Origin of the sequence: Eubacterium sp. AF36-5BH (genome assembly GCF_003460505.1) — a bacterium.
Lineage (GTDB): Bacteria > Bacillota > Clostridia > Lachnospirales > Lachnospiraceae > Eubacterium_G.
Map to the genome: position 1 here is coordinate 115343 of NZ_QTVG01000004.1, position 189658 is coordinate 305000.

Annotated in this window: 149 protein-coding genes, 5 tRNA genes and 2 pseudogenes (2 of these 156 cut by a window edge); 139 read left to right on the forward strand and 17 right to left on the reverse strand. The window is 33.8% G+C overall.

Annotation, left to right across the window (positions count from 1 at the left end; translation table 11 throughout):
* The 10 genes from DW006_RS04970 to DW006_RS05015 form a co-directional block, all read left to right on the forward strand.
* Positions 1 to 635, forward strand: the end of a protein-coding gene (locus tag DW006_RS04970; RefSeq protein WP_117999312.1) for a glucose-1-phosphate adenylyltransferase. 640 nt of this gene lie to the left of the window's left edge; 635 of the gene's 1275 nt are visible here — the last part of the coding sequence; its start codon lies beyond the left edge, outside the window; it ends in the stop codon at positions 633 to 635.
* Positions 632 to 1750, forward strand: coding sequence for a glucose-1-phosphate adenylyltransferase subunit GlgD (gene glgD, locus DW006_RS04975; RefSeq protein ID WP_117999313.1), 1119 nt, complete (start codon positions 632 to 634; stop codon positions 1748 to 1750). The genes DW006_RS04970 and glgD overlap by 4 nt, the downstream gene beginning before the upstream one ends.
* Before the next feature lie 25 nt (positions 1751 to 1775).
* A complete protein-coding gene (gene spoVG / locus DW006_RS04980) occupies positions 1776 to 2054 on the forward strand; it encodes a septation regulator SpoVG (RefSeq protein WP_022164900.1) in 279 nt (92 codons plus the stop codon).
* Positions 2055 to 2602: 548 nt separating this feature from the next.
* On the forward strand, positions 2603 to 6778 hold the full coding sequence (locus tag DW006_RS04985; protein WP_117999314.1) for a leucine-rich repeat protein: 4176 nt from the start codon (positions 2603 to 2605) through the stop codon (positions 6776 to 6778).
* Between the two features lie 159 nt (positions 6779 to 6937).
* A complete protein-coding gene (locus DW006_RS04990) occupies positions 6938 to 9490 on the forward strand; it encodes an Ig-like domain-containing protein (protein ID WP_117999315.1) in 2553 nt (850 codons plus the stop codon).
* Positions 9491 to 9565: 75 nt separating this feature from the next.
* Positions 9566 to 10753: a hypothetical protein gene (locus tag DW006_RS04995; RefSeq protein WP_117999316.1), complete on the forward strand. Its 1188-nt coding sequence runs from the start codon at positions 9566 to 9568 to the stop codon at positions 10751 to 10753.
* 391 nt (positions 10754 to 11144) lie between these two features.
* The gene (pth, locus tag DW006_RS05000; RefSeq protein WP_117999317.1) at positions 11145 to 11699 is read left to right on the forward strand and encodes an aminoacyl-tRNA hydrolase; all 555 of its coding nucleotides are present in this window, start codon (positions 11145 to 11147) and stop codon (positions 11697 to 11699) included.
* Positions 11700 to 11838: 139 nt separating this feature from the next.
* Positions 11839 to 15336: a transcription-repair coupling factor gene (mfd, locus tag DW006_RS05005; RefSeq protein WP_117999318.1), complete on the forward strand. Its 3498-nt coding sequence runs from the start codon at positions 11839 to 11841 to the stop codon at positions 15334 to 15336.
* Positions 15337 to 15584: 248 nt separating this feature from the next.
* Positions 15585 to 16238, forward strand: coding sequence for a hypothetical protein (locus DW006_RS05010; RefSeq protein ID WP_117999319.1), 654 nt, complete (start codon positions 15585 to 15587; stop codon positions 16236 to 16238).
* 302 nt (positions 16239 to 16540) lie between these two features.
* On the forward strand, positions 16541 to 17578 hold the full coding sequence (locus DW006_RS05015; protein ID WP_117999320.1) for a D-alanyl-D-alanine carboxypeptidase: 1038 nt from the start codon (positions 16541 to 16543) through the stop codon (positions 17576 to 17578).
* A 332-nt stretch (positions 17579 to 17910) separates the two neighbouring features.
* Here the strand turns inward: DW006_RS05015 and DW006_RS05020 are convergent, their stop codons facing one another.
* Positions 17911 to 18948, reverse strand: a complete 1038-nt coding sequence (locus DW006_RS05020) for a hypothetical protein (RefSeq protein WP_117999321.1) — start codon at positions 18946 to 18948, stop codon at positions 17911 to 17913.
* A gap of 400 nt (positions 18949 to 19348) precedes the next feature.
* On the opposite strand from DW006_RS05020, the gene DW006_RS05025 reads away from it, so the two are divergent.
* Positions 19349 to 20842: a fibronectin type III domain-containing protein gene (locus tag DW006_RS05025; protein WP_158561074.1), complete on the forward strand. Its 1494-nt coding sequence runs from the start codon at positions 19349 to 19351 to the stop codon at positions 20840 to 20842.
* A 92-nt stretch (positions 20843 to 20934) separates the two neighbouring features.
* On the opposite strand, the gene DW006_RS05030 is transcribed toward DW006_RS05025, so the two are convergent.
* The 3 genes from DW006_RS05030 to DW006_RS05040 all read right to left on the reverse strand — a co-directional run bounded on the left by DW006_RS05030 (position 20935) and on the right by DW006_RS05040 (position 23035).
* Complete coding sequence (locus DW006_RS05030; protein ID WP_117999323.1) at positions 20935 to 21693, reverse strand: DnaJ domain-containing protein; 759 nt, start codon at positions 21691 to 21693, stop codon at positions 20935 to 20937.
* A complete protein-coding gene (locus tag DW006_RS05035) occupies positions 21686 to 22621 on the reverse strand; it encodes a DUF5685 family protein (protein WP_117999324.1) in 936 nt (311 codons plus the stop codon). The genes DW006_RS05030 and DW006_RS05035 overlap by 8 nt, the downstream gene beginning before the upstream one ends.
* Positions 22622 to 22693: 72 nt before the next feature.
* Complete coding sequence (locus tag DW006_RS05040) at positions 22694 to 23035, reverse strand: hypothetical protein (protein ID WP_243002583.1); 342 nt, start codon at positions 23033 to 23035, stop codon at positions 22694 to 22696.
* A 625-nt stretch (positions 23036 to 23660) separates the two neighbouring features.
* On the opposite strand from DW006_RS05040, the gene DW006_RS05045 reads away from it, so the two are divergent.
* From DW006_RS05045 to DW006_RS05175, 26 genes and pseudogenes are all read left to right on the forward strand, one after another.
* Positions 23661 to 25112, forward strand: coding sequence for a sugar transferase (locus tag DW006_RS05045; RefSeq protein WP_117999326.1), 1452 nt, complete (start codon positions 23661 to 23663; stop codon positions 25110 to 25112).
* A gap of 64 nt (positions 25113 to 25176) precedes the next feature.
* Positions 25177 to 25323: pseudogene (locus tag DW006_RS12260) on the forward strand (dTDP-glucose 4,6-dehydratase); the annotation flags it as partial.
* Between the two features lie 212 nt (positions 25324 to 25535).
* Entirely contained in the window at positions 25536 to 26792 is a 1257-nt protein-coding gene (locus DW006_RS05055) for a nucleotide sugar dehydrogenase (RefSeq protein ID WP_117999327.1), read from the forward strand.
* Positions 26793 to 27027: 235 nt separating this feature from the next.
* On the forward strand, positions 27028 to 31812 hold the full coding sequence (locus DW006_RS05060) for a glycosyl hydrolase (protein WP_117999328.1): 4785 nt from the start codon (positions 27028 to 27030) through the stop codon (positions 31810 to 31812).
* Between the two features lie 475 nt (positions 31813 to 32287).
* Positions 32288 to 33289 (forward strand): hypothetical protein, encoded by a 1002-nt coding sequence (locus DW006_RS05065; RefSeq protein WP_117999329.1) that lies wholly within the window; start codon positions 32288 to 32290, stop codon positions 33287 to 33289.
* Between the two features lie 172 nt (positions 33290 to 33461).
* Positions 33462 to 34589 (forward strand): UDP-galactopyranose mutase, encoded by a 1128-nt coding sequence (glf, locus tag DW006_RS05070; protein WP_117999330.1) that lies wholly within the window; start codon positions 33462 to 33464, stop codon positions 34587 to 34589.
* A gap of 67 nt (positions 34590 to 34656) precedes the next feature.
* Positions 34657 to 35739 (forward strand): glycosyltransferase, encoded by a 1083-nt coding sequence (locus DW006_RS05075; protein WP_117999331.1) that lies wholly within the window; start codon positions 34657 to 34659, stop codon positions 35737 to 35739.
* Between the two features lies 1 nt (position 35740).
* On the forward strand, positions 35741 to 36874 hold the full coding sequence (locus DW006_RS05080; RefSeq protein ID WP_158561075.1) for a glycosyltransferase: 1134 nt from the start codon (positions 35741 to 35743) through the stop codon (positions 36872 to 36874).
* 100 nt (positions 36875 to 36974) lie between these two features.
* A complete protein-coding gene (locus tag DW006_RS05085) occupies positions 36975 to 37427 on the forward strand; it encodes an acyltransferase (protein ID WP_199521884.1) in 453 nt (150 codons plus the stop codon).
* Between the two features lie 21 nt (positions 37428 to 37448).
* Positions 37449 to 38945 carry a hypothetical protein gene (locus tag DW006_RS05090; protein ID WP_117999333.1) on the forward strand — a complete coding sequence of 499 codons (1497 nt, stop codon included), beginning with the start codon at positions 37449 to 37451 and terminating at the stop codon, positions 38943 to 38945.
* 1 nt (position 38946) lies between these two features.
* Positions 38947 to 40092, forward strand: a complete 1146-nt coding sequence (locus tag DW006_RS05095) for a glycosyltransferase family 1 protein (RefSeq protein WP_117999334.1) — start codon at positions 38947 to 38949, stop codon at positions 40090 to 40092.
* Positions 40067 to 41215 carry a hypothetical protein gene (locus tag DW006_RS05100; protein ID WP_117999335.1) on the forward strand — a complete coding sequence of 383 codons (1149 nt, stop codon included), beginning with the start codon at positions 40067 to 40069 and terminating at the stop codon, positions 41213 to 41215. Before DW006_RS05095 ends, DW006_RS05100 begins: the two co-directional genes overlap by 26 nt.
* The gene (locus DW006_RS05105) at positions 41196 to 42368 is read left to right on the forward strand and encodes a glycosyltransferase family 2 protein (protein ID WP_117999336.1); all 1173 of its coding nucleotides are present in this window, start codon (positions 41196 to 41198) and stop codon (positions 42366 to 42368) included. Before DW006_RS05100 ends, DW006_RS05105 begins: the two co-directional genes overlap by 20 nt.
* Positions 42369 to 42394: 26 nt before the next feature.
* On the forward strand, positions 42395 to 43486 hold the full coding sequence (locus DW006_RS05110; protein ID WP_117999337.1) for a glycosyltransferase family 4 protein: 1092 nt from the start codon (positions 42395 to 42397) through the stop codon (positions 43484 to 43486).
* 15 nt (positions 43487 to 43501) lie between these two features.
* Complete coding sequence (locus DW006_RS05115) at positions 43502 to 44512, forward strand: glycosyltransferase family 2 protein (RefSeq protein ID WP_117999338.1); 1011 nt, start codon at positions 43502 to 43504, stop codon at positions 44510 to 44512.
* A gap of 43 nt (positions 44513 to 44555) precedes the next feature.
* Positions 44556 to 45524, forward strand: a pseudogene (locus tag DW006_RS05120) (acyltransferase family protein); the annotation flags it as partial.
* 67 nt (positions 45525 to 45591) lie between these two features.
* Complete coding sequence (locus DW006_RS05125; RefSeq protein WP_117999340.1) at positions 45592 to 46656, forward strand: acyltransferase; 1065 nt, start codon at positions 45592 to 45594, stop codon at positions 46654 to 46656.
* A gap of 5 nt (positions 46657 to 46661) precedes the next feature.
* Positions 46662 to 47870, forward strand: a complete 1209-nt coding sequence (locus tag DW006_RS05130) for a glycosyltransferase family 4 protein (RefSeq protein ID WP_117999341.1) — start codon at positions 46662 to 46664, stop codon at positions 47868 to 47870.
* On the forward strand, positions 47864 to 49009 hold the full coding sequence (locus DW006_RS05135; RefSeq protein WP_117999342.1) for a glycosyltransferase: 1146 nt from the start codon (positions 47864 to 47866) through the stop codon (positions 49007 to 49009). Before DW006_RS05130 ends, DW006_RS05135 begins: the two co-directional genes overlap by 7 nt.
* Entirely contained in the window at positions 49002 to 50042 is a 1041-nt protein-coding gene (locus tag DW006_RS05140; RefSeq protein WP_158561076.1) for a glycosyltransferase family 2 protein, read from the forward strand. The genes DW006_RS05135 and DW006_RS05140 overlap by 8 nt, the downstream gene beginning before the upstream one ends.
* Before the next feature lie 148 nt (positions 50043 to 50190).
* Entirely contained in the window at positions 50191 to 51318 is a 1128-nt protein-coding gene (locus DW006_RS05150; RefSeq protein ID WP_117999345.1) for a polysaccharide pyruvyl transferase family protein, read from the forward strand.
* 21 nt (positions 51319 to 51339) lie between these two features.
* Positions 51340 to 52866 carry a polysaccharide biosynthesis protein gene (locus tag DW006_RS05155; RefSeq protein ID WP_117999346.1) on the forward strand — a complete coding sequence of 509 codons (1527 nt, stop codon included), beginning with the start codon at positions 51340 to 51342 and terminating at the stop codon, positions 52864 to 52866.
* A 52-nt stretch (positions 52867 to 52918) separates the two neighbouring features.
* Entirely contained in the window at positions 52919 to 53893 is a 975-nt protein-coding gene (locus tag DW006_RS05160; RefSeq protein ID WP_117999347.1) for a Coenzyme F420 hydrogenase/dehydrogenase, beta subunit C-terminal domain, read from the forward strand.
* A 22-nt stretch (positions 53894 to 53915) separates the two neighbouring features.
* Positions 53916 to 54749, forward strand: coding sequence for an immunoglobulin-like domain-containing protein (locus tag DW006_RS05165; protein WP_117999348.1), 834 nt, complete (start codon positions 53916 to 53918; stop codon positions 54747 to 54749).
* A 12-nt stretch (positions 54750 to 54761) separates the two neighbouring features.
* Positions 54762 to 56168, forward strand: a complete 1407-nt coding sequence (locus tag DW006_RS05170) for a polysaccharide biosynthesis tyrosine autokinase (protein ID WP_117999349.1) — start codon at positions 54762 to 54764, stop codon at positions 56166 to 56168.
* Complete coding sequence (locus tag DW006_RS05175) at positions 56161 to 57840, forward strand: polysaccharide biosynthesis tyrosine autokinase (RefSeq protein ID WP_158561077.1); 1680 nt, start codon at positions 56161 to 56163, stop codon at positions 57838 to 57840. The genes DW006_RS05170 and DW006_RS05175 overlap by 8 nt, the downstream gene beginning before the upstream one ends.
* A gap of 193 nt (positions 57841 to 58033) precedes the next feature.
* Here DW006_RS05175 and DW006_RS05180 read toward each other — a convergent pair whose 3' ends face one another.
* Positions 58034 to 59206 (reverse strand): nucleotidyltransferase family protein, encoded by a 1173-nt coding sequence (locus DW006_RS05180; RefSeq protein WP_117999351.1) that lies wholly within the window; start codon positions 59204 to 59206, stop codon positions 58034 to 58036.
* Positions 59207 to 59416: 210 nt separating this feature from the next.
* On the reverse strand, positions 59417 to 59869 hold the full coding sequence (locus DW006_RS05185; RefSeq protein ID WP_022166176.1) for an Lrp/AsnC family transcriptional regulator: 453 nt from the start codon (positions 59867 to 59869) through the stop codon (positions 59417 to 59419).
* A gap of 161 nt (positions 59870 to 60030) precedes the next feature.
* Between DW006_RS05185 and DW006_RS12140 the strand changes: the two genes are divergently transcribed.
* The 24 genes from DW006_RS12140 to DW006_RS05305 all read left to right on the forward strand — a co-directional run bounded on the left by DW006_RS12140 (position 60031) and on the right by DW006_RS05305 (position 93317).
* On the forward strand, positions 60031 to 60207 hold the full coding sequence (locus tag DW006_RS12140; RefSeq protein ID WP_199521885.1) for a hypothetical protein: 177 nt from the start codon (positions 60031 to 60033) through the stop codon (positions 60205 to 60207).
* Between the two features lie 312 nt (positions 60208 to 60519).
* Complete coding sequence (locus DW006_RS05195) at positions 60520 to 62565, forward strand: sodium-translocating pyrophosphatase (protein ID WP_117999352.1); 2046 nt, start codon at positions 60520 to 60522, stop codon at positions 62563 to 62565.
* A 213-nt stretch (positions 62566 to 62778) separates the two neighbouring features.
* Positions 62779 to 63693, forward strand: coding sequence for a hypothetical protein (locus DW006_RS05200; RefSeq protein WP_117999353.1), 915 nt, complete (start codon positions 62779 to 62781; stop codon positions 63691 to 63693).
* 21 nt (positions 63694 to 63714) lie between these two features.
* Positions 63715 to 64710: an ornithine carbamoyltransferase gene (argF, locus tag DW006_RS05205; protein ID WP_022166181.1), complete on the forward strand. Its 996-nt coding sequence runs from the start codon at positions 63715 to 63717 to the stop codon at positions 64708 to 64710.
* Positions 64711 to 65027: 317 nt separating this feature from the next.
* Positions 65028 to 65801, forward strand: coding sequence for a basic amino acid ABC transporter substrate-binding protein (locus DW006_RS05210; RefSeq protein WP_117999354.1), 774 nt, complete (start codon positions 65028 to 65030; stop codon positions 65799 to 65801).
* Between the two features lie 114 nt (positions 65802 to 65915).
* Positions 65916 to 66680 carry an amino acid ABC transporter permease gene (locus DW006_RS05215; protein WP_022166183.1) on the forward strand — a complete coding sequence of 255 codons (765 nt, stop codon included), beginning with the start codon at positions 65916 to 65918 and terminating at the stop codon, positions 66678 to 66680.
* Positions 66667 to 67416 (forward strand): amino acid ABC transporter ATP-binding protein, encoded by a 750-nt coding sequence (locus tag DW006_RS05220; RefSeq protein ID WP_022166184.1) that lies wholly within the window; start codon positions 66667 to 66669, stop codon positions 67414 to 67416. The genes DW006_RS05215 and DW006_RS05220 overlap by 14 nt, the downstream gene beginning before the upstream one ends.
* A gap of 56 nt (positions 67417 to 67472) precedes the next feature.
* Positions 67473 to 67727: a hypothetical protein gene (locus DW006_RS05225; protein ID WP_022166185.1), complete on the forward strand. Its 255-nt coding sequence runs from the start codon at positions 67473 to 67475 to the stop codon at positions 67725 to 67727.
* Between the two features lie 431 nt (positions 67728 to 68158).
* Positions 68159 to 68707 carry a stage V sporulation protein T gene (gene spoVT, locus DW006_RS05230; protein ID WP_022166186.1) on the forward strand — a complete coding sequence of 183 codons (549 nt, stop codon included), beginning with the start codon at positions 68159 to 68161 and terminating at the stop codon, positions 68705 to 68707.
* Between the two features lie 181 nt (positions 68708 to 68888).
* Complete coding sequence (locus DW006_RS05235; RefSeq protein ID WP_022166187.1) at positions 68889 to 69161, forward strand: HU family DNA-binding protein; 273 nt, start codon at positions 68889 to 68891, stop codon at positions 69159 to 69161.
* Positions 69162 to 69475: 314 nt separating this feature from the next.
* Positions 69476 to 72886: a cellulase family glycosylhydrolase gene (locus DW006_RS05240; RefSeq protein WP_117999355.1), complete on the forward strand. Its 3411-nt coding sequence runs from the start codon at positions 69476 to 69478 to the stop codon at positions 72884 to 72886.
* Between the two features lie 141 nt (positions 72887 to 73027).
* Complete coding sequence (locus DW006_RS05245) at positions 73028 to 80389, forward strand: discoidin domain-containing protein (RefSeq protein WP_117999356.1); 7362 nt, start codon at positions 73028 to 73030, stop codon at positions 80387 to 80389.
* A 20-nt stretch (positions 80390 to 80409) separates the two neighbouring features.
* Positions 80410 to 80598, forward strand: coding sequence for a hypothetical protein (locus tag DW006_RS05250; protein WP_117999357.1), 189 nt, complete (start codon positions 80410 to 80412; stop codon positions 80596 to 80598).
* 30 nt (positions 80599 to 80628) lie between these two features.
* Positions 80629 to 83397, forward strand: a complete 2769-nt coding sequence (locus tag DW006_RS05255; protein ID WP_117999358.1) for a cellulase family glycosylhydrolase — start codon at positions 80629 to 80631, stop codon at positions 83395 to 83397.
* Positions 83398 to 83610: 213 nt separating this feature from the next.
* Positions 83611 to 83853 carry an RNA-binding S4 domain-containing protein gene (locus tag DW006_RS05260; protein ID WP_117999359.1) on the forward strand — a complete coding sequence of 81 codons (243 nt, stop codon included), beginning with the start codon at positions 83611 to 83613 and terminating at the stop codon, positions 83851 to 83853.
* A gap of 70 nt (positions 83854 to 83923) precedes the next feature.
* Complete coding sequence (gene yabP, locus DW006_RS05265; protein ID WP_022166194.1) at positions 83924 to 84208, forward strand: sporulation protein YabP; 285 nt, start codon at positions 83924 to 83926, stop codon at positions 84206 to 84208.
* Positions 84208 to 84708, forward strand: coding sequence for a spore cortex biosynthesis protein YabQ (gene yabQ / locus DW006_RS05270; RefSeq protein ID WP_117999360.1), 501 nt, complete (start codon positions 84208 to 84210; stop codon positions 84706 to 84708). Before yabP ends, yabQ begins: the two co-directional genes overlap by 1 nt.
* Positions 84669 to 85001 (forward strand): septum formation initiator family protein, encoded by a 333-nt coding sequence (locus tag DW006_RS05275; RefSeq protein ID WP_022166196.1) that lies wholly within the window; start codon positions 84669 to 84671, stop codon positions 84999 to 85001. Before yabQ ends, DW006_RS05275 begins: the two co-directional genes overlap by 40 nt.
* A 96-nt stretch (positions 85002 to 85097) precedes the next feature.
* Positions 85098 to 85427, forward strand: a complete 330-nt coding sequence (locus DW006_RS05280) for a DUF2007 domain-containing protein (protein ID WP_117999361.1) — start codon at positions 85098 to 85100, stop codon at positions 85425 to 85427.
* A 303-nt stretch (positions 85428 to 85730) separates the two neighbouring features.
* Complete coding sequence (locus DW006_RS05285; protein WP_117999362.1) at positions 85731 to 87434, forward strand: SpoIIE family protein phosphatase; 1704 nt, start codon at positions 85731 to 85733, stop codon at positions 87432 to 87434.
* Positions 87435 to 87507: 73 nt separating this feature from the next.
* The gene (gene tilS / locus DW006_RS05290; protein ID WP_117999363.1) at positions 87508 to 88875 is read left to right on the forward strand and encodes a tRNA lysidine(34) synthetase TilS; all 1368 of its coding nucleotides are present in this window, start codon (positions 87508 to 87510) and stop codon (positions 88873 to 88875) included.
* Positions 88876 to 88880: 5 nt separating this feature from the next.
* Positions 88881 to 89402 (forward strand): hypoxanthine phosphoribosyltransferase, encoded by a 522-nt coding sequence (gene hpt / locus DW006_RS05295; RefSeq protein WP_022166200.1) that lies wholly within the window; start codon positions 88881 to 88883, stop codon positions 89400 to 89402.
* Positions 89403 to 89450: 48 nt separating this feature from the next.
* Positions 89451 to 91271 carry an ATP-dependent zinc metalloprotease FtsH gene (ftsH, locus tag DW006_RS05300; protein WP_347475071.1) on the forward strand — a complete coding sequence of 607 codons (1821 nt, stop codon included), beginning with the start codon at positions 89451 to 89453 and terminating at the stop codon, positions 91269 to 91271.
* A 21-nt stretch (positions 91272 to 91292) separates the two neighbouring features.
* Positions 91293 to 93317: a glycoside hydrolase family 13 protein gene (locus tag DW006_RS05305; RefSeq protein ID WP_117999365.1), complete on the forward strand. Its 2025-nt coding sequence runs from the start codon at positions 91293 to 91295 to the stop codon at positions 93315 to 93317.
* Between the two features lie 155 nt (positions 93318 to 93472).
* On the opposite strand, the gene DW006_RS05310 is transcribed toward DW006_RS05305, so the two are convergent.
* From DW006_RS05310 to srtB, 3 genes are all read right to left on the reverse strand, one after another.
* Positions 93473 to 93847: an NPXTG-anchored protein gene (locus tag DW006_RS05310; protein WP_117999366.1), complete on the reverse strand. Its 375-nt coding sequence runs from the start codon at positions 93845 to 93847 to the stop codon at positions 93473 to 93475.
* Between the two features lie 92 nt (positions 93848 to 93939).
* Positions 93940 to 95292, reverse strand: coding sequence for an LCP family protein (locus DW006_RS05315; RefSeq protein ID WP_117999367.1), 1353 nt, complete (start codon positions 95290 to 95292; stop codon positions 93940 to 93942).
* A complete protein-coding gene (gene srtB, locus DW006_RS05320) occupies positions 95276 to 96034 on the reverse strand; it encodes a class B sortase (RefSeq protein ID WP_117999368.1) in 759 nt (252 codons plus the stop codon). The genes DW006_RS05315 and srtB overlap by 17 nt, the downstream gene beginning before the upstream one ends.
* 450 nt (positions 96035 to 96484) lie before the next feature.
* Here srtB and DW006_RS05325 point away from each other — a divergent pair.
* From DW006_RS05325 to DW006_RS05420, 20 genes are all read left to right on the forward strand, one after another.
* A tRNA-Tyr gene (locus DW006_RS05325) sits at positions 96485 to 96566 on the forward strand.
* Between the two features lie 31 nt (positions 96567 to 96597).
* A tRNA-Leu gene (locus DW006_RS05330) sits at positions 96598 to 96681 on the forward strand.
* A gap of 234 nt (positions 96682 to 96915) precedes the next feature.
* Positions 96916 to 97371 (forward strand): ribose 5-phosphate isomerase B, encoded by a 456-nt coding sequence (gene rpiB, locus DW006_RS05335; protein ID WP_117999369.1) that lies wholly within the window; start codon positions 96916 to 96918, stop codon positions 97369 to 97371.
* Positions 97372 to 97483: 112 nt separating this feature from the next.
* Positions 97484 to 98605 carry an N-acetyltransferase gene (locus tag DW006_RS05340; protein ID WP_117999370.1) on the forward strand — a complete coding sequence of 374 codons (1122 nt, stop codon included), beginning with the start codon at positions 97484 to 97486 and terminating at the stop codon, positions 98603 to 98605.
* 198 nt (positions 98606 to 98803) lie between these two features.
* Positions 98804 to 100384 carry a sodium:solute symporter gene (locus tag DW006_RS05345; protein ID WP_199521886.1) on the forward strand — a complete coding sequence of 527 codons (1581 nt, stop codon included), beginning with the start codon at positions 98804 to 98806 and terminating at the stop codon, positions 100382 to 100384.
* A gap of 380 nt (positions 100385 to 100764) precedes the next feature.
* Positions 100765 to 101817 carry a beta-ketoacyl-ACP synthase III gene (locus tag DW006_RS05350; protein WP_117999372.1) on the forward strand — a complete coding sequence of 351 codons (1053 nt, stop codon included), beginning with the start codon at positions 100765 to 100767 and terminating at the stop codon, positions 101815 to 101817.
* Positions 101818 to 101997: 180 nt separating this feature from the next.
* On the forward strand, positions 101998 to 102222 hold the full coding sequence (locus DW006_RS05355) for an acyl carrier protein (RefSeq protein ID WP_022165175.1): 225 nt from the start codon (positions 101998 to 102000) through the stop codon (positions 102220 to 102222).
* A 24-nt stretch (positions 102223 to 102246) separates the two neighbouring features.
* Positions 102247 to 103185 carry an enoyl-[acyl-carrier-protein] reductase FabK gene (gene fabK / locus DW006_RS05360; RefSeq protein ID WP_117999373.1) on the forward strand — a complete coding sequence of 313 codons (939 nt, stop codon included), beginning with the start codon at positions 102247 to 102249 and terminating at the stop codon, positions 103183 to 103185.
* 103 nt (positions 103186 to 103288) lie between these two features.
* Positions 103289 to 104203, forward strand: a complete 915-nt coding sequence (gene fabD, locus DW006_RS05365; RefSeq protein WP_117999374.1) for an ACP S-malonyltransferase — start codon at positions 103289 to 103291, stop codon at positions 104201 to 104203.
* Between the two features lie 348 nt (positions 104204 to 104551).
* Entirely contained in the window at positions 104552 to 105289 is a 738-nt protein-coding gene (fabG, locus tag DW006_RS05370; RefSeq protein ID WP_117999433.1) for a 3-oxoacyl-[acyl-carrier-protein] reductase, read from the forward strand.
* An 11-nt stretch (positions 105290 to 105300) separates the two neighbouring features.
* Positions 105301 to 106536 carry a beta-ketoacyl-ACP synthase II gene (fabF, locus tag DW006_RS05375; protein ID WP_117999375.1) on the forward strand — a complete coding sequence of 412 codons (1236 nt, stop codon included), beginning with the start codon at positions 105301 to 105303 and terminating at the stop codon, positions 106534 to 106536.
* A gap of 10 nt (positions 106537 to 106546) precedes the next feature.
* A complete protein-coding gene (gene accB / locus DW006_RS05380) occupies positions 106547 to 107038 on the forward strand; it encodes an acetyl-CoA carboxylase biotin carboxyl carrier protein (RefSeq protein WP_117999376.1) in 492 nt (163 codons plus the stop codon).
* Between the two features lie 36 nt (positions 107039 to 107074).
* Positions 107075 to 107497, forward strand: a complete 423-nt coding sequence (fabZ, locus tag DW006_RS05385; protein ID WP_022165168.1) for a 3-hydroxyacyl-ACP dehydratase FabZ — start codon at positions 107075 to 107077, stop codon at positions 107495 to 107497.
* A 159-nt stretch (positions 107498 to 107656) separates the two neighbouring features.
* A complete protein-coding gene (locus DW006_RS05390) occupies positions 107657 to 109015 on the forward strand; it encodes an acetyl-CoA carboxylase biotin carboxylase subunit (RefSeq protein WP_117999377.1) in 1359 nt (452 codons plus the stop codon).
* Between the two features lie 38 nt (positions 109016 to 109053).
* Positions 109054 to 110817, forward strand: coding sequence for an acetyl-CoA carboxylase carboxyltransferase subunit alpha (locus DW006_RS05395; protein WP_347475072.1), 1764 nt, complete (start codon positions 109054 to 109056; stop codon positions 110815 to 110817).
* Positions 110817 to 111956 (forward strand): nitronate monooxygenase family protein, encoded by a 1140-nt coding sequence (locus DW006_RS05400; protein ID WP_117999379.1) that lies wholly within the window; start codon positions 110817 to 110819, stop codon positions 111954 to 111956. The genes DW006_RS05395 and DW006_RS05400 overlap by 1 nt, the downstream gene beginning before the upstream one ends.
* Positions 111957 to 112279: 323 nt before the next feature.
* Positions 112280 to 116962, forward strand: a complete 4683-nt coding sequence (locus DW006_RS05405) for an RHS repeat-associated core domain-containing protein (RefSeq protein ID WP_158561078.1) — start codon at positions 112280 to 112282, stop codon at positions 116960 to 116962.
* 92 nt (positions 116963 to 117054) lie between these two features.
* Entirely contained in the window at positions 117055 to 117630 is a 576-nt protein-coding gene (locus tag DW006_RS05410; RefSeq protein WP_022164565.1) for a hypothetical protein, read from the forward strand.
* Positions 117631 to 117652: 22 nt separating this feature from the next.
* Entirely contained in the window at positions 117653 to 117982 is a 330-nt protein-coding gene (locus DW006_RS05415) for a hypothetical protein (protein WP_022164566.1), read from the forward strand.
* Positions 117983 to 118066: 84 nt separating this feature from the next.
* Positions 118067 to 118633: a TetR/AcrR family transcriptional regulator gene (locus DW006_RS05420; RefSeq protein WP_022164567.1), complete on the forward strand. Its 567-nt coding sequence runs from the start codon at positions 118067 to 118069 to the stop codon at positions 118631 to 118633.
* Positions 118634 to 118730: 97 nt separating this feature from the next.
* Here the strand turns inward: DW006_RS05420 and DW006_RS05425 are convergent, their stop codons facing one another.
* Positions 118731 to 119375, reverse strand: a complete 645-nt coding sequence (locus DW006_RS05425) for a sce7726 family protein (protein ID WP_117999381.1) — start codon at positions 119373 to 119375, stop codon at positions 118731 to 118733.
* 187 nt (positions 119376 to 119562) lie between these two features.
* Positions 119563 to 121146, reverse strand: coding sequence for an Ig-like domain-containing protein (locus DW006_RS05430; RefSeq protein WP_117999382.1), 1584 nt, complete (start codon positions 121144 to 121146; stop codon positions 119563 to 119565).
* A 215-nt stretch (positions 121147 to 121361) separates the two neighbouring features.
* On the opposite strand from DW006_RS05430, the gene DW006_RS05435 reads away from it, so the two are divergent.
* The 15 genes from DW006_RS05435 (at position 121362) to DW006_RS05505 (ending at position 141028) form a co-directional block, all read left to right on the forward strand.
* Entirely contained in the window at positions 121362 to 122351 is a 990-nt protein-coding gene (locus tag DW006_RS05435) for an ABC transporter substrate-binding protein (protein WP_022166315.1), read from the forward strand.
* Between the two features lie 21 nt (positions 122352 to 122372).
* Positions 122373 to 123158, forward strand: a complete 786-nt coding sequence (locus tag DW006_RS05440) for an ABC transporter permease subunit (protein WP_022166314.1) — start codon at positions 122373 to 122375, stop codon at positions 123156 to 123158.
* Complete coding sequence (locus DW006_RS05445) at positions 123155 to 123919, forward strand: ABC transporter ATP-binding protein (RefSeq protein WP_022166313.1); 765 nt, start codon at positions 123155 to 123157, stop codon at positions 123917 to 123919. The genes DW006_RS05440 and DW006_RS05445 overlap by 4 nt, the downstream gene beginning before the upstream one ends.
* Before the next feature lie 14 nt (positions 123920 to 123933).
* On the forward strand, positions 123934 to 125514 hold the full coding sequence (locus tag DW006_RS05450; protein ID WP_117999383.1) for a hypothetical protein: 1581 nt from the start codon (positions 123934 to 123936) through the stop codon (positions 125512 to 125514).
* Positions 125511 to 127121: an MBOAT family O-acyltransferase gene (locus tag DW006_RS05455; protein ID WP_117999384.1), complete on the forward strand. Its 1611-nt coding sequence runs from the start codon at positions 125511 to 125513 to the stop codon at positions 127119 to 127121. Before DW006_RS05450 ends, DW006_RS05455 begins: the two co-directional genes overlap by 4 nt.
* A gap of 29 nt (positions 127122 to 127150) precedes the next feature.
* Positions 127151 to 128683, forward strand: a complete 1533-nt coding sequence (locus DW006_RS05460; protein ID WP_117999385.1) for a class I adenylate-forming enzyme family protein — start codon at positions 127151 to 127153, stop codon at positions 128681 to 128683.
* Between the two features lie 20 nt (positions 128684 to 128703).
* Positions 128704 to 128925 (forward strand): acyl carrier protein, encoded by a 222-nt coding sequence (locus DW006_RS05465; RefSeq protein WP_022166309.1) that lies wholly within the window; start codon positions 128704 to 128706, stop codon positions 128923 to 128925.
* A 176-nt stretch (positions 128926 to 129101) separates the two neighbouring features.
* Positions 129102 to 130829 carry an indolepyruvate ferredoxin oxidoreductase subunit alpha gene (gene iorA, locus DW006_RS05470; RefSeq protein WP_347475073.1) on the forward strand — a complete coding sequence of 576 codons (1728 nt, stop codon included), beginning with the start codon at positions 129102 to 129104 and terminating at the stop codon, positions 130827 to 130829.
* Positions 130830 to 130831: 2 nt separating this feature from the next.
* Entirely contained in the window at positions 130832 to 131407 is a 576-nt protein-coding gene (locus DW006_RS05475; RefSeq protein ID WP_117999387.1) for an indolepyruvate oxidoreductase subunit beta, read from the forward strand.
* Positions 131407 to 132243, forward strand: a complete 837-nt coding sequence (locus DW006_RS05480) for an amidohydrolase family protein (protein ID WP_117999388.1) — start codon at positions 131407 to 131409, stop codon at positions 132241 to 132243. Before DW006_RS05475 ends, DW006_RS05480 begins: the two co-directional genes overlap by 1 nt.
* Positions 132244 to 132444: 201 nt before the next feature.
* Positions 132445 to 134079 (forward strand): class I adenylate-forming enzyme family protein, encoded by a 1635-nt coding sequence (locus DW006_RS05485; protein WP_022166304.1) that lies wholly within the window; start codon positions 132445 to 132447, stop codon positions 134077 to 134079.
* A gap of 354 nt (positions 134080 to 134433) precedes the next feature.
* Positions 134434 to 137124 carry a YfhO family protein gene (locus DW006_RS05490; RefSeq protein WP_158561079.1) on the forward strand — a complete coding sequence of 897 codons (2691 nt, stop codon included), beginning with the start codon at positions 134434 to 134436 and terminating at the stop codon, positions 137122 to 137124.
* 145 nt (positions 137125 to 137269) lie between these two features.
* Positions 137270 to 138313: a spermidine/putrescine ABC transporter ATP-binding protein gene (gene potA, locus DW006_RS05495; RefSeq protein ID WP_022166302.1), complete on the forward strand. Its 1044-nt coding sequence runs from the start codon at positions 137270 to 137272 to the stop codon at positions 138311 to 138313.
* A 10-nt stretch (positions 138314 to 138323) separates the two neighbouring features.
* Positions 138324 to 139151, forward strand: coding sequence for an ABC transporter permease (locus DW006_RS05500; protein WP_117999390.1), 828 nt, complete (start codon positions 138324 to 138326; stop codon positions 139149 to 139151).
* Entirely contained in the window at positions 139151 to 141028 is a 1878-nt protein-coding gene (locus tag DW006_RS05505; RefSeq protein WP_117999391.1) for an extracellular solute-binding protein, read from the forward strand. The genes DW006_RS05500 and DW006_RS05505 overlap by 1 nt, the downstream gene beginning before the upstream one ends.
* 129 nt (positions 141029 to 141157) lie before the next feature.
* Here the strand turns inward: DW006_RS05505 and DW006_RS05510 are convergent, their stop codons facing one another.
* Positions 141158 to 141577 carry an XRE family transcriptional regulator gene (locus DW006_RS05510; protein ID WP_117999392.1) on the reverse strand — a complete coding sequence of 140 codons (420 nt, stop codon included), beginning with the start codon at positions 141575 to 141577 and terminating at the stop codon, positions 141158 to 141160.
* 410 nt (positions 141578 to 141987) lie between these two features.
* Here DW006_RS05510 and DW006_RS05515 point away from each other — a divergent pair, with 410 nt between their 5' ends.
* The 16 genes from DW006_RS05515 (at position 141988) to DW006_RS05595 (ending at position 158315) form a co-directional block, all read left to right on the forward strand.
* Complete coding sequence (locus DW006_RS05515) at positions 141988 to 143295, forward strand: serine/threonine-protein kinase (RefSeq protein WP_117999393.1); 1308 nt, start codon at positions 141988 to 141990, stop codon at positions 143293 to 143295.
* 112 nt (positions 143296 to 143407) lie between these two features.
* Positions 143408 to 144007 (forward strand): hypothetical protein, encoded by a 600-nt coding sequence (locus tag DW006_RS05520; RefSeq protein ID WP_117999394.1) that lies wholly within the window; start codon positions 143408 to 143410, stop codon positions 144005 to 144007.
* Positions 144008 to 144258: 251 nt separating this feature from the next.
* Positions 144259 to 145248: a hypothetical protein gene (locus DW006_RS05525; RefSeq protein ID WP_117999395.1), complete on the forward strand. Its 990-nt coding sequence runs from the start codon at positions 144259 to 144261 to the stop codon at positions 145246 to 145248.
* Between the two features lie 29 nt (positions 145249 to 145277).
* Positions 145278 to 147332 (forward strand): leucine-rich repeat domain-containing protein, encoded by a 2055-nt coding sequence (locus DW006_RS05530; RefSeq protein ID WP_117999396.1) that lies wholly within the window; start codon positions 145278 to 145280, stop codon positions 147330 to 147332.
* A gap of 205 nt (positions 147333 to 147537) precedes the next feature.
* Positions 147538 to 148098: a CDP-alcohol phosphatidyltransferase family protein gene (locus DW006_RS05535; RefSeq protein ID WP_117999397.1), complete on the forward strand. Its 561-nt coding sequence runs from the start codon at positions 147538 to 147540 to the stop codon at positions 148096 to 148098.
* Between the two features lie 159 nt (positions 148099 to 148257).
* On the forward strand, positions 148258 to 148584 hold the full coding sequence (locus DW006_RS05540; protein WP_117999398.1) for a DUF6054 family protein: 327 nt from the start codon (positions 148258 to 148260) through the stop codon (positions 148582 to 148584).
* Positions 148585 to 148803: 219 nt separating this feature from the next.
* A tRNA-Phe gene (locus tag DW006_RS05550) sits at positions 148804 to 148876 on the forward strand.
* Between the two features lie 6 nt (positions 148877 to 148882).
* Positions 148883 to 148953: transfer RNA gene (locus DW006_RS05555), tRNA-Gly, on the forward strand.
* 168 nt (positions 148954 to 149121) lie between these two features.
* The gene (locus DW006_RS05560) at positions 149122 to 150843 is read left to right on the forward strand and encodes a B12-binding domain-containing radical SAM protein (protein WP_117999399.1); all 1722 of its coding nucleotides are present in this window, start codon (positions 149122 to 149124) and stop codon (positions 150841 to 150843) included.
* 15 nt (positions 150844 to 150858) lie between these two features.
* Positions 150859 to 151578 carry a 3'-5' exonuclease gene (locus tag DW006_RS05565; protein WP_243002584.1) on the forward strand — a complete coding sequence of 240 codons (720 nt, stop codon included), beginning with the start codon at positions 150859 to 150861 and terminating at the stop codon, positions 151576 to 151578.
* Between the two features lie 308 nt (positions 151579 to 151886).
* Positions 151887 to 153290 (forward strand): VanW family protein, encoded by a 1404-nt coding sequence (locus tag DW006_RS05570; RefSeq protein WP_117999400.1) that lies wholly within the window; start codon positions 151887 to 151889, stop codon positions 153288 to 153290.
* 12 nt (positions 153291 to 153302) lie between these two features.
* Complete coding sequence (locus DW006_RS05575) at positions 153303 to 154364, forward strand: AIR synthase-related protein (RefSeq protein WP_117999401.1); 1062 nt, start codon at positions 153303 to 153305, stop codon at positions 154362 to 154364.
* A gap of 132 nt (positions 154365 to 154496) precedes the next feature.
* Complete coding sequence (locus DW006_RS05580) at positions 154497 to 154988, forward strand: Lrp/AsnC family transcriptional regulator (RefSeq protein WP_022166288.1); 492 nt, start codon at positions 154497 to 154499, stop codon at positions 154986 to 154988.
* The gene (locus DW006_RS05585; protein ID WP_022166287.1) at positions 154988 to 156166 is read left to right on the forward strand and encodes an aminotransferase class I/II-fold pyridoxal phosphate-dependent enzyme; all 1179 of its coding nucleotides are present in this window, start codon (positions 154988 to 154990) and stop codon (positions 156164 to 156166) included. Before DW006_RS05580 ends, DW006_RS05585 begins: the two co-directional genes overlap by 1 nt.
* Before the next feature lie 85 nt (positions 156167 to 156251).
* Positions 156252 to 156743: a tRNA (cytidine(34)-2'-O)-methyltransferase gene (locus tag DW006_RS05590; protein WP_117999402.1), complete on the forward strand. Its 492-nt coding sequence runs from the start codon at positions 156252 to 156254 to the stop codon at positions 156741 to 156743.
* Between the two features lie 213 nt (positions 156744 to 156956).
* Positions 156957 to 158315, forward strand: coding sequence for a uracil-xanthine permease family protein (locus tag DW006_RS05595; RefSeq protein ID WP_117999403.1), 1359 nt, complete (start codon positions 156957 to 156959; stop codon positions 158313 to 158315).
* A 326-nt stretch (positions 158316 to 158641) separates the two neighbouring features.
* Here the strand turns inward: DW006_RS05595 and DW006_RS05600 are convergent, their stop codons facing one another.
* On the reverse strand, positions 158642 to 159277 hold the full coding sequence (locus tag DW006_RS05600) for a Crp/Fnr family transcriptional regulator (protein WP_117999404.1): 636 nt from the start codon (positions 159275 to 159277) through the stop codon (positions 158642 to 158644).
* Positions 159278 to 159670: 393 nt separating this feature from the next.
* On the opposite strand from DW006_RS05600, the gene DW006_RS05605 reads away from it, so the two are divergent.
* From DW006_RS05605 to DW006_RS05630, 6 genes are all read left to right on the forward strand, one after another.
* On the forward strand, positions 159671 to 160213 hold the full coding sequence (locus DW006_RS05605; RefSeq protein WP_117999405.1) for a nitroreductase family protein: 543 nt from the start codon (positions 159671 to 159673) through the stop codon (positions 160211 to 160213).
* A 56-nt stretch (positions 160214 to 160269) separates the two neighbouring features.
* The gene (gene pflB / locus DW006_RS05610; RefSeq protein WP_117999406.1) at positions 160270 to 162342 is read left to right on the forward strand and encodes a formate C-acetyltransferase; all 2073 of its coding nucleotides are present in this window, start codon (positions 160270 to 160272) and stop codon (positions 162340 to 162342) included.
* Between the two features lie 25 nt (positions 162343 to 162367).
* Positions 162368 to 163135, forward strand: coding sequence for a pyruvate formate-lyase-activating protein (pflA, locus tag DW006_RS05615; protein WP_117999407.1), 768 nt, complete (start codon positions 162368 to 162370; stop codon positions 163133 to 163135).
* A 12-nt stretch (positions 163136 to 163147) separates the two neighbouring features.
* Entirely contained in the window at positions 163148 to 163390 is a 243-nt protein-coding gene (grcA3, locus tag DW006_RS05620; protein WP_117999408.1) for an autonomous glycyl radical cofactor GrcA3, read from the forward strand.
* Positions 163391 to 163588: 198 nt separating this feature from the next.
* Positions 163589 to 164893, forward strand: a complete 1305-nt coding sequence (locus DW006_RS05625; RefSeq protein ID WP_117999409.1) for an ATP-binding protein — start codon at positions 163589 to 163591, stop codon at positions 164891 to 164893.
* A gap of 57 nt (positions 164894 to 164950) precedes the next feature.
* Positions 164951 to 165023 (forward strand) — tRNA-Gln (locus DW006_RS05630).
* A gap of 211 nt (positions 165024 to 165234) precedes the next feature.
* Here DW006_RS05630 and DW006_RS05635 read toward each other — a convergent pair.
* The 3 genes from DW006_RS05635 to DW006_RS12270 are packed head-to-tail and all read right to left on the reverse strand — an operon-like array spanning position 165235 to position 166606.
* A complete protein-coding gene (locus DW006_RS05635; protein WP_117999410.1) occupies positions 165235 to 165837 on the reverse strand; it encodes a manganese catalase family protein in 603 nt (200 codons plus the stop codon).
* Positions 165837 to 166094: a spore coat protein CotJB gene (locus DW006_RS05640; protein WP_022166277.1), complete on the reverse strand. Its 258-nt coding sequence runs from the start codon at positions 166092 to 166094 to the stop codon at positions 165837 to 165839. Before DW006_RS05640 ends, DW006_RS05635 begins: the two co-directional genes overlap by 1 nt.
* On the reverse strand, positions 166094 to 166606 hold the full coding sequence (locus tag DW006_RS12270) for a spore coat associated protein CotJA (protein ID WP_243002585.1): 513 nt from the start codon (positions 166604 to 166606) through the stop codon (positions 166094 to 166096). The genes DW006_RS05640 and DW006_RS12270 overlap by 1 nt, the downstream gene beginning before the upstream one ends.
* 131 nt (positions 166607 to 166737) lie before the next feature.
* Between DW006_RS12270 and DW006_RS05650 the strand changes: the two genes are divergently transcribed.
* From DW006_RS05650 to DW006_RS05680, 7 genes are all read left to right on the forward strand, one after another.
* On the forward strand, positions 166738 to 167982 hold the full coding sequence (locus DW006_RS05650; RefSeq protein ID WP_117999411.1) for a 6-phosphofructokinase: 1245 nt from the start codon (positions 166738 to 166740) through the stop codon (positions 167980 to 167982).
* A gap of 112 nt (positions 167983 to 168094) precedes the next feature.
* Complete coding sequence (gene fba / locus DW006_RS05655; RefSeq protein WP_022166274.1) at positions 168095 to 168961, forward strand: class II fructose-1,6-bisphosphate aldolase; 867 nt, start codon at positions 168095 to 168097, stop codon at positions 168959 to 168961.
* A 186-nt stretch (positions 168962 to 169147) separates the two neighbouring features.
* Complete coding sequence (locus DW006_RS05660; protein WP_022166273.1) at positions 169148 to 170092, forward strand: class B sortase; 945 nt, start codon at positions 169148 to 169150, stop codon at positions 170090 to 170092.
* A gap of 264 nt (positions 170093 to 170356) precedes the next feature.
* A complete protein-coding gene (locus DW006_RS05665) occupies positions 170357 to 172450 on the forward strand; it encodes a glutamine synthetase III (RefSeq protein ID WP_117999412.1) in 2094 nt (697 codons plus the stop codon).
* A gap of 330 nt (positions 172451 to 172780) precedes the next feature.
* Positions 172781 to 173794, forward strand: coding sequence for a calcium/sodium antiporter (locus DW006_RS05670; RefSeq protein ID WP_022166271.1), 1014 nt, complete (start codon positions 172781 to 172783; stop codon positions 173792 to 173794).
* A 703-nt stretch (positions 173795 to 174497) separates the two neighbouring features.
* The gene (locus DW006_RS05675) at positions 174498 to 175019 is read left to right on the forward strand and encodes a peptidylprolyl isomerase (protein ID WP_022166270.1); all 522 of its coding nucleotides are present in this window, start codon (positions 174498 to 174500) and stop codon (positions 175017 to 175019) included.
* Between the two features lie 12 nt (positions 175020 to 175031).
* Complete coding sequence (locus tag DW006_RS05680; protein ID WP_022166269.1) at positions 175032 to 175241, forward strand: DUF1858 domain-containing protein; 210 nt, start codon at positions 175032 to 175034, stop codon at positions 175239 to 175241.
* A 139-nt stretch (positions 175242 to 175380) separates the two neighbouring features.
* On the opposite strand, the gene DW006_RS05685 is transcribed toward DW006_RS05680, so the two are convergent.
* Positions 175381 to 175920: a DUF6465 family protein gene (locus tag DW006_RS05685; protein ID WP_117999413.1), complete on the reverse strand. Its 540-nt coding sequence runs from the start codon at positions 175918 to 175920 to the stop codon at positions 175381 to 175383.
* A 459-nt stretch (positions 175921 to 176379) separates the two neighbouring features.
* Between DW006_RS05685 and DW006_RS05690 the strand changes: the two genes are divergently transcribed.
* The 14 genes from DW006_RS05690 to DW006_RS05755 form a co-directional block, all read left to right on the forward strand.
* Positions 176380 to 176841, forward strand: a complete 462-nt coding sequence (locus DW006_RS05690; protein WP_117999414.1) for an SH3 domain-containing protein — start codon at positions 176380 to 176382, stop codon at positions 176839 to 176841.
* Positions 176842 to 177033: 192 nt separating this feature from the next.
* Positions 177034 to 177462: an NfeD family protein gene (locus tag DW006_RS05695; protein WP_117999415.1), complete on the forward strand. Its 429-nt coding sequence runs from the start codon at positions 177034 to 177036 to the stop codon at positions 177460 to 177462.
* Between the two features lie 21 nt (positions 177463 to 177483).
* Positions 177484 to 178398 carry an SPFH domain-containing protein gene (locus DW006_RS05700; RefSeq protein WP_022166265.1) on the forward strand — a complete coding sequence of 305 codons (915 nt, stop codon included), beginning with the start codon at positions 177484 to 177486 and terminating at the stop codon, positions 178396 to 178398.
* A 182-nt stretch (positions 178399 to 178580) separates the two neighbouring features.
* Entirely contained in the window at positions 178581 to 178910 is a 330-nt protein-coding gene (locus DW006_RS05705; protein ID WP_117999416.1) for a DUF6145 family protein, read from the forward strand.
* Entirely contained in the window at positions 178910 to 179680 is a 771-nt protein-coding gene (locus DW006_RS05710; protein ID WP_117999417.1) for a type III pantothenate kinase, read from the forward strand. Before DW006_RS05705 ends, DW006_RS05710 begins: the two co-directional genes overlap by 1 nt.
* Positions 179681 to 179699: 19 nt before the next feature.
* Positions 179700 to 180653: a tRNA dihydrouridine synthase DusB gene (gene dusB / locus DW006_RS05715; protein WP_117999418.1), complete on the forward strand. Its 954-nt coding sequence runs from the start codon at positions 179700 to 179702 to the stop codon at positions 180651 to 180653.
* 89 nt (positions 180654 to 180742) lie between these two features.
* Positions 180743 to 181231 (forward strand): transcription elongation factor GreA, encoded by a 489-nt coding sequence (gene greA, locus DW006_RS05720; RefSeq protein WP_022166261.1) that lies wholly within the window; start codon positions 180743 to 180745, stop codon positions 181229 to 181231.
* A 66-nt stretch (positions 181232 to 181297) separates the two neighbouring features.
* Positions 181298 to 182842 carry a lysine--tRNA ligase gene (gene lysS, locus DW006_RS05725; RefSeq protein WP_117999419.1) on the forward strand — a complete coding sequence of 515 codons (1545 nt, stop codon included), beginning with the start codon at positions 181298 to 181300 and terminating at the stop codon, positions 182840 to 182842.
* A gap of 200 nt (positions 182843 to 183042) precedes the next feature.
* A complete protein-coding gene (locus DW006_RS05730) occupies positions 183043 to 183276 on the forward strand; it encodes a hypothetical protein (protein ID WP_117999420.1) in 234 nt (77 codons plus the stop codon).
* Between the two features lie 113 nt (positions 183277 to 183389).
* Positions 183390 to 185153, forward strand: coding sequence for a histidine kinase (locus DW006_RS05735; RefSeq protein WP_117999421.1), 1764 nt, complete (start codon positions 183390 to 183392; stop codon positions 185151 to 185153).
* On the forward strand, positions 185147 to 186700 hold the full coding sequence (locus tag DW006_RS05740) for a response regulator (protein WP_117999422.1): 1554 nt from the start codon (positions 185147 to 185149) through the stop codon (positions 186698 to 186700). Before DW006_RS05735 ends, DW006_RS05740 begins: the two co-directional genes overlap by 7 nt.
* Before the next feature lie 116 nt (positions 186701 to 186816).
* On the forward strand, positions 186817 to 188133 hold the full coding sequence (locus DW006_RS05745; protein ID WP_243002586.1) for an extracellular solute-binding protein: 1317 nt from the start codon (positions 186817 to 186819) through the stop codon (positions 188131 to 188133).
* Between the two features lie 20 nt (positions 188134 to 188153).
* Complete coding sequence (locus DW006_RS05750; protein ID WP_117999423.1) at positions 188154 to 189038, forward strand: sugar ABC transporter permease; 885 nt, start codon at positions 188154 to 188156, stop codon at positions 189036 to 189038.
* A gap of 9 nt (positions 189039 to 189047) precedes the next feature.
* Positions 189048 to 189658 carry the 5' portion of a carbohydrate ABC transporter permease gene (locus DW006_RS05755; protein WP_117999424.1) on the forward strand. 220 nt of this gene lie beyond the right edge of the window, so 611 of the gene's 831 nt are visible here — the first part of the coding sequence; it begins with the start codon at positions 189048 to 189050; its stop codon lies off the right edge, out of view.

The window sequence follows — 189658 nt, forward strand, 5'->3', positions numbered from 1 at the left end:
ATTGTGATTTTGGTATGCACATTATTCCATACATTCATGGAAGCGGAAGACCAATTTACGCTTATGAATATAATGGATACTGGAAGGACGTAGGAACATTGAAATCATATTGGGAAGCTAATATGGAATTAATCGATATCGTTCCTGAGTTTAATTTATATGAGGAATTTTGGAAGATTTACACAAAGAATGATGCACTTCCGCCACAATATATTTCAGCAGATGCAGAGATTGAGAAAAGTATTGTAGGTGAAGGTTGCGACATTAGAGGTAATGTACAGAATTCAGTAATAAGTGCTAATGTTGAGGTTGGCGAAAACGCAGAAATTCACGATTCAATTATTATGCAGGGAAGCGTAATAAAGCCGGGAACTAAGATTTATGGCAGTATTATAGCTGAAAATGTTGAAGTTGGAGAGAATTGTACAATTGGTGTTGGCGAATATGCTGACAGTAAATTAAGTCAGAAGATATACAATTGTGATTTGACAGTAATAGGCGAAGGCTCAGTTATTCCTGACGGTGTAACAATTGGTAAGAATGTTGCAATTTCAGGAAAAACAGAACCATCAGATTATCCTGACGGAAAGCTCCCATCAGGTGACTATATAGTTAAGGCAGGTGAGAATAAATGAGAGCAGTTGGAATAATTTTAGCAGGAGGTAGTAATACCAAATTAAAGGAACTTTCAAGAAAGCGAGCTATTGGCGCCATGCCTATAGCAGGAAGTTATAGAGCAATTGATTTTGCATTAAGTAATATGACAAATTCCCACATTCAGAAGGTAGCTGTTTTAACACAGTACAATGCCTGGTCGTTAAATGAACATTTAAGTTCATCAAAATGGTGGGACTTTGGTAGAAAACAGGGTGGTTTATATGTATTTACACCATCAATTACATCAGACAATGGTTTTTGGTATAGAGGAACAGCCGATGCAATCGCACAAAACATTGGCTTTCTTAAGAAAAGCCATGAACCATATGTAATTGTGGCATCAGCAGATGGCATTTACAAATTAGATTACAATGATGTTTTAAAGAGACATATTGAAACAGGTGCAGACATTACAATAGTTTGCAAAGATATGGGTAGTAACGCAGATGTTTCATCATATGGTGTGGTTACTACATATAATAATGGAAGAATTATCGATTTTGTTGAGAAACCGCTTAATAGCACAAGTACATTGGTATCAACAGGAATTTATGTAATCAGAAGAAGATTGCTTATTCAGATGTTAGAAGAGTGTGTTGCAGAAGACAGATATGATATTGTTAATGACATTATTATAAGAAATAAGGAATCTAAAAAGATTTATGCATATCAGTTAGATTCTTACTGGAATAATTTATCTAGCATAGAGAAATTCTACAATGTAAATATGGATTTCTTAAAACCGGAAGTTAGGGATTTCTTCTTTAAACAATATCCGGATGTTTATTCAAAAGTTGAGGACATGCCACCGGCAAAATACAATTCGGGCTCAAACGTTAAGAATAGTTTGATATCCAGCGGATGTATTGTTAATGGTACTGTAGAGAATTCAGTAGTGTTTAAACAGGCATACATAGGAAATAATTGCACAATAAAAAATTCAGTTATTCTAAATGATGTATATATTGGAGACAATGCTGTGATAGAAAATTGTATTGTGGAAAGTCACAGTACAATTAATCCAGGAGATCATCTTGGAGAAGAAAATGAAATTAAAATTATAAACGAACGTAATTTTAGATATAGTTTGTAGGTTACAAGGAAAGGAAGACAAGCATATGAACATAACAGACGTTAGAGTAAGAAAGATGACTAAAGAAGGAAAAATGAAAGCTGTAGTGTCTATAACTATCGATGATGAATTTGTAGTACATGATATTAAAGTAGTAGAAGGTGAAAAAGGATTATTTATTGCAATGCCTTCACGTAAAGCAGCAGATGGAGAGTATAGAGATATTGCTCATCCAATTAACTCGGCTACCCGCAATTCAATCCAGAGTATCGTTTTAGAAGCTTACGAAAAAGCTTTACTTGAGCCGGATGAGCCAAGAGAATAATTAGGTTTACTTTAGAATTGCATCAGAGTAAGATGTGTGTTCCTTTAAAGTAATATATTACACAATGAGACGGAGGACTGTCGTTTTCACGATTTAGAATCGTGAGGCGGCAGTTCTTTGTTTCTATAATAAGAAAATCCTTTAGAATTTCTTATTATAGAAATAACATTACACTATGGATAAACACTCGCACGAAAGAAAAAATATTGCTGGCTAAAAAGTTAGTAATATTTATTAAATTAAGGCACAAATAAGAACAAGTAGGAAAGAATAATAAAAAAACAAATAAAAACATTTTTGTCAAATTTTGAAAGAATGTGAAAGAATATGAAAAGCGCATAAAATATTAATATAAATTTAGGAAAAGTAAATAAAAAAAAAATAAAATGTTGTAAAAAATGCTAAAAAGCATTTTCATAAAAGCTGAGAATTGAATGAAAAATAATTAATGCTAAAATATAGTATATAAAATAAAAACGTTTTAAGACCAACCTTACAAATTAAAGTGTTTTATTAATTTTTTTGAGTTTAATTGAGGAGGAAAGAAAATGAAGATGAAAAAGATGTACAAATCTTTACTATCAATGCTTTTGGCTTTAACAATGCTTTTTTCATCACAGGCATTTAGCGAGTCAGTTCTTGCAGCATCAGCAGCAACAAGTACAGACGCAATTGATGGTGCAGATGAAGCAACAACACATGCAGAAGTTTTCTTTGTCAACAAGGCAAATGGAAATCTTATTACTGTAAGTGGAAAAGAGAATGATCCAATATTAGTGGAAAAGAAATTTACAACAACAAGCAGTGTGGATGACAGTGCTAAATTCTCTGCATACTATGGAACATACAAAAACTACGGAATTGATGACAAAGAACATGATGTATTTAATTTCGCAACAAAGTCAAGAAATACTGTATGGAGAGCTACAGATGACGAAATCATTTACCAGTACAAAATGGATGTAAAAGATGATTACGCACCAACAGGTTGGGAATCTGTAGAAATTCAGCATAACGAAGATGGAACTATTTCATTTGCAAGTAGTGCTGATGAAAAAATCATTACAGTTGAAACATATACTGACAAATATGATAACAACAAAGAACATACAAAACTTGGTGTTAGCTCAAAATACCATTTAGGCGACAAGGTTGGTGACGCAGAAAAGTTTTATATGTACACAGCAACTTCACCTAAGAAGGCTAGAAAAGTAACATTATCTAATGTAGCAGGTGACAGCGTTCAGGTTTCATGGACAACACCTAAGGAACATATGTATTCATGTTTCGAAGTTTTCTATGCTACATCAGAAAATGGAAATTATAAATCAGCAGGTTTAACAACAGACAGCAAGATGACTGTTAATAATTTGACAGCACAAAAACAATATTTCTTTAAGGTTAGAACATTAACTAACACAAAAGATGCCGGAAGCTATAGTACTTATGCTGACAGTGAAGTAGCTTATACTACTACATTATCAATGTCAAAACCTGCTAAGACAGATATTACAGATATTAAGAGAGATGACAAGACAGGCGCTCAGACAATTACTTGGAAAGTAGCAACAAATGCAGCTTCTTACAATATTTACAGAGCAGAGGGTCGTTATGCTGAGTATAAGTTAATTGATACTGTAAAGGCTGATCAGACAAGCTACACAGATACAAAGCCAAATACAAGTTCTAAGTACAAAAACTACTACAAGGTAGAATCAGTAAACGGAAATGTAAATGGTGAAATGTCAGAACCTTATTCGTTAGAAATTGCTCAGTTCGGTGACAATATGTATGTATTCAATGATGCTGATGATAAAGATGCAATTTCAGACAAGGTAAATGAGATATTTGGTTACCAGCATTATGATCAGTTCGGTCAGAATCGTTATGCATTCGCATTTAAACCTGGTGATTATACAGATACAAGTGCAGATGCTTATAATGTAGGATATTATACACAGATTCTTGGTTTAGGTAAGACACCATATGATGTAAGAATTAAGAACGTTAAAACACCGGCAGCTTTAGCTAATGGTAACGTAACATGTAACTTCTGGGTTGATGTTGAAAACTTTACAATCGCTCAGACATCAGATGGTTCAGATTACTGGAATGATTCATTTAAGTGGGCAGTATCACAGGCAGCTCCGGCCAGAAGACTTAATGTAGAAAGACAGACATTACTTCAGTGGACATGGGGTGATAAAGCTTGGGCCAGCGGTGGTTACATATCAGATACAAAATTCCACGATGCAGTTGGTTCATGGTGTCAGCAGCAGTATTACTACAGAAACTGCGAATTCACAACAAAGCAGGCTGATAATGGTGCAGTATATGGTATTAACTGGAATCAGGTTATTCAGGGATGCGAAAACGTTGACGGAACAACTTTAAAAGATAACAGTAGTAATTACTTTAACACAGGTGGTAACTTATTACAGAACAATGGTTTCTCAAACTGGAAAACAAACGGCTGTACAACAGTATTAGATAAGACAGATGCAACAAGAGAAAAACCTTTCTTATATTTTGATGAATCATCAGATAGCTACAAGGTATTTGTACCATCAGTAAGAAAAGATACAAAGGGTGTTTCTTGGTCAGAAAACAATATGGGACCTGGTGTTTCATTAGGCTTAGACAGCTTCTATATTGCAAACCCTGACAAGGATACTTCAACAACAATTAATGATGCATTAGCAAAAGGTTATAACTTACTTCTTCAGCCTGGTATTTACAAATTAGATAAGGCTCTTGAAGTAACACATGAAAATACAATCGTACTTGGTTTAGGTATGGCAACATTTACTTCAACAGATAAGAACACGGATACATTTATCAGAGTTGCTGGTAAGAAGTGGAGCAGTGATTACAAATCATATACAAAGTATGATATTGGTGGTGTTGAAATTGCAGGTGTAATTTTAGATGCCGGAAAGAAAACAGATACACTTTTAGAACTTGGTTATGAAGGTGCAAATGTAGATCATTCAAATAACCCTTGTGTATTACAGGATGTTATTTGTAGAGTTGGTGGTACAGGAGCTCTTGGAACAACAGGAGATTGTATCGTAATTAACAGTAACAATACAATTATTGATGAAACATGGATTTGGAGAGCTGACCATGGTGATAACACTGGTTGGTATGAGAATACAGCCAATAGTGCTTTAGTTGTAAATGGTGATTATGTAACAGGTTATGGATTATTTATTGAGCATTTCCAGAAGCATGATGTACTTTGGAGAGGTGAATATGGTAAGACATACTTCCTACAGAACGAAAAATGTTATGATCCACAGAAACAGGAGGAGTGGATGTCACATAACAACACTGTTAAGGGTTATGCAGCATACAAAGTTTCAAATAATGTAAAACATCATTATGCAGTAGGTCTTGGCGTATACGATGTATTTATTTACACTAATGGAGCATCAATCTTCTTAGATAATGCTATCGAAGTACCAAATGCGGACGATGTATTAATAGAAAATGCATGTATCGTAGAAATTGCAAACGGTGAAGGACCAAATGTAGGTATTAACAATATTATTAATGGTACATGTCCTGGTATTACAACAGGTGCTGATTCAGTAACTGTATCAGGTAAGAGCGGTGGATATGCTGTCCAGAGATTATTATATTATCGTAACAAGACATCTGTTTCATTACCAGACAGTTATGATTACTCAAAAGATGGCGGAAACGGAATGGAAAAATATCCATTAGATGATAATGGTTTAATTATTCCAAATACAGAAGATAATGTTAAACAGCCGGATATGGATACAGATGGTGCTGATAAGACTATCGTTAAGGAACCAGCAACAAAGGATACTTCAAGCGCATTAGGTACAGACAAGACAGGCGATAATTATTATGAAGATAAGATTAAAGACTGTACAGATGAATGGAAAAAGGTTGAAGAAGCTAACAGATATGTAACTCCTGGTAAGGTCGACAAGCCTAAAAATGATAAATCGGTAGCTAATCAGGTTCGTACAAAATACGGAGTATACGTAGGAAAAGTATTTACAGCAGGAAATTACATTTATCAGGTAACTTCAGTTGATACACTTAAACAGGGTAAGGCAAAACTTATTGGTGTTGTTGCTTCTAAGAAGAACACATTAACAACAGTAGCTGTACCTGATAAGACAAGCTATAAGGGATATGGTTTATCTGTATCAGAAGTTGGTGCTAAGGCATTCATGTCAATGAAGAAGCTTAAGAAAGTTTCATTTGCAGCAGGAATCAAGACAATTGGTGCATCAGCATTTAGCAAGTGTACTAAGTTAAACAAGATTAGCTTTAAGAACGTAACAACAATTGGTGGCAAGGCATTTGCAGGATGTAAGGGACTTAAGAAAGTTACAATTGGTAGCAAGGTAACTAAGATTAACAGTAATACATTCTCAGGATGTAAGAAACTTAGCAAGGTGACAATCGGTAAGAAAGTTAAGTCAATTGGAAAGAACGCATTCAAGAAGTGTTCAAAACTTAAGACTGTTGTAATTGGAAAGGCGGTTAAGACAATTAGTGCTAAGGCTTTTGCAAGCGATAACAAGATTAAGACTATTACTTTCAAGGGTAAGAAACTTAAGAAAGTTAAGAAGAATTCTTTCAGTAAGAAAGTTGTAAAGAATATTAAGTCTAAGAAGACAAAACTTAAAGGTAATAAAAAAGCCGTTAAGGCATTTAAGAAAAAGCTTAAGATAAAATAATTGATTTATAAAATTAAGCATTAAATAATTTAGAACATTAATAATTTAATGGATTTAAATAGTAATTGAACGAGGCTGTCTTTTAGAGGTTGGCATAGGTAGTAAAGTCTTATGTTCTGCCCTAAAGGACAGCCTTTAGTAAATTGAAGGGAGGAAAAAATGAGAAAGTTTATTGCTTATTTATTAAGCATAGCTACAATGGTTGCAACATTACAAACTTATGTACCCGCTTATGAAGGTCAGCCACTTGGAAAAAATGTAGCTTTTCATAGAAATGTTGAGGTATCAAAAGAATCAGCAAAAAATGATTATAATAAGTTAGATTTTTTAACAGATGGAAATCTTGAAACAAAATATCAGTCACCACTTGTAAAAAATAATCCGGATAATGCATATGAAGATTATCAGGCATGGAGCATGGATTTAGGAAGAGAGTACGAGATTGATAAGGTAGTATTGTATTGGGAAGTAGCAGCGGCAAAGGAATATGATATCTATGTTTCAGACGACAAAAAAGACTGGACAATGGTTGCAACAGAAAAAGCAGGGGAAAAAGGAAGATTTAAATATGATTTTACTCCTGTTGATGCAAGATACGTAAAAATTGAATTAAAAGAAAGAGCCAGCGAAGGTTATGGCTATTGTATGTATGAATGGCAGGTGTTTACTGTTGGTAGTGCGGAAGAAAAGGCTATGCCAAATCTAGCCTTAGACGCCACAGCAACTGCTTCAAGTGAAAATGGTGATAATGTAGCCGCAAGAGCTATTGATGGCGATGAAACAACTATGTGGAGAAGTACACCATTATTTGAAGATTCATCAGTAACTGATGAAGTAAAAGCAGATGAGAACATAACACTTAGTTGGAATTCACCACAAACATTTGACACAGTAAAAGTTGTTTGGAATGGTGGATACATGAAGGGATATAAACTTCAAAAGTCTGATAATGGAGAAGACTGGACAGATATTGCAGAAGTAAAAGATGGCAAATCTGCTGAAACAAGAACAATTAGGTTAACTGAAGCGGTAACAACACCTTATTTAAGATTACAGGGTGTTACATATGGAGCATATTGTTTTGAAATAAAGGAAATTCAGGTTTACAATCAGACAAACATACCTGCAGAATATATTAATTTAAACTATTCAAATGTTAAACTTAACTTAGACGATGAATCTGAAAAGCAAATTAAACTTGAATATATTTTAGGACCATCTAATACAAGCCAGAAGGATGTTGTGTGGACTTCATCTAATGAGGCTGTTGCAGAAGTAAAAGATGGCGTTGTAACAGGAAAGTCAGTTGGAACAGCAAATATTACTATTGCTTCAAAGGATAATCCTAATGTGAAGAATACGTGTGTTGTAAAAGTATCAAGTGAGTTAGGTAAGTCTAAGGTCACAGCTGTTAGAAATGGCAAAGATATTAGGGTAAATTGGAGCAAGGTTAACCACGCAGAGTCATACGTTGTTACAAGATACAATAAGCTTACAGCAAATGATGAAGTAATATATGAGGGAACAGCAACTGCATGTGAAGATAAGGATTTGCCTTCAGGAAAATATGTTTATATTGTAAAGGCAATTGTAGATAAAAATGACGCTAGTGCAGATTTATACAGTGATTCGGAAAGTGAAGAATCTGAACCTGTTATAATTCCTGAACCTGTAACAGGTGTAGAAATAATCAACGATTACAAGAACGTTAGTATGTTTGTTGGAGGAAGCCAACAGATTAAGTATGGTATTTTACCGGCAAATGCTACAAATACTAATGTTACATTCAAAAGTTTAGATGAAAAAGTAGCCACAGTTGATAAAGACGGTGTTGTAACAGGCGTTTCAAAAGGAAACACAAAAGTTATAGTAACAACTGAAGAAGGCGGTTTTACTGCAGAATGTACAGTAAACGTTGATGGTATTGAGATTAAGGGCTTTGAAAGAGTTGGCGGCAGAGACATAACAATTGGAGAGAATCAGACTCGTCAGTTACAGGTTAGTATTACACCTGAAAATGCAACTGATAAGAAGATTCAATGGACAAGCACTAATGAAGCTGTTGCAGCAGTAGATGAGAATGGTCTTGTAACTTCAAAGAGTGCCGGCACAGCAATCATTACAGCAAAAACAAACAATGGTTTACAGACTGAATTTTTTATAACTGTAGATTCACCAGTTAAAAGTATTTCACTAAATTATAAAAATGCTACTCTTAACCCTGGTAAAACTTTGAAATTAATAGCAACAATCAGCCCAAGTAATGCAAGTAACAAGAAAATTACATGGATTTCAGCCAATGATACAATCGCCACAGTAAGTAATGGAGTTGTGACAGCTAAAAAGATAGGTGTTACGTATATTTCAGCAATTTCTGCAGATGGTAAAGTGATTACAACATGTACAGTTACAGTTACAAAGCCTATAGTAACAAAACCTGCTAAGGTAAACCTAAAATCAGCCAAGAAAAAAGGTACTAAGGTTACACTTAAGTGGAAGAAAGCTACTGACGCAGTGGGTTATGTAGTTTACATGAAAACAAATTCAGGTAAATATAAACTTGTTAAAACTATCAAGAAAGCAAAAACAGTTAAATGTGTATTAAAACTAAAAAAAGGAAAGAAGTACAGCTTTAAGGTTCGTGCATACAAGCTTGATGAGGGAAACAAAGTTTATGGAACTTATTCTAAAATAAAGAAAGTAAAGATGTAGAAATCCATAGTGAATTATTGTGGTAATATAAGAAGTGCATAATAAAATTTTAAACAAAATGATTAGGAGACAGAAATGAGAAAAGCATTATCAATTATTTTAAGTGTAGCGCTTATGGCAACATCAATTGTAGCTATTCCAAATAAAGTTAGCGCAGCAGCAGGTAAAGTTACACTTACTATAGAAAAATTATCAATAGGTCAGGGCTTATACGCAGGTCCTACACAGGTTACAATTAATAACGGTGATACAGTAAAAACAGTTATTGACCGTTACATGAATGATCATTCATTAAATTATGATTATACAACATCAAGTGGTTGGTACTTAACATCAATTCTTGGTGCAGACAGTACAAGAGTTGCACATATTCCAAATGAAATTGCAAACATAGCTGAACCATATGAATTTACAGATATGGATGATTATGGTTTGACACATTCTGGAACACCAATTTATGCACCTAACACTAATCAGAATCTTGGCAACAAAGACAAGAATCTTGGTGAAGGTGATTATGGCGTTATGTCAGGTTGGGTTTTCACAGTTAATAACAACGCAACTTACAGTGGAAAAACATTTAACAGAGAAGACGGTTTAACAAGCACAGATCCAACTGTAAGAAATGTTTATCAGTCTGGCGACAAAGTTAAAGTAAAAAACGGTGATGTTGTAAGAGTGATGTTCTCAGTATTTGGATATGGTGCTGATGTAGGTATTGATACAAAGAAGGCAACAGACATTAATAAAGTAAAATTAGCAAACAAAACAGAATTGTTAAGAGCTGTAGGTGATGTTAATAGTGCAAAATCTTACTGGACAGTTTACCCAAATGTTAATACAGCATACAATAACGCAGTGAAATTAACAAAGGTTTACAATCCTTCACAGGCATCAATTAACAGTGCAACAACAGCATTAAAAAATGCAGTTAAATATCCAAAGAATCCTGTAGTTGGTGCAGTTAAAATTAAGTCAGCAAAGAATGCAAAAGGCAAGAAGATTAAAGTAACATCAACAAAGATTTCAGGAATTACAGGTTTCCAGATTAAATACGGAAACAACAAGAAATTAAAAAACAAGAAAAAGAAAAAATGGAAAGCAACAACGGTTAAAACAACCAAAACAACTTACACAACAAAAAAGATTGTCAACATTAAGAAGAAAAAAGCATATATCAAAATTAGAGCTTACAGAAATGTAAACGGAAAGTATGTATACGGAAAGTGGACAGCAGTGAAGACAGTAAAGGTTAAGAAATAACATAATAGAATTAAAATCATTTGAAATAATAATATAGAAACAGCTTATGATAGACTTAAAGGACAGGTTTAGAGTTAAACTTGAAGTTTGAGTATGTCATGGGCTGTTTTTTAGTTGTAGATGTATAAGAATAGAAAAAAATCATCCATCTATATCAAGTAGAAACAAGGAAAGGGCATCCCATTACAAGCCTAGAAAGCGAAAAGTGATGCCCCAAGGGGGAAATATGAGAGAAGACAGATAGAAGTCGTAAGATACGAATAAGGCAAGAACATAAAAAATATAGAGTCATAATATCTATAATATACACATCATTAAATCTCTTAAATTGAATTTAGGCCTTTATAATGGTATAATTGTAATTTAGACAACGAAAAGGAATGGAATTAATATGTATGCAATTATAGGTCTGGGAAACCCGGAAAAGAAATATGACAAAACAAGACACAATATTGGTTTTGACGTAATAGATGAACTTGCCAGCCAAATGGGAGTGCAGGTTAATACAAAAAGACATAAGGCATTATGTGGTATTGGACAAATTGGAAGCGAAAAGGTTATACTTGTGAAACCTCAAACATATATGAATTTAAGTGGGGAGTCTGTTAGGGCTGTAATGGATTTCTACAAGTTAGATCCAACAAAAGACATAATAGTAATCGCAGATGATATTAGTTTACCAACAGGCAAGATTCGTATTCGTGCCAAAGGAAGCGCTGGCGGTCATAATGGTTTGAAGAGCATAATTGCTCATGCAGGCACAGATCAGTTCACAAGAATCAAAGTTGGAGTTGGGGCTAATCAAGGTGACCTTGTAAAACATGTTTTAGGAAAATTTTCAAAGGGTGAAAGAAAAATAGTTGACGATGCTGTAAGAAATGCTGCATCAGCTTCAGAAGTTATTGTTATGTATGATGTACAAACAGCCATGAACAAATTTAATTAGAATATTTTTGATGAAATACGTGCAGAAAATATATTGGTTAAATAGTAGTGGAGAAGATACATTAAAATATGCAACGCAAGAAGTGTGGCACAATAAATAGGCAATGTAGAAAGCAAGTTAATGAGGCTCGGTATATAGTATGAATTATTTTGATTATTCACTAGAAAAATTAAATGAATATGAGCAGGTCAGGGACTGCTTATCCAGGAAGAAATCCTGTCAGGTGACAGGGTGTGGAGATTCCCAGCTGGCTCATTTTATTAACGGATTAAGCAATGGCTACAAGCAGAAAGTCATTGTTACTTTTAGTACCATAAAAGCTAAAGAACTGTACGATGATATGAAAGGTTTTACAGATGATGTTGTAATGTATCCGGCAAAGGATTTGATTTTCTTTAGCGCGGATGTTCATGGAAGCTATATACTCCAGCAGAGATTAGAGTTTATCCAGAAGGTTGTGGAGAACAAGCCTTTTACGGTGATAGTTACGGTAGATGCTTTTCTTGATAAAATACAACCATTGGAAAAGATAAAGGATAATTATATTGAAATTGGCGAGGGTAGCATTGTGGAAATGGATGCCCTGAAAACAAAACTTGCCGTGATGGGCTATCAGGCAGTAACACAAATCGACAGCCCGGGACAGTTCGCAATTCGTGGTAGTATTTTGGATATTTACACTTTAACAGACGAGACACCTTACAGAATTGACTTTTGGGATGACGAAGTTGACATTATCAAAAGCTTTGACGTGGAAAGTCAGCGCTCAATTGAAAATATAGAAAGTGTGAAAATTTATCCGGCAAGCGAATATTTCCTTGATAAAAAAACAATTGAGGATGGCATTGCCAAAATTAAAAAAGAATTAGAGAAATCTGAAAAGAAATTTAGAGAAGAATTTAACACAGAGGAAGCTAATAATTTAAAAAATACAGTTGGTGAGTTTTTGACAAATATGGATATTAATCCATATAGCGTGGCAATTGATAGTTATGTAAACTATTTTTGTGAGAATTTAGTGAGCCTTATGGATTACTTCGATGAGCCTATATTTTTTATAGATGAACCGGCAAGGGTGGAAGAACAGTTAAGAGTTGTGGAAACTGAATTTAAGGAAAGCATGAGCCACAGACTGCTTAAAGGGTATGTGCTTTCAGGTCAGACAGACATTTTGTGGGACAAAAATTATATTTTAAATAGAATAAATGACCAACAAAAAGTCCTTTTTACAACTATAGCTCAAAAAGTAAAAGGCTTTAATGTGGAAGAGTTTGTTGATGTGGATGCGCGAAACATCAGCCCATATAACAGCCAGTTTGAAATGCTTGTGGAGGACTTGAAAAAATACAAGAAACAGAAATATTCTGTGTTACTTGTCACATCATCAGCTACAAGAGGGAAAAGACTTGCCCAGGATTTAAGGGATTTTCAGATTAGTGCTTTCTTTGAAAGTGATAGCGAAAGAGAAGTCCAGCCGGGCCAGGTGATGATTGTAAAAGGCTCCCTTCGAAAAGGTTTTACCTACCCAATGATAAAATTTGTGGCAATTTCTGACACAGATATTTTTGGGGAAAAGAAGAAACGTAAAAGAAAAAAACACGGCTATTCAGGAACAACTATTTCAAGTTTTGCGGACCTGAATATTGGAGATTACGTTGTACACGAAAATCACGGTTTGGGAATTTATAAGGGAATTGAAAAAGTAGAAGTTGACCATGTGGTAAAGGACTATATTAAAATAGAATATGCAGGAGGCAGCAATCTTTATGTTTTGGCAACTCAGCTTGATATGATTCAAAAGTACGCTGATAGTGAAGCTAAACCACCAAAGTTAAACAAGCTTGGTGGACAGGAGTGGCGTAAAACAAAAGGCAAGGTTAAACGTGCCGTTGCAGATATTGCAAAGGAACTGGTACAGCTTTACGCAATCAGACAGAACGGAACAGGCTATCAGTTTTCTCCTGATACAGAATGGCAGAAGGAATTTGAGGAAATGTTCCCATTTGAGGAAACTGACGACCAGCTAACTGCAATTAACGATGTAAAAAAAGACATGGAAAGCAACAAGATTATGGACCGACTGATTTGCGGAGACGTAGGTTTTGGGAAAACAGAAGTTGCAATACGTGCGGCTTTTAAGGCGGTTCAGGACAACAAACAGGTTGCTTATCTTGTGCCAACAACAGTTCTTGCGCAGCAGCATTACAAGACTTTTAAACAGAGATTCAAGGATTTTCCTGTGAGAGTTGAGATGCTTTCCAGATTTAGAACAAAATCAAATATAGATAACACAATTAAGGATTTAAAAAAAGGATATGTGGACATAGTAATTGGTACACATCGACTTTTATCAAAAGATGTAAAATTCAAAGACTTGGGACTTTTAATTATTGATGAGGAACAACGATTTGGAGTAAAACATAAAGAAAAGATTAAAGAATTAAAAAATAATGTAGACGTAATGACTTTAACGGCAACGCCAATTCCAAGAACTCTTCATATGAGCTTAATTGGAATTCGAGATATGTGCGTTATGGAAGAGCCACCTCAGGAGAGAATGCCGATTCAGACTTTTGTTATGGAATATAATGACGAAATCGTGAGGGATGCCATTAACAGGGAGCTTGCAAGAGGCGGTCAGGTGTATTTTGTTTACAACAGAGTGCAGGACATTGCAGACATGGCAGGTAGAGTGCAGAGTCTGGTGCCTGATGCAAACGTGGCTTTTGCTCATGGACAAATGGGCGAGAGACAGCTTGAAGAAATCATGTATGATTTTGTAAATGGTGACATTGATGTGCTTGTAAGTACAACGATTATTGAAACGGGACTTGATATTCCAAATGCCAACACAATGATTATTCATGGGGCAGAGCGTATGGGTCTGTCACAGCTTTATCAGCTTAGAGGGCGTGTTGGAAGATCTAACCGTATGGCTTACGCATTTTTAATGTATAATAGAAACAAGATGCTTACAGAAGTGGCTGAAAAACGTTTGGGAGCCATAAGGGATTTTACAGAGTTAGGTTCCGGTGTGAAAATTGCTATGAGAGATTTGGAAATTCGTGGTACAGGCAACTTGCTTGGGGCAAAACAAAGTGGTCACATGGAAGCTGTAGGATATGACCTTTATTGCAAAATGCTGAATCAGGCAATTGAAACTTTAAAGGGCAACGAAGTAAATGATGACTTTGAAACAAAAGTTGATTTGGTTTGCGACGCATACGTGCCGGCATCATACATTAAGAATGAATCAATAAAAATGGACGTTTACAAACGTATTGCCGGTATTGAAACTTTGGAAGAATACGAAGATATGCAGGATGAATTAATTGACAGATTTGGCGACATACCAAATCAGGTTGAGAATCTTTTACAGATTGTACTCTTAAAGGCAGCAGCCCACAAAGCTTTTGTGACTGAAATTTCAGGCAACAAAAAATTAATAAAATTAACAATGTGGAATCATGCAAAAATCGACTCAACAAGAATTCCACTTTTGGTGAGAGAATACAAGGGCAGACTAAAATTTGTTCCTGAAAAATTAACTTTTGAGTACGCACCAAAGTCAAACGACAACAGCACAGTAATTGAAAGCGCAAAGAAATTAGTGGAGGCACTTTCCACGTTGAGATAAAATAAAAAAGAAAAACGCAGGGAGGAAAGTGGGAACACTTTGGCGTTTGGGTAAGATAAAAAAGAAAAACGCAGATAGGAAAGTGGGAACACTTTTGGCGTTTGGGTAAGATAAAAAAGAAAAACGCAGATAGGAAAGAGGGAACATTTTTGCGTTCGGGTAAGACAAAAAAGAAAAACGCAGGGAGAGTAGAGAACACACTTTCTGTGCTACAATAAGATAGGAAACGAAAGTACAAGGAGATTAAATTGAGAGTTTTAGGTAAAATAAAGAAAATATGTTTAGTTTTCATGGTGGCAGCCATGGTTCTAACACTTTTCGGGTGTGGAAGTTCAAGTAGCAAAAGTGAGCAGGAGTCATCTACAAAAACAGATGATAAAACAGTTGCCATACACGCAGGGAAAATCAAGGTATATTTAGATGAAGCCAAATACTACGCGTATACAGCCCAGGGAACTTACGAAACATACTACTTAACAAAGGGTAAAGATTTAAATTGGAACAAGAAGACAAGCAAAGGCGTTTCAATGGAAAATCTTGTAAAAAGCACAGTTCTTGATGATATTTGTAGGCGGGAATGTATGTATGCATTAAGGGATGAGTATGCAGTTACATTGTCTCAGGAAGAAAGCGACCAGATTGACATAAAACTTTCAAATTACTACACGGAGACAAATGGTGAGTTACTTTCAAAAATCGGAATTAGCAAAAGCAGACTAAAGAAGGTTTTCGAGAAAAAAGAAATTGCCGACAAGGTTGAAAACCTTATGTCTTTTAATGACAAAAAATTACCAGACGAAATGTATAAAAAGTGGAAAAGTGACAATACTGTTACGGCAGAAGTGCAGTGGGAAAATATTTCATTTAAACACCATATTTTTACGTCAGATGATTTATATTAGAAGTGAAAGTAATGCATGGGGAATTTCTACTATTGTAGATACTTTAGGGGTCATTAATGCCCCCCCCAGTTGAATAACCTTTAAGAATTTCTACTATTGTAGATAAAATCGGAACTAGGTTCCATCTTTCGGGTTGAATAGCCTTTAAGAAATTTTGTTATTAATTCTACCATTATAGATGAGTAGGCAAGGAGCATCCCTAAATTGCATTAAATTTTTTAGTAATTTAATTAAATAATTGATATTATATAGTTAATGTAAACAAGTAATTATACTGAAAGGAAAAACGAAGGAGTGATTTAATGAAAGCTCAAATAAGATGTTTGCTCAGTGCAATTCTTGTAGTGCTTTTAAGCATTGGAATTGTATTTTTGGGAGTAAACAGCGAAGAAAAAACAAAAACAATAGGTCCGGCCAAAACTGCGGTGCAAAGTGAAGCAGTTGTTAGGGATTTTATTCACGATAATTATGTGATTAGCGAAAAAAATCCATGGACAGATTACAGCCTGAAACCAATAGAGTATAAAGAAAGCAACCAGGAAATAAATAAGACAGTGGGTGCTAAGTCGGCAATATTGGTTGATGTGAAAAGTAAAGATATTTTGTATCAAAAGAATGCAGATGAGAGAAGAGCACCTGCTAGTACAACTAAATTAATGACGGCACTTACAGTGCTTCAGACTTTGAATTTAAATGATGTTGTAACGATTGGTGACGAAGTATATATGATTGCAGCAGATTCAAGTAAAGCAGGTTTTGCAAAAGGGCAGGTAGTTACAGTAGAGGAACTTCTTAACGGAATGCTACTTGCGTCAGGAAATGATGCTGCGTATATTTTGGCAAACGCCACGGGAAAAGCAATTTTTGAAGACAACATTGCAAACGAAGGTAAAACTTTTACACCTTCTCAATGTGTGGAGCGTTTTGTTCTTGAAATGAATAAAAATGTGCGTGATATGAATCTTGAAAATACACATTTTGCAACACCTGACGGATATGACGCAGAAGGTCAGTATACGTCAGCAAGTGATTTGTCGAAGATTGCAATGGAAGCATACAGTAACGAAACAATTGCCAGTATATGTGAGAAGTCAAGCTTCACATCAGAAACTTTAGGCAAAACATGGACAAGTACAAACCAACTGCTTCTAAAAAGCGGAAATTATTATTATGAATATTGCCAGGGAATGAAAACAGGAACCACTGACAGTGCAGGAAAGTGTCTTGTGTCTGTTGCAAAGAAAGGTGACAATCAGTGCCTTAGCGTGGTACTTGGAGAAAGCACAGACGAAGGACGATTTGGCGACAGCAAAGGCTTGCTGGAAGCCGGCGTACAGTAGAGACTTGTTAGGATGTTACGCAATAAAGACTTGTTGGAAAATTGCGTGAGTGAGACTTGTTAGGATGTTGCACAATAAAGACTTGTTGGAAACTTGCGTGAGTGAGACTTGTTAGGATGTTGCGCAATAAAGAATTGTTGGAAACTTGCGTGAGTGAGACCTTTCAGGATGTTGGCACGAAGTAGAGAATTGTAGGAAGTAGTGGGCAGTTATATGTAATACTTAGAAAGTATGTAGTTATATGTACTATCAAGCTATATGGAAAATGTAGGTGAAATAGATTGTATAAAGTGTAATTCACTAACATTTTCACTCATGTTAAAGAAGAAATATTAAAAGGGGTGGAAAACCCGGCAGGTTGCGAAGAAGCAAGAAAAGAAAAAGCCGGTAAACCCACCCCTTTGTTGTAGAAAACATCGAAAGGGGTGGAAAACCCGGCAGGTTGCGAAGAAGCAAGAAAAGCAAAAGCCGATAAACCCACCCCCTTTGTTGTAGAAAACATCGAAAGGGGTGGAAAACCCGGCAGGTTGCGAAGAGGCAAGAAAAGCAAAAGCCGGTAAACCCACCCCTTTGTTGTAGAAAACATCGAAAGGGGTGGAAAACCCGGCAGGTTGCGAAGAAGCAAGAAAAGCAAAAGCCGGTAAACCCACCCCTTTGTTGTAGAAAACATCGAAAGGGGTGGAAAACCCGGCAGGTTGCGAAGAAGCAAGAAAAGCAAAAGCCGGTAAACCCACCCCTTTGTTGTAGAAAACATCGAAAGGGGTGGAAAACCCGGCAGGTTGCGAAGAAGCAAGAAAAGCAAAAGCCGGTAAACCCACCCCTTTGTTGTAGAAAACATCGAAAGGGGTGGAAAACCCGGCAGGTTGCGAAGAAGCAAGAAAAGCAAAAGCCGGTAAACCCACCCCTTTGTTGTAGAAAACATCGAAAGGGGTGGAAAACCCGGCAGGTTGCGAAGAAGCAAGAAAAGCAAAAGCCGGTAAACCCACCCCTTTGTTGTAGAAAACATCGAAAGGGGTGGAAAACCCGGCAGGTTGCGAAGAAGCAAGAAAAGCAAAAGCCGGTAAACCCACCCCTTTGTTGTAGAAAACATCGAAAGGGGTGGAAAACCCGGCAGGTTGCGAAGAAGCAAGAAAAGCAAAAGCCGGTAAACCCACCCCTTTGTTGTAGAAAACATCGAAAGGGGTGGAAAACCCGGCAGGTTGCGAAGAAGTAAGAAAAGCAAAAGCCGGTAAACCCACCCCTTTGTTGTAGAAAACATCGAAAGGGGTGTAAAAACCGGAAAGCTCTCCTAAAACAAAAAGCAGTGAATAGACAATGGAAAACAGTACATAAAAATTAGGAATTAAAGCATGAAAAATAGAAAAAAACATACAGAATAACAAAATAACATAGAAAAACTACAGAAAAACAAAAAACATTCAAAAGAACTAAAAGTGTTTTTAACAGAAAAACGTTCCGCTAGGGATGAACCTTGGTGAGATAAGAAAGTAGTTGTATGGCAACACCTGATTGGTGAGTAGAATGTCGTAAGCGACATCGTTGTTCTTAAGCAAAAATAAAAGAATGAGACAAATGTAAACTAAAAAAGTTGGAAAAAATAATATAGCATATACATAAAATACAACAATGGTTTTTAGAAATTTATTGTAAGACAAAATCATGTTGTAGGCACAATCTAATTGCAAGCTAGGACTTTATCATAAGGCAGGATTTTCATAAGGCAGGATTTTGTCTGAAGTAAGATTTGTGTGAGCAGAAAGGAGAATGTATATGAAAAGTAAAATTTTAAGTTTTTTTATGACAGTAGCATTAATTATTACGATAATGCCACAAATGGTTTTGGGAGCAAATGGGCCATGCAGTGAAGAATATCCACCGGCGTATGTTGGACTATTTTCAGAAAGTACTTCAAAATATATTTTTTCAAATTTTTCACAGGATAAAGTAGAAAAAGTAAACGGAGTAACTTATGATAAAAAAACAAATACTTTAACATTAAACAACGTTAAAATGCAGGCATATAATCTTGTTACAAACGTTATGGGCGATGATTTTAAAGTTGTGGTTAAAGGTGAAAATCAGTTAAGAGCCATTTTAATTTGGGGTGATGGATATGGTGGAAATTTAACAGTTTCAGGAAATGGCAAATTAATCATAAACAAAAACAAAAAGCAGAAGTCAGCTATTTCTATGTATGCTGAGGGTACAAAAGGTTTACTTACAATTGAAAAGAGCGTAAATCTTGAAGCGTATTCGCAAAAAGGAGCTCCGGTAATTGAAACCGTATCAGCTTCAAATGGTGAACCTGCAAAAGCCATAGCCATAAAGGGAAAAACATCTGCCAAGGTTAATGTTAAACAGGTAAAAGAAAAGTACCAGATTCCTGTATCAGTTAAAGCCTATAGAACAGAAGACAGATATCAACTTGCTAAATTTGAAAAAGATGACAGGTACTATGGTGGAAATGCCAAGTATGACAACATGGGCGAAGAAACAGGCGAATATCAAATGTATGAAATGCTTCAAGATGAAAGCATAGAAGAGGGAAATATTGTATGGGTTGCAAAACCTATAGAAACACAAAGTAGCATAAAACCTGAAAATAATGGATATACAAGAGTGGTTGAAAACGGTCAGGATGCAAAATTTAATGAGGTCATAATAATGGATACATTTAGAGAAACTTATTTGTCAATGTATCATAGCACAGCTGACGGAAAGGATTATGGGGTATACACAGTAACATATATTAATGATGAGAATCCCGCCGGAATCCAAAAATATACTATTTATACAGTGAAAGATGACAGTATATTAGGCAAGGTTGCAACTCCGGTGGAGGGTAAGGTACAATTGTTGAAACTTCCAGACGATTTTGAACAAAAAATAGAAGGGGAATATTATTCATATAATTATAGTGTAGGTTTGGAAAAACTCGCTATTACAGGAGATACTCAAACAGCACCTACAGTAAAGAAAATTGGAACAGCTAAAATCAAAAAAGCAAAAAACAATAAAAAGAAAGCTGTAAGTGTTACTTGGGGCAAGGTAAATAATGCCAAGAAATATCAGTTACAGTATTCTTTAAACAAAAAATTTGCAAACAATAAAAAGTACAAAACGAAAACAATTACCACTGCAAAGACTAAAGCTAACATACGCAAGCTAAAAAAGAAAAAGACTTATTATTTTAGAGTAAGAGGTGTTAATGGAAAAAATGTTGGTAAATGGTCAGCAGTTAAAAGGGTAAAAGTGAATAAGTAGAAGAGATAAGGGATAAAATTAACAGATAATAAAAACCTCAAATATAAAGTGTAAAAACTTATATTTGAGGTTTATTAATTCTCTCTATATAATTAACATCTGCAACAAAGACTCATAATGCAAAGTGTTGTACATGGGTCGCTACAAATTGTAGCACCTGTTCCACCGAATTCCTGTTGTCTGCCTGCGTACCAGTCGCCACCACTTTCAAGAGCTTGTACAAGGCGCTGATATGTACTGTTTCCCGGTTCCATCTGAAGTGCAGTTTTTGCAAAATCAAGGGCAAGGACATTATTTCCAACACCGTTGTTTGCAACAGCACTTAGGAAGTACCAGTATGCTGAACGGTCTTCAATTGAACCAAGTACATTGAGCGCTTCCTGAAAATGACCAGTGTTAATGTAGTTTGATGCGGCAGTGTAATGTGGGTCCTGATTAGACGCATTAGCACCTCCGTAGCCATTGCCACCATTTGAACTGTAGCCACCAAAGAAACTTCCGAAAGGTCCAAAACCACCAAAAGGATCGTCATAGGCACCACCCTGCCCATAACTTCCATAGCCACTTGAACCGCCCTGACCGTAACTTCCGTAACCGCCAGAACCGTAACCCTGACCATAGCCACCGGCACTTTGTCCGTAACCACTGCCGGAAGAACCGTACTTACGCTCGTTCATAATCTGGTCGTATGCCTGCTGAACTAACTTAAACATCTCTTCCGCCTTATCCTTATTAGGATTATTAATATTAGCATCAGGATGATATTTTCTACTTTTTTCTCTATATGCTTTTTTTACTTCATCGTCTGTGGCACTTCTGTCAATGCCAAGAACCTTATATGGATCACTCATAATACTTTGTCCAAACTCCCGCGTATAATATATTTCTTAAAATATTAGCATTATCTAATATTGGTAAAAATTCAAATTCTTTCGAACAAGCTGCCATCATCATGGTCAGCATCTGCTTTATTCTATCATCAAAATCCTCATCCTTGCAAATATTTTTAAAAGGATTGTAACTGCCTTTTTTCAAATCTTTTTCCAAATCCTTGTAAGCATCCAGTATGTAAATAAACTTTCCAAGGAAAAATCCCATTCGGCTAAGAATAGGAGCCCATTGGTCATCTTTCGGCGTAAACAAAACGCTCATGATTTTCCCGAAAGAACCTGCAACTAAGTCAATATTAGTTTCCCCAGTTTCCTCATACTGCTGAAGCTCATCTAAATACCAGGAAATCAACTCAACTTTTTCCTTATATAGAATTGATTTGGATTTATCACAAAAATTAGATTCAATCTGGGTATCAAATTCAGTCCCGGAAACACTCTCGCTACCGAAATTTGACGCAGTGCTAGAAACACTTACGATTCTTGAGTCAGCCCTTGAATTTTTCTTGGAAAATGATTTGCATTTTCTCTTTAGAATAGAAGAAAAAGCTAACTTAATAATATTTTTGTCATCATGCCAATCATCTCTTGCTTTAAAATAAGCAAGAACCACATTCATATCTGCTACATAGTCAGTGTAAGAACTGCTAAGCATCAGGTGTTTTCCCTGTGGATGAGAAATACAACGATGGTGTTCTTCTGTAACAGGGGCTTCGTACAGGCTGGTAAGAAGTAACGACAGAAATGTCATGTCATAAGTTAAAGTCACCTGACCTGTAATGCCGTAACGCTCCTTTAAACAATGACAAAGACCACAATAGTAGCCTTTGTAAACATCGAACTCTTTAAATTTCAATTCAGGTTTGTTAATAACAACGTATCCAAACATAAAACTCCTTTGGAAAACTTCCCAATAAGCAAATGTAAAACTCTGCCGATTGGCGTGCAAAAGGAAAGCTCCCTAGCTTCTTCTAATAAATTTAGTGCTGCACTTTGGACAGCGAATTTCAATTTTGCCATGTCCTCTTGGTATTCTGATTTTCTGAGAACAAGTAGGACATTTAAAATATTTGTAGTTTTTTCTATCCTGTGTGTTAGCACGACTTCCAGTGTAGCCTCCGCCATAATTGTTTTGATAATTACCGTAGTTGTTTTGATATCCACCATTGTAACCATTGCCGTTACGCTTAAATTTGCCAATGAACTTTAAATACTTCTCGTTTTCTGCCGCTCTCTTGTAAATGTTTTTGGAAAACATTCTATAGTAAGTAAGAATAATTAAAAGCAAAATAAGAAAGCTCATAAAACTGCCTCTTACAAAAAGTGACAATACGCATAAAATAAAAATAACTACTAACATAAATCTAGAAAGTTGATCAACTCCATATCTCCCATACATAAAATTTGTGAATTTGTCTCGCCAATTCATACTAAAATCTCCAATCTAAATTTAAATTATTAAATTGTAAAAATAAAAAATAAATTCCGTAGGTCCTAATTAAAAGTGCAAAACCTATAATTAAAAACACAAACTGAATTTAATATTCTATAAACTAATATTAATATTATCCCCCTTTTTTCATAAAGGCAAGGTGAGAGCGGGACATTTAACATTTAAGTCACAAAAGTTTACAAATAGGTAAAAAATAAGAATTTTACAAAAGAAAATAAACAGGGATTACAAAAAAACTCAATAAAAAAAAATAAATATAAAAAGCAATATAATATTATCTCATTTACACAATATTTGTATTAGTGTAAAATAAAGGAGAATAGATGAAACGGAATATAATGATAATTAATAGAAAATCATAATGTAATGAAAACATACAAATTGTGAATTAAGATTTTCGGGGGAACTAAATCAAATTATAAAAGAAAAACAGACAGATAAAATTTGTAAGTGCAGGAATACATAGGAGAATAAAATGTACAGAAAATACAGACAAGGTTGGATGAAGCACTTGGATTTTATGATAATAGATATGTTATGTTTGCAAATTGCATTTATTTTGTCATATGTAATAAGACATGGTTTACAAAATCCATATTTAGATATGGACTATCGCAATTTGGCAATATTTATTGAAGTGGCAGATATAGCTATTATATATATTTTTGAGACTTTTCAAGACGTTCTAAAACGTGGCTATTATCAGGAATTTGCAGTAACACTAAAACATTCAATATTAATAATGCTAGTTGCAGTGTTGTTTATTTTTAGCTTGAAAGAAAGCACACAGTTTTCACGAATAGTTATTTTTATGACAACGCCGTTGTACGCATTTATTTCATATGTGCAAAGAATTATATGGAAACAGATATTAAAAAAATACAGTTTGGATATAAATAACAGAACACTTTTAATTATAACTAATAATGGTATTGCAGAAGATGTTGTGACTAAAATGAAGAAGAATAATTATGCAGGTTATAACATTAACGGTGTGGCAATAATTGATGAAAAAAGAGAGGGCGATGTAATTTCAGGAATCCCGGTTGTGGCAGATTATGATGATGTACTAAAGTACGTTTGCAGAGAGTGGGTAGATGAGGTTTTTGTAAAAATAGATATACCTGAAATACAAGCTCATGATTTTTTGGAAAAGTTAGTAGAAACAGGTGTTGTGGTACACTTAGGGATAGCACAGGAATTCGAAACCATTGGAAGTAAGCAAATTTTTGAACGAATGGGCGACTATGCTGTTATGACAACTACTATAAATTATATAACAGCAAAACAAGCATTTCTTAAGAGAATGTTGGATATAGTTGGTGGGTTAGTCGGAACTTTTTTTACGGGAGTATTATTTGTTTTTATAGCTCCGGCTATTTTTATCAGTTCACCAGGCCCGATATTTTTCAAGCAGGAAAGAATCGGAAAAAATGGAAAAAGATTTAAGATGTACAAATTTAGAAGTATGTACAGAGATGCGGAAGAACGAAAGAAAGAACTTATGGAAAAGAACCGTATAAAAGACGGTATGATGTTTAAATTAGATTTTGATGAGAGAATCATTGGCAATAAAATAATGCCTAATGGTGAGCAAAAAACAGGAATTGGAGATTTTATAAGAAGAACAAGTTTAGATGAATTTCCACAGTTTATTAATGTTTTAAAAGGTGACATGTCATTGGTTGGGACAAGACCGCCGACTGTTGATGAGTGGGAAAAATATGAACTTCATCATAGGGCCAGATTGTCAATAAAACCGGGTATTACCGGTATGTGGCAGACAAGCGGTAGAAGTAATATTACGGATTTTGAGGAAGTCGTAAGATTGGATACGGAATACATAAAAAACTGGACACCTGGTTTAGACATAAGAATATTGTTGAAAACTGTTGTTTCTATTGTTAGCAGAAAAGGTTCTATGTAAGTTTTAGACAGAAGAGAATGAAAGGAAGAAAATTAGGAAGATAGACAATGAACATTATTGTGACTGGTTACCTGAAACAAAATTTGCCGACGGAATCAAGAAAACAATTCAGTGGTATCTTGATAACAAAGAATGGTGGAAAACAATTATTTCAGGAGAATACAGGGAGTATTATAGGAAAATGTACGACAATAGGTGTACATGTCATTAAATAATTTCTCTTTATATGATTATGTATTTGTGTTATATTAAGAAGGTTAAAGGGTCTATGCATTTAACTTTGTTAAATTTAAAATATCAAAACGAATTTATAATTTGATTGCAGTGTCAGGAAGTCTGATTACACATAATGAATAATTGGTGTGATTAGGATTTAGTTGTTTGACACCAAAATCATAAGTTAAAAACAAGTGAGGTAGAACAATGAGAGAATTTAAGGATTTGAAGATTGCGGTAGCAGGAACAGGTTATGTTGGATTATCAATTGCTACTTTATTATCACAGCATCATCAGGTAACTGCTGTTGATATTATTCCTGAAAAGGTTGAACTTATTAATAATAAGAAGTCACCTATACAGGATGATTATATTGAAAAATATTTGGCTGAAAAGGATTTAAACCTTACAGCAACATTAGACGCAAAGGCAGCTTACGAAGATGCAGATTTTGTTGTTATTGCAGCACCAACTAACTATGACAGCAAGACACAGCATTTTGATACATCAGCAGTTGAAGCGGTAATTGATTTAGTAATGGAATATAATCCTGAAGCAATCATGATTATTAAATCAACAATTCCTGTAGGATATACAAAGAGTATCAGAGAAAAAACAGGTAGCGAAAATATTATTTTCAGCCCTGAATTTTTAAGAGAAAGCAAGGCTTTGTATGACAATCTATATCCTAGCAGAATTATTGTAGGAACAGATTTTAACAATGATAAGTTAGTAGAAGCTGCTCATACTTTTGCAAAGTTATTACAGGAAGGTGCAATCAAGGAAGATATTGATACATTATTTATGGGATTCACAGAAGCGGAAGCTGTAAAACTTTTTGCAAACACATATTTAGCATTACGTGTTGCTTATTTTAATGAATTAGACACATATGCAGAGTCAAAGGGCTTAAACACACAGGAAATTATTGATGGTGTATGTTTAGATCCAAGAATTGGAACACATTATAATAACCCAAGTTTCGGATATGGCGGTTATTGTTTGCCAAAGGATACAAAGCAGTTATTAGCAAACTATGCTGACGTACCTGAAAACTTAATCGAAGCCATAGTAGAAAGCAACAGAACAAGAAAGAGCTACATTGCAGACAGAGTTCTTCAGATGGCAGGCTACTATGATTACAGCAGTGATTATGATTACGATGATTCAAAAGAAAAGAATGTTGTAATTGGTGTTTATCGTTTAACAATGAAGAGTAATAGTGACAACTTTAGACAGAGCTCAATTCAGGGTGTTATGAAGAGAGTTAAGGCTAAGGGCGCTAAGGTTGTTATTTACGAGCCAACTTTAGAAGATGGTGATACATTCTTTGGAAGCGAAGTTGTAAATGACTTAGATAAGTTCAAGGAAATGAGTCAGGCAATTATTGCAAACAGATACGATAGTTGTTTAGATGATGTTAAGGAAAAAGTTTATACAAGAGATATTTTCCAGAGAGACTAGAATATTTAGTGAGTTGATTTGGAAGATAAGAATTCAAATATTAATTACAATAAACATAGAAAAGCACAAGGTCAAAAGATTTTGTGCTTTTTTCGCTAAAATAAACACTGAAAATAAAATAATTGCACTAACAAATTGTAAAAAAGAGATTTAATATATATATACAGTTAAAGCCATTAGAGTGTAAAATAGAAATAATAGGCACATTAAAATATTAAACAAAAAAGGAGACAAAATGAAGAAAGGACTTTTAAAAAAATCATTGGCGCTATGTTGTTCTATTACAATGTTGGCAACTAGTGTACCAATAACAAACGTATCAGCAGCAGATTTTACAGATGATTCTGTTAATGTGATGGTTGATAAGGGCGGATACAAAACAGAGGTTTTTGGGGTAAGGACAGAAGATTGGGGACAAACTTGGACTGATAGAAAAGATTCGCTTCCACCATCAAAGGTTTATTTAACCGACAATTATAAAGAAACAGTTGGAACAGTGCCAACAAACGATTGGGCAAGCTCAGTTGTTTTTGATCAATATTCTGAGTCGCTTTATGCACATCCACTTGCTTACAGAGCAGCAAGTAACGGAATGCAGATGGCATCACCGGCAGTAGTTGATAGCACTTCCTATGTTGACGGAGAGCCAACAGTAGAAAGCTTGTTAGAAGATGACACAGTGGAACTTGTAGTAGGTGGAGACAGCTTTAGTGCAAAAGATGCAAGCGTTGATAAAACTACAGACTGGAGTTACGAGATTGTAATGGCAAACAATGCAGGCAGCAGTTCCATGAGAGCAATTATTGCTAAGGGAACTCCTTATGCATACTATACTTTTGATAATATGTCACCAACAATTTCACTTGGTGCAGGCGCAACAGATTTAGCTATAGTAAAGAACACAACAGCTTCAAATATTATTGGTGTAAGTCTTAAGAACAAAAAAGACGGTAAGACACATTACTATATGTTAAGCGCACCTTCAGGAACTACATGGACTAATGCAGGTGGAAAACTTACAGCAAAGTTACCAGCAGGCAAAAACTATATGTCTGTGGCAATTCTACCGGATGGAAGCAACGAGGCTTTTTCATTATATGAAAAGTATGCTTTTAATTTTATTACGGATACAAAGGTACAGTGGGAATATCTTAATAATTCAGCCAAGGTTGTAACAAAATATAACGTAACAACTAAGAATATGGAAACAGGAGCTGTAGGTGGAGACACAATTATGGCACTTTATCCACACCAGTGGCGTTATACTGAAGCTGACTTTACAAAATACACTTACAACACAATTCGTGGAACAATGAAAACTGTTGTAGGTTCAAGTTATGTAACTCAGATGCAGTACAACGGGATTTTGTCAACACTTCCAACAACAACTGATGAGGAAACAGTTGGCAAAATCAAGGAACAGCTTGGTTATTTATACGACTATAGAAAGAAAAAAGATGATCCAAAGTGGATTTGCTATTTAGAAGGTCAGTATGGTGGCTATGATACATATTGGGTTGGAAAGAATCTTAACACTATGGCAGATGCAATATGGCTTTCAGGTCAGCTTGATAACGATGATACTGACATGAAGACTATTACAGATGAAATGGTTGATGGAGTAAAAGATTACCTTGAATTTTGGTTTGATCCATATCAGGGATATATTAGCGGAAATTATAAAGACGATTATTTTTACTATGACAAGAATTACGGTACTTTAATTGGGTATCCTTCATCTTATGATTCTGACAAACAGGTAAATGACCACCATTTCCATTACGGATATTGGATTAAAGCAGCTGCAGCAGTTGCCATGGAAAAGCCTGAATGGGCAAAAGAATGGGGTGGCATGGTTTACGAGATGATTGGTGATATTGCCAATGTTCATCGTGATGGTAAGGGCTACAACGAAAACAGTTCTACAAGATATCCATTCCTTAGAAACTTTGACATTTACGAAGGTCATTCATGGGCATCAGGCGTTGCCAATTATGAATATGATGAAAATGGTGAATTAGTAGACAAGAAGGGTGGACTGGCAGGTGGAAACAATCAGGAGTCTTCGTCTGAATCTATTAATGCCTGGGCATCATTAATTCTTTGGGGCGAGGCTGTTGGCGATAAAGAAGTTCGAGATGCAGGTATTTATATGTATACAACAGAAGTGGCAGCAATTGAGGACTACTACTATGATGTACATGATGAAATTTTTACAGACAAATATGAAGACAAAGATAATTACAATATTCAGACAGTTACAAGATTGTTTGGCGGTCGTTATGATCACACAGCTTGGTGGACAGAAAATTCCATTGAAGTAACAACAATTACCATGCTTCCTATTTCAGGGGCAACTCTTTATATGGGAAAATACAAGGATAAAGTAAAAAATGTTGTGGACAGCATAGATGAGAACAGTAAGCAGTGGCAGCATTTTGTGGCAAATAAAAACCAGATTTGTACAAATTACGGAAAAAAAGACATGCTTATAGATCCTAAAACAAATCAGGATGTAATTGCAGAATATTATGCCTATTATGATCCGGATGGTGCGTTGGCACGTTGGGATCAAAGTGATACTGGAAAGGTTGAAAACGGTGAGTCAAGGGCTCATACATTGTCATATATAACATCACTTCAGAAATATGGAAATCAGGATTTTTCTATTACAGGTAGCGATCCTCTTTCATTGGTTTTAAGCAAGGACGGTAAGAAAACTTACGTTGCAGAGAATCACACAGATCAGGTGAAGAGAGTTTATTTTACAGATGATACATATGTAGATGTTCCAGCTAACTCAAGTTATGTAGGCAAGAAGACAGGTGATGGAGCTAATCCAAATATTGATGATAGTGAGTTACTTGGAAACACAACAAAAGTAACAGTAGAAAATTATTTAGAAAATTATGCAGGTAATGGCTACGACATGACTTCAAGTCAGGTTAGTGTAAAAGAAGGAGAAACAAGCTATACATATCAGCCACAGAATATTACAGGTTTTAATTTTGACAGTAGTAACAAAGGTAATGTTCTTACTACAGCTGTAAAGGAAGATAATTCATCAGTGGTGAAAGCTTACTATGAGCGTAACAACTACACTATAAGTTATGTTCTAAACGGTGGTGTATTTACAAATGCACAGCCAGGGGCTGCTGGACAGAATGCATACGGTGGTAATCCAACTAACTACCGATATGGTAGTAGCATTAAGTTAGTAAATCCTACAAAAGCAGGTTATAAATTCGAAGGTTGGTTTGCTGATTCTAATTATGAGAATGAAATTACGGAAATCACACCAACAACCGCAGGCGATTTGACGTTATATGCCAAGTTTGTTGATGAGTCCATAATTACAAATTTTACAGTTGAATACTATAAACAGAGTGAAGACCGAAGTGAGTATAATCTTGTGGAAGAAGATACTGTTAAAGTGACAAGTATTGTTGGTAAGGAAGTATCTGCAGTTGAGAAAACATATGACGGATACAAACTTAATGAAAATTCAATTACAACAGGTGTTGTTTTACCTAACGGAAAATTGATTCTGCGATTATATTATGACATTGACCAGAAAACTTCTACAAATACAGACAGAGGAGCATACATAGGAAGTGATGGTAAACTTAATTTTGTTGTAAAAGACAATGCAGGTAGAGTGTTACTTTACTATAAGGTTGTTAGTAAACAGGCAGAGGCAGAGGCGTTTTACAACGAAGCTGTCGCAAGTAATGGCGGCAATTGCCCGGGATATTTTATGGAAAAATCAGGCGATGGGTTTAAGAAAGTTGCTAATGAAACTGTAAGTGGAAGCGATTATGTTATCTATAGATTTAATATTGATGACAAAGAATTTACCGATTGGAATTTGGCACAAATATCAGATTTGGGAAATGCCGGAACAAATAATAAAAAAGCAAATTACAGCGTGAAGTATTTTGTTCAGGATAAAGACCAAAATGAATATACTGAAAATAAAAACATGGCAGTAACTGTTGAAGGCACTGTGGGAGAAGCTGTTGTTGCTACAAAGAAAAATGTTGTAGAAAATAATAACGTTCAGGAAAACAACGGACAGGGCTTTACAGTAAATGTTAAAAAGAGTAGCCTTTTCGGTGTGGTAAAAGAAGATGGCAGCTTAGAATTAAAGGTGTATTATGATAGAAACACTTATGCTATTGACTATAATGGTTTAGGTAATGCTACACATAGCAACCCATCAACATATGTTTATGGAAATGCAGTTAAACTTACAAACCCGGTAGGCGGTGAAAAATTCCAGGGCTGGTATTTAGATGATAGTTACACACAACAAATTTCAGAAATAGCCGAGGGTACTTTGGAAAATATTGTACTTTATGCAAAGTTTAAAAATTCACAGCCGGCGACAACAAAACCGGCAGAAACACCAAAGCCAACAACAAAGCCTGGTGAGACAACAGATAAGCCGGGTGAAGTTACAACAAAGCCTGGTGAGACAACAAATAAGTCAGATGATGTTACAACAAAACCAAGTGGAACAACAGAAATTCCGGCAACAAGTAACCCTGCTACAACAGGAAATGGTGAAACAACAAAGCCAAGTACTACAACAGGAACAGGTGAAGTAACAACAGCTCCAGGTAAAACAACAGGAGCGGGCGAAGTAACAACAGCTCCAGGAAAAACAACAAAACCTGGTACATCTGTTACAACAAAAATAAAACGACCTGCCAAGGTTAAGAAGATTAAACTAAAGAAGAAAATCTCTAAAAAGAGCAATGGCAAATTCAAGAGAAAAATTAGCATTAAGTGGAAAAAACTAAAAGGCGTAACAGGTTATCAAATTGCAATTAGAATTGGCAAGAAAGGCAAATTCAAAGTTGTAAAGAAAATCAAGAAAAACAAACGCAAATACATAAAGTCAAAGGTTAAACTGGGAAAGACTTATTATGTAAAAGTAAGAGCTTATAGGAAAGTTGGCAAGAAAGTAGTTTATGGAAAATACTCGAAGGCTAAAAAATGTAAGTTTAAGAAATAGTTTGAATAATGGAAGACAATTGTTATTTATTAGCACACACTGTGCCACCTGACAAATTAACGAAAGCACGCTCCCGCTGCCAAATGCTTGTAGCGGTTCTATAAAGCCGACTACGCTGCCTTTATGAACCGACGGCGTTAGAGCACTTTCTTTTAACTTTGTCAGTTGTCACAGTGAAGAACTTGGTTTGCATAACATAGCAATTGTATTCATTCTTTTACTTTACAAGAAAAATTATTTAAAATAAATGTTTATAGAAATTTTGTAGGAAACTGCACTTTCTCCATAGGGAGATTGTGCAGTTTCCTTATGTAATAGTTTTAAAGTTTATGGAAAACTAGAAAAATACTTATTTTGAATTATAAAATAGAAAACAAACAACAAATACTTGACTATATATCACAAAAAGAATATAATAAAATTCAAACAAAAAGAGATATAATTAAAACTATACCAAACTATGAGGAGGGAATACATGAGTAGTGTAAACAGAGAGTACAAAGACAGAATATTTTGCATGATTTTTGGATATGAGAAGTACAAGAAGAATTTATTGGATTTGTTTAACGCATTAAACGGAACGAATTACACACGAGAGGAAGACTTGGAAATTAATACCCTTGATAATGCCATATACATGAGCATGAGAAATGACGTGTCATGCATAATTGACAGCAACATGGCACTGTTTGAACAGCAAAGCACATGGAATCCCAACATGCCACTTAGAGGGTTTTTATATTGTGGCAGTTTATACAACAAGTATATAAAACAGCATAAATTAGATATTTATAACAGAAAACTAATAAAGTTGCCAACACCACAATACTATGTTTTATACAATGGAACAGAAAAAAAGGATGAGGTAATAGAACTAAAACTGTCAGATGCATTTGCTCATACTGTGGATAAGGGAGAGTTTGAGTGGACAGCAAAAGTAATAAATATAAATACAGGAAATAATAATAGTTTAATTTCAAAGTGTAAAGTGCTGAAAGGATATGTTATACTAACAACTAGGATGAGAGAGTATATCAGTAAATATTCCAGTAAGGATTTCAGTGAAGAGGAAGCAGTGAAAATGGCTGTGGACGAATGCATAAATGAAGATGTGTTGCGAGAATTTCTGCTGGAAAATAAGGCGGAGGTGGTAAAAATGTTCTTGACAGAGTATAACGAAAAGCAGACATTGGAAAACATGTATAATGATGGTGTTGAAGTTGGTAAAGAAAAGGGCATAGAAATTGGCAAAGCTCAAGGCATAGAGATGGGCAAAGTGCAGGGGATTGAATTCGGAGAACGCAAAAAACTTGTTGAAATGGTATATAAGAAAATAAAAAAAGGAAAAACTGTAGAAGAAATAGCAGATGATTTGGAAGAAAATATAGAAGTTGTCAAGCAGATTTGTGGTAATATTAATGCCGTTGGCATAAACAAGAACTTGGAAGTAATCATAGAACAATTAACAATGAAATAGAGAATAGAAAAAAGTCCTGTAAGTGTTTTGAAAAAATGGAACACTTGCAGGTTTTTTCTTTCCTACAAAAGACCTTTTAATGTTCCTATATACGTGTTAATATTATAATAATATGGGCTGTTATTCCATATAAGAAATAATAATTTAAAAATTAGAAAAGTGAGATTAAAATATGTACGATTTTTTAGTAGTAGGTGCAGGACTTTTTGGAAGTATTTTTGCACATGAAGCAAGCAAAGCAGGAAAGAAAGTTTTAGTTATTGACAAAAGACCTAACATAGCAGGTAATATATACACAGAAAACATTGATGGAATTAATGTTCATAAATATGGAGCACATATTTTTCATACTAATAACAAAGAAGTATGGGATTACATACAGCAGTTTGCTGAATTTAACAGATATACCAACTCGCCTGTGGCAAGATACAAGGACGAATTATATAACTTGCCATTTAATATGAATACATTTAATAAAATGTGGGGAGTTTTTACACCGGATGAAGCGAGAAAGAAGATTAAAGAGCAGGTAGAAGAAGCAGGAATTACTGAACCAAAGAATTTGGAAGAACAGGCAATTTCAATGGTAGGAAAAGATATTTATGAGAAGCTTATTAAGGGATATACAGGTAAGCAGTGGGGAAGACCATGCGATCAGTTACCAAGTTTCATTATTAAGCGTTTGCCTGTCAGATTTACATATGATAACAATTATTTTAATGACAAATATCAGGGAATCCCGGTGGGTGGCTACACGCAGATTATCGAGAAAATGTTGGCTGGCATTGAAGTGAGACTTAACGAGGATTTCTTTGACAAAAAAGAAGAGTACAAAAACATTGCAAATAAGATTGTGTTTACGGGAATGATTGATGAGTATTTTGATTACTGCTACGGAGAATTAGAGTACCGTTCATTAAGATTTGAAACAGAGGAACTTGAACAGGAAAATTATCAGGGCAACGCAGTAGTGAATTACACAGAGTACGAAATTCCATATACAAGAATTATCGAACACAAACATTTCGAATTTGCATGTCAGGGTGGAAACGAAGGCAGCATACCTAAGACAATCATTACAAAAGAATATCCTGCAACTTGGAAGAAAGGCGACGAACCTTACTATCCAATGAATGACGAGAAAAATAACAAGTTATATGCACAGTACAAAGAGTTAGCTGAAAAAGAATCAAATGTAATTTTTGGCGGTAGACTTGGAATGTACAAGTATTTTGATATGCACAATGTAGTGGAAGAAGCACTTAATTGTGTTAAAGAAAATATGTGTGCGAAAAACTGAGTCCAGAATATTAAGTATTCATAAGGGAAATTGAAAGGAAAATCTAGTACAGCATACGGAGAAAATTATGGCAAAAGAAAAAAAGAAAGTGCTGCATATGGTAGAAGCAATGGGAGGCGGAGTCTTTACATTTATAGTAGAACTTGCAAACGGGTTGTGTAACGATTTTGATATTACCATTGCTTTTGGAATGCGTGAAGAAACACCAAAGAATTATGCAGATTTTTTTGACAATAGAATACAGCTTGTGGAAGTAAAGAATTTTACAAGAAGTCTTAATCCAATGAAAGATTTGAAGGCGTATCTTGAATTAAGAAAAATCGTAAAAGATGTTCAACCGGATATAATTCATACTCATTCTTCAAAAGCTGGAGCTATAGGTAGATTTATGTTCCCAGGAAAATGCGAAAAAGTTTTATATACACCTCATGGATATAGCTTTTTAATGGAAGGCGTCTCAAAAAATAAAAGAAATTTATACAAGTTAATAGAAAAAATATGTGGTGCAAAGTCAAATTGCATTACCATTGCCTGCGGTGAAAGTGAATGGAAGCAGGGACTTACAGTTTGTAAAGAATCAACATACATTAGTAATGGCATCAATATGTCGAAAATGGACAGAATACTTGAAACTTTACCATTAGTAGGAAAAAATCATCCATACACAGTTTATACCTTGGGAAGAGTTACATACCAAAAAAATCCGGAAATGTTTAATGAAATTGCTAAAAGGCTTCCGGATATTAGATTCGTGTGGATTGGTGCAGGTGAATTAGAAGATAAACTGACGGCACCTAACATTTTTGTTACAGGCTGGGCAGATGGCGACTGTAGATATGATGTGGCAAATGCCGGAGATGTTTTTCTGCTACCGTCAAGATGGGAAGGCTTGCCAATAGCTTTGCTGGAGGCAATGTACATGGAGAAACCATGTGTGGTTTCAAACGTTATAGGTAACTGCGATGTGATAAAAAACAAGGTAAACGGTTATATGTGTAATACGGTGGATGAGTTTGTGAACGCTATTGAAGCGTGTAGGAATTATGCTCAGGACAATATTATAAAAGAAGCCAAAGAAAATATAAAAGAGAGTTTTAACACAGATATTTTGTGCAAAAAATATAAACAGGTTTATAATGGGGGATATTAAAATGAGGAAAGTAAAAGTATTGGTTCTGATTACAGCCATGGACAGAGGCGGCGCAGAAACAATGGTAATGAATTATTTGCGAAATATAGATAGAGAAAAAGTTCAAATGGACTTTTTAGTGATTAGAAAATATAAGTCAGATTATGAGGACGAGATTAAACAAATGGGAAGCAATGTATACCATTTAAATCCAATTCTTCTAAAGAATATAGGCAGATTCAAAAGAGAATTCAGAAAATTTCTGACGGAACATAGGGAGTATACGATTATACATTCACATTTAGAAGAGAGAAGCTATTTCCCAATGAAAATAGCAAAAAAAATGGGTGTTCCAGTGAGAATCGTTCACGCTCATTCAATACCAAATGACAAGGGACCAAAGCAGTGGGCGAGACTCTATATGAGAAATAGATTGAAGGGGCTGTACACTCATGGCTTTGCCTGTTCAGAAAAAACTGCTAAGTGGCTATTTGGCAACAATATGAAAAATATAACTATTATGAACAATGCAATTGATACTGAAAAGTTCAAGGCAAATGAGAAGACAGGTAAGAAGTTGAGACAGCAGCTAAAAATAGATGAAAAAACACTGGTAGTTGGTCACATAGGCAGATTTGTTAAACAAAAGAATCAACAATTTTTAATAGATATATTCAAAAATGTTAATAACCAAAGATCAAACAGCAAACTTTTGTTAATAGGTGGCGGAAAACCAAAAGCGGAGCAAAAGTATAAAAGCGAAGTAATGAAAAAAATCAAGGAACAGGGCTTGGAAAATAAGGTTAAGTTTCTTGGAGTTAGAGATAACATAGAAGAACTTTTGCAGGTGATGGATGTTTTAGTAATGCCGTCAACAAGCGAAGGCTTTCCGGTGACTTTGGTGGAAGCACAGGCAGCGGGAGTAAGATGTATTGCCTCAGACAGAATAGACTACAAGGTAAACATTACCGATGAAATTCAGTATGAAGCTTTAGAAAGTGATGTTGTAGACTGGGCTAATCGAATAATTTCATTTACAAATACTGAACTTGATGCTGAGGAAATGAACAGAAAAGTAAAGATAGCCGGGTTTGATATAAAAGAAAAGGCGAAAGATTTAGAAGAGTTCTATATTGGTGTTTCGAAAAGTATTTAAAAACTATTTATCAATAGCAAGAAAATATTTAAGCTAAACCTGTGAAAATAAAAGTTATAGATAGGACACAGAATTTATAATGCATGAAGATGGAGGAACCATGAAGTTTATAAAAATGTGGTGCCATTTTAAGGCGAAGATAAAGAAGATAACATACAAATTAATATATGGCAAAAAACTAAAAATCGGAAAAGGAACTACATGGCGCAATGAGTTTCACGTAGCAATCGAGAATGGTGGCACTGTGGAAATAGGAGAAAACTGCTTTTTTAACAATGGTTGCTCATTAAATGCATTAGAGTTCATAAAAATAGGGGATGGAACCATCTTTGGTTCAAACAGTCACGTGTATGACCACAATCATGTGGTGAAAGACGTGGGACAGTCCATAAAAAGTCAGGGTTATACCTGTAAAGAGACTGTTATCGGAAAGCATTGCTGGATTGGAACTAACGTGGTGATAACTAAAGGCGTACATATTGGCGACAACTGCACAATAGGCGCAGGAGTTGTGGTGAGAGAAGATGTTGAGAGCGGAAGTGTAGTGAAGTAGTTGCATAAGAGGAGAAACATAGTGAATAGATATATCGCAAAAGAAAAACAAGGGGCTTGGCTAATAATAAAGATTCTTATAGCAACATCAGTGTTTTTATTAATATGCTCTCGTGCATCTTCCATGATATTGAAAACTTATGGGGATGATTCGGATATTTTTGTTATGTTAGGTAAACTTACAAAAGATGGAATGGTTCCATATAAGGAGTTCTTTGATCATAAAGGTCCGTTTATTATATTAGTGGAATATTTGGCATTTTTGTTACCCAATTATAAAGTGGGATTATTTGTTATAGAATTATTATTTATTGCAGCAACATTAATGGCGGAATATAACATTTTTAAATTATATTTTAATGAGAACAAGTCTTGTATTTTTACAATTGTAAGCTTATTTGTATTAAATATATATTATCAGGGAGGAAATTTTACTGAAGAATATTGTCTTCCATTTTTGATGTGGAGTACATTCTTTTTTGTAAAATATTCGAATAGAAAAAATAAGAAAAATGTGGAGCACAATTTAGGGTATGCCTTTTTTTATGGTATTACATTTACTGTATGTGCTTTAACTAGAATTACAAATGCTTTGCCGTTATGTGCGATAATACTGGTATTATTTGTATATGTATTATTTGAAAAAAGGTATGATATTATTTTAAAAAATATTCTTTGGTTTGCGTTAGGAATACTGGTTAGCCTTACACCATTTGTTATATATTTTATTGCAAAAGGTGCTCTGAAGGATGCAATCTATGCAACATTTATATTTAATTTTAGATATGCAAAAGCAAGCACAAATGAAAAATATCTGTTAAAGGAACAAATTAAGACAATAGTTTATTTAATCCCAATTTTTACAGTATTTTTAGTAAGCTGTTTCAAAAAGAATAAGTTGAAGACAAAAAATATATTATCTATATGTATGGTTGTTATGAGTGTATTTGCGATAGCATTACAAATAAGTGGGCAACCATATCGACACTATCTTATAATATGGTTACCATTATTATGTATTGGTGTATGTATAGTTGACTTGAAATCGATAAAATATAGAACGTATAGATATGTTTTAATGCTTTTCCTTATTATAAGCTCGTGCATAGTGATAGGAAAAAATGTGAGTGTTTTAGCTGATAGTTGTAATCTTGTCACAAAAAATGAAGAACAAGATTATGCAAAATATGTTAATGATTTAAAGGAAAAAATTCCAGGTGATAAGTTAGACAGAGTTATTGCATATAATGTTTTAGCTAAGTTCTACATTATATCGGATATAAAGCCATGTTATAAATATTGTATATTACAAGATTGGCAGTGTAGTCATGATAGTGAAATGACATTAGAGTTTGAGAAAATGATTAAGTCGTTAAAGGCTCAGTACATTGTCATTACCAGGGATAGTATAAATGCTTATGACGGATATATTAATCAACATTATCATCAGAAATATGAAAATAAGTATTTTGAACTGTTAGAAATTAACTATAATACAAATTACGTTAAAGGAAGATAATATGAAAGCAATTCATGTTCTTGTTTTGGATACGGTAATGGATCGTGGTGGTGCAGAAGCCATGATTATGAATTATATGAGAAATATAAATAGAGACGTAGTGAAGTTTGATTTCCTTACAAACAGGGATTATCGGGCTGCTTACGAAGATGAAATTGAAAGCCTTGGTGGCAGGGTATACCATATGTGTCCAATGTATCCCGGCAAATTTCATCAGTATAAAAAAGAAGTTAAGGAGTTTTTACAAGAACATCCTGAATACAAAATTATACATAGTAATTTAGAAGAGAGAAGTTACCTACCACTTAAAGTGGCGAAGAAAATGGGTGTGCCTGTTAGAATATCCCATTCTCACAACAGACCGCTGGGAATTAATCTGAAACTTCTTGTAAGATATTATTTTAGATTCATGCTGAAATACTACAATACGCACATGTTTGCCTGCGGAGAGGAAGCAGGGGACTGGCTTTATGGCAAAAAGAACCGGGATAAAGTTATCATTATGAAAAATGCCATAGATGCTAATGCATATAGATACAATGAAGCTGTTCAGGATGATATGAGAAAACAGCTTGGACTTACAAATAAGAAAGTAATTGGTCACGTGGGAAGATTTTTCCCACAGAAGAATCATGAATTTTTAATAGATATATTTGACGCCATTCACAAAAAAGAACCAGACACAGCGCTGGTACTAGTAGGTGGTGGCGAGACAGATGACGTTCTAAAAAATCACATTAAGGAAAAGGTAGCCAAACTGGGGCTGACAGATTCAGTGAAATTCCTTGGTGTAAGGGACGACGTGGAAAAAGTAGTGCAGACATTTGATGTATTCCTTTTGCCATCGTTGTTTGAAGGCTTGCCGGTAACAATGGTGGAAGCACAGGCAGCAGGTTTGCCTTGCGTAATATCAGACAGGGTGCCGGTGGAATGTGACATTACAGGTAATGTGACAGTGGTAACCTTAGACGAAACACCTGAAAAGTGGGCAGATGTTGTGATAAACCAAATGAATAATTTTGAGAAAAAAGATACTTACAGCCAAATTGTAGAAGCCGGGTTTGACATTAAGGCACAGGCAGTATGGTTGGAAGAGTTTTATAGGAAAGCGTTGGAGGAGAATGGATTTAAGTTATCAGAGAATTAGACAAAAGAATAGAGATACAACATTGTTATTAATACCTTTGGTAGCAATACTTGCAAAATTTATTCACTTATATATGCTTCCGGATAAATATTACTTTGATAGTTGGAGACTACTTACTATGCTTACAGGTGGTAAAGGAATGACCAATTGGGGAGGATATCAAAGCACAGTAGATTTTTATAAGGCAATAAATTTCTTTAATTGGACAACGTTAACACAATGGAGCATAGGACTTGGAATAATTCTCACACCAATAGCCATGATTATAATTTCCAGAACAAAAGAAATGGAAATGAGAGAATGTTTTTTTTCGTTGATGATTGTAGGACTATTAAATATATATGTGTTCAGTATTACTAAAGAGACAATTCAGATTTGCTTTTTCTTTTTGTTGTATTTGATTATTCAGTTGCCTCTAAAAAACACATTGCTTAAGGTGATAGGTTGTGTGTTAGTGTTCTATTGGGAGAGTACATTCTATAGGTCTTATTACATAATTATGGCGGCAATGACAATATTTATGTATCTGATTTTTGTATGGCTTAAACAGAGAGAAAAAATCAGACGAAAACATATAGTGATTATAGTTGTTATGTGTTTTGTGGCTGTGTTTACGTTCTTCTATGCAAGTCAGTTTGTAGCACATAAGGACTATGTAAACGCATTAAACGCACGAGATGGCACAACGGAAACGAATGAAGGCGCAAGTACAAGTATTGAGAATCCAATAAAAGTTAATGGTAACTTAGGAATCTTTATGTATGATTATGTAATTAATGCAGTGCGTATGATGGTGCCAATAGAATTGGCGTTTAAGGGAATATTTTACTTGCCCTTTGTAGTTTTTCAGTTTTTTATATTGTATTACTACTTTAAGGCGATTAAGAATATTAAAAGTTTGGATGACAACATGATTGTTGTTGTGGCGTGTTATAGTGCCTACTTCTTTGGCTCAGTAGTTTTTGAACCGGACTTCGGTTCGTGGGTAAGACATGAGGCTGCAACATTCCCAATATTACAGCTTTTGGCATACAAGAGTAATTCGTACAAAAATTTGGAAGAAAATTTAGAAGAAAAACCAAAGAAAAAAAGGGTGGTTATTTATGAAACAGAGGATGTATAACACTTTCTCAAGGATATTTAAAAATCATGTAATTGCAAAGGTGCTGTCGGAAGTGGGATATGCATTACTGATGGCTTATTATATGGTGGCAAGGAATTTTGTAAAGAGCAGAAAAAAGAAAATCTATGATGCTTTAAAAGTAAGGGAAGAATTACTTAGAGAGTATCCTATTGAAAATATGGAATCGGAAATAATTAATCTTCCAACAAATGAACATGTAGATTTGTCGATTATTATGCCGGCATATAATGTAGAAAAGTATATAAAGGAAGCAATAGATTCTGTTTTGAATCAAAAGACAAAATACAATTATGAGTTAATAATTGTTAATGATGGAGCAACAGATAATACAAAGAAAATAATTCAGAGCATAGAATCTGACAAAATAAAATATATAGAGCAAAAGAATCAAGGGTTGTCAGGCGCAAGAAATACAGGAATTAACAATGCTGTTGGAAAATACATAACATTTATGGATTCAGATGACTTGTTAGAAGATGGTTCCATTGAAATCATGATGGATGCATTAATTAATAACAAGGCAGATGTTGTTGTGGGAAGTTATGGAATGTTTATGGATATTAATCACAAACAAAAATGTTTAAATGAACCTAAAATAATAGAAAATAATCCGGGACAGGCAGTGTGCAATCATGGGTATGCCTGGGGGAAAATCTTCAAACGGGAAATGTTCAATAATATTAGATTCCCTATGGGCAAATGGTATGAGGACACAATAATTTGTAATGTGTTATTTAGAATGCCGTGTAAAATGGTGGTTTTGTCAGATATAGTATATGACTATAGAATTAATTACAGTGGTATAATTAGAAATGCACGCAATTCAATTAAGACTTTAGATCACTATTGGGTAATGGAAGATGCAATTAAACAGGCTGAAAATAATAACATAAAAAATGATAAGGTTTTGTACAATTTAGCTTTTGGACATTTATCATCATTACTGTACAGAAGAGTATCAAACCTTGACGACAAAGTAATAGAGGATGTTTTTGTTTTGGCATGTGAATTAATTAATAACATTAAACCAAGTGAATATGAAGTAAAAGGAAGAATTATTAACAAAGATATTCAAGATGCCTTTGAAACATATAATTATAAATTATGGAAATTAGCTAGTTTTATAGTATAGAAGCAGATATAAAAAACGGAGATAAAATGAAAAAGATTTGTTTTTTTTCAGGAGACATTACAAGAAGTGGTGGAACTGAAAGAGTTGGAACAGTTATAGCAAATGAATTACATAAAAGAGGTCAGTTTGAAATAAGTATTGTTAGCTTATGGGAAGATAAGAAGAAAACATTCTTTCATTTAGAACAGGGCATAAAAAGAGATACATTGTTCTCAGAACATGTTAGTGGAAAGAAAATATTAACTTATGTGAAGGCTGTTAAAAAATATGTAGAGAACAACAAAATAGATGTGTTGGTAGATATAGATGGAATACTTGATTTGTATTCAATACCAGCATTAAAGAAAAACAAGTGTAAGTTAGTGTCATGGGAGCAGTTTAACTACTATGTTAATCCTTATGTGAACTACAGAAAACTAACAAGAAAAATGGCAGCGAAAAAAGCAGATGCCATTGTAGTTCTTACAGATGAAGATAAACATTTTTATGAAAAAGAGACTGAAGTGAAAACGAAATTAGTGAGAATTCATAATCCGATGCCAAGCAATGTTAACACTACAAGTTACAATATGGACAGCAAAACAATAATTAGTGTTGGCAGATATACAGAACAAAAAGGGTTTGACATTCTAATAGATGTTGCAAATCAAGTGTTCAGTAAACATTCTGATTGGAAATGGATTGTTATTGGTGATGGCGAAGATAAATATGATTTGCAACAGAAAATAGAAAAATATAAATTGCAAAAAAATATCATTTTGAAAGAACACGTAGATGACATAAATGAATACTATAGGAAAGCTGCAATGTATGTTCTAACATCACGCTATGAAGGTTTTGGACTTGTTCTTACTGAAGCTAAGACGCAGGGATTACCATGTATTAGTTTTAATTGTCCTGCAGGTCCAAAGGAGATAATTGCAGATGGAATCAATGGTTATCTGGTAGATTGTTTTGATATAGAACAAATGGCAGGAAAGATTAATGAACTTATAGAAAATGAAAGCAAGAGAAAATTATTTTCTGAAAATGCGTTGGTTGGAACAGAGAAGTTCAATATAGAAGAAATTGTTGAACAGTGGAGTGAACTGTTTACACAATTGTTGACAAATGATTAGATTAGTGGAGAAAAAATGGAAAAGGTTTCGGTTATATTACCTATATACAATGTTGAAAAATATTTGAAAAATTGCATAGAGTCAGTCAGAAATCAAACTTATGAAAATCTTGAAATCATATTAGTTGATGATGGTTCAACAGATAATAGTGGAAAAATATGCGACGAAATCGCAAAGTCAGATGAAAGAGTTATGGTTATTCATAAGCAAAATGGAGGACTTGCAGCAGCACGCAACACAGGATATCTGGAAGCAACAGGAACATATCTTATGTATATAGATAGCGACGATATTGTGAAGAAAGATGTTGTAAAGAACTGTGTTGAAGCAATTGGAAAAGAGAACTCAGACGTTGTGATTTTTGGATACGAAAAAGTAGACGAAACAGGAAATATTATCGAAACGTGCAAATGGAAAAAGGCAACGTACACTAATGAGCAAATGCTTGGAAAACTATATGATTCGATTCGAGAAATGTCTTTTGGTTATGCATGGAATAAACTTTATCGTAAATCAGTAATAGATGAGTCAAAGATTCTTGGAGACGCAAAAGTAATTGATAGAGAAGATTTAATTTATAACTTGGAACTTCTTAATTATTGGAAAAAAATTACTTACATAGATTACGTTGGATATGAATATTTGCAACGAAGTACAAGCTTACTTCATAATTCTAATCTGGCAAGATTAAATGGAATTGAATATTTCGTAGAAAAAATATTTGATACAGAAATAAAAAATAATGAAGTAAAAAAGAAAGTTTTTAATATGGTTGTACTTCATTATATGGCGGATGCGATTACAAAAAATATTATTTGGAATGATGATTTGTCAGGAAGAGAAAAGAAAAAACTGGTTAAGAAAATAATGGAAAGATGCAGTCATCAGGAAGAATTATATTTAGATAAAGATAATCCAAGATATTTGCAGCAGATGTATAAAAGTATTAAGAGTGGAAGAAGCGGATACTTTTATTGGTATGTGAAGTTGGGAGATTGGAAGAGAAAGGGAACAGATGGAAAATAAATATAAGTTTACAAAAGAACATACATAGGTTGCAAAAGGTGTAGCAATATTGTTGATGTTATATGATCATTTATATTGGATGGATTATGGAAAATATACTGCATTTATAAAATTACCAAATGTAAATGATATTCCTTGGTTAATTGGCTCAGTAGGAAAAATATGTGTAGCAATGTTTTTATTTTTGTCCGGTTATGGAATGTTTTTTTCTCAACAAGGGAGAAGTTATTCAATAAAGGATTCATTAAAAAGAATATATAATATATGGATTCAATATGCTTTTATAACAATTATAATTATTGCACTTGACTTAACTTTGGGCAAAATACAGTTAGATATTAGAAAAGTAATATTAAATATTTTTGCATTAGATTATTCATATAATAAATTTGCGTGGTTTATGATTACATATATTGTAATTATTTTTGTATTTCCTTTAATAAACAAAATATATAGCAAGACAAACTGGATTGTGCAAATAGGAATATTAGTAGGAATCAAAGGTGGAATAACTGTTATAAATACAGTGTTACAAAGTAAATGGGTAGTTCCGGAAATTATATATAAGACGTTTATTGAACCATTTATGTTTTTGCCTGTATTTTTAATTGGCTATGTATGTGCTGAATACAAGGGGTTTGAAAGAATATTAATTTTTATTCAGGATAAGATTACTAAAAAATACAAACTAGGATTAGGAATAATATTAATTGGAATATGCATATTTATGCTAAAAATTCAAGCTACAATATTTGATAATATAACAGCACCAATATTGTGCTTTACAATACCATACATATTGATAAATGGAAAGGTAGCAAAGATTTTTCAATATATAGGAAAGATGTCAACTAATATGTGGTTAATACATTATCCAATTATGGTGACATTGCTAAATGCGTTAGTGTATGCACCTAGATACTGGTTATTGATATTGATGTGGTTGATAATAATTATGATTCCGATTTGTTACTTGATAGATTGGAGTTGTAAGTATGTAAAAATAAATTGAAAAATTATAGTAGCTAAAATATGTATATTATAATTTATAGTTAAACACATAAAAAAGAGAGAAAATAATGCGTATTATAAAGGATATTTTAAATCAACAGATAGTACCAATGGCAATTATATGCATAGTATTAGGAATATGTATATTACCATTAAGAAAAAATGACAAATTTAGTAAGCAAGGTCTTGAAATTGAGAATATGACCATAATAAAAAGCTTGGCATGTATTATGGTTATTGTTTCGCATTTGTGTGCACAAATGGAGGGAATAGGAATACTGGCATTACCTGCTAATGTTGGATTTTTAGCAGTAGGAATGTTTTTTTTCTGTTCGGGATATGGGTTGACATATTCTTATATTAATAAAGAAAATTATATCCAACATTTTTTGAAAAGAAGGTTGCTCTGTATATTAATTCCGTTTTGGAGTGCAAATATAATCTATATTGTGTTAGAACAAAAAAAATTAGTAGGAAGTAATTTAATAAAGAGCATATTAGGAATAGACTTGGTATGCGGGCATTTTTGGTACATACAATGTATTATTGTGTTATACATATTGTTTTATATATGTGCAAGAATTATCAAAAATAAAAAGGTAATGGCTTTTGGCTTAATTTTGTTGTCAATTGCATATGATGTTTGGTGGCAAATTGAAAATGCAGTTATAGGACAATCTTTACCATTTGTACTAGGAATTGTTTTTGCTTTTAGTGATTTGAAGTGGGTAAAAGAAAAGTTAAATGATTTTAAAAAATATATCCTGATAATTATTAGTTTTACGATAGTGTTTTTTGTAACATTTTTTATTTGGAGCATTTTAAGATGGCATGTAAAATTCCCAGAATATTTTATTTCAATAATAGGAATAGTTTGTCAAAATATATTTGTATTACTTATTGTATTATGCGCAATGGGATTTATTAGTAAGAGTATTATAGGAAAATATATTGGTAAGGCATCATATGAAATATTTTTGTTACACCAAATTTCTATAGATATTTTCCAAAATCTTTTTGGAGATGCAAATTTAAGTGTAGTGATAATAGGTTCGATAGTATCATCAATTGCAATGGGAAGTATTTTTCATTGGATTATGAAAAAAGTTATTGAAAGGTTAAAGAGGTATTAGTACAAATGAAACGTATGGCAGTAATTTCAGCAGGATTTGTTCCGGTTCCGGCAGTTGATGGTGGGGCAGGAGAGGAATTAACAACAGAAATAATAAAAGGAAATGAGAAAAAAGGTGATTATTTTATGGATATATATACAATAGAATCACCTAAATTATGTAATATTAAATATAAGAATGCTGAAGTAATACAACTACATATAAGTAAATTAAATTGGTTTTTTTGCAAAGCAAGAAATGCTTTCTTGAAATTGTTCAATAGACGATATAGATTTATTCCGTATAACAGAGTTTTATTAAAAAAGTTTAGAGATAATTATGATTTGATTTTGATAGAAAATAATATGCAGGTGTATGAGGACATATATAAGCATATGAAAAGAAGTAAAAATAATATGATATATCATATGCATAATGATATAGATGGAACAACAAAGCCGGAATATTTATGTAGATATATTACTGATACTGCAAAAGTTATTTTACCTGTAAGTAAATATATAAAGAATAGAGTTGAAAACTGTTCGCCTAATAATATTACAGAAGTATTTTATAATTGTATTGACACAAGGAAATTTAACAGAAATAAAGAATTCGATTGTAATAAAATTAAAGAAAAGTATGACATAGAAGCGAATGATTTTGTGTATATGTATGCGGGAAGCGTTTATAAGGGAAAAGGTGTTTTAGAATTAGTCAAAGCATTTAAAAAAGTAAGTAAAGAATGCAATAATGTTAAGTTACTAATTGTGGGAAGCACGTGGTACAATTTGATTGATAAAGATGAGTATTATGTCAGATTAATTAAAGAAATTGAAGATATAAAAGATAATGTGATATTTACAGGATATGTTTATCCGAATGATATGCCAGAGTTTTACTCTATTGCAGATGTTATGGTTATCTCTTCCATTTGCGAAGAGGCTTTTCCGTTAGTTGCACTTGAATCAATGGCAATGGGAAAGGCAATCGTTTCAACAAATTCAGGAGGGATTGTTGAGTCGTTAATTTCTGGAACGGCAATTATGGTAGATAAAAGTAGAGATGTTATAGAAGGATTATATTGTGGAATGAAAGAACTTTATGACAATGACGAATTAAGAAAGCAAATAGCTGAAAATGCCTATAATGAATTTATTAACAATAAAAACTATAATGTAGATTTATACTATGATACATTTAAAGAAAAGATAGGAAAATATATAGAATGTTAAAAAAGAAGAAAATATTATTTTATATAGATACTTTAGCACAGGGAGGACTAGATAAAGTAGTTACGGAAATTTTAAATAATTTAAATTTCGACAAATACGAAGTTACTTTGATAAGGAGGTTCCCAGGTGGATATTATACGAATTTTTTGGATAGTCATATAATAACAAAGTCTAACATGCCATTTAAGGAAGAAAGTTCAGAAATATATAACCATTTAGTAAGAGTGCTGTGTGATAAAATTCCAAGAAAAATATTATATAAATTATTTATTAGAGGAAAATATGATGTAGAAGTTGCATGTGATGATGCAATCGCAGCAAGGGTTATAGGAGGTTCTACAAACAAGAAATCGTTAAAAATTTTATGGGAGCATATGGATGCCATGGTGAATGTATCATCAGCAACAGATTACAGTGAAAAAAAAGCAAAATGGTTTTTTGATCCGTTTAATAAAATAATTGGAGTCTCAAATTATTGTGCAAAAAGATTTGTACAAAAGTACGGATTTAATCAAAAAGTATCATATATATATAATCCAGTAGATGTGGAAAATATAAAAAAAAGAAGTAATGATTTTGTGCCAACAGAATTAAAAAAAGAAATTTTTAATATAGTAATGCTTGGAGCGTTAGTTGAACCTAAAGGATATTTGAGAATAATTAATGTAGCAAAAAAAATAAAAAAAGCAGGTTATGGATTTCAAATTTTTATAATAGGTGAAGGAAATATGAGAGAAGAAATTGAAGAAAAAATAGAAAAATGTGGATTGAAAAACGAGATTGTTTTACTTGGCTTTAAAGAAAATCCATATCCATATATAAAATTATGTGATTTGTTTGTATGTGGTTCTTACCATGAATCATACTGTTTAGCAGTTGCTGAAAGTATGGTTTTAAACAAAGCTATATTAAGCACAAAATGTGCTGGACCTATAGAATTATTGGACAATGGTAAGTACGGGAAAATTGTTGAAAATACAGAAGATGCAATCTTTGATGGGATAATTAATATGATAAAATATCCGGAAGAAAGAAAAGAATATGAAAAATTACTTAATGATATGAATGAAATATTTAGTGTTGATGAAAGCGTTAAGAAATGGGAAAAGATATTTGATGGAGAGAACAAACGTGGATAATATTGAACAGGATTTAATAAGCGTGATTATTCCAGCATATAATTGCGAAAAATATATTGATAATTGTATAAAAAGTGTAATTAATCAAACATATAATAAATTGCAGATTATTATTGTCGATGATGGCTCAACAGATGGAACGGCAAATAAGCTAGTGGAATATGCTTGTATCGACAAAAGAATTGAGATTATTACACAAAACAACATGGGAGTTTCTGAAGCACGAAATAACGGAATAAAGAGCGCTAACGGAAAGTATATATGTTTCGTAGATAGCGACGACTACATAGATGAAAAAATGATAGAAAAGTTACATGCAGCTATAGGGGAAAATAACTGTTGTGTGTGTGGGTTATGCTGTAGGTTGGTGTATAGTAGTGTAGTTATTTCGCCATTTAAGACCAAAGAAATAGTTTCCAAAAAAGATTTTTTAAAAGAGATGGCAAAAAGTGGCTTTAACATATATTTTGGAGCTGTATGGAATAAAATGTATGAAACGAAGATATTAAAGAGGTACAATATTGTTTTTAATAGAAACATAGAATACGCGGAAGATGTGTTGTTTAATTTAGAATATATACAATATATAAGTAATGTTGCTGTTATTAGTGAATGGCTATACAACTATAGCGATATAAGTGGTTCATTGACTAAAACAGAAAATCAAAAAGTAAAATTTTACAGTGCAAAAATTAGATACTCATATGCTATACAGGTGTTTAATGAGGCCAACATTCTTAATGTTTGTATGAAAAATATATGTACAGCGATGGCATTAGAGCTTATTGGTCCAACCTATGATATTTGTAAAGAAAATTATAAAGGGATTGCGATTGCTAAAAAGGAGCTAGGTGAAATTTATAATGAAAAAATAGTTAGGTTAGCATTAAAGCATAATAAAAATTCGACTATGGTTCACAAGATTGCAAAAATTGCAATAAACTTGAAAAGCTATACAGTTTTTATTGTGCTGATGAGAATGTGGATACCAATACAGAAAATATTTAAGATAGTAGACAGAAGGAGTAATTAAGAGAATTGGACACAATAAGTATTATAATACCAGTATATAATTGTGAAAAGTATATTGATAGATGTCTGTCAAGTATTGAAGGACAATCTTATAAAGAATTAGCAGGTTACAAGATAGAACATAAAAAATTATAAATGTAAGGAAAAACATGAAAAAGATAGGAATTATTACAATAACAAACGGAAGAAATTATGGTAATAAACTTCAAAATTATGCTTTATTAAAAAGTTTAGAAAAATTAGGTTTCGAAGTTGAAACCATTAATAAAATATTCAAAAAAGAAAATAAACTAAATTTATTTTTTTATAGAATCAAAACATGTATTAGAAATGTTTTGCATATAAACGAAAGAATTGGAATTTGCAAAAGAGAAAGGAAGTTCTCACAGTTTGACAAAAGATATTTAAAAATAAGCAAATATTGGACTTATAAAAATGAATATCGAAAAGGAATTGCAGATAAGTTTGACTACTTTGTTTGTGGGAGTGACCAGATATGGAATCCAAAATTTATAGAGTGTTTGGAAGATATAGAAAGTTCAACTGCATATTTTGCACAGACTGAAAAAAGAATTGCGTATGCAGCAAGTTTTGGAATTAGCACCCTTCCAGATGAGTATGTAGAGTTGTTTAAGAAATTGTTGAGAGATATGAAATCAATATCTGTTAGGGAGGAATCGGGTGCAACAATAATCAAAAATATTTTAAATAAAAATGTGCCTGTTACCTTAGATCCAACATTGCTTTTAAATCAGGAGGAATGGAAAGAGTTTCAAAACAAACCTAAAATAGTGCTTCCGCAAAAATATATAGCTACATATTTTTTAGGAAATAAAAGTAAGGAAGTTGAAGAATACATAAAAGAATTATCAAAGAAGTATAATTATCCTATTGTTGAATTATACTGTGAGTGGTTATGGGATAAGGATATTTCCAATTTGGATTATTTCTCCTTAGATCCGACAGAGTTTGTATATGTAATTTCACATAGTGAAATGCTGTTTACAGATTCATTTCATGGAAGTGTATTTTCTGCAATTTTTGATAAGCCGTTCAGAGTTTTCAAGAGAAATGATAACTTTTCACCGGATATGTGGTCGAGAATGGAGACACTAATTAATTTAATTGATGATTATAGTGTCATAGGCGATACTGATGAGTCATTAGAAAATATAGTAGGAAAAAGCGCTATATACAACAAACAAAAGATAGAATTTAAGAGAAAAGAATCACTGGAATATCTAAAAAATGCATTAAATATAAATAGTAATTCTTAAGCTATAGCAAGGATATTATAAATGAAAATCGAAAGAACAAAGAACGCAACAAGAAACATAATATACGGAGTGCTCCTAAAAATTTATCAATTATTAGGACCGTTCATTCTAAGAACTATATTTATATACACATTAGGCATGGAGTATTTAGGTTTGAACAGCTTGTTTACTTCCATTTTAAGTGTGCTTAATCTAGCAGAATTAGGAGTTGGTTCAGCTCTTGTGTTTAGCATGTACAAGCCAATTGCTGAAGATGACACAGAGAAAATTTGTGCATTAATGAATCTGTACAAGTTATATTATCGAATTATAGGTGCAGTAATCTTAATAACAGGACTTATATTAGTACCGTTCATTCCTAAATTAATTTCGGGAAGCGCACCGGAAGATATAAATATTTATGTTTTATATTTAATGAATTTAGGAGCAACAGTTTTAACTTACTGGTTGTTTGCATATAAAACATGTTTATTTGGTGCACATCAGAGAAACGATGTAACCGCCAAAGTAACTATGATTTCATCTACTTTGCAGTATATTATACAGGCAGTGTTATTAATAATTGTGGCTAACTACTATTTGTATCTGACAATTATAATTGCTACACAAATTTTCAATAATTTGTATGGAGCTTGGAAGTGTAACAAAATGTTCCCTGATTACAATGCAAGAGGACATTTGGATAAGTCAGAAGTGAAAGTAATTAATGGAAAAGTTAGAGATTTGTTTACTGCTAAGGTTGGTGGAGTTGTAGTTGATTCAGCGGATACAATAGTTATCTCAACCTTTTTAGGATTAACAACTCTCGCAATATATAATAATTATTTTTATATAATGTCATCCATATATGGATTTATAATGATTATTTTCAATGCCTGTATGGCGGGTGTAGGAAATAGTCTTATAGTTGAAAGTGAAGATAAGAACTACAATGATTTAAAGAAATTTTTATACATAGTTTGTTGGATAGCATCAGTTTGCACATGTTGCCTGCTTGGATTGTATCAACCATTTATGAAAATGTGGGTGGGCGAGAAGTCTATGTTAAGTTTTAATTTGGTTATTTGCATTTGCATTTATTTCTTTGTTCGAAATATAAATACACTTATTAATATGTACAAGGATGCAGCAGGAATGTGGCATGAGGATAAGTGGCGACCACTGGTAGTTTCTTTGGCTAACCTTGGCTTAAACCTAATATTAGTTCATTATATAGGCTTGTTTGGAATTTTGCTTTCCACAATTTTAACAATGGCATTTATTGGTATGCCTTGGTTAATATATAACCTGTTTACTGTTATTTTTAAAAGAAATGCAATTGAATTTATTTTTAAGATGATTTTCTACACAGGGCTGGTGTGCATTATGTGCGTAATTACTTACGCTGTTTGCGTACATATATCATTGTCAGGTGTAGTAGGATTTGTAGTTAAAGGAATAGTTATATTTGGCATTGCAAATGTAATATTCTTAGGAGCAACCTTCTTGATGCCTGAGTTTGGTCAAACAAAGGAATTAATTTTGAAAATTATAAAGAGAAATTTCTAGAGTTAAAAATCATCACTCAATGCGAAAGAAGTAATAGATGTAAGGAAAAAACATGATTAACAAAAGTACAATTAAAGCCTATGCCTGTATTAATAAAAACACATCAATAAGACAGAAGAGTTCCTCCGGTGGATGTTATTTCGCTCTTGCAAAAGATTTTATTGAACAAGGTGGAATAGTGTACAGTGCAAGGTTCAATGATGGGTTTAGCGTGGAGCATGCAAAATGCTCCAGTGTAAATGAGCTTGCACAGTTTATGGGAAGTAAATATGCACCAAGCAGATTAGGAAATACTTTTAAAGAGATTAAGGAAGTTCTTGAAAAAGGAAAAAGGGTAATGTTTGTTGGCACTCCCTGCCAAAATGCAGGCTTAAGTTCCTTCTTAAAGAAGGATTATCCAACCCTTTTAAAGGTTGATTTTATATGTCATGGAATGCCTGATGAAAAAGTGTGGGACAGGTATTCGGATTACTTAAAAGAAAAAGGTGAAATAAAAAATATTTATTTTAGAAATAAAGATAAAGGTTGGTATGATTATAATTTTAAGGTAGAATATGTAGATGGAACCGTCTTTGAGGAAAATCATAGCGACAATATTTACATGCGTGGCTTTTTAGCAGATTTGTTTTTGAAAAAAGCCTGCTATGAATGTAAGAATCGTGGCTTTAATAGAGTAAGCGATATTACCTTAGCTGATTATTGGGGAATAGATGATGCCATACCTGAAATGTTTGATAACCAGGGAACTTCAGCAGTTTTTGTGAATACCTTAAAAGGCGAGAAAATATTTAATAAAATTAGTGAACAGTTTAGTATTAGACAGGTTAATCTAGAAGAAATAACAAAATATAATCCTTCATATTTTTATAATGCTAACATGCATAGAAAATATAATCAATTTATGGAAAAGTTGGATAATTGTAAGGATGTAATAAAGCTAATTGAAAACTGTTTAAAAGATAAATTTATTGTAAGGGCATTAAGAAAAGTTAAGAGAACAATCAAAAATCTCTTCCATATTTCATAGCCCCCCACCCAAAGGAGAAATCATGAAGTACATTAAATATATAATAATTGTTATTTTTTTAGCAGCAACAATTACATATGTAATCAACTGGGCGTATACCAAATCTCACACCAATGAGAGCGCACCGGTTATATCTGTAGATAATGCAGGTCAGGTTAAAAAAGTATCGGTCAAGGACAAGGATGCTTTATTAAAAGGTGTTGTTGCAAAGGATAGCAAAGATGGTGATATTACATCAAGACTTGTTGTGGAGTCGATATCCAAATTTGTGGATAAGAAAAATCATATTTGTAATATTACATATGCAGTTGCCAATTCAAGAGGTGCAGTAACCAAGGCAACGAGAAAAATTCAGTTTACAGATTATAAGAAACCAAGATTCGTTTTGTCGCAGTCCTTGTGCTTTGACACAGGTACAGATGTTGATGTTAAGTCGGTTATTGGAGCAACTGATGTGTTCGACGGTGACATTAGCAGAAAAGTAAAGATTTTGTCAAAGGATATTTCGACAAATATTTCAGGTGATAATACTATCACGGCTCAGGTAACTAACAGTTTGGGCGATACAGTGAAATTAAAAGCGGTTGTAGTTATTAAGCAGGATAATAATTTAAGCCCTGTAATTAAGTTGTCGCAAAACATTGTTTACACAAAGGTTGGAGAGTCTTTTAATCCAAAGAAATATATTCAAAGCGTAGAGGATAATAGAGGAAAAGCGATTTCCAAAAACAATGTGCGTGTAACAAGTTCGTCTGTAAAAACAAAAAAAGCAGGTTGCTATTTAGTTGAGTATTCTGTAAAAGATTTAAGTGGAAATGAAGGAACAGCCTATTTGACAGTTATGGTTGAAGAGTAGCGAGGTTTACCAATGAAGAATAAAATTATTAATTTACGAAATATAGATTTGTTTAGCTTAGCCAAAGATGTTATTAGCAGTTGGTGGATAATCGTTATGGTGGCAGCAGCAGGAGTCATGTTTACCCATGCTTATATTAGCACTACTTATGTTCCTGAATATACAAGTACAGGTATTTATGTAGTTACACCAAAGCAAAGCACAGGCTATGTTTATACAAATAAAATTTTTGCACAAAATGTTGTGGAAATTTTTCAGAATTTAATGAATTCTGATATTATGAATAATAAAATCAAAGAGGACTTGCATGTATCATCTTTAGATGCAACTATGAATGTTTCCCTAATTGAAGAAACTAATTTAATGAAAATTTCAGTTACATCAAAAGATCCTATTTTGTCATTTAAGACAGTAGGAGCAATTATGGATAATTATGCAGATCTGTCAGGGTATTTAACATCTGATGCAGTATTTGATCCTCTTGAGGCACCTATTGTGCCTACTTTTGCAGACAATTCACTTATGCCTAGAAAGAAATCTCTTCAGGTAGGTGGCATATGTGGGGTAATTACGCTTTTTGGATTATGTTTGGTTAGTATTTTAAGAAGGACAATTAAGACCGAGGCAGCAGTTGAAGAACAGTTAGACACAGACTTGTTTGGTACAATTTACCATGAAAATAAAAACAGAACTGTGAAATCAAAAATTGTTCAAAGTGTAAAAGCTCTGCTTATTACAAGTCCCATTATTACAACTAAGTTTATAGAATCTTTTAATAACATAAGAATAAAACTTGAATACGAACACGACCGCAAGCCATCTAAGAATGTTTATTTGGTCTCAAGTGTTTGTGAAAACGAAGGAAAATCTACGGTAGCACTGAATATTGCTTTATCTCTTGTAAAGGAAGGCAAGAAAGTTATTGTTATTGATGCAGATATGCGTAAGCCTGCCATTTGCAAGATGCTTGATATTCCAAAAGAGCAGGTAACTGATATGGTAAGACTTTTACAGGGGGAATGTGGTTTAGATCAAACCATGTATCGTGATAGGCAGGGGCTTAATCTTGTTATGTCCACAAAGGGCCATAGTAGCACTTATGAATTTGTAAAATCAGGTGCCATGAAGGACTTAATTAAAAAGTGTAGAAAGTTTGCTGATTTTGTAATTATAGATACACCTCCAATGTCCATGCTTTCAGATACGGAAGCGTTACTTGATGACGTTGATTTTTCACTGCTTGTAATCAGACAGGACTTTTCCTATGAAAAAGATATTGAAAACTGCATTAATATTATGAATGATGCGGATAGTCAGTTCTTAGGCTGTATTTTAAATGATTATAAGAAGTTAAAAATAAGAGAAACCGCAAGTGTATTTAAGAATTTTGAAGATGGGGAGGAGGTTGCTCATGAATAGTTATAATACTAGGAAAGCTGTTGATAAGGAACCTATGGACCTGTCTCAGATTATTTCCAATTTTTTTAAGGCATTAAAAAAACTCTGGATAATAATGGTAGTTGCCATTGTAGTTTGTGGATTTATTGGTCATCATAATTATTCGTCGGGCTATTCACCTAATTATGAGACAAAGGCAACTTTCTCAATTACAGCAGCACAGTATGATGGTCGAGAGGACCGTTCATACACCAACAATACCCAGTTGGCATCTATTTTAAGTGTAAGTTTTAATTACTTAATTAACAACGAAGTTTTTTATGAGGTAATTAAAAAAGACCTGAACATTGACTATATGCCATCAACTATTACAATTTCGGCTGTACCTGATACAAATATTTTAAGTATAGTTACAGCAGGTCCTAATCCACAAATGAATTATAAGGTGGCACAGTCTGTAATGAAAAATTATGGCAGTGTGGCAGAATTTGTAATTGGTGACACAAAGCTTGATGTGTTAGAAGAACCGGTTGTTGCTGAAGTACCAACGAATCCATATTCACCATGGAAGCAGACTATTATATATGCTTTCATTGGTTTATTAATTGGAATTGTACCAAGTATTATTTACGGATTTTTCGTTAGAACTATTAGAAACAGGGAAGATGTTGAGAAATATCTGAATGTAAATTTTCTCGGCATTTTGCCGGGAGTTTCTCTTAATCAGAGAAAAAATAAATTGAAGAACTGCTCTATTTTAAATAAAGCTGTTGGTTTTAGATATTTAGAGGCTATGCGTTCTGTGAACTCAAGGTGCGAGAGAGAATTTGCAAAACATAATGCGAAAGTTATATTGGTTACAAGTACAGTAAAGGGCGAGGGGAAAAGTACAGTGGCTCTCAATCTTGCGTACTCATTGTCAAAAAGCCAACATACAGTAATGTTAATTGATGGAAATCTCCGTTCACCATCATTACACAAAATGGTTGAACAGGATACATACGATTTCAAAATGGATGATTTCCTTGCAGGTAAGTTAAAAAGCAGTGGGGCAATTGTCAACTTAGAGGGTACAAGAGTGCTTATGATTGCACCAACAATTCCATCAAAGGATCCCATTAAACAGTTGAATTCTGAAGCCATGGGGAATTTCATTAACAACGCAAAAGCAAAAGTTGACTATGTAATCATAGATGCACCGCCATGTAGTGAATTGTCTGATGCGGCAGTTCTTGCAAAACACAGTGATGGTGTAATTTATGTGGTAAAAGAAGACTGCGCAAAAGTAAATAAAATCATTGACACAATTCAGGAATTTTCATATACGAGAATACCGATTTTAGGTTGTATTTTAAACGGCTCTGCAGGAAAACTTAATATTACATACGGCTATAACTATGGAAAACATTATGGTTATGGCTATCGAAAAGGATATGGCAGCAAGTATTACGGAAAGTATGGCTATAATTATTATAGTGGTTATGGCACATACGGTGATTACGATGATGAAGAAAATCCTGTTCCTGGAGGTTACGGAAAAGTTTCAGAAAAAGAATTCGGAGCCAAAGAGCAAAGTGTTTCAAATAAAATTTATGTAAGAACCACCGACCGCCAAAAAGAGAAAATGGCAAAAAAAGAAGGCGAGAAATTTGAAAAGTATGCCGAGAAAATGAATGATAAAGACAAAGCATAAACGTGGACGATATTGGGAAATACAAATGTAGGTCTGTATTTTAGATAGATTACATTAGTGATATCGATTGTGTTATCTGTTTTCTTGGAAAAAATAAAACAGGGAATACATTTTCCAATTTTACAAATTTTAAATTAAATATTAAATAATAAAAAGGCTCCTTAGGATAAAACCTATCATAAGGGGCCTTGAATTATATCAGTCCGCAGATTGTAAAAACTTCTTTTGTATTTTTGATGTCCTCATCACTTAAGGATTTGATTATTTTTAGTTTGGCTTTGCTTTTTTTATCAAAACGAAGCAATCGCTCTATATTAAGTCTTAACCAATACAGTGGCAGAAGCCATTTATGATTTTTCAGGAATGAACCGTAAAAATTAATCATTGTATCCATTGAAGGAAAGAGTTTGGCTGCTAAAGAGGTCTTCTTCTTTCCACTTTTGGCTAATGAACCGGCTTCCTGATTCTGTGAATTACCAAATGCTCCACCAAGGAAAATATATTTGGTTAAAAGTTGAACATCTTTATGGTTATCAAAATTATTCACACCATCAAACCAGTATAGGCAAAGGTTTTCTATTGTATTTTTGAACTGTAGAACACCTAAAACTTCAAGACAGGAATCCACCTTAGCACTTTCAATATATTTATTTTTATTCATAATATATAAATCCAGAAAATGCTTAATTCCGATGCCACCATTTAGAAAATGTTTTGCCATATGTATAACATGATAAATGTAAAAATCTTCTTTAGTCATTAAATATTGATTTGGTTTGTCAGGCAATGAACTGCAATGTCCCCAGATTTTTTCGAGATAGTTGTACCAAAGAGTGTAGCCTTCATCAATCAAGTGAGTTTGCATTTCAACTAGCAGGTGGTTACTTTTATTTATGCAACAAATATCTTTGGCACTACTGTGGGCAATGCCGTAACCCATAGCTTCAAATAATTTTGTGACTTCTTTTAAATCTGCCCCCCTAAAAAGTATATCAATGTCGTTCATTGGTCGCATTGAAGAATCAATGTAAAACTTTTTTGAAACACTTCCCTTTAAAAATATATAATCAATATTATTTTCGGCTAAAGTTTTTTCGATTCTCTTTAATTCGTAAGCTCTGTTGACATCTAAAACAATATTCTTTTTATAATCAAGAGAATATTCTTCAAGGTGAGTAATTGAACTCTTATAATCGTCAGGTAGTTTTGAAATACTAAAGTATAACGTTGAAGTCACCTTATGAAGTTTGGCGAATTTGTAAACAACTTCCCAATTAATTTCTTTTTCGGCAGGTTTCGGAACTATGTCCGCAACTGCACATTTTAACAAATATAAAAAATAGTTTATTTCTAATTGATATTTCATAATTATAATCCGTTTCTTAATAATAGTTGTAAATGATAATTTTTATCATAAAACATGGTTCAAATTTATTAGACTAAAAGTATAACCATGGTTCCACAATATAAAAACATAGAATTTTGTTCTAAAATTATTAATGTAATTATATGGTACCATTTTAAAGGCAAAAAAAAAAGGATGAGAACAAGTCTCATCCTAAAAAAGTTTCATTTCCTAATCATCTGACATTGGAATTCCACGATGTTCAACAGAAGTTGAGAAAACTATCTGAGTCTTAGTACTTCCAAAAGTTTGTAATTCGCCGATGAAATGGTCTAATTCCTCTGTACTCTTGAACATTACTTCAACAAGCATTGCATAATCTCCTGTAACACAGTTACATTCAACAACGTTGTTGCAACTCTTAATATAAGGATAGAAATCTTTCTTCTGATCCGGATTAACCTCCAAATTAATAAAAGCCTTAATGTGGTATCCAAGCTCTGCCGGATTAACCTTTGCAGTGTAGCCTGTAATAATTCCTGCATGTTCTAGTCGCTCAATTCTTGCTGAAACAGCAGGAGAAGATAAAAAAACCTGGCTCGCAATAGTTTTAAGGGGGGTGCGGGCGTTTTCGTGAAGAAGTTTAATTATCTGTTCGTCGATGTGATCTAATTCATGTCTCATATGCGTACTCCTTTCATATTTTTCAGTTATATTTAATTTTGTAAAGTAAAAACTTAACAAACCAACTAAAGTATAACATAAAAGTTAAGAAAAATAAAATACCAAATTGAAAAACAGAATATCTCAAGAAAGAAAATAATATATTGAAAGGAGCAGGGATTATGAGTAAGGCAAAAATAAATCCAAGAGGTTCATCTTGGGATGAATTGGAAAAACAATTATTTACGCCAGAGGAAATTGCCGAAAGTAAAGTACGTGTTGACATTAAAAATATGTTTTTGCAGAAGATACATTATCACGAAGAGAAAATAATGACGGAAACAATATTCTTTGCCTAAACTTAATAAATTGTAGAAAAAGCATATTAAAACTTAATAAAATTAACTTTTATTAGTTGAAACATTACATAATTAATTACGACTAAAAACCTTTATAGACAAAAGGTACAAAATATTTTCACTTTATATGGTGAAAAATCGGAAATTTGAAATAAAAAAAATTATTGAAATAATCAACCTTTGATGATAAAGTATTGATATATCTCGAAAGTTTGTTATAATTTTAACAATACCGTGTTCAAAAAAAGATAGAGTGAGCATGGAAAAAGACAATGGAGAAAAATCACTTCATTAATATTGAAAGGAGAAAACATGGAGAATTTAATTTATTTAGCTCCAATCGCTGGTATCATAGCTGTTATTTTTGCAGGAATTAAGGCAGCAATGATTAACAAAAGCGATGCAGGAAATGAAAAGATGAAAGAAATTTCCAGCGCTATTGCAGAAGGTGCAAAGGCATTCTTATTCTCAGAATACAAGATTTTAATTGTATTCGTTGCCGTACTTTTCGTAGTGTTAGGATTTGGTATTGATTGGCTTACAGCAGTTTGCTTTATTGTAGGTGCTGTACTTTCAACATTAGCAGGATACGTTGGAATGAACGTTGCTACAAAGGCAAATGTTCGTACAGCAAATGCTGCAAAGGAAAGTGGTATGAACAAGGCACTTTCAATTGCATTCTCAGGTGGTGCAGTAATGGGACTTTGCGTTGTAGGTTTTGGTATTTTAGGACTTAGCGTAATTCTTATTATAATTATGAACACAACAGGATTTACAGAAGAAGCAGTTAGCGTTCTTACAGGATTCAGCTTAGGTGCTTCATCAATCGCTCTTTTCGCAAGAGTTGGTGGTGGTATTTACACAAAGGCTGCTGACGTAGGAGCTGACCTTGTAGGTAAGGTTGAAGCAGGAATCCCAGAAGATGATCCTCGTAACCCAGCCGTTATCGCTGATAACGTAGGCGACAACGTAGGTGACGTTGCAGGTATGGGAGCTGACCTTTTTGAAAGTTATGTTGGTGCTTTAGTATCAGTTGTAACTTTAGCAGTTGCTTCATTAGTAGCAGGTGGAGATGATTTCGGAATGGAAAAAATCATGTTCCCAATCGCAATGGCAGCAATCGGTGTGTTAGCATCAGTTATTGCTACATTCTTTGTTAGAGGAAAAGAAGGTTCTGATCCTCAGAAGGCTCTTAACTTAGGAGAGTACACAGCTACAGCAATTCAGATTATTGCTACAGCTATTCTAAGTTATACATTATTTGGTGAATTCAAGGCATTCTTTGCAGTACTTGCAGGTTTAGTTGTTGGTACAGCAATTGGTAAGATTACAGAAATGTACACATCAGAAAAATATAAGAGTGTTAAGGAAATCGCTGAAAGCTCAGAAACAGGAGCAGCAACAAATATTATTAGTGGTTTATCAGTTGGTATGAAGTCAACAGCTATTCCAATTTTATTTATCGTACTTGGTGTACTTGTTTCATTTGAATTACTTGGTATGTATGGCATCGCACTTGCAGCTGTAGGTATGTTATCAACAACAGGTATGACAATCGCAGTTGATGCTTATGGTCCAATCGCTGACAATGCCGGTGGTATTGCAGAAATGTCAGGACTTGACAGCAGTGTAAGAGATATTACAGATAAGCTTGATGCAGTTGGTAACACAACAGCAGCTATTGGTAAGGGATTCGCTATTGGTTCAGCAGCTCTTACAGCTTTATCATTATTCGTATCATACGCAGAAGTTGCAAAAATTAAGAACATTAACATTTTAGATTCAACAGTAGTTATCGGTCTTTTAATTGGTGGTATGCTTCCATTTATTTTCTCAGCTCTTACAATGAGTTCAGTTGGTAAAGCTGCTAACAAGATGATCGAAGAAGTTCGTCGTCAGTTTAGAGAAGATGACGGTATTTTAAAGGGAACATCAAAGCCTGATTACAAGTCATGTGTAGGTATTTCAACACAGGCTGCTCTCCATGAAATGATTATTCCTGGAGTTTTAGCAGTAGTTACACCTCTTGTTGTAGGATATTTACTTGGTGCAGCAGCACTTGGTGGTATGCTTGCAGGAGCATTAGTTTGTGGTGTTATGATGGCTATCTTCATGTCAAATGCTGGTGGTGCCTGGGATAACGCTAAGAAGTACATCGAAGGTGGTTTCGGTGGCGGAAAAGGTAGCGAAGCTCATAAGGCAGCAGTTGTTGGTGATACAGTAGGTGATCCATTCAAGGATACATCAGGACCATCAATTAACATCTTAATCAAGTTAATGACAATCGTTTCACTTGTATTTGCTATGACTTTCCCAGCACAGGGTTACTTATATCAGTTACTTGACAAGTTATTCTAGTTGGAAATTAATTTGATAATTAAATAGTTTGTTTGCCATGTGGAATTACCACATGATATATACAAGGCGCGGAGTACTCTGCGCCTTGTTTTTGGATTAATTGGATTTAATACAGCACCTTTTTATATATATTTGTGGGTTGTGTCAGTTTTGTTTTTTTCATATAATAATGGGAAACGTTGTTAACAATAATTTGTTTTACCTGGAGGGGTTATGATTTTCTCAGTTTATGAAATAATGCTTTTGTTTTTTATATACAGTTTTCTAGGCTGGTGTGTGGAGGTTGCCTTTGTGGCAGTTACCACCGGGAAAGTAGTCGACAGAGGTTTTTTAAATGGACCGGTGTGTCCTATATATGGTTGTGGAATGGTGGGTGTTCTAATAATATTACTGCCTGTAAAAAATAATGTATGGTTATTGTTTTTAGGAGGAATGATTATATGTTCAACTGTTGAATTATTTGGTGGTTGGATTCTTGACAAAATATTCCACATGAGATGGTGGGATTATTCGGAGAAACCATTTAACATAGGCGGCTACATTTGTCTTCCTTTTAGTATTATGTGGGGATTTGCTGTTGTATTTGCGGTGAAATTCGTACACACACCAATTATGTTTTTAGTAAAAAAAGTGCCAGACATGGGCAAACTTGTTTTAATTATTTTCTTCGTGATTATTTTTACAGTGGATATGATTGTTACATTGAAAAATCTTATTGGAATCAAGAAGAGTCTTGGACAGCTCGATTTAATTGCAGAGGAGTTAAACAACATTGGAAATCAGATAAAAGATGTTGTGGGAAATTCAGCAATTGATATGGCTGACAAAGCAGAGCAGGCAAAAGATGAGTTAGGCAAGAGTAGCAACGAGTACATAGAAAAACTGAAAGAGAAGAAAGACGAGTTAGGCAAGAGTGGCAGCGAGTACATTGAGAAACTGAAGGCAAGAAAAGCTGAACTTGAAAAGAGCAGTTCAGGTTACATCAATAATATTAATAAATATAGGAAACATATATTTAATACTCTTCCAACATTGAATAAATCAGGAAAGAGTATTAAAATACTAGAGTACATTAAAGATATTATAGAATCAAGGGAAGATAAAAAGGAAGATAAATCTGATTCTTAAAATAATACAATGGAGGTCATTATGAATTTTACAGGAAGACATTTTTTAAAGTTACTTGATTTTACACCAGAGGAAATTGGAGCATTAATTGATTTAGCAGCGGATTTGAAGGCAAAGAAGAAGGCTGGAAAATTAGTTGATGTTTTAAGAGGAAAGAACATAGCAGTAATTTTTGAAAAAACAAGTACACGTACAAGATGCTCATTTGAAGTGGCAGCTCATGATTTGGGAATGGGTGTTACATACTTAGATCCAACAGGTTCACAGATTGGCAAGAAGGAAAGTATTGCCGATACAGCCAGAGTTTTAGGTAGAATGTTTGACGGTATCGAATATAGAGGTTTTGGACAGGATTTAGTAGAAGAGTTAGCACAGTACGCAGGAGTTCCTGTATGGAATGGTCTTACAAATGAATTTCACCCAACACAGATTCTAGCAGATTTTCTTACATTAAAAGAAAAATTCGGCAAGTTAGAAGGCTTGAAATTTGTATACATGGGTGATGCAAGATACAATATGGGTAATTCACTTATGGTTGGATGTGCAAAAATGGGTATGCACTTCGTAGGTTGTGCACCAAAGAAATACCAACCAAACCCTGAATTAGTAGCTGAGTGTCAGAAGATTGCAAAAGAAACAGGTGCAATTATTGAATTTGAAGAAGACCCAATGGTTGCCACAAAAGATGCTGATGCTATTTACACTGATGTTTGGGTTTCAATGGGTGAGCCTGATGAAGTATGGGAAGAAAGAATTAACGACTTGCTTCCATATAGAGTAACAATGGATTTGATTAACAATGCAAAGGGCAGCGTGGTATTTATGCATTGTTTACCAGCATTCCATGACTTAAAGACAAAGATTGGAAAACAGATTAACGAGAAATTCGGTCTTACAGAGATGGAAGTTACAGACGAAGTATTTGAGTCAGAACATTCAGTTGTATTTGATGAAGCAGAAAACAGAATGCATACAATTAAAGCTGTAATGGCAGCAACTTTAGGAGCTGACCTATAATCGATGAATATAAAGTACAGTCTGTGCTTATGGCGAGTGATGTTTATGACAAAGGGGCGCCATTAGCAGAGGCTGTTTTTTACTTAATAAGAAATTCTTTCAGAATTTATTATTAAGTAAAAAATGTTCCACTAGGGATGCACACTCGCGCGAAAGGAAAAATGTTGCTAAAGCAACACGCGCTCGGTGCGTAGAATGTCGCAAGGGACATTCTTTTTATTAGTTAAAAATCTTTATTGTTGCAAATATATGCATTTTTAAGTATAATTGTGTATAGTTTTGTAATAAAATCAATATACTTAGGAGGATAAAAAATAATGAAAAAATTACTAGCATTATTAATGACAGTAGTTCTTGCTACAACAATGTTTACAGCTTGCGGAAGTAGTAAGAGTGGAGATGATGGAGATAAGACATTAATTATGGGAACTAACGCAGAATTTCCACCATATGAGTATCGTGAAAACAATGAAGTAATCGGCATTGATGCCGAGATTGGTAAAGCTATTGCAGACAAATTAGGAATGAACTTCAAGATTGAAGATATGGCTTTTGATTCAATTATTCCTGCTGTTCAGTCAGGAAAAGTTAGCATGGGTCTTGCAGGTATGACAGTTAGCGATGAAAGAAAGGAAAGTGTAGACTTTACAGATTCATATGCAACAGGTGTACAGGCAATTATAGTAAAAGAAGGCTCAAAGATAAAGACTAACAAAGATTTATTAAAAAAGGGTGCCAATGTTAAGGTTGGTGTTCAGCTTGGTACAACAGGTGATATCTATTGTACAGATGATTTAAAGGAAGCAGGCTCAGGAACAGTTGAAGAATATAACAAGGGAGCTGATGCAGTTCAGGCACTTGTAACAGGAAAGATTGACTGTGTTGTAATCGACAATGAACCGGCTAAGGCTTTTGTTAAGGCTAACAAAGGACTTAAATTACTTAAAACAGCATACGCAGAAGAAGATTATGCTATCGCTGTTTCAAAGGATAAACCTGAATTAAGAAAGAAAATTAACAAAGCATTAAAAGAATTAATTGATGATGGTTCAGTTCAGAAGATTATTAACAAGTATATTAAGGCAGAATAATTAAAGAACAAAAAATACAAATTAGGAGGTGCTGCAATATAAAGTTAAGATATTACATTGTGAATATCCGATTTATATTGAACACCTCTTAATTTTTAGGAAAAAGAGGTAAAAATGGAGAGTTTATTAAACGTTTTAACAACAAAAGTTAATATAATTTCCGCAATATCTTTAAAACGTCAATTTGAAATAAGTTTTATAGATAAAGACAGATGGCAATTATATTTAGAGGGTCTGGGAAATACATTAATTGTAACTTTCTTTGCTTTAATTTTAGGTATTGTAATAGGTGCTGTTGTGGCTATAGTAAGAGCATCTTATGACAAGAATTATAGCGAAATGAAAGGTGGACTTGGAAAAATCCTTCTAGCTATTTTTAATATAATATCAAAAATTTATCTTACAGTTGTAAGAGGAACACCTGTAGTAATTCAGATTATGATTATGTATTACATTATATTTGCTACATCAAACAATAAGATTTTTGTGGCAATTCTTTCATTTGGTATTAACTCAGGTGCTTACGTTGCAGAAATCTTTCGTGGTGGAATTATGTCAATTGACGAGGGACAGTTTGAAGCAGGAAGAAGTCTTGGATTTAACTATGTTCAAACAATGGTTTATGTAATTATTCCACAGGCGTTTAAGACTGTACTTCCAACGCTTGGAAACGAATTTATTGTTTTATTAAAGGAAACAGCAGTTTCAGGTTACGTTGCATTAATTGATTTAACAAGAGCAGGAGATATTGTAAGAGGAGCTACGTATCAGGCATTTATGCCATTGTTTGGTGTAGCAGCAGTTTATTTGATTATGGTAATGTTTTTCTCTTGGTTACTTGGTAAATTAGAAAGGAGACTACGAAATGATGAACGATAATAGCTCTCTTATAGTTGTAGATGATGTGAAAAAATATTATAACGATGGGGAAATTAAAGCATTAGACGGTGTTTCCACAGATATTAGAAAAGGTGAAGTTGTGGTTATTATTGGACCATCAGGAAGTGGTAAGTCAACTCTTCTTAGAACTTTAAACCTTTTAGAACATCCTACAGATGGAAAAATTATTTTTGACGGTGTAAACCTAATGGACAAAAATGTAAATATTAACTTACACAGACAGAAAATGGGGATGGTTTTCCAGCATTTTAATTTATTCCCACACATGACAGTTTTAAAGAATATGACAATAGCGCCAATGAAGTTATTAAAGAAGTCAAAAGAAGAAGCTGAGAAGAAGGCTATGGAACTTCTTAATGTAGTCAATCTGGCTGACAGAGCAGAGGCATATCCTGCACAGCTTTCAGGTGGACAGAAGCAGAGAGTTGCCATTGCACGTTCACTTTGCATGGATCCTGAAGTTATGCTTTTTGATGAGCCTACATCTGCCCTTGATCCGGAAATGGTAGGCGAAGTTCTAGCAGTAATGAAGGATCTGGCAAATCAGGGCATGACAATGGCTGTTGTGACACATGAAATGGCATTTGCAAGAGAAGTTGCCTCAAGAGTAATTTTTATGGCAGACGGAAAGATTGTTGAAGAAGGAACACCAAGTGAAATTTTTGATAATCCAAAAAATGAACGTTTAAAACAGTTCCTTTCAAAAGTAATCTAAGAAGTGGCTAAAACTAATCAGGTTTAAAAACTTAATTAGAAGAAAGAGGTCGTAGCATGAAATTAAATGAAAAATCTAAACAGATTATATTTGAAATTGTGCCTATAATATTATTTGCGTTAGCATTAGTAATACGCTTTGCTGTTGATATTGAAAGACTACAGTGGGGCTTGATGGAAGTGGCAGCAATTCTATGGCTTGTAGATAATTTAGAAAAATACAAAAAAGAACATACAAAATTAAACTTACTGGATGTAATTGCATGTATTCTGCTAGTGATTGCTGGAATGATTTTGTTTATTGTAGGTTAGAGTAAAAAAAGATATCGGTTGTGAGACCGATATCTTTTTTGTATTATGGGAACAGATAAGTTTTTAGAAAAGACGTTACGGCAAAATGTTTTAATGAAAGAAATTAAATACTTAAATGATAAGCTACCGTTAGTTATTCAAGGAAGATATACATTTTCAAAAATTAAAACAAATCTTTGTTATCAGCTATTTTGCTAAATGATGATTACTATAAAATTTTATTGGAGGGCAAGACTGTTGCAAAGGGGCTTTCTGTTCTACGACCAGAGTATTTGATTAAATATATAAAAAAATTATCCATACATAATCTATGAAATGCACATAAAGAAAAGAATAATTTTCTGTGTCTTCCACATACTAACTCCAAAACTAATATATAGCAAAAGAGTGAAAATCGCTTTTGCTTGAATATGAAATTGGAGGAAGTAATAATGAAAGCAACAGGTATTGTTCGTAGAATTGATGATTTAGGGCGTGTAGTAGTGCCAAAAGAAATTAGACGGACACTTCGAATTAGAGAAGGTGATCCAATGGAAATTTTTACTAACAGGGATGGAGAAGTAATCTTAAAAAAATATTCGCCAATCGGAGAAATAGATGCTTTTGCAAAACAGTATGCGGAGAGCCTGGCAGCAGTATCCGGTTGTTATGTTGTTATTAGCGACAGAGATCAGGTTATTGCAGTATCAGGCGGTGTGAAAAAAGAATATATTGGCAGAAGAATAAGCCATGAATTAGAGGAAATTATGGAACAAAGAAGAACTGTTAATACAGACACTGATAATGTAAAAACAATAACAATAATTGATGGACAGGATGTTTCTGATATGGGACAAATAATTTTTCCAATAATATGTGAAGGTGATGTTATTGGGAGCGTGGTTTTGATGTCAAAAACAGAAAAACAGCAGGTTAGTGACACGGAAAAAAAGCTTGTATCGGTGGCTGCAGATTTTCTTGGAAGACAAATGGAATCTTAATTTGACTTAAAGTGAAAATGAAAACTCTCATAATTCGTCAAAAAGCCCTTGAATAAAGGGGGCAAGACCATAAAAAACGGGTTTTATCTTGACAAAAACTGTATAATGGAGTATATAACTTATAGATACGCGCGTATGTGTCGCGTAGATGTATCGCAGAATTTATCAAGGAGGAAATACGATGAACAAGACAGAATTCGTAGAAGCTATTGCAAACGAAGCTGGATTATCAAAGACAGATGCAGCTAAGGCAGTTAAGGCTTTCACAGATGTTGTAGTTAAAGCTATGAAAGAAGGAGATAAAGTACAGTTAGTTGGATTTGGAACTTTTGAAGTAACAAAGAGACCTGAACGTCAGGGAATCAATCCTGCAACAAAGGAAAAAATCACAATTGCAGCAGCTAACGTTCCTAAGTTCAAAGCTGGAGCAGCTTTAAAGAAAGAACTTAACTAATCGATAAATATTATTAAGTAATATAGAAAAGATCACTACATAGGTAGTGGTCTTTTTGTGGTTCTTTGTCAAGTATGGGGGTAACCCAAGTTTATAATGTTCTTTGTCAGGTATGGGGCTATTCTTTATTTATACATTTTTAGAAAATGTATAAATAACATACTATTATCAGAAAAAAGGTATTTTTTTTTTGAAAAATTTAAAAAAAACAATTTTTCTAAAATTTAAAGACTTGATACCGATAACATTACGACATAGAATATTAATAACGTAATAGGCGGAGATTTTTTGATAGAATTAATAAGGAGGTACTTATGAAAATAGTTAGAAAATTGGTTAGTATGTTATTGGTATTTGCAATGACATTTAGCATGGCTATTTCAGGAAAAATTACAGGCATTACTCAGGTTAGTGCCAGAGAGGCTCTTGGGAGCAATGACTTTTTGAAGGTTAACGGAACACAGATAAGAAAACAAAAAGGAACAGGAGATGTTGTCTATTTAAGAGGAACCAATGCAGGAGGATGGCTTGTTCAGGAAAACTGGATGAATCCAACCAATGCGTCTGACCAGAAGACGATGATGACAACATTGGCAAATAGATTTGGAACATCAAAGAGAGATGAGTTGGTCTCAACATACGAAAATAATTATTGGACAACACAGGATTTTGATAATTGTGCAGAAATGGGAATGAGCGTTATAAGATTACCATTTACATACATGAATCTTTGTGATGACAATGGAAATCTTAAATCTAATGCTTTTGACAGATTAGACTGGTTTGTACAAAATTGTAGCCAGAGAGGTATGTATGTTATTTTAGATATGCACGGAGCATTTGGTTCTCAAAATGGTATGGATCATTCAGGAGAGATTAATGATGGAAAACAGCTATATTACAATCAGAGCAATAAAGATAAAACTTTAAATTTATGGAAAAAGATTGCAGAACATTTCAAAGGCAATCCGGCAGTTGCAGCTTATGATATCTTAAATGAACCGGGAATTAAGGCAGCTGCAACATATAGTTTACATTGGGATTTTTATAATGAAATTTACAATACAATCCGTTCAAAGGATAGCAATCATATTATTATAATGGAATCATGTTGGGATGCAGACAATTTGCCAAGACCTTCACAGTATGGCTGGACAAATGTAGCATATGAATACCATTACTATCCATGGAGTGCACAAAATAGCAGTGATGCACAGAAGTCATACTTTTCAAGTAAGGTTTCAGACATTGCAAATCACAATTATGGAGTGCCAACATTTGTAGGCGAGTTTACATGCTTCGAACAGGCAGAAGGCTGGAAGGCAGCAATGTCAACTTTCAACAGTCAGGGATGGCATTGGACAACATGGTCATACAAAGTTACAGGAAACAGCTCATGGGGTATTTATAATCATAACCCTGAAAAAGTTGATATTTATAACGACTCAGCAGACACAATTAAAAATAAATGGTCAGCTGTAGGTACAGCAAACGGATGGAAAAATGACAAGATTTATAATTTGGTAAAGCCATATCTTTCGGGAACAGTAACATCTACAGGTGGAAGCACAACAGATGATAGTGATAACAACAGCACATCAGGTGTGGCAACATTATATGAACATTCAAATTATGGTGGAAGGGCAGTTTCATTGGAAGAAGGTTCATATGACTACAAAGATATTTTAGCAAAAGGAATTGCTAATGATCAGATTTCATCACTTAGAGTAAGTGACGGATACAAAGTTACAATATATGATGACGAAGGATTTAAAGGAACATCAAAAGAATTTACCAGTGATGCGTCATATGTTGGAAATGAAATGAATGACAAAACTTCGTCAATTAAAATCGAAAAGATTAACAATCAGACATCAACTACAACATCATATAACACAGTTAAATTGCCAAATGGAAAATACAGCATAAAATCTGTTGCAAATGAAAAATATGTTGCAGCAGAAAATGGTGGGAGTAATCCAATAGTAGCAAACAGAGACAACTATAGCGGTTCATGGGAGACATTCTATATTGTTAATAATGATGATGGAACAGTAAGTATAAAAGCAGATGCAAATAACAAATATGTGTGTGCAGTTTTAGATGAAGAAAATCAACTGACACCTAGAAGCGACAGCATTAGTACATGGGAAAAATTTAAGATTTACAAAATAAATGACAGTGAATACGGCATTAGAAGTGCGGAAAATAGAAAATATGTAAAGGCAGACTTGGATAAAGGAGGCAAATTAATAGCCGGAAGTGATTCTATAGCAGGAGCCTGGGAAGCATTTCACATTGAAAAAGTCGGTGATACAACAAATGATAATGTAGCAACATTCTATGAAAATTCAAACTATGGTGGATGGTCAGTTTCATTACCGGAAGGTACATATAATTATAGAGATATCATTGCAAAAGGTATTAAAAATGACGCTATATCATCATTGAAAGTAAATTCAGGTTACAAAGTTACATTATATAATGATGCAGGATTTAATGGAACGTCAAAGGCATTTACAGGTGATGCATCATATGTTGGTGATGAAATGAATGACAAAACTTCATCAATTAAAATTGAAAAGTGGAATGGCTCATCAAGTGTTACATATAATACTGTTAAGTTATCAAATGGAAAATACAGTATCAAATCTGTTGCAAATGGAAAATATGTTGCAGCAGAAAATGGTGGAAGTGAAACAATAGTAGCAAACAGAGACAGTTACGGCGGTTCATGGGAAACATTTTATCTGATAAATAATGATGACGGAACAGTAAGCATAAAAGCAGATGCAAATAACAAATATGTATGTGCAGTATTAGATGAAGAAAATCAACTTGTTCCAAGAAGTGATAATGTTGGTACATGGGAGAAATTCCAAATTTATAAAATAAGTGATACAGAATATGGTCTTAGAAGTGCAGAAAACGGAAAATATGTAAAGGCGGACTTGGATAACGGAGGCAAGTTAATAGCCGGAAGTGATTCCATAGCAGGAGCATGGGAAGCATTTAATATTGAAAAATTGGGAGATGAGACATCTTCTGCAAAAGCAACATTTTATGAAAATTCAAATTACAGTGGTTGGTCTGTAGCATTAAGTGAAGGAAGATATGATTATGGCACAATGATTTCTAAGGGAATTAAAAATGATCAGATTTCTTCAATTAAGGTAGCAGATGGCTACAAAGTTACATTGTATAATGATGAAGGATTTGCAGGAAGTAAAAAAACATTATTAACAGATGCATCAGGTCTTGGAGATTTTAATGATAAAACTTCAGCGATCGTAATTGAAAAAGTAGAAAAGGCAGATTTTAATAATTCAAATACATATATTAGATCCATAGCAAACGGACAGGTAGTTTGTGCAGAAAATGGTGGAAGTGAAACAATAGTGGCAAACCGTTCATCATGTGGAGGTGCATGGGAAACATTCCAGATTGTAAATAACAATGATGGAACAGTATCCCTGAGATCCGTATCCAATGGAAAATATGTATGTGCTGTAATTGATGAAAACAATCAGTTATTGCCAAGAAGTGAAAGGGTAGGTACATGGGAGAAATTCATTATTGAAAAGATTTCAAATGGAGAGTATGCACTTTACTCATTGGCAAATGGAAAATATGTTCAGGCAAACTTAAATGACGGTGGTAAACTTTTTGCTACAAGTGAAACTGTTGCCGGAGCATGGGAAGTATTTGACATTAACAGAAATTAAAGTTAAAATTCATAATAATTAAACAATTCACAGGCTGTTTGCGTAGACTATATATGCAAACAGCCTGATTTTGGTATATATGTTAGTAAAAAAATAAAAATAAAAAATAAACAGAGGAAAAAACTTTGGGAGGAGAGAAAATTGAAAGGGTTGAAAGGTTTATTTTGGAAAAAAGGTGTAGCCGTGATTTTGTCGGTTGCCATGGTTTTAACAGGAGTGACTATTACGCCACAAAATGTTAAGGCAGATGCGGCCATTACGGCAACCAATGATGTAACAGCAGTTATTACTGATGACTCTAAAACAGGGTATAGCTCTGAAAAAGATGGAGATTTGTATAACTATGTAAGATATGGTGCATCAGCAGTGGCAGATGATAAAACAGGTGACCACGTGGCAAATAATGCAATTGATGGCAATGCTGATACAAGATGGGCAAATGAAGCTAAAACAAAAGGCCATTACATTACAATTGATTTAAAACAGTCATATGAAATTTCAAAAATAAATATAAGCTGGGAAGTTGCAAGCTCAATTGACTATAAAATTGAGGTATCTAACGATGGAGTTTTATTTAAGTCTGTTACAGCAGTAAGCTTAAATAATTATACTACAGCAAAAAACAGAATAGATACATTATCACTGAAAAATACCGTTATTGGGAGATATGTAAGAATTACAGATGTAGGAGAAAAATACATAACAGATTCTTCAAACAACAGACAATATGGAATATCCATTTGGGATGTGGGCATTTTTGGAAAAGATGTAAAAGCAACTAGAGAATCAGCGGTGGAAGCCACAAATTCTTTCAAAAAAACAACTGAAGGTGAAACTTTTCAGGATATTATAGATAGCAAATATTACAACTACACACGTTATAATGGTGTGTCAGCAACTGCAAGTGGTCAGGAAACAAATGACCGTACACCAAAAGCAGCAATTGACAATGATAAAAGTACAAGATGGTCTGCAACAAATGGTGATTCCACATATTACGTTGTTGATTTAGGAGAGACCTATAATGCTGAAAAATTATATTTAAGCTGGGAATCTGCAAATGCAACAGTTTATAACATATATAAATCGGTTAACGGCACAGATTATAGTTTGGTTACAACTGTAAATGCCATAGGAATATATGAAAACACTGCAACCAATGGAAATAGAGTAGACAATATAGAATTTGGAAGTGTAAGTGCCAGATACATTAAGGTACAAGCAGTACAGCGTTGCTATAAAGGGGCAAATTATGGTGGCGGACAATATAATGGAATGTCTTTATATGAAGTAGGTGTGTACGGCAAAGACATGGAAAAATCATACGAAAAAAAGGCATTTAACCAGTTTAAGGTAGGAAATAAAGAAACTATTGGAAATGTAATAGAAGCAGAAAATACTGATGAAATAGACAGCAAAATAAAAAAAGAGAATGGTGAAAATGCCAGTGGACAGAATTTAGGTGGCATTACAAACAACACATGGGCAGAATACAATATTAATTTTGACAGAAAAACTTCAAGAATTTATTTAAGATACAGTGTAAAAGAAGGAAATGGTGGAACAGTAAAAGTATACGTTGATGACAGTACAATGTCTACAACTCCTGTAGCATCAATTGACGTAAATTCAACAGGTGGATGGTCCAACTATACTGATATTTCACAGGAAGTAGTTGTGCCATCAGGTAATCATAAAATATATTTAAAATTTGTAACTGATAAAGGATGTGTGTGCAATTTGGATTATTTTAAATTTGAATTCGCACCTGAAAGTATAAGCAACACAGCTGATTTACACCAGGCAGAGAATGCACATGCCTTTGTAAGAGGTTCAGCAGCACAGAGTAGCACTGTGCAAAGTTCTGATAAGTATTCAGGTGGAAAGGCTGTGGGCAGCATGAACACTTGGATTGAACGTGACCGTTCTTATCTGACTACATATGTTAAAGCAGAAAATGCAGGATACTATCAGTTTGAAGTTCAGTATGCCGGAACAATGACTACACTGCTTCAGTACAGAATCAACAGCAGTGATAACGACAAATGGAAATCAAAAACTATCAGCAGTGTGGATTCTAACTGGGAAAATACCAACAGGGCAACTATGCAGATAGAATTACGAAAAGGATTAAACAAGATTGATATATCAGGTGCTGTTTGGAAATGGGCAGCTGGTACTGAAACAGGTAGAACAGATGGCAAAAACGTAAATGCTGAATGGTTAAATATAGATAGTTTTTCATTAACATATAAGGGTGAAAATAAAAAAGCATTTAACAGTGTTTTAAATACAGATTTAAAAGGAAATAAAATTCAGGCTGAAGATTTTAATGAAAGTTCAGGGGATATAAAAGTTGAAGGAGAAAGCGACAGCTTTGTAGACGGAAAAAATCTTGGTGGTCTTACAAATGGAAAATGGGCAGAATACAATATTAACTTTGACAGAAAAGTTTCAAAAATTTATTTGAGAAATAGTGTAAGAGATGGAAATGGTGGAAAAGTAGAAGTATATGTTGATGACAGTACTATGTCCGGGACTCCGGCTGCCACAGTTACTACATCTTCAACAGGCAGTGACTGGAGTAACTATGTTGACACAGCAACGGCAATCAGCATACCATCAGGTAATCACGAAATTTATTTGAAATTTGTGGCAGATGGCTCAAAAGCAGTGTGTAATCTTGACTGGTTCCAGTTTGAATATGAACCTGAAACAGTAAAAGATTCAGGAGACATACACGAGGCAGAAAATGCACATGGATTTGTTCAGGGGGATGCAGAAACAGAACACACTCTTCAGGCAGATGGAAAGTTCTCAAACAATCTGGCTGTAGGTGGAATGAATGCATGGCCTGACAATGGAAGAGCATATCTTACATCTTATGTGCATGTGAAACATCCCGGTACGTATAAGCTGACAGTGGCATATGCATCAGGAAGCAATAAGGATACAAATATAGATTGTAGAGTAAATAGTGTAAACGACGGTGACTGGAAAAGTATATCAGCACCTACAACCGGCGGATGGACTACAGTAAAGAAAATAACTACCGAAGTGACGCTGAACAGAGGTGTAAATGTAATAGACATAACTGGGGCTGCAAATATTCCTTATGCAGAAAGTGATGCATGGCAACAGGTAAATGTGGATTACTTTACATTGGAAAGAGTGCCTGAAGATGGTGATTTAGCATATGGAAAAAAAGTTGATGTATCAGGTTCTCAGAGTGGTTTTGATGGTTCCAATGCAGTGGATGAAGATGAGGATACAAGATGGGCAAGTGAAAAAGAAGGTGACCAGGCTTATCTGATTGTAGACTTGGAAAAATTGTATGAAATTGAAAAAGTAAATATTATGTTTGAAAAGGCATATCCAAATGATTTCCAGATTCTTGTATCAAAGGATAAAACCAATTGGACTGTTGCAAGAACAGTAAGAGGCTTTAAAACAACTGAGGTTGATAAAAAGGTATATGAATCAGATGGAGTTTGTCTTGGAAAAGCAAGATATGTAAAAGTACGATGTCTTAACATGGCATATAACAAAGCAATGTCCATAAGAGATATAAGGATATATGGAACAAAAATAAAAGGACAATTGTCTGATCTTGCTCTAAATGCAGAAGTAAAGGTAAGCAGTTCGGATAGTAGTGCTGAAACTTCAAATCCTGCTAATGCAGTAGATGGATTGGATAATACAAGATGGGGAGCACCTAAGACAGATAGCAATCCATGGTATGAAATTAATTTAGGACAACAATGCAGAATAGATTCTGTTGATTTAAAATTTGAAAGGGCATATCCCAAGAGTTTTAGGATACAGATTTCTGATGATGGAAAAACATGGAAAGATTATAAAACCATAAAGGATTGGACTGAACCGGGAAATTCAACAGAAATTGAGAAATCGGAGTATTATGCCAATCTGGAATTTGGAAACAGTATCCATATGGGTGATGTAAAGACACAGTATATAAGATTGTATGCTGATGCAAAAATCAGAGACAACAACTGGGGAGTTTCAATTTATGAATTTGAAGTATGGGGAACTGAAGTGGCAAAGAAAGATTATTGGAGCAATCAGGCAAAGAAAACGTATGGAATTTATCTTGTTTCAAAATTGCAAAATACAGAAAATAACGGATTGATTGACAGTAGCCTTGTACAGGGTGATGTGATTGGAAATGGAGATATATATGATGTAGTTTATGAAGAAGGAAAGGACATATATTTTTATGTAAATCCAAGAGAACTATATTATAAACAAGCAGACCATCAGATTTGCTGGTCATCATCTGATTCCGGAAAGAATTTATGGGGGGCTACAAGTCATAATGAAAATATTTTGAAGTATGGAACCCAACAGGAAGCAACAGTTAAGTATACAATTCCGGCGGGTATTGATTTTGGAAACAGCGATTATGTAGAAACAGAAGTAGGCTGCCAGATTTATAATAAATCGGATCTGGAAAAGGAAAATGCCAGTCCGAAGTTTGAGTTGGTATTTAAGGTAAGGATCTGGAAATCCACCATAGTAATTCAGGATAAATTAAGCGAGAATGGAGAATTATGTGTAAAGAATCCTGAAAATGGGGCTACATATCAGTGGCAAAAGAGTGTCGATGGAAATACATGGAGTGATGTTTATGAAAAGAGATATGATTTGCAAATTCTTAGTGGAAGTGGAAATGATGTGGTAAATGTTGCTCATGACTTAGGCGGTGGACAGTATTATCGTGTGCGAAAAGTAGGAACAACCCAGTGGTCACATCCATATAAGGTTCAATATTACAACGACATTCAAAATGGTGATTTTGAATATCCGGCAATGTTTTCAACAGATGAAGATGATAAGGCATTTCCTTTTGAACCAAATGGAGATGAACAGCAGTATCCTAACGGATATGAAGGACTTGTGTGGAAGACAACTGCTCCGGGCTGGATGAGCAGACAAAAAAATAAAATAGGACATGATATTGAAATTGTAAATGGAAGAAAGTTAAAAACCTCAGGAGAAGAAGAACAGGTAGGCCAGTTCTCCGTAACACAGGATGAAATGTACAAAAACAATGAGCATGGTGATCAGTTTGCAGAATTAAACTGTGAAAATGTTGGAGCTTTATATCAGGATATTTTAACAACTCCTAATTCCCAGTGTTATTGGGACTTAGATTATGCAGGACGTTGGTGCCAGAATAGTATGTATGTTGTTGCAATGTCATCTAAAGATGCACAAAATTATACAACAACTGAACAGATTGAGGCATTAATAAGAAGAGATGATGTAAAGGCTATTACAACTAATCAGGAAGGCACAAAAGGTACAACAATTACATTGTCTGATGGAGTTACTGCTACGTTGTGGAAAGTTACAAGTAAGAAAACAGCAGGGCAGTGGAATGATCATAACGGTATATATAATGTTCCTTCCGGAAAAAAGAATTATCTTACAAGATTCTTCTTTGTGTCAGCAGAAGGAGCAAAAAGAAACGATGGTGATACACCGGATAAGACTGTGGGAAGTTTACTTGATAATGTAAAATTCCAGCAGAAAAAGGATTATGTTATAGAGTATTATGTAAATGGAGTAAAAAATGATGGTTTGACTGTTAAAGGCACAGTAAACCCTTATGACAGAGTAAGCATACCGGTACCGAAGGCAGTAAGCAATTATACTTTATACGATGCAAAAATCAGTGGAGAAAATGATACTGAAAGTAAGGCATTTTATGTGGATGATAAAGACAGAAACATGACTGTAGCTTATAACCATAATGTATTAAAACTCTACTATAAGAGTGGTATAGTTGTTGCCAATGTAAAAATACAGGGACTTGAAGAATTACCTGAAGGTTATAGCGTAGTTGTAAATCTGAAAAACACTTCAGGAACGGTTTTACAGACACATACCATGAGTCAAAATGAGTTTACTAAAATTGAAAAACCAGGTGGTGGAGGAGTTGAAGGATATTTTGATACAGTGACTTTTGATGGCACAAATTTAACAGTCGGAGATACATATACTGTTGAAGAAATTATCGTAAAAAATAACTATTTACCATACTATTTGGAAACAGTTGATAAAAATGGAACAAAGGAAGATGTTGGAATAGATAAAATAAACACTGATAAACTGTCATATACAGCAACGTTTACGTATTCAGTGGGAACAGACAATTCGGTTAATTTTATTAATATTTATAACCCTATTCGAAAAATTACCATTAGCAAAAATGTTTCCGGAAATATGGTAGATGAAAACGAGAAAAATAAGTCATTCAACTTTAGTATTGAGATAAAAAAAGACGGAAAGGCCATAGATGCAGCTAAAATAATAGATAATAAGCTTAAAAATACAGCAACAGGACAGTATACATTTGCTCTTAAACATTCAGAAAAGGTAGAACTCTATGTATACAACAATTGTAAGGTAACTGTTACAGAAGACGATTACAGTAAGAAACCAAATGTGAATACAACGATTTTCAGCGATGATTATTATGTAACATCATGGGAGAAAGACTCTAAGGTTACAGATGGAAGAATCATAAGCATTGACAGTGTTAATTCAGATCAGGAACTTGTTTGCAACAATGTTTACAATGATTTAGGAGATGTTGAAGTACAGGGCTTCCAGATGAATGGTAATAAGGATTCAGGTGGTGTATCAGAGTTTAGTCCATCATTCAGAGTAGTATGTCGTGTAAGTAGAAATACAATTAAAACAAAAAAAGTCAGCAAGTTTGGTGTGATTTATGCAATGCCAAAAGCTACTGATGGAAAAACAAGAGCTGAACTTGAAGAAATGATGAAAATAGATAAGGCTGATAATAAGACAATAAAGGTACATGAGGAAACAAAAGACGGAATATATCCTAACTGGACTACAAAGAGTGATTCACAGTATTCCACAAAGTATTGGCAGTATTATGCCCTTACATTTAAGTGTCTTGATTATATGTTCTACACATTACAGGAAAATATTACTGTAAGGGCTTATGCTAAAATGGCAGATGGTACCTATGAATATGGGAATAATATTTATACTGTAAATATGTATGAAATAGCTGATTATCTGTATAAAAATCAGAAAATGAGTACATTGAAGGGACATAATTTCTTATACAATAATGTGTTAAATCTTGTGACAATTAACAACAACAAACTTGATATATTAAAATCAATGATGAAGGCCTTAGATGTAACAAGTACATCAAATCAATACTATAATATATTAAATAAATTGTACAAGGACATGAACAATTATGTATATTGTCAGCAGGAGTACAAAGGAAAATATCAGGAAAGGGAAGAATTTGTTCCGAAAACACTTACAAGTGAGGAGCAGAAAAAATTGTTAAGTGCCTTAAATGGCAAAACAGGAACTTCTTATTCAGATATAAATGATTGGATATACAATCAGACAGAAAAACAGGGGAAATATAAGGGCTATTATAAAAAAGTTCAATATGCATGGGACAATGGAATTTATGTTAAGTAGTACAGAATGAGGTGAAGGAAATGAAAAAAACAAAAGTTTATGAGACACCGGAATTGATAGTGACAAAGTTTGAGGTGTCTGAAAAAATTATGGACTCTGGATCATTTTTTGAAACTACCAATCCAAACGAAAAACCGGGGGATATAGTTACAAGAGCATGGGAATCCACTCCTGATGTTACAGTTGAGAGCCTTCCAGTTGGATTTTAAGAAAATTTGTTTAGAAATTAGGAGAAATTTATGAAAAGATTAAAGAAAATAATTGGAATAATACTTGCCGTCTCTTTTGTAATAACAGGAATACCACAGCTGGGTAGTGTAGGAGTAAAAGCAGTTTCTACCACAAAGGAAATCTATCCTGGATTTATAAAAGCAGATGGTACGAATTTAAAAAATGAAAAGGGTGATACCGTGTATTTGCGTGGAGTAAATGCAGGTGGTTATATGTTACAGGAAATCTGGCTGTGTGCAACATATGGTGGAAATATCAGATGCCAGAAAAACATTCTGGATACTTTAAATTCCAGATTTGGCAGTGAAAAGGCAAAAAATCTTATTAGTGCATATGAAGACAATTATTGGACAACCGGTGATTTCGAAAATTGTGCAAAACTTGGCATTAATTGTATCAGACTTCCAATTTGGTACAGAAATCTTGTTGATGAAAATGGCAACTGGTATGACAATGCCTTTGATAAAATTGACTGGTTTGTGGAAACAGCAGGTCGATATGGCATATATGTAATTATTGATATGCATGGTGCATATGGTTCACAAAATGGCAGTCACAACTCAGGTATTTACGGTGGAAGCACAAATCAGCAAAAAAAGGACAATTCAAAATTGTTCTTTGGAACAGACGCAAGTACAAATCAGGCAAAATATTTGGATATGTGGTTAAAAATTGCACAGCATTACAAAGATAATCCTGTTGTTGCAGGTTATGATTTGCTTAATGAACCAATGGCAGATTATATGAATGCGACAGATGTAAACGTATCAAAGGAGGAAAGACTTAGTACATTGTGGAATGTATATGATAAGGCTTACAAAAAGATAAGAACAGTTGACAGAAATCACGTTATTATTATGGAAGCCGTGTGGGATGCAGACACTCTTCCCAAGCCTTCTGATAAACAGTGGACAAACGTAATGTACGAATATCATCAGTATTTGTACAGTGATTACAGTGACAAAGACAAACAGGTTGCTGCAATGCAGAGCAAAATAAACAATATAAAAGGTGCAGGTTATAATGTGCCAAGTTATATTGGAGAATTTAATATGATGTCAAACAGTGATTCATGGAGTGCAGGTGTTAAATTATTAAATAACAATAATTTAAGTTGGACAGTTTGGAACTACAAATGTACAAAACAATATGGAAACTGGGGATTATTTAATACTCCGGGAAACGGCGACGGCAACGATGCTGATACTAAAAAGTATTGGGCAGATGTAGAAACTGATTCTTATGAAGATATATTATCAAAATGGTCAAATCAGGGAAGCGTTGAAAGAAATACAAATGTAACGGACAAAATAAAAAGTTATTTTCCGGGTACAGTGGACAATCTTGCAGAGTCTAAAATTAAAAGTGTAAGCCTTGTGAATGCTGATGGAATGTTAAACCAAATAGATGTAAACTGGTATCCAAAGGCAGATATGGCTAAAGATACAAAGTACAACATTTATATTGATGACAGTACAACCAGTGTGGCAACTATATCCCAGTCTGATATAAAATCAGAGAGTAAAGTTATAAAGGCAACAGATTATACAAATCAAAGTGGTGTAGTAAAAGATTCGGACAGTAGCGGAAAACCGGTAAATATAGGTGGAACCCATAATGGTGACTGGGTAGAATACAAAGACATTTCAGTATCAAAGCCTATAACCTCTGTCACTTTTAACTATTCATGTGATAAAAATGCAAACGGTACAATTTATGTATATGATAAAAGTATGGATAGTGTTCCTATTGGATCTATTAAAATTACACCACCAACTGCAAATGCAGGATGGGGAGACTATGTTACAAAAACAATTGACTTGTACGAGCCTTTAAAAGAGGGGAAACATACTATTTACTTAAAATTTGTAAATGATATTTCAGGTAATGTTGTGAATTTAAAAGATTTTACATTAATAAGTTCATATGGAAATGTGAAGCTTGAAAATGTGGCTGCAGGAAAGCATAAAGTTACTGTACAGGCAACTTTAAATGAACAGGTATCAAAAGGAACAACATCACATGAAGTTGAAGTTGTGTCAGAAAATACAATGTTAAAGTCTGACAGGATTACAGTTGAGGGATTTCAGATTAAAACAAATGGAAATAGGTATTACAACACAAAGGGCGAAGTTTTATTTGATGAAGAAGGAAGTGAGAAAAAAGTAGCCTTTAGAACAGTTTGTAAAGCACCTGATATTGGACAGACTATTACAGTTTCAGGAAAGAATTACACCGTAAAAAATACAGGGGTAATATACACAATCGACCCTAACAGTTCAGGAAAATCGGCTGATGATGTATTGGATAACACATATTCAATACTAAATACTCAGGCTATTAGTGGTAATGAATATACCTATAGAGGAGCAAGGCAATACAACAACATGGATTATACATTTGGCTATGTGACAACAGACAATGGAATATTAAGCAAAGAAGATGGCACAATGAAGTATGTCAGAACAATGAGTAACAACTCATATTATGGTAGCGATGGCACACTAAATGTTATGACAAATTCATTCCATATAAGAGGTTTTGTTGTGGCAGAAGATGGTACTTTGATTTACGGCACGGATACAGTAACAATGTCCATACCTGAAGTTGCAAATTACCTTTACAAAAATGTGTTGTCATCAAACTACAATGGTCACGCATATCTTTATGATACAATTTTACACAGAATAAGTTCTGAAAATCCTTACTATTGTGATGAGAATCATAAAGTGGATTACGGTTGGAATGACAACCTATATAATCCTGGCAAAAAATAAATATAGTCTTTATAGAAAATCAAACATATATTATAATAATGCCGGAGAGAAAAAATCTCCGGTATTATTTTTATACGTAAATAGGAAATTATTTTTTAAAATGTAAATTTAATAATATGGAAAATTATATTATAAAAATTAACCTAATAGTAGAAAAATATATATTCTAAGCACATAAATTTAAAAATATTAATTAGAACAAAAGGAGATATCATGAGAATAGATAAATTTTTAAAGGTTTCAAGAATAATAAAAAGAAGAACAGTGGCAAATGAGGCATGTGATGCAGGAAGAGTTTTGGTAAACGGACAGCCGGCTAAGGCTTCAAGAGATGTAAAAGAGGGAGACAAAATAGAAATTCAGTTTGGTCAAAGAACTGTAAAGGTGGAAGTTTTAAGCACAAAAGAAATAGTTAAAAAAGAAGAAGCAGTAGACATGTACAAAGAGATTGATTAAAATGCAACTGCAAGACATATTTCTCACATAACCTAATATATTATTATATAGAAAACTTTTCGAGGTTAATATGGAAGCAGGCAGTACACCAAGAACCCACAAACTTTCAATGGACAATAGAAAGCAGATGAATTTGACAGGGATTAAAGACGTAGTGGCTTTCGACTTGAATCAGGTTTTACTTGAATCAAATTTAGGTATGGTACATATAAAGGGTAGCGACCTAAAGGTAACTAAGCTTACAATTGAAAAAGGCGAGGTAAATATTTCAGGAAAAATTGACAGTATTGTTTATTCAGACGTAAAGGATTATGGAGAAAAAAGTAAGTCTATTTTGAAGAGGATGTTTGAATAATGAGTCCGCAGATTTCTCAGGAAGCATTGCTTATTGTAATGAGCCTGTATGGTGGACTTGTTTTAGCTGTCTGCTATGATATGGTTCGGGTTTGCAGAAGAATTTTCAAAGTGGGAATTGTTTCCATGATTATTCAGGATGTTATTTATTGGACGATTTCTGCAATATTTATGTTTAATATATACTTGAAATATAATTACGGCAGACCTAGATTCTTTTCAATAATCTTTACATTAGGCATAATGGCTTTGTATGAATGGTTAGTTGGAAGAAAAATTGTTGACAGGGTTGCAAAGTTTCTGTGCAAAGTAAAAACAAAACTTTCTAAAATGTTAAAAAAATTAAACACTTGCGTGTTTGGTAAAGTAAAGAAAATTGTGACAAAAATGTTAAAACCATTGCAAAAGTTATACAAATTAGATAAACTAAAAAGAGTTAAAAAAGAAAAAAGGAAGAGAAAATGGCAACAGAAAACAGAAAAGTATCAACAAGAAGATTAAGCAACGCAAGAAGAAAGCGTATTCAAAATAGAAGAATGATGATAGCTATATCAGCAGTAGTTGTGGCATTTTGTATTGTCATTGGTGGACAGATGATAAGCAAATACAGCACATTGGCTGATTTAAGAGAGCAGGAAAGAAAATTAAAGAATCAATATAAGAAAGAACTACAGTTATCTGAAGAATTAAAGGATCAGGAAGAATATGTTAAAACAGATGATTATGTAGAACAGATGGCTAGAAATTTAGGTTTATTATATCCTAACGAAGTAATTTTCAAGCCGGAAGATTAATAAATCAGTAGAATGAAGAATCAATATTAGCGAATAAGATATGAATTTAATAATTTAAACAATAGGATAGTTAAATTTTATTACGAGGTTAAAGAGATGAAACAGGTGTATGAAACAAACGATGAAGTAGAACTACAAATGCTTATAGGGCTTTTAGAAAGCAACGGTATATATACACAAATATACACAGACGGGGCTGGAGATTATCTTAGAATAAAAGGTTCTGATTTTATGATACCTAAAGGCGTGCTTGTAAAAGACAAAGACTGGAAAGAAGCATTAGAGATAATCAATGCAAATGGCTTTGGAAAAAAGAAAAAAGTAAAAAGAGTCAGAACGCAAATTTGGGCAGCAAGAATAGCTTTAGTATTATTTTTAGCTGCTATATTAGGAAACATAATTTATAGTTTAATTGAAAACCTATAGCAATATTGAAATTGAATAGAAATTAACAATATAAGTGAAGATTAAATGATTATATTAAAGAATTAAATAACGATTAATTATAAATGCCATATTAAAACCCAGTGGAATGCCAAAAGTTTTGATATGGTTTTTTTAATAAGAAATTTTTTTTCAGAATATTCTGTTAAAAAAATACGTTCCACTAGGGATGTATTTTAACAATCTAATGTCGAAATATCTAACGATTATCATACCTTGCTTTGACAAAAAAACATAAACAGAGCTTGTATACTATTTCTTGTGAAAAAAACAAGGAGGGATGGTATGCAAAAAATATTAAAACCAATATTGATAATAGCCATGAGTGTATTAACCTGTTTAATGCCAATGCTTGGTTACTATACAATAGGAGAAAGCTGGTATGGGGCATTGTGTCAAATGAAAGGCGTGCCTTTAGTTACATTGCCACTTATGATGTACACAATATTTATAAACGGTGGTTTTATGGTTGCAGTGAAATACGGCACGATTATGGCAACCACCGGTATATGCATAACCCAGTATAAAAAAATCAGCAATCAGTATAACCCATACGTAGTGGCGGTAATTGCCACAGTTATTACTGTGCTGGTGGAGGCGGTTGACTGGTCAATAGACGGAATGATGAAAATTGACTTATACGGTTTAGTACCAATTGTAATGCTTACCTGGTCAATGACAGTAATTTTTACATACTTTATAAAATATGTAAGTGATTATGTTCCAAACCATAAGTCGTTGCAGGAGGCAATAAGCAAACAGGAAGATATAAGAAACGAAAGTATTTTACGGACCTCAAAGGCATTTAAAAATCTTGCATCAGAGCTTAAAAGAATGAGTGGTATTGACAGGGATTACGACGTATCCATGGAAGGTTGTGTGGAACAGGAGATTGCAAACAGTGCCTGTAGAGGTTGTGCCAACGGTCAGATTCAATATCTGGAGCGGGCAAAAATAAATTACTTATGGTACAACAAACTTCTGGAAACAAGAGAAGCAATGGCTGTGCAGTTTAATGAAATGGCAAAAGTAATGGAAAATTACACTAAACCAATTTACAGCGAAAAGAAAACAACTCTAGGAATGGACGATTATATAAAACATAAGTTACGGGAAAACAAAGTTATAGCAAGAAGAATTTATATAAATGAAAATAGTAAAGGCATGTTAGAGGTGAGACTTTTTGCCAAAAAAAAGAAAAAAACTGATGTTAAATCAGATGTAATTAAAAAGGTAGTAAGTCAGGCTTTAGGCAAAAAGGTACGCCTTTCCATAGACAGCATTGTTAATATTACGGAAGATTACAATGAGTATGTTTTATTAGAAGAAGTAAATTTTATGACAATAAGTGGAACTGCCAGACAGACAAAAAATAACGAGAACGTTTCAGGAGACAATTTCGCTGTCATGAATTTAAACAGTGGGCAGACTTTTATGAGTATATGTGACGGTATGGGTTCTGGAAAAAGAGCAGGGGGCTATAGTGAACTTATAATTGATTTGCTGGAAAAAATGATAGACAGTGGCTTTGAAGAGGGAACAACTTTGAAACTTGCCAACTCGATAATGCTAACAGGAAATCAGTGGCAGGAGCCGGCAGCAGTGGACATGGCTTTAATTGACCAATACTCAGGAACGTGTCAGTTTTTAAAATTAGGTGCAGCCTGTACTTATATTAAACGTGGAAACTGGGTAGAATGTATTAAGTCCACATCCCTTCCAATGGGAGTATTCCAGGAAGTGGATATGGAAACTATAACGAAAAAACTGTACGATGGCGATTTTGTAATCATGGTTTCAGATGGAATTGTAGATGCCCTTGATGAGCCTGACAAGGAGGAGGCTATGGGTAGAATTATCATGGACATTAAAACATCCAATTCAAAACAAATGGCAATGGAGATTTTAACCAGAGCATTAGCCAGGTCAAAGGGGGTGCCGGAAGATGACATGACAGTTATTTGTACGGGAATCTGGGAGAAAATCTAATAAATTAGTCATAAAAATAGTTTTACTTCTTTGAAAGTTTGACATCGAAACACCCATAAAGTATCATAGAATTATGTTGAAAAAAGTGATAAGTTACATTGAAAAAAATAAAATATTACAAGATGGAGACAGCGTCTTACTTGGAGTTTCCGGGGGCGCTGATTCTGTCTGTATGCTACATGTGTTGTACAGTTTAAGAGAAAAGTATCACTTGAAGCTATACGTTGTTCACGTAAATCACGGAATCAGAGGTAGCGAGGCAAAACGCGATGCAGATTTCGTAGAACAAATGGCTGAAAATTTGCAAATACCTTTTAGAGTTGTGACGGCAAATATACCTGAAATGGCAAAAGAACAGAAATTATCAGAGGAGGAAGCCGGAAGAATATTCAGATATAACACTTTTGAACAGGTGGCAAATGAAGTTGGAGCAAACAAAATAGCAGTGGCTCACAACTTAAATGATAACAGCGAGACGGTTCTTTTTAATTTGTTTAGAGGTAGCAGACTGAAAGGTTTAACGGGAATTTCTCCAATGAGAGGGCAGATTATCAGACCGCTACTTTGCTGTAGCAGAAATGAAATAGAGCAGTATCTACAGGAAAACAATTTGAGTTACTGTACTGACAGCACCAATAAAGAGACAGATTACAGCAGAAACAGGATTCGCCTTAAGCTAATGCCCTATATAAAAGAAAATATTAATCAAAAAGCGGAATATAATATAGTAAATGCGGCTGAAAATTTATCTCAGGTGTATGAATATATTTACGGTGAGGCACAGAAGGCATATAAGATTCATGTGAAAGATAATGTTTTACTTAATTCGGCAGAAGATCTTAATGTTGTAATTTTACAGGAGGTCGTCAGAATGTGGATTTTGGAAAACACCGGTAAACTAAAAGACATAAAGGCTAATCACGTTAATATTGTAATTGGGTTATTGTCAAATCAGGTCTCAAAGAAATCGGAACTACCATACGGCTTAAAGTTAATTAAAACATACGAAGGTGTGAAAGTTTTACCTGAAAATAACGAAGGAAAAGATAGCAACAGGCAGACGATTATTGAAGGCGGTAAGATTTTTAACACAGAAAAGATTACAGTTACAGTGGAAAATGAAAGTTTTGACAAATCAAATATCCCTGATTTGTTATATACTAAATGGCTTGATTATGATAAAATAAAGGGATTGACACTGAGAAAAAGACTTCCGGGAGATTATATTGAAATTAGCGGAAGTGAATCGGGAAGAAGTGTAAAAAAGAAACTGAAAAAATATTTTATAGACAATAAAATTCCACAGGAAGAAAGAAACAATATATGGTTGCTGGCAGACGGGAATCATGTTGTGTGGATTGTTGGATATAGAATAAGTGAGATGTGCAAGGTAACAGATAGTACAAAAAGAATTATTAAAATCACATACAATAAGGAGTAAGGATTATGATACACAAGATTTCAGAGTACATTAGTGAAGAAAAATTAGATAAGAGAATTAGAGAGATTGCAGCAGAAATCAGCAAAGACTATGCAAAGAAAGAAATCAGACTTGTTTGTATTTTAAAAGGAAGTATTTTCTATACATGTGAGTTGGCAAAAAGATTAACTGTTCCTGTTACACTTGATTTTATGAGTGTTTCAAGCTATGGCTCAGGAACAGAAAGCTCAGGCGATATCAAAATCAAAAAAGATTTAGATGAAAGCATTGAAGGCTTAGATGTTATTGTAGTAGAGGATATCATTGACTCAGGCAATACATTAAGCAAATTAATTCCAATGCTAAAGGATAGAAATCCTGCAAGCATTAAGGTAACAACATTACTTGATAAGCCTGACAGAAGAGAAGTTGACATGAATGTTGACTATGTAGGTTTTGAAATTGAAGACAAGTTCGTAGTAGGTTATGGTTTAGATTATGACCAGAGCTACAGAGATTTACCATATATTGGTATCGTAGAACTTTAATATAAATTGACACAAATTATGAAATGCGAGGAGGAAGATTTGAACAGTATAGGCAGAAATAGATTTTCTAAGTTTTATTTTTTAGGGATTGTAGTTTTGGTTTGCTTAATCATCTACAGTTTTAGCCAGAGCTTTGTAAACAATGATTATGCTTACAGTGATTTCTTAACAGACTTAAAGGCTAACAACATTAAGCAGTTGACAATTAAGCAAAACAAGGAAGTTCCTACAGGTAAGCTGGTAATTAAGTTAAGCAATTCAAATGAATCAAAGATTGTTTATGTAACAGATGTTAATAAAGTTATTAGCGATATTGACAAAGCAAAAGCAGACAACAATAAGATTAAATTAAAACCATATATACCTGATGTAAGTAGAGACAGCGTATTCTTAACAAGCGTTGTACCTATGATTTTGTTAGGTATTGTTGTGGTTGTTGTACTTATTATGATGAATGCCAATGCCGGAGGTGGCGGTGGCAAGATGGCAAACTTTGGAAAGAGCAGAGCCAAGATGGTTGTTGAAATTAAAAACATGGATTTCACAAAGGTTGCCGGACTAGAAGAAGAAAAAGAAGAGTTAGAAGAAATAGTTGATTTCTTAAAAGATCCTAAGAAATATATTAGCTTGGGAGCACGTATTCCAAAAGGCGTTTTATTAGAAGGTCCTCCGGGAACAGGTAAAACATTACTTGCAAAGGCTACAGCAGGAGAAGCCGGCGTACCTTTCTTTACAATTTCAGGTTCTGATTTTGTGGAAATGTTTGTTGGTGTAGGTGCTTCAAGAGTTAGAGATTTATTTGAACAGGCTAAGAAAAATGCACCATGTATAGTTTTCATTGACGAAATTGATGCAGTGGCAAGAAGAAGAGGAACAGGTATGGGTGGTGGCCACGATGAACGTGAACAGACACTTAACCAGATGCTTGTTGAAATGGATGGTTTCGGAGTAAATGAAGGCATCATAGTAATGGCAGCTACAAACCGAGTTGATATTCTTGATCCGGCTATTTTAAGACCGGGACGATTTGACAGAAAGGTTTTAGTTGGTAGACCTGATGTTAGAGGCAGAGAGCAGATATTGGAAGTTCATGCTAAGAACAAGCCAATTGGTGACGATGTTAATTTAGAAAATATAGCTAGAATTACTGCAGGATTTACAGGTGCAGATCTTGAGAATCTTTTAAATGAAGCAGCAATTTTGGCAGCAAAGGGTGACAAACCATATATTACACAGGCGAATATTGACCAGGCAATGATTAAAGTTGGAATTGGAAAAGAAAAGAAGAGCAAGATTATTTCTGAAAAAGAAAAGAAGATTACAGCTTATCATGAATCAGGTCATGCAATTTTATTCCATGTTTTACCTGATGTAGGACCTGTACACACAGTTTCAATTATTCCTACAGGCGCAGGTGCAGCAGGATACACAATGCCACTTCCTGAAAAAGACGAAATGTTCCTTACAAAGGGCAAGATGTTACAGGAAATTATGGTAAGCCTTGGTGGTCGTATTGCTGAAGAACTGATTTTAGATGACATAACAACAGGGGCATCGCAGGATATAAAACAGGCAACAGCAGCAGCAAAGGCTATGGTTACAAAGTATGGATTTTCAGACAAACTAGGTTTAATAAACTATGATGACGATTCCAATGATGTGTTTATTGGAAGAGACTTGGCACACTCTAAAGGCTATGGAGAAGCAACTGCTTCAGCAATTGATCAGGAAGTTAGAGATATTGTTGAGAGTTGTTATGTACAGGCGAAAGCCATTATTGAAGAACACATGGAACAGCTTCATGCTTCAGCTAAATTATTGTTAGAAAAAGAAAAGATTAATCAGGAAGAATTTGAAGCGTTGTTCTAATAAGGAATAGAAGGTAAAAATATGTTTGTTAATCAAGATATATTATTTCATGACGGAACAAAGCAGTTCTGTAAATATAATGAACAGCAAAAAACATATAGCATCATTCTTAGAGCAAATAAAGGCACTGTTAGTAGTGTCTTTGTGTGCGTTAATGGAAATGAATTGCAGATGACAAAAATAAAAACTACAGAGGACTTTGAATATTTCGAAGCTCTGCTGGATGCCGGTGAAAAGATGTATCAGTATTATTTTAAATGCGATACAAATGAAGACTGCATTTTTTATAATATGTTTGGAATAATGAAACAGGCTGTAAATGATGGTTATTTCGAATTGACACCTGGTTTTGAAACTCCCGATTGGGCAAAGGGAGCGGTTATGTACCAGATAATGGTTGATCGTTTTAACAATGGGGACAAAACAAACGACGTAGTTGACAATGAATATGTTTATATTGGAAAAGCAGTTACAGCAGTGAAGGATTGGAACGAAAATCCTGCAGTTGATGGAACAAGACAGTTCTACGGTGGAGATTTGCAGGGGGTCATTGACAAGCTGGACTATTTAGAAAAATTAGGTATTGATGTAATTTATTTTAATCCTATTTTTGTTTCACCATCAAACCATAAGTATGACACACAGGATTATGACCATGTTGATCCACATTTAGGAAAAATTGTTGTGGATGGTGGAGAAACTGTATCAGATTACGCAACTGATAATAAAAACGCAAGCAAGTACAAAACAAGAACTACTAACTTGGAAAACCTTGAGGCAAGTAATCAGTTATTTATAGAATTAGTTGAAAAAGCTCATGAGCATGGAATTAAAATAATTATCGATGGAGTTCTTAATCATTGTGGTTCTTTTAACAAGTGGTTAGACAGAGAGGAACTTTATAAAGGAAACAGTGATTATGAAACAGGGGCATATCAGTCAAAGGAAAGCCCATATAATTCTTATTTTAAATTTAGCACAGATAGCTGGCCTGATAATTACAGTTATGAAGGTTGGTGGGGATTTGATACTCTTCCAAAATTAAACTATGAGGGTAGTGAAAAGTTGTGTAATTACATTTTGCATATAGCTGAAAAATGGGTGTCACCTCCATTTAATGTTGATGGTTGGAGACTTGATGTGGCAGCTGACTTAGGACACAGCCCAGAATTTAACCATAAATTCTGGAAGCGTTTTAGAGACAGAGTTAAACAGGCCAATCCTAATGCAATTATTTTGGCAGAGAACTATGGTGATGCACACTCATGGCTTATGGGTGACCAGTGGGATACGGTAATGAACTATGACGCATTTATGGACCCTGTTACATGGTTTTTAACAGGCGTTGATAAACATTCTGACAATGCAAACCCATACATGAGAGGTAACGGAGAAGTGTTCCATAACACAATGCAGTATCAGCTTTCACGTATGCAGAACCAGTCAATTCTTGTGGCAATGAATGAATTATCAAATCATGATCATTCAAGATTTATGACGAGAACAAATAAGATGGTTGGTCGAATCGGTACAGTAGGAGCTGCAGCAGCAGCAGAAAATATAGATAAAGCAATATTTAAACAGGGCGTTATTATGCAGATGACATTGCCTGGTGCACCTACTTTATACTACGGTGATGAAGCAGGTGTATGTGGTTGGACAGATCCGGATAACAGAAGAACTTATCCTTGGGGTAAGGAAGATTTAGAATTGCTTGAATTCTATAGAGAGGCAATATGTGTTCACAAACAGAATCAGCCATTAAAAGACGGGTCTTACATGTTGCTAATTGCTGACACCGATTTGGTGTGTTATGGTCGCTTTAATGAAAACGATTCAGTATTAACAGTAATCAACACATCTGACATAGACAAAGAGATTTCCGTTCCCGTTTGGAAGTTGGGACGAAGTGTTTCACAGTGGGAAAGATTGTTGGAATCAAGTAGAGAATTCTATAACTGTGGAAGAATAATCTATGAAGTAGAAAATGGCAGTTTGAACTTAACAGTCAAAGGAAATAGCGGTTCAATCTACCGCAACAAATAAATAACAATTCACAATCTGGTGAAAAAGCAGATAAATAAAAAGGAATTCAGACAAGTTATATTTCTATTGTCTGAATTCCTTTTTATTTTCTCGCTTTTTCTATTGATTTATGAATTGCCTTCATTTGCCACTAATGGCTATCTGTTATTTATTATTTAATTCTTATCTGTTAATTCTTTTCTGGAAACTACAATTGCACCTACGGCTACTAACAAGCCGGCAATTGGGATTATAATGTTTGAGCCTGTTTTTGGAGAAATGCCTGAAGAATTTCTCTTTCCTGTTTTACCTGAGCCGGTTGTTGTTTCGTCTTTCTTAGTAGTTTTTTGCTTTTTTTGTTTTTTCTTAGTTGTTTCGTTGTTCTTAGTAGGCTTTACTGTTGTTGGTGCTTTAGTAGTTGGGTTAACTGTAGTAGTTGGAATAACTGTAGCAGTAGGACTACTTTTGGCAAAACATGTTGTAGCAAAAGCCAATGTAAATATTAAAGTCGCTAGAAGAACTAAAATATTTTTTTTTGCGGGTTTATTCATAGTTTTTACCTCCGTAATTACACATTATACAAAATGTGAAGCTTTTCTTATTCTATTATACATATATACGCTTAAAAATCAAAGTTATACTTTTAATCAATCTGTTTATAGTAAAAATCCAAAACAGTTTCAAAAAGTTTTTTCTTGGAAATTTTATATTCTGCAGAACTGTCTTTTGGGGAGTCCACATATTTCCCAGATGTACTTTGTATATTTAACCCGGTATAGTTTGTAGCCAGTGACCAACCTAAATATGTAAGTATCGGTGCAGAAATATTTGTAACTGTATTTGTTGTTGTATCTTTGTATAAATCCAAAGACACGTGGAAATCTTTTCTTATTGCAGGCACAATGGAACCGGCAAAAGCTGTAAGATATTGTTTCTGGCAATCCATTCTTCTAAGGTTGTCATCTAATAAGCTGGTGTCTCTATGACGAACAAATGCCTCTGCCATATCGCCTTTTAAGGTAACAGTCTGCCCCTTTGTGAAACTTTCAAATGTATAGCCAGGTGTAACAGTAACCCCACCAACATCATCATTTAAAATTTTTATGGCATCCAAATCAATTGCATAGTAAGCGTTGATTGGAATGTTGTATAAAAGACGTTCCGTAGCAGTTACCTGATTTTCAGCGCTTGTTTGTTTGCCGTCGCCATAGGCATATGCCAAACAAAGCTGGGCAGTTGCAGTGTCCACGTAGTTACCGCCCTCATCATATCGGCTAATGTCAGTCATGATATCACGATTAAGGCTGAGCACTTTTATATGACCGCTCTTTGTATCGTAAGTAAAAAGATACAAAGCATCAGCTTGACCGCCTGTTCCAGAGACTGCATTATCTTTTAGTTTGCGATTATCAATACCCATAAAAAGTATGCTTGCAATATTGTCATTAAATTCATAAGTATGTCCATTGTAGTATACAATTCGCCCGTCATCTTCATATTGTATTCCTGATGGAACATTAACATGGAGATTTCTGTAATTAAGTAACTTCTTCCTGCCAATATAATTTAAAACTCCGAAAACAATTGCAATAATTATAAGTAGTGAAAGTAAAATAATCAAAAAAATCTTTAGCTTTTTATGTTTCTTTTTAAGATTTTGATCATCATCTTTTACATTATTATGTTTGTGTGTATTAGTTTGAACATCTTTTTTTAACTTATTATGTTTTTGCTTGTTAGTTGAAGCATTGGCGTCAAAATTCTCAGACTTATCTACGTTAGTAGAGCTATTATTGTTAAAGTCTGTAGGCTTATCTAAGTTAGACGAACTGTGATGTCTATGGTGTCTGTGCTGATGAGAGTCGTATTTATAATTTTTCTCAACAGTTTCCCAGTCAACATCAAATTCCAGATTATTCCTAGTGTCCTTAATGACGTTAGGATTAGCAATGTTTGAATTGTCGCTTATATTATTATCATTAGTTTGTTTGCTCACGTTTAATTAAAACCCCCTGTACTAGATATCTTGTGTTTTCGGCACCGTTTGTGCAGGTACTTAAAGTTAAAATTTTACTGCCCTTATTTAATGTAACTTTTCTTGTATTTTTATTCATTGAGTCAGGATTAAGAGTGTATTTCTGATATTTTTCCAAAACACTTTTGTTACTAAAATCAAATGAATTTAAAATATGTCTGTTGTCATATACATACGCAGCATAGATTTTAAATGTCAATTTTTGACTTGGCATGTAAATATAAATGTATTTATTTTTCTTAAAAAAATCAGGTTTCTCAAAATTATGCAAAGTCTTAAACATTGAACCGTTGTTCATATTGTGCCCGTATAAAACTGTTACAGGATCAGAGTAATCGGTTGCATTTTGCATTTCGCTGTAAATTGCACCGGCAAATTCTGATTCCTTCTGTATATTGTGATTTAGGTAAAAGTCATCATTATCTGTTGTTGGCTGAACAACAGGATAATCAACCTTGGTATTTGGAATATAAATCCAACTATATATGTCAGAGTTATCTTTTTTTAATTTTTTCCAGTTAATGTTGTGGCTGTCAGCATATTCTTTTGAATTCTTGACACGCCTAGAGGTAGTTTCGGTCAAATATTTTTTTGTATTTCCACCGTCGCTGCTTCCCTGTGAAAGTAGCAGGTAGCAACAAAAAATAAAAATAGCAGTAGCTATAACCAAAACAGTTCCCCATATAATTTTCTTACTCTTCATATAAATTTTAGAATCCCTTTCAATAACGATTGTTTGTAACTATAAGTATAGTGGTTGGAAGAATGTATGTCAAAGAGAGATATTGCCGAAAAAAAAGAGATACATTCTGAAAGGCAAAGTAATTGTTAGGTAGGTAGTGACTATAATTTGGTTGAATATACGGATACTTATATGAATCCAATGTATGCACAGTTTAGAGTAGATACTGATGTAACAGAAGATTTGGACTAAAATATGGTAGAAATTTCGAGAAAATTTCTATTATATAAAAAAATAATTGCACTTTTATAGTATTTATGGTATAAATGTATATTGTTGAGGAAAGCAGTTCGCGAACGTTGTTTGCTCACTGTCATTTACTTCGTAAATGACTTTTTCTTTTTCAATAAACTTATACATGCGAGCATGTAAAGTTCATTAAAAAAAGAAAAGCGCTTTCTAAGTTATTATGGGCAGATTCCCGAGTGGCCAAAGGGGGCAGACTGTAAATCTGTTGGCACCGCCTTCGAAGGTTCGAATCCTTCTCTGCCCAGTCTATAATTAGCTTTTAGCTGGTTATGAATGCCGGTGTGGCGGAACTGGCAGACGCGCAGGACTTAAAATCCTGTTGTGGCAACACAGTACCGGTTCGATTCCGGTCACCGGCATGTTTAAGTTTTTCAAAGCTTTGGGCGTACCTGATTTTTTTGGGTATGTCTTTTTTTATGTAATAAGAAAATTCTCCATAATTTCATATTACATAAAAAGTTCAGTTAGGGATGTGGTAGAAATACCTTGTTTATTATACAAATGTAAAAGTTTGACATGAACTTTTATATTAGGTAGAATAAAAAAGTTAGGGATAACAGATTGTTAATAATAAGAAATGTGAGGAATTTACAATGAAAATAGGTTTTGGTTGTGATCATGCAGCAATTGATTTAAAAAATGAATTAGTTGAATATATGAAAGAAAAAGGATATGAATGTGTAGATTATGGAACAGGTTATGATGAAAACGGTGAAATAATCAAATGTGATTATCCTGCAAAGGGTGAAGAAGTAGGTCGTGCAGTAGTAAACGGAGATGTTGATTATGGTGTACTTATGTGCGGAACAGGAATTGGTATTTCTATAGCAGCTAATAAGGTTCCTGGTGTTATTGCGGCAGTTTGCAGCGAACCATATTCTGCAAAGCTTACAAAACAGCATAACAACGCCAACATCATTGCATTTGGTGCAAGAGTTGTAGGTGTTGAACTTGCAAAGATGATTCTTGATGAATTCTTTGGAGCTGAATTTGAAGGTGGAAGACATCAGAGAAGAGTCGATATGATTAGAGAAATCGAAAAAAGATAACAAGTTTAGGTGAAAGAATATAATTTTCTAATTATAAAAGGAAAGCTAAAATAGTTTGATGGCAGACTATTGGTTAGTAGAATGATATAAATGAAAAAACATAGGATAAATAATGATAACAATAAAGGAAGTTAAAACCAGAAAAGATTTAAGAACTTTTGCTGGTTTCAATGAAAAAATGTATAGAGATGTGCCACAGGCAATGCCTGATTTGCTTTCAGACGAAATGGCGAATTTTAATCCTAAGAAAAATCCGGCATTTGAGTATGCTGAATCAAGACAGTGGTTGGCATATAAAGATGGAGAGTGTGTAGGAAGAATCGGTGCCATAATCAGTCATAAGGCAAATGCAAAATGGGATAGAAAAAGAATAAGATTTACAAGAGTGGATTTTATTGACGACTACGAAGTTTCAGAAGCTTTATTTAAGACTGTTGAAAATTGGGGCAGGGAAAAGGGACTTAAAGCAGCTCATGGACCAATGGGATTTTGCGATTTGGACCAGGAAGGAATGCTTATTGAAGGCTTTGAATATGATGGTATATTCATAACGATTAATAATGCACCTTATTATAAGGAACATATGGAACGCCTTGGGTATGTAAAATCTGTGGATTGGATTGAAAACAGAATAGATATACCGGATGAAATACCACCTATTTTTGACAAAATGTGTGAGAGAGTTTTAAAAGACAATAAACTCAAAATTGTAAAAGTTAAGAACAGATTGCAGCTAAGAAAATACATAAAATATATATTTGATGTTGTAAATGATACTGCAAAGATACTATATGGTGAAGTGGATTTATCTGAGGCACAGATTAAAAAGTATGTTCATCAGTTCATATTAGTGGTTAATGTTAGATTTATTTCATTACTTGTAAATGAAAAAGATGAGATGGTTGCTATTGGAGTAACTGTTCCTTCAATGGGCAAGGCTTCAAAAAAATCTCATGGAAGATTGTTCCCTTTTGGATGGGCAAGACTGCTTTATGCACCATATTCTAAACCTGACACATTGGAACTTTATTTAGTTGGTGTAAGAGATCAGTATAAGAAGAAAGGCTTACCGTTAGTTTTAATTACGGAAATTCTAAAAGCAGCCATTGAAGATGGAATGAAATATGCTGAGACAGGACCAATGCTTGAAGATAATATTAAGGTTCAGTCTATGTGGAAAAGATTTAATAAGATTCAGCATAGAAGACGTAGATGCTGGATAAAAGAAATATAAAAAAGTGGGCTGTGGATGTGCTCTGACATGAAGATAGGAGTACGAAAAGGAAACAGTTGATAGCTAACAGGTGCTTTGTTATTTACAAAGCATCTTATTTTTTATATAATCACTTTAGTAATTTAAAGCGTAACGGTTTAAAGTTTAACGCTTTAAAGACTAGGGATATATTTTAATAATTTTAATGGAGGGAACATTATGACAGTAGTATTATGTTCAATTATGCTAGTTGTATTTTTTGCTGTAATGATCTTTGTAGGTTTTTACACCAGAAAACATGCAACAGACGTTACAGGATTTGTTCTGGGAGGCCGTTCAGTAGGCCCTTGGCTTACTGCCTTTGCTTTTGGAACATCTTATTTTTCTGCAGTTATCTTCGTAGGATATGCAGGACAGTTTGGATGGAATTTCGGACTTGCATCAACTTGGGCAGGTTTAGGAAATGCATTCATTGGTTCTTTACTTGCATGGAATGTGTTAGGTAGAAGAACAAGGGTTATGACACAGCACGTTGATGCAAAGACTATGCCGGACTTTTTTGGAAAAAGATTTAATTCAACACCTTTAAAAGTTGCTGCATCAGTTATTGTATTTATTTTCTTAATTCCGTACACAGCATCACTTTACAATGGACTTTCAAGTTTATTTGGTTTAGTGTTTGACATTCCATATTGGGTAGTTATTGCGGTAATGGCAGTGCTTACAGGATTCTATGTAATTTTTGGTGGTTACATGGCAACAGCTATTAATGATTTTATTCAGGGAATCATTATGTTATTTGGAATTTGTGCTATTATTGGTGCGGTTTTAATGGACAACGGTGGTCTTTTACAGGCAACAAAGAGCCTTGCAAAAGTTACAGGAGATGCAGGTTGGGAAGGCGCTTACACAGCATTTTTAGGACCTGATCCTTTAGCATTATTATTTGTGGTTATTTTAACATCACTTGGTACTTGGGGACTTCCACAGATGGTTGGAAAATTCTATGCTATTAAAAGTGAAAAAGACATACATAAGGGAACAGTTATTTCAACAGTATTTGCAATTATTGTAGCAGGAGGCTGTTATTTCTTAGGTGGATTCGGCAGATTATATAGCGATAAAATTGCAATTAATGAGGCAACAGGTAAGCCTTTATTTGACACAATAATTCCAACAATGTTATCAACACTTCCTGCAATAGTGGTTGCAGTAGTAATTGTTTTGGTTTTATCAGCTTCAATGTCAACACTTTCATCATTAGTTTTAACTTCAAGTTCAACATTTACATTAGATGTAATTAAGCCGGCATCAAAGAAGGAAATGTCAGATAAGAAACAGGTAACAATAATGCGTTTATTTATTGTTTTCTTTATACTTGTTTCAGCAATAATTGCCATTTTCAAGGATGCACATCCTGAAGTAACATTTATAGCACAGATGATGGGTGTTTCATGGGGAGCTTTAGCGGGAGCATTCCTTGCACCATTTTTATATGGACTATACTGGAAGGGCGTTACAAAAGCAGCGACAATTGTATGTTTCATCTGGGGTTGCGGAATTGCTGTTGTACAGCTTGTAATTACACTTGCGGGAATTGATACAACAGGTTGGGGAACAGTTCTTTCATACTTATTTAAGTCTTCAATCAACTCAGGTGTAGTTGCCATGGTTGGTGGCTTGATTATTGTACCGATTATTAGTTTATTTACAAAGAAACAGGACCAGAAAGAGTTAGACGATTTATTTGAATGTTATGAAGAAAAAACAGAAGCAGTAGCAAAGGAACATTTAAAATAAAGGCTTCTGGAGTGTAAAATGTAGAACACTCTAAGGGCAAATAAAATTGCTACTCAAATATAAAATTTAATAGACAAATCAGAAAATAGATGTCCGATAATGAACAAAAACAAGAGGAAATGTTCATTACAGGACATCTTTTTTTCATGTTGTTTAGCTTTGCCAAATTCTATTGACCACTAATTTTTAGGTGGCTATACTGTAGGCGTTCTAAGACAAAAGAAAATATTTGTCGTAAAAATAAAATGTTGGAGTATAGAAAAGACAAATAGTTTATTAAAAAAAGAATGAGTAAAAATGAGTAAAGTAGAGAAAGCTTAAATAAATCGTAACAGGGAAGGAGTACAAAAAATGTTAATAACATTTTCTGTAAGGATAATATGTTTGGAAAAATAATTGGAACAGGTTCATATATTCCTGAAAATATAGTTACAAACAATGATTTAACAAAAATTGTTGAAACAAGTGACAGTTGGATTGAGGAAAGAACCGGCGTTAAGCAAAGACACCTTATGAAAAATGAAACTACTGCTACTATGGCAACTGAGGCAGCAAAAAGAGCAGTGGAAAATGCAGGAATTAAGCCAGAAGAAATTGATGTTATTGTGGTTTCTACAGTATCTTCCAATTTGATTCTTCCAAATACAGCCTGCTTTGTTCAGGAACAAATTGGAGCCATAAATGCTTTTTGTTTTGACATTAACACAGCCTGTACCGGTTTTATGATGGCATACAATACTGTCCAAAGTTATATTAATTCAGGTTTAGTGAAGACAGCGTTAATTATTGGAGCAGAGGGCTTGTCAAGAATTGTTGATTGGAGTGACAGAGGAACCTGTATTCTTTTTGGAGACGGGGCAGGAGCTGCAATTGTTAAGGCAAGCGAGGCTGCAGTTTTTGAAACTGTTATGAAATCTGATGGTAGAAAAGGTTCAGCACTTACATGTTATAACGGGTTTGCAGCAAGACCAAGAAAAATTTTTACAGAAGAAAAACAGGAAATTTCAGATATATATGAAAAAATGAATGGTCAGGAAAATTCAGATACATATAAAAAAATAGATGGTCAGGAAAGCTTAGACACTTTTGTAAAGATGGATGGTCAGGAAATTTTTAGATTTGCCGTAAAAGAAGTTCCAAAATGTATTAATGAATTAATGGAAAAAATGAATATAACAAGTGACGATGTGGATATGTTTGTTTTGCATCAGGCAAATTTAAGAATTTGTCAGGGGATTGCCAAGCGTTTGAAAATCAGTATGGATAAGGTGCCAACAAATGTTTCAGAATATGGCAATACATCATCTGCCTGCATACCAATATTGCTGGATGAGTTGTTTAAGGCAGGCAAACTGAAAAAAGGCGACAGAATTATAATGTCAGGTTTTGGTGCAGGAGTAACCCTTGCTGCAACATATTTGGAAATTTGTTAATGGCAGTTGTAACTAAAACCGTAAAATATTTTTTATTAGTTATTAACCGGTACAGCCGGATTATATAAAATTGCTTTTGAAAATAAAAAATTATATGGAACTTAAAATAGTAGTTTTTTATAAACAGGTTTTCAATAAGCAAAAAAAAAGCCAATTATAAAAGAATAAGGAGATTAAAAAATGTTTGAAGAAATTAAGGAAATTATTGTTGAAGAATTAGGAGTAGATGAAGACAAGGTTGTGGAAACAGCAACATTTAATGAAGATTTAGGAGCTGACTCATTAGATTTATTTGAACTTGTAATGGCATTTGAAGATAAGTTTGACGTAAAGATTCCTGAAGAAGATTTAGAAAAAATCAAGACAGTTGGAGATGTTGTGAAATATATTCAGGACAATAAATAATAGAAAAGCGTAGGAAATTTCGTTATGAAAACAGAGATAACAGAATTACTAAATATTGAATATCCCATAATTCAGGGTGGTATGGCATGGGTGGCTGACTATCATTTAGCAGCTGCCGTTTCCAATGCCGGCGGACTTGGGCTGATTGGTTCAGGTGGAGCACCTGCATCCTGGGTAAAAGACCAAATTAGGGAAGTAAAAAAATTAACTGATAAACCTTTTGGGGTAAACATTATGTTAATGAACCCGGAGGCAGATGAAATCGCAAAAGTAATTGTAGAAGAAAAAGTACCTGTTGTTACTACAGGAGCAGGAAATCCAGCAAAGTACATTAAAGAATGGAAAGAAGCTGGAGTGAAAGTAATTCCTGTAGTTGCAAGTTGTGCCTTGGCAAAAATGATGGAACGCTGTGGAGCCGATGCAGTAGTTGCAGAGGGAACAGAGGCAGGAGGACATATTGGGGAGATTACAACAATGTCTTTGGTGCCACAGGTTGTTGATGCAGTGAATATACCTGTCATTGCAGCAGGCGGGATCGCTGATGGAAGAGGTTTTGCTGCGGCACTGATGTTGGGAGCTAAGGCAGTTCAAATGGGAACTCATTTTGTTGCCACAAAAGAATGTAACGTTCACGAAAATTATAAGGAAAAAATAATAAAGGCAAAAGACATTGACTCAAAGGTAACAGGTCGCTCAACAGGACATCCTGTACGTGTACTTAGAAATCAAATGAGCAATGAGTACATAAAAAAAGAGCAGGAAGGTGCCACATTGGAAGAGTTAGAACTTTTAACTTTAGGTGGTTTAAGAAAAGCTGTTGTTGAGGGCAACGTAAAAGAAGGAAGTCTAATGGCGGGGCAAATTGCCGGTTTGGTAAAAAAACAATATACCTGCAAGGAACTTATCGAAAAAGTTGTAACCGAAGGACAACAGGTAATAGAAAATAGATTGGCAGAGTTTTAAAGCTGGAATTTTGACGTGAGATTTTAAAAGTAAAATTTAGTATTCATATCTAAAAATCAGTGGAGAAAAATTAGAGTTGTATTTAAAATTTTTGGAGGAGCATATGAGTAAAATCGCATTTGTATATCCGGGACAGGGTGTGCAGACAGTAGGCATGGCACAGGACTTTTATGAAAACAGTGTTTTGTCAAAAGAAGTATTTGACAAGGCAGATCAGGTACTTGATTTTGATATAAAGAAAATCTGTTTTCAGGAAAATCAGGAAATAAATGATACAGAGTACACACAGGCGGCTTTGGTTACTACATATCTTGCAATAACAAAAGAAGTAGAAAGCAGGGGAATTAAACCTGACGTTGCAGCAGGGCTAAGCCTTGGAGAATATGCGGCAATTGCAGTAAGCGGTGGCTTTTCTTACGAAGATGCCATAAAAACGGTAAGACAACGAGGAATTCTTATGAACAGGGCTGTGCCAAAAGGTGAAGGTACAATGGCAGCAATTCTTGGAATGACAGCTGAGCAAATAGATAACATTGTAAACAAGATGGAAAACGTGTCAGTGGCAAATTACAACTGCCCGGGACAAATTGTAATAACCGGAAAAAAAGATGCCGTTGAAAAAGCAATGGAATCATTGAAAGAAGCCGGAGCCAGAAGAACAGTAGAATTAAACGTAAGTGGGCCTTTCCACTCACAATTCCTAAAAGAAGCCGGAAAAAAACTAGGAGAGCAACTTGAAAAAGTACAATTCACACCATTAACAATACCATACGTTACAAACGTAACAGCACAATATGTGGAAGATGTTAATGAAACAAAAGAATTGTTAATAAAACAGGTCTACTCACCGGTTCGATGGGAAGAAAGTGTAAGAAACATGATAGAAAAAGGCGTAGACACATTTATTGAAATAGGTCCCGGAAAAACAATCGCAGGCTTCTTACGCAAAATAGACAGAAATGTAAAATGTATAAACATAAGTCAATATGAAGACTTAAAAAAACTAAATCAAAATTAGAAATTAATAAGATAATTTAACTCTTTTTTAGAAAAGTAAAAAATATTAAAGAATAAAATCAAGATAATCAAAAATATAGCTTTTCTTCTTTCTGCTTTGCAGATATACATTCACGAAAGCACGTTACACTTAGGATACTGCACGTACAAGCCTTCCCAGTACGTTGCACATAGGTAATAAACATTCTAAGAAAGTGCTCTGAAGCCGTGGGTTCACAAAGGCAGCGAAGTCGGCTTTGTAGAACCGCTACGAGCTGAAGGCAGCGGGAGCGTGCTTTCGTGAATGCATATTGCCTATGTGCATGGGAAAGAGAGTGTAGATTTTGATTATCTGGAACAGAGGTTTTATATGGAAAATAAAGTAGCAATTGTAACAGGAGCTTCAAGAGGCATAGGAGCTGCCATTGCAAAAAAACTAGCTTCACTTGGTGCCACAGTAATTGTAAACTACGCAGGCTCCAGAGAAAAAGCAGAAACAGTAGTAAAAGAAATTGAAAATGCAGGTGGCAAGGCAACAGCCATGCAGTGCGACATTTCAGATTTTAATAAATGCAGTGAATTTACTAATGAAATAAAAGACAGATTTGGTTCCATTGATATTTTAGTAAACAATGCAGGTATTACAAGAGATGGTTTGTGTATGGCGATGAAAGAAGAAGACTTCGACGCTGTAATTAATACTAATTTAAAAGGAACATTTAACTGCATTAAATTTGCTTCAAGAATAATGATGAAACAAAGACATGGAAAAATCATTAACATGACTTCAGTTTCAGGAGTTGCAGGTAATGCCGGGCAGGTTAATTATTCAGCGGCGAAAGCAGGAGTAATTGGAATTACAAAATCAATGGCAAGAGAATTGTCATCAAGAAATATTAATGTAAATGCAATTGCACCGGGATTTATTGAAACAGACATGACTGCAAAATTATCTGACAAGGTAAAAGAGCAGGCAGTTTCACAAATTCCCCTTAACAGATTTGGAAGGCCTGAGGAAGTTGCCGAGTTGGTGGCATTTTTAGCAGGTGAAAAAAGTAATTATATAACAGGACAGGTATTTCACATTGATGGTGGAATGGTAATGTAGCGAGGTGTCATATGAGAAGAGTTGTAGTAACAGGTATGGGTGCAATAACACCAATTGGAAATAGTGTAGATGAATTTTGGCAGGGAATTAAAGCAGGAAAAGTTGGAATTGACGAAATTACCAAATTCGACACAACAGATTATTCTGTAAAATTAGCAGCAGAAGTTAAAGACTTTGTGGCAAAAGAAAGAATGGAATTTAAGGCGGCAAAGAGAATGTCACCATTTTCACAGTATGCTGTGTGTGCAGCAAAGGAGGCACTTGAACAGTCAGGGCTTGATTTGGCAAAAGAAGACCCTTACAAAGTGGGAGTAAGTGTTGGCTCAGGTGTTGGTGGCATGAAGGATATGGAAGAAGAAAACAAAAAGCTTCTGGAAAAAGGACCTGGCAGAGTTAAACCATTACTTGTGCCAATGATGATTACAAACATGGCAGCAGGTAACGTGGCAATCGCCTTTGGAGCAAAAGGAAAATGTATTAATGTGGTAACTGCCTGTGCAACAGGAACACATTCAATTGGCGAGGCGTACAGATCAATTCAGTGTGGCGAAGCCGACGTAATGATAGCAGGGGGAACAGAAAGTTCAATTACACCTTTAGGGGTTGCAGGTTTTACAAGTCTTACAGCATTAACAAAAACAACTGACAAAACACAGGCATCAATTCCATTTGATAAGAAACGTAGTGGTTTTGTAATGGGAGAAGGTGCAGGAATAGTTGTTCTTGAAGAACTGGAACATGCCTTAGACAGAGGTGCAAATATTTTGGCGGAAGTGGTAGGTTACGGAGCAACCTGTGATGCTTACCATATTACATCACCTGCTGAAGATGGAAGTGGAGCAGCAAAAGCAATGGAACTTGCCATAAAAGAAGCAGGGGCAAAGCCGGAAGACGTTGATTACATTAACGCTCATGGAACAAGTACACATCACAATGATTTATTTGAAACAAGAGCCATTAAACTTGCACTTAAAGAGGCAGCAAAGAATGTAAAAGTAAATTCAACTAAATCAATGATTGGACATTTGCTAGGTGCCGCAGGTGGTGTTGAATTTATTACATGTGTAAAGAGTATTAACGAAGGTTATATACATGAGACAGTTGGTTTAACAGAGCCGGATGAGGAGTTAGACCTTGATTATGTAATGGGACAGGGCGTTGAAACAAATGTTGATTTTGCACTTAGTAACTCATTAGGTTTTGGTGGACATAACGCAACTTTAGCTGTAAGAAAATATAGCAAGTAAAGGGGAAAAAATGGACATTAAGGATATTAAAATTTTAATAAATGAAGTATCAAATTCTAATTTATACGAATTTAGATATGAAGAAAATGGAGTAAAATTACAACTTTCAAAAGGCACAATTTATGACGAAAAGAAAACGGTTGCCATAACAGATGCAAAAACTACAGCTACTATTTCTCAGGAAAATGTTAATCCTGCTAACAATCGGGAAAATTTGGGAAGCAGTGAGAATAGCGGTAAGCAGTCTGAAATTGAAAAAGAAATAAAAGGAAACATTGTTACATCTCCGTTAGTTGGAACAGTTTATCTGGCACCGGCAGAAGATGAGCCACCTTTTGTTTCAGTGGGTGACAAAGTAAAAAAAGGACAAACACTGGCAATTGTTGAAGCTATGAAACTAATGAATGAAATTGAGTCAAAGTTCGATGGGGTGGTTAAAGAAGTGTTAGTTGACAATGAATCACCTGTGGAATTTGGTCAGGAAATGTTCGTTATAGAATAGAAGAAAAGTTGTAAAAAATTAGAAAGTAGGAAATAAATGTTAAACATAAAACAAATACAGGAAATTATACCTCACAGACATCCTTTTTTATTGATTGATTATATTGAAGATTATGAGCCTGGAGTTTATGCTGTTGGCTACAAATGCGTAACTTACAGGGAAGATTTTTTTAAGGGACATTTTCCGGGGATGCCTGTAATGCCTGGAGTTTTAACAGTAGAGGCATTGGCACAGGTTGGAGCAGTTGCAATTTTAAGTCAGGAAGAAAACAAAGGAAAAACAGCATTCTTTGGTGGAATTAACAAATGTCGCTTTAAAGGAAAAATAGTTCCCGGTGACAAGATTAAGCTTGAAACAAAAATAATCAGACAAAAAGGACCTATGGGAATTGGAGAGGCAAAAGCCTCCGTTAATGGAAAAGTGGTAGTGACAGCAGAACTTACATTTATGGTTGGTTAAAAATTAATAAAAAGACCTATTGCAGTTGAAAAACAGTGACAGGATTTAATGCCAGTTTAAAGCAATATAGAATGTGGGCGGCAAAGAAACCGGCAGTTTTGATGTGGATAGGAAGATTAATTTAATAAAACAGATAATTGGAAATTAGAGGTGATTTTGGTGATACGAAAAATGTTAATTGCAAACAGAGGTGAAATTGCAGTAAGAATTATAAGAGTTTGTAGGGAAATGGGGATAGAAACTGTTGCAGTATATTCTGTTGCAGACAAGGAAGCATTACACACCCAGTTAGCAGATGAAGCTGTTTGCATAGGTGAAACAAAGTCCAGCGAAAGTTACCTGAACATGGAAAGCATTATTAGTGCTGCCATTACAACAGGCGCAGATGCAATTCATCCGGGTTTTGGCTTTTTATCAGAAAATCCAACTTTTGCAAAATTATGTGAAACATGTAACATCACATACGTTGGACCAAATCATACAGTTATTGAAAATTTAGGAAACAAAGTACAGGCGAGAACAACCATGATAGAAGCTAATGTTCCGGTAATTCCCGGAAATGATAGTGGAATTGTAGAGGTTGAAAAGGGAAAGCAGGTAGCTGAGAAGGTTGGCTATCCCATTATGATTAAGGCAGCGTCAGGTGGTGGTGGAAAAGGTATGAGAGTGGCTTTTACACCGTCGGAATTCGATAGTGCTTTTAAGGCTGCACAAAAAGAAAGTGAAATGGCATTTGGAGACAACACCATGTACATTGAACATTTTGTGGAACATCCACGTCATATTGAATTCCAGATCTTAGCAGACAAATATGGAAATGTAGTGCATTTAGGGGAACGTGATTGTTCTCTTCAGAGAAATCATCAGAAAATTATTGAGGAGGCACCGTCTAGCGCCTTGTCAGAAGAATTAAGAAAAGAAATGGGCGAGACGGCAGTAAGAGCCGCAAAAGCAGCAGGTTATGAAAATGCCGGCACAATTGAATTTTTGTTAGAGAAAACAGGTAAATATTATTTTATGGAAATGAATACAAGAATTCAGGTGGAGCATCCAATAACAGAAAACATAACAGGTATAGATATTGTAAAAGAGCAAATTAAAATTGCTCAGGGAGAGAAACTTCCTTTTACACAAAATGAAATTGAAATTAAAGGCCATTCAATAGAGTGCAGAATTAATGCGGAAAATCCAGAGGAGAATTTTAGACCAAGTCCCGGAAAAATTACAGAAATGCATTTTCCAGGTGGAAATGGCGTACGTGTTGATTCAGCTATTTTTACAGGGTACGAAGTTACACCTTACTATGATTCAATGTTAGCAAAACTTATAGTTTATGGTGACAACAGACAGGAAGCAATTAACAAAATGCGAAGTGCCCTTGGAGAAGTGGTAATTGAAGGCATTGATACAAATATAGATTACGAATACGAAATAATAAATAATGAAAAATTTATTTCGGGGGATTTTGACGTAGATTTTATTGAGCAGTTTAATAAGCAGAGGAGAGCTGTAAGTTGAGACTAAAAACAAGAATAAAAAAACAAAGAAGTGGATATGTGACAATAAAAATTCCAAAGCCGGATGTGCCAAAAGGACTTTTTGGAAAATGTAAAAAATGTGGTCAAATGGTATTGTCAGAAGAGGTCAGGGAGAATGGCTATATTTGCCCTAAATGTGGCGGTTATGTGAGAATGCACGCAAAGCGCAGAATCAAAATGCTTGTTGACAAGGGAACTTTCGAACCATGGTTTGAGGGACTGGAAATTAGCAATCCACTTGGAGATAAAGAGTATGAAAAGAAATTATTGGAAGTAAAAGAAAAAACAAAATTAGAAGAAGCAGTAATAACAGGAAAAGCTTTAATTAACGGCAGTGAAGTTGCTTTGGCGGTAATGGACGGGCGTTTCTTAATGGCAAGTATGGGAGAAATTGTTGGCGAAAAAATTACACGAACTGTAGAGAAAGCCACAGAAGAAAATCTTCCTCTTGTAATTGTGGCATGTTCCGGTGGGGCAAGAATGCAGGAGGGAATTATTTCCCTTATGCAAATGGCAAAAACATCGGCAGCCCTAAAACGTCACAGCGAAAGTGGAAATCTCTACATATCTGTTTTAACTGATCCAACAACAGGTGGGGTTACTGCAAGTTTTGCAATGCTTGGGGATATTATTATGGCAGAACCTGATGCGTTAATAGGTTTTGCAGGTCCCAGAGTAATTGAACAGACAATCGGCCAGAAGCTGCCAAAAGGATTTCAGAAGTCAGAGTTTCTGCTTGAACATGGTTTTATAGATTTAATTGTGGAAAGACAGAATTTAAAAAATAAGTTGTCAGAGATTATTAAACTTCATTATCCTAAGAAGAGCAGTAAAGAAAATTATAAAGTTATAGATGAAAAGGACTTACAGAAATTAAATGAAGAGAGCAACGAAATCAAGGTGGATAGGAATTGGCAGAGGGAAAATTCCGAAGGTGATTCAAAAAAATCTCCGATAGACGACGGAAATTGTGAAACAGAAAATAAGACGTTTCAGAACAATTTGACACCTTGGGAAAAAGTTCAGATTTCACGAGAGAACAAACGTCCTACAGGACTTGATTATATAGAAAAACTTGTGGAGAATTTTACAGAGTTGCATGGTGACAGATATTTTGGAGATGACAGCGCAATTGTTGGTGGAATTGGAACTGTTAACAATAAGCCGGTAACAGTTATCGCTCAGGTAAAAGGTCACAACACAAAAGAAAACATTAGCAGAAACTTTGGCATGCCATCACCGGAAGGCTACAGAAAGGCTTTGCGTTTAATGAAAGAGGCAGAAAAATTCCACAGACCTATAATATGCTTCGTTGATACTCCGGGAGCATTTTGCGGCTTGGAGGCAGAAGAAAGGGGTCAGGGTGAAGCCATAGCAAGAAATCTTTTTGAAATGTCAGCAATAAAAGTACCTATTCTTTCTATTTTTGTAGGAGAAGGGGGAAGTGGCGGCGCCTTAGCCATGGCAGTTGCCAATGAAGTTTGGATGCTGGAAAATTCAGTGTATTCGATTTTGTCTCCTGAAGGCTATGCAAGTATTCTTTGGAAAGATGGAAAAAAAGCTGACAAAGCGGCAGAAGCCATGAAAATGACAGCGGATGATTTGAAGCAGTTAAATGTAATTGAAAAAATATTTAAGGAACCTGTTGACTATAATGTTACAACCATTGAATTTGTAACTGATAGGCTAAAAACAGAAATAGACCAGTTTTTAATTAGCAAATCTCATTTATCAGAGAAAGAAATTGTTAATGAAAGATATAATCGATTTAGGAGAATGTAATGAATATTAAACCTTTAAAAATAGGGGAGTTGCAGGCGAAAATCCCATTAATTCAAGGTGGAATGGGCGTTGGAATTTCTTTGGGAAATCTTGCAGGAGCGGTAGCAAATGAAGGTGGTGTTGGAATTATTTCCACGGCACAAATTGGATTTAAGGAAAAGGATTTTTACGTTAATACCTTGGCAGCTAATTTACGTGCCATTGAGAAGGAATTGAAAAAAGCCAGAAAAATTGCTCCAAAAGGAATTTTAGGCTTTAACATAATGACTGCGCTTACCAATTATAAAGAGCAGGTGCTTGCAGCAGTGAAGGCAGGGGCAGACATTATTATTTCCGGCGCAGGACTACCGGTGGATTTACCTGCTTTTGTGCAAGGTTACAAAACAAAAATAGCCCCCATTGTATCAGGTAAAAAGTCAGCTCAGGTTATTTTAAAATACTGGGATACACGATACAAGAAAACAGCCGATTTAGTGGTTATTGAAGGACCAAAAGCAGGTGGTCATCTTGGATTTAAAAAAGATGAGCTGGAGAAGTATGGTTTTGGCGCATGCAAAAAAAATGAAAATTGTGGTTTGAAAATTTCTGAAGATAATCAAAATGATAAATTTGAAAGAAAATGTATAAAGGATTACAGTGAGGAAGTTTTGGAAATTAAAAAAGTAGTTCAGGAATACGAGAATAAATATTCAAAAAAAATCCCCATTGTTTTGGCAGGTGGAATTACAACAAGAGATGATGTGAAAAATGCATTTGACTTAGGAATGGACGGAGTTCAGGTAGGTTCATTATTTGTGACAACGGAAGAATGTGACGCTCACATTAATTATAAAAATTCTTATGTTAATGCAAAAGAAGATGAAATTACAATTGTGAAAAGTCCGGTGGGGATGCCTGGAAGAGCCATCAAAAATAAGTTTATGAGTCAGGTTATGGCAGGAGAAAATTTTCCACCAAAGAAATGCCTTAAATGTCTCAAAAAATGCAATCCGGCAAACATACCATATTGCATTACAGAGCGCTTAATTAATGCAGCAGAGGGAAATGTAGATAACGGCTTACTATTTTGTGGAGCAAATGCCTATATGCAAAATGAAATTACAACAGTTCATAGGGTTATAGAAAAACTGTTTGGGTAGTTTAAAGGTTGCATAAAAAAATGAAAATGTTATACTGTGGATATATAGATGGGTACGTGAATGAGAAGGCAATGAAGAACCTAAGATTTTAGAAACATTAATATTAATAAGAACATAAGAGACTCTGGCATAACAGTTAATGTATCAGATAGAATCTGAGAGATTTGCTGTTGTGGCAGAGTTTTGTTTTTTGTTGGTTAAATTCTTTTAGAAATTGTATTTGATTTATCGAAAATGAAATTTTGTATTTGTTCATTTCCCATAATTAGTAACTGGTATGAAGTAATACCAAGTAACACATGAAAAACATGGGAGGAAGGAACATGAAAAAGAAAATTTTTAAGAGTAGGAAGTTCAAAAAAGTAGTAGCTATTGCACTTACGGTAGCTACAACTACCACACTGGGAAACGGAGGAGTGTATAAATCTGTCAGTGGGGTAGAAAATGCAAGTAAACCTGAACAAAAAGTAGTTAAGGAGAAACCGAAAGTTTTAAAAGAGTTAAAAGATGAAAGAACTCAAAATTCAAATACTTATTTAATGAGTGATGGCTCTAAAAAGACAGAAATACATACAGATAGTATAAGATTTAAGGACAAGGGCGAATTGTCAGACTTTTCAACGAAGCTTGTTAAAATATCAAAAGATGCGAAAGATATATTAGATGAAAAGACAGACGTAAACGGAGAAGACTATAAATATATAAATGAAAGTGGGAACATAAGACAATATTTCCCAAAGACATTATCTGTAGATACAGGGGTTGTTTTGAATAATGGGAAATATATATTAAATATGTTGCCTGTAACTGAAGAAGAATATATTCCGCAAAAGAATGAAAGTACAGTTACATATTCAACAGAAGAAACGAATATTAAATATGAGTATATTTCAATGAAGAACGGAGTTAAGGAAAATATATTACTAAAAGAAAAACCTGAAAAATACTCATTTAAATATAAAATAGAAGGTGAAAACATATGCTTGAAGCAAAGAAAAAATTACAGAGGAATTTTAGTATGTGATAGTAGTACAAATGAAACAATAGGATATATTTCACCACCAAATTTAGAGGATGGTAATGGAGATGTAGATTATGAAAATGTTGAATATAAACTAAAGAAAGAAAATTCAGAGACAGAAATAGAAGTTAAACTTAACAGACAATATTTTGATAATGAATCATTGAAGTATCCTGTGAAGGTTGATCCGACAATGGTATGGATGGCTGACTATTTAGCAACAAGAGGTGTATGGTCAGTTCCATTTATGGCTGATTCAATGATGAACTATAAAATATTAAACGTTACTAATTATCTAAAAGATGCATATCCATATAATAGTGAAAATAGAATATATCTTGATACAACAAATCTTTTAAGTGGAAAAAGTTTTGTTGGAACTAAAACACCTCTTAAAGGCAAATATATAGAAAGTGCAGAACTTATTTTTAGTGAAAGTAAAACACCGGATTATTATCCAACAGGTACTGTTCAAATTAAAAGAGCATTAGCTAAATGGGATAAATCAACAATAACATGGAATTCACAGCCCAAAATATCAGATGATTATATTGCTGAAACACAGTGTACAGGAGAGGAAGGAAATCGTCATACACTAGATATAACTGATTGGGTGCAGGATATAGCAGATGGTAAGTTAGAGGATAATGGATTAGTGTTCACATGTCCTGAAAAAGGAATGGCAGCATCTATCTATAGTCCTGAAATACAGTATTCAAGTTCAGAGAATGGTAAATACGGAGATCCATTATATATGGCAATTGCTGTTAATTATAGAGAAATGAAATCATATGATGAAACAGTAGAATTAAATGCAGAGTATGCTAATGATGAAAATAATATTCAACTTAACATTACAGATAATAATACAGATGATGGGGTGACAGTAACCGGATATAAAATATATGCGAGAAAAAATAATGCATCAGTGTTTTCAGTAGTAGGAAAGGGAACAACAATAGACGAGACAATCAAGATAGCATCAGACAATGAAGATTGTATAGATTTAAGAGCATGCTTGTTATATTCTGATGGAACAGTTAGACCTTCGAATATTGTATCTCTTAAGAAGAGCAATGAGGATGATGATTCAGAAATCACCTACGAAAATGTTAAAATTGATACAGACGGAGATGGACTCGAAAATGGATATGAAATATGGGATTTTAAGACAAAGTGGAATGAAAAGAAATCTGATGGCACATACAATCAGGATACAGACGGAGATGGATTCCCAGATGGCTATGAAGTATTTACATTGGGTACAGATCCGGCAGTAGCAAATGAATCAGGAGCAGATAGTGATGGAGATGGATGGACAGATTTAAGAGAATATAAAGAAGGAACAGATCCGTGGTTAAAGGATTCAGATTTTGATGAAATAAAAGATTCTGATGATTTTGAAACAACAAATCCGAGAAAAACAGATAACCCTCAGAATAAAGGAACAGATAGATTAGGAGCATGTTCAGCAGAGGTACATAAAGGACTTTACGATAGAGAATATTCTGAATATGACAACGGTGTAAAGACCACATATTTAAAAAATATTTATAGAAATGATATAAAAAAAGTAACAACCGATTATGGTGATGAAAACTTAAATAAAGTGGTAAAATATTTCTATGATGAAAAAGGAAACAACACTGCTGTTGTAGAAGAAAATCAAAATGATAAAGACCACACAATATGCATTACATATACATATGATAGTGACGGAAATGTAATATACATATGTGATCAGAAAACAGCATATACAATGGAATATCAAGACAGTGAGATGAAGTCGCTTAAAGTAGGAAATATAGAGCTTGTAAATAATTCGGAAAATATAATAAAAAGCAATGATGAAGCTTCCGATATTGCTGTAGGAGAGATAATAAACAGTACAGAAAATACAACTACATATGGTAATAATCAAAAGATTCGAACAGTAACAACTGAAATGAAGGTGGCAGAAAACGATACAACATCAGTTGCTAGGAAAGTAGAAATATATTATGATACAAACAGCATTCCTGCATATACAACCGAATACAATGATGCGGGAAAGATTATAAAATTCACAGATAATACAGGAAAAGAAGCTGTAAGTTATAACTACATTTATACAGGTGATAATGTAAAGGTTGAAAGAAATGATGGCTTTATAAAGACAGTCAATACAGAACAAAATGAAGAAAGTGGCATTACACAAAAAAATATTGAGTATACATATAAAGATATTTTAGACAGAAACGCAACATATAAGACAACTCAAAAGTCTGATATGTCAGATGAAAACAAAGTATTGATGACAAATGTATTTTACAATAATGCAGTGTTGACAGAAGAGTCAAGTGATAATGAACAAACAATAAGCAGAAAATTGTATTCAAGTCTTAATGGTCAGGGAATATTTAATGTAGATGAAAAGAAGAATACAGAACAGGAATCATTATATACAATAATTTTTAGTGGAAATAAAAAGGTATTTAGCTATATATATGATTTGGCAGGAAATATAACGGAAATAAAGCTGGGCGATAAGAAAATTTATGAATATGCCTATGATGTACACGGAAGAATTACAAAGGAACTTGATTATGTTAATAAAACAGGTTGTACATATGGATATACAAGTACAGGAAATGTTGTAGCAAAACACATAAAAGAAATTAATAATGATGGAAGTCTTACTAATGTAAGAGATATTAAATATAGTTATCAAAATGGAGAATGGGCAGATCAACTTACACAGTATGACGGACAGAAGATAACTTATGATGGTATGGGAAATCCTATAGATTATATTGACGGAAAAACTTTTAAGTGGACAAGAGGCAGACAACTTGAACAAATGACATTAAAAGATGGTTCAAGTGTTACATATAAATATAATCAGGATGGATTAAGAACATATAAAGATACAAAGGAATCTATAACTAATTATCAATGGGATGATTCTAAGCTTATAAGAGAGACAGTAGCATATAAGGGAGATGAAAAGAAGTATGATATTTGGTATTTTTATAACAATGATGATGAAGCTATAGGTTTTGAGTATAGTGAAGTTGATAATAGTAATATCGTTAAAACACCAATTTATTTTGAAAAAAATAAACAGGGAGATGTTATTGGTCTTCTTGATACAAAGGGAAAAGAACTTGTGAAGTATTCATACGATGCATGGGGAAATATTGTTGATGTATCATATGAAAATGAAACAGCATTAAAATTAAATCATATAACTTATCGAGGATATTACAAAGATAACGAAAGTGGATTTTACTATCTCCAAAGTAGGTACTATGATTCTGAAACAGGAAGATTTATTAATGCAGATGATGTTAAAATATTAGGAATAAAAGATACAAGTATATATAAAGATAATCTATATTGCTATTGTAACAACAATGTTGTAAATTGCACAGATCCAAATGGTAAATCTCCTATAATAATATATTATGCTTACGAGTTTATAAAGGCTTGTGTAATACTGGTAGGAACGGTAATTGCATATTGTAGTATAAAAAAGATAATGAATTCGTTTAAGGAATATTGTAAATTAGTAGGAAATGGAATGTCTGGTATAGCATATACCGTTGTGCATGGTGGTAAACGTGCATTCAGTTGGGGAAAGAGTAAAATAAAAAAAGCCATTAAAGCTGTTAAGGCATTTACAGAAGTAGCAAAGGCTGAAGCAAAGATAAGAAGTCGTGTTAAAAGAACATCTAAAACTCGTTATTGGAGTGCAACTTTAAAAAAAGGATATGTTGATATTGGTAGACCATTATCATATTCGCAGGCTGTAAAAGAGGTTTCAAGAAGACACAATGTGTTTACAGTTACTAAAGCAGAGGCGAAAGCTGTAGCTAAAGCTGCTGGCAATAATAAAAAACCAACAAAGGCTGAAATTGATAAGGGAAAAAATGGAATTATAGGATATTACTGGCATTATCATACTTATAATAGAAATGGCGCCCATGTATGGTATTTGTTTTAGATAAAGTAACAAATAGCTTTATAGAATAATTTAGTCTTATACACATTGAAGATTAAATTATTAGTAATTTGATATTTTTAAGGAGGTAAATTATGTTAGCATATATATCAATTTTATTAAAAACAATATTTAGGAAGAAACATTTTTGCATTACAAGTGAAATATCAGGAGAATTATACGATAAAGTGATAGACTTCCTGATGACACAATGTGATCAATTTGCGTTTTGTGTGCCAAATTTAGGAAAAACATTAATAAATGAATCTAATGCGAAATATTTTCCTGAATATAAAATAGGATATACAGAAATGGATGACGACTGGGTTGAGGATTATAATAGATATCGTGTTAATATTAAAAAGTATTTAGATAGTATTTCTGAGCATATCAAGAATCATTATATTGATACGGTATATTGTGATTCTATTTCAGAATATGAAAAAGAAATATTTCTGATTGAACTAAATGATGATACGAGAAAATTTTTCGATTATGTTAAGGATTTATATCAGTGGAAATATCCTGATTTTCCTGAAGATTTAAGTTTTTATAGAAAAGGCAAAGTTTTTATGTCGAGTGTAGCTCATGAAAATATGTGCGAGTTCTGTAAAAAGCGAAAAGTAGAAGAATTTCTAAAAAATAACAATATAGAATATTACAAAGGGTAAGTAGACAAAGAAAGGCTAATATATGAAAAAGAAAATAAAAATAATTGTAATAGTTGCCTTAATTTTAATAATTCTTGTGCCATATATTTTTGTGGAAGGTAACACTCTTTTATTTGGAAGTGAATTTAAGAATCAGTATAAACAGACAAACATGATTGACGACATAGAATACTATAAGGTTTTTTATAATACAAATAAAACTGCCAAAGTGTATTATGTGGAATCAGACCATGAAGCAGGTCATTTTATTTGGTTCAAAAAAGAAAAGTCAAAATGGAAAATGACAAAATGGACTACGGTATGGTCACAGTATGGTAGTGCTAGCGGAATAACCTTTCCTTTTTACAAGTAGGCTTATTTTACAATTTTACTAATATGTCTAAAAGTGGTAAAATACCATTTTGAGGAATATCCTTCAAGGTATAGGAGGCGCAAAATGGAAAACACTTGTAAGGTAGACAAAAGAATAAGACGAACAAAAAAGATACTTACTGAGGCTTTAATTGAAATACTGAAAGAGAAAAATGTTATGGATGTTACAGTAAGCGAGTTAGCAAAAAAGGCTGATGTGACTCGAACAACTTTTTATCAGTATTATCGTGATCCTGTGGATATGCTTGAGCAGTTACAGGATGAAATTGCCGAAGATATTCAAAAAGTTGTTGAGGCTACAGAAGGAGGAAACGCAGAGGGCTTTTTCTATGGCCTGTTTAACTATTTTTATGAGGATAAAATCAAAGCAGGTTTGTTGTGTTTTAGTGTGAACAACCAGACCGGTTATGAAAAAATGGGATATTACATACATGACAAGTATATGCTTAGATGGAAAGATAAGTTTATGGATGAATCTCTGAAACAGTTTAAATATTACAGATACTATATAGTTTTTGGCTGTACGGCTGTTGTAGAAAACTGGGTTCGTGGCGGAATGAAGGAAACACCACAGGAAATGGCAACAATAGCCAAGAGCTTCCTACCAAGAGAAAAAATTTATTTAAAATAATAAATAAAGGTACTACTAATTGCACAGGCTTTTCAAAAGTTAGATTTACGAATCTAACCATTGGAGGCTGCACAGATTTTCATTAGTAGTACCTTTTTTATATGTGTTGGCGTGAAATCTTTTTGGATTTTTTTGAACGCCTTTTCCTAACAGGTTTCTGATTCTCTTTCTTGTAGTTTGCGATTATGTCAGCAATCAAAGTATAGTCTCGCTCAAAAAGTTCAGTGCTGATTTCTAAATCAAGTTGCTCTCGTGGAAGTTTTTCAATAAGCTTGTTTACAACAAAATCCTTGCTTTTCTGTTTATACTTTGGAAGTTCATTTCGTTCCTGAATATGTGCAAGTTCAGGTCGCCATAATAAACTAAGCTTACGCTTAATACGCTGGCGTTTATTTCGTGTAGGTTCCCGTAGTACATAGAAGTCCATGTTGCCGTCAATTAGCTCAGCAGAAATAATTCCCCAACTGTCAGGTATATGTTCATTAACGTGTTTTGCGTGAGTTGAACCAACCACAACATAATTATAGTCGAAGAAAAGATTATAGTCTTTTACCTGTCTCTCTAATCTTACATATGTATCTGCGTCGCTTTTTATTTCAAGTCCCACTAAAGAATCGTCAGTAACCATAATAACATCAGCTCTTGAGCGGGCAATTTCTACTTCTTCAAGTATTCGTATTTTTCCGTAAGAATCCTCCAGATAATTAAACAGAGGCTCTCTAATATCTGCATCATGTAACATAAATTCACCTTTAATTAAAAAAATGATTATAATAGAAATTTTTTTAATATTTTCTAGTTATAAATCTCAAACATAGATTATAACATTATTTCAACAAAAGGTGTTAGATTACTTCATTAGAAAATGCAGCAAGTTTGTTTATACAAGTTTTTATTATGTTCTTTAGTACATTCCTCTTTATATCTCTTTACTGTAATTTGATTTTGGCAGCAGGTGATTTATAGCTGTTACACAATGAGCTTGAATATACCGCTACGATTTTGTAGTAATAGGTTCTACCTTTTTTAACATTATAATTAATGAACTTATTAGTAGTTGTAGTAGCTATTTTGGTATATTTTGATTTACCTAATCGTCTTCTGTAAATGTAGTATTTAACAGCAGATGAATTTTTCTTCCAGGTTACTTTAACGTTTGAATATTTATAGCTTTTTGTAGAACCGCTGGTTTTAACAGCTTTTACTGATGTAGGAGTTTTAAGTTTAACTCTTACATATCGGGTCAATTTTATGCCACTATCTGTTTTTGCAGTAATCTTTGCAGAACCGATTTTTTTTGCTTTGACTGTACCTGTTTCATCAACAGAAACTACAGATGGATTACTACTTGTCCAAGTGATTGTATCAGTGGTGTCAGTTGGATAAATTTCCGTAGTGTACTTTGCAGTATCTTTTATGTGTAGGTAAATACTACCTTCTTTTATAGTAAGAGAGGTAGAAGGCTGAACAACATTTACTGTGCAGAATGCCATAAGTCCGCTATCTGTTGAAGCTTTAATCATTGAAGAACCATTTCTAATTGCAGTAATGGTACCTTTTTGTGAATTTACACCTACGCTTGATTCGTTAGTGCTTGAATATGTTATTGTATTTGAATAATTTGCCATAACAGGGTTTGTGTCAGTGAAAGTGATTTTGGCATTCACAGAGGCTTTTTCCCCTTTTTTAAGAGTAACGTTATAGGTAGATAAAGTTATCATTCCGTCGGCTACATTCTGAAGTTTTTTTGCAGTATCATTATCTAATTTATCTATAATATGGCTGGTGTCGAATTCACTTCCTGACAAAAAAGTATTGTTGTAAGCTGATGTTTCAAATATAGTCTGAAAAAGTGTGCAGGCAGCCAGATAACTTCCCTCTAATGTTGGATGAATCATGTCGGAATTATATAAGTTAATTTCAGGATATTCTTTCATGCATCTTGTATAATTGACACCTACAGGTGCAACTTTGCAGTCAAATTTATTTCCAAGAGAAAAATAGAATTTAGTCATATAATTTTGCAAGGTAATATTGTCAAAGTAAATTGAAGTGCCATCAATTATAAAATCATTACCAATATAATCTGCCTGAGTTTCATATAGTATTGTCTTTGCACCTGTGCTATCAATTGTTGATTTTAAGTTTGTGATAGCATTTTTAGTTGCTTCTAAATTACCCATTATATTTTCGCGGTGCTCCTGCAAAATAACAAAATCCCATTTCTCTTTTGATAGAGCATTAACAATTTCTGTGTTATAAGCATTGCCCGTTGTGGCAAATTGAGTAAGTTTATAACTAGAGGCTGTAATGGATTTGACCTCACAGTTAATATTGTTAGCTTTAGCAAGACCTTCCACCATCAAAGGCATTTGATTGTAATAGGTTGAGCTGTTTCCGATAAATAAAATTCGTGTTGTTGAAATATCGTTAGATGTGGCATAGGTTGGGGTACAATTTATGCCAAGAAAAATTAATAGTAAAAGAAAAATAACCTTATAATATCTCTTCATTTTTTGTCTCCTTATGTATTTTGTAAATAATCTGCTAAAAGAGTAAAGTCGAAATTTGATGGAAAATTTATATCAAAATCACATCATATCAGATTGATAAACTCACAAAGGTATTAGTAAAAATGGGAAAAATAGGATTTTTAGAAAAAATAAAAAGAAATATAACCAAAAGAAAAACAAAAAACAAAAACATTAAATGAAAGGAATTTAAAAATATGAGAATTATTAAAAAAGTTTTGAGCTTCGCGCTGATTACAGCTATGGCAGTAACAATGACAGCATGTGGAGGCAGCAGTAAGGAAAGCAAAAATGATAACAAGATTGTTATCAGATACCAGAAAAGTATTGCTTATGCACCAGTAATGATAATGGCAGAAAAGAATATGATTTCAAAATATTATGACAAGGATTTAGAAGTTGATTGTCAGGTTGAGAAAGATGGAAACACAATTAAAGAAGGCGTATCAAGTGGAAGCATTGATATTGGAACATTAGGATTGCCACCGGCAGTTGTTGGAATTTTAAGTGGCAGTAAATACAAAATCTTTTCAGGTATTTCTTCACAGCCATATTCAATTGTTACAAATCAAAAGGATATAAACACTTTAAAAGATTTAAAAGATAAAAAAATTCAGATAGGAGTTTTAAGTACAAACAGCCAGGGACATATTTTACTTGGTATGGCTGCTAAGGCTGAACTTGGAGATGCTCATGCATTTGATAATGTGCTTAATTCGGTTGACAATGCATCAGGATTTGACGGAATTAAAAGTGGTTCAATTAAGGCACATATTGTAATTTCACCGTATAATTTCAAAGAGTTAGCTGTGGAGGGAACTCATGAAATTGCTATTAGTGAAGATGTGTGGGTGCCTGGAGATACATCTATTGTGGGAATTGCTTCAAAAAATCTATATGAAAATAACAAAGATTTATACAATGCAGTTTGCAAAGCACTTGATGAAGCTATGCAGTATGTAAAGAACAATCCTGAAGAAACAGCACAACTTGTAAAAGATAAATTAGAACTTGATGACAGCGTGGAAGATATTGTTAAGTGGATGACTGATTCAAAATCACAATATTCAACAACACTACAGGGTGTAGGAAATTTTGTTCAGTTTATGCAGGATGAAGGATTTTTAGAAAACGAATATTCAGGAAATCTTAGTGACATTGTATACGATGGTGTAAAAGGAAAATAAAGTTACAAGGAGACAAAAGCAGTGAAGAAAAAAACAAAAGGTTTATTGTGTCAGATTATTTTTATAGTAATAGTTGTGGCTATATGGCAGATTGTGGCATACAATTTTGCACAAAACGGAAATGCAAATTTGTTCCCATCCATAGGAATGATTTTTGAAAAAATGATATGGGGATTTACTGAAAAAGGTTTTGGTGGCATTATGCTTCACTCACTCTTACTAATGTTAGAGGGATTAGGTATAGGGATAGTTTTAGCAATTGTATTATCAGGTATATCTGTTATCTCAGATTCATTTGCGGCAGTTTACAACATGGTTGTATCTATGTTTGACCTGATTCCGGGAATTGCTTTAATTTCAGCAATTATAATTTTTCTGTATGGACAAAACGATATTGCCATTGTGATTTTGGTCGTTCATTCAGTTGTGTGGCCTATGTCACGTAGTATTATTGATGGCTTTAATGCTGTGCCAAAATTATATTTGGAAGTTGGACAAAATATAGGTCTGTCACCAATAAAACTTTTGTTTGGAGTTTTCATTCCGGCGGCAATGCCAAGAATTTTCTCAGGCATAAAAGTTGGTTGGGCGAGAGCCTGGAGAGGGCTTATTAGTGCGGAAATGGTTTTTGGTGGAGCAGGAACTATTGGTATGGGATATTACATTACTCAAAGAAGAGATAATAGTGACCTTGCAAGTATATATGCAACAATAATCATAATTATAATGATTGGACTTGTTGTGGAATACGGAATTTTTAGAACTATTGAAAATAGAACATTTAAGAAATGGGGTATGACACGATGAGCAACAATGAGATTTTAAAAATAGAAAATTTAAAAAAGACATATAGCAATACTACTGAACCTGTTTTGAAGGGAATAGACTTAAGTATTTATGAAGGAGATTTCTTGTGTGTGCTTGGACCATCAGGTTGTGGAAAATCAACCATGATTAGATGTATTGCAGGTTTTGAGGATTATGAAGGAACAATTGAAGTTAGTGGCGAAAGTGTAAAAGGTCCCGGTACTGACAGAATTATGGTGTTTCAGGACTTCAATCAGTTGTTTCCGTGGAAGACAGTTCTTGGGAACATAACATTTCCTTTAAAGAGCAGTGGCATGAAGGACAAAAAAGAAAGAATAAAGAGAGCTGAGAAATATTTAGACAAGGTGAATCTTTTGCAATACAAGGACTACTATCCACATCAGCTAAGTGGTGGTATGAAACAGAGAGTAGCTATTGCTAAAGGAATGGCATTAGGTTCAAAAATCATTATGATGGATGAGCCATTTGCAGCATTAGATGCAATGACAAGAAATCAAATGCAGTCAGAACTTATGCACATAAAAGAAAAAGAGAAAATGACAGTTTTATTTATTACTCATAACATTCAGGAGGCAATTGCCCTTGGCAACAGAATTATGGTTATGTCAAAGGATGGTTTAATTAAGGAGCATATGTACAATCCAATTGAAAAACCGGTAACTCCTGCTAGTGAAGGATACGGAGAGTTATGGGAACATTTGAATAGCATGTTGACGGAAGAAAATACTAAAGAAAATTAATGTGGAGTTAGACAATGAAAAGAAAATTGAAAATATTAGCAAAAATAGTTTGTTTTTGCCTGATATTTGTCCTACTACTTGATTTTGTTAATGGGTTATTTAAGCCAAAGTGGTTAGAGGACAGATGGGCATCTTCAAAAACAAATGTAAGTTTTTATAAGCTGGAAAAGAACAGTACAGATGTGTTGTTCTTTGGCTCCAGTGTTGTAGCTGCGTCAGCGGATCCTTTTCAATTATACAATGAATATGGAATATCTTCTTACAATTTGAGTGTGGTTTCCCAAACTATGAGCGGAACATATTTTTGGGTAAAGGAAGCTTTACAGACACAAAAGCCAAAGGTGATTTTTGTTGAGGTTAAAACTCTCGGAAGAAAGCATGACAAGTTAGAAAGTAAGGCAAGAAAGTCTTATGATTATATGCGACTTGGAAAAACAAAATTAGAGTACGCTTATGCCACAGTGAACTCTGATAAGGAAATAAAAGATAATGAGGAAGCACAGGGAATTTTTGAATATCTCTTTCCACTTTCACTTTATCACACAAGATGGTCTGAGTTAGACTATGACGATTATGATTTTGTTTTGGGCAACAATAATTCAGATACAAAAGGCTACGCTGCATTAACAAATACTTTTAAATATACATCAAAATATGATAAGGCAAGTGATGATGCAGGAAAGTATGACGGATTCGATGCAAAAAAAGTTGAGTACAGTAAATATAACGCCACAAACAAAGAGTATGTTGAAAAGATTGCAAAGTTAGCAAAACAAAATAATGTGGAGCTTATTTTATACAAAACACCGGATACAAGCTGGAGTGTTAAAAAGTACAATTATGTAAATGATTTAGCAAAGGAATTAGGCGTTAAGTATTTAGATTTTAATTTGAAGTCTATGAGAAAAGCTGTAGGCATTAATTTTGCTGAAGATGGTGCAGACAATATCCATATGAACATTAGTGGTGGAAAAAAGGTAACATCTTACATTGGAAAATATTTGACAAAGAATTTTAATCTTACAAATTATAAAGAAAAAGATTCTAGTGTGACAAAGAGCTTCCAGTGGGAAATGGCAACTTATGAAGCTCAGATGAAAAATGCAAAACTTTTAAAAGAAATGAATTTAAATAATTACCTTAAATTAATAAATGACAAAGATTATGCATTTATTGTAGTTGCAGGTTCATCATCACATAAGTTGAATTTTTCAACAGAGCAGTTAGATCTTTTTAAGGATATGAATATAAAAATTGACAAGTTCCAAAAAGATTCTGTTTATGGAAATAATTTGGTTTATGTATCAGAGGACGTAAAGTCAGATGCAAGTATCAATATATCAAAAGAAGAAGACAAATACACAACAGCGGTAATAGATCAGGGGGGACAGTTTAGTGATGGAATGTCTTACTCAGCAAAAGTTAGCGGTGGACTTTGTTCAGTAAGAGTAAACAACAATGCCTGTGGTGATGTGTATGAGGATGCCATGAATATTGTTGTTTACGATAAGAAAACAAAGTCAGTTATAGATACAGTAAGTTTAAAAAATAATGCTTATGGAACTGTAAGTATAGGGAGAAAGGGCAAAGGATGAGTTTTACAAGTTTAAGTTTTTTAGGTTTTGTACTTGTGGTTGCAATTTTGTACTTTACCCTGTTTAGAAAGTGTCAGTGGTTTTTACTGCTACTTGCAAGCATTGCTTTCTATATGTTTTCAGGTCCAAAGTACATAGTTTATATTAGCATAACTGCTGTTACAACATATTTGTTTGCAGGAAAGATACAAAAACTTCATGATAGAGAAAAGAAGATTATTGGAAAACATGATTTCTCAAAAGAAAAGAAGAAATCCATAAAGAAACATTTTACAGCAAAAAGAAAAGTCTGGTTATTGCTGGATTTAGTTATAAATTTGGGTATGCTGTGTGTAATTAAGTATATGGATTTTGCACTTCGCGGTATGTCCGCAGTGCTTGCAAAGTTTGGAGTTGACTGGTCAAAATCTGTGAGTTTTGTTTTACCACTTGGTATATCATTTTATACTTTTATGACAGTAGGATACATACTCGATGTTTATTGGAAACGATATAGAGCAGAGAAAAATATTTTGAAGCTTGCTTTGTTCACATCGTATTTTCCACACATAGTTCAGGGACCAATTGGCAGATATAACAAATTAGCAGAACAGTTTAATCAAAGATATAAGTTTGATTATGACAGAGTAAAAAAAGGTTTGCTGTTAATGTTATGGGGTTATTTTGAAAAAATGGTTATTGCAGACAGGTTGGCTATTTTCGCTAACGGCGTATATGCAAAGTGGGACGAGGTTACAGGTTTACCGTTAGTGCTTGCAATTATATTTTTTTCAATGCAGTTGTATTTAGACTGGACAGGGTGTATGGATATTGCAAGAGGTGTTTCACAGATTTTTGGAATAGAGTTGGAAAGAAATTTCTGGCATCCTTATTTTTCAAAAAACATGCCGGAGTTTTGGAGAAGATGGCACATTACACTTGGAGCCTGGTTTAAGGATTATTTACTTTATCCTGTTTCAATGTCGAAGCTTTGTAAATCAATTAACAGATTTACAAGAAAGAAGTGGGGCAATCAGGCATCAAGAGCATTTTCAACAGTAATCCCTGCAGCATGCGTATGGATTGTAACAGGTATGTGGCATGGAGCGGCAATGTGCTACGTGCTATGGGGTGTGTATCATGGAATCTTGATTATACTTGGAGCAGTGTTTGATGTACCAATACAGAAATTAAATAAGTTATTGCATATTAACACTGAATGTTTTTCATTTAATTTATTTAGAATGGCAAGAACATTCTTATTGTCCGCCATTGGTAGAATATTTTTTGTATCTACAGCAGGTTTCCATCATGCAGTATTGATTATCAAAAGAACTTTTGATTTGAGAAATTTTGGATTACATACATTATGGGACGAAAGCCTATATTCTTTTGGACTGGACAGACATGGGTTTACACTATCGCTTATTTTAATTGGGTTAGTTTGGTGTGTTAGCATGTTACAGGAAAAATTTGATAAAGATAACAAGGGCATTAGAGATGTAATTTGCGAACAGAATATTATTTTCCGTTGGATATTATATTTTGGTTTAATATTCGGAATTATTATATTTGGTATATATGGTTCAGGATATAATGCAGGAGCATTTGTTTATGGACAGTTTTAGTAATCTCTAATTGAAGAAAGGACACAAAAATGGAAGAACAGATAAGTTCAATTGTTGAAGCATTAAAAATAAATGCTGAGAAAACACCTGACAAATTATGTGTAGGTGATAAGAAAAATCAGGTTACTTATAAAGAATTCTGGAACATGGTAAAAAAGGCGGCAGTTTATCTTCAGGAAAAAGGCGTACAAAAAGGAGATATGGTTGTTATTCGAGGAGCACAGAAAGTTGAATTTTTGTTAGGAGTTTTCGGTGTACAACTAGCAGGTGGTGCTGTTTGCCCTCTTGAAAAAGCCATAAAAGACGACCGTATTATGGAAATAATGAATTTCGTTGATTCAAATATTTATTTAGCAGAAAAACCTGTAAAGAATACAACTGTTAATAATATTAGTTTGAAGGAAATGTTTAAGGTTGTCCAAAATAATGAGGCAGTAACACCAAATGAAAATACAGACAACAGTGAAGCAGTTAATTCAAAAGAATTTAGTTTACCGGCTAGTGATGATTTGTCCGAAATTTTGTTTACTACAGGGACAACAGGAAAGTCAAAAGGAATTGAAGTTACATTTGGGTGTAATGTAGCTATTGCACAAAACGTTATTGACAGTGTTGGTATGGAAAAGGATGAGATAGAATTGATTACTACACCAATTAATCATTCCCTGGCAATAAGAAGATCTTACGGTGCAATTTACAATGGAAGTTCAATTGTTTTAACAGATGGAATCAAGTTTGTAGAGGACTTTTTCAAATTATTAGACAGATACAAAATTACAGCAATTACTTTTGTACCTGCAATACTTGAGCAGGTTCTAAAATTTGCAAAGGACAGATTTGCAACCTATGATAATCAATTTCACTATATTCAGTTAGGTTCAGCACCATTGTCTGAAACAAATAAAGAAATATTAACAAAAATGTTTCCAACTACAAGATTGTACAATACATACGGGGCTACAGAGTCAGGTTGTACAGTGATTTTGGAATTTAGCAAATATGGTCACAAGAAAAAATGTATTGGCCGAACAACAGTTAATACAGAAATCTTATTTGTAGATGACAGGCGAAATATAGTAGAAGCTTCGTTGGAAAAACCGGGCATACTTGCTTTTAAAGGTAAAATGAATATGCGTTCTTATTACAAGGAACCTGAAATTACTAAAGAAGTGATGGATGAAAAGGGTGTTGTGTATACAAATGATTTAGGCTACTTAGGTGAGGATGGCTTAGTGTATCTTCTTGGCAGACAGGGAGATGTTATTAACATGGGTGGAATCAAAATTGCACCTACTGAAATAGAAGAAGTAGCTATGAAGCATGAAATGATTAAAGATTGTGCATGTATCCCGATTAAAGATGAAATAACAGGTGAAGCCCCTAAGTTGTTTGTAACTTTAAATGAAGGATATCAACTGGATCAAAAAGAGCTTTCCAAGTATCTTTTATCAAAACTTGAATCTTTAAAAGTGCCAAAGACTTTTGAGGTTATAGATGAAATTCCAAGAACTTTCAATGGAAAAATTATAAGAAAACAGTTGAAAGCATTGGAAAATAATTAAAGAAAGATTGGAGAATGAATATGAGAGATGAAGTTATTGAAATTTTAGAAATGATATGCCCAGACATTGATGTAAACGATGAGGACATGAACCTTCCGGAAGATTTAGATTCCATGGACATAATTGCGTTAATTGCAGAACTGGAAGATAAGTTTGATATTGAAATAACAATGGAAGAAAAAACAGAAGAAAACTTTGAAAACATTGACACATTAGTGGCTATGATTGAAAGACTTCAGTAGAAGTAAAAGGCATCCCATGTTGCAGGAACAGGCGCAAAGGGATGCCTTTTCTAGTGGTGGGTTTCATTGACTTATAGAAAGGGATAAATTATAATATACTTTATGACTTTAAAGCAGTGAAAAAAGTGTCTATTTTAAAAGAGAGGTAGGATATAAAAGTGAGTAAAAAGACAATTATGTTAGGCAATGAAGCTATTGCCAGAGGTGCTTACGAAGCAGGAGTTAAGGTGACATCAGCATACCCAGGAACTCCAAGTACAGAAGTAAGCGAAAACGTAGTGAAATATGATGGTATTTATGCAGAATGGGCTCCAAATGAAAAGGTTGCTGCCGAAGTGGCTATCGGTGCTTCTATGGCAGGAATCCGTTCTATGACAATGATGAAGATGGTTGGTTTAAACGTAGCAGCCGATCCACTTTATTCAGGTTCATACATTGGAGTAAATGGTGGTATGGTAGTAGTTGTTGCAGATGATCCGGGAATTTACAGTTCACAGAACGAACAGGATACAAGAATGGTAGGTCGTGCGGCAATGATTCCTGTTATTGAACCATCAGACAGTGAAGAAGCAAGAGTGTTTACAAAGAGAGCGTATGAAATATCAGAAGAATACGATACACCAATTATTTTAAGAACAACAACAAGACTTGCTCATTCACAGGGAATTGTTAATTTAGAAGATAGAGTAGAAGTAGAAGACAAACCTTACGAAAGAAATGTTGCAAAAAATGTAATGATGCCAGGAAACGCAATTAAGGCACATGTACGTGTAGAAGAACGTATGAAGAGACTAGAAAAAGATGCAAGCACATTAGATATTAACAAGGTTGAATACAACGACACAAGCATCGGTATTATTACAAGTGGTATTCCTTACCAGTATGTAAAAGAAGCATTACCAAATGCATCAGTGCTTAAACTTGGTATGGTTCATCCTTTAGCAAAAGATTTAATTAAGGAATTTGCAAGCAAGGTTGACAGAGTTGTAGTTGTAGAAGAACTTGAACCTGTAATTGAAGAACAAGTTAAGGCAATGGGAATTGAATGTGATGGTAAGAATTTATTTACAATTCAGGGAGAATACAGTGCAAACATGTTAAGAGAAAAACTCCTTGGGGAAAAAGTAGAAATAGCAGAAGCAGAAGAAGCACCTGCAAGACCACCAATTCTTTGTCCTGGTTGTCCACATAGAAGTACATATTCAGTATTAAAGAAATTAAGAATTCATGCAGCAGGCGATATTGGATGCTACACATTAGGTGCAGTTAATCCACTTGGAGTAGTTGACACTACATTATGTATGGGTTCAAGTATTTCAACTCTTCATGGTATGGAGAAGGCAAAAGGTAAAGAATACATTAAGAATTGGGTTGCAGTAATAGGTGACAGTACATTTTTACATACAGGTGTAAACTCACTTATGAACATGGTATACAACAAATCAACAGGAACAGTTATTATTCTCGACAACTCAACAACAGGTATGACAGGTCATCAGGATCATCCGGCTACAGGAAAGACTTTAGCAGGAGAACCGGCTTATGCAGTAGATTTAGTAGATTTATGTAAGGCATTAGGTGTACAGCACGTAGAAGTTGTTGATGCATTTGATGTTGACAGATTAGCAAAGGTTGTAAAAGAAGAAGTTGCAAGAGACGAAGTTTCTGTAATTATTTCACAGTCACCATGTGCATTGTTAAAATCATTTGTTCCAAAGGGCAAGTGTTACACAATTCCTGAAAAATGCGTAAAATGTGGTCAGTGTTTAGTTCCAGGTTGTCCTGCAATGACAAAGAATGCAGACGGAACAGTTGCAATTGATAAGACAATGTGTAACGGTTGTGGACTTTGCATGAGTAACTGTAAATTCGGAGCAATTGAATTAGAAAGAAGAGGAGAATAATCATGGCAGAAACAAAGAATATTATGATAGTAGGCGTTGGTGGTCAGGGTACTCTCCTTACAAGTAGAATTTTAGGTGGTATCACTGTAGAAAACGGATATGATGTAAAACTTTCAGAAGTACACGGTATGGCACAGCGTGGCGGTAGCGTTGTTACTTATGTAAGATATGGCGAAAAAGTAACAGAGCCAATTGTTGAAGAAGGTCAGGCAGACGTGCTTATTGCCTTTGAAAAATTAGAGGCATTACGTTACGCACATTTCTTAAAGAAAGACGGAGTGATTATTGTAAATGATCAGAAAATAGATCCTATGCCTGTTGTAACAGGTGTAGCAAAATACCCTGAAGGTATAATTGAACATCTTTCTGAGAAATATAAAGTTATATCAGTTGATGCTCAGAAAGAAGCTTTAGAATTAGGTAATTCAAGAGTATTTAACGTAATTATTCTTGGTGTTGCAGCAAGCAAAATGGATTTTGAGAAGGAACAGTGGATTGAAGTAATCAAGAAAAAAGTTCCACCAAAAACAATTGACATCAACGTAAAAGCATTTGAGAGAGGTTACGAAATAGGTTAATGATAATTGATATTCATGCACATACATTTCCTGAGGCTATAGCAGATAAGACTATAACCAACATGGAAAAAGAAATCTTAAAAGGTCAGAAGATGGTGGTAAAACACGAGAGAATACCAACATTGCAGGGATTAATAGAAAGCACCCACAATGCAGGCATAGACCTGTCAGTGGTTTGTCCCGTAGCTACCAACACAAGGCAGCCTGAAAAAATTAACAGACTATCAGTGGAATACAATGAAAAAATGTCAGAAAATAAAATCTTTTATTTCGGGGCAATTCATCCTAATTGCGAGAATTACAAAGAGATAATTGATGACATTGTGGCAATGGATTTAAAAGCCATAAAAATTCATCCTGACTATCAGAATACTTTTTTTGATGACGAAAAGTATTTAAGATTAATTGATTACGCAGCAAACAAAGACTTGGGAATTATTGTACATGCAGGTGAGGACGTAGGTTTGCCAAGCAGAGTGCATTGTACCCCTGACATGGTTCTTAATTTGTGGAAACACATTCAGCCGGAGAAGCTTATTTTGGCACATTTAGGTGGTTGGAGAATGTGGGATGAAGTAGAAGAAAAATTAGCCGGTCTTCCAATGTATTTTGACACAGCAGTTGTATTAAATAAAAAATTTCCTGTAAAAATATCACAGGAACAATTTGCGAGAATAGTCAGGAAACATGGGGCAGACAAAGTTATTTTTGGAACAGACACTCCATGGTACGACCAAAAGCAGGCTTTGGAAGATTTTGAAAAAGTAGGATTATCAGAAAAAGAAAATAAAATTATTTTAGGCGAAAACGCAAATAACTTATTTAATTTTTTCTAGGTTAGAGATTATAAGGCATTTAGACTATAAATCATAATTAAGAAGTTCTAACATAGAAGAAATTAAAAATGTAACATTGTCAGGCAGTGTTATATTGCAGAAATGAAACAATATTCATAGACAATGTTTTAGTGTAGAAACTAAAAATAACATTTATAGATAATGTTATACATCAAAATAAAGAGAGAGAAGGACAAGTAAATGCCAATTACAGAATTATTGGAGAGAAATGCAAAAGAATTTGCAGATGATGTGGCTTTAGTAGAAATTAATCCTGAAATTCAGGAGAAAAAGAGAGTTACATGGCGTGAATATGAATTGATTCAGCCGGATTTGCGTCAGCAATATAGAAGAGAAATTACATGGCATGTATTTAACGAAAAGGCAAACAGAGTTGCCAATTTGTTAATTAGTCGTGGCGTCAGAAAAGGAGACAAAGTTGCCATTCTTATGATGAACTGTTTAGAATGGTTACCTATTTACTTTGGTATTTTGAAAATGGGAGCTTTGGCAGTTCCAATGAACTTTAGATTTGACGAACATGAAATTAAATACTGTTTAGAATTATCAGAAACAGACGTGCTTTTCTTTGGACCTGAATTTATTGGAAGATTAGAGGAAATAGTTGATGAAATAGATGAAAAGAGAATTCTTTTCTATGTAGGCGGTGACTGTCCATCATTTGCCGAGGATTACAATGAATTGGTATCTAACTGTTCATCACTTTCACCGGACGTGAAAATCACAGACAAGGACGATGCAGCTATTTATTTTTCATCAGGCACAACAGGATTTCCAAAGGCTATTTTACATAATCACGAAAGCCTTATGCATGCAGCAAAGGTTGAACAGAATCATCATGGACAAACAAAAGATGATGTATTTTTGTGCATACCACCTCTTTACCATACAGGTGCAAAAATGCATTGGTTCGGTAGCTTATTAACAGGTGGCAAGGCAGTCCTTCTAAAAGGTGTAACACCAAAAACAATAATGGAAACAGTTTCTAATGAAAAATGTACAATTGTATGGTTATTAGTTCCTTGGGCTCAGGACATTCTTCTTGCATTAGACAGAGGAGAAATTAAAAAAGAAGATTATAATTTAGACCAGTGGAGATTGATGCATATTGGAGCACAGCCTGTACCACAGAGTCTGATTAAACGTTGGAAAGAATATTTTCCACATCATCAGTACGACACAAACTATGGCTTAAGCGAATCAATTGGACCTGGTTGCGTACATCTAGGCGTGGAAAACATACATAAAGTAGGTGCTATCGGTATCCCCGGCTATGGCTGGGAAGCAAAGATAGTTGATACAGATGGCAATGAAGTGGCTCAGGGTGAAGTTGGAGAACTTATTGTAAAAGGTCCCGGAGTTATGACATGTTACTATAATGATGAGGAAGCAACAGCAGCCTGCTTAAAGGATGGCTGGCTTTACACAGGTGATATGGCTGAAATGGACGAAGATGGCTTTATTTACTTAGTTGACAGAAAGAAAGACGTTATCATTAGTGGCGGTGAAAATATTTATCCTGTACAGATTGAAAACTTCTTAAGCAAGCATCCAAAAATAAAGGACGTTGCCGTAATCGGCTTAGCGGATGAACGTTTAGGTGAAATCTCCGCAGCAATCATTGAATTAAATCCTGATACAGAATGTACAGAAGAAGAAATCAATGAATTCTGTAAGGAACTTCCAAGATATAAGAGACCTAGAAAGGTGATTTTTGCGGAAGTACCAAGAAATGCCACAGGAAAAATCGAAAAGCCAAAGCTTAGAGAAATTTACCATAGCAAGAATTTAGTAGACGCACAGAACAGAGGCTAGACATTATTAAAGAATATATTGGTATCAGACAGAAATTAAAAAAATATAAATAATTAAATAATAAATAATAAAAATCGTTGTATCAAATAATTGATACAGCGATTTTTTCGCCCTACCGTTCATATCTTAAGATTTCCTTAAGTTTTAATTAATTCTTATTTAAATGCAATATTTTTCGCAATTTTTACGTTATTCTTATTAGAACAACTTGGGAACTACAAAATTATAACAAAAGAAAAAGCAAATAATTTAAAGAAAAAGTAGTTCACGATAATTTAAGTAAAAAGCAGGTTAAAGATGACAGAAAGAGAAAATTGTGATAAAATGTTGATGACTAAAAGGAGAAAAGAAAAAATGAAAAATTATAGTAAAGCAAGAAAGGCGGGTATATTTTTACTTGCCTATACTTTGTTGTTTGTAGGGTTAGCCTCTTGGCTAAGTTATGTTTTTGCCCAAAGTGGCAAGACTTTTATTTGGAATGTTGATGGAGCATTTCAGCATGTGGTTGTATTGAAATACATAAGACAGGCTCTTATAACATTTTTTTCAACCGGGAAATTTGCTATGGTAGATTACACCATAGGACAGGGATTTGATGTAATTGGAACCCTTAATTATTATGGACTTGGAGACCCTGTTACATTATTAACAGTGTTTTTCCCAAAGGATTCGCTAGAATTAACATATCAGATTCTGGCACTTGTAAGAATGTATTTAAGTGGTTTGGCAGTTGCGTATTTATGCAAAACAATAGGTAGAACAAATATTTATTCTGTTTTGCCGGCGTCACTTTTGTACGCGTTTTCAGGTTTCGCACTAATAGGCGGAATCAGACATCCAATGTTTTTCTGCGGCTTAATGTATTTGCCACTTTTAATTGCCGGTGTGGAGAAGATAATAAAAAACAAAAAGATAGGCACACTTGCAATGGTAGTTGCTTTTGCATTTGCAAGCAATTATTACTTTATGTACATGAGTACAATAATGGCGGCAATTTATTTCTTTGTTAGACAAATTGGAATGTACAAGTCAGAAGGAATAAAGAAGCTTTTTGTAAAAATCGGTAAAATAATTTTGGCTTACATTTGGGGAATTGCAATGGCAGCAGTTATATTATTTCCATCAGTCTATGCATTCCTTAACAATCAGAGAAACAGTGCAAAATTAGTAACACCACCATTAATCGGCAGTAGCAAATATTTTAAGATGATGTTTAAAAGTATGTTTGTGTCATCAAGTGCTTTAAATGACTGGTGTTTACCGGGCATTGGTATACTTGGTATTTTGGGGATTATCATTATAATTGCCAATTGGAAAAAATCAGACAGAAAAATTATATTAGGTTTTTTAATAATACTACTAATGCTATGTTCGCCATACGTGGGAAAAGTAATGAATGGATTTTCATATCCAACAATGAGATTTAGTTATGGTATGGCACTTGTTTTGTCAATAATGCTTGCCATATCAATTGACAGACTAAAAGAAATAAAGAAAATACCGGCTATAGTTTCAAGCATTTTAATGCTGGTAGCAGGTGTGATTGCTTTTCTAATTGGAAAAACACAAAGAAAGCCTTTTGTGTGCTATGAAGCAGCAATACTGGCAATCATTGCGACAATTATCTTAGTGGTTTATTTCTTAATAAGAAATAAGAAATATTCATATATACTTTTATATGGAATAACTTTGGTAGCAGCTATAAATATAGCCTGCAACAGTTACGGTCTATTTAGTTCAAAGGAATTATTTACCTGTGCAACTTATGTGGACCGCGGCAATCTTGATAATTATATGGGAATTAATGGGGCAAAAGTAGCATCTGAAATAAAGGATGATTCATTTTACCGAATCGAGAGAGATATTGATATGAAAAACAGCTCCACATATTTTGGTTTTAACCAGCCGGGATTTTATTGGAGTGTTATACCTAGTGGTATGTCAGATTTGTATGTATCAACAGGTATTTCCAACTATTACAAGACCTATGTAATGAAGGGGCTTGAAACACGTTCAGGTTTGATGGCTTTAGCAGGAATTAAATATTATGTAACATACGGCTTTTTAAAGCCTTATGGTTTTGAAAAAATAGATACAAAAGTTTTAGACGGCGTTACCTACAATATTTATGAAAATAAATATGCCCTCCCTCTTGGAGTAACATATTCCAATTATATGACCAGAGAGCAGTACGATAAGCTTTCATTAGTTGAGAAAGAATATGCATTACTTGGAAGTGCAGTTGTAGATAATAAAGTAGATGGAATTGAAAATAAATCAAAGTCAGTTACAGTGAAGAAACTACCTTTGAAAATTGAGAAAATTGACAAGGTTAAAATTAAAAAGAAAAAGAAGATTAACCAATTCAAAATGAAGGCACACAAAGGTGGCATTTACAAATGCTCATTTGATGGCAAAAAGAACAGCCAAAGTTATATAGTTTTTGACAATGTTTATGCTAAAGATACAAGTGTAGACAGAAATGCTGCAAAATTTAACAGCCGACATGGATATGGAAGATTACGTGTTATTGGAACAAAGACTGATAACTATTTTGTAAAAAGAGGAAACGTACTTAATTTAGGTTATTCAAAAGAAGAACAGAATCAGTTTAGATTGAAGTTTTATAAAAAGAGAAAATATTACTTCAAGGATGCCTATGCAGTTACAATACCTATTTCGGAGTATGCAAACCGAATTAAAAAGCTAAAAGAAAATACTCTTGAAAATGTTAAGATGGATACAAATCTTATTACAGGAACAATTAAGGCTGACAAGGATGAAATTCTACAGCTGTCGGTTCCTTACAGTAAAGGCTACACAGTATACGTTGACGGAAAGAAAACAGATACTTTCAGTTCAAGTATAGCGTATCTTGGTGTTAAACTTTCAAAAGGAAACCATAACATACGTGTGGAATACATGGCACCGTTCTTCATACCGGGATTAATTGTTACAATTTTAAGTGTCTTGATTTTCTTGGGATATCTGTTACAGGATATAGCAAAGAAAAGAAGCTTAAAGTTAGATAAAAAAGAAGTTTAATATTAAATATAGAAAGTGATTAGAAAGAACAATGTTTTTAAATTATAAAGCATTGTTCTTTTTATTTCTTCTTTTCAGAAATATATTGACTTTAATACAAATGTTTTATATAGTAGCGTTGATTATTTTTGGAGCGTGTGTGTAAATGGGAAAAAAGATTATAGAATTAAAGAATTTATCAAAGAATTTTGGCGATAATCAGGTGTTAAAAGGAATCGACTTAAACATTTATGAAAATGAATTTTTAACACTGTTAGGACCAAGTGGTTGTGGAAAAACAACAATACTTAGAATCATTGCAGGATTCGAAGAACCAAGTCATGGTCAGGTAATGTTTAACGGTGAGGATATTGCAAAAGTTCCCGCCTACAAACGTGAGGTAAATACAGTTTTTCAGAAGTATGCATTATTTCCGTTTTTGAATGTTCATGATAATGTTGCTTTTGGTCTTAATTTAAAGAAAAAAGATAAGAAGGAAATTGATGAGAAGGTAACAAAAATGCTTGCGTTAGTTGGTCTTGCCGGCTTTGGAAACAGAGATATTACAAGTCTGTCAGGTGGTCAGCAGCAGCGAGTTGCCATAGCAAGGGCTTTGGTAAATGAACCAAAAGTTCTTCTTTTGGATGAACCACTAGCGGCATTGGATGCAAAACTTAGAAAAGGCATGCAGGCGGAGCTTAAGAAGATTCAAAAGGAAGTAGGAATTACATTTATCTTTGTAACTCATGACCAGGAAGAGGCTTTGTCAATGTCAGATACAATTGTTGTAATGAATGACGGAATCATACAGCAGATTGGTACACCAATGGATATTTACAACGAACCACAAAACAGATTTGTGGCAAATTTCATTGGGGAGTCAAATATAATTGAAGGTGTAATGCCAAAAGACTGCCTTGTAGTTTTTGACGATGTACAGTGGGAGTGCGTGGACAAGGGCTTTAAAGAAAACGAAAATATTGAAGTTGTGCTTAGACCTGAAGACATGCAGGTGGTAGAACCACAGGACGGAAAAGTTTCAGGCAAAATTGTGTCAAAAATATTTATGGGTGTTCACTATGAATATCTTGTGGAGACAAATATCAGAAAATATAAAGTGCATACAACAAAAAATATCGAAATGGGTAGTGTTATCGGACTTACAATTGATCCATTTGATATACAGGTAATGCACAAGATGGATAACTAAGGAGGCGCATATGAGTCATTACAAAGGAATGGTAAAGCCATATATTATATGGTCGTTTTTGCTTATTGCACTACCATTAGTTTTAATAGTGCTTTATTCCATTACATCAGGAGACAATTCATTACTTACAATTCATTTGACATTAGATAATTTTAGAAAAATCTTAGATCCTGTGTATGTAAGTGTATTTGTAAAATCCCTTGAAATGGGTGTAATAACAACAGTAATATGTCTTGCATTGGCATACCCAATGGCATATTTTATTGCAAAATTTGATGAAAATTCACAGAGTATTTTGATTTTGCTGGTTACAATTCCAATGTGGATTAACACACTTTTAAGAACTTATGCATGGATTAGTCTGTTGTCAGATAACGGAATTGTAAATTCATTTTTGAAAATGATAGGACTTAATCCTGTTAATATGATGTACACAAACTTTTCAGTAGTTATGGGACTTGTGTGTGATTTGGTGCCGTTTATGGTAATACCAATTCACACATCCCTTGCAAAAATGGACTACTCATTAATTGAGGCAGCCAGCGATTTAGGCGCCAGCAGATTTAAAGTATTTACAAAAGTAACTTTGAAGCTGTCGTTGCCGGGTGTAATTAACGGTGTAACAATGGTATTTTTATTATCAATATCAGCCTTCGTTATTCCTGTTTTACTTGGTGGACATCAGTTTGTACTTATTGGTAATTTAATTGAAAATCAGTTTATTTCAGTGGGAGATTGGAATTTCGGAAGTGCAATTTCAGTAATTTTGGCAATAGTCATTTTATTTATGATGCGCATAATGAACAAGATTGATCCTGATAACAAGGGAGGTATGTAATGAAGAAAAAACTTTCCTTAGGACCAAAACTTTATATAGCGCTAATGTTCCTGTTTTTCTATTTACCGATTTTGGTGACAATGATATTTTCATTTAATTCATCAAAGTCCTTAACTAAATTTACGGGATTTTCTTTAAAATGGTATGAGAAATTAGTAACTGACAGCAACATTATTTCGGCAGTTTATGTTTCTATCAGTATTGCAATAATTGCAACTTTGGTGTCGACAGTTCTTGGAACAATTACGGCAATCGGTCTGTCAAGAAGCAGAAAAGTTGTAAAAGAATGGCTTTTAAATGTAAACAATATGCCGATTATGAATCCTGATATTGTAACGGCAATCGGATTAATGATTTTGTTCACATCTGCAAGAATGGAGAGAGGCTATGTGACAATGCTTTTGGCACATATAGCTTTTTGTACACCTTATGTAATTATAAGTGTGTATCCGAAAGTAAAAACAATGGACCACAATCTTGCAAACGCGGCAATGGATTTAGGTGCAACACCTTTTCAGGCGTTAACAAAAGTAATTCTTCCAATGATTAAGCCGGGGATATTTGCCGGTATGCTTTTAGCTTTTACAATGTCAATTGACGATTTCGTTGTTTCCTATTTTGTAACAGGAAATGGCGTTTCTAATATATCAATTGTAGTTTACAACATGACAAAACGAACTAACCCAACAATTAATGCACTTTCAACACTGCTTATTCTTGTGGTTGTAATCATTCTTGTTTTGGTTGAGTTTGTGCCTAAGATTGTAAAAAGAAAACGAGCAGAAAAAGTCACAATGGAAAATGCATCTTCAGGTGTGTTTAAGAAAGTTGCAATTACAGGTGGTGTGGTTGTAGCATGTCTGGTGACAGTTTTATGTATTACAAAATTTTATCATATTAACAACAGACCTGTTCTTAGGGTTTTTAACAGTGGTGAATACGTTGATACTAAGTTAATTGATAACTTTGAGGAGAAGTATGACTGCAAGGTAGTTTATGAAACTTATGATTCTAATGAATCACTTTATACTAAACTTCAAAGTGGTTCAGAATACGATATTGTGGTTCCTTCAGATTACATGATTGAACGTTTAATCAAAGAAGGTGAACTGCAAAAAATCCACTGGAGCAAAATAACAAATAAGAAAAATATTGTACCGGCTCTTTTAAACAGAGAGTTTGACAAAAAGCAGGAATATTCAGTCCCTTATTACTGGGGAACAGTAGGTATTGTTTATGACAAAACAAAAGTGGATAAAAAAGACTTAGAGGCAGGTTGGGATATTCTCAAAAACGAAAAGTACAGCGGTCAGATTTATATGTATGATTCAGAGAGAGATTCTTTCATGGTTGCCTTAAAGAGTTTAGGATATTCAATGAACACTACAAACAAAGAGCAGTTGCAAAAGGCTTATAGTTGGCTGGAAAAACAGAGAGACACAATGAAACCTGTTTATGTAGGTGATGACGTTATTGATAACATGATTTCCGGTAACAAGGCGATGGCAGTTGTTTATTCAGGAGATGGGGCTTATATAATTTCCGAAAATGAAAATATGAGCTTTTTTGTACCAAAACAGGGTAGCAATGTGTGGACAGATGCCATGGTTATGACGAAAAGTTGCAAAAACACAGACTTAGCATACAAGTTTATGAATTATTTTCTAGAGAAAGATGTGGCAAAGCAGAATACTGCATATATTGGATATGATAGTGCAGTGCAATCTGTATACGAGTATTATCGGGACGAGGAGTACGCTGGAAATCTCGGCTGTGCACCGGATACATCTAATCCAAAGAATGAAGAATTCAGATATCAGAAACGGGATATAAAGGAATATTGTGCAAGTCTTTGGACAAAGATAAAATCCAAATAAATAACATTAAAAAAACAAAAACCTTAAAGATTAGTTTAGGTTAATCTTTAAGGTTTTACTTTTTATATTTAGCTTTTTAAAATATCTTATAGAAATATAGTTATGTTATTTCTATATTCTAGTATTCAGTTATTCAAGAATTGCTTCATCCATTTCGTGAAGTGTAATATTAATGTCTATTAAAGATGCTTTCTTTTCTAACCCAAAGCTGATTATACTATCACGTTTAATTCTAGGATAAAGAATACTGTGTCCGGCCAGAGTTAAAAGTGTATTAGCTTCTTTCATATGTAAACCAATAGCGAAACAAAGGCACAAAACTTTATCTCTTGAAGGTTTTTTAGAACCATCAAATATCTGATAAGCATAATTCTTCTGAATATTTGAGTTGTTAATTATCTGAGATTTTGAAAGATTATATTTTTTCATTAAAGCATTCAAATATTCTGTAAAAGAAATGTTAGAAAAGTTATCTTTATTATTTTCTAAATATGTCTCAAGATTATCACTGTTTTCTAAGACTTTAATTAATTCATCAGTAGTCTTCATATGTATATTCAACGTCCTTTAATATTATTTTGATACTCAATTAAAATTATACATTTTGTGACAAATATTTTGTTATGCTGACAGCATAATTTCTACCAAATTAGCAGAAATAAATATATATTCAAAGGCTTGAAATGGGCTTTGCCACCAAAGTGTAGTAAGCAGTTTGTCACCATAATATTATACAATATAAACGGAAAGGTAAGCAAACACTAAAGTAGAAAAATAAAATAGTAAAATAGGATAATTAAAATTCCTGATTGAAAATTGTCATGTGACAAAGTAATGGAAAAAGTAATAGTAAAAAAGTAATGAATGAGTAATAGATAAGATATGCTATAATTAAATGTAGTTTAATTATAAATTTAAGAAGAACAAAAGAAACTTCAGGATATAGATAGGAAAAAATTATGAATTTTACAATGGAGTATTATCTTTTAAAATACGAAGAGTTATCGGTATTATCGGATACAAAAAAATGCAGAACATCTTTAATGAGAAACAAAGACACCGGAGAACTTGTGGTAAAAAAGGAAATGGGAAAGGAAAGTTTTTCTGTTTACAGTCTCTTAAAAAGTATAAAAAATAAAAATCTTATAAAAGTGCTAGAGTGCTTTCGGGATGAGGATAAAACCATAGAGATTGAAGAGTATGTAAATGGAAAAAGACTGGATGATTATTTTCGGGAAAAGAAGGCAACTTTAGAACAGGTTGTTGATGTAGGGATAGCTTTATGTGAAGGCTTAGCACCTATGCATAAATTAAACCTTGTACACAGAGATATTCAACCTAAAAACATAATAATTACAAACGAAGATAGCTTGAAAATTATTGATTTTGATATTTCAAGAAAAGAAAATGAAAACGCAACCCACGACACAACTTTGCTAGGCACTGTGGGATATGCTGCACCGGAACAGTACGGGTTCGCCCAAACAACTAATCGAAGTGACATATATTCCATTGGTGCGGTTCTAAAAGAGTTATCTTCTTTTAGTGAATTGGATAAAATAATTGCCAAATGTATGGAAATGGATCCTGCAAACCGTTATGAAAATGTCGAACAGCTAGAGAATGAATTAGAAAAAGTAAAAGGTCAGGCAGAAAGAAAAAATAATGATTTCGGAAGCGGTAGTTATAATGATATGGAGTTTGGCACTGAAACTAACAGAACCGCTAAAACTATAAAAATCGGCAATTATACCATCAGGCTTAATAATGGAGTAATACAAAAAATAGATAGCCTTAAGAAGAATAATGTAGTAGCACAAAAAATAGATAATATTAGAAAGAATATGGAAAATAAGGCTACCCTTAATAATAGCAATAGTGAGAATAACAATGGTGAAAGTGATGAATTACCGAAAATTACACTAAAATATTTCATAAAAACAATTCCTGGATTTAGAAGAGGTAATTTTATTTTTATGATAATTGCAATTATGATGTATGGAATGATTTTGTATGCACCATATTCAGTATTCATTGAATATAAATACAATACACAGTTACAAAGAGTCATAGGCGGGATTTTTTATATGCTTGGTTGCATAATACCATATATGTACTTTGCAAATATAGGAGATATTGCAAGACGATTGCCGCCTAGACAGTTTAATTCAAGACTATCACGAATACTGTATCAAATAGGTGTGGGGCTTCTTATAATGATTGTTTTTTGGGGGATTGCAACCACAGTTCTCCCACCTACAAATTAATACAACAATTATGCTATTAGCATAACAAAACTCATGGCACAAAATGTAGAATTATATTGATACAAATATAATTGTGACGTGAGTTTTTTACGTTGTTTTAGGAGGTAATTTTATGGGAAAAGAAAATGTAGAAGTAACAAAGAAACCAATCTATAAAAAATGGTGGTTTTGGGTAATTGTTGTTGTAATAGTTGCTGCAGTGGGATCAGGTTCTGCAGGTAGTTCAGGGGACAAAAAAGAAAATGCTAATACAAAAACAGAAGCTGTTGCAAATAATGATAATTCAAATGAAACAAAAGCTGCAAAAGAGCAAAAGACAGAAAAGAAGACAGCTAAGAAAGAAGAAAGCAAGGAAAAAGTAGTTTACAACAAAAAAAATATTTTAATAAAGTTTATAGGTTACGATTTCCATTCTGTATTAGGATATTTAGAAGTGAAGATGTATATTGAAAATAATAGCGAAGAAGATTTGACTTTTAGCATGGACGGAGATGTTAGTTTAAATGGATATTCATTAAATTCATCATTATATGAAGAAATTAATAAGGGTACAAAGAAAAACGTAACTTTGAACATATATGATTTACAGGATAATAATATTGAAGAAAAAGATTTATCTTCTTTAAGCTTTAAGTTGGATATTTACAATCCGGATGTCTTCCTTACAGATGGCTATGTTGAAGATAACTTAAAAGTTAAATATAAGTTCTAAATAGAATAAACTCTATATAAAGATGGAATAAATGAAAGCTCACTTGTATATACAGGTGGGCTTTTATGTGGCTGTAAAAAGCCCCTTCAGGATATAAGTAAACTGCTTGATAATACACTATACAGGTTAACTAAATAAAAAATAAATTATATAATTAAGGAAAAATTGAACGGATTTACATAAAAATACAAAAGAAAATATTGTTGCTATTTTGCAATATACATATGTGATAAACAATGGATAAAACGAACATGCCAGAGAAATTAGATAATATTTACGATTGCTTTAAATGGATGAAAGAGCAAACAGATATCAAATTAAAGCAATATCCGGATGAAAAGAATGAAGGATTGTACGAAAAGAAATTGTGGAAAAATAATTTCATTAATAAGCAGATAAAAAGAAGAGAAAATGAGATAAAAGAAATAACAACAAAATCTGAAAATAACCGAATAGAAGAATTTCAAATGGAAGATCATATAAGAGCCATGGTGTATGCAGTTTACAGTGGAAACAAACCATGGAAGTGTACACTTGAAAGAACAGATATAGATAGTGGAAGAATAGGTAATGTTGAGAAAATTGTTGAAAACATTATGGGCTTTTATGAAAATAAAATCAATAAAGAACAAATAATAAGTAATTTAGAAGAAGCAAAAATTAAGTTCAGATATGTAAAAGTGTGCAAATTTGTAGAAAATATTATTTATAATATAGAAATTTTGGAAGAAAAAAGTTTTCTGGGAAATATGGAAAGAACAAATTTACAGGAGATTAATTATCAAATAAGAACATTTGATGAAAAACTAAATCTGGGAAACAGTGAAACAAAAGAAATAAAAAGATGCATAAGAGAACTTGCAGAGGGTAAGAAATGTAAGCTGAAAGGAATGGGTATACCGTTAGCGTGCGAATACTTGAGAAATTTGGGATGCGACATTTCAAAGCCTGATGCACATATGCGTAATATTTTAGGAAAAAAATATATAGGCTTGCTTGATAAAGATATGGTTTCACAAATGAAAACATTTGATATGGTGATGGACTTGGCAGCAATTTTAAAAGAATCAAGCCGTTATAAGGAGAAGGGAGAATGTAAAGAATTGGATATTAATCCTGCAGGATTGGACTATCTTCTTTGGGCTTATTGTGCAACAGGATATGGTGAGTTTAAATCAATAAAAAATGAAAAGGTGAAATCTGTTATTCGAGAAGAATATAACAAATATATGGAAAAATAAACAAAAATACACAGGAAAAGGAGAAACTTATGAAGAAACTAACAGGAAGAATTATTGCAGTGGTGCTAAGTTTGGTTATGGTAATTGGAATGGTGCCAATTGTTAAAACTACTGAGGTCAAGGCTTATGAAATAAGTGGAAAATGGGGCGAAGATGTAAATTATACATATGATTATGATAGTCTAACTTTAAAGATATTTGGAAATGGAGAAATACCTGATTTTGATAATTATCATACTTGGTCTTATAATATTAAATATATAGAAATATCTGAGGGGATTACAAAAATAGGTGATTTTGCTTTTAATGATTGTAAACAATTGGAGAAAGTAGTCATTCCTGGTAGTATGAGAGAGATTGGAGGTGCTGCATTTTTGTATTGTTCGAGTTTGAAGCAAATAACAATTCCTAACAGTGTAACTATTATTGGTGGCAGTGCGTTTTTTGGTTGCGCAGATTTAGTAGATGTAATGCTTCCGGAAGATGCTATTAAAAATAGTTCGAGTGTTTTCACTAATTGTTCCAATATAAAGAATGTTCATTTCACATCTAAAAGTGAGCAAAGTGTTTCTTTAGCTACAAAATTCAACAATGTAAATAATATATCGTTTACTTATCATCCGGATACATATGTTGATACTGTTGTTAAACCAACAAAAACAGAAAAAGGATATATAATTCATACATGCTCAATATGTAATGATAGTTATATAGATAACTACATGGATTATAATGATTATCTTGAATATAATTATATTAAGGGCTCCTGTGGAACTAATGCAACGTGGATTTACGCAAAAGATGAAGGAAAATTAACTATCAATGGTAGTGGGAAAATGGATGATTATGAACCTCTTATAGATTCTCAATCACACATTGAATCAACTGCACCATGGAATGAATACACAGATGACATTAAAACAATTGAAATTTCATCAAATATTACAAGTATAGGTGATGGTGCTTTCTGTGGTGTATGTAATGTTAAAAATATAAGTGTTCCATCGAAATGTACTTCAATAGGGGAATACGCGTTCTGGGGCTGTAATAGTTTAAATAATGTTGTAATACCAACTGGTGTTACAACTATTGGTAATAGTGCTTTTGAAGAATGTAATAGTATGACAAGCATTGCAGTGCCAAATAAAGTAACAAAATTTGGTAATAGAGTATTTTATGACTGTACAAGTTTGAAAACTGCAAGACTTCCGGAAAATATTTCAAACGTTGGAACAGGAACATTTTTTAATTGCTATAAACTTGAGAATATAAGCATTCCTCAAAAAGTAAAGAAAATTAGTGACGGTGCATTTTATGGATGCAGTAAGTTAAAGGCTATTACCATTCCTGACAATGTGACAAGTATTGGAAAATTAGCATTTAAAGGATGTAGTAATTTAGAAACAGTAACTATACCTATAAGCATGATGTTAATTGACACAGACGCTTTTAGTGAATGTAAAAATTTACTTAATACATACTATGCAGGAACAAAAAATGATTGGTCATTTATAACAGTAGAAAATGGAAATACAACGTTGATAGGTTCATTAACATTTCATACACATACATATGTAGACACAGTAAAAAAATCTACATGTATTAGTAACGGATATACTTTGCATAAATGTTCACAGTGTGGTAACTCTTATAAGGATTCATATACAGAAAAATCAGGACATGAATATGGAACATGGAAGGTAGTAAAACAACCAACACAAAAGGATACAGGAATAGCAGAAAGGGCATGTAAAGTATGTAATAAAAAAGAAACTAAAATACTACCAAAAAGCAATGCGGTTACACTACCTTCAAAGGTTAATTTTAAAGCCAAAGCTGCAAAGAAAAAAGTCAGTTTAAAATGGAACAAAGTAAAAGAAGCTTCAGGCTACGTTGTTTATTATAAAACTTCCGCTAAGGGTAAGTGGAAAAAATTAAAAACACTTGGTAGCAGTAAGACAAACTTCATAAAGAAAAAACTAAAAAAAGGCAAAACATATTTCTTTACTATAAAGGCTTATAAGAAATTGAATGGGAAGACTTTATTTGGAAAAGGTGTAATAAAGAAAGTGAAAATAAAATAGAAAAGAAGAATTTAAATTATGAATGATATGATTCCTCTTAAGTAGACAAGGCAAATAACCAAAATCTACTTAGGGGGAATTTTTTACAGTTCCTTTGTTTTAAAAATATCAATTTTGGAGTATACTAATGGCAGTGAAAATAGGAGCAGGAATGCTTTATGAAATTTTAAAGATAGAAACAATAATTAAATGGAGTTGATTAGCTATGAAAAATGAATTTGTAAAAGAATATTTTTCAATCCCAAACATAATGGGGTATTTTAGAATAATTCTAGTTTTTGTATACATGAGTTTTTTCTATAATTCATTGCAAGGGGGCCCGTATTGGCCTGTAATTGCAACAATTATCGTCTCAGGTTTGACAGATTTTTTTGACGGAAAAGTTGCACGAAAATTCAACATGGTTACTGATTTTGGAAAAATGCTAGATCCAATAGCCGACAAAATTACAATAGGAGCCATCATTTTAACGATGGCATTTAAGTACAAAATGATTATTTATATGGTAGCGTTATATATTTTAAAAGAAGGCTATATGGCAATAATGGGAGCCATCCTAATTGGAAAAGGACACAAAATCGAAGGAGCAAAGTGGTATGGAAAGGTATGTACATTTGTTACATATGTAATATTAATTATACTTTTGTTATTCCCGGCCATGAACACAAAAGTGGTTTGGGTATTAACTACTGTGGATATGGTTTTAATGATTTTTACCTGGATAAATTATATTGTTTATCATAAAAAAATACTGGAAAACATATAAAAGCTACAAAAACAGAAGGTCTTTTATATTGTAGGAAAAAATAGAATATAGTATATTGATTATGAGAGCGCTAAGTACGGAAATGTATGTGTAGTCATGATTTGAGCGTAGGAGGCAAAATCATATATTATAAAAGAGACAGAAGAAAAGGGGAGAAAAATGGCAAAATTAGAAAAAGTAGTACATGGAAATTTTGATACAATATTAAAAAAGATTGAAAGAGGAATAATGGGAGGCAGTGTTTCAGCATCCTTGGAAGATTCCAGCAATATTAGAGTAGGAGATACACGTTGCAGTGTTCGAGTATTTGAACGCTACAGCTACACAGGCGGAAACAGGGTTAGTTTGAATGTGACATTGCTTACAACAGGTGACGATAAGGTTTATGTTTCAGCAATTTCTGCTGGAGGAAGCAAAGGTGTATTCCTTAAAATAAATACTTTTGGTGAAGAGACGTTTTTAAGTAAACTAAGAGAGTTACTGTAAATAGGTGGTTTTAATGAAAGCAGAATAAGTAATAAAGAAGAGGTAGATAATTTACCGACACTTTATAGTGTGGATTTGTTAAATATGGGCACTTGTAGAAACGAACTACTTTTGGAGGATATAAAAGAATATGGGCGGAAAATTTTATAGAAGATTTGCTTGACTTTTAGAATGAAGTAGTGTAGAATCGTACGTGCGTCAAGATATGAGGTATCGCAAGCCTGGTTAGCTCAGTTGGTAGAGCAGAGGACTGAAAATCCTCGTGTCTCTGGTTCGATTCCGGAACCAGGCAGTATTCGCGGGTGTAGTTCAGTGGTAGAACACCAGCCTTCCAAGCTGGATATGTGGGTTCGATTCCCATCACCCGCTTTTTTGATGCAATGAAATCGATCATGGTAATTGTAAGAAACAATTATTGTGGTCGATTTTTTGTATAATAAGGATTTATGAAGTGATTTCTTATAAAAAGTTCATGGAAATTTTGACAATTATTTCATATTAAACTATTGTTGTATTAGCAAAAACAAGGAGCGTAAAATGAAAGTTTTATTAGTAGCAATAAATGCAAAATATATACATTCTAATTTGGCTGTGTACAGTCTAAAAGCTTATGCCGAAAAATACGGTCTAAACAAGCACCAAATTAAAATAAAAGAATACACAATAAATCAATATCCGGAGGAAATATTGTCTGACATATATTCGGAGAAGGCAGATGTGGTGGGCTTTTCCTGTTATATATGGAACATTGCACTTACCAAGGAAGTTATTAATGACTTGAAAGTGGTAGCTCCCAAAACCATTGTAATAGTGGGCGGACCGGAGGTTTCTTATAATCCAAGAAATGTGCTTATGGAAAATCCGGCAATAGATTACGTTATGTGTCAGGAAGGGGAGGAGCCTTTTAAGGAATTTTTGGATAACTACGATGACGAGTTGACGGACAAAAATATAAAAGGGTTGGTTTATCGTCAGGGCAACGAAATTATTGAAATTCCAAATACATGCCCTATGGATTTGTCGAAGGTTCCTTTTGTGTACAATGACATGAAGGATTTTGAAAATAAAATAATCTATTATGAAACAAGTAGAGGTTGCCCTTTTTCATGCAGTTATTGTCTTTCATCCATAGATAAAAGAATTCGATTCAGGGATATAGATATAGTCAAAAAAGAGTTGCAGTTTTTCCTTGATAACAACACTGCACAGGTAAAATTTGTGGATAGAACTTTTAACTGTAACAAAAATCACGCCATGGAAATCTGGCAGTATATAAAAGACCACGACAATGGAATTACCAATTTCCATTTTGAAATAGCGGCTGATTTAACGACAAAAGAAGAACTTGAATTAATGAAAACAATGAGACCAGGGTTGATTCAGTTAGAAATAGGCGTTCAGTCGACTAATGAAAAAACACTTGAAGCCATTAACAGAAAAACGGATATTAAGGAAATTGAAGAAATAACGTCTATTATTAAAAAAGGAAAAAATATACATCAGCATTTGGATTTGATTGTGGGGCTTCCTTATGAAGATTACCAATCTTTTGGAAAATCTTTTAACGATGTTTACAGAATGAAACCGGACCAGCTACAGTTAGGATTTTTGAAGGTTTTGCATGGCTCAATGATGGAAGTTGAAGCAGCAAAATATGAAATAGAATATAGTAAGAGACCACCTTATGAGGTACTTAAAACTAAGTGGGTATCTTTTGATGACGTACTGAAATTAAAAGAAGTTGAGGCTGTAGTAGAAATATATTACAACAGTTTGCAGTTTGTAAATACAATGGAGGCATTAGACAAGTATTTTGAGACACCCTTTGAAATGTTTGAAAAGCTGGGAGAATTTTATAAGCAAAACAGTGAGAATGGCGTGAAACATTCAAGAGTAAATAGATACAATTTGCTTCTTGAATTTATCGAAAAAACATTGAATTTGCAAAATGAAGAGTTAGAGAGGTTCAGGGAACTTCTCACATTTGATTTTTATTTAAGAGAAAATGCAAAATCAAGACCGACCTTTGCCAAAAATCAGGAACAGTATAAGAAGCAAATTAGAAGTATTTATAGAAATGAAGCACTGCTTGAAAAGATGGATTTCTATAAAGAATTCAATTCAAAGCAGTTTGAGCACATGACACACATTGAGGTGATTGACGGTAAGTATTTATTGTTTGATTACAAAAACAGAGATCCGTTATCAAAGGCAGCAAATATTATAAATGTAACAAAGTATGTTGATGGGAATGAATAGAGAGAAGGAGTATTAATGGATTTAATAAAAGATTACGTTTGTGTTGATATAGAAACAACAGGCGTAAGACCAAAGTGGGACAGAATTATAGAAATTGGAGCCGTAAAAGTAAGAGACGGCAGGAAAGTTGAAACTTTTTCTAAACTTATATATCCAGGAATCCCAATTCCTGAACGAATTACAGATTTAACTGGTATTACAAACGAAATGATTAAGGGACAGGATAAGATCCAGCATGTTTTACCTGAGTTTATTGAATTTGCGGGAGATGACTTGCTTTTAGGACATAATATAAGATTCGACTATAGCTTCCTTAAACAAAATGCCATAAACGAAAAACTGACTTTTGAAAAATCAGGTATGGATACCCTAAAAATTGCAAGAAAACTTCTACCTGATTTAGAAAGCAGGGCATTGGATTTTTTGTGTGAGCATTATGGAATAAAAGATGAAAACCATCATAGAGCGTTTAATGATGCAAGTGTTACGTCACAATTATATTTGATTTTGTTAGAGCAGTTTGGAGAAACTAATCCGGAAGTTTTTAAGCCTTACGAGTTTTCTTACAAGGTTAAGAAAATGCAGTCAATTACGGATAAACAGAAAAAATATTTACGTGATTTAATGAATTATCACCAAATAAAAATGGATTTTGACATTGATACGCTAACAAAGAATGAAGCATCTAGAAAAATAGACAAAATTCTTTCTGAAAAGGGCAAAATTTTTGACTAGGACAAATAACATAGTTATGGTATACTTTCCTAAAGTAGGGTGCCATAGTAGGCACAAAATCTGTAAAAATAAAGCAAAGAGGTGAAAAAATGAACTTTTTTTATAACAAAAAGAATCAGAAAATAATAGCAGGAGCAATTGCATTAATACTTGTTGTAGCTATGGTTGTAACAATGGTTGCAAGTTTTTAATTAATCTGATTAATTATGTTGGCTTGCATTTTTTGGAATACGCAGGCCGACATTTGAATAAAAATACAAATAAGAAAATAAAAACTAATTTACAAAAGGAAAACACTCGGAGGAAAAATGAAAGGATTAAAGAAAATATGCATTATCCTTTGTGTAGTGATGATGCAATTAGGCATAGGTTATGTGGTAAATGCAGCAGAAGACTCTGATGAAGTAGTTAAAGAAGGAGTTAAAATCGATTCTGTTAATGTTGGTGACATGACAGAAAAGGAAGTAAAAAAAGCCGTAAAGAGCCATGTGAAGAAAAAAACAAACATAAAAGTACAGTTACGGATTAACAAGGACAAAATTACTACTACCTTGAAAGATTTGGGCTACAAGTGGGAGAATAGGGAACTTGTGGAACAGGTAATGGAAGTAGGAAAACAAGGTAATGTTATAAAAAGATACAAGGACAGTGTTGATTTAAAGAAAAATGGTAAGACATTTGAACTGAAAATGGGCATTGACCAGAAGAAAATGAAAGCAAAATTGGAAGAGTTATGTAAAGCTTTTAACGTTGATGCAAAAAATGCTTCTTTAGAGGCAACAGGTCATGGATTTAAGATTATTGCTGAAAAAGAAGGCTGTGAAGTGGATTATGAAACGACAGTAAATCAGCTTGTTTCATACATAGAAAAACAGTGGGATAAGAAGTCTGCCATTCAGTTAGAAGCAACTACAAAGATTACAAAACCTAAGTACACAACAAAGGATTGTAAGAAAGTTTCTAACACACCAATGGGTAGTTATACAACGCAGTTTACTGCAGGTGTTGTAAACCGTAACGCAAACATCAGAAATGGTGCAGAAAAGTTAAACGGCAACGTTGTATATCCGGGAGAAAGATTCTCATGTAATGAACATTTAGTTCCATGGACAGAGGACAATGGCTGGAAGCCGGCAGGTACATATTCAGAAGGTTCTGTGGTTGATAGTTTAGGTGGAGGAATCTGTCAGGTATCAAGCACTTTATACAATGCTTTACTTAATGCAGAAATTAAGGTGGTTGAGAGATATCCACACTCAATGGCAGTATCTTATGTTCCATTATCAGCGGACGCTGCATTAGCAGGTGATTACAAGGATTTAGTTTTTGAAAATAACACAGATGCACCAATTTATGTGCAGGGTGTTTATACAGAAGGTGCTATAACATTCAACATTTATGGTCATGACACAAGAAAGAAAGGTCATTCAGTTGAATATGTAAGTAAGACTACCAAGACTATTCCAATTAAGACGGCAACAAAGAAGGATCCAACATTACCGGCAGGAACAAAGAAAGTTACACCGGGTCATGTAGGTTATGTTGCTGAATTATACAAGATTACATACGAGAACGGAAAACAGGTAAGCAAAGAATTAGTACATACAAGTACATATGCAATGGCACCGACAACAACTTTAGTAGGTACTAAGAATACTAGCTCAAGTACAAAGAAAAGTCCAAGCAAGGATAAAGACAAAAAATCTGAATAAGGTGGTACATCTATGAAAACAGAAAAAATTTCCGAAATCGCTTATAAGCGTTCAGTTTTAAAAAAAGTTACTGACAAAACTGAGGGAATAAAAGTGGGTGTAGATGCGTCATATATTAAGTTAGAAGATGTTACGGCAGTAATGTCTTCTAATTTTATATTAAGCTGGTTTAAAGGCGCGGAAGAGTTCTACGTTCAAAAATCAATAAATGAAATTTATGTGGCGGGCGGCACGCCTAAATACCTTCAGTTGGAAATAACAATACCGGAAGAGTTTCCTGAAAAACAACTGGGACGAATAGTACGCAATTTTAATGAAAGTGCCCAAATGCATTCGTTACAAATTATGCAATGCAAAACTTACATTAGTGACATTACAGAACCTATGGTTCATATAAATGTATTAGGCATAGCAGAAAAAACATGGTCCACCTCAGATATAAAACCGGGCATGGAAGTAGTTATGGCAGGCACAATTGCAATTGGAGCCACATCAATAATGACGAAAAAATATTTGAACCAAATAAAAGAAAAGTTTAACGCTAAGTTTGTGGATGATTGCTTGGAAATAAGTGATTTTACAGATGTGAAACCAATCATGGATGCGGTGCTGGAATCAGATGGCAAGAATGTATCCTATACGGAAGAACAAGGCGAACAGGCACGATGTGATGGGAAAAGTATTAAGGTTAAATATTGTGGAAAAGAACATTGCAAGTTTGCACATTGTGTGGGAGATAGAGGCGTTTTCTCAAGTGCGTGGGAATTAGCATCTGCCATAGATAAAGGCATCCGGATAGAACTTGAAAAGATTCCTGTTTGGCAGGAGACAGTTGAGATAGCAGAATTGTTTGATTACAATCCTTATCTGGTTGACGGCACAGGGGCTGTGCTTTTTGTTACAGAAAATGGAACCGGGTTAGCTGCATTGCTAAATGACAATGGATTTTATGCAAATGTTATTGGAAAAATCACTGACGGAAACGATAGAGTGGTTGTACATGGTGACGAGAGAAGGTTTTTGGAGCCACCAAGACATAACCAGCTAGAAGAAGTTTTCCAAAAGTATAAGTAAAGCTATTTTATTGATTTGTATATATGATGTTAAAAAAAATCAAAAAAATATAAATAAAAGTCTATGTTAATATATGTAACTTGTTGTATAATGGCAAGGTACGACAAATTTTTTAGTAAAGGAGATTATGGCATGAAAGAAGGCAAGAGAGAAGAAATTTTAAGATTAATTGAAAACAAAAGCAGAATCGATCTTAAAGAGGCCGCGATTTTGTTAGGTATGGAGGAAGCAGAAGTCGCCAATGCCATAGCGGACATGGAGAAAGAAAAAGTAATATGCGGATATTACACTATGATAGATTGGGAAAAGACTAACGAAGACAGAGTTACAGCTTTAATTGAGGTAAAGGTTACACCACAAAGAGGAACAGGTTTTGATGACATCGCTGACAGAATTATGAGATATGACGAAGTTAAGGCAGTATACTTAATGTCAGGTGGCTTTGACTTCACAGTAATTATTGAAGAAAAGACAATGAAGGAAATTGCTCAGTTTGTAACAAGCAAACTTTCAACCCTTGATTCAATATTAAACACAGCAACACATTTTATACTTAAAAAATACAAGGATTATGGAACAATTCTTGTAGAAGACAAAGAAGAAAGGATATTGGTGACACCATAATGAGAGACCCATTGTCAAAAATAATGACTGATATTAAGCCATCGGGAATTAGAAAATTCTTTGACATTGTTAGTGAAATGAAAGATGCAATTTCTCTAGGTGTTGGAGAACCTGATTTTGATACCCCATGGCATATAAGAGAAGAAGGTATTTACTCTTTAGAGAGAGGCAGAACATTCTATACATCCAATGCAGGATTAAAAGAATTAAAAATCGAGATATCAAACTATTTAAAAAGAAAAATAAATGTAGAATATGACTATAATCACGAAATAATGGTTACAGTAGGAGGTAGTGAAGCTATTGATTTGGCCATGAGAGCCATGCTTGATCCAGGAGATGAAGTGTTAATACCACAGCCAAGTTATGTTTCATACGTTCCTTGTGCACAGCTTATTCACGCTGTACCTGTAATTATTGAATTAAAAGAAGAAAACGAGTTCAGACTTACAAAGCAGGAATTGCTTGACGCTATTACTGATAAAACAAAAATGCTTGTAATGCCTTTCCCAAATAACCCAACAGGTGCAATTATGGAGAAAGAAGACTTAGAAGAAATCGCAAAAGTCTGCGTGGAAAAAGACATTTTTGTTTTGTCTGATGAAATTTATTCGGAACTTACATATAAGGATAAGCATGTGTCAATTGCATCGATGCCTGGAATGAAAGAAAGAACAGTTGTAATTAACGGTTTTTCAAAATCATATGCAATGACAGGTTGGAGATTGGGATATGCAGCTGCCCCACAGGTGATTTTAGAACAAATGCTTAAGATACACCAGTTTGCAATAATGTGCGCACCAACAACGAGCCAGTACGCAGCAGTAGATGCATTACGAAACGGCGACAAAGATGTTGAAAAAATGTGCGAAGCATATAATCACAGAAGAAGATATCTTTTATACGAATTTAGGGAGATGGGCTTAGATTGCTTTGAACCATACGGAGCATTTTATGTTTTCCCTAGCATAAAGAAATTTGGCATGACATCTGAAGAGTTCGCAACAAGATTATTGGAGGAAGAGAAAGTGGCAGTTGTTCCAGGAACAGCTTTTGGTGACTGTGGCGAAGGCTTCCTTAGAATATCATATGCATATTCTTTAGAAAATTTAAAAATTGCAATAGTACGAGTAAAAGACTTTGTTAAGCGACTAGAGCAGGAACAGAAGAATGATTAATTAGATGACTAATTACTGCCAACTAAAAATTCTTATTACAAATGAAAGTGTGCATTAGTCAAAATAATGTTGGAGAGAAGAATATATGAATATTGTTTTATTAGAACCTGAAATCCCACAAAATACAGGAAATATAGGAAGAACATGTTGTGCCACAGGCACAAAGCTGCATCTTATAGAACCAATGGGGTTCAGAATTAACGAGAAATCATTAAAAAGAGCAGGCATGGATTATTGGGACGATTTGGATGTTACAATTTATGATTGCTACAACGATTTTGTAGAGCAGAATCCAAATGCAAAAATTTGGTATGCAACTACAAAAGCACCAAAAAGATATTCAGATGTGGAATTTGGTCCAGATGATTACATTATGTTTGGAAAAGAAAGTGCAGGAATTCCTGAAGAAATTTTGGTAGACAACAAAGAACAGTGCATCAGAATCCCAATGAATCCTGAAATTCGTTCTTTGAATCTGGCAAATTCAGTGGCAATTGTTTTATACGAAAGTTTAAGACAAAATAATTTTGCAGGAATGCAGATGGAAGGACATCTTCATCATTTACATTGGAAGTAAAAGCAAAATAAAAGAAAAATCAAAAAGAGCATCCCTAGTAAGCTTAAATCTAAATTGTTATTATAAAATTAAATTCTAATTATATAAGATTAAATCCTTAAATTATTATATTGAAATAGTAATTGTATTTTGATAGAATTGAACCGTTTAAGGTATTTTAGGACGGAGACGGAATAGGACCAATGACAAAATGTATAAGGGAGGATTTTGACAATGTCAAAAGAAAAAATCAATGTCGGTAAGGAACCGGTATATGATGCAAGAAAATTAGGTTACGGCAAAATGGGCGTTCTTGGTTTTCAGCACATGTTTGCCATGTTTGGGGCAACAGTAACAGTACCACTTTTAACAGGACTTAATGTTCAAACAACACTTTTAATGGCAGGTCTTGGAACTTTATTATTTCATTTATTAACAAAATTTAAAGTTCCTGCATTTTTAGGCTCATCATTTGCATTCTTAGGCGGATATGCAACAGTAGCACCTATGGCAAAAGATGGTTCTGCAAATTTAGAAATGTTACCATACGCATGTTTAGGTGTAGTTTTTGCAGGCTTGCTGTATTTAGTGCTTGCATTATGTATTAAGTTAATAGGTGTTTCAAAAGTTATGAAATTATTCCCACCTGTTGTAACAGGACCTATTATTATTGCAATTGGTCTTTGCTTGGCACCATCAGCACTAAATAACTGTGTAACATGTTGGCCACTTGCTATTATTGCATTGGCAATTGTAATTTTCTTCAATATTTTGGGAAAAGGAATGACAAAGATTATTCCTATTTTATTAGGAGTAGTTGGAGCATATTTAATCGCTTTGATTTTCGGTAATGGATTTGGTGTTAGCTGGATTACACCAATTGACACAGACTCTATTGCAAAAGCAGCTTGGATTGGTTTTCCTATTGACTGGAGTCAGACAATTTTTGGTGGTGTAGATTATGCTGACACAGCAAAAATCACAACAGCATTAACAACAATGATTCCAATTGCCATTGCAACAATGATGGAACATATTGGTGATATTTGTGCTATCGGAGCAACAGTTGGAAAAGATTATATCAATGATCCGGGACTTCACAGAACTTTAATCGGTGACGGACTTGCAACATCATTATCATCATTATTCGGTGGACCTGCAAATACAACATACGGAGAAAACACAGGTGTTCTTGCTTTATCAAAAGTATACGATCCAAGAGTTGTAAGAATTGCAGCATATATTGCAATTGTATTTTCATTCTGCCCTAAGTTCGCAGCAGTAATCAATGCTATGCCAATGGGAATTGTTGGTGGTATTTCATTTATCCTTTACGGAATGATTGCGGCAATCGGTGTAAGAAACGTAGTTGAAGCCGGAGTTGATTTCCAGAAGTCAAGAAACGTAATTGTTTCAGCAGTAATATTTGTATGTGCTTTAGGAATTAACTTTAGTGACGCAGGTGCAGCAACATTTACAGTCGATGGTGTAACAATTAGCCTTTCAGGTTTAGCAGTTGCAGCTTTAGTAGGAATTATACTTAATGCAATATTCCCTGAAAAAGATGAAGTTAAGTCAATTGATTTAAAATAAAATCGAAAAACAAAGAGTTAAGCTTAACATATACTGATAAAAATATACAAAGTTAGGCTGAAGACAAACTGATAAAAATCAAGAATATAAAAAGTAAGTTAAGACATTCTGATAAAATTAAATATTTAAAAAGTAAGTTGAAGACGTACTAATAATAAAGAAAAGGTTCTACTTAGTTCTTAAATTTATAAAATGTATCAGAAAATTAGAATGAAAAATCTAATGCTGATATAATTTGATTAAATTAGAACACGTAGAATCTTTTCTCTATTTAATAAGAAATGTTTCCCTAGGGATACACAATTGAATGTTTATACAAAAACTTTCTACAATAATGTAATCTTTCTTTTTGAAACTTCTATAAGCTTATCTTTTCGCATTTTCTGTAATTCTCTGCTCATGGCACTTCGGTCTACGGACAAGTAGTCTGCCATATCACTTTTGGTAAAAGGTAATTCAAAAGTTTTGGAATTATTTTGTCTTGCCAGGATTTCAAAATAGCATAGAATACGTTCTCTAATGGAACGTTGGCTGAGAACTTCCAAATGCTCACATATTTGCTTGGTCTTATCCTGAATCATTAACAAAACATTACTTACCAGTTGGCTGTGGTGTGCGCAGGCTTTTTCACAACGTTTTATTAAATGTTCGTAATCAATGTATCTGATTAAACATGAATCAGTGGCTTCAACAGTAATAGTGTCTTTGGGAACATGAAAATAAAAAAGTCCGCCAAAAATATCCCCTTCATTTAAATTCTCTAAAATTGTTCTGGAACCGTTAGGAAGAATGTTGACTACGCATGCTGAACCACTTTCAACTATACCAATGCCTTTATTATCGCTGTCAAAAAAGGAAATAATCTCGCCGTTAGAATACTTTTTCGTAGTTGAATGAAAACAATGCATCATTGAAGTCTGAGATTCTTCGCTTATATTATAAAAAAGTTTACTTTTTTCCATAAATCACCTCATAAAAATACATTAATGTGAATAATTATTCTAAATAATTATGTATAATCTTACAAAATTTATATAGAAAAAATATAACAAAAAAATAAAAAAGTTGCAATTGCAACAGAAATAAAAAATAAAATCTTTATAATTAAAATTGTAAAGTAAGCATATGCAGAAATACTAACACTTATTGAAGAATCTTGCACTATTTACATAGTGAAAAAAAGAAATTTGCATTAACAAAATATTCATCGTTTTATGATTGCAAAACCATTTATAAAGTGTTATATTATTCACAGTTAGTGAAAATGACGTTTTATGTGTGTTACTGCGTTTATTCGACGCACAAGTCATTAAGTTATCACGTTATACTAACTAGAATATAATGGAGGTGAACTTATGGATACTATTACATGCATAAAAACAAGAAGAAGCATTAGACAGTTTAAGGAACAGGAAGTTACAAAAGATGTTCTTGAAGATATAGTACAAACTGCTTCATTTGCTCCATCTTGGAAAAACACACAGACTACCCGTTATATTGCCATAACGGACCCTAAAGTCAAAGCCAGATTGGCAGAGGAAGGTTGCAAGGATTATCCTTTTAATCAGAAGAATATTAATACAGCACCTGCAATAATTGCAACTACAATTGTTGACAAACGCTCGGGCTTTGAAAGAGACGGTAGTTATTCTACTGTTCGTGAAGATAACTGGCAGGCATTTGATAATGGAATTGCTACACAGACATTGTGTTTGGCAGCTCACGAGAGAGGCTTGGGGACAGTTATAATGGGCTTGTATGACATTAACAAGGCAGAAGAAATCTTAGAAGTTCCGGAAGGACAGAAGCTTATGGCTTTAGTTGCTGTAGGTTATCCTGATGAAGAACCGGTTGCTCCAAAGAGAAAGACCGTAGAAGATTTACTTACGTTTCGTTAGTCATTCACTAAATAAATTATTAAGCTTTACATTTATTTTTAGGAGGAAAAAAAGAGATGAGAGAAGAATGGAAAGGATTCAAAAACGGCGCTTGGGAAAAAGAAATCAACGTCAGAGATTTTATCCAGAAGAACTACGAACCATATGATGGTGATGCTAGCTTCTTAGCAGGACCAACACAGAACACAACAGATTTATGGAATCAGGTACTTGATCTTCAGAAGAAAGAAAGAGCAGCTGGTGGTGTTCTTGATATGGATACAAAGGTTGTATCAACAATCACATCACATGGTGCAGGATATTTAGATAAAGACAAAGAAACTATCGTTGGTTTCCAGACTGATAAGCCTTTCAAGAGAAGCTTACAGGTAAACGGTGGTATCCGTATGGCTATGAAGGCTTGTAGCGACAACGGATATGAAGTAGATCCTGAAGTTGTAGACTTTTATACAAATTATAGAAAAACACATAACGCTGGTGTATTCGATGCTTACACACCAGAAATCAGAACATGTAGAACAAACCATATCGTAACAGGTCTTCCTGATGCTTACGGACGTGGACGTATCATCGGTGACTACAGAAGAGTTGCTTTATATGGTGTTGATACACTTATCGTTGACAAGGAAGCACAGAAGGCTTCTACACCAACAGAAATGAGACCTGACGTTATTCGTGATAGAGAAGAATATTCAGAACAGATTAGAGCTCTTAAAGAATTAAAGGAATTAGGTAAGATTTACGGATTCGATATTTCAAGACCAGCTCAGAACGTACAGGAAGCTATTCAGTGGTTATACCTTGGATACTTAGCAGCAGTTAAGGAACAGAATGGTGCAGCTATGTCACTTGGACGTACATCAACATTCATCGACTGCTTCGCTCAGAGAGATTTAGCAAACGGAACATTCACAGAAGAACAGATTCAGGAATTCATCGATCACTTCATCATGAAGTTAAGATGCGTTAAGTTCGCAAGAACTCCAGAATACAACTCAATCTTCGCTGGTGATCCAGTTTGGGTTACAGAATCAATCGGTGGTGTAGGTATCGATGGACGTCACATGGTAACAAAGACATCATTCAGATATCTTCATACATTAGAAAACTTAGGTGCAGCTCCAGAACCAAACTTAACAGTTTTATGGTCAACAAGACTTCCAGAAGAATTCAAGAAGTACTGTGCTAAGATTTCTATTGATTACTCATCAATTCAGTACGAAAACGATGACTTAATGAGACAGTACAATGGTGATGACTATGGTATCGCTTGTTGTGTATCTCCAATGAGAATTGGTAAAGAAATGCAGTTCTTCGGAGCTAGAGCAAACCTTGCTAAATGTTTATTATACGCTATCAATGGTGGTGTTGATGAAAAGACAAAAGTACAGGTAGGACCAAAGTACAGACCAATTACAGCAGAATATCTTGATTATGATGAAGTAATGGATAGATATGAAGACATGATGAAGTGGTTAGCAGGAGTATATGTAAACGCTCTTAACATTATCCACTACATGCATGATAAATATTCATATGAAAGAATTCAGTTAGCATTACATGATGCTCACGTTAAGAGATGGTTCGCAACAGGTGTTGCAGGACTTTCAGTAGTAGCTGACTCACTTTCAGCTATTAAGTATGCTAAGGTTAAGGCTATCAGAGATGAAGATGGTCTTGTAGTAGATTACGAAGTAGAGGGAGATTTCCCTAAATATGGTAACGATGATGATAGAGTAGATAGTCTTGCAGTAATGATCGTTGACAAGTTCATGGGTTACTTAAGACAGAACTACACATACAGAGATAGTGTTCCTACACAGTCAATTCTTACAATTACATCAAACGTAACATATGGTAAGAATACAGGTAACACACCTGACGGAAGAAAGGCTGGACAGCCATTTGCACCAGGTGCTAACCCACTTCATGGTAGAGATACACACGGTGCTGTATCATCACTTGCATCAGTTGCTAAGATTCCATTTGAAAACGCTAGAGATGGTATCTCAGATACATTTACAGTAGTTCCAGATGCTCTTGGTAAGGATTGCCAGGTATTCACAGGTGATTTAGATGCTGATGATTTAGGATTAGACATTGATGATCTTATCAAATTACAGCAGTAATTATTAAAAATAGAGGAAATTCAGAATGACAACAGGAATAATTCATTCAATTGAAAGTTGTGGAACAGTAGATGGACCAGGAGTAAGATTTGTAGTTTTCTTTAAGGGATGTCCTATGAGATGTGCATATTGTCATAATCCGGACACATGGTCAATGGCAGGTGGAACAGAGATGACAGTAGATGAAATTCTTGAACAGTATGAGAAGAAACGTCCTTTTTATAAAACCGGTGGAATCACTGCAACAGGTGGAGAACCAATGGTACAGATAGACTTCTTAACAGAACTGTTTGAAGAATCACACCGAAGAGGAATTAATACCTGTCTGGATACATCAGGTGTAACTTTTAAACCTGATGATCCGGAATATCTGAAAAAGGTAGACAGACTACTGGCGGTAACGGATTTGGTTATGCTGGATATTAAACATATTGATCCGGAAGAACATAAGAAATTATGTAAACAGCCAAATGATAATATTTTAGCCTTTGCCCGTTACCTAGATAAAAAAGGCATAAAGATTTGGATAAGACATGTTGTAGTTCCACATATAACTATTAATAAGAAATATTTATATGAACTTGGACTTTTTATTGGTCAGTTAAAGATGGTAAAAGCATTAGATATTTTGCCTTACCATGATATGGCAAAGAAAAAGTACAAGGAACTAGGTATTGAATATCCATTGGAAAATATAGAGCCAGCCACAAAAGAGATGGCGTTGGCTGCAAAGAAAATAGTGCTTGAGGGATTCAGAGAATCTAGAATTAAACTATTAGAAAAAGAGAAATAGGAGGTAATTAAAATGGCAGCAAGTGCAAAACAGGTTGATAATTTAGTTTCTTTAATAGACGGATATGCAGAAGAAGGAGGATATCATCTTAACGTTAATGTATTAAACAGAGATACATTATTAGATGCTCAGAAACATCCAGAAAACTATCCTCAGCTTACAATCCGTGTATCAGGATATGCTGTAAACTTCATTAAGTTAACAAAAGAACAGCAGGATGATGTTATTAGTAGAACATTCCACGGAAGTCTATAAATAGCAGTTTAATATGTACGTATTTGCGAAGATGCGTATTAGTGTAAAGAGGTCGGCGTATGCTGACCTCTATTACTTTAAGTATATAATAAAAATATATGTATGTATTTATCTATCTATAGTCAAGAGAAGATATACATATGGGGTATTGGGTGTAATAAATATATCTAAATCAATAGAAAAGAATGAGGCGAAGAAATGTATAATATTGTATCAAAATTAATTATATATGGTGATATGGATAAAGATTCAATTTTAATGAAATTGAGTGATATTATAAGAAAATATAAGGAAACAGATTATAAGAAAGATGAAATTATCACCGAATTATATTGTCAGGTTAAAAGAATTTTAGAAGTGTCAACAGATTATGGCTTTGATGATAATTTATGGCACAATTATCTTACATATTTGTTAATAACAGATGAAAATCCTTTTAGCTTAACTTGTGAAAAAATTGGTGCAAATAATGGAAGTGTAAATCATTTTGCTGAAAATGATTTTAAACAGTTTAAAGCTTTATTCGATTATGATTTTGCACCAATGGAGGAAGATTTAGGAATTGATTGCTTTAAACAGTTATCAAATTATAAGGCAATTGGTAAACCTGAATTAATGTATAACAAAAATGTAAGCGAAAAAGTAAGAACACTAAGTAAGAGACTTGAGCAGTCAAAAGATGAAAAAGAATTTTTTGAGCATGTTACAAATTTCTATAAAGACTATGGTGTTGGAATGTTCGGCTTAAATAAGGCTTTCAGAATAACAGATACTGTTCCTTTCAAATTCCATGCAATTAACAATATGGATAGGGTAATGCTTGATGATTTAGTGGGCTATGAAATTCAAAAGAAAAAGCTTGTTGATAACACAGAAGCTTTTGTAGAAGGAAGAAAGGCAAATAACTGTCTTTTATTTGGTGATAGTGGTACAGGTAAGTCAACAAGTATTAAAGCTATTGTTAATCAGTATTACGACAAGGGACTTCGAATGATTGAAATATACAAGCATCAGTTTAAGGACTTATCTAATGTAATAGCCGCAATAAAAAACAGAAATTACAAGTTTATTATTTATATGGATGATTTATCATTTGAAGAATTTGAAATTGAATATAAATTCTTAAAAGCTGTTATTGAAGGTGGCGTGGAAACAAAACCTGAAAATATTTTAATATATGCTACATCAAACAGACGTCATTTAATAAAAGAAACATGGAACGACAGAAGCGATGTTCAGGTTGATAATGGTATACACAAATCAGATACAATGGAAGAAAAATTATCATTGGTTAACAGATTTGGTGTGACAATTAATTATTCTAAACCGAGCCAAAAAGAATATTTTGAAATTGCAATTCAGTTGTGTAGACGTTTAGGCGTTGAGCTTTCTGATGACGAAATTAAGGCAGAAGCAAACAAGTGGGAACTTAGCCATGGTGGAATTTCAGGCAGAACAGCACAGCAATTTGCAAATTATTTAGCAGGACAAGAAAAAAAATAAAAAAAGTGCTTGCATTGTTTCCAACATTGTGATAATATACTCTCTGTCGCGAGACATTGGCCCATCGCCAAATGGTAAGGCACTGGACTCTGACTCCAGCATTTTCAAGGTTCGAATCCTTGTGGGCCAGTTTTAAACCACATGATTAAGTTCATGTGGTTTTTTGTGCAATAAAAAAAGGCTCTAAGCTTTACTGAAACGCAAAACTTAGAACCGTTATAGTTCATATAATATGAACTTAAACTAGATTATACCATTATATTTATACATCTTATGACTTTGAAAGTTAATTTACTACTTATCTTTTTATGCAGTTTATAGTTTGAAAATTAATTTATAGCTTATCTTTTTATACAACTGCTAGGATTAACTGCGTAGAAATTCTTTTTATCCATTTCTTCAGTAACCATTCTGAGAGCTTCACCAAATCTTTGGAAATGAACGATTTCTCTTTTTCTTAAAAATTTAATTGGATCAGCAACTTCGCAATCTTTTACCAAAGATAAAATGTTATCGTATGTTTTTCTTGCTTTCTGTTCGGCAGCCATATCCTCTACTAAGTCAGCAATAGGATCTCCTGATGACTGAAATTCAGTAGCTGTGAAAGGCACACCACCGGCAGATTGAGGCCATACGCCAAGAGTATGATCCACGTAGTATTTTTCAAATCCGGCTGTGTCAACTTCATCGCAAGGTAAGTCCTTAACAAGCTGGTGAACGATAGTTCCCACTATTTCAAGGTGTGAAAGTTCTTCACATGCTATATCATTTAAAAGTCCTGCAACTCTAGGATTTTTAAAAGTGAATTTCTGAGACATATATCTGAACGCTGCGCTAGCCTCACCATCAGGACCACCATACTGGCTGAGTATGAACTGGGCAGTTTGAGGATTTCTTATTTTTATATTAACAGGGCATTGCAGTCTTTTTTCATATACATACATTAGCAACTACCTCCTTCCCAAGGCATATCGCCTTTATTCCATTGCCAGTAATCTTCATCATTTACTTCGTAAAAAGTAAGCGGACCAAAGTTATCAACATATTCTCGCCATGCACTCTCCCTTGTTTTTTGCACTTTGTTATAAAACATGATAGCCTCCTGACAGTTGGGATGTGTGTCTAAAAACAGTCTTGTGTCGTCAAGTGCAAAACTGGTTTGAGTAATAATTTTCATTAATGATTTTTTATCGCATTTCATTATTTACACTTCCTTCCTATATATGACTTGTCAAGTTGAGCAAATATTGTGCCTCTGGCAAATCCTTCTTCTGGAGAATAAATGTCTTCCCATTTCTGCCATGGAACATAACACATACCGGGAGCCATATGGTCCACATGCTCTGTGCCTATATCGCAACCGTCAGTTTTCATACAGCCACAACCGCCGGCTCTTTTACAACCACAAATATTACCTGAAGAACTATTTCTTGAATTCCCGTTTGCTGTCATATTACGGTTATTATTCATACAACTGCAATTATTAGAACTGTTGGCTGAACCATTACGACTCATGTTATTAGAATTATTTCCTAAGGGACCACAGCTTTGCGTAGTATTATTGGAACATCCACAACCTTGCGTAGCATTATTAGAACAACCAAAACCCGACATGTTATTAGGACGATTACCACCGGACATGTTGCATGAGCGACCGCAACCGGACATAGTATTGCCACTGCAATTGCAGTTTCTATTCATTGTACAATTCATTATTTACATCCTTTTTTTATTTTACAATAATAAGGTATGCAATTTTTTGACTGTTGTTCTAAATATTGATGTTGGTTTTTGGTGAAAACTGGGGTATACTTATATGGAATTAATTTATCGGAGGAAATCAAATGAGAAATTGTTTAGTTGCTCAGTCAGGTGGACCAACAGTAGCTATTAATGCCAGCCTTGCCGGTGTTATACAGGGTGCAATTGACAGCAAAGAGTTTAAAACAGTATATGGCTCTCTTAATGGAGTTCAGGGGTTACTAAATGGACGACTTATGGATTTGACTAAAAAAGTTGAGGAAACACCTATGTTCATAGAATTACTTAAGAAATCACCTTCTATGTACCTAGGTTCATGTAGATATCAGCTTCCACATTATGAGGAAGATGATGCACCATACGCATATATTTTTAAGAAATTTAAGGAATATGAAATAGATGCATTTTTCTATATTGGTGGTAATGATTCAATGGATACTGTAGACAAATTAAGTCAGTATGCAAAGACAATTGGAAACAATATTAAAATTATTGGAATTCCAAAGACAATTGATAATGACTTGTGTGTTACAGACCATACGCCAGGGTACGGTTCAGCCGCTAAATATGTAGCATCTACATTATTAGAAATAGGTCATGATACTTCAATTTACCCAATTAAAAGTGTTACAATTGTAGAAATTATGGGACGTGACGCTGGTTGGCTTACAGGTGCATCGGTATTAGCCAGAAACAAATATAATTTTGCACCACACTTAATTTATCTTCCGGAAGTTCCTTTTGTGGAAGAAGAATTTATTGAAGACGTTAAGGCTGCAATGGAGAAATACAATAACGTTGTAATTGCTGTATCTGAAGGTATAAAAGATGCAAATGGCAAGTACGTTAGTGCTACAACAGCAGTGGAAGATACATTTGGTCACAGCCAGCTTAGTGGTACAGGCAAGTGTTTGGAATATATTATTAAGCAGAATATACAGGTTAAGGTGCGTTCTGTTGAAATTAACATTCTTCAAAGAAGCGCCGCCCATATGTCATCTATTACTGATATAGGAGAAGCTTTCAGATTAGGAAGACATGCTATTAATATTTCCATAGAAGGAAAAACAGGTGTTATGGTTACAGCCATTAGAAAGGCAAACGATCCATATTGTGTTACAATGTCTGACACACCTGTACAGAATGTTGCAGGTCTTGTAAAACATGTGCCTAGAGAATGGATTAACGCTAGAGGCAATGATGTAACTCAGGAATTTATAGATTACGCATATCCTCTTATTTTAGGAGAGCCTGTTGTAAAATATCAGAGAGGAATCCCTGATTATTTGGACATATCGCATTTGTTCCCTAATATGAATGACAAGTAACATAGTGCAAAAATAGTGCAAAATAATGTTGGCAATTAGGATAAAATGGGGTATACTAAAGTTAGTTGTTTAAAATTTAACAATAAAGTATAAGATTATATGGAGGTACATTATGTTAGTATCAGCTAAAGAAATGTTAGAAAAAGCAAAAGCAGGACACTATGCTGTTGGACAGTTCAACATCAACAACCTTGAATGGACAAAGTCAATTCTTTTAACAGCAGAAGAATTAAAGAGCCCTGTTATTTTAGGAGTATCTGAAGGCGCTGGAAAGTACATGACTGGATTTAAGACAGTTGCAGCTATGGTTAAGGCTATGGATGAAGAATTAGGAATTACAGTTCCTGTAGCTCTTCACTTAGACCATGGTTCATACGAAGGATGCTACAAGTGTATTAAAGCTGGATTTACATCAATTATGTTTGATGGTTCACATTATCCAATCGAAGAAAACATTGCAAAGACTAAGGAATTAGTATCAGTAGCTCATAACATGGATATGTCAATTGAAGCTGAAGTTGGTTCAATTGGTGGTGAAGAAGACGGAGTTATCGGTAGAGGCGAATGTGCAGATCCTGATGAATGTAAAGCAGTAGCAGACCTTGGTGTTGATATGCTTGCAGCAGGTATTGGTAACATCCATGGAAAATACCCAGACAACTGGGAAGGACTTAGCTTTGAAACTCTTGATGCTATTCAGGCTAAGACAGGAGTTATGCCATTAGTTCTTCATGGTGGTACAGGTATCCCTGAAGATATGATTAAGAAGGCTATTGATCTTGGAGTATCAAAGATTAACGTAAACACAGAATGTCAGTTATCATTTGCTGATGCAACAAGAAAATATATTGAAGCTGGAAAAGACTTAGAAGGAAAGGGATTCGATCCTAGAAAACTTCTTGCTCCAGGTGCAGAAGCTATTAAGGCAACTGTAAAAGAAAAGATGGAACTTTTCGGTTCAGTAGGAAAAGCTGAATAATTAATATAAAATAACATATTTTATTAAAAAACAACTGGGATGTTGCATCCCGGTTGTTTTTTTCTGTAATAGGAAATTCTGAAAGAATTTCCTATTACAGAAAAAACGTTCCACTATGGATATACTTGCCTTTTTATGCTAATAATTTTATACTTAAATAAGTATATTTAGAAGGAAGACAAAGCTGTGGAAAATAGAGATAAGAAAAAAGATGAATTAAATAAAAAACAACAGAATAATACTGATAAGAAAAACATTGAAGACATGAATGAAACAACAAATAATGATGATAAGAAAAATGTGGAAGATATAACTGAAAGAAAGAAGACAGGCAAAAAACTGAAACTTTCAAATCGAGCTTATAACATTATCAGGTACGTTGCTTTAGTGTGTGCGGCAGCAGTGCTTATTTATGCATCATACAGCCTTACGGATTCTTATTTGAATTACAAAGAGGATGAGGCAAAGTACGCAGAAATAAACAAAATGTTCACACAGAAGACTGAAAATAAGAAAACCAAAAAAAAGAAAAATAAAAGTGAATATTCTTCATCTCTTACAACATGGGTTTGGGATTACAAAGCAATGTTGCAGTACAACGATGAAGCAAGAGGTTACATTAAATTAGATGGAACAAGAATACAGTATCCAATAGTAGAACATAGTGATAATGACTTTTATTTAAAAAAAGGTTCAGACAAAATATCAAATGGCGCCGGTGCCATATTCCTTGACTATAGAACGGCAGGTCTTGATGGCAAAATGTGTATTTTGTACGGTCATAACATGCTTGACGGCTCAATGTTTAAAGGACTAATGAGTTTTAGAGAGAGCAAGTTTGCTAAGGCACACCAGATATTTGATATATACGTTGGCTATAAACATTATCTATATTATGTTTTTTCAACATTTACTGCAAAAGATAACAATGAAGATGTTTATAAGTACGGCTTTGATGATGATGTTGCTTTCCAAAAATGGATTAATTTAGTAGCTGGAAAAAGCAGTCAGAAATTTGATTATGGCATTCCGGGAGTGGATGATAAGATTATAATGTGCTCTACCTGTGTAGACGATTATGGCAACAGACAGATTGTTTGTATGTATAGAGGAGAAGAGGTAGTAGATTAGCAAAAGTTGTAAAAATATGTAAAAATAAGGGGTAAACTTAATTTAATTAAGAAAAAGGTTTAAATAATTAGATAAATACCTTGATGCTATTGATTTTTATAAAGATATGATGTAGATTAGTCTGCGAATGAGGGAGACCTCACCGCTGAATGAGATTAAGGACAAGGGCGTTCTTCAAAATGAATATTTGGAGAAGTGCCTTTTTCTTTTGGGTTAATTAAAATAGCGGAAGAAATATGTTAGTAGAGAAAGGAACAGAAAACTATGGGAGTTAATATTGAAAAAGTATTTGGAGAAAACGTATTTGACGACTCAGTTATGAAAGTTCGCTTACCTAAAAGTGATTTTGAGAGAGTTAAAACTCTTATGCATGAAGGTGGAGAAATAACAGAAGATTTGGCAGATGTTGTTGCTCAGGCTATGAAAGAATGGGCATTGGAAAAAGGTGCTACACACTATACACATGTATTTCAACCATATGTTATTTCAGTAGGAGCTGAAAAACATGATTCATTTGCATCAGTACCAGTTGATGGAAAAATTGAAAATACATTTACAGGAAAAGAATTATTAATGGGAGAACCTGATGCTTCTTCATTCCCTTCAGGTGGACTTAGAGAAACATGTGGAGCAAGAGGATATACAGCATGGGACATTACATCTCCTGTTTACATTAAAGAAGATACACTTTGTATACCGACAGCTTTTTGCTCATATACAGGTGAATCACTTGACACAAAGACACCACTTCTTAAGGCAATGCATGCAGTAAGTAAGCAAGGTGTAAGACTTATGAGATTATTTGGAAATGAAAACACAAAGAGAATTTACTCATATGTTGGACCTGAACAGGAATACTTCCTTGTGGATAAGGAAAAATATTTGAAGAGACCTGACTTAATTTACTCAGGACGTACATTATTTGGAGCACCTGCTCCTAAGGGACAGGAAATGGACGATCAGTATTTTGGCGCAATTCCTCCAAGAGTAAAAGCATTCATGGAAGACATAGATGCGAAATTATGGAAGTTAGGAATCACAGCAAAAACAGAACATTGCGAGGTTGCTCCAGGACAGTTTGAAATTGCCCCAATCTTTTCAATTTCAAATGTTGCTTTAGATAACAACCTTTTAGTAATGGATATTTTAAAGAAAACAGCAAGACAGCATGGCTTAATTTGCTTACTTCATGAAAAACCATTTGATGGAATCAACGGTTCAGGTAAGCACAACAACTGGTCACTTACAACTGATGATGGAATTAACTTATTTAAACCTGGAAAAAAACCTGAAAATAACTCATTATTCCAGTTAGTATTAGCTTGTACAATGGCAGCTGTTGACGCACATGCAGTTCTTTTAAGATTAGCAGCTTCAAATACAGGTAATGACCACAGATTAGGAGCTAATGAAGCACCACCTGCAATTATCTCAATGTACTTAGGAGATCAGGTTGGAGACGTTGTAGATCAGATTATTAAAAATGGTGAAGCTACATCAAGTCTTTCATCAGGAGAAATTGATTTTGGTATTAAGAAACTTCCAAAACTTGAGAAGGATCCTACAGATAGAAACAGAACATCACCATTCGCATTTACAGGTAACAGATTTGAATTTAGAATGGTTGCTTCATCAAACACAATTGGTGATGTAAATACAGTTCTTAACGCAATGATGGCTGAACAGTTTGAAAAAGCTGTTGAAGTGTTAAGCAAGGCTGATGATTTCGAAACAGCAGTTACAGAATACACAGCTAAGTTAATGAGAGAACATCAGAGAATTATCTTCAACGGAAACGGATATTCAGAAGAATGGCCGGTTGAAGCTGAAAAGAGAGGTCTTCCAAACTGCAAATCTATTGTTGATGCAATACCTGCATTATTAGATGATACAACAATTGAAATGTATGGTAAGTTTGGTATTCTTTCTAAGGCTGAATTAGCAGCAAGAAAGGAAATCTTATTTGAACAGTATGCAGGTGTTAGAAATATTGAAGCATTAACAATGGTAGATATGGCTAACAAGTTAATTATTCCTGCAACAGTTAAATATACAAAAGAACTTGCAGATACTGTTTTAGCAGTAAAAGAAGCTGGTGTAGATGCAACAATTCAGGCAGAAATGTTAGCAGATGCTACAGCAAAATTAGCTGAAATGAAGAAGGCAGTTAAGAACTTGTCAGAAGTAACAGAAAAAGCTGCAAACGCAGGAGATGCACAGGCAGTTGCAGTTGCTTACAAAGATGAAGTTATGGAAGCAATGGCTGAACTTAGAAAACCGGCTGATGAACTTGAAGTAGTTATGCCAAAAGAAGAATGGCCAATGCCTACATACGGTGATTTAGTATTTGAATTATAATTACTATTTATAATAAAACCTCAAAAGGAGTTTGCGATTTTTATCGCAAGCTCTTTTTATGTAATAAGAAATTCTTTCAGAATTTCTTATTACATAAAAACGTTTCACTATGGATGCACACTAGCACAAAATGAAAAATGTTGCTAAAGCAACACGCGCTAGGCGCGTAGAATGCCCCAAGCGACATTCTTTTGGTTTAACAAGAAATGTCCCTTGCTACATTTTTCTTGCGTTGTTTTGCATAATTGTATAGAATAGTATTTATTCGTAAAAAGATAATAAGTAAAAGCCCGCAATATTAAAAGTGGGATTAAGGAGAGAAAATTAAAGATGAAAGTAATATTGGATATTCTATTGTTATTAGTAGGATTTTTATTCCTTATTAAAGGGGCTGATTTTTTCGTAGATGGAAGCGTGGCAGTTGCCAGAAGATTGAAAGTTCCATCAATTGTAGTGGGACTTACAATTGTTGCGGTGGGAACATCGCTACCTGAACTTGCCGTAAGTTCATTTGCTTCAGCAAAAGGCTCTAATGCTATTGCAGTAAGTAATGTTGACGGTTCAAATACATTTAACCTTTTAATGGTTTTGGGTGTAACAGCTCTTTTTGCAAGCATTAAGGTGAAACAGTCTATATTGAAGAGAGAGTTCCCATTTTTAGCCATAATTTCCCTTATATTGATATTTTTATTAGGAGATGCATTGTGGTTTGGAGATATAATCGGAAATGTGAATTTGCTTAAATTTTCAAACGGAAATGCTACAGTAGGGTCTGTTGGACGAATAGACGGCATATTATTGTTGTTACTGTTTGTAGGTTTTATTGCATGGACAATTTCTTATGCTTTAAGAGAAAGAACACAGGGCGATGATGGAGATATTCTAATGTCTAAGTCCAAATGTGTTTGGTTTATTCTTGGTGGTATAGTAGCAATTGTTGTAGGTGGAGAGGTAGTTGTAGATTGTGCCAAAAGTCTTGCATTGGCGGTAGGTATGAGCGAAACATTAGTAGGTCTTACAGTAGTAGCAATGGGAACATCTTTACCTGAGCTTGTTACATCAGCCGTTGCTGCGAAAAAAGGAGAAGCAGATTTGGCAGTGGGAAATGTAGTTGGCTCTAACATATCAAACATTTTATTGGTGTTAGGCGTTTCGGCTACAATATCACCTGTAACAGTTACTTTAAATAATGCGATTGATGCGGTTGTAGCACTACTTGTGGCAGTGATAGTTTATGTAGTGGCAATTACAAGTAAGAAGATTGAAAGAAAAGAAGGTATATTACTAATCTTTATTTATTGTTTATACATGGCATATATTATTTGCAGACAATATATGGCGTAAGTAAAAGATCACAGATTTGTTGGAAATGAATTTTTCACAAGAAGTTAGATATAACAATCTAACATTTGCCAGCGAGTTCATTTGAAGATTAATTGAAAACAAATCTGTGGTCTTTTTTTAGACAGCAAAAAGGATGCATCTCTGCATCCTTTCCGCAAATATATTCTAATAATAAAAAAGGGAGGGAATCGGATAAATCCGATCCAAAAAAATTATGAAAAAACATAAACAAAATGTATAGCAACTTTTGTTTATGTTTATATAATAATTTGAAAACGTGAAAAAAGAGTGTTTTCGATGTAAAGAAATTATGAACAAGGTGTAAAAAAGAAAACTAAAATTGTTTCAACGTAAAATACGTGTTCCTATAGCTGAATTTCTGCACGAAATGTAAACAGTTATTGAGTAAGTGCGTCTCTACAAAAAGGAATGTATCTTTTGCTACTATATGCACCGCTACAATGTAAGAAAAAGTAAATTATGCCGGTACGTAAAAGCGCTACATTATTAAGAATAAAAGACGAGTTTTATATTGAAAAAGAGGCAAGTTTCATATTGGAAAAGAGGCAAGTTGTACTGTGAAAATAAATGTGTTAGAATATTTAGAAATCCGAAATTTAATTTTGGACAAAATAAGAAAATGGTTGTCAGGGCAATATAAAGTCTGGCACTTAGAATATTTTAATAGAAAGGAACGAGAAAAATGGCACAGAATCCAATAGTAACAATCGAAATGGAAAACGGAGACGTAATGAAGGCTGAATTATATCCTGAAATCGCTCCAAATACAGTAAATAACTTTATAAGCTTAGTAAACAAAGGTTTTTATGATGGAGTAATTTTCCACAGAGTAATCAGAGGTTTTATGATTCAGGGTGGAGATCCACAGGGAACAGGTGTAGGTGGACCTGGATATTCTATTAAGGGTGAATTTTCATATAATGGTTTTGCAAATGACTTAAAGCATACAAAGGGTGTTCTTTCAATGGCAAGAACAATGGAACCAAATTCAGCAGGGTCACAGTTCTTTATTATGCATGAAACATCACCACATCTTGATGGTCAGTATGCAGCTTTTGGAAAAGTTGTAGAAGGTGAAGATATTATTGATAAGATTGCAGCAGTTGCAACAGATTATATGGATAAGCCTTTAGAAGAACAGAAAATGAAAAAAGTTACAGTTGAAACTTTCGGTCAGGACTATCCTGAACCTGAAAAGATGTAATGGAGGATTTCAATGGCTAGAATAACAAAAGATATGATTATTTCAGATATAATTGACATTCACATGGGATGTATACCAATTCTATTAAGTGAGGGAATGCATTGTGTGGGCTGTCCATCTGCTCAGGGAGAATCTTTAGAGGAAGCATGTTTGGTACATGGACTAGATGCAGACGCTTTAGCAAAGAAATTAAATGACTTTGTAGAAAATGTCAAAGAATAGAAGACGTACCACTATAGATGAGTTGGTACAAAAAAGAATAATTTTTAAAAAATAATTGCAAAAAAATAGTTCCAAAGATATTTGTTTTGTATGTAACAATATCATTTGGAACTATTTTTTATGGATTCTTAATTAAATCCTATAAAGCAACATCACCGATAATGCCATCGATAACATAGTATGCTTTCATATCTTCAGGTTTTACATAAATAGAAACTGAATTTATTGTTCTCTTTTTATTTTTTGCTTTGAAGTCAGCCTTTACAGCTTCTTCAATCTGCTTAGCATCAAATTCCATTCCCTGGAACTGAACATATAAGTTTGACTCTTTTTTAGTAGTCTTTTTAGCTGCTGTTTTCTTAGCTGTAGTCTTAGTAGCTTTCTTTTCTGTTGTTGTAGCTTTCTTTGTAACTGTTTTCTTAGGCTCTTCAACCTTCTTAGCAGTTGCTTTTGTTTCTTCAGCTTTCTTAGCTGGAGATTTCTTTGCTTCTGCAGTAGTCTTCTTTGTTTCAGTAACTTTTTTTGCTTCAGTAGCAACAACCTTCTTCTCTGTAGTAGCTTTAGCAGTAGTTTTCTTTTCTGCTTCTGCGTTTAATATTGAAGAAACAGTAACCTGCTTTGGTTCTGCTTTAGTTTCAGCTGCTTTTGTACTGATTGTGTTTCCCTTTTTAGTTGCCATAATAAATAATCCTCCTTGAATTTAACCAGGGTGAATCAAGTCATGTATTAATGTATTAGTATATATCAACCCTAATTTAATTGTCTTTCACGCAAATATCATACATCTACTAAATAAATTATGCAACGATTTACCTTGAAGTTTGTAACATTTGCCAAAAAAAGCGAATATTTTCGTAATAAAATTATGGAAATAAAAGTTAAAAATAATATATATGTGGACAAATAAAAGATTATAAGGAAGATTGGGAGTTTATGTATATAGGAAGAAAAACGTAGATATTTCATTGACACTATGTCGAAAAATTGTTAAAATTTTATTACAGATGACGAGCACAAATTTAACATATGTAACAAAAATGAATTATTAAATTAAAGATATACAATTTCTATATAAATACTAATTGTAAGTGACTACATTTGTTAAAGCATTAGATAGATTAGTTTGGGTGTTAATAGGATGAACATAAATAATAAAGAAGAATTAAAGAAACAGTTGTACATACATAGAAATAGAATATTTTATATTGCAGTATTTGCAATAGCTTCCATTATTACAATCGCATCAGTAATTGGAAGAAATGACAAGATTGTTTTAGTAGACAGCTCTCAGTTGGTTGTTAGTGAGAAAGAATCAATTGATGTGAAAAATAAGGATGAGCAAAAAGTAGCGGCAGTTGATAGAAATGATGCAACAGTAGAGGACACACATATTGAAACTGAAAACACAACAGGCTCTAAGATAGTTATTAATACTGATATTTTGAATGTTAGAAAGGATGCCACAGAAGATTCGGAGGCATTGGGAATCGCTGAGCAGGGAGATGAATTTGATATTATTGCAGAAGACGGTGAATGGATAGAAATTGACTATAATGGCAATAATGGATATGTAAAACAGGAATATGTACAGTTTAAATAAAATACATTTAAGAAATCCTTTATAATGGGATTTCTTTTTTTTATCACAAATGCTATAATGCTCTTTAACTGAACAAATATTATGGTTACAAAAGATAAACACATTATATTGGGAATTTATACATAATATAATGTAGACATTGTGACCGTAAGAGAAATGTAACTAACAGTTAAATATAGAAAAGGAGGGCGTATGAATTATATTGGATGGTTAATAGTGTTTGTAGTTTTTGCGGCACTGGAGTTGATTTCCCTTGGAATGACCTGTATATGGTTTGCAATTGGAGCTTTGGCTGCCTGTGTTACATCATTGTTTACCGGGAACTGGATTATTCAGGCAATTGTTTTTATAGTTGTTACGGTAATCGTATTGTTAGTGCTTAGACCTATTGCGGTAAAGTACATTAATAACAAAGCCGAGAGGACTAATGTGGAATCAATGGAAGGAAAGAACGGAAAAGTTATTTCTGAAATAGACAATATTAATGCAAAAGGAATGGTTCTTATTGACGGAATGGAATGGACAGCCAGAAGCGTTAATGAAGATATAATACCGGAAAACACATTAGTTGAAGTTGTAGCCATTGAGGGTGTTAAGGCTATTGTGAAAATTAAAAAGTAGATATAAATAAGGAGGAGAAAAATGGAAATTTTATTAGTAGTTATAGTGTTGGCAATTGTTGTCACATCAACATGTGTAAAGATTGTACCACAGGCACATTCATATGTTATTGAAAGATTAGGCGTATACAAAGAAACATGGTCTGTAGGAATTCACTTTAAGGTGCCTTTTCTTGATAGAATATCAAGAAGAGTTAATTTAAAGGAACAGGTTGCAGACTTTGAACCACAGCCTGTTATTACAAGAGATAATGTAACAATGCAGATTGATACTATTATTTTCTATCAGATTACAGATCCAAAGTTATATGCTTACGGTGTTGAAAATCCAATAGTGGCAATTAAGTCACTTACAGCAACAACACTTAGAAATATTGTGGGTGATTTGGAACTTGATGAAACACTTACATCAAGAGAAACAATAAATGCAAAAATGCGTACAGAATTAGATGTTGCAACTGATCCATGGGGAATTAAGGTAAACAGAGTCGAACTTAAGAACATTATTCCACCAAGAGATATTCAGGAAGCAATGGAAAAACAGATGCGTGCCGAACGTGAGAAACGTGAACAGATTCTTAGAGCTGAAGGTGAGAAGAAGTCAGCGGTTCTTATTGCAGAAGGTAAGAAAGAAGCAGCAATCTTAAATGCTCAGGCTGACAAGGAAGCAGCAGTTCTTAAGGCTGACGCTGAGAAGCAGAAGAAGATTCTTGAAGCTGAGGGTGAAGCCCAGGCTATTTTGAAGGTGCAGCAGGCTACAGCTGATGGTATTAAGGTAATTAAGGAAGCAGGAGCAGATGAAGCTGTTCTTACAATGAAGAGTTTAGAAGCCTTTGCCGCAGCAGCAGATGGTCAGGCTACAAAGATTATTATCCCATCAGATATTCAGGGAATTGCAGGAAGCGTAAAAGCACTTGCAGAAGTTATTAAAGAATAATATTATGTAGAAATCAGAAAAATTAAAAACTTAATATAATGTAGAGTTATGAAAATTCAGATTATTAAAGTTTAGTTATAATACTTGGGGCATATTTGATGTTAAAGAATACTTGAAAAGTAATGTATTTTAATGTAAGATATGCCCTGATATTAAGCAAAAATAAAACAGGTGAAAATATTATGTACAATGAAGATAGAGTTTTGTGTGGGGCAAATTCCTATGAAAAAAAATATTATTTGAATCCTAAATTTAACAATTTACCGGAACAGGTAAAACAGGAATTACAAATTATGTGTGTTATGTTTACTGAAGAGGTAGGTGGAACACTGATAGTTGAATATGATGAAGATGGTTACCTGCAGCTTATAACTCAGGCTGACGAGGGCGACTTGCTATACGATGAAATCGGAAGCGGATTGAAGATTCATCAGATTCAATTAGAGAAAAGAGAGCTTTTAGAAGCTCTTGAAATGTACTATAAAGTGTTTGTTTTAGGAGAAACGGAATAATGTTACTAACAGTAGATGTAGGAAATACAAATATCACATTGGGATTATTTAAAGGAGATAAAGTTTTTGCAAATTTGCGACTTAAGACTCAGTCAGCAAGAACATCAGATGAATATGGTTCATTGATTGCTGAAATGATAGTGAGAAAAGGCATAGACATTTCATCCATAAGCGATGTAATAATTGCCTCTGTTGTTCCAAAAGTAATGTATTCACTAAACAGTGGTATAATAAAGTATTTTGGAATCAAACCTATTATTGTAGGAGTTGGCACAAAAACAGGAATAAAAATCAACAGAACTGATCCAAGAGAAGTAGGAGCAGACAGAATTGTAGATGCTGTTGCAGCTTATGAGTTGTATGGCGGTCCATGTATTGTAATTGATTTTGGCACAGCCACAACTTATGACCTTATAAGCGAAAACGGTACATTAGAAGCTGGTGTTATTTCACCAGGAATTCAAATATGTGCAAAAGCATTATGGGATGGAACAGCAAAACTTCCTGAAGTTGAAATCAAAAAACCTGACTCTATTTTAGGAAAAGACATAATCACTAACATGCAGGCAGGAATTGTGTATGGTTATATAGGTCAGACTGAATATATTGTCAATAAGATTAAGGAAGAAAGCAAAATAAAAGACCTTAAAGTTATTGCTACAGGTGGTCTTGGAAATGTTATATACAAAAACACAGACTGCATCGATGTATATGATAAAGAACTTACTTTGCAGGGAATGCGAATTATATACGAAAAGAATAAAAAATAACTCATAAAGGGATAGAATAATGAAAATTGGTAATCTTGAAATTCAAAACCCTTTAGCGTTAGGACCAATGGCAGGCGTAACAGACCTGCCATTTCGTCTGCTTTGTAAAGAGCAGGGATGCGGAATTTTATATTCTGAAATGGTTAGCGCAAAGGCTATTTTATATAACAATAAAAAAACAAAAGATTTACTTGCTATTGATGAAGATGAGCATCCAATAGGAATTCAGCTGTTTGGTTCAGATCCGGATATAATGGCAGAAATTGCAGGCAGAGTTTCCTATGGAGCCTGTGATTTTATTGATATTAACATGGGCTGTCCGGTTCCTAAAATTGTTAATAATCATGAAGGTTCATATTTATTAACTCAGCCAAAGCTTGTTGAAGAAATTTTAACAAAAATGGTTAAGGAAAGCATTAAGCCCATAACAATTAAAATAAGAAAAGGCTTTAAAGATGGAGAACTACAGGCAACGGAAATTGCAAAAATTGCAGAAGCTTGTGGTGTATCCGCCATTGCAGTCCATGGGCGTACAAGGGAACAATACTACAGTGGAAAAGCTGACTGGGATGCAATCAAACAGGTAAAAGAAGCGGTTAATATACCTGTTATTGGAAATGGTGATATTTTTACACCGGAAGATGCCAAAGCAATGAAAGAATATACCGGGTGTGACGGGCTTATGGTTGGGCGTGCAGCAAGAGGAAATCCTTGGATATTTAAACAGATAAATGAGTATTTAAACACAGGAAAGCACATAGACAAGCCAACATCTGGGGAAGTAAAGGAAATGATTTTAAAACATGCCAACCTTATTGTGGAGTACAAAGGTGAATATACCGGAGTTCACGAAATGCGAAAACATATAGCCTGGTACACAGGTGGTTTGCCACATTCTGCTGAATTAAGAAGATTGTGTAACACAATGGAAACATATGAAGAATTAAAAGACTTAATAAACGAGAGATTGTAATATATAAAGGGGTTTTTGTTGACAATGGCAAAGGCTCTTGTTATTATAAAGTGTAAAACTTTGAACAAATTTGATTGGAGGAAGCAATAATGGCAGATAATGCAAAGAAAAATATACTTACTTATGCAGGTCTTCAGGAACTTGAGGCTGAATTAGAAGATTTAAAGGTAAATAAACGTAAAGAAGTTGCTCAGAAGATTAAAGAAGCAAGAGAACAGGGTGACTTATCAGAAAATGCTGAATATGATGCAGCAAAAGATGAACAAAGAGATATTGAAGCTCGTATCGAAGAAATCGAAAAAATCCTCAAGAACGTAGAAGTTGTTGGAGAAGATGATATTGATGATACAAAGATTAGTGTTGGATGCCATATTGTAATTCATGATTTTGAATATGATGAAGATCTTGAATTTAGCATTGTTGGTTCAACACAGACTAACAGTTTACAGGGCAAGATTTCAAACGAATCACCTATTGGAACAGCTTTAATCGGTCACGAAGTTGGTGATGTTGTAGAAGTTGAAATTGGTGAAACAGTTTCAAAATACAAAGTTCTTGAAATTAAGAAGACTAAATAAATATATTTAAAATATAAAGAGCGCACTACAGGTGCGCTTTAAATTGCGAAAACAGAGGAGAGAAAAATGGCAGGACAAAATAAGAATAACAACCAGGAAGTTGATACAAAGCAACTTTTAAAGGTGCGTCGCGAAAAGTTAGCTGACTTACAGGAAAGAGGCAAAGATCCTTTCCAGATTACAAAGTATGATGTAACACATCATAGCATGGAAATTAAAGAACATTTTGACGAATTAGAATGTGGACATGATGAAGAAGGCAAGTTAATAAAGGATCCTTCAAAGCTTGTATCTGTTGCAGGTCGTATTATGTTAAAGCGTGTAATGGGTAAGGCTTCATTCTGTAACATTCAGGATTTACAGGGAAATATTCAGGTTTACGTTGCAAGAAACGAAATCTGTGAAGAACCATTTGAAGAATACAAAGACTTCAAGAAGATGGATATTGGTGATATTGTTGGAATTAAGGGATATCCATTTAAGACAAAGACAGGTGAAATGAGTATTCATGCAACAGAAGTAACTTTACTTACAAAGAGTTTACAGATTTTACCTGAAAAGCATCATGGTTTAACAAATACAGACTTAAGATATCGTCAGAGATATTTAGACCTTATTATGAATCAGGAAGCAAAGGACGTATTTGTTAAGCGTTCAAAGATTATCGGCGAAATTAGAAGATACTTAGACGGACAGGGATTCATGGAAGTTGAAACACCTATGCTTGTACACAATGCAGGTGGTGCAGCAGCCCGTCCATTTGAAACTCATTTTAATGCATTAGATGAAGATGTTAAACTTCGTATTTCATTAGAGCTTTACCTTAAGAGACTTATTGTAGGTGGCTTAGAAAGAGTATACGAAATCGGTAGAGTTTTCCGTAATGAAGGTGTTGATACAAGACACAACCCTGAATTTACACTTATGGAATTATACCAGGCATACACAGATTACAACGGCATGATGGATTTAACAGAAAATCTTTACAGACATCTTGCAGAAACTGTATGTGGTAGTGCAAAGATTGTTTACAATGGAATCGAAATGGATTTAAGCAAGCCATTTGAAAGACTTACAATGGTTGATGCAGTAAAAAAATATGCAGGAGTAGACTGGAACGAAGTTGAAACAGTTGAACAGGCTAGAGAACTTGCAAAAGAACATCATGTAGAATACGAAGAACACCATAAGAAGGGTGACATCTTAAACTTATTCTTTGAGGAATTTGTTGAAGAACACCTTATTCAGCCAACATTTATTATGGATCATCCAATTGAGATTTCTCCTTTAACAAAGAAGAAACCTGAAAATCCTGAATATGTTGAACGTTTTGAATTCTTCATGAACGGCTGGGAAATGGCAAATGCTTACTCAGAACTTAACGATCCAATTGATCAGAGAGAAAGATTCAAGGCTCAGGAAGAATTATTAGCACTTGGTGATGAAGAAGCTAATACAACAGATGAAGATTTTATGAACGCTCTTGAAATCGGTATGCCACCAACAGGCGGTATCGGATTTGGTATCGACAGAATGTGTATGTTACTTACAGATTCAGCAGCTATCAGAGACGTATTATTATTCCCGACAATGAAGCAGTTGGATAAATAATTTATCAAATAAAAAGATTAAGCACTTTCTAAAAAGAGATTTTTAGGAAGTGTTTTTTTAAATAAAAATAAGTCAGAATAAAAATGAAACTCCATTAATTTCGGAAACTCAAAGATTATTTTATAAGCATATACTAACAGCAAGGTATGATAAAATACTTTTGTCATCGTTTGAGAAATTATGTAAAAGAGGTTGATAAAATGAAAAAGATAGCAACCCAAGGAGATATCTGTTTACAGGGAGATTATGATTTTGTATATAAGGTCGCAGAAATAACTTATACTTTGTGGGAAGACGAAAATCGAAAGCAGTACCATGATTTATTAAAGGCGCTATATAGCACAGAACGTAAGTTTTTGTATTCCTGCAGAAGAGCCGGTATAGCACAGTCTGCAAAGAAAGGAAATCTTTGCCCTAGCCTTTCTATTATATAAAAAAAGATACATTGACAAAAAATGAGGAGTTTATTTTTTTCCTATATTCAACTAACATTAAACCCGAAAATTGCAACAAGGACATATAATTAACATTAAATAAAGGGGCTAAGGTGAAAAAAATAACAAAATACTGGAAAAAATTAAAAATAAGAACTCAAATTATTTTAGTTTACATACTTATACTTATCTTATCGTTTGCACTAACATTTACTTTCGTATCAATGGTTAATAACAAATACACCAAAATGGAAGTTGGAAAAGCAGGGGAACAGACTGTTAGTGCAGTTCAGGGAAACTTGTCCCTTGTTTTTGAAAATGTAATACAACTTTCTACATATATATATTTTGATGATATAGTACAGGGCTCATTGAAAAAGATTAATTCCAAAAATATTGAAATTGAATACCAAAAGAACATAACAAAAAGTTTGTTTAATATGATATTATCGGGAGATTATATTTCAGGTGTGTACATTTTTGACAAATATGATAATTGTTACAACTCTTATAGGAAAACGCCAAGAAAAATAGATAAAAACATTAGGAAAACTAACTGGTATCGAAAAATGGAAAAGGCGAACGGAAATGGCTTTTTCTATAAAGGAAGCGATGGAACTATTGATTATTACCAAAATAATAACTATTTGTGTTATGTAAGACAAATTGTTGATAAAAATAATTACAAACCAGTGGCAACTTTGTTAATAACTCTTGACCCAAATGTATTACAGGGATATTTTAATCAGGTTTCTGATGACAAAAACCAGTTTTACATTGTGGATTCAAAAGGAGAATACGTTGTCGAACCAGAAAACAAACAGGAAAATTTTGTTAAATATACAAAAGATACTAAAAGAATGTCACAAGGCTTTGAAGAAGTAAAAACCTCTAAAGGAAAATGTATTGCTGTAGGTCACAGTATGGGAATACAGGATTGGAAAATAATAGGAACATTTTCTCTTGATGAAATATCTTCATTAACCCCTTACTATTCCACAGTAATCATTATTATCATGTGTCTTAACATTATATTTGTATTTTTGTGCTCAACCTTGCTAACGTATTTGATTTTTAAACCTATTGGAAAAATTGAAGAACATATGAAATTAATAGAAAATGGTAAGTTTATTACAATGGAAAGTGACGAGTACGAAAACGAAATAACCAATTTACGTCAGGTTTTTAATCATATGATTTTGTCAATAAAAAAACTTATGAACAAAGTAAAAGAAGAGGAAGGAATTATTGCCAAAGGAAAATTGGATATAATTTATGCTCAAATAAATCCTCATTTTTTGTATAACACATTAGATGCTGTGTCGGCGTTAGCATTAATGGAGGAAAATGAAAAGTGCTTTGAAATAACTCAGGCATTGGGAAATTTTTATAGAAATAGCTTGAACAGTGGCCTTGATTACATAACTGTGGAAGATGAAATAGACAGTATTAAAAGCTATATCACTATTTTAAATATGAGATATGACAATCAAATTAAGGTGGACTATCAGATAGAGGAGTCAGTGAAGAAGGAAAAAATATTAAAACTTTTGCTTCAACCGTTAGTTGAAAATGCAGTCCATCATGGATTGAATGGTGAGGAAGGTACTGTAAGCATTAAAGCTTTTTCTCAGGATGATGAAATTATTTTCATTGTGTCAGATGATGGCGTTGGAATGAGTGAAGACAGGGTCGAGGCAATATTGCATGGGAAGAATATAACAGGAAAATCAGGCTTTGGTTTGCACAGTTTAATACAGAGAATCAGACTTTTATACGAAATAGAAAATCCTATTATTATACAAAGCGAAATTGGAAATGGAACAGAAATAATTGTAACAGTTAAAAAGATGAAGGGGGAAAATTATATATGTTAAATGTACTATTAGTGGATGATGAAAAGTTAGAGCGGGTTTTAATTCACAAAGGCTACAGCTGGGAGGAGAATGGTTTTCGAATTGTAGGAGAGGCGGCTTCTGGAAAAGAAGCATTGGAATACATGGCGTACCATCATGTAGATATTGTTGTAACAGATATAAATATGCCGGTTATGGATGGTTTGAAATTTTCTGAGAGACTGTTGGAAAAGTATCCTAAATGTAAAGTCGTAATAGTAACCGGCTTTAGAGAGTTCGAATATGCACGAAAAGCCATAAAACTTGGAGTGGAGGAGTTCCTACTAAAACCTATTAATATAAAAGAACTGGCAGAGGTAATGAACAACTTAAAAAATAAACTAGCCAAAATCAAAGAAGAAGCTTCAAAGGTTGCAAAACTTAAGGAAAGTGTCGAAAAGAATTATGACATACTAAGGGAAAGTCTACTTTTAAGATTAGTAGAAAAAAGAATTGATGAAGAAGAAGCTTTAAAGAAAATGAACACTTATAACTGCATAAAACTTTTAGATGGTGTAGTGTGTGCAAATATTAAAATCAAAGAGACTCAGGAAAAAGAAAACTATCGAAAGGTGTTCGATTTTATTCAAAATAACAGTGGTGAAAATGCTATTTCCTTTGTACATTTTATGCACAATATAGTAATTCTTTTTGAGAATACAGATTTGAAAGAATGTATGGCTTATGTTAATGACTGGCATAAAAAAATTAATTCTATGGGGATAAGTGTAACTATTGGAATTAGTGAAAAAAACAGTGGCTTTGGTGGTATATCAACGTCATACAATCAAACCAACAAAGCTATTGAAGCGTCTGTTCTTTTAGGCAGAAATAAAGTTATTGGATATTCAGAATACAAGAAAATTATGAATCAAAATAACATAAAAAAGGAAATTGACTGGGATGAATTTTTAGAAGCGATAATTAACTGCAAAATGAAAAATGTTGAAAATCATTTAAACGATTATATAGAAGTAATCAAAGATACTAAAATTCCGGATGAAGAATATCTTAAATTAATGACTATGACAATGATTATGCGCGCAGGTTCCACTTTAAATAAATATGGAATAAACTTATATGAGCTAATAAATGAAGAAAAGGTGTTTAGTGATGTAAGAGGAATTACAAGTTTAAAGGACGTTTCCGTATGCACAAAAAAATACATTGAAACTATTTGCGAGTACCACAATCAGAAGAAAGTCAAAAGAAATACAAATGTAATTAAGGATGCACTTGAATATGTAAATAGAAATCTATATAACTCAAAACTTTCTTTGAAAAAAGCAGCAACAGATTTATATACAAACGAGAGTTATTTAAGCAGAGAGTTTAAGAAGGCGTATGGTATGAGTTTTGTTGAATATGTATCAAGGAAGAGAATTGATGCAAGTAAGAAGTTACTTAAGGAAACTAATCTGAAGGTATATGAAGTGGCTGAAAAAATAGGTTTTAAAGATGCACATTATTTTTGCATATGTTTTAAGAAACAAACGGGTCAAACAATAAAAGAATACAGAGGCGCATAATAAAAAAGGTTAAAAATTTGAGTAAAATTTTTAACCTTTTTTAGTCAAAATATTAAATTGAGATAGGCGTTATGAATAAAGTATACTTTGGTTATAAAAATTGAGGAGGAGATACAATGAGAAAGAAATTTTTTAAGAAAGCGTTGGCACTTACTTTAGCGTCAACAATGGCATTCTCAATGGTAGGATGCGGAAGTAGCAGCAAGGATAGCAGCGAAGGAAAAAGTGATGATGGAACAATCACTTTAAATGTTTGGCACCAGTGGTCAAACGACACTAACGAACTTAAGGGCAGATATGAAGAAGCTGTAAAAGCGTATGAAAAAGAAAACCCTAAGGTAAAAATCAAAACAGAAACTTTAGACACAGAAGCGTACAAAACAAAAATTAATGCTGAATTTGCAGGAGATGCAAAGGGTATTGATGTATTTTATTGGTGGGGCGCAGGCACAGCTAAGAAGCTAGTTGATGCGGGAAAAGTAATGCCTTTGGATGATTACATAACTGATGAAGTTAAGTCAAATATGATGGAAGGCGCAACATCAGCCTTTGAATATGATGGTAAGTTATATTCAGTTCCAATGTTTTCATGGTACATGACATTGTTCTGCAATAAGGCATTATTTGAAAAGGCTGGCGCAAAGCTTCCTAACACATATGATGAATTAGTAGATGCTGTTAAGAAGTTAGAAAAAATAAAAGGCGTTACACCAATGGCTGCAGGAGCAAAGGACGGATGGAATGCAGCTTTTGTATATCAGGCATTAGCGTTAAGAGAAGTTGGAGCAACAGGTGTAAACGATATGTTATCAGGAAAGAAAGAATTCGGTGACGAAGGTTACACAAAAGCAGCAGAAAAAGTAAAAGATTTATATGAAATGGGTGCATTTGGCGACAATCCTTTAGAACAGGGTAACGATGATGCAAATGCAGCATTTGAAAATGGAAAAGCAGCAATGAGAATTATGGGAAGTTGGTTTGCTAACAATGTATACACTGACAAGGCAGCAACAATAAAACCAGAAGATGTTGTAGCATTAAAGATTCCTACAATTTCAGATGGAAAAGGTGAAGCAACAGATTATTGTGGTGGATTCGTTGAATCATTCTGGGTAAACAATAACACAAAATATAAAGAAGAAGCAGCAAAGTTTGCCATTTACATTAATGAAAAAATGGGTGTTGCATCATACGAAACAGGTTCAGGATTTAGTGGATGGAAAACAAAAGCAGACGAAAGCAAGTTAAATCCATTATTTATTCAGATTAAAGATTTATTATCAGAAGGAAAGCAGGGCGTACTTGCATGGGATACATCTTTAGAAGCAGAACCTGCAGCAGTACATAATGAACAGGTACAGACTTTATTTGCAGATGGAGCAGATGTAAAAGCGTTTATAGAAGAACATAAGGCAGCAATTAATGGTAAATAGTAAGTGAGGCGGGAAGTATTATGAACAAAATGCTTGGAAATAAAAAGTACATATTAATATTTATATTACCGGCGTTAGTTTTATTTATAGGATTTACATTGATTCCGTTAATAACATCAGGTATATACAGTTTCTTTGAGTACAACGGGATTGGGAGCAAAACATTTATCGGCATAAAAAATTATATACAATTATTTACTGAGGATAGATATTTTCCTCTCGCAGTTAAGAATTCATTAATACTTGTTGCAGCATCATTATGTATTCAGCTACCAATATCTTTAACATTGGCTTTGGTATTATCAAAAGGTGTAAAAGGAGACAATTTTTTTAGAACCATATATTTTATTCCAGTTGTAATATCAAGTATGGTTATTGGTCAGTTGTGGTTGAAAATGTTTAATAGTGACTACGGTGTAATTAACACCGTAGTCAGATATTTTATACCAGATTATGAACATTCGTGGTTAACTAAAAATGCATTTCTGACAGTATTGATACCCTCTATATGGCAATACATTGGTTACCATTTGATTATTTTCTATGCCGGTATTAAATCAATATCAACTGATTACTATGAGGCTGCCCAAATTGATGGGGCATCAACGTTGCAAATTTATAGAAAAATAACTTTACCGTTGTTGGTACCTGTAATAAAAACCTGCGTAATATTTGCAATAACAGGTTCTCTAAGAGCATTCGATTTAGTTTATGTTATGACTGGTGGTGGACCAAATCACGTCAGTGAAGTTCCTGCCACATTAATGTATAACAACTTATTTAGAAAAGGCTTATATGGTTATGGAAGTGCTCAAGCCTTTTTCATAGTAGTAGAATGTTTAATATTTACATTTATTGTAAATAGGATATTCAAAAAAGCAGAGAAAAATGTGTCAGCAGTGTAGGAGGGGGAAATGAACAAGAAGAAATTAAAATCAATACCAAAATTTACAATATTATTGTTAATTGCAATAACTCAAATTTTCCCCTTATATTGGTTAATAACATTTTCTTTAAAAAGCAACACGGAAATATTTGGAGAGAATGTTATAGGATTACCAAAGATATGGAGATGGGACAATTATGTAACAGCTCTAAGTTCTTCCAACTTAATACGATATTTTCTGAACTCTGTTTTATATACAGTAGTTACAGTAGTTGTAGCTGGCGTAATAGCAGCTATGGCAGCATACGCAGTTTCTAGAATGATATGGAAAATGAGAAATATTGTCTACGGATTATTTATGATAGGAATTATGATACCAGCGCAGGCAGCGTTACTTCCACTATTTCAGATTTTGGATAAATTAGGCTTAAAAGGTGGTTATTTAGGACTAATGATTCCGTATATAGCAGGTGCGTTACCTATGAGTATTATGATTTTAGTAGGCTTTTATAGAGGTATACCAAGAGAAATGGAAGAGGCAGCGTACATTGACGGATGTGGAATTTTTAAATGCTTTGTACAAATTATTTTACCTATGGTAAAACCAGCAATAGCTACAGCTTCAATATTTACATTTTT

Coding starts and splice junctions, on each gene's coding strand:
- glgD (WP_117999313.1), top strand. CDS start 632: ATGAGAGCAGTTGGAATAATTTTAGCAGGAGGTAGTAATACCAAATTA.
- spoVG (WP_022164900.1), top strand. CDS start 1,776: ATGAACATAACAGACGTTAGAGTAAGAAAGATGACTAAAGAAGGAAAA.
- DW006_RS04985 (WP_117999314.1), top strand. CDS start 2,603: ATGAAGATGAAAAAGATGTACAAATCTTTACTATCAATGCTTTTGGCT.
- DW006_RS04990 (WP_117999315.1), top strand. CDS start 6,938: ATGAGAAAGTTTATTGCTTATTTATTAAGCATAGCTACAATGGTTGCA.
- DW006_RS04995 (WP_117999316.1), top strand. CDS start 9,566: ATGAGAAAAGCATTATCAATTATTTTAAGTGTAGCGCTTATGGCAACA.
- pth (WP_117999317.1), top strand. CDS start 11,145: ATGTATGCAATTATAGGTCTGGGAAACCCGGAAAAGAAATATGACAAA.
- mfd (WP_117999318.1), top strand. CDS start 11,839: ATGAATTATTTTGATTATTCACTAGAAAAATTAAATGAATATGAGCAG.
- DW006_RS05015 (WP_117999320.1), top strand. CDS start 16,541: ATGAAAGCTCAAATAAGATGTTTGCTCAGTGCAATTCTTGTAGTGCTT.
- DW006_RS05020 (WP_117999321.1), bottom strand. CDS start 18,948: ATGTTTTTTTCTATTTTTCATGCTTTAATTCCTAATTTTTATGTACTG.
- DW006_RS05025 (WP_158561074.1), top strand. CDS start 19,349: ATGAAAAGTAAAATTTTAAGTTTTTTTATGACAGTAGCATTAATTATT.
- DW006_RS05030 (WP_117999323.1), bottom strand. CDS start 21,693: ATGAGTGATCCATATAAGGTTCTTGGCATTGACAGAAGTGCCACAGAC.
- DW006_RS05035 (WP_117999324.1), bottom strand. CDS start 22,621: ATGTTTGGATACGTTGTTATTAACAAACCTGAATTGAAATTTAAAGAG.
- DW006_RS05040 (WP_243002583.1), bottom strand. CDS start 23,035: ATGAGCTTTCTTATTTTGCTTTTAATTATTCTTACTTACTATAGAATG.
- DW006_RS05045 (WP_117999326.1), top strand. CDS start 23,661: ATGTACAGAAAATACAGACAAGGTTGGATGAAGCACTTGGATTTTATG.
- DW006_RS05055 (WP_117999327.1), top strand. CDS start 25,536: ATGAGAGAATTTAAGGATTTGAAGATTGCGGTAGCAGGAACAGGTTAT.
- DW006_RS05060 (WP_117999328.1), top strand. CDS start 27,028: ATGAAGAAAGGACTTTTAAAAAAATCATTGGCGCTATGTTGTTCTATT.
- DW006_RS05065 (WP_117999329.1), top strand. CDS start 32,288: ATGAGTAGTGTAAACAGAGAGTACAAAGACAGAATATTTTGCATGATT.
- glf (WP_117999330.1), top strand. CDS start 33,462: ATGTACGATTTTTTAGTAGTAGGTGCAGGACTTTTTGGAAGTATTTTT.
- DW006_RS05075 (WP_117999331.1), top strand. CDS start 34,657: ATGGCAAAAGAAAAAAAGAAAGTGCTGCATATGGTAGAAGCAATGGGA.
- DW006_RS05080 (WP_158561075.1), top strand. CDS start 35,741: ATGAGGAAAGTAAAAGTATTGGTTCTGATTACAGCCATGGACAGAGGC.
- DW006_RS05085 (WP_199521884.1), top strand. CDS start 36,975: ATGAAGTTTATAAAAATGTGGTGCCATTTTAAGGCGAAGATAAAGAAG.
- DW006_RS05095 (WP_117999334.1), top strand. CDS start 38,947: ATGAAAGCAATTCATGTTCTTGTTTTGGATACGGTAATGGATCGTGGT.
- DW006_RS05100 (WP_117999335.1), top strand. CDS start 40,067: ATGGATTTAAGTTATCAGAGAATTAGACAAAAGAATAGAGATACAACA.
- DW006_RS05105 (WP_117999336.1), top strand. CDS start 41,196: ATGAAACAGAGGATGTATAACACTTTCTCAAGGATATTTAAAAATCAT.
- DW006_RS05110 (WP_117999337.1), top strand. CDS start 42,395: ATGAAAAAGATTTGTTTTTTTTCAGGAGACATTACAAGAAGTGGTGGA.
- DW006_RS05115 (WP_117999338.1), top strand. CDS start 43,502: ATGGAAAAGGTTTCGGTTATATTACCTATATACAATGTTGAAAAATAT.
- DW006_RS05125 (WP_117999340.1), top strand. CDS start 45,592: ATGCGTATTATAAAGGATATTTTAAATCAACAGATAGTACCAATGGCA.
- DW006_RS05130 (WP_117999341.1), top strand. CDS start 46,662: ATGAAACGTATGGCAGTAATTTCAGCAGGATTTGTTCCGGTTCCGGCA.
- DW006_RS05135 (WP_117999342.1), top strand. CDS start 47,864: ATGTTAAAAAAGAAGAAAATATTATTTTATATAGATACTTTAGCACAG.
- DW006_RS05150 (WP_117999345.1), top strand. CDS start 50,191: ATGAAAAAGATAGGAATTATTACAATAACAAACGGAAGAAATTATGGT.
- DW006_RS05155 (WP_117999346.1), top strand. CDS start 51,340: ATGAAAATCGAAAGAACAAAGAACGCAACAAGAAACATAATATACGGA.
- DW006_RS05160 (WP_117999347.1), top strand. CDS start 52,919: ATGATTAACAAAAGTACAATTAAAGCCTATGCCTGTATTAATAAAAAC.
- DW006_RS05165 (WP_117999348.1), top strand. CDS start 53,916: ATGAAGTACATTAAATATATAATAATTGTTATTTTTTTAGCAGCAACA.
- DW006_RS05170 (WP_117999349.1), top strand. CDS start 54,762: ATGAAGAATAAAATTATTAATTTACGAAATATAGATTTGTTTAGCTTA.
- DW006_RS05175 (WP_158561077.1), top strand. CDS start 56,161: ATGAATAGTTATAATACTAGGAAAGCTGTTGATAAGGAACCTATGGAC.
- DW006_RS05180 (WP_117999351.1), bottom strand. CDS start 59,206: ATGAAATATCAATTAGAAATAAACTATTTTTTATATTTGTTAAAATGT.
- DW006_RS05185 (WP_022166176.1), bottom strand. CDS start 59,869: ATGAGACATGAATTAGATCACATCGACGAACAGATAATTAAACTTCTT.
- DW006_RS12140 (WP_199521885.1), top strand. CDS start 60,031: ATGAGTAAGGCAAAAATAAATCCAAGAGGTTCATCTTGGGATGAATTG.
- DW006_RS05195 (WP_117999352.1), top strand. CDS start 60,520: ATGGAGAATTTAATTTATTTAGCTCCAATCGCTGGTATCATAGCTGTT.
- DW006_RS05200 (WP_117999353.1), top strand. CDS start 62,779: ATGATTTTCTCAGTTTATGAAATAATGCTTTTGTTTTTTATATACAGT.
- argF (WP_022166181.1), top strand. CDS start 63,715: ATGAATTTTACAGGAAGACATTTTTTAAAGTTACTTGATTTTACACCA.
- DW006_RS05210 (WP_117999354.1), top strand. CDS start 65,028: ATGAAAAAATTACTAGCATTATTAATGACAGTAGTTCTTGCTACAACA.
- DW006_RS05215 (WP_022166183.1), top strand. CDS start 65,916: ATGGAGAGTTTATTAAACGTTTTAACAACAAAAGTTAATATAATTTCC.
- DW006_RS05220 (WP_022166184.1), top strand. CDS start 66,667: ATGATGAACGATAATAGCTCTCTTATAGTTGTAGATGATGTGAAAAAA.
- DW006_RS05225 (WP_022166185.1), top strand. CDS start 67,473: ATGAAATTAAATGAAAAATCTAAACAGATTATATTTGAAATTGTGCCT.
- spoVT (WP_022166186.1), top strand. CDS start 68,159: ATGAAAGCAACAGGTATTGTTCGTAGAATTGATGATTTAGGGCGTGTA.
- DW006_RS05235 (WP_022166187.1), top strand. CDS start 68,889: ATGAACAAGACAGAATTCGTAGAAGCTATTGCAAACGAAGCTGGATTA.
- DW006_RS05240 (WP_117999355.1), top strand. CDS start 69,476: ATGAAAATAGTTAGAAAATTGGTTAGTATGTTATTGGTATTTGCAATG.
- DW006_RS05250 (WP_117999357.1), top strand. CDS start 80,410: ATGAAAAAAACAAAAGTTTATGAGACACCGGAATTGATAGTGACAAAG.
- DW006_RS05255 (WP_117999358.1), top strand. CDS start 80,629: ATGAAAAGATTAAAGAAAATAATTGGAATAATACTTGCCGTCTCTTTT.
- DW006_RS05260 (WP_117999359.1), top strand. CDS start 83,611: ATGAGAATAGATAAATTTTTAAAGGTTTCAAGAATAATAAAAAGAAGA.
- yabP (WP_022166194.1), top strand. CDS start 83,924: ATGGAAGCAGGCAGTACACCAAGAACCCACAAACTTTCAATGGACAAT.
- yabQ (WP_117999360.1), top strand. CDS start 84,208: ATGAGTCCGCAGATTTCTCAGGAAGCATTGCTTATTGTAATGAGCCTG.
- DW006_RS05275 (WP_022166196.1), top strand. CDS start 84,669: ATGGCAACAGAAAACAGAAAAGTATCAACAAGAAGATTAAGCAACGCA.
- DW006_RS05280 (WP_117999361.1), top strand. CDS start 85,098: ATGAAACAGGTGTATGAAACAAACGATGAAGTAGAACTACAAATGCTT.
- DW006_RS05285 (WP_117999362.1), top strand. CDS start 85,731: ATGCAAAAAATATTAAAACCAATATTGATAATAGCCATGAGTGTATTA.
- tilS (WP_117999363.1), top strand. CDS start 87,508: ATGTTGAAAAAAGTGATAAGTTACATTGAAAAAAATAAAATATTACAA.
- hpt (WP_022166200.1), top strand. CDS start 88,881: ATGATACACAAGATTTCAGAGTACATTAGTGAAGAAAAATTAGATAAG.
- DW006_RS05305 (WP_117999365.1), top strand. CDS start 91,293: ATGTTTGTTAATCAAGATATATTATTTCATGACGGAACAAAGCAGTTC.
- DW006_RS05310 (WP_117999366.1), bottom strand. CDS start 93,847: ATGAATAAACCCGCAAAAAAAAATATTTTAGTTCTTCTAGCGACTTTA.
- srtB (WP_117999368.1), bottom strand. CDS start 96,034: ATGAAGAGTAAGAAAATTATATGGGGAACTGTTTTGGTTATAGCTACT.
- rpiB (WP_117999369.1), top strand. CDS start 96,916: ATGAAAATAGGTTTTGGTTGTGATCATGCAGCAATTGATTTAAAAAAT.
- DW006_RS05340 (WP_117999370.1), top strand. CDS start 97,484: ATGATAACAATAAAGGAAGTTAAAACCAGAAAAGATTTAAGAACTTTT.
- DW006_RS05345 (WP_199521886.1), top strand. CDS start 98,804: ATGACAGTAGTATTATGTTCAATTATGCTAGTTGTATTTTTTGCTGTA.
- DW006_RS05350 (WP_117999372.1), top strand. CDS start 100,765: ATGTTTGGAAAAATAATTGGAACAGGTTCATATATTCCTGAAAATATA.
- DW006_RS05355 (WP_022165175.1), top strand. CDS start 101,998: ATGTTTGAAGAAATTAAGGAAATTATTGTTGAAGAATTAGGAGTAGAT.
- fabK (WP_117999373.1), top strand. CDS start 102,247: ATGAAAACAGAGATAACAGAATTACTAAATATTGAATATCCCATAATT.
- fabD (WP_117999374.1), top strand. CDS start 103,289: ATGAGTAAAATCGCATTTGTATATCCGGGACAGGGTGTGCAGACAGTA.
- fabG (WP_117999433.1), top strand. CDS start 104,552: ATGGAAAATAAAGTAGCAATTGTAACAGGAGCTTCAAGAGGCATAGGA.
- fabF (WP_117999375.1), top strand. CDS start 105,301: ATGAGAAGAGTTGTAGTAACAGGTATGGGTGCAATAACACCAATTGGA.
- accB (WP_117999376.1), top strand. CDS start 106,547: ATGGACATTAAGGATATTAAAATTTTAATAAATGAAGTATCAAATTCT.
- fabZ (WP_022165168.1), top strand. CDS start 107,075: ATGTTAAACATAAAACAAATACAGGAAATTATACCTCACAGACATCCT.
- DW006_RS05400 (WP_117999379.1), top strand. CDS start 110,817: ATGAATATTAAACCTTTAAAAATAGGGGAGTTGCAGGCGAAAATCCCA.
- DW006_RS05405 (WP_158561078.1), top strand. CDS start 112,280: ATGAAAAAGAAAATTTTTAAGAGTAGGAAGTTCAAAAAAGTAGTAGCT.
- DW006_RS05410 (WP_022164565.1), top strand. CDS start 117,055: ATGTTAGCATATATATCAATTTTATTAAAAACAATATTTAGGAAGAAA.
- DW006_RS05415 (WP_022164566.1), top strand. CDS start 117,653: ATGAAAAAGAAAATAAAAATAATTGTAATAGTTGCCTTAATTTTAATA.
- DW006_RS05420 (WP_022164567.1), top strand. CDS start 118,067: ATGGAAAACACTTGTAAGGTAGACAAAAGAATAAGACGAACAAAAAAG.
- DW006_RS05425 (WP_117999381.1), bottom strand. CDS start 119,375: ATGTTACATGATGCAGATATTAGAGAGCCTCTGTTTAATTATCTGGAG.
- DW006_RS05430 (WP_117999382.1), bottom strand. CDS start 121,146: ATGAAGAGATATTATAAGGTTATTTTTCTTTTACTATTAATTTTTCTT.
- DW006_RS05435 (WP_022166315.1), top strand. CDS start 121,362: ATGAGAATTATTAAAAAAGTTTTGAGCTTCGCGCTGATTACAGCTATG.
- DW006_RS05445 (WP_022166313.1), top strand. CDS start 123,155: ATGAGCAACAATGAGATTTTAAAAATAGAAAATTTAAAAAAGACATAT.
- DW006_RS05450 (WP_117999383.1), top strand. CDS start 123,934: ATGAAAAGAAAATTGAAAATATTAGCAAAAATAGTTTGTTTTTGCCTG.
- DW006_RS05455 (WP_117999384.1), top strand. CDS start 125,511: ATGAGTTTTACAAGTTTAAGTTTTTTAGGTTTTGTACTTGTGGTTGCA.
- DW006_RS05460 (WP_117999385.1), top strand. CDS start 127,151: ATGGAAGAACAGATAAGTTCAATTGTTGAAGCATTAAAAATAAATGCT.
- DW006_RS05465 (WP_022166309.1), top strand. CDS start 128,704: ATGAGAGATGAAGTTATTGAAATTTTAGAAATGATATGCCCAGACATT.
- iorA (WP_347475073.1), top strand. CDS start 129,102: ATGTTAGGCAATGAAGCTATTGCCAGAGGTGCTTACGAAGCAGGAGTT.
- DW006_RS05475 (WP_117999387.1), top strand. CDS start 130,832: ATGGCAGAAACAAAGAATATTATGATAGTAGGCGTTGGTGGTCAGGGT.
- DW006_RS05480 (WP_117999388.1), top strand. CDS start 131,407: ATGATAATTGATATTCATGCACATACATTTCCTGAGGCTATAGCAGAT.
- DW006_RS05485 (WP_022166304.1), top strand. CDS start 132,445: ATGCCAATTACAGAATTATTGGAGAGAAATGCAAAAGAATTTGCAGAT.
- DW006_RS05490 (WP_158561079.1), top strand. CDS start 134,434: ATGAAAAATTATAGTAAAGCAAGAAAGGCGGGTATATTTTTACTTGCC.
- potA (WP_022166302.1), top strand. CDS start 137,270: ATGGGAAAAAAGATTATAGAATTAAAGAATTTATCAAAGAATTTTGGC.
- DW006_RS05500 (WP_117999390.1), top strand. CDS start 138,324: ATGAGTCATTACAAAGGAATGGTAAAGCCATATATTATATGGTCGTTT.
- DW006_RS05505 (WP_117999391.1), top strand. CDS start 139,151: ATGAAGAAAAAACTTTCCTTAGGACCAAAACTTTATATAGCGCTAATG.
- DW006_RS05510 (WP_117999392.1), bottom strand. CDS start 141,577: ATGAAGACTACTGATGAATTAATTAAAGTCTTAGAAAACAGTGATAAT.
- DW006_RS05515 (WP_117999393.1), top strand. CDS start 141,988: ATGAATTTTACAATGGAGTATTATCTTTTAAAATACGAAGAGTTATCG.
- DW006_RS05520 (WP_117999394.1), top strand. CDS start 143,408: ATGGGAAAAGAAAATGTAGAAGTAACAAAGAAACCAATCTATAAAAAA.
- DW006_RS05525 (WP_117999395.1), top strand. CDS start 144,259: ATGCCAGAGAAATTAGATAATATTTACGATTGCTTTAAATGGATGAAA.
- DW006_RS05530 (WP_117999396.1), top strand. CDS start 145,278: ATGAAGAAACTAACAGGAAGAATTATTGCAGTGGTGCTAAGTTTGGTT.
- DW006_RS05535 (WP_117999397.1), top strand. CDS start 147,538: ATGAAAAATGAATTTGTAAAAGAATATTTTTCAATCCCAAACATAATG.
- DW006_RS05540 (WP_117999398.1), top strand. CDS start 148,258: ATGGCAAAATTAGAAAAAGTAGTACATGGAAATTTTGATACAATATTA.
- DW006_RS05560 (WP_117999399.1), top strand. CDS start 149,122: ATGAAAGTTTTATTAGTAGCAATAAATGCAAAATATATACATTCTAAT.
- DW006_RS05565 (WP_243002584.1), top strand. CDS start 150,859: ATGGATTTAATAAAAGATTACGTTTGTGTTGATATAGAAACAACAGGC.
- DW006_RS05570 (WP_117999400.1), top strand. CDS start 151,887: ATGAAAGGATTAAAGAAAATATGCATTATCCTTTGTGTAGTGATGATG.
- DW006_RS05575 (WP_117999401.1), top strand. CDS start 153,303: ATGAAAACAGAAAAAATTTCCGAAATCGCTTATAAGCGTTCAGTTTTA.
- DW006_RS05580 (WP_022166288.1), top strand. CDS start 154,497: ATGAAAGAAGGCAAGAGAGAAGAAATTTTAAGATTAATTGAAAACAAA.
- DW006_RS05585 (WP_022166287.1), top strand. CDS start 154,988: ATGAGAGACCCATTGTCAAAAATAATGACTGATATTAAGCCATCGGGA.
- DW006_RS05590 (WP_117999402.1), top strand. CDS start 156,252: ATGAATATTGTTTTATTAGAACCTGAAATCCCACAAAATACAGGAAAT.
- DW006_RS05595 (WP_117999403.1), top strand. CDS start 156,957: ATGTCAAAAGAAAAAATCAATGTCGGTAAGGAACCGGTATATGATGCA.
- DW006_RS05600 (WP_117999404.1), bottom strand. CDS start 159,277: ATGGAAAAAAGTAAACTTTTTTATAATATAAGCGAAGAATCTCAGACT.
- DW006_RS05605 (WP_117999405.1), top strand. CDS start 159,671: ATGGATACTATTACATGCATAAAAACAAGAAGAAGCATTAGACAGTTT.
- pflB (WP_117999406.1), top strand. CDS start 160,270: ATGAGAGAAGAATGGAAAGGATTCAAAAACGGCGCTTGGGAAAAAGAA.
- pflA (WP_117999407.1), top strand. CDS start 162,368: ATGACAACAGGAATAATTCATTCAATTGAAAGTTGTGGAACAGTAGAT.
- grcA3 (WP_117999408.1), top strand. CDS start 163,148: ATGGCAGCAAGTGCAAAACAGGTTGATAATTTAGTTTCTTTAATAGAC.
- DW006_RS05625 (WP_117999409.1), top strand. CDS start 163,589: ATGTATAATATTGTATCAAAATTAATTATATATGGTGATATGGATAAA.
- DW006_RS05635 (WP_117999410.1), bottom strand. CDS start 165,837: ATGTATGTATATGAAAAAAGACTGCAATGCCCTGTTAATATAAAAATA.
- DW006_RS05640 (WP_022166277.1), bottom strand. CDS start 166,094: ATGAAATGCGATAAAAAATCATTAATGAAAATTATTACTCAAACCAGT.
- DW006_RS12270 (WP_243002585.1), bottom strand. CDS start 166,606: ATGAATTGTACAATGAATAGAAACTGCAATTGCAGTGGCAATACTATG.
- DW006_RS05650 (WP_117999411.1), top strand. CDS start 166,738: ATGAGAAATTGTTTAGTTGCTCAGTCAGGTGGACCAACAGTAGCTATT.
- fba (WP_022166274.1), top strand. CDS start 168,095: ATGTTAGTATCAGCTAAAGAAATGTTAGAAAAAGCAAAAGCAGGACAC.
- DW006_RS05665 (WP_117999412.1), top strand. CDS start 170,357: ATGGGAGTTAATATTGAAAAAGTATTTGGAGAAAACGTATTTGACGAC.
- DW006_RS05670 (WP_022166271.1), top strand. CDS start 172,781: ATGAAAGTAATATTGGATATTCTATTGTTATTAGTAGGATTTTTATTC.
- DW006_RS05675 (WP_022166270.1), top strand. CDS start 174,498: ATGGCACAGAATCCAATAGTAACAATCGAAATGGAAAACGGAGACGTA.
- DW006_RS05680 (WP_022166269.1), top strand. CDS start 175,032: ATGGCTAGAATAACAAAAGATATGATTATTTCAGATATAATTGACATT.
- DW006_RS05685 (WP_117999413.1), bottom strand. CDS start 175,920: ATGGCAACTAAAAAGGGAAACACAATCAGTACAAAAGCAGCTGAAACT.
- DW006_RS05690 (WP_117999414.1), top strand. CDS start 176,380: ATGAACATAAATAATAAAGAAGAATTAAAGAAACAGTTGTACATACAT.
- DW006_RS05695 (WP_117999415.1), top strand. CDS start 177,034: ATGAATTATATTGGATGGTTAATAGTGTTTGTAGTTTTTGCGGCACTG.
- DW006_RS05700 (WP_022166265.1), top strand. CDS start 177,484: ATGGAAATTTTATTAGTAGTTATAGTGTTGGCAATTGTTGTCACATCA.
- DW006_RS05705 (WP_117999416.1), top strand. CDS start 178,581: ATGTACAATGAAGATAGAGTTTTGTGTGGGGCAAATTCCTATGAAAAA.
- DW006_RS05710 (WP_117999417.1), top strand. CDS start 178,910: ATGTTACTAACAGTAGATGTAGGAAATACAAATATCACATTGGGATTA.
- dusB (WP_117999418.1), top strand. CDS start 179,700: ATGAAAATTGGTAATCTTGAAATTCAAAACCCTTTAGCGTTAGGACCA.
- greA (WP_022166261.1), top strand. CDS start 180,743: ATGGCAGATAATGCAAAGAAAAATATACTTACTTATGCAGGTCTTCAG.
- lysS (WP_117999419.1), top strand. CDS start 181,298: ATGGCAGGACAAAATAAGAATAACAACCAGGAAGTTGATACAAAGCAA.
- DW006_RS05730 (WP_117999420.1), top strand. CDS start 183,043: ATGAAAAAGATAGCAACCCAAGGAGATATCTGTTTACAGGGAGATTAT.
- DW006_RS05740 (WP_117999422.1), top strand. CDS start 185,147: ATGTTAAATGTACTATTAGTGGATGATGAAAAGTTAGAGCGGGTTTTA.
- DW006_RS05745 (WP_243002586.1), top strand. CDS start 186,817: ATGAGAAAGAAATTTTTTAAGAAAGCGTTGGCACTTACTTTAGCGTCA.
- DW006_RS05750 (WP_117999423.1), top strand. CDS start 188,154: ATGAACAAAATGCTTGGAAATAAAAAGTACATATTAATATTTATATTA.